At 63.0% G+C, this 164791-nt stretch carries 159 protein-coding genes (1 of these 159 only partly in view); 92 read left to right on the plus strand and 67 right to left on the minus strand.

Going from position 1 to position 164791, the window contains the following annotated elements; genetic code table 11:
* From rnr to JYP46_RS06605, 3 genes are all read left to right on the plus strand, one after another.
* Nucleotides 1-1395 carry the 3' portion of a ribonuclease R gene (rnr, locus tag JYP46_RS06595; protein ID WP_206547623.1) on the plus strand. Its footprint begins 948 nt before the window's first position, so 1395 of the gene's 2343 nt are visible here — the last part of the coding sequence; its start codon lies beyond the left edge, outside the window; it ends in the stop codon at nucleotides 1393-1395.
* Nucleotides 1395-1856, plus strand: a complete 462-nt coding sequence (locus JYP46_RS06600) for a DUF983 domain-containing protein (RefSeq protein ID WP_113155107.1) — start codon at nucleotides 1395-1397, stop codon at nucleotides 1854-1856. Before rnr ends, JYP46_RS06600 begins: the two co-directional genes overlap by 1 nt.
* 67 nt (nucleotides 1857-1923) lie before the next feature.
* On the plus strand, nucleotides 1924-2664 hold the full coding sequence (locus JYP46_RS06605) for an NUDIX hydrolase (RefSeq protein WP_206545509.1): 741 nt from the start codon (nucleotides 1924-1926) through the stop codon (nucleotides 2662-2664).
* Between the two features lie 50 nt (nucleotides 2665-2714).
* Here the strand turns inward: JYP46_RS06605 and JYP46_RS06610 are convergent, their stop codons facing one another.
* From JYP46_RS06610 to JYP46_RS06620, 3 genes are all read right to left on the minus strand, one after another.
* Nucleotides 2715-3536 carry a sulfite exporter TauE/SafE family protein gene (locus JYP46_RS06610; RefSeq protein WP_206545382.1) on the minus strand — a complete coding sequence of 274 codons (822 nt, stop codon included), beginning with the start codon at nucleotides 3534-3536 and terminating at the stop codon, nucleotides 2715-2717.
* Nucleotides 3537-3628: 92 nt separating this feature from the next.
* Nucleotides 3629-4621 carry a tRNA dihydrouridine(20/20a) synthase DusA gene (gene dusA / locus JYP46_RS06615; protein WP_206547624.1) on the minus strand — a complete coding sequence of 331 codons (993 nt, stop codon included), beginning with the start codon at nucleotides 4619-4621 and terminating at the stop codon, nucleotides 3629-3631.
* A gap of 158 nt (nucleotides 4622-4779) precedes the next feature.
* Nucleotides 4780-6075: a sodium:solute symporter family transporter gene (locus JYP46_RS06620; protein ID WP_206547625.1), complete on the minus strand. Its 1296-nt coding sequence runs from the start codon at nucleotides 6073-6075 to the stop codon at nucleotides 4780-4782.
* Nucleotides 6076-6296: 221 nt separating this feature from the next.
* Here JYP46_RS06620 and JYP46_RS06625 point away from each other — a divergent pair, with 221 nt between their 5' ends.
* From JYP46_RS06625 to JYP46_RS06635, 3 genes are all read left to right on the plus strand, one after another.
* Complete coding sequence (locus tag JYP46_RS06625) at nucleotides 6297-6872, plus strand: LemA family protein (RefSeq protein ID WP_206547626.1); 576 nt, start codon at nucleotides 6297-6299, stop codon at nucleotides 6870-6872.
* A complete protein-coding gene (locus tag JYP46_RS06630) occupies nucleotides 6869-7894 on the plus strand; it encodes a hypothetical protein (RefSeq protein ID WP_206547627.1) in 1026 nt (341 codons plus the stop codon). The genes JYP46_RS06625 and JYP46_RS06630 overlap by 4 nt, the downstream gene beginning before the upstream one ends.
* A gap of 190 nt (nucleotides 7895-8084) precedes the next feature.
* Entirely contained in the window at nucleotides 8085-9905 is a 1821-nt protein-coding gene (locus tag JYP46_RS06635; RefSeq protein ID WP_206547628.1) for a serine aminopeptidase domain-containing protein, read from the plus strand.
* A 15-nt stretch (nucleotides 9906-9920) separates the two neighbouring features.
* Here JYP46_RS06635 and JYP46_RS06640 read toward each other — a convergent pair whose 3' ends face one another.
* The 12 genes from JYP46_RS06640 to JYP46_RS06695 form a co-directional block, all read right to left on the minus strand.
* Nucleotides 9921-10334, minus strand: a complete 414-nt coding sequence (locus JYP46_RS06640) for a hypothetical protein (protein WP_206547629.1) — start codon at nucleotides 10332-10334, stop codon at nucleotides 9921-9923.
* A gap of 112 nt (nucleotides 10335-10446) precedes the next feature.
* A complete protein-coding gene (locus JYP46_RS06645) occupies nucleotides 10447-11340 on the minus strand; it encodes a hypothetical protein (RefSeq protein WP_206547630.1) in 894 nt (297 codons plus the stop codon).
* Entirely contained in the window at nucleotides 11337-13316 is a 1980-nt protein-coding gene (locus JYP46_RS06650; RefSeq protein WP_206547631.1) for a vWA domain-containing protein, read from the minus strand. Before JYP46_RS06650 ends, JYP46_RS06645 begins: the two co-directional genes overlap by 4 nt.
* Nucleotides 13317-13330: 14 nt before the next feature.
* Complete coding sequence (locus JYP46_RS06655; protein ID WP_206547632.1) at nucleotides 13331-14266, minus strand: hypothetical protein; 936 nt, start codon at nucleotides 14264-14266, stop codon at nucleotides 13331-13333.
* 95 nt (nucleotides 14267-14361) lie between these two features.
* Nucleotides 14362-15588 carry an NAD(P)/FAD-dependent oxidoreductase gene (locus JYP46_RS06660; RefSeq protein ID WP_206547728.1) on the minus strand — a complete coding sequence of 409 codons (1227 nt, stop codon included), beginning with the start codon at nucleotides 15586-15588 and terminating at the stop codon, nucleotides 14362-14364.
* A gap of 96 nt (nucleotides 15589-15684) precedes the next feature.
* Nucleotides 15685-16650, minus strand: a complete 966-nt coding sequence (locus tag JYP46_RS06665) for an isoaspartyl peptidase/L-asparaginase family protein (protein WP_206547633.1) — start codon at nucleotides 16648-16650, stop codon at nucleotides 15685-15687.
* Nucleotides 16651-16983: 333 nt separating this feature from the next.
* A complete protein-coding gene (locus JYP46_RS06670) occupies nucleotides 16984-18636 on the minus strand; it encodes an OFA family MFS transporter (protein ID WP_206547634.1) in 1653 nt (550 codons plus the stop codon).
* 282 nt (nucleotides 18637-18918) lie between these two features.
* Nucleotides 18919-20937, minus strand: a complete 2019-nt coding sequence (locus JYP46_RS06675) for a sensor histidine kinase (protein ID WP_206547635.1) — start codon at nucleotides 20935-20937, stop codon at nucleotides 18919-18921.
* The gene (locus JYP46_RS06680; RefSeq protein WP_206545394.1) at nucleotides 20930-22330 is read right to left on the minus strand and encodes a sigma-54-dependent transcriptional regulator; all 1401 of its coding nucleotides are present in this window, start codon (nucleotides 22328-22330) and stop codon (nucleotides 20930-20932) included. The genes JYP46_RS06675 and JYP46_RS06680 overlap by 8 nt, the downstream gene beginning before the upstream one ends.
* A gap of 73 nt (nucleotides 22331-22403) precedes the next feature.
* Nucleotides 22404-23486: an ABC transporter substrate-binding protein gene (locus JYP46_RS06685; RefSeq protein ID WP_206547636.1), complete on the minus strand. Its 1083-nt coding sequence runs from the start codon at nucleotides 23484-23486 to the stop codon at nucleotides 22404-22406.
* A complete protein-coding gene (locus tag JYP46_RS06690; protein WP_206547637.1) occupies nucleotides 23483-24892 on the minus strand; it encodes a sensor histidine kinase in 1410 nt (469 codons plus the stop codon). Before JYP46_RS06690 ends, JYP46_RS06685 begins: the two co-directional genes overlap by 4 nt.
* On the minus strand, nucleotides 24892-25569 hold the full coding sequence (locus JYP46_RS06695; protein WP_113155089.1) for a response regulator transcription factor: 678 nt from the start codon (nucleotides 25567-25569) through the stop codon (nucleotides 24892-24894). Before JYP46_RS06695 ends, JYP46_RS06690 begins: the two co-directional genes overlap by 1 nt.
* Before the next feature lie 171 nt (nucleotides 25570-25740).
* Between JYP46_RS06695 and JYP46_RS06700 the strand changes: the two genes are divergently transcribed.
* From JYP46_RS06700 to JYP46_RS06710, 3 genes are all read left to right on the plus strand, one after another.
* Nucleotides 25741-26715 (plus strand): Bug family tripartite tricarboxylate transporter substrate binding protein, encoded by a 975-nt coding sequence (locus JYP46_RS06700; protein WP_113155088.1) that lies wholly within the window; start codon nucleotides 25741-25743, stop codon nucleotides 26713-26715.
* A gap of 83 nt (nucleotides 26716-26798) precedes the next feature.
* The gene (locus tag JYP46_RS06705) at nucleotides 26799-27230 is read left to right on the plus strand and encodes a tripartite tricarboxylate transporter TctB family protein (RefSeq protein ID WP_113155087.1); all 432 of its coding nucleotides are present in this window, start codon (nucleotides 26799-26801) and stop codon (nucleotides 27228-27230) included.
* A 16-nt stretch (nucleotides 27231-27246) separates the two neighbouring features.
* Nucleotides 27247-28782 carry a tripartite tricarboxylate transporter permease gene (locus JYP46_RS06710; protein WP_206545396.1) on the plus strand — a complete coding sequence of 512 codons (1536 nt, stop codon included), beginning with the start codon at nucleotides 27247-27249 and terminating at the stop codon, nucleotides 28780-28782.
* Between the two features lie 16 nt (nucleotides 28783-28798).
* On the opposite strand, the gene JYP46_RS06715 is transcribed toward JYP46_RS06710, so the two are convergent.
* Genes JYP46_RS06715 through JYP46_RS06725 form a run of 3 tightly spaced genes read right to left on the minus strand, consistent with a single transcriptional unit; the run spans nucleotide 28799 to nucleotide 33257 of the window.
* Nucleotides 28799-29686 (minus strand): DMT family transporter, encoded by an 888-nt coding sequence (locus tag JYP46_RS06715; protein WP_206547638.1) that lies wholly within the window; start codon nucleotides 29684-29686, stop codon nucleotides 28799-28801.
* Nucleotides 29683-32037 (minus strand): PIG-L family deacetylase, encoded by a 2355-nt coding sequence (locus tag JYP46_RS06720; RefSeq protein WP_206547639.1) that lies wholly within the window; start codon nucleotides 32035-32037, stop codon nucleotides 29683-29685. The genes JYP46_RS06715 and JYP46_RS06720 overlap by 4 nt, the downstream gene beginning before the upstream one ends.
* A gap of 20 nt (nucleotides 32038-32057) precedes the next feature.
* Complete coding sequence (locus tag JYP46_RS06725) at nucleotides 32058-33257, minus strand: ROK family transcriptional regulator (RefSeq protein WP_113155083.1); 1200 nt, start codon at nucleotides 33255-33257, stop codon at nucleotides 32058-32060.
* Between the two features lie 152 nt (nucleotides 33258-33409).
* On the opposite strand from JYP46_RS06725, the gene JYP46_RS06730 reads away from it, so the two are divergent.
* The 6 genes from JYP46_RS06730 to JYP46_RS06755 all read left to right on the plus strand — a co-directional run bounded on the left by JYP46_RS06730 (nucleotide 33410) and on the right by JYP46_RS06755 (nucleotide 40063).
* A complete protein-coding gene (locus JYP46_RS06730; RefSeq protein ID WP_206547640.1) occupies nucleotides 33410-34669 on the plus strand; it encodes an extracellular solute-binding protein in 1260 nt (419 codons plus the stop codon).
* Nucleotides 34670-34829: 160 nt separating this feature from the next.
* Nucleotides 34830-35723, plus strand: coding sequence for a carbohydrate ABC transporter permease (locus JYP46_RS06735; protein ID WP_206545400.1), 894 nt, complete (start codon nucleotides 34830-34832; stop codon nucleotides 35721-35723).
* A 79-nt stretch (nucleotides 35724-35802) separates the two neighbouring features.
* Nucleotides 35803-36606, plus strand: a complete 804-nt coding sequence (locus tag JYP46_RS06740; RefSeq protein ID WP_371685977.1) for a carbohydrate ABC transporter permease — start codon at nucleotides 35803-35805, stop codon at nucleotides 36604-36606.
* A 7-nt stretch (nucleotides 36607-36613) separates the two neighbouring features.
* Nucleotides 36614-38101 carry an argininosuccinate lyase gene (argH, locus tag JYP46_RS06745; protein WP_206547641.1) on the plus strand — a complete coding sequence of 496 codons (1488 nt, stop codon included), beginning with the start codon at nucleotides 36614-36616 and terminating at the stop codon, nucleotides 38099-38101.
* Between the two features lie 4 nt (nucleotides 38102-38105).
* The gene (locus JYP46_RS06750; protein ID WP_113155079.1) at nucleotides 38106-39164 is read left to right on the plus strand and encodes an ABC transporter ATP-binding protein; all 1059 of its coding nucleotides are present in this window, start codon (nucleotides 38106-38108) and stop codon (nucleotides 39162-39164) included.
* Nucleotides 39161-40063 (plus strand): carbohydrate kinase family protein, encoded by a 903-nt coding sequence (locus JYP46_RS06755; protein WP_206545403.1) that lies wholly within the window; start codon nucleotides 39161-39163, stop codon nucleotides 40061-40063. The genes JYP46_RS06750 and JYP46_RS06755 overlap by 4 nt, the downstream gene beginning before the upstream one ends.
* An 18-nt stretch (nucleotides 40064-40081) precedes the next feature.
* Here the strand turns inward: JYP46_RS06755 and JYP46_RS06760 are convergent, their stop codons facing one another.
* The 3 genes from JYP46_RS06760 to doeA are packed head-to-tail and all read right to left on the minus strand — an operon-like array spanning nucleotide 40082 to nucleotide 43145.
* The gene (locus tag JYP46_RS06760) at nucleotides 40082-40774 is read right to left on the minus strand and encodes a GntR family transcriptional regulator (RefSeq protein WP_113155077.1); all 693 of its coding nucleotides are present in this window, start codon (nucleotides 40772-40774) and stop codon (nucleotides 40082-40084) included.
* 19 nt (nucleotides 40775-40793) lie between these two features.
* A complete protein-coding gene (gene argE, locus JYP46_RS06765; RefSeq protein WP_206547642.1) occupies nucleotides 40794-41957 on the minus strand; it encodes an acetylornithine deacetylase in 1164 nt (387 codons plus the stop codon).
* A 3-nt stretch (nucleotides 41958-41960) separates the two neighbouring features.
* Nucleotides 41961-43145, minus strand: a complete 1185-nt coding sequence (doeA, locus tag JYP46_RS06770) for an ectoine hydrolase DoeA (RefSeq protein ID WP_206547643.1) — start codon at nucleotides 43143-43145, stop codon at nucleotides 41961-41963.
* Nucleotides 43146-43416: 271 nt separating this feature from the next.
* On the opposite strand from doeA, the gene eutB reads away from it, so the two are divergent.
* From eutB to maiA, 7 genes are all read left to right on the plus strand, one after another.
* Nucleotides 43417-44430, plus strand: a complete 1014-nt coding sequence (gene eutB, locus JYP46_RS06775; RefSeq protein WP_206547644.1) for a hydroxyectoine utilization dehydratase EutB — start codon at nucleotides 43417-43419, stop codon at nucleotides 44428-44430.
* Nucleotides 44420-45412 (plus strand): cyclodeaminase, encoded by a 993-nt coding sequence (locus JYP46_RS06780; protein WP_206547645.1) that lies wholly within the window; start codon nucleotides 44420-44422, stop codon nucleotides 45410-45412. The genes eutB and JYP46_RS06780 overlap by 11 nt, the downstream gene beginning before the upstream one ends.
* 2 nt (nucleotides 45413-45414) lie before the next feature.
* Entirely contained in the window at nucleotides 45415-45915 is a 501-nt protein-coding gene (locus JYP46_RS06785; protein WP_206547646.1) for an Lrp/AsnC family transcriptional regulator, read from the plus strand.
* Between the two features lie 127 nt (nucleotides 45916-46042).
* Entirely contained in the window at nucleotides 46043-47527 is a 1485-nt protein-coding gene (locus JYP46_RS06790) for an NAD-dependent succinate-semialdehyde dehydrogenase (RefSeq protein ID WP_206547647.1), read from the plus strand.
* 45 nt (nucleotides 47528-47572) lie between these two features.
* Nucleotides 47573-48946 carry an aspartate aminotransferase family protein gene (locus tag JYP46_RS06795; protein WP_222473965.1) on the plus strand — a complete coding sequence of 458 codons (1374 nt, stop codon included), beginning with the start codon at nucleotides 47573-47575 and terminating at the stop codon, nucleotides 48944-48946.
* Between the two features lie 118 nt (nucleotides 48947-49064).
* The gene (locus tag JYP46_RS06800) at nucleotides 49065-49760 is read left to right on the plus strand and encodes a fumarylacetoacetate hydrolase family protein (RefSeq protein WP_113155070.1); all 696 of its coding nucleotides are present in this window, start codon (nucleotides 49065-49067) and stop codon (nucleotides 49758-49760) included.
* A 1-nt stretch (nucleotide 49761) separates the two neighbouring features.
* Nucleotides 49762-50412 carry a maleylacetoacetate isomerase gene (gene maiA, locus JYP46_RS06805; RefSeq protein WP_206547649.1) on the plus strand — a complete coding sequence of 217 codons (651 nt, stop codon included), beginning with the start codon at nucleotides 49762-49764 and terminating at the stop codon, nucleotides 50410-50412.
* Between the two features lie 18 nt (nucleotides 50413-50430).
* Here the strand turns inward: maiA and JYP46_RS06810 are convergent, their stop codons facing one another.
* Complete coding sequence (locus tag JYP46_RS06810; protein ID WP_206547650.1) at nucleotides 50431-50895, minus strand: MaoC family dehydratase; 465 nt, start codon at nucleotides 50893-50895, stop codon at nucleotides 50431-50433.
* A gap of 384 nt (nucleotides 50896-51279) precedes the next feature.
* Here JYP46_RS06810 and rirA point away from each other — a divergent pair, with 384 nt between their 5' ends.
* Nucleotides 51280-51741, plus strand: coding sequence for an iron-responsive transcriptional regulator RirA (gene rirA / locus JYP46_RS06815; RefSeq protein ID WP_113155067.1), 462 nt, complete (start codon nucleotides 51280-51282; stop codon nucleotides 51739-51741).
* 79 nt (nucleotides 51742-51820) lie between these two features.
* On the opposite strand, the gene JYP46_RS06820 is transcribed toward rirA, so the two are convergent.
* From JYP46_RS06820 to hemP, 5 genes are read right to left on the minus strand one after another with little or no spacing between them, the layout of a single operon-like run.
* Nucleotides 51821-52615: a heme ABC transporter ATP-binding protein gene (locus tag JYP46_RS06820; RefSeq protein WP_206547651.1), complete on the minus strand. Its 795-nt coding sequence runs from the start codon at nucleotides 52613-52615 to the stop codon at nucleotides 51821-51823.
* The gene (locus tag JYP46_RS06825) at nucleotides 52615-53715 is read right to left on the minus strand and encodes a FecCD family ABC transporter permease (protein ID WP_206547652.1); all 1101 of its coding nucleotides are present in this window, start codon (nucleotides 53713-53715) and stop codon (nucleotides 52615-52617) included. The genes JYP46_RS06820 and JYP46_RS06825 overlap by 1 nt, the downstream gene beginning before the upstream one ends.
* 1 nt (nucleotide 53716) lies before the next feature.
* Entirely contained in the window at nucleotides 53717-54631 is a 915-nt protein-coding gene (locus tag JYP46_RS06830) for a heme/hemin ABC transporter substrate-binding protein (protein ID WP_236042118.1), read from the minus strand.
* A 16-nt stretch (nucleotides 54632-54647) separates the two neighbouring features.
* On the minus strand, nucleotides 54648-55706 hold the full coding sequence (locus JYP46_RS06835; RefSeq protein WP_206547653.1) for a hemin-degrading factor: 1059 nt from the start codon (nucleotides 55704-55706) through the stop codon (nucleotides 54648-54650).
* Between the two features lie 9 nt (nucleotides 55707-55715).
* Nucleotides 55716-55874 (minus strand): hemin uptake protein HemP, encoded by a 159-nt coding sequence (gene hemP, locus JYP46_RS06840; RefSeq protein ID WP_222473968.1) that lies wholly within the window; start codon nucleotides 55872-55874, stop codon nucleotides 55716-55718.
* A 248-nt stretch (nucleotides 55875-56122) separates the two neighbouring features.
* On the opposite strand from hemP, the gene JYP46_RS06845 reads away from it, so the two are divergent.
* Genes JYP46_RS06845 through JYP46_RS06870 form a run of 6 tightly spaced genes read left to right on the plus strand, consistent with a single transcriptional unit; the run spans nucleotide 56123 to nucleotide 61113 of the window.
* The gene (locus tag JYP46_RS06845) at nucleotides 56123-58192 is read left to right on the plus strand and encodes a TonB-dependent receptor domain-containing protein (RefSeq protein ID WP_206547654.1); all 2070 of its coding nucleotides are present in this window, start codon (nucleotides 56123-56125) and stop codon (nucleotides 58190-58192) included.
* A 1-nt stretch (nucleotide 58193) separates the two neighbouring features.
* A complete protein-coding gene (locus JYP46_RS06850) occupies nucleotides 58194-58640 on the plus strand; it encodes a hypothetical protein (protein WP_206547655.1) in 447 nt (148 codons plus the stop codon).
* A gap of 32 nt (nucleotides 58641-58672) precedes the next feature.
* The gene (locus JYP46_RS06855) at nucleotides 58673-59380 is read left to right on the plus strand and encodes a MotA/TolQ/ExbB proton channel family protein (protein ID WP_206547656.1); all 708 of its coding nucleotides are present in this window, start codon (nucleotides 58673-58675) and stop codon (nucleotides 59378-59380) included.
* Nucleotides 59370-59759, plus strand: a complete 390-nt coding sequence (locus JYP46_RS06860; protein WP_113155060.1) for a biopolymer transporter ExbD — start codon at nucleotides 59370-59372, stop codon at nucleotides 59757-59759. Before JYP46_RS06855 ends, JYP46_RS06860 begins: the two co-directional genes overlap by 11 nt.
* Nucleotides 59760-59764: 5 nt before the next feature.
* Nucleotides 59765-60175: an ExbD/TolR family protein gene (locus tag JYP46_RS06865; RefSeq protein ID WP_206547657.1), complete on the plus strand. Its 411-nt coding sequence runs from the start codon at nucleotides 59765-59767 to the stop codon at nucleotides 60173-60175.
* A gap of 14 nt (nucleotides 60176-60189) precedes the next feature.
* Nucleotides 60190-61113 carry a cell envelope integrity TolA family protein gene (locus JYP46_RS06870; RefSeq protein WP_206547658.1) on the plus strand — a complete coding sequence of 308 codons (924 nt, stop codon included), beginning with the start codon at nucleotides 60190-60192 and terminating at the stop codon, nucleotides 61111-61113.
* Nucleotides 61114-61193: 80 nt separating this feature from the next.
* Here the strand turns inward: JYP46_RS06870 and putA are convergent, their stop codons facing one another.
* A complete protein-coding gene (gene putA / locus JYP46_RS06875) occupies nucleotides 61194-64811 on the minus strand; it encodes a bifunctional proline dehydrogenase/L-glutamate gamma-semialdehyde dehydrogenase PutA (protein WP_206547659.1) in 3618 nt (1205 codons plus the stop codon).
* A 162-nt stretch (nucleotides 64812-64973) separates the two neighbouring features.
* Between putA and JYP46_RS06880 the strand changes: the two genes are divergently transcribed.
* Nucleotides 64974-65426: an Lrp/AsnC family transcriptional regulator gene (locus JYP46_RS06880; protein ID WP_113155057.1), complete on the plus strand. Its 453-nt coding sequence runs from the start codon at nucleotides 64974-64976 to the stop codon at nucleotides 65424-65426.
* Here JYP46_RS06880 and JYP46_RS06885 read toward each other — a convergent pair.
* The 4 genes from JYP46_RS06885 to JYP46_RS06900 form a co-directional block, all read right to left on the minus strand.
* Complete coding sequence (locus tag JYP46_RS06885) at nucleotides 65423-66664, minus strand: cytochrome-c peroxidase (RefSeq protein WP_412033075.1); 1242 nt, start codon at nucleotides 66662-66664, stop codon at nucleotides 65423-65425. The two genes, JYP46_RS06880 and JYP46_RS06885, sit on opposite strands and share 4 nt — an antisense overlap.
* Before the next feature lie 2 nt (nucleotides 66665-66666).
* Nucleotides 66667-67122 carry a FixH family protein gene (locus JYP46_RS06890; protein ID WP_206547661.1) on the minus strand — a complete coding sequence of 152 codons (456 nt, stop codon included), beginning with the start codon at nucleotides 67120-67122 and terminating at the stop codon, nucleotides 66667-66669.
* A 172-nt stretch (nucleotides 67123-67294) separates the two neighbouring features.
* Nucleotides 67295-68752 (minus strand): NAD-dependent succinate-semialdehyde dehydrogenase, encoded by a 1458-nt coding sequence (locus JYP46_RS06895; RefSeq protein WP_206545421.1) that lies wholly within the window; start codon nucleotides 68750-68752, stop codon nucleotides 67295-67297.
* A gap of 68 nt (nucleotides 68753-68820) precedes the next feature.
* A complete protein-coding gene (locus JYP46_RS06900; RefSeq protein WP_206547662.1) occupies nucleotides 68821-69762 on the minus strand; it encodes an AEC family transporter in 942 nt (313 codons plus the stop codon).
* Nucleotides 69763-69977: 215 nt separating this feature from the next.
* Between JYP46_RS06900 and JYP46_RS06905 the strand changes: the two genes are divergently transcribed.
* From JYP46_RS06905 to JYP46_RS06930, 6 genes are all read left to right on the plus strand, one after another.
* Nucleotides 69978-70529: a histidine phosphatase family protein gene (locus JYP46_RS06905; RefSeq protein WP_206547663.1), complete on the plus strand. Its 552-nt coding sequence runs from the start codon at nucleotides 69978-69980 to the stop codon at nucleotides 70527-70529.
* 106 nt (nucleotides 70530-70635) lie between these two features.
* Nucleotides 70636-70914 (plus strand): acyl carrier protein, encoded by a 279-nt coding sequence (locus tag JYP46_RS06910; RefSeq protein ID WP_007009717.1) that lies wholly within the window; start codon nucleotides 70636-70638, stop codon nucleotides 70912-70914.
* A 36-nt stretch (nucleotides 70915-70950) separates the two neighbouring features.
* Complete coding sequence (locus JYP46_RS06915; protein ID WP_206547664.1) at nucleotides 70951-72138, plus strand: beta-ketoacyl-ACP synthase; 1188 nt, start codon at nucleotides 70951-70953, stop codon at nucleotides 72136-72138.
* 113 nt (nucleotides 72139-72251) lie between these two features.
* A complete protein-coding gene (locus JYP46_RS06920; protein WP_210344161.1) occupies nucleotides 72252-73472 on the plus strand; it encodes a beta-ketoacyl-ACP synthase in 1221 nt (406 codons plus the stop codon).
* 203 nt (nucleotides 73473-73675) lie between these two features.
* Nucleotides 73676-74704, plus strand: coding sequence for a zinc-binding dehydrogenase (locus JYP46_RS06925; protein WP_113156281.1), 1029 nt, complete (start codon nucleotides 73676-73678; stop codon nucleotides 74702-74704).
* Nucleotides 74705-74714: 10 nt separating this feature from the next.
* On the plus strand, nucleotides 74715-75635 hold the full coding sequence (locus tag JYP46_RS06930; protein ID WP_113155051.1) for a lipid A biosynthesis lauroyl acyltransferase: 921 nt from the start codon (nucleotides 74715-74717) through the stop codon (nucleotides 75633-75635).
* Between the two features lie 51 nt (nucleotides 75636-75686).
* Here JYP46_RS06930 and JYP46_RS06935 read toward each other — a convergent pair whose 3' ends face one another.
* A complete protein-coding gene (locus JYP46_RS06935; RefSeq protein WP_113155050.1) occupies nucleotides 75687-76118 on the minus strand; it encodes a L,D-transpeptidase in 432 nt (143 codons plus the stop codon).
* 189 nt (nucleotides 76119-76307) lie between these two features.
* Here JYP46_RS06935 and JYP46_RS06940 point away from each other — a divergent pair, with 189 nt between their 5' ends.
* The 6 genes from JYP46_RS06940 (at nucleotide 76308) to JYP46_RS06965 (ending at nucleotide 83471) form a co-directional block, all read left to right on the plus strand.
* Entirely contained in the window at nucleotides 76308-77591 is a 1284-nt protein-coding gene (locus JYP46_RS06940) for an acetylornithine deacetylase/succinyl-diaminopimelate desuccinylase family protein (RefSeq protein WP_113155049.1), read from the plus strand.
* Nucleotides 77592-77673: 82 nt separating this feature from the next.
* Nucleotides 77674-79155 carry an ABC transporter substrate-binding protein gene (locus JYP46_RS06945; RefSeq protein WP_206547665.1) on the plus strand — a complete coding sequence of 494 codons (1482 nt, stop codon included), beginning with the start codon at nucleotides 77674-77676 and terminating at the stop codon, nucleotides 79153-79155.
* Between the two features lie 82 nt (nucleotides 79156-79237).
* Entirely contained in the window at nucleotides 79238-80185 is a 948-nt protein-coding gene (locus tag JYP46_RS06950) for an ABC transporter permease (protein WP_113155047.1), read from the plus strand.
* Nucleotides 80182-81054 carry an ABC transporter permease gene (locus JYP46_RS06955; protein WP_113155046.1) on the plus strand — a complete coding sequence of 291 codons (873 nt, stop codon included), beginning with the start codon at nucleotides 80182-80184 and terminating at the stop codon, nucleotides 81052-81054. Before JYP46_RS06950 ends, JYP46_RS06955 begins: the two co-directional genes overlap by 4 nt.
* Entirely contained in the window at nucleotides 81051-82685 is a 1635-nt protein-coding gene (locus tag JYP46_RS06960; protein WP_206547666.1) for an ABC transporter ATP-binding protein, read from the plus strand. Before JYP46_RS06955 ends, JYP46_RS06960 begins: the two co-directional genes overlap by 4 nt.
* Nucleotides 82686-82814: 129 nt before the next feature.
* Nucleotides 82815-83471 carry a transglycosylase domain-containing protein gene (locus JYP46_RS06965; protein ID WP_206547667.1) on the plus strand — a complete coding sequence of 219 codons (657 nt, stop codon included), beginning with the start codon at nucleotides 82815-82817 and terminating at the stop codon, nucleotides 83469-83471.
* Between the two features lie 16 nt (nucleotides 83472-83487).
* Here the strand turns inward: JYP46_RS06965 and JYP46_RS06970 are convergent, their stop codons facing one another.
* Nucleotides 83488-83859 (minus strand): TerB family tellurite resistance protein, encoded by a 372-nt coding sequence (locus JYP46_RS06970; RefSeq protein WP_206547668.1) that lies wholly within the window; start codon nucleotides 83857-83859, stop codon nucleotides 83488-83490.
* 351 nt (nucleotides 83860-84210) lie between these two features.
* Between JYP46_RS06970 and JYP46_RS06975 the strand changes: the two genes are divergently transcribed.
* Entirely contained in the window at nucleotides 84211-84996 is a 786-nt protein-coding gene (locus tag JYP46_RS06975; protein WP_113156280.1) for a TSUP family transporter, read from the plus strand.
* A 52-nt stretch (nucleotides 84997-85048) separates the two neighbouring features.
* Nucleotides 85049-85219 carry a hypothetical protein gene (locus JYP46_RS06980; protein ID WP_204360808.1) on the plus strand — a complete coding sequence of 57 codons (171 nt, stop codon included), beginning with the start codon at nucleotides 85049-85051 and terminating at the stop codon, nucleotides 85217-85219.
* A 75-nt stretch (nucleotides 85220-85294) separates the two neighbouring features.
* On the opposite strand, the gene JYP46_RS06985 is transcribed toward JYP46_RS06980, so the two are convergent.
* A complete protein-coding gene (locus JYP46_RS06985; RefSeq protein WP_206547730.1) occupies nucleotides 85295-86767 on the minus strand; it encodes a cobyric acid synthase in 1473 nt (490 codons plus the stop codon).
* 143 nt (nucleotides 86768-86910) lie between these two features.
* On the opposite strand from JYP46_RS06985, the gene JYP46_RS06990 reads away from it, so the two are divergent.
* Both JYP46_RS06990 and mmsB read left to right on the plus strand, forming a co-directional pair.
* Nucleotides 86911-88080 (plus strand): isobutyryl-CoA dehydrogenase, encoded by a 1170-nt coding sequence (locus JYP46_RS06990; protein WP_206547669.1) that lies wholly within the window; start codon nucleotides 86911-86913, stop codon nucleotides 88078-88080.
* 50 nt (nucleotides 88081-88130) lie between these two features.
* The gene (mmsB, locus tag JYP46_RS06995) at nucleotides 88131-89015 is read left to right on the plus strand and encodes a 3-hydroxyisobutyrate dehydrogenase (protein WP_206547670.1); all 885 of its coding nucleotides are present in this window, start codon (nucleotides 88131-88133) and stop codon (nucleotides 89013-89015) included.
* A 278-nt stretch (nucleotides 89016-89293) separates the two neighbouring features.
* Here mmsB and JYP46_RS07000 read toward each other — a convergent pair whose 3' ends face one another.
* The 3 genes from JYP46_RS07000 to JYP46_RS07010 all read right to left on the minus strand — a co-directional run bounded on the left by JYP46_RS07000 (nucleotide 89294) and on the right by JYP46_RS07010 (nucleotide 92653).
* Entirely contained in the window at nucleotides 89294-90673 is a 1380-nt protein-coding gene (locus tag JYP46_RS07000; protein ID WP_206547671.1) for an aspartate aminotransferase family protein, read from the minus strand.
* 170 nt (nucleotides 90674-90843) lie between these two features.
* Entirely contained in the window at nucleotides 90844-91599 is a 756-nt protein-coding gene (locus JYP46_RS07005) for a phosphate/phosphite/phosphonate ABC transporter substrate-binding protein (RefSeq protein WP_206547672.1), read from the minus strand.
* A gap of 40 nt (nucleotides 91600-91639) precedes the next feature.
* Nucleotides 91640-92653 (minus strand): fatty acid desaturase, encoded by a 1014-nt coding sequence (locus tag JYP46_RS07010; RefSeq protein ID WP_412033076.1) that lies wholly within the window; start codon nucleotides 92651-92653, stop codon nucleotides 91640-91642.
* 198 nt (nucleotides 92654-92851) lie between these two features.
* Here JYP46_RS07010 and JYP46_RS07015 point away from each other — a divergent pair, with 198 nt between their 5' ends.
* The 4 genes from JYP46_RS07015 to JYP46_RS07030 all read left to right on the plus strand — a co-directional run bounded on the left by JYP46_RS07015 (nucleotide 92852) and on the right by JYP46_RS07030 (nucleotide 97352).
* Nucleotides 92852-93703 carry a helix-turn-helix domain-containing protein gene (locus tag JYP46_RS07015; protein WP_162742301.1) on the plus strand — a complete coding sequence of 284 codons (852 nt, stop codon included), beginning with the start codon at nucleotides 92852-92854 and terminating at the stop codon, nucleotides 93701-93703.
* Between the two features lie 106 nt (nucleotides 93704-93809).
* Nucleotides 93810-94847 carry a betaine--homocysteine S-methyltransferase gene (gene bmt, locus JYP46_RS07020; protein WP_206547674.1) on the plus strand — a complete coding sequence of 346 codons (1038 nt, stop codon included), beginning with the start codon at nucleotides 93810-93812 and terminating at the stop codon, nucleotides 94845-94847.
* Between the two features lie 119 nt (nucleotides 94848-94966).
* Nucleotides 94967-95737 (plus strand): polysaccharide pyruvyl transferase family protein, encoded by a 771-nt coding sequence (locus JYP46_RS07025; protein ID WP_206547675.1) that lies wholly within the window; start codon nucleotides 94967-94969, stop codon nucleotides 95735-95737.
* Nucleotides 95738-95942: 205 nt separating this feature from the next.
* On the plus strand, nucleotides 95943-97352 hold the full coding sequence (locus JYP46_RS07030; protein ID WP_206545437.1) for an MATE family efflux transporter: 1410 nt from the start codon (nucleotides 95943-95945) through the stop codon (nucleotides 97350-97352).
* Here the strand turns inward: JYP46_RS07030 and JYP46_RS07035 are convergent.
* A complete protein-coding gene (locus JYP46_RS07035; RefSeq protein ID WP_206545438.1) occupies nucleotides 97318-97818 on the minus strand; it encodes a hypothetical protein in 501 nt (166 codons plus the stop codon). The genes JYP46_RS07030 and JYP46_RS07035 overlap by 35 nt on opposite strands.
* A gap of 280 nt (nucleotides 97819-98098) precedes the next feature.
* On the opposite strand from JYP46_RS07035, the gene JYP46_RS07040 reads away from it, so the two are divergent.
* Complete coding sequence (locus JYP46_RS07040; protein WP_206547676.1) at nucleotides 98099-99127, plus strand: DUF1176 domain-containing protein; 1029 nt, start codon at nucleotides 98099-98101, stop codon at nucleotides 99125-99127.
* A gap of 16 nt (nucleotides 99128-99143) precedes the next feature.
* On the opposite strand, the gene JYP46_RS07045 is transcribed toward JYP46_RS07040, so the two are convergent.
* The 7 genes from JYP46_RS07045 to JYP46_RS07075 form a co-directional block, all read right to left on the minus strand.
* Nucleotides 99144-100031 (minus strand): alpha/beta hydrolase, encoded by an 888-nt coding sequence (locus tag JYP46_RS07045; RefSeq protein WP_206547677.1) that lies wholly within the window; start codon nucleotides 100029-100031, stop codon nucleotides 99144-99146.
* A gap of 5 nt (nucleotides 100032-100036) precedes the next feature.
* On the minus strand, nucleotides 100037-101644 hold the full coding sequence (locus JYP46_RS07050) for an NTP transferase domain-containing protein (RefSeq protein WP_206547678.1): 1608 nt from the start codon (nucleotides 101642-101644) through the stop codon (nucleotides 100037-100039).
* Nucleotides 101641-102345, minus strand: coding sequence for an XdhC family protein (locus tag JYP46_RS07055; protein ID WP_206547679.1), 705 nt, complete (start codon nucleotides 102343-102345; stop codon nucleotides 101641-101643). The genes JYP46_RS07050 and JYP46_RS07055 overlap by 4 nt, the downstream gene beginning before the upstream one ends.
* Nucleotides 102345-102683, minus strand: coding sequence for an XdhC family protein (locus tag JYP46_RS07060; RefSeq protein WP_113155031.1), 339 nt, complete (start codon nucleotides 102681-102683; stop codon nucleotides 102345-102347). The genes JYP46_RS07055 and JYP46_RS07060 overlap by 1 nt, the downstream gene beginning before the upstream one ends.
* Nucleotides 102676-103941, minus strand: a complete 1266-nt coding sequence (locus JYP46_RS07065; RefSeq protein ID WP_206547680.1) for a vWA domain-containing protein — start codon at nucleotides 103939-103941, stop codon at nucleotides 102676-102678. The genes JYP46_RS07060 and JYP46_RS07065 overlap by 8 nt, the downstream gene beginning before the upstream one ends.
* 1 nt (nucleotide 103942) lies before the next feature.
* On the minus strand, nucleotides 103943-104857 hold the full coding sequence (locus JYP46_RS07070; protein ID WP_113156275.1) for an AAA family ATPase: 915 nt from the start codon (nucleotides 104855-104857) through the stop codon (nucleotides 103943-103945).
* A gap of 62 nt (nucleotides 104858-104919) precedes the next feature.
* Nucleotides 104920-105414 (minus strand): flavin reductase, encoded by a 495-nt coding sequence (locus JYP46_RS07075; protein WP_206545444.1) that lies wholly within the window; start codon nucleotides 105412-105414, stop codon nucleotides 104920-104922.
* Between the two features lie 238 nt (nucleotides 105415-105652).
* Here JYP46_RS07075 and JYP46_RS07080 point away from each other — a divergent pair, with 238 nt between their 5' ends.
* From JYP46_RS07080 to purB, 5 genes are all read left to right on the plus strand, one after another.
* Nucleotides 105653-106720 carry a branched-chain amino acid ABC transporter substrate-binding protein gene (locus tag JYP46_RS07080; RefSeq protein WP_206547681.1) on the plus strand — a complete coding sequence of 356 codons (1068 nt, stop codon included), beginning with the start codon at nucleotides 105653-105655 and terminating at the stop codon, nucleotides 106718-106720.
* On the plus strand, nucleotides 106720-107739 hold the full coding sequence (locus tag JYP46_RS07085) for a P1 family peptidase (RefSeq protein ID WP_206547731.1): 1020 nt from the start codon (nucleotides 106720-106722) through the stop codon (nucleotides 107737-107739). The genes JYP46_RS07080 and JYP46_RS07085 overlap by 1 nt, the downstream gene beginning before the upstream one ends.
* A 24-nt stretch (nucleotides 107740-107763) precedes the next feature.
* Complete coding sequence (locus JYP46_RS07090; RefSeq protein ID WP_206547682.1) at nucleotides 107764-108489, plus strand: DUF2259 domain-containing protein; 726 nt, start codon at nucleotides 107764-107766, stop codon at nucleotides 108487-108489.
* 38 nt (nucleotides 108490-108527) lie between these two features.
* Nucleotides 108528-109025 carry a hypothetical protein gene (locus JYP46_RS07095; RefSeq protein ID WP_206547683.1) on the plus strand — a complete coding sequence of 166 codons (498 nt, stop codon included), beginning with the start codon at nucleotides 108528-108530 and terminating at the stop codon, nucleotides 109023-109025.
* Between the two features lie 61 nt (nucleotides 109026-109086).
* The gene (gene purB / locus JYP46_RS07100; protein WP_113156273.1) at nucleotides 109087-110394 is read left to right on the plus strand and encodes an adenylosuccinate lyase; all 1308 of its coding nucleotides are present in this window, start codon (nucleotides 109087-109089) and stop codon (nucleotides 110392-110394) included.
* 354 nt (nucleotides 110395-110748) lie between these two features.
* On the opposite strand, the gene JYP46_RS07105 is transcribed toward purB, so the two are convergent.
* Entirely contained in the window at nucleotides 110749-111558 is an 810-nt protein-coding gene (locus JYP46_RS07105; RefSeq protein WP_206547684.1) for a VOC family protein, read from the minus strand.
* Nucleotides 111559-111780: 222 nt separating this feature from the next.
* Between JYP46_RS07105 and JYP46_RS07110 the strand changes: the two genes are divergently transcribed.
* Nucleotides 111781-112329, plus strand: a complete 549-nt coding sequence (locus JYP46_RS07110) for an RBBP9/YdeN family alpha/beta hydrolase (protein ID WP_113155024.1) — start codon at nucleotides 111781-111783, stop codon at nucleotides 112327-112329.
* Between the two features lie 117 nt (nucleotides 112330-112446).
* On the opposite strand, the gene JYP46_RS07115 is transcribed toward JYP46_RS07110, so the two are convergent.
* Both JYP46_RS07115 and JYP46_RS07120 read right to left on the minus strand, forming a co-directional pair.
* Entirely contained in the window at nucleotides 112447-113220 is a 774-nt protein-coding gene (locus JYP46_RS07115) for an HpcH/HpaI aldolase family protein (protein ID WP_206547732.1), read from the minus strand.
* A gap of 14 nt (nucleotides 113221-113234) precedes the next feature.
* Entirely contained in the window at nucleotides 113235-113558 is a 324-nt protein-coding gene (locus JYP46_RS07120; RefSeq protein WP_113155022.1) for a DUF1476 domain-containing protein, read from the minus strand.
* A 270-nt stretch (nucleotides 113559-113828) separates the two neighbouring features.
* On the opposite strand from JYP46_RS07120, the gene purC reads away from it, so the two are divergent.
* The 6 genes from purC (at nucleotide 113829) to JYP46_RS07150 (ending at nucleotide 117115) form a co-directional block, all read left to right on the plus strand.
* Nucleotides 113829-114617, plus strand: coding sequence for a phosphoribosylaminoimidazolesuccinocarboxamide synthase (purC, locus tag JYP46_RS07125; RefSeq protein WP_113155021.1), 789 nt, complete (start codon nucleotides 113829-113831; stop codon nucleotides 114615-114617).
* A gap of 29 nt (nucleotides 114618-114646) precedes the next feature.
* Nucleotides 114647-114889: a phosphoribosylformylglycinamidine synthase subunit PurS gene (gene purS, locus JYP46_RS07130; RefSeq protein WP_206547685.1), complete on the plus strand. Its 243-nt coding sequence runs from the start codon at nucleotides 114647-114649 to the stop codon at nucleotides 114887-114889.
* 20 nt (nucleotides 114890-114909) lie between these two features.
* The gene (locus JYP46_RS07135) at nucleotides 114910-115185 is read left to right on the plus strand and encodes a hypothetical protein (protein ID WP_206547686.1); all 276 of its coding nucleotides are present in this window, start codon (nucleotides 114910-114912) and stop codon (nucleotides 115183-115185) included.
* Nucleotides 115182-115850, plus strand: coding sequence for a phosphoribosylformylglycinamidine synthase subunit PurQ (gene purQ, locus JYP46_RS07140; RefSeq protein ID WP_206547687.1), 669 nt, complete (start codon nucleotides 115182-115184; stop codon nucleotides 115848-115850). Before JYP46_RS07135 ends, purQ begins: the two co-directional genes overlap by 4 nt.
* Entirely contained in the window at nucleotides 115850-116290 is a 441-nt protein-coding gene (locus tag JYP46_RS07145) for a hypothetical protein (protein WP_113155017.1), read from the plus strand. The genes purQ and JYP46_RS07145 overlap by 1 nt, the downstream gene beginning before the upstream one ends.
* A 183-nt stretch (nucleotides 116291-116473) precedes the next feature.
* Nucleotides 116474-117115 carry a Pr6Pr family membrane protein gene (locus tag JYP46_RS07150; protein WP_206547688.1) on the plus strand — a complete coding sequence of 214 codons (642 nt, stop codon included), beginning with the start codon at nucleotides 116474-116476 and terminating at the stop codon, nucleotides 117113-117115.
* Between the two features lie 99 nt (nucleotides 117116-117214).
* Here the strand turns inward: JYP46_RS07150 and JYP46_RS07155 are convergent, their stop codons facing one another.
* On the minus strand, nucleotides 117215-117442 hold the full coding sequence (locus JYP46_RS07155) for a DUF1127 domain-containing protein (RefSeq protein ID WP_206547689.1): 228 nt from the start codon (nucleotides 117440-117442) through the stop codon (nucleotides 117215-117217).
* A gap of 84 nt (nucleotides 117443-117526) precedes the next feature.
* Between JYP46_RS07155 and JYP46_RS07160 the strand changes: the two genes are divergently transcribed.
* The 5 genes from JYP46_RS07160 to JYP46_RS07180 all read left to right on the plus strand — a co-directional run bounded on the left by JYP46_RS07160 (nucleotide 117527) and on the right by JYP46_RS07180 (nucleotide 123645).
* A complete protein-coding gene (locus JYP46_RS07160) occupies nucleotides 117527-118939 on the plus strand; it encodes an aminotransferase-like domain-containing protein (RefSeq protein WP_206547690.1) in 1413 nt (470 codons plus the stop codon).
* Nucleotides 118940-119035: 96 nt separating this feature from the next.
* Nucleotides 119036-121231, plus strand: coding sequence for a phosphoribosylformylglycinamidine synthase subunit PurL (gene purL, locus JYP46_RS07165; protein ID WP_206547691.1), 2196 nt, complete (start codon nucleotides 119036-119038; stop codon nucleotides 121229-121231).
* Nucleotides 121232-121373: 142 nt separating this feature from the next.
* Complete coding sequence (locus JYP46_RS07170) at nucleotides 121374-121607, plus strand: BolA family protein (RefSeq protein ID WP_206547692.1); 234 nt, start codon at nucleotides 121374-121376, stop codon at nucleotides 121605-121607.
* Between the two features lie 110 nt (nucleotides 121608-121717).
* Entirely contained in the window at nucleotides 121718-122053 is a 336-nt protein-coding gene (gene grxD, locus JYP46_RS07175; RefSeq protein WP_113156272.1) for a Grx4 family monothiol glutaredoxin, read from the plus strand.
* 347 nt (nucleotides 122054-122400) lie between these two features.
* Nucleotides 122401-123645 carry a multidrug effflux MFS transporter gene (locus JYP46_RS07180; protein ID WP_113155011.1) on the plus strand — a complete coding sequence of 415 codons (1245 nt, stop codon included), beginning with the start codon at nucleotides 122401-122403 and terminating at the stop codon, nucleotides 123643-123645.
* Here JYP46_RS07180 and ttcA read toward each other — a convergent pair.
* A complete protein-coding gene (ttcA, locus tag JYP46_RS07185; protein WP_222473946.1) occupies nucleotides 123629-124459 on the minus strand; it encodes a tRNA 2-thiocytidine(32) synthetase TtcA in 831 nt (276 codons plus the stop codon). The genes JYP46_RS07180 and ttcA overlap by 17 nt on opposite strands.
* A gap of 191 nt (nucleotides 124460-124650) precedes the next feature.
* Between ttcA and JYP46_RS07190 the strand changes: the two genes are divergently transcribed.
* The 3 genes from JYP46_RS07190 to JYP46_RS07200 are packed head-to-tail and all read left to right on the plus strand — an operon-like array spanning nucleotide 124651 to nucleotide 126849.
* A complete protein-coding gene (locus JYP46_RS07190) occupies nucleotides 124651-125646 on the plus strand; it encodes a glycosyltransferase family 2 protein (RefSeq protein ID WP_206547693.1) in 996 nt (331 codons plus the stop codon).
* Nucleotides 125639-126451: a ChbG/HpnK family deacetylase gene (locus tag JYP46_RS07195; protein ID WP_206545460.1), complete on the plus strand. Its 813-nt coding sequence runs from the start codon at nucleotides 125639-125641 to the stop codon at nucleotides 126449-126451. The genes JYP46_RS07190 and JYP46_RS07195 overlap by 8 nt, the downstream gene beginning before the upstream one ends.
* A complete protein-coding gene (locus JYP46_RS07200) occupies nucleotides 126448-126849 on the plus strand; it encodes a GtrA family protein (RefSeq protein WP_206547694.1) in 402 nt (133 codons plus the stop codon). Before JYP46_RS07195 ends, JYP46_RS07200 begins: the two co-directional genes overlap by 4 nt.
* Nucleotides 126850-126921: 72 nt before the next feature.
* Here the strand turns inward: JYP46_RS07200 and JYP46_RS07205 are convergent, their stop codons facing one another.
* The 5 genes from JYP46_RS07205 to JYP46_RS07225 all read right to left on the minus strand — a co-directional run bounded on the left by JYP46_RS07205 (nucleotide 126922) and on the right by JYP46_RS07225 (nucleotide 133233).
* Complete coding sequence (locus tag JYP46_RS07205; protein ID WP_222473947.1) at nucleotides 126922-128412, minus strand: glycosyltransferase family 39 protein; 1491 nt, start codon at nucleotides 128410-128412, stop codon at nucleotides 126922-126924.
* A gap of 91 nt (nucleotides 128413-128503) precedes the next feature.
* Nucleotides 128504-129121: a 30S ribosomal protein S4 gene (gene rpsD / locus JYP46_RS07210; protein WP_113155007.1), complete on the minus strand. Its 618-nt coding sequence runs from the start codon at nucleotides 129119-129121 to the stop codon at nucleotides 128504-128506.
* A gap of 280 nt (nucleotides 129122-129401) precedes the next feature.
* Nucleotides 129402-130217, minus strand: a complete 816-nt coding sequence (gene murI, locus JYP46_RS07215; RefSeq protein ID WP_206547695.1) for a glutamate racemase — start codon at nucleotides 130215-130217, stop codon at nucleotides 129402-129404.
* Between the two features lie 53 nt (nucleotides 130218-130270).
* Nucleotides 130271-131056: an RNA methyltransferase gene (locus JYP46_RS07220; protein WP_206545462.1), complete on the minus strand. Its 786-nt coding sequence runs from the start codon at nucleotides 131054-131056 to the stop codon at nucleotides 130271-130273.
* 47 nt (nucleotides 131057-131103) lie between these two features.
* Nucleotides 131104-133233: a DUF294 nucleotidyltransferase-like domain-containing protein gene (locus JYP46_RS07225; protein ID WP_206547696.1), complete on the minus strand. Its 2130-nt coding sequence runs from the start codon at nucleotides 133231-133233 to the stop codon at nucleotides 131104-131106.
* Nucleotides 133234-133491: 258 nt separating this feature from the next.
* Here JYP46_RS07225 and JYP46_RS07230 point away from each other — a divergent pair, with 258 nt between their 5' ends.
* The 3 genes from JYP46_RS07230 (at nucleotide 133492) to JYP46_RS07240 (ending at nucleotide 136103) form a co-directional block, all read left to right on the plus strand.
* On the plus strand, nucleotides 133492-134703 hold the full coding sequence (locus JYP46_RS07230; RefSeq protein WP_206545464.1) for an NADP-dependent isocitrate dehydrogenase: 1212 nt from the start codon (nucleotides 133492-133494) through the stop codon (nucleotides 134701-134703).
* Between the two features lie 420 nt (nucleotides 134704-135123).
* Complete coding sequence (locus JYP46_RS07235) at nucleotides 135124-135480, plus strand: hypothetical protein (RefSeq protein ID WP_206547697.1); 357 nt, start codon at nucleotides 135124-135126, stop codon at nucleotides 135478-135480.
* Nucleotides 135477-136103, plus strand: a complete 627-nt coding sequence (locus JYP46_RS07240) for a DedA family protein (protein WP_206547698.1) — start codon at nucleotides 135477-135479, stop codon at nucleotides 136101-136103. The genes JYP46_RS07235 and JYP46_RS07240 overlap by 4 nt, the downstream gene beginning before the upstream one ends.
* 77 nt (nucleotides 136104-136180) lie before the next feature.
* On the opposite strand, the gene alaS is transcribed toward JYP46_RS07240, so the two are convergent.
* Together alaS and recA are read right to left on the minus strand one after the other, a co-directional pair.
* Nucleotides 136181-138841 carry an alanine--tRNA ligase gene (gene alaS, locus JYP46_RS07245; RefSeq protein WP_206547699.1) on the minus strand — a complete coding sequence of 887 codons (2661 nt, stop codon included), beginning with the start codon at nucleotides 138839-138841 and terminating at the stop codon, nucleotides 136181-136183.
* 206 nt (nucleotides 138842-139047) lie between these two features.
* Complete coding sequence (gene recA, locus JYP46_RS07250) at nucleotides 139048-140127, minus strand: recombinase RecA (RefSeq protein WP_113154997.1); 1080 nt, start codon at nucleotides 140125-140127, stop codon at nucleotides 139048-139050.
* Nucleotides 140128-140362: 235 nt separating this feature from the next.
* Here recA and JYP46_RS07255 point away from each other — a divergent pair, with 235 nt between their 5' ends.
* Nucleotides 140363-141313, plus strand: a complete 951-nt coding sequence (locus JYP46_RS07255) for a carbohydrate kinase family protein (RefSeq protein ID WP_206547700.1) — start codon at nucleotides 140363-140365, stop codon at nucleotides 141311-141313.
* 13 nt (nucleotides 141314-141326) lie between these two features.
* Entirely contained in the window at nucleotides 141327-142244 is a 918-nt protein-coding gene (locus JYP46_RS07260) for a pseudouridine-5'-phosphate glycosidase (protein WP_113154996.1), read from the plus strand.
* 86 nt (nucleotides 142245-142330) lie between these two features.
* Here JYP46_RS07260 and JYP46_RS07265 read toward each other — a convergent pair whose 3' ends face one another.
* From JYP46_RS07265 to JYP46_RS07275, 3 genes are all read right to left on the minus strand, one after another.
* Entirely contained in the window at nucleotides 142331-142990 is a 660-nt protein-coding gene (locus tag JYP46_RS07265; RefSeq protein ID WP_113154995.1) for a YiaD family glycine zipper/OmpA-like lipoprotein, read from the minus strand.
* A 162-nt stretch (nucleotides 142991-143152) separates the two neighbouring features.
* The gene (locus JYP46_RS07270) at nucleotides 143153-144160 is read right to left on the minus strand and encodes a GGDEF domain-containing protein (RefSeq protein WP_222473948.1); all 1008 of its coding nucleotides are present in this window, start codon (nucleotides 144158-144160) and stop codon (nucleotides 143153-143155) included.
* A gap of 190 nt (nucleotides 144161-144350) precedes the next feature.
* Nucleotides 144351-145181 carry an aldo/keto reductase gene (locus tag JYP46_RS07275; RefSeq protein WP_206547702.1) on the minus strand — a complete coding sequence of 277 codons (831 nt, stop codon included), beginning with the start codon at nucleotides 145179-145181 and terminating at the stop codon, nucleotides 144351-144353.
* 87 nt (nucleotides 145182-145268) lie between these two features.
* Here JYP46_RS07275 and JYP46_RS07280 point away from each other — a divergent pair, with 87 nt between their 5' ends.
* Nucleotides 145269-146267, plus strand: coding sequence for a heparan-alpha-glucosaminide N-acetyltransferase (locus tag JYP46_RS07280; RefSeq protein ID WP_206547703.1), 999 nt, complete (start codon nucleotides 145269-145271; stop codon nucleotides 146265-146267).
* Nucleotides 146254-146730, plus strand: coding sequence for a methyltransferase family protein (locus JYP46_RS07285; protein ID WP_206545471.1), 477 nt, complete (start codon nucleotides 146254-146256; stop codon nucleotides 146728-146730). Before JYP46_RS07280 ends, JYP46_RS07285 begins: the two co-directional genes overlap by 14 nt.
* A gap of 13 nt (nucleotides 146731-146743) precedes the next feature.
* Here the strand turns inward: JYP46_RS07285 and JYP46_RS07290 are convergent, their stop codons facing one another.
* Nucleotides 146744-147130 carry a MerR family transcriptional regulator gene (locus JYP46_RS07290; protein ID WP_113154990.1) on the minus strand — a complete coding sequence of 129 codons (387 nt, stop codon included), beginning with the start codon at nucleotides 147128-147130 and terminating at the stop codon, nucleotides 146744-146746.
* A gap of 510 nt (nucleotides 147131-147640) precedes the next feature.
* On the opposite strand from JYP46_RS07290, the gene JYP46_RS07295 reads away from it, so the two are divergent.
* Nucleotides 147641-148825, plus strand: a complete 1185-nt coding sequence (locus JYP46_RS07295) for an MFS transporter (RefSeq protein ID WP_206547734.1) — start codon at nucleotides 147641-147643, stop codon at nucleotides 148823-148825.
* Between the two features lie 48 nt (nucleotides 148826-148873).
* On the opposite strand, the gene mgtE is transcribed toward JYP46_RS07295, so the two are convergent.
* Entirely contained in the window at nucleotides 148874-150289 is a 1416-nt protein-coding gene (gene mgtE, locus JYP46_RS07300) for a magnesium transporter (protein WP_113154989.1), read from the minus strand.
* Between the two features lie 357 nt (nucleotides 150290-150646).
* Here mgtE and JYP46_RS07305 point away from each other — a divergent pair, with 357 nt between their 5' ends.
* Both JYP46_RS07305 and JYP46_RS07310 read left to right on the plus strand, forming a co-directional pair.
* Nucleotides 150647-151099 (plus strand): TspO/MBR family protein, encoded by a 453-nt coding sequence (locus JYP46_RS07305; RefSeq protein WP_113154988.1) that lies wholly within the window; start codon nucleotides 150647-150649, stop codon nucleotides 151097-151099.
* A gap of 42 nt (nucleotides 151100-151141) precedes the next feature.
* Nucleotides 151142-151435, plus strand: a complete 294-nt coding sequence (locus JYP46_RS07310; protein WP_206547704.1) for a hypothetical protein — start codon at nucleotides 151142-151144, stop codon at nucleotides 151433-151435.
* Nucleotides 151436-151539: 104 nt separating this feature from the next.
* Here the strand turns inward: JYP46_RS07310 and proX are convergent, their stop codons facing one another.
* The 3 genes from proX to JYP46_RS07325 form a co-directional block, all read right to left on the minus strand.
* The gene (proX, locus tag JYP46_RS07315; RefSeq protein ID WP_206545473.1) at nucleotides 151540-152550 is read right to left on the minus strand and encodes a glycine betaine/L-proline ABC transporter substrate-binding protein ProX; all 1011 of its coding nucleotides are present in this window, start codon (nucleotides 152548-152550) and stop codon (nucleotides 151540-151542) included.
* Between the two features lie 101 nt (nucleotides 152551-152651).
* Nucleotides 152652-153584, minus strand: a complete 933-nt coding sequence (locus JYP46_RS07320) for an ABC transporter permease (protein WP_113154985.1) — start codon at nucleotides 153582-153584, stop codon at nucleotides 152652-152654.
* Nucleotides 153581-154834, minus strand: coding sequence for a quaternary amine ABC transporter ATP-binding protein (locus JYP46_RS07325; RefSeq protein WP_206547705.1), 1254 nt, complete (start codon nucleotides 154832-154834; stop codon nucleotides 153581-153583). The genes JYP46_RS07320 and JYP46_RS07325 overlap by 4 nt, the downstream gene beginning before the upstream one ends.
* Nucleotides 154835-155170: 336 nt before the next feature.
* On the opposite strand from JYP46_RS07325, the gene JYP46_RS07330 reads away from it, so the two are divergent.
* Entirely contained in the window at nucleotides 155171-155419 is a 249-nt protein-coding gene (locus JYP46_RS07330; protein WP_113154983.1) for a hypothetical protein, read from the plus strand.
* A 115-nt stretch (nucleotides 155420-155534) separates the two neighbouring features.
* On the opposite strand, the gene JYP46_RS07335 is transcribed toward JYP46_RS07330, so the two are convergent.
* Nucleotides 155535-156980, minus strand: coding sequence for an alanine/glycine:cation symporter family protein (locus JYP46_RS07335; RefSeq protein ID WP_113154982.1), 1446 nt, complete (start codon nucleotides 156978-156980; stop codon nucleotides 155535-155537).
* 303 nt (nucleotides 156981-157283) lie between these two features.
* Here JYP46_RS07335 and JYP46_RS07340 point away from each other — a divergent pair, with 303 nt between their 5' ends.
* The 10 genes from JYP46_RS07340 (at nucleotide 157284) to JYP46_RS07385 (ending at nucleotide 164589) form a co-directional block, all read left to right on the plus strand.
* The gene (locus JYP46_RS07340; RefSeq protein WP_206545475.1) at nucleotides 157284-157544 is read left to right on the plus strand and encodes a hypothetical protein; all 261 of its coding nucleotides are present in this window, start codon (nucleotides 157284-157286) and stop codon (nucleotides 157542-157544) included.
* Nucleotides 157545-157649: 105 nt separating this feature from the next.
* The gene (locus tag JYP46_RS07345; protein ID WP_236042121.1) at nucleotides 157650-158468 is read left to right on the plus strand and encodes a maleate cis-trans isomerase family protein; all 819 of its coding nucleotides are present in this window, start codon (nucleotides 157650-157652) and stop codon (nucleotides 158466-158468) included.
* A gap of 117 nt (nucleotides 158469-158585) precedes the next feature.
* Nucleotides 158586-158831: a GlsB/YeaQ/YmgE family stress response membrane protein gene (locus JYP46_RS07350; RefSeq protein WP_113156265.1), complete on the plus strand. Its 246-nt coding sequence runs from the start codon at nucleotides 158586-158588 to the stop codon at nucleotides 158829-158831.
* Nucleotides 158832-158971: 140 nt separating this feature from the next.
* Nucleotides 158972-159151 carry a hypothetical protein gene (locus JYP46_RS07355; protein ID WP_206547706.1) on the plus strand — a complete coding sequence of 60 codons (180 nt, stop codon included), beginning with the start codon at nucleotides 158972-158974 and terminating at the stop codon, nucleotides 159149-159151.
* Nucleotides 159152-159389: 238 nt separating this feature from the next.
* The gene (locus tag JYP46_RS07360; protein ID WP_206547707.1) at nucleotides 159390-160529 is read left to right on the plus strand and encodes a CehA/McbA family metallohydrolase domain-containing protein; all 1140 of its coding nucleotides are present in this window, start codon (nucleotides 159390-159392) and stop codon (nucleotides 160527-160529) included.
* Between the two features lie 252 nt (nucleotides 160530-160781).
* Nucleotides 160782-161789, plus strand: a complete 1008-nt coding sequence (locus JYP46_RS07365) for a mechanosensitive ion channel family protein (protein WP_113154978.1) — start codon at nucleotides 160782-160784, stop codon at nucleotides 161787-161789.
* Nucleotides 161790-162016: 227 nt separating this feature from the next.
* Nucleotides 162017-162607 (plus strand): hypothetical protein, encoded by a 591-nt coding sequence (locus tag JYP46_RS07370; RefSeq protein WP_113154977.1) that lies wholly within the window; start codon nucleotides 162017-162019, stop codon nucleotides 162605-162607.
* A 154-nt stretch (nucleotides 162608-162761) separates the two neighbouring features.
* Nucleotides 162762-163007, plus strand: a complete 246-nt coding sequence (locus JYP46_RS07375; protein WP_113154976.1) for a DUF982 domain-containing protein — start codon at nucleotides 162762-162764, stop codon at nucleotides 163005-163007.
* Between the two features lie 410 nt (nucleotides 163008-163417).
* Nucleotides 163418-163789 (plus strand): thermonuclease family protein, encoded by a 372-nt coding sequence (locus JYP46_RS07380; protein WP_206547708.1) that lies wholly within the window; start codon nucleotides 163418-163420, stop codon nucleotides 163787-163789.
* Between the two features lie 59 nt (nucleotides 163790-163848).
* Entirely contained in the window at nucleotides 163849-164589 is a 741-nt protein-coding gene (locus tag JYP46_RS07385) for an endonuclease/exonuclease/phosphatase family protein (RefSeq protein WP_206547709.1), read from the plus strand.
* Nucleotides 164590-164791: the final 202 nt, after the last annotated feature.

Here is a 164791-nt window from a genome sequence, read left to right on the forward strand (position 1 = left end):
AACCGTGGCGGCTTCATCGCCACCGTGGCCATTGCCGATGTCGCGCATTATGTGCGTCAGGGATCTGCGCTCGACCGCGAAGCGCTCAAGCGCGGCAATTCGGTCTATTTCCCCGACCGGGTGGTGCCGATGCTGCCCGAGCGCATCTCAAACGATCTGTGCTCGCTCCGTGAAGGCGAAGCCCGCCCGGCCATGGCCGTGCGCATGCGCTTTACCGCGACGGGCCGCAAGATCGGCCATTCGTTCCACCGCGTCATCATGCGGTCTGCGGCAAAACTCTCCTACCAGCAGGCTCAGAGCGCCATAGACGGCAATCCCGACGACAAGACGGGTCCGCTTCTGGAAACGATCCTCCAGCCGCTGTGGGACGCCTATGGCGCGCTCAGGCGCGGCCGCGAGGAGCGCCAGCCGCTCGAACTCGATCTGCCGGAGCGCAAGATCCTTCTGAAAGAAGATGGCACGGTCGACCGCGTTGTCGTGCCGCCGCGCCTCGATGCGCACAAGCTCATCGAAGAATTCATGGTGCAGGCCAATGTGGCCGCTGCTGAAACGCTGGAAGCCAAGCGTCAGGCGCTTGTCTACCGCGTGCACGATGCGCCCTCGCTCGCCAAGCAGGAGGCGCTGCGCGAATTCCTGCAGAGCTTTGAGATTTCGCTGGCGCGCGGCGCACAGCTGAACCCCTCGCAGTTCAACGCCATTCTCTCCCGCGTGCGCAACACCGAGCACGAACAGCTTGTCAACGAGGTGGTCCTGCGCTCCCAGAGTCAGGCCGTTTACGCGCCGGAAAATCTCGGCCATTTCGGTCTGAACCTGCGCCGCTACGCACACTTCACCTCGCCGATCCGTCGCTACGCTGACCTGATCGTTCACCGCGCACTGATCTCCGCACTCGGTCTGGGCGATGATGGCCTGAAGCCCGAGGAAGAGGCGCGGCTTGAAGAGACCGCCGCCCTGATTTCCGCCACCGAGCGCCGCGCCATGGCCGCCGAACGTGACACGGTCGACCGGCTGGTCGCCGAACACCTCTCCAGCCGTGTCGGCGAGGAATTCGACGCCCGCATCTCCGGTGTCGCCAAGGCCGGCCTCTTCGTTCAGCTGCCGGATTACGGCGCGGACGGTTTCGTTCCCGTTTCCACTTTGGGCGACGAATACTATATCTATGACGAAGCGCGCCACGCCATGGTGGGCGAGCGCAGCGGCCGTGGCTTCCAGCTTGGCGATTCCGTCTCGGTTCGCCTCGTCGAAATCGCGCCGATGGCCGGCGCGATGCGCTTCGAGATGCTGAGCAAGCCCGACAAGCTTCCCGGCTCCATGAAATCCTTCCACAAGGCCAAGGGCCGCCGTCGAAGCAGCCAGGGCAAAAGCCGCCGCGCCAGCCAGAGCAGGAGACGGTAATGGAACAGAAGGTTTACGGCGGCGCAGCAGCCGGGCAGAAGCCGACACGCCCGCTTGGCGAGGCGATGAAGCGCGGTTTTCTGGGGCGCTGCCCCAATTGCGGCCGTGGCAAGCTGTTCCGCACCTATCTCAAGACCGCCGACGAATGCTCCGAGTGCGGCGAGGCCTTCCATCATCACCGCGCCGACGATCTGCCTGCCTATCTGGTGATCTTCGTCGTTGGCCATATCGTGGTCGGCGCGTTCATGGGACTGGAAGCCGTGACCGACTGGGCCGGCTGGGTTCATCTGGCCATCTGGGTGCCGCTCACGATCATCATGTCGCTGCTCCTCATCGAACCGATGAAGGGCGCAGTTGTCGGGCTGCAATGGGCCTATTACATGCACGGTTTCGGTGGCGAGGAAGATATCATCGAAACCCACCCGGAGCTTGATGCTTCCGCCTCAGACGAGATGCGCTGACGCCGCATCGATGCGGCACAGCGATGCGAGCTTTCAGGAGACAGCGATGAGTGATCGGCCAAACCGTATGGACGGTCTCGACAAGGCGGCGGTGGACCGCGCCGAGGCAAAGGACTTTTCGCTTGGCGGAAAGCCGATGCGCCCGCGCGACGCGGCAACGCTCATCCTGCTCGACCGCAGCGGCGATCAGGTGCGCGTTCTGATGGGTCGCCGCCACCACAAACACGCTTTCATGCCCGGCCGCTTCGTCTTTCCCGGTGGACGCACGGACCCCGCCGACAGCCGCATTCCCGTCGCCTCCGGTCTCCACCCGGATGAAGAGCGTCGTCTCATCGGCACCGGATCGCGCGCCACGGCCGCGCGCGCCCGCGCCGTCGCCATGTCCGCAATCCGCGAAACCTATGAGGAAGCAGGGCTTCTGATCGGTGAAAAGGGTGCGTTTTCGACTGCTGCAAAGGACTGGCAGGGCTTTGTCGAGCACGGCGTCTGCCCGTCGCTTTCGGGCCTTCGCTACATTGCCCGCGCCGTGACGCCGCCGCGCCGCGTGCGCCGCTTCGACACACGCTTTCTCGCCGCCTGGCGCGATGACGTGGCCGTCGAACTGCCCGATGGCGGGCCGACCCACGAACTGGAAGAGCTGGTCTGGCTTCCCATTCCTGAAGCCAAGGAAACCGAGGTTCCGCTGATCACCTGCACGATCCTCGATGATCTAGAGGCGCGTCTCAAGGTCGATCCCGACCTTGCCCCCGGCGCACCCGTTCCTTTCTACGCAATGCGCCGCAACCGCTTCGAGCGGACGCTTATCTAGAGCAATTCCAGGAAAAGCGGAAACGCTCTAGAGAATTTTTCTGAGCGGAATCAGATCAGGCTCCAGCCGAAGCGGGCCGCAACGATGATCATGAAGATGCCGAACGCCGTTTCGAGCTTTCGCTTGTCGAGCGCATGGGCGATCCGCACACCGAGCGGCGCAACCAGAAGCGTGATCGGGATGATCAGGAACACCGCAATCCAGTTCACATAGCCGGTCGAGGCGACCGGCAGAAGCGGTTCGCCCCACCCGGCCCACACATAGCCAAACAGGCCCGGTATTGAGATCAGAACGCCGACGCCGGATGACGTCGCTACAGCCTGGTGCATGGGACGGTTGAACAGCGTCATGAAGGTGTTGTTCAGAACGCCGCCGCCAATGCCCATCAGCGTCGACAGGAAGCCGATCAGAACACCGACCATCGAGCGCACGGGATTGCCCGGAAGCTCCGTGCCGAGCCGCCAGCTCTCGCGGTTCAAAAGCAGCCGCACACCGACAAGAAGCGCGATCACCGCAAAGATGGCGCGCAGGCCGCCGCTCGACACATAGGCCGCAACGAGCGAGGCAAGCACCACGCCCACCGGCACCGCGATGACGAAACTCTTCAGGAGGTCCATATCCACCGCTCCGCGCAGATAATGCGCGCGGAACGAGCGCAGCGAGGTGGGCACGATGATGGCCAGCGAGGTGCCGACGGAAAGATGCATGCGCACCGCCTCGTCCACACCGACCAGCCCGAAGACCTGATAGAACACCGGCACGAGGATCGCCCCGCCGCCAATGCCAAACAGCCCGGCCAGAACGCCCGCCACGACGCCCGCAGCCGCAAGGGCAGCGGCAAACATGGCGATCTCGCCAATCGGTAGGTTCATGTCAGTTTCCTCTCCCGCCCCGGTTCGGCCGATCCGCTCGGCTGAAACACCCCATGGCTTGTTGCAGATTATGCGTGATGATTGAACGCGCCTCAGGCCGCGTCACGCTGCGTGCTGAGATCAACGGCGGCAAACGCCGCGCGCAGCACCTCCGGCCCCGCGCCTGCCCGCGTCGCCTCGCTCGACAGGATCTGCCGGTAGCGGCGCGCGCCGTCATAGCCGTGGAACAGACCGATCATGTGCCGCGTCACATGCGACAGGCGTCCGCCTGCTTCAATGTGCCGCCCGGCATAAGCCGCCATGGCGTCGATCAGCCCTTCGAAATCAACCTTCTGCGGCGTGCTTCCGGCAAGGAGCGCATCGACGCCGGCCAGAACGACCGGGTTCTGATAGGCCGCGCGCCCCATCATGACGCCATCCACATGCGCAAGATGCGCGGCGGCGTCCTCCAGCGTTGCAACCCCGCCATTGATGCCGATGAAGCGGTCTGGGTGCGCCGCCTTCAGGCGATAGACACGGTCATAATCGAGCGGCGGGATTTCGCGGTTTTCCTTGGGGCTGAGCCCCTGAAGCCAGGCCTTGCGCGCATGCACCCACAGCGCATCCGCACCAGCCGACCAGGAAGCCTCCGCCAGCGCATCAAGCGCTGTCTGCGTGTCCTGCTCATCCACGCCGATCCGGCATTTGACCGTGACGGGAACCGACACACGCTCCTTCATTGCGGCGACACACGCACCGACAACCTCCGGCGTCTTCATCAGACATGCGCCGAACGTGCCGGACTGCACCCGGTCGGAGGGGCAACCGACATTGAGGTTGATTTCGTCATAGCCAAATTCAGCGCCGATCTCCGCGGCCTGCGCCAGCTTCTGCGGATCGGAGCCGCCAAGCTGCAGCGCCACTGGATGTTCGCTCTCGTCAAAGCCCAGGAGGCGCGACCGGTCACCATGGATCGCAGCATCTGCAACAACCATCTCCGTATAGAGCAGCGCGCGCTCTGTCAGCCGACGATGGAAGTAGCGGCAATGCCGGTCCGTCCAGTCGATCATGGGCGCTACGGCGAATTTTTGATTGTACTCAGCCATTTACGGGTTCTGTCTGCAGTGTTTCATGATGCGGCGCGGTCACGCGCCTCTCTGCGCAGATATGTGCCCCATCGCGCACCATTTTTCAAAGGTAACATGCGCTGGAGCACCGGACCGAAGGATGGAAACCGGATTTTGCCCCGTTTTTCAATCGCCCCCTAACCGGCGATGGCCCGGCGACTGCCTGTCAGATAGGCGGTGAAAGCGTAGACCATGGCCGCGAATGCGCAGCCCACCAGCGCCGCGGAATTCTGATCCACGGTGAGCAGAAGGAGCGTCACAATCACGCCCGCGTTCAGCGACAGGATGGCGGCAGGCGCACTGACCCGGTGGCCCAGGACCGCTGCAAGCACGGTCGGCAGGAACACGGCGAGCGATGAAAAGGCGGCGATGATGGAAGACAGGAGGTCACCGAACAGCGCCCCGATCAGGGCCATGCCGGCGAAAACGGCGACCACCATCAGCTGTAACTGCCTGAGTGGCAGCATCGTGCGCTCAAGCCCGGTCATCAGCGGCATGACAAATGTGTCCATGGTCGACATGACCACGGCGATCAGCATCAGGTCGACGATCCAGCCATGGCCCGCCGGCACAAGACCGTGCAGGCCGCTCGTTATCGCGCCCTCCACTGCGCCGCCGAGCCCAAGCCAGACGATGCCGAGATAGCACAGGAGGCAAAGCGGGGCGCCGGCGAGAAATGCCCTGCGCGCCACCTGCGGATCGCGCGCCGTCGCCATGCGCTGCCAGTTGTCCACCGCCAGCACCGCGCTGACCGGGATGAAGAGCCAGACACCGATAAGGAGCGGCAGCCGATAAGGGCCCAGATCGAAGAATGGCCCGGTCTGCGGAACCGCACCCAGATTGGCGAATGTCAAAAGCGCAATGCCGGCAACGATGATGAGCGACTGCACGACATCCGTTTCCGTGGCCACGCGATAGCCGCCGATGGCCGTGTATGCGCCGGCGCAAAGGGCCGCGAGCCCCACCGCCGCGAGCTGTGATACGGGCAGGATCGTCATCAGGATCGCCGCCAGCGCCAGCAATTGCACGGTCGCGCGCAGCAGAAACACGAACGCAATGGGCAGCCAGACCAGAAGGGGCTGCCGGATGCGGTGGGTGACCACGATCAGATCGATCAGCCCCCTCACCCCGTGCCGTTCAGAGAGCGCATGCACGTTCGGTGCGATGATTGCGCAGATCACGAGGCCAAGCGTGTAGGCGAATGCCAGCGAAACGCCGATCACGGGGCTCGCCGCCGAAAAAAGCATGATCGCCACGAAGGTGCCGATTCCGATATTGCCGCAGACAATGCCCGCAAGCGTGCCCCAGAACCCCGTGCGGCCGGAATTGAAGATGAAATCGTCGCGCGTTCCCGAAGGCGCGCGCCAGAGCGCATAGAGCGCCGGAAGCGCCAGAACCGCGCCGATCAGCGGCAATTGCAGATTGATGTCCATCGTCGGTCTTCTGTCCCGGTTCCCGCCCACTGAAACGCCGATTCGCGTGACGGGAGACTAGGCGTGCCGCCAGACCGGAAGCACCGTCTGAACGGACAGTGTGGCCCCGTTTCGATGCCACAAGCGCCATCTGAAAGTGCTCACTCCCTCAAATGGGAGAGGCGCTTGGTTTCCCCATTTGCTCGATTGCCGGCAGCATTCTGCAGAAAGTGAAAGCCGGCATGACAACCATACTGATCATCGTCCTCGTCCTGTTTGGCGGGTTCGTCTTCTTCCAGAACCGCCTCGCATCGGCCCGCAATTCCGTACTGAACGGCTTTTCCGGCGTTCAGGTGCAGCTCAAGCGACGACACGATCTGGTTCCCGCGCTCGTCTCGGCGGCGCGCAGCGCCATCGCACAGGAAAACCGCCTGTTCGACAGCATTCTGGACGTGCGTGAAAAGGCGGTCGCCGCACTCAATGGCAGGATGGAAGAGGTTCAGGAGGCCGAGGCCGAACTGACGGCGAGCCTGCGCAGCTTCTTTGGCTATACGGAAGATCACCCGGAAATCACCTCGACGGGGAACATACTCGAGCTGCAGAAGCAGCTTGAAGAGACCGAAGACCAGGTCAGCGCCGCGCGCCGGCTCTACAATGGCAATGTCGAGCGCTACAACACCATGCTCGATGCGATCCCCTCAAGCTGGGTCGCCGCCATGCTCCGTTTCGAGCGGGCAGACTTCTTCGCGCTCTCGGATGCCGAACGCAAACATGTCGAGGCCGTGCCGGCCATCGATCTGCCGGGAGCGCAGGCGTGAACGCCGTCAGCGGCCACTGGGATCCCGTTCAGGGGACCATCTCGGTCGAAACCGACGACATCTCGCAGATCAAGACCGGCATCACCCTGCCCGCTCCGGTTCGGCGTTTCCTTCCCATCGCCGCGCTTGCCGCCATGTTGTGGACCTTCGTGCAGGGTTTCCTCGCTGACGGGTTCCCCTTCATTCCGGTCGCCGTCACCACGGTTCTTTTCGGCGCATTCATCTTCGCCGCAGAGCTGGAGAACGAAGATGGCCGAAAGACCCTGCGGCGCGTCAGGCTCGCACGGCAGAAGGGCTGGACCTACACCGGCAAGCTGATGGAGCGGGTGATGGCCTATCAAACGGCCTGGTCCTCGGATGGTGCGGAACGGCGCGCACAACGTGTGAAATCGGAACGCGCCAGAGCCGTCGAGACCCTTGTTCCGGAGCTGACGAAGCTTCAGGTCGGCGCGTTCATGGGCGCTGAGTTCGACGGCGAATTCTGGGGCAAAAGCACCAAAGACGACCTGCCTTTCTGGATGGCCATCGGCGCCATGCAGATGGAGGCCGGGCTTGCGGCAGACAAGTCGCTGCGTGAAGACGCGCATGGCGGCAAAGGCGGCTTCGGCGTCTTCTTCTCATTGCTCGGGGCCTACAGAATTGGCCGCAAGACAGGCGTTCGCGCCGTCATCCGCCCGGAAAACCTGGTCAACAGGGGGCCGCTCGACCGGGACATCAAGACCGAATCCGTGCAGTTCAACGCCGCCTTCAACATCACCGGAACAGCAAAGAGCGGTGATGAAAACGCGGTGGAGCACGACATTCTGCGCATTCTCACCCCCGCGACACAGGCGACCATGCTCGACCTGCTTCAGCGCTACCACAATGTCGGTTTCGTGGTGGATGACGATGTTCTGTTCTTCATGGCGCAGGACAGGCTTGTGGGCAAGAACGCCAACCCCGACCGGATCGACACACTTCTGGCCGGCATAGCGGCAGACTTCGAAGAAGCGAAATTCGCCATCAAGCGCTACGTCGAATAGGCGCGTAGCCATCTGTATCCTGTTCCGGCTGGCATCGCTGATGCCGGCCCGGTCTGCGCATTCATGCGGACGTCTGGTGTTTCCACCTGACTGCAAAATGCTCTAGGTTTCCCCCGTTTCGGGGAATCTGCACGCCCCGTTCAGTGTCGGTTCAGCCGGCGTCTGCCAGAAGGGCATGCAGGAGGAACCCATGGAAGCCAAATACTTAGCGCGTGTGAACGGCCCGCCGCTGTTCTACCGGAAATGGCGCTCGGCATCGCAGCCGCGCACTTCCGTCCCGCGCAGGGCCGTGTTCATCGGCCACAGCCAGCCCACCCATTCCGGCATGCTGTCGGATCTGGCGGAAGGGTTTCGCGCCGCCGGCTGGGATGCCCATTCCGGCGATATTCGCGGCCATGGCAAAAGCACGGACGCCCAGGTGCCGCTCGGCCATCTGGACACCGGCGATGGCTGGTCGCTGGCCGTGGACGACATGCGCCATCTTCTGGAACGCAGCTTTGATGGCGTCGGGTGGGAAGACCGCCTCGTCGTGGTGCCGAACATCACGGCGCTGATGACGCTTGAAGTGATGAAGACCTGGCACGACCTTGCCCGCCACATCGTGCTCATCTCGCCGGTTCCCAACCAGAGAACGCTTGCCCTGTTCGGCAAAGCCTTTTCAAAGGTCCGCATGCGTCTTCGCGCCGCCGACCAGCCGGACGAACAGATCCTGCATCACCTCTATGCCTTTCTCGGCGCGCATCTGCGCGACCGGGAGCATCCGGCAGATGTCATCAGCACCGACCGGGACCTGATCCGCGAGATCGTGTCCGACCCGGAAGGCTGGCCCATTCCCAGCCCCGCCTACTGGTCGAACATCTTCTCGGGCATGCTGTCCGCCTGGAAATGGCCAAACAATGCGCGCCTCAAGCCCGGCACCCGGGTTCTGGTGATGTTTGGCGGTGAGGACGCCATGCTGCGCGATGGCGGGTTCCTGCCGCCCATCGAACGCTTTCTGGCTGAAGTCGGCATTGAGGACGTCGCCGCCGAACGTGTCGAAGGCGTACGCTCCGGCCTGTTTCTGGAAGAAAGGCGCTTCGGCATTTCAAAACGCATTCTCGACTGGGTCGGTCAGGATGGCGCAGCGACCGCTGACGCACGCTACAGCGAAGTGGACGTCGCACAGCTGGCGAGCGATGTGATCGCCCGCCTCGGCGGCGGAGCCGCGCCCGCAGACATGCGCCCCGACGAACTGGTCGAGCTCTGCTACAACGCCATTGATGACGAGACGCGCTGGACCGAGGTGATTTACCGGATCATCTACGAGGCCGAGCAGGATGGCGAGATGACGGAGGCCGAACTGGCCGAGCGCATCGAACGCCTGATGCCCCACTGGGAGCGGGCCTTCAGCCTCAACCGGCAGGTGATGATGAACGCCACGCTGGGCGTCCTGCTTCAGGCGGTCATCGACAAGCTGCAGATCGGCATTGCTATCCTCGATGCCGATGGCGCACTGCTGCACGCCAATACGACCTACCGGGAAACGCTCTTACGTATTTTTCCCAAAACTTCCCCCGGTACCGATGGCGATGCCTTCAGCGCGGCTGCCACCCGCCGACTGTTCGTTTCAGGCGCATCCGCCGAGGACACCGGAAAGGTCAACAATGACCGGATCGTGCTGCACGACAATGCGCCGGTCGGCTTCCATTTTCACCCGCAGGCACTCCGGCAGACCGGACTTCAGCGCCAGGGCCCGGCAAGCATCCTCATCCTGCGGGCTACGGAACGCGACGATGACGACAACACGCGCCGCGTGCTCACCGAGCTGGCCTATGGGCTGACCGGCAAGGAAGCGGAAATCGCGCTCCTGATCGCCGAAGGGATGTCGCTGGATGAGATCGCCGGAGAACTGGGCATTCTTGTCAGCACCGCGCGCGGGCACCTGAAGAAGGCGTTTCAGAAGATGAGCGTTCACAGCCAGGCCGAGCTGACGGCCCGGATCATGTCCGGGCCGGTGGGCTGGCTGAAATGAGGGGCCGCCCGGTTTTTAACGTCGCCCCGGCGCATAGACCTCGCAGCCCTGCCGAAGCGCGGCCCGCCTGTCCGGCTGGCATTCACAGACCGGCGTAATGCCCGAGCCGGTCACGCAGGAGACGCGTTTGACGTAACAACCCTGTGCGCGCACCGTGGCCGCATGATTGAAACGCCCGTCCCGCTGCCGCTTGGGAAAGCCGCGCGTTGAACGCGCAAGCGCCACCGAGAAGCGTCGTCCGTGCTCATTGCGCATCTTGCCCTGCCAGTTGACCCAGGCCCGCGCCACGGCTCCCTTGCCGGTGCGGTGTCCCTTGCTGCTCGCCTCGACCGCCTGAATGGAACAGATCGTCTTGGCCATCGCGGCAGGCGCATGGCCGACGATGGCAAGGCCCAGCATGGCAGCCAGTCCAATCAAAAATCTTCGCATCTGGTTCTCCTTCACCCTGCGTTCTTCAATGCAGGCAGGAGACACGATCATGCGGCGCGTGGCCTCTCCCATTTGGGTGGTTTTGCGACGCAGTACTGCGCAACAATCGCCCCTATCGGCACACGATGAAGCTGAACGCCGCGCAGCCGCCACCCTGACAGTAAGCGCCCACATTGAGCGCCTGAGCTGCCGTCGTCACGCCAAAACAGGCTGCATTGCCATGCTGCCTTGTGAGGCAGAAAGCGCGGGCGGCAGGCAGACCGCAATCACTGAGCGCATTGCCTGCCATCCTGAGACAGAGGGCAACCTTGTACCCGGCCATATGCATGAAATCCGGGTTTTGGTAGACCTCGCCTGCGCAGGGCTTTTCGGCATAGCCTTCAAGCTGCGCGAAATCAGAACCCTCTGTGCTGCTTTTCTTCCGGTCCGGGCCGCCTTCCCCCTCAAACAGATCAATTGCCCTGGACGGTTCTTCGCTGCCATCGAAAAGCTCGATCTCTCCGGACGTCTCGTCCGCGCTGTCGGTATCGAGTTTAACCGGATTGTCGCGCTGGCCTTCCGAGGGAAAGGCGTCTTCCAGATAGGTTTCCGGAAATTCGCTTGCGTAGCGGTCACGCGCAGCGCTCCTGCTTTTCTCGCCCGAAAGGACCAGCGCATCGTCTGGCGAAACAGCCATACCCTCACAGCCAAAGCCCGATGCGCAGCGCAGAAGATCGGCATCCGCCGTTTCCACGGGCTCGGCAGCCGTCTCCTTCGCCGCCTCAAAGGCATCCTCGACATAAAGATCGGGATGATCCTGCGCATAGCGGTCACGCGCTTCCTGCGCCGAGCGTACATCCACAAGGCCAAGCGCGTCCTCCTGCGACACGCCGCCCGCGGGACAACCGAACCCGGCTGCGCATCGAAGCACCTGCGCATCCGGTTCCTGCCCATGGGTCACGGTCGTCATGGCCGCGAGCAGCATTGCACCTGCCAGATGCCGCCAGACCGTGTGGAGCGCGATCATTCCGATCCGGCCTCAATCGTGAAGCGATCAAAGGCGATATGACTTTCGCCCGGACGCGCCTTGTGCCAGTGCCCGGCGAGAACGGCCGGCTGACCGGAAAGACGCAGCACGGTCATCGGTTCTGTCTCGAAGCGGAACGTGTCGGCCGGTCGTCCGTTGGCTTCGGGCAGCTCCATGTCGATGGCCGCCGTCACCTGCCGTCCGCGCCGCTTGAGCCGCAGTTCCGCGCCCTGCGTGCCGAGCGCTTCCAGAACCCGGTCGCCATAAGCGCGGTCGCCGTCCTGACAGAGCCTGGCGACAATCGGCCCGTCAAAGAGGTTCGTATCGAACCTGGCTTCCTCCTTGCCATCGCTCACGCGGATCAGAGACAGGTTCAGATAGGCCCCGCAGCCCTTCCGCCAGACCCATGCCATCGCACCAATCTGGCTGTCCGCATCGTCCTGAACACTGAGCCAGACATTCTCATAACCGGTCTGCTCATGAATCCTGAAATCGAGCGCAAGGTCGAAATCCCCCCCAGGCAAGGCATGATCGAGCACATAGCGGTTCTGAGCCTTCGCATCGTCATGATTGGCATAGCGGCCCAGCACCGAGGTGAAAAGCATGCCATCGCCGGTGAAGGCCGTGAGGTTTTCAGCCGGGTTTACCACCTGCCAGGCCGCATCCAGTTCCGGCCCGTCGAAATTCTCCTCAAACACAGCCTGAACCACCGGTTCAGGCTGTGGCGCAGGTTTCGGCTCGGGCATCTGTCGCTCGGCCTCGGCGACAACCTCGCCAACGGCGCGCGCAAATTCGTCCGCATTGCTGGCAGAGTAGTAATTGCCGTTCCCGTTATCCGCGATGCATTGCAGGGCTGCGTTTTCCTCATCGCTCAGATCGAATCCGACCACATGCACCCGCGTGTTGATACCGCGCTCGGCAAGGGCTGCCGCCGCTGCGCACGGGTCCCCGCCGCAGGTTTCCAGACCATCCGAGATCAGGAGTACATTGGCCGGACGGCCCGATTGCGGCACTGCGTCGGCAGCGCGCATGAGCGCGTCGGCAATCGGCGTCTTGCCGCGCGGCGTGATGCCTTCAATCGCCGGCTTCAACTGCCCGCTTTCATAATTGGCAACCGGATAAATGATCTCCGTATCGCCGCAGTCGCCCTCGCGGCGGTGGCCATAGGCCATCAGCCCCACATTCGTGTTGGCTGCCAGATCGCCCATCAGACCCGACAGAACCTGTCGCGCCGTGGTGATCTTCGCCACACCGTCGATCTGCCCCCACATGGAGCCTGAACCGTCCAGAACGAAAAGAAGATCGCTGCCGCCTTCGGCCAGACCATTGCCCGGCAGGTCTCCCTCTTCCATGCCCGGCACGATGGAAGACCGGTCGTCAGCGCCCGCACCCTCCGGCGTGCGGTCTCCGCCCGATCCGGCGCCGGAAGCCCCCCCGCCCGAAAGCGTTGCCTCCATGGCCGGATCGGAGCGGATTTCAAAACCCTGCCCTTGCGCCAGCTCCGACAGCGACCAGTTGTCATCCTCGGAATAGATGTCGTTGATCTGCCACGCCCCGTCCGGGGCCTCGATCAGCGTGTAGATGAAGTTGCGCGGCGCGCCCATATTCGTGAATGTCACGTGGATCTGCGCCGCACCGCGCAGAATGGGCGCATCCGCATCCGGCGCGATGTTCAGATTGGCTATGTCCGCATCCTGTCCGCCATAAACCGGATCGAACATCAGCGCGCCCTGCAGATCGTCATGGGCAAGCCCGTCCACGAGAAAGCGTCGCGAGGCCTTGCCATCATTGAGAAGCGGCTCTTCATTGTTGTTGAAGCGGCGGCTGTGTTCGGCAAAGAACATGCGCACCACCTCCACGGCGTCATCAATCTCGGCCGCTTCCGCCTGCAGCGCCCCCATGGGAATGCAAACGGCCAGCGCCGTGCCCAGCATGGCGCGCCACAACCCTTGCGCGAAACACGTCTTGCCCATCATTCTGCTCACCCTGCTCATTGCTGCCCCGGACGTTTGATGCTGAACCGGTCGAACTCGGCGAGTGTTTCCCCGCCCTTGGCCTTCTTGCCCTGCCCGACCATGAAAGCGGGGCTGCCGAAACCGGCCATGCGCGCGACCCGGCCGCCGGAAAATTCCTGCACGCCGCCTACCGCCTCGCCTTCACCTGCGGGCAAATCGAGCGTGACCTTCGCCTGGTAGCGCAATCCGCGCCTGGAAAGCGTGAGAACGAATCCTTTTTCATAAAGATCGGCCAGGACCCGATCCCCGTAGGCGCGCCCGGTCTTGTTGCAGATATTCCGGGCTGCCGGCCCGTCAAAGAGGTTGACGGACATCGCAGAAGGCACGGCGGGTTCTTCCGGGTTGAGCGGCTGGTTTGCGACCGTGCTGATATAGAGCGCCGGTCCACAGCCCTTGGTATGAACATAGAGATGCGCGGCGACGAAATTCTCATCGCTCTCGCGCAGTCCCAGCCACACTTCATCAAAGCCGGTCTTGGCGTCGAGGCGGCCGCCAAGCGAGATGTCGAAATCGCCGTCCGGCATGGCGCCCTTCAACTGGTAGATGTTGCGCGCATCCACATTGTCGAAACCGTCCCTGCCGCCGCTGGTGATGGCAAGCAGCATGCCCCGCTCGGCAACATACTGGTCGCGGTCCTCGTTCAGAACCTGCCAGTGCGCGGCGAGCCCGTCATCCTCGAAACGGTCCTCGAAAGGAAGGGCGATGGCGGTTGCGGGCGTCTCGCCTTCATCGGCGGCAGCAAGCCGCGCCTGCTCCTCCTTGCTCAGCGTCTGGGCACGGGCGTCCGCCCCGGCATTCACGAACGCCACGCCCGCAAGAAGCGCCAGAATAAGAGAGGATCTCAGCATTTCCCTGAGAGGGCTGCTGATCGCAAGCGAAGAAGTGCGCGGGATGGCTGCTGCGCCGGACATGAAACGAATCTCCATCAATCGATCAGATTGATTGGTAGTCGCTCACGCTTGTGCTGAACTCCCTCAAATGGGAGAGGCGGAGCTCCCCTCTCGCCTCAGGCTTTCCCCATAAACGCCGCCTTCAGCGCCGCCGGTCCTTCCAGTATCTGCGCCTCGCTCGGCGAGAATCCTGCCGCCAGCATCCGCCGGCCCAGCATGTGTTCTCCGGGCCGGTTCACGGTCTCGACCGCAACAAGCCGGTCTCCTGAAAACAGATAGACGCTGAACGCGCCGCTCTCGGCCTCGCCCGCCACAATCTCGCGATCCACGCCGAAAGGCAGGCCAACCATCTGCAGCTTGCGTTCGCCCTGATCCGACCAGAACCAGGCAACCGCATCGAAAGCGGTCTCCTGCCCCAGCATGGCCTTCGCCGCGCAGCGCGCCTGATCGGTCGCGTTCTGTACCGATTCCAGCCGCAGGAAACGCTCCGCCGCAACATGCGGGAACGAAACACAATCGCCAATGGCGTAGATGTCGGGCGCGCTGGTGCGGCACGCCGCATCCACGCGAATGCCATTGTCGCAGACAAGACCTGCCTGTTCGGCAAGCGTGGTGTTCGGCAGCGCACCGATGCCCACCAGCACAAGATCGGCTGCAAGCTCCTGCCCGTCTGATGTCACCAGCGCCCGCACCCGCCCATTCTCGCCAATCAGGCGCTCGACGCCCGCGCCGGTGATGACTTCGCAGCCAAGGCTCTCGTGATAGGCCAGCATATGCGCGGCAATCCGCGCACTCACCGCACGGCCCAGAAGGCGCTCTGCGGCTTCCACCACCCGGACCCGCTTTCCCGCCATTGCCATGGTCGCGGCAGCCTCAAGGCCGATGAAGCCGCCCCCCACGACGACGACGTTTTGGGCCGTTTCCGCAGCCTCGCGCAACTGCCGCGCATCGGCGCAGTCGCGCAGGTAGAACACGCCATCAAGGTCCGCACCCGGCACCGAGAGAGGCCGCGCATGGGCGCCTGTCGCCAGCAGAAGCCGGCTCCAGTGAAGCACGCTCCCGTCTGAAAGCGTCAGCGTATGGGCTTCGGGGTCAATGGCCGTAACCGTTTCGCCGAGGCGCAGATCGATGCCCTGCGCATCATAAAAGGCCTGCGCCTTGAGGATCTGCGGTTCGGCATCCAGCGCCTTCAGAAAGGCCTTGGAAAGCGGCGGCTTGTGGTAGGGAAGTTCGGGATCAGCCGAAATCAGGGTCAGCTTCCCGGCATAGCCTTCCTCGCGCAGGCTTGCCGCCGCCTGCACGCCGCCATGCCCCGCTCCCACGATGATGATGTGCTCGTCCAGCGCTCTGTCTCCGCTCGTTTCAAGGCCGCAGCCCACGCCCGCCTGACATAGAGACGCCCGGCGGGCGCGGCAAGAGCAGCGCGCCTGCACCAGTCCTCAGACGGAAGCCTCAAGCGTCTCGACGCAGAACACCTCGTCATGGGACGCCACGTAGAGCGCGCCGTCACTGGCAATCCAGCCACGGAACATGCCGGCGGTGTTGTAGGGCGCGCAGACATTGCCCGCCCCGTCCACCGCCACGGCCCCGGCACCGATCCCGTAGGATTTCAGGTCTTCGCGAATGACGCCGTTCGCCGCCATCTCCAGCGTTTCACCGCGATAGGCGATGCGGCTTGCGATTTCGTGGCCAACCACGTGACGGATGAAGAACTCGCCCTGCCCGGTGCCGGAAACCGCGCAGACGCCATCGCGCGCGTAAGTGCCCGCACCGATGATCGGGGAATCGCCCACGCGTCCCTCCGGCTTGTTGTTGTATCCGCCGGTCGAAGTTGCGGCTGCGAGATGTCCGTCTGCATCGAGCGCCACGGCCCCCACCGTGCCGTGCTTCTCGGCTTCCGATGCAGCCGCAGCCGTTCCTGCCTTTGCGTGTTCTTTCATGGCGGCAAGCGCATCCTGCCTGCGCTTCGTGGTGAAATAGTCGGGCGCGACCATTTCAAGACCGCAACGCTCGGCAAAACGATCTGCGGCAGCGCCGGTGAGCAGCACCGCGCCGCTTTTCTCCATCACCGCCCGCGCCGCCTTGACCGGATTGCGAATGCGGCTTGCCGCCGAAACCGCACCCGCATCGAGGTCTGCGCCGTTCATGATAGAGGCGTCGAGCTCATGCTCCGCGTTCTCGTTGAGCGCTGCGCCGTAGCCAGCGTTGAAATGGGGCGAATCCTCCATCACGACAACGGCGGCTTCCACCGCATCGAGAGCCGAACCGCCCTTGCTCAACACGGCCCAGCCGGCTCGAAGCGATGCCGCAAGGTCTGCGCGCGCAGCCTCCCATTCCTCTTCACGCAGATCGCTCTTCGCCATGACGCCGCAACCGCCATGAATAGCCAGTGCAACAGGTTTCATTGTCTCCCTTTCAAAACCATGCCCCGCGCGCCGCAATCGGCCGCCGGGTCTGGCAAATGCGTCGGGCCTGGCTTCATCGCGAGCCACAGGCGCATTTGCCCTAAATCCATCGCCGCGCAGGTCACGCACGGCGTGCTTCTTATTCGACAAGCCCCATGCCGCTGACAAGCCCGTCGCCCCTGAAAGTAGGCGTGATCGACAGGCGCTTTCCCGCTCAGGGAAAAAAGAAGGGTCGCGCAATGCAAAGCCTGACACAGCGCATCGCGCGGCCCTTGGAAAAACTGCCCTCCGGCGGGGCTCGAGAGCCGGAGGGCAGCGCTGCAACAACCCTGCCTAGAACAGGGCCGCGGTCTTCTGCAGCGTTATCCAGACACCCCAGAGGATCGGGATACCAACAACGGCCCATGCCATGAGCGCCTTGCCGTCAAAACCGCCCTTGCCGATGCCGAAGGAACCGGTCGGGCCGGAATCGGCAGCGGCAGACTTCGCCTGAAGCTTGGCCACTTCCTCATCCGACATGTACCATTTGTCCGAAAGCGGCTTGACCAGCATGTTGCAGATCAGGCCGAGCAGAAGCATTCCGGCCAGAATGTACATGGTGAAGTCGTAGACCTGCTCGCGCGGAATGCCCGCATTGAGCTGCGCTTCACGAATGTAGTTCACCACCACGGGGCCGATGATGCCGGCCGTTGCCCATGCCGTCAGCAGGCGGCCATGGATCGCGCCCACGAACTGCGTGCCGAAAATGTCGGCCAGATAGGCCGGCACGGTGGCGAAGCCGCCGCCATACATGGACAGGATGATGCCGAACATCAGCACGAACAGAACCTGGCTGCCCATATGCGCGGCTGAAGGAACGAGCGCATAGAGCACGATGCCGATCAGGAAGAAGGCATAATAGGTGTTCTTGCGGCCGATCTTGTCGGAAAGCGAGGCCCAGAAGAAGCGTCCGCCAATGTTGAACAGCGACAGAAGACCGGCAAAGCCTGCCGCAATCGCTGCAATCGCGGTCTTCTGCGATGCGTCGAGTTCATTGAACGAGAGTTCGGGAAGACCGATCAGACGTCCGCCGAAGATCTCCTGAAGCATGGGCGACGCCATGCCGATCACGCCGATACCGGCGGAAACGTTGAGCGTCAGAACCGCCCAGATCAGCCAGAACTGCTTCGTCTTGTGGGCGTCGCGCAGATGCACATGGCGCGAGGTGATCATGGATTTCGCGCTCTTGGCAGGCGGGGTCCAGCCCTCGGGGCGCCAGCCGGCCGGCGGAATGCGGTAGCCGAAAGCGCCACCCATCATGAACACGAAATAGATCACCGCCATGACCAGGAAGGTCTGCCACACGCCAACGGAATCGGCCGTCTTGAACGTGTTCATCAGCATGTCGGCCAGCGGTGCGCCAATCATCGCGCCGCCGCCAAAGCCCATGATCGCCATGCCCGTGGCCATGCCGCGACGGTCCGGGAACCATTTGATCAGCGTCGAAACCGGCGAAATATAGCCGAGGCCGAGGCCAATGCCGCCGATCACGCCAGCGCCCAGCCACATCAGCCAGAGCTGGTGCATCATGACGCCGAGCGCTGCAACGGCGATGCCGCCGCACCAGCAGAAGGCTGCAACCACGCCGGCCTTGCGCGGGCCGGCGCGCTCCAGCCAGCCGCCCCAGATGGCGGCAGCGGAGCCGAGCAGCACGAAGAACAGCGTGTAGATCCAGCCGAGATCGGAAACGCGCCAGTCGCAGCTCGTGGTGAACAGCGCGCCCACCAGCGTCATGTCTTCACAGACGACGCTCTCGGAAATGCCGATGGCCTGCGTCAGCGGCAGCCAGAACACGCTGAAGCCGTAGGCCATGCCGATGCACAGATGGATGGCGAGTGCTGCCGGCGGAACGAGCCAGCGGTTGAAGCCCGGCCGGGCGATGATTCTTTCCCTGTCGAGAAAGCCACCGGCGGGTGCGCCGGTTAGTGTTTCACTTGCTGCGGACATTAAGTCTCCTCCTCCTGCCGGAAACCCGGCAGCCGTCCTGCTGGTTACTTGTGCGAAAATCCCGCCTGCGCTGGTCCGGCGCCCTGCGCACCAGACACGGTCCCCGCTGCGGGATCAGGTGATTGAAAACGTCCTCCTCTTGCATTACCCATTGGGTAAGCAATGAGCGTGCCAGTCGGCACATCTGAACGATTTCAATTGCTTATCGATTGAAAGAGTTTCTCTATGGACAAATTGTCCATGGGACACGGACAAAATGTCCGGACATTTTGTCCAAAGGCCTCAGCTGGCCTCGGGCAACCAGATCGTGAAGCGCGTGCCCACGCCCTCTTCGCTTTCAGCCGAGATCTTGCCGCCCTGTCGCGAAATCAGCGTCTGGCTGATCGACAGGCCAAGCCCCGTCCCTTCCTGCCGCTTGGTCGTGAAGAAGGGATCGAACACCTTGCTTAGCATTTTCGCCGACATGCCGACGCCCGTATCGGCCACCTCGATCAAGACGCCCGGCTTGCCGTCCAGATCGCTGTCATGGCTGCGCAGCGAGAGCGTGCCGCCATCCGACATGGCGTGGATGGCGTTCACGATCAGATTGACCAGAACCTGCTGCAGTTCCGTTCGGTTCATCAGAACCAGCCTGCTTGCCCGATCATCGCGTTCAACGACGATCTCGCTCTTATTGAGAAGATGCTGCACCAGCGGCAATGTGTCGGAAATCACGTCCGTCGGCGCGTGTCGTTCCAGAAACCCTGCATATTCCTCAGGTCTTGCAAACTGAAGCAGCTTGGTGACGATCTGGCTGATGCGGTGGATCTGTTCGTCCAGCAGGCGAAACTCTGTGCGCGCCTCTTCCGCCCGCTCGCCCATCACCTGCCGCACCACCTCCAGATTGCCCTGCATCACGGCAATCGGGTTGTTGATCTCATGCGCCACGCCAGCAGTGATCTCGCCGATGGCGGCGAGCTTTTCGGAGACGATAAGCTGGCGTGTCGTCGCTTCAAGCTGCCGGTTGGCAAGGCGCAGTTCCCGCGTGCGCTCTTCAACGCGCGCGTTCAGCTCCTCGTTCCAGGCGCGCAATTGCCGGTCGCGCTCCTGTAGCTGTTCCAGAAGCAGGTCGAGATGCTGGGCCACGCGGCCAATCTCGTCATCGACGCCGTGAATGCCCGTGCGCGCGCCAAGATCGCCGCTTTCCACTTCCGAAATCGTGCCGGCCATCCGCTCCAACGGCTTGAAGATGGAGCGCGCCCAGCGCAGGAAAAGCGGGACGCTGAGCGCCGTTATCGCCAGAAAGGCGATGGCGATCGTCAATAGCGTTGCGTATTTCGCCTGGGTGAACGGCGTTTCCAGAAAGCCGACATAGAGCATGCCGACGCGCTTGCCATAGGTGTCCGTGATCGGCTCATAGGCGGAGATGTACCAGTCATTCACGACAAAGGCGCTGTCGAGCCAGACGCGTCCCTGTCCCAGCACAGCCGAGCGCACAATGCTCGAAACACGGGTGCCCAGCGCCCTGCGCCCCTCGAAAAGGCGCACATTGGTGCTGATGCGCACATCGTCCAGAAACAGCGTCGCCGTTCCCTGACTGCCCTCCGGCAGGCTCGCCTCGCGGTAAACCAGATCATTGATCGTATCAATAAAGACGAGGTTCCGATTGAGCAGATTGCCGCCGACAAGTGCTGCCGCGCTTCCATCGGCAAGCCTCACCGGCGTTGCCGAATGCACGACCATGCCGCGCGTCTCCGCTGCGCGCTCCGTGGGAACGGCATTGGCGGTCGGCACCAGTTCCAGCCGGGCGCGGTCGGCAAGGGCGGGCGATATGTCGGCAAGCTCCTCACGGGAAAAGATGTCGACGCCCGTCATGGCCTCACCGGCATAGGCCTTTTCGGTGATCAGCCAGTCACGCCGGGGCGCGCCTGCAAGGTGCGGTGCGGAGGCAAGCACCCCGCCGTCTTCAGGCAGGAGATAGAGAAAATCGAGATCGAGCCTGCGGCGATGCTCTTCCAGAAGGGCTGAAAGTCCCTCACCGCCCGCGTCAAGCGTATCGCGAAAGCGCGCGGATGCGCCAAGCGCCGTCACGCGTTCCCCGGTGTTCTCAAGCAGGCGCGCGAAATACTGGTGCGCAATGGTCAGGTCGCCATTCACCTTGGAGATGAGCGCCGCGTCGAACTTGGCGTTCCAGCGATAAACCGCCATGCCAAGCAGCAGCGGCAGGATCACCAGTGTCGGCAGGAGTGCGATCGCCAGAAGACGAAAGCGGACCGAACCGCCCTTTCCCCTTGGCTGGCGTGTCGCTAATCGCTCAGACATTCCAGGCCGCGCATTTGCGGTCGATTGTCTTGCGCGAAATCCCCAATTGCTGCGCCGCCGCTTCCCGGTCACCGCCGGTGCGCTTCAGAACGGCCAGAATATGCCGGCGCTCGATGTCGGCCAGGCTTTCGCCGCCGACGGTCGCTTCGGGAACAATTGCGCCATTGCCGCCAAAGTCGTCCGGGAAACGCCCCAGAATGAGCGTGCGTTCGATCAGATTGCGCAATTCGCGCACGTTTCCGGGCCACGCATAGGCCGCAAGCGCGGCCCGCACATCCGCGCCGATAGGCACATCCGGCGTGCCGAGCTGCAGCGAGAGTTTGCTCATGAACAAATCCGCCAGTTCCTGAACATCGTCATCGCGATCCTTGAGCGGCGGCAGGTGGATCTGCATCACATTGATGCGGAAGAAGAGATCGGCGCGGAACTGGCCGGCCTCCACCTGTTTCTCAAGCTCTGCATTGGTAGCGAAGACGAAACGCAGATCGACCGGGATTTCACGTTCCGAGCCGACCGGGCGGATGCGCCGGTCTTCGAGTACCCGCAGGAGTTTGCTTTGTGTCGCAAGCGGCAATTCGCCGATCTCGTCGAGAAACAGCGTGCCGTCCTGGGCATGCATGAAAAGGCCCTCGCGACCGCCTTCCGCCCCCGTGAACGCGCCCTTCAGATGGCCGAACAGCTCGGTCTCGATCATGTCTGGCGGGATCGCCGCACAATTGACCGGCACGAAGGGCTTGTCCGCGCGGTCCGACAGCGAGTGCAGCGAACGCGCCGCCACTTCCTTGCCCGTGCCCGACTGGCCGGTCAGCAGCACCGATGTGGGCAGCGGCGCGACGCGCGCAATCGTGTTGCGCACATCACTGATCGCCTTTGATCCGCCGATCAGCTTGTCGCGCAGCAACACATGGTCCGATGTGGATTTCAGCTCATAGCGCAGCACGTAATTTTCACGCTGGAGCCGCATCTGATCGAGACAGCGGGCCACCGCGTTCAGAAGCTGGTTGGAGCGAAACGGCTTCAGGATGAAATCGACCGCGCCCGCGCGCAGCGCCTGGATTGCGGTTTCGAGGTCCGCATAGGCCGTCATCAGGATGGCGTTGGAGAAAAAGCCGATGGCCCGCTGCTCCGCCAGCCAGTCGACGCCGTTCTTGCCGGGCATGATGTTGTCGAGGATCACCACATCATAGTGGTTGGCGTCGAGCTTTCGGGAGGCTTCTTCCGTGTCGGCGGCTTCATCGAGCCGCTTGCAGCGCGGACCAAGTGTGCGCACGAGAAAGTTGCGCATGCCCGGTTCATCATCGATGACGAGAATCGAAGCCTGCGCAAGCCACGGCCCGAATTCCGGATCCGCCGCCATGTTGCGCTGCGCCTTTGCTGCCTGACCGCTCGCCATTTCCTCCCGCACCTCTCCCCGTTTTTTGCGGCATGATTAGCCAAGGATGACGGGAAAGCAAATAGCGCGCCTTCTACTCTCCACCGCCCGCGCGAAAGGATTTGCGCCACTGGTCGAGAAACGCCTTGCGCTTTGCCTGGTCGAGCCCGACCAGAAGGGCCGGTGAAAGCCCGATGGGCCGGAAGGCCGCCGCCTCGGCAGACGGTCCGTCGCCCGTATCGATCCTGCCCAGCATTTCCGGCCCGCTCATCGAGGAGAACAGACGCGACGGGCCGGAAAAAAGCTCCTGTCCCTTGTCGCTGAGCGCCAGGGCGATCAGCGCATTGGCGGCGCGCTTGTTGCGGGCATGGCGCGAGACCAGTGCCGCGCGCGACAGCGCCAGCGTGTAATCGGACGGAAAGATGATGCCGATGCGCGGATCTTCCTGCTGCCGGGCGAGCGCATAGGACCCCAGAACATTGTAGCCGAGCACCAGCCGGCCGGTCCGCACGCCGTCGATCACATCGGAACTGCAACAGAAAAGCTGCGCCCGGTTCTGACCAAGACTCTCCAGAAGCCGCCCCCAGGTGGAAGCCTGCGCGGCGTCTTCGAAGGCGAAGATGTAGCCGACGCCGGAGCTTTCGATGTCATAGGTGCCGATGCGACCGCGAAAACGCTCCGTCTGGCGCAGAAGGTCGACCAGCTCGAAACGGTTGCGCGGCACCTCATCCGGTTCCAGCCCTTCCCGGTCGTAGACGATCACCGCGGGCTCGAAGGTGAGACCCACAAGCTCGTTGCGCCACGAGGCCCAGTCCGGCAGGTCGGGCGGCAGCGCAAAGCGGAACGGCTCCGAACAGCCATCGTTCACAAGGCGCACCTGTTCGGGAATGGCGGACGAAATCACCGCATCGGCAAAGAAGCGCCGCTCCTCGCAGGCTTCCGCCGCAGCGCCATAAAGATCGAGGCTGGTCATCTGGCGATAGACGACCTCTGTTGTCGGATTGGTTCTCTGAAACTCCCGAATGAGCGGTTCGATGTGTTCGAGATCGGTCACGCTGCCGATAACCAGCGTTTCAGCCTTGCCGTCCGGCGCATCGAACACCGTGTCATTGGCGTGGGCCGGCAGCGCATGAAGGAGCGCGAACAGCGCCGAAACGCACAGGATGAAGCGTATCATGCCGGCTGGTCTCCCGGTGTTGCAAGCGGCAGATCGAGGCTGATGGAGAACGCGCCCTCCCCGCCATCAAGCGCGATATGCCCGTGATGAAACTCCGCCACCTCACGCACGATCGCGAGCCCGAGCCCCGCACTTTCCGGCTTGTTGGGGTTGATCGCAAAACGCTGGCCGATCTCGACGGGATCACGCACGGAGAGCCCCCCGCCGCGATCCGCGACGGTGACCCGCGCCCGTTCGCCATGGCTCGATACGCCAAGCGCGATGGGCGGCTTTCCATGGGCGTGCGCGTTGTTCAAAAGGTTCTTCACGGCTTCCCCCAGACTGAACGCATCGCCGCGCACCATCACCGGTTCTTCCGGCAAGTCGAGACGGATGCGCGATCTGCCGCCACCCGCAAGCTGCGTGAACTCGCGTTCAGCGTCGACAGCGATGCGCCGCAGGTCGAGCGGCTCCAGCGGTGCGGTGTCGGCGCGGTGTGTCACCAGCGCATGGCTGAGCAACTGGTCGGTCAGCCGGTTCAGCCCTATGGCGCGGCTGCGGATGCGTCGGTGCAGCACCTTCAGGCGCTTTGGATCATCCTCGTCCAGCGCCAGCTCGCTATGCGCCCGCAGAGCCGTGATCGAGGTGCGTATCTGATGCGCGGAATCGGCCACATAGTCCTGCATGGCGCGCACCCGCCGGTCGAGCCGCCCCATGAAGCGGTTGATGGAGGCGACCAGCGCCGACACCTCGTCCGGCGCATGCATGGAAAAGGGCGAGAGGTCGAGCGGATCGCGTTCGAGGATCGCCGTTTGAATGCGCTCCAGCGGGCGCATCGCATAGCGCATGGCCAGAAGCGCCAGAACCAGAATGGCGACACCCGCACCGGCGATCACGGCGACGGCCTGTGTGGCCATGCTGCGGGCAAGCTGCTCGCGGCTTCCCGTGGTGTGCGCCACGACGATGTAGATATCGCCGCTCACCGCCCGTTCGGCCAGCCTGCGCAGGGTTGCAAGCGCGCGCACCCGCTCGCCGCCAAAATCCACTTCATAGGCAAGACCGCCCTCGGGGACCTCGTCAGTTTCGGGCAGCGGGAAGTCTTCATAGCCCGTCAGCGTCGCGCCATCCGGCTGCGCGACCCGGTAGAAAACGCGTTCGTCCTTGGCAAGCGAGAGAAGCTCGAACGCCGAAACGGGGATATCGACGCGCACCTCGCCTTCGATCACGAAAATGCGCTCCGCAATCTGAAGCGCCGCGCCCTGAAGCAGCCGGTCGAAGGCTTCGTTGGCCGCCTGCCGGCCATAGCCATAGGCCGCATAAATCGTCGCTGCCACGGCGAGCCCGAGCACCAGAGTCAGAGAAATGGCCAGTCGATAGGCAATCGAAAGGCTGCGGTCGGGCGCAGCCTCGCGCCCCTGATGCGCCATCAGCCGCCCGTCTCCATCGTCACCGCCTGATAGCCGAGCCCCCGTAAGGTGCGGATTTCCAGTCCGGAACCCTCGATCTTGCGCCGCAGCCGCCCGACATAGAGCTCCACCGCATTGGGATTGCGCTCATCATCATGGCCGAAAAGGCGCAGGAGCAAATCCTCCTTGTCGAGAACACGATCCCGGTTTGTCAGGAAAATCTCCAGAAGCGTCTGCTCGCGCCGGGTCAGATCACAGGGCTGCCCGTCGATCAGAACCCGCCGCGCCGCCATGTCGAAAGTGAGTTTTCCGACCGAAAGCGTCCGGTCGGCCTCGCCGCTGCGCCGCCGGATGATGGCGCGGATGCGCGCTTCCAGCTCGCCGAGATCAAACGGCTTGATCATGTAGTCGTCCGCGCCGAGATCGAGCGCATCGATCTTGTCGTTGACCGCAAGCCGCGCTGTCAGAACCAGCACCGGGACCCGGTTTCCCGCAGCCCGCAGCGCTTTCAGAAACGCGATGCCCGACCCGTCGGGCAGGTTGATGTCCAGAATGACGAGGTCGTGATGCGCCATCGCCACGAAGTGCCTTGCGTCTTCCAGCGTCTCCGCACGATCACTCACATGACCGGCCTTTTCCAGCCTTCTTTCAATGGCTTCTGCGACATCGCGCGTGTCTTCGACGATCAAGAAATGCATTTTTCCCGACTTTGACAGCTTTGTGACAGGGACACCCTATAGGCTCTCCATCGTCATGAGAACAATCTCATTGGCGCACCGCTCCGGTTTCCGGGAGGACAGCGGTTAAAAAACAGGTTTGAGGAGAGTTCCGTCCACCATGTGGCGGAACTGCTTAACAGGAGGAATTCCATGAAGAAGCTGCTTGGCCTTGCGGCCGTGGTCACACTTGCGTCCAGCCTTTCGGCGTTCGCGTTCGATCCCAACAACACCGAGTGCATCGCGCCTGCAAATCCGGGCGGCGGCTGGGATTTCACCTGCCGCCAGGTTGGCAAGACGCTTCAGGACCTGAAGCTTGTTCCCGGCACCATGCAGGTCGCCAATGTCGCCGGCGGCGGCGGTGGCGTGGCCTTTGCCGAAGTCGTCGGCAAGCGGAATGACGAGAACAATCTGATTGTCGCCGCCTCCTCGGCAACCGCCACCCGTCTCGCCCAGGGCGCGTTCCCCGGCAACACGATGGATCAGGTGCGCTGGGTCGGCGCAGTCGGCGCTGATTACGGCGTGATCGCCGTCGCCAAGGATTCGCCCATCAACACGCTCCCCGAGCTGATGGACAAGATCAAGGCGGACCCGTCCTCCGTCTCCGTGGCCGGCGGCTCTGCCGTGGGCGGCTGGGATCATCTGAAGGTTCTGATCGCCGCCTCCAAGTCCGGCATCGAGGATGTCCGTCAGGTCAAATATGTCGCCTTTGACGGTGGCGGTGAAGCCGTTACCCAGCTCCTCGCCGGCTCCGTGCAGGCGTTCACGGGCGATGCCTCGGAAGCCAAGGGCTTCGTCGATTCCGGCGACATCAAGGTCATTGCCGTCATGGCGCCCGAGCGTCTTGAAGGCGATTTCTCCTCCTTCCCCACGGCCAAGGAACAGGGCATCGACGTGATCGGTGCGAACTGGCGCGGCTTCTATGCCCCCGGCAACATGTCGGACGAAGCCTATGACTACTGGGTCGATGCCGTCAGCAAGGTCTATGCCTCTGACGAGTGGAAAGAGGTCATGGCCAACAATGGTCTCGCACCGCTCGACCTGCAGGGCGCGGAATTCCAGGCCTTCGTGAAGGAATCCATCGATTCCATCACCGATCTGTCCAAACAGATCGGCATCGTGAAGTAACGCACGAGCGAACCTAATCGGGCCTGTCGGGACACCCCACAGGCCCGAATTGTATCAAGAACAATCAGGGGAACACGTCTGTCATGAGCGACCGCATCTTCGGCGTTTTCGGTTTCCTCCTCGCCGCCTTCTATCTCTGGCAGGCGACGCAGATCGAACTGAGCTTCATATCCGATCCGTTTGGCCCCAAGGCCTTTCCCTACATGATCGGCACCGTGCTCGCGATTTCCAGCGTGGTCATTATTCTCAAGCCGGACACCGAGCCGGAATGGCCAGGCTTCGCGCGGCTGTTTGAAATCGGCGTCGCCACCGCCGTGATGATCGCCTATGCGCTGTTCCTGAAGGAATATGGCTTCGTGCTCTGCACGGCCATCGCAGCGAGCTACCTTTCCTGGCGTCTGGGGTCGCACCCCGTTTCCGCCATCATCGCCGGCGTTGTGATCGCCGTCGGCATCTATGTCATTTTCCATCTCGTCCTGGGGCTGTCGCTTGCACGCGGCCCCTGGGGCTTCTGAGACGGGAGGCCCTATCATGGACACACTAGCCTCTTTGGCAGACGGCTTTGCCGTCGCACTGACTTGGCAGAACCTCATGCTGGCGCTGATCGGCTGCTTTCTCGGCACCATCATCGGCGCGCTGCCGGGGCTCGGCCCTTCAAACGGCGTTGCGATCCTCATACCGCTCGCCTTCACCCTCGGCCTGCCGGCCACACCGGCGCTCATCCTGCTGACCAGCGTCTATTATGGCGCGATGTATGGCGGCCGCATCTCATCGATCCTGCTCAACATTCCAGGCGATGAACCGGCCCTCATGACAACGCTCGACGGCCATCCCATGGCCAAGGCCGGCAAGGCTGGCGAAGCGCTCGCCATCTCCGGTCTTGCATCCTTCGTCGGCGCATTCTTCGCCACCTGGGGCCTCGTCTTCCTCGCGCCGCAGCTGGTCAAGGTCGCGCTCCTGTTCGGTCCGGCCGAGTATTTCGCGCTGTTCGTGCTCGCCTTCGCCACGCTTGGCGGCATCGCCAGCCGCAATCAGGCCAAGGCGGCGCTGGCCGCGGTTCTGGGCCTTGGCATCGCCACCATCGGCGTCGATGGCCAGACCGGCGTTCCGCGCTTTTCCTTCGGCGAAGTGCATCTTTATGACGGCATCGACTTCCTCGTCGCCATTGTCGGCCTGTTCGCGCTCTCGGAAGTGTTCATCTTCCTCGAACACCGTGCCGGCGGCGGCGCAGACGACAAGGTGGTCAAGGTGGGCCGCATCGTGCCGCCGTGGAAGATGGTGCGCGAAACCATTCCCGCCATGGGCCGTTCGACGGTCTTCGGCTTCATCGCAGGTGTTCTGCCGGGCGCCGGCGCTTCGCTCGGCTCCTTCATCTCCTACACGTTCGAGAAGCGCATCTCCGACCGCAACGGCACGTTCGGCAAGGGTGATCCGCGCGGCGTGGCAGCGCCCGAGGCCGGCAACAACTCGGCCGCCGGCGGCGCGCTGGTGCCCATGCTGGCGCTCGGCGTTCCCGGTTCCGGCACCACCGCCGTCCTGCTCGCCATGCTGCTCGCGCTCAACATCACCCCCGGCCCCCTGCTCTTCCAGCAGAACCCGGATGTGGTCTGGGGCCTGATCGCCGCGCTCTTCATCGGCAACATCATGCTTCTGGCCATGAACCTGCCGCTGGTGTCGCTGTTCGTGCGCGTGTTGCTGATCCCGACCCGCTATCTGATGCCCGCCGTGGCGATGATCTCCTTCGTCGGCATCTACGGCATTTCCGGCTCCACCTTCGACCTTCTGGTGATGATCGCCTTCGGCGTTCTGGGTTGGGTTCTGCGCAAACTCGACGTGCCGCTGGTGCCGATCATCCTCGGCGTTCTTCTGGGCGACCAGATGGAGAAGAACCTGCGCCGCGCGATGACCATTCATGACGGCGACTGGACGATGCTGTTCAACTCGTGGCTCGCCATCGGGCTCTGGTCCTTCGCCATCATCGGCTTTGTCATGCCGCTGATCGTCGGCCGCTACTTCCGGCCCAAGATCGCCGACGAGGCGATTGCCGAAGGCGCCGATCCCGATTGATCGGCGCTTACAGGCTTCAACTGCCAGAGGCGGCGTGGCTTCTCAGCCGCGCCGTCCTCAATGTGAGAAACGCAGTGGCCGAAACGATGATGGCCGCGCCGATCACCGTGTTGAGGCTGGGCACCTCACCGAAGAAGACATAGCCCACCACGCCCGACAGGATCAGGCTCGAATAGCCGAGTGGTCCGAGAAACCCCGCATCGCCAAGCCAGTGCGCCCGCAGAAAACAGAACTGCGCGGCCTGCGAGAAGATGCCGACGGCCAGCAGAAACGGCCAGTGACCGGCCGCCACGTCCTGCCAGCCCGAAATGGCCGGCCAGGCGGTGATCAGCGCCAGACCGCCCGTATAGAACAGCATCATCACCACCGGCGGCGTGCCCTTGAGCTGACGCGTGACGATGATCGCCCCCGTGCCTGCCAGAACGGCGGCCAGCGCCGCGAGCAGGGCCGGCGTCCATTCCACATTGCCGGGGCTTGCGGCGATGAACGCGCCGACGAGCCCCAGCCCCGCCGCAAGCCAGCGCGAACCGGACACCGCCTCGCGCAGGATCAGCGCGGAAAGCGCCACCAGCACGACGGGCCGCGTGAAATTCATGGTCATGTAAAGCGCCAGCGGCAGATGCGCGACGGCGTAGAAGCCGCCCGTCAGCGCCACAGCCGACAGGAACACCCGGAACAGATGCAGCGGAACGCGGTCGATCGACCACAGAACCTGCCGCTGACGCGCCAGCCACGGCAGGATCAGGCAGAACCCGACCAGTGCCCTGAGAAAAACGAGTTGCCACGGCGGATAGCCCGCGCCCAGCGCCTTGACGATGGATATGGCCCAGATGTTGAGGCCCATATCCGCCAGAAGCCAGGCCCCGGCGCGCAGATTGTCCTTTGCCGTGGCAGGCGCACTCACGGCCGCGCCAGAAGGTTCGCCATCAGGCGGAACGCGCCGGGCACCAGTTTCTCCATCTGGTGATGCAGGATCAGCGCCGCATGGGTGTGCCGCCCCTTGCCGATCCGCGCCGAGAGAAGCGCGCCCTGATGCACATCCTCTTCCGGGTCGGCCATGGACAGAAGCGGTTCATAGGCCTCGTCCCAGCTCTTGGCGAAATAGAGCCCGCGCTCCTTGTGCCAGTCCTTCCAGTCCTCATCCGTGATGCGGTTCGGCGTGTTGAGCAGCGGATGTCCGGGCGCGAGATGGGTCACCTCGGCATTCTCATCCGTCACCCGCCAGCGCAGCGACGGTTTGCCGATCTCCAGCCGGCGCGGCGGCACCGTCTCCGGATCCCACGCATCCCACGGGCGGTGATAGAGCGTGACCAGATTGCCGCCATCCTCGACCCAGGCTTTCACCGCGGGCATCGCTTCTTTAAGCGCCGGACGGGCGCGCATGGCGAAAATGCCCACCACCAGCGTGTCGATGTCCTTCAGCCCCTCAGCCGTCAGCGCCTCATCACTCATGTCGGTGACATCGAGGCCGAGCGCGCGCAGCCACAGTCCGACGCGGTCATTGCCGCCGCCCACATAGCCGACACGCACATCCGGCAGCGCCACGTCGAGCACCCGCACGGAGAGCTTGGCCGGAAAGGCGCGCGCCCGCGCGCCGATATGCGGATAATCGAACCGGTGAACCGTTTCGGCCGTCTGACCGTCAATCTCCAGCGGCAGCTCATAAAGCCCCGGCGCGATGGCCTCAGGCGCTGTAACCCGCAAGCCGCCCGTCACCGACGATGCAGTCCAGCCGTCCGGCAGTTCCAGCGCGGTTTCCGCCTGTGCCGGATGGAGTTCCGAAACACGCAGATCGATCGTGCGCGCGCTGGCTGCAACATTGATCAGCGCCCGGTCAGGCGCAAGCGTGGCCGAGCGCGCGGGCAGAACCACCGGCGCGCGCTCGAGCGGCAGGAGCGTTTCCGCCGAAACCCCGTCAATGGTCACGCCCACACGCACCGCAGGCAGGCGCGCCCTGCCCGGCAGATAATGCGCGGGATAGCAGTCGGTGGGTTGCGCATCCTCCGGCACATGGACGAGGCCATCGGCAGCGCGCCAGCCCTCCGGCACGACGGGCGTCACTTCCGCCACGGGTCCGGCGCTCTCGATGGTCAGCGCCACGCTCTCGCCAGGGCGCAGAATGTCGCGCTCAAGTGCAGCGCGCACCTGCACCCCGCTTGCGATCCGCATCACGTGCGAAAGCTGAACTTCCTTGGCGGCAAGGCGGTGCTGCACCTCGTCATGGGCGTGCGCCGGGCAGGCATCGCGCGCCTCGCGAACGGCCCTGAGTGCCGAGGCTGCCTTTCGCGCCACGCTCTCCCTGTTCGGGAAAGCGGCAATGGCCGCCATGCAGGCCTCATGCGCAGTTACAAGTTGCGCGGCGATTTCCGGCGCACCGGCAAACGCCGCCAGATCGATCAGCGTGACCGGCAGGCCGTCCGTCACGCTGTCATCCGGGCCGGAAACCTCCGAGCGCACCAGATGGAGCGGCCAGTCGTTCGGCGCGCCATGCGCGACCCAGCGGCCCATGCCCTGCGTGCGATGGAACACGCGTGACTGCTCGCCGATCTGCGCCCAGCTCCAGCCCGTCACCGGGTCTTCGCCGCCGCCTTTCACCGTCAGCGTGGCGCTCGGTGGCGGCAGATCGTCATCATAGGCGTCGCCCGCACCGGACCATGCCGGCAGATAGAGCTTCTTCACCTGCCATACCGGCAGATCCACATCGGGAAACGCCGGATCAGCCGCCGCTTCCATCACCGCATGCGCCAGTTCCGTCATCGCCCGGTGATGGCCGTGCTGGCCCGGAATGTCGAGGAAAGTCGGACAGATGATGTCCGGGCGTTCGGTGCGTATGATCTCGACGAAACGCTTCAGCGTGCGTTCACGTCCCCATTTGCCCAGCGTTTCCTTGCCGCTCTTGGAGAAACCGAAATCGAAGACGGCGTCGTCCGGCGTTTCGGAAAGCCAGTAGAGATTGAGGTTCAGCACATCGGCGGCGCGCTCCATCTCGGCAGTGCGCACCACACCCAGATCATGCGTGACTTCCGAGCCGATGGCGTTCTGCCCGCCCTCGCCGCGATTGGCGCAGGCGAATGACAGCGCCACGCCGTCCCGCAGCCCGAGTGCTGCCAGCATCTCGGATGTCTCGTCATCGGGGTGCGCACCCGTGTTCATGAAGGAGACGCAGGATTTCAGCGGCGCCAGCGCGCGCCACAGCTGGACGATACGCGGGTTGCGCATCTGCGCGTCAATACGCTCCTGATCGGACAAGGGCATTCCAAACCTCCCGGAAATTATCAAGTCTTCGCGGCAATGCGCGGGGTAATGGTGTCGTGGATGACGAGGGCTGCCCCGCCAAGGGCGGCGGTCAGGCGGCCGCATGCGCCGCGCTGCACGCGCGGAGAAACGCGCCCCTCACGGGCCGCAACCGAGCCGCCGGGCAGATGCAGCGCGCCGATCAGGTGATCGAGCACTTCGTCGGGCATCGCCCCGCCGAGAATGACGGTTTCCGGATCGAACAGGTTCTCGATCATGCCGATGGCCTGCGAGAGCGGGCCGGCCGCCTCGCCGATCCACTCCATCAGATGCGGATTGCCTGCTTCATAAAGCTTCTCGATGTCGGTCGCGCTGTCGATCTCGACGCCGGCACAGGCCAGTTTGGAGCGCACGGAAATGCGGCTCGCATAGGTTTCCAGACAGCCCTTGTTGCCGCAGGCGCACTGGCGTCCACCCGGCGTCACGATCACATGACCGATCTCGCCCGCATTGCCGAATGCGCCGCGCTGCACCTCGCCATCATTGACGACGCCAAGGCCGAGACCCGCGCCGAAATAGATGAAGCAGAAAGTCCTGAGCCCCGATGCAACGCCGCGCACGCGCTCGGCAACGGCTGCGGCGGTGGCGTCGTTCTCGACCACGACCGCCATGTCGAGCGCATCCTCAAACAGCGCGACGGGGTCCGTCTCCTCCCAGCCATGCAGGGCCGTCTGGCCAGCGCCGGAAATGCCGACCTTTCCGAACGGCCCCGGCATGACGACGCCAGCGCCCAGAATGTCCTGCTTTTCCGCATTCCGGCCATGGAGCGCCACCGTCCTGATGCGCCGGGCCACATCTGCAACCGTCTTGGGATCGTTCTTTGGCAGGGCTTCGCGCGTCGTGAAAAGCGTCTCGCCGGCAAGGTTCACCAGCGCGCCGAACATGGCATCCGGCCGCACCTCGATGCCGAGCGCCGCCGCGCCATCACCGTTCAGCCGGTATTGGAGGACCGGAAGCCCCCGGCCCGCCGACTGGCGACCGGCCTCGACGATGAAACCGTCCTCCTCCAGCTCCGCGATGATGTTGCTCACCGCCTGCGTGGAAAGTCCCGAAATGCGCGCGATCTCGGCGCGCCCGATGGGCTGGCGCTCACGCACATGCCCAAGCACCACCTGTCGATTGTGCAGACGGGTGCGTTCAGCGTTCGATCCGACGATGCGGCGTGGGTGGACAATCTTCATACAGGCTTATTAATTCAACTTACTTGAACATTCAACTTGATTGAGTTAATCGTTAACGAATGAGCCGGCTGTCATTACCGGATGGCCGATCTGAGGGTGAATGCCGAAACCAGCCGGAAAGAGGCGGCTGGCGGTCAAAGGGAGCGAGTAAAATGAAATTGCACAGGTTACGGACTTACATCCTGGGTGCTGCGACGGCAGCGCTTACGGCTGCGGCCACCAGCGCTTCGGCTGTCGAGATCGAATACTGGCAGTACTTCTTCGACGCCCGCGTCAAGGCGATGGACCAGCTGATCGAGAATTTCGAGGCGGCCAATCCCGACATCACCGTCAAGATGACGCATTTCCCCTATGACAGCTATCGCACCAAGGTTGCCGCCGCCATTCCGGCCGGCCAGGGTCCGGACGTCGTGCAGCTGTTCTATGGCTGGCTGAACGACTATGTCGAGGCAGAGCTGATCCAGCCGCTGCCGGCCGACACCTTCCCGCCGGAGAAGATCGAGGAAGAGTTCTTCCCCATGGTCAAGGCGATGCGGATGGGCGACAGCTACTGGGCGCTGCCCACGGCCGTGCGTTCGCTGGCGCTTTTCTACAATGAGCGCATGTTCGATGAGGCCGGTATCGAGAACCCGCCCACCAATCTCGACGAGTTCGTCGAGGCGGCAAAGAAGCTGACCAAGAAGGACGGTGCCGGAAACCTTACCGCCGTCGGCATCACCACCGGCATGACCGCGCAGGACCATCACTGGATCCGTGAAGTGCTCATCCGCCAGTTCGGCGGCGAGCCCTATCTCGATGATTACAAGAAGGTGAACTACGAAAACGAAGCCGGTCTCAAGGCTTTCGGCTTCTACAACGACCTGCAGGCCAAACACGGCGTCACCAAGGCCGCGTTCATGGACGAGCCGCAGGCAGCCTTCAAGGCGGGCCGCGCCGGCATGCACATCGACGGTTCCTTCCGCATCGGCGCGCTGGAAAACGTGCGCGGCCTCAAATGGGGCGTGGCGGAGCTGCCGGCCGGTCCTGACGGCACCAAGTCGAACTATTCCTCCTACTGGGTGAACGCCATCACCTCCAAGGCGGAAGGCGAGAAGTTCGATGCGGCGGTCAAGTTCATGGAATACCTCACCTCCGACGAAGCCATGCAGATTTGGCTTGAGACCGTTGGCGAGCTTCCGGCCAAACCGTCTGCCGCAATGACCGACGAGAATGTCAACCACCCCGTCTACGGCCCCTTCATCAAGGGTCTCGAATACGCAAAGACCACGGTCTTCGCCAATGAGAGCGCCCAGCGCCAGACGATGGTGGACATGATGCAGCGCATCGAGCTGCAGGGTCAGGCGCTTGAAGAGAGCGTCTCCCAGGCCGCCGGGGAAGAGCAGAAAATCCTCGACGAGTATTACAACAAATAAGGCCTGTCGGGCGTCCGGACCATGTTCGGACGCCCTTGCAGCGTTTTCTGCCACCGGGTGAACACATCCGGCTTCGCATCGACGCATCGACAGACAGACAGGGTGGTTTCGCGGGCTTCGGCACGGGCGAAGACACTCTGGCGCCGACCGGGACGGGGCCATGCGCTTTTACAAAAACCTATCCATACCGCAGAAGCAGATCGTCTGGGCCTGGGCTTTCCTCGCCCTCCCCGTTCTCTTCTACGTCGTCATCCGTTTCTATCCGACGGCCAACGCCTTCGTTCTTTCCTTTCAGGAATGGAACCTGCTTGGCGACCGCAAATTCGTCGGACTGGAAAACTACGCAAAGCTGTTCAGCGATCCGGTCTTCTGGAAAGTGTTCAAGAACACCTTCATGTATCTGATCCTCGGCACGCCGATCAGCCTCGTCCTGTCTTTCATCATCGCCTATCACCTCGACAAGGTGCGGTTCATGCACGGCACGATCCGTGCACTGTACTTCCTGCCCTTCATGACGAGCGCGGTGGCGATGGCCTGGGTCTGGCGCTGGTTCTACCAGCCGGTTCCCATCGGCGTGTTCAACAATTTCCTGGCCAGCCTAGGCTTTGCGCAGATCGAATTCCTGAGTTCCACCACCAACGCCCTGCCTTCGGTGCTCGCACCGGCCGTGTGGGCTGGGCTGGGCTTTCAGGTCATCATCTTCATGGCCGGCCTGCGCGCCATTCCGCAGAGCTATTACGAGGCAGCCCGCATCGATGGCGTCTCCACCTGGACGGTGCTGACGGAAATCACCATTCCGCTCCTGAAGCCCACCATCGTGTTCCTGGTCGTCTTCTCCTCGATCGGCTTCCTGCGGATCTTCGATCAGGTGTTCAACATGACCACCAACAATCCGGGCGGTCCGCTGAACTCCACCAAACCGCTGGTGCTCCTGATCTATGACACCGCTTTCAACGGCTTCAACATGGGCTACGCAGCCGCGCAGACCGTTGTTCTCTTCACCATTCTGCTGGTCGTCAGCCTGATCCAGCTTCGTCTCCTGAAGGATAGCTGACATGGCCAGTCAGGACATTGCAGTCAAAGCGTCCACGGACGCGCTCTTCTCCGGCTCCTCGCGCAATTCACGGCGCAATATGGGCCAGTTCATCCGCTGGGTGCTCTTGTTCGGCGGCGGCATCCTCATGGTCATGCCGATCGTGTTCATGATCTCGACCTCGCTGAAATTTCCCTTCGAGGTCTACAATCTGAACCTGATCCCCGAAGAGCCGACAATCGAGAACTACACCTATGTTCTCGAAGACGGACGCTTCTACGGCTGGTTCATCAACTCGCTGGTCATTGCCATCCTCACCACCGTGTCGGCCGTCTTCTTCGACGCGCTGGTTGGCTACGCGCTCTGCAAGTTCAAGTTCCCCGGCCGCTATCTCGTCTTCATCGCCATCCTGTCGACGCTGATGATCCCGACCGAGATGCTGGTCATCCCGTGGTATCTCATGAGCAAGAGTTTTGGCTGGCTCGACACCTATTGGGGCATCATGTTCCCGGGCGTCATGACCGCCTTCGGCACCTTCCTCATGAAGCAGTTCTTCGAGACCGTTCCCGACGATTTCCTGGAGGCTGCGCGCATCGACGGGCTGAACGAATTCCAGATCTGGTGGCAGGTGGCCATGCCACTCGTGCGCCCCGCCCTTGCCGCCCTTGCGATCTTCGTCTTCCTCGGCAACTGGACCGCCTTCATCTGGCCGCTGATCGTCACCAACTCTGCCGAGATGTACACGCTGCCGGTCGGTCTCTCGAGCTTCGGCGACGAGGTGGACGTGGCCTGGGAACTGATCATGACGGGCGCCGCCATCTCCACGCTGCCGACGCTGGTCGTCTTCCTGATCTTCCAGCGCTTCATCATCCGTGGCGTCGTCATGGCCGGCCTCAAGGGATAAGTGAACGATGAGTCTCAACGAGAAATTTCCCCATCCCGTCTACAAGGACACGGTGCTTGCGCCGCTCTTTGAAGGCGTGAAGGCCAATTATGTGGGTGCGTTCCGCGCCATCAACCGGGCGCATCTGGTGATGCTCACCGAAACGGGCATCCTGACGCGTGAGGACGCCGCCCGCATCGCCGGCGCGCTCATCGACATCGACGAGACTGTCGATGTCGACGCCCTCACCTATACCGGCGAGGTGGAAGACTATTTCTTCCTCGTCGAGGCCGAGCTGAAGAAGCGGCTTGGACCGGATCTCGCCGGCATGCTGCACACGGCCCGCTCGCGCAACGACATGGACCATACGGTCTTCAAACTCACATTGAAGGCCCATGCCGACACGCTGATCGAAAAGGCGCAGGCCCTTGCCTCCGCCCTGATCGCCAAGGCTGAAGCCGAGCGCGACACGCTGATCGTTGCCTACACGCACGGCCAGCCGGCACAGCCCTCGACCTTCGGCCACTATCTGTCGGCTGCCGTCGAAGTGCTTCTTCGCGACATCGAGCGCCTTCAGGCCGCGCGCGCCAATATCGACCATTGCCCGATGGGCGCAGCCGCAATCACCACCAGCGGCTTCCCCATCGACCGCGCCCGCATGGCCGATCTGCTGGGCTTCTCCGAGCCGCTGCGCAATTCCTATGGCTGCATCGCCTCGGTCGACTATGTCACCGGCCTCTACAGCGCGATGAAGCTGACCTTCCTGCATCTTGGCCGCCTGATCCAGGACATGCAGTTCTGGTCGGCCTTCGAGGTGGGACAGCTCCATGTGCCCGGCAGCCTCGTGCAGATCTCCTCGATCATGCCGCAGAAGCGCAATCCGGTGCCCATCGAGCACCTGCGCCACCTCGCTTCCATGACCTGTGGTCGGGCCGATGCGGTCGTCAACACGATGCACAACACGCCGTTCACCGACATGAATGACAGTGAGGGCGAGGTTCAGGTGGCCGGCTATGCGGCTTTCCAGAGCGGCGCGCGCGTGCTCGACCTTCTGGCAGCCCTGATCAGCGCCGTTTCCATCGATGGCGAGCGCGTGGCCAGAAACATCGACGCCGCCTGCATCACCGTGACGGAACTGGCCGATACGCTGGTGCGCCGCGAGAACCTGTCCTTCCGGCAGGCGCATGAGATCGCAGCCGCCACGGCCCGCGCCGTCATTGCCGCCGGCAAGCCGCTCGCCGAAGGGTTCGAGGCGTTCTCCGAAGCCTTTACGGGCCTGACCGGCCGCGACAGCACGCTCGACCGCGCAGCCTATGGCGAAGCCGTCAGCGCGCGTCATTTCGTGACGGTGCGCGAACGTTTCGGCGGTCCCGCGCCCAAAGCCATGAACGAGGCGCTTGAAACCTACCGCGCCACGCTTGCCAGCCTTTCAGAACAACAGGCCGCGGCCCTTGCCCGCGCTGCCAATGCCGGGGCCGCGCTCGACGCCGCCTTTGGCGCACTCTTGCAGGAGTAGACCCTTGGCCACACTCAACCTTCGCAAACTCGTCAAAACCTATGGCAAGGTCGAGGTGCTGCACGGCATCGACCTTGATGTGGCGGATGGCGAATTCGTCGTCTTCGTCGGCCCTTCGGGTTGCGGCAAGTCCACCACGCTGCGCATGATCGCCGGCCTCGAAGAGGTTACCGGCGGCGAGATCCACATTGGCGACCGCCTGGTCAACAATCTGGAGCCCAAGGACCGCGACATCGCGATGGTGTTCCAGAACTACGCCATCTATCCGCACATGTCCGTGCGCAAGAACATCGGTTTCGGCCTGCGCACCTCCAAACTCTCGAAAGAGGACAAGGACAGGCGCATTGACGAGGTTGCCGCCATTCTCGGCATGACCGACCTTCTCGAGCGCCGTCCCAACCAGCTTTCCGGCGGTCAGCGGCAGCGCGTCGCCATTGGCCGCGCCATGGTGCGCGACCCTGCCGTCTTCCTGTTCGACGAGCCGCTCTCCAACCTCGATGCGCAATTGCGCACGCAGATGCGACTTGAGATCAAGAAGCTGCATCAACGCGTTGGAAACACGATCATTTTCGTGACCCACGATCAGGTTGAAGCCATGACCATGGCTGACCGTATCGTCATCATGAAGGACGGCTATATCCAGCAGGTCGGCACGCCGCTGGAGGTCTACCACAAGCCCGCAAACACCTTTGTCGCCCAGTTCATCGGCGCGCCCTCCATGAACATGCTGCCGGGCACCTGGAACGGCAATGGCGTGAAGCTCGGCGACGGTCTCGGCATCGAACTGCCCCACCGCAAGGCCACCGAAGGCGCTGACGTGGTGGTCGGCGTGCGTCCGGACGATCTGGTCGTGACCGGCGACAAGGGCCTCTTCTCCGGCAAGGTCAACATCGTCGAGCCGCTTGGCGCGGACACGCTGGTCTATGTCGGCGTGAATGGCTACGAAGTGATCGCCAAGGCGTCCGGCCGTGAGCCGCCGAAGCCCGGCGAGACGGTCAATCTGACGGCAAGCGCCGGCGAGATGCATCTCTTCGACGCGAAATCCGGGGAGGCCCTGCCGTGACGCGAGCCAAACGCTCGGGCCGCGTTTTGAGTGTGGGCCGACTTTACTGCGACCTTATCTTCACCGAACTGCCGAAGATGCCGACACTCGGCGAAGAGGTGTTCGCCGGCGGCCTGTCGATCAAGCCCGGTGGCGGCGCGTTCATCACCGCAGCCTATGTGGCCGCTCTCGGCCGCCCGGTTTCGCTCGCCTCGGCGCTTCCATCCGGCCCCTTTGCCAGCGCCCTGATGGCCGACCTTGAGGCAAGCGGCGTCGACCTTTCGGCATCGGAGGAAACCCCGGCCAATCTCGATCCGCAGATCACGGTGGCCATGGCGTCGGGCCTGGAACGCGCCTTCCTGACGCGCCGCGCCGGCCCCGCCGTACCCGGGGCTTTCGATGCGGCAGTTGCAAGCGGCGCGTTTGCGCATCTCCACATCGGCGAGCTTGCCACGCTGGTCGAAGCGCCCGACCTCATCGAGAAGGCGCGTTCGGCGGGCCTGTCCATTTCGCTGGACTGCTCCTGGGACGATGCGGTGCTCGCGCGCGACGATCTGGCCGGGCTGATTTCCGCCGTGGACATCTTCCTTCCCAACGAAACGGAGGCAGAGCGGCTTGGCATTCTGAAGGCGGCAACCCCGCCCGCCCCGCTCACAATCGTGAAGCGTGGGCCGGACGGCTCCATCGCGATCACGGCGGAGGAAACCGTTTCAGCACCGACAAAGCCCGTGGATGTCATCGATTCCACCGGTGCGGGCGACGCATTCAATGCCGGCTTCATCGACGCCTGGCTTTCGAAACTGCCGCTAAAACAGTGCCTTGAAGCGGGCAATCGATGTGGTGCTGAAGCCGTGATGCGTGTTGGCGGAGCCTCGGACCTGCCAGACCTCAGCGCCCTTGCGCAAGAGGCCGAAGCTTAAGAGAGCCACTCACTGCGCCTAAACCTCGTCGGGCAGCACATCGCCGCGCGCACGCGCCTTGAGCCTTGCATAGCTCATCGCCACATGCGCCCGGCGCACCTGCCCGACCGTTTCCAGCGCCCCGCACGAAACCGCCGTGGCGATGTCAGAGATTTCGCGCAGGAAATAGTCCGTTTCGCTGGCAAGCGCTTCTTCATGGCGCTCAAGACCGGCCACCGTCTTCAGCCAGAAGCGCGTGGTCTGGTAGTAGAGCCGTTCGGAAAACTCCCGCAGCGGCTCGTTCTCCGTGAGCGTCATCAGGAGATCCAGAAAATCCATGTTGAGCTGCGCGAAGGTGCGCTGGTCCGGCGCTTTCGCCAGCGCCTCGCAGCGCCGCCGCATGACATCGAAAGCCTCGATGGTCTCCGCGTCCGGCACGATGGGCGAAAGCCGGCCGATCAGTTCGGAAAGCTCCACGCGCAGCCGGTAGACCTGCTCGAGCGAGGCGCTGTCGATATCGGTCACCATTGTGCCAACACCGTGCACCGAGCGCACATAGCCTTCGTCTTCAAGCCGCGCCAGAACGCGCCGGATCGGCGTGCGGCTGGTTTCGAATTCCTCCGCGAGGTCTTCTTCACGCAGCCGCATGCCCGGCGGGTAATCCAGAAGACAGATCCGGGAGCGCAGCAGCGCATAGATCCGCTCGAACCGCGCCCGTCCCTCGCCTGTCATCGTTTTTGCTCCATCGTCCTCAGCTCATCCTTTTTCCCAGCCGCTCGAGCATCCCAAGACACTGGTCGAGTTGTTCGATGGAAACGAACTCGTCCGCCTTGTGGGCCTGCTCGATGGAACCCGGCCCGCAGATGACGGACGAGATGCCCGCCTTCTGGAAGAGCCCGGCCTCTGTGCCGAACGCCACCACTTCCGCTTCGGTAAGACCGGTCAGCTCCGAAACGATCTGCCGCGCTTCGGATTCGGTCACCGGCTCCAGCCCGTCCACTTCGCCGATCACGTGGGTCACGATGTCGGCGTCCTCAAACACGGCGCGCATCGCCGGTTTCAGTTCCAGCTCTGCATAGGCGCGAATGCGGTCTTTTACAAAGTCCGCATCCTCGTTGCGCACCGGCCGCATCTCCCATTCCACAGAACAGTGATCGGCAATCACGTTGCGCGCAGCACCGCCCGAGATCGTCCCCACCTGAAGCGTCGTCCAGGGCGGGTCAAACCGGTTGCCGAGCGGCGCCCGCGTCTTGAGTTCCTCGGCAATCGCCATCAGGCGCGTGATATAGCGCACCGCATATTCGACCGCATTGACCCCGCGCTCCGGCCCGGAGGCATGGCCCGCAAGGCCACGGAACTCGGTCGTGTATTCAAAACAGCCCTTGTGCCCCTCAATGATGCGCATCATGGTCGGCTCGCCGATAATGGCGACGGACGGGCGGATTTCGGCCCGTTCCAGTTCCTCCACCAGCGCCCGCGCACCGAAGCACCCCACCTCCTCGTCATAGGTGAAGGCGAAATGCAGCGGCCGTTTCAGGTCGAGCCCGGCGTAGTGCGGGGCCATGGCGAGACAGCAGGCGATAAACCCCTTCATGTCGCATGTGCCGCGCCCATAGAGATTGCCGTCGCCCATGCGCAGCGCAAACGGATCGCCGGTCCAGTCCTGTCCGTCCACCGGCACGACATCGGAATGGCCGGAGAGGACGATGCCACCATCGCCCTCCGGCCCGAGCGTGGCGAACAGGTTCGCCTTGTGCCCGCTTTCATCCAGCGTCACCGAAAGCCGCGCGCCCAATGCGCTCAGCATTTCGCTGGCATAGGCGATCAGTTCCAGATTGCTCTCTGCCGAAATGGTGGGAAACCCCACCAGATCGGCCAGAATGCGGGTCGTGTTATCAAGCCTTTCAGTGCGCATGGATCACGACTTCACGATCAGTTCGCGCGGGCGGCGGCACAGCGCCTCGGCCGGACCGTCTTCCGTGATCAGGATGCTCTCGGTGATTTCGAGCCCCCAGTCGGCCATCCACAGGCCCGGCATGAAATGGAAGGTCATGCCCGCTTCCAGCACCGTCTCGTCCTCGCGGCGCAGCGAAATTGTGCGCTCGCCCCAGTCCGGCGGATAAGAAATGCCGATCGGATAACCGCAGCGCCCGTCACGCGTTATGCCGGCCCGCTCCAGCGCGCCATAGAGCGCATCGGCGATCTGGCCTGCGCGGTTGCCCGGTCGTGCGATCTCAAGCCCGGCCTCGATGCCTTCCACCAGCGCCTTTTCCGCATCCAGCATGTGCTGCGGCGGCGTCCCGAGAAACACGGTGCGGCAGAGCGGCGCGTGGTAGCGGCGATAGCAGCCGGCGATCTCGAAGAAGGTCGCATGCCCCTGTTCGAACCGCCGCCCGTCCCAGGTCAGGTGTGGTGCGGCCGCATCGGAGCCCGTCGGCAGCAGCGGCACGATGGCCGGATATTCGCCCCAGTCGTCATCCACGCCGCGAATGGCGTCCGCATAGATCTCGGCCACCAGGTCGTTCTTCTTGAGACCCGGCTCGATGCGTTCGACAATGCCGTCGATCATCTTTTCCGAAATCCGCGCCGCCCGGCGCATGAAGACGATTTCCTCTTCGGATTTCACCGCGCGCTGCCAGTTCACCAGCGCCGTCGCGTCGACGAAGGTGGCGTTCGGCAGTTCTTCCTTCAAAACCAGATAGGCCTTGGCGGAGAAGTAATAATTCTCCAGCTCCACGCCGATGCGCTGACTGCCATAGCCGTGAATGCGCAGGATTTCCGCCAGATGCTGCATGGGATGCAACGTGTTGGCCTGCACATAGTGATCCGGATAGCGCAGCACCCTCTCATCATCCATGTAGACGGTGCGCACCGCGCCGTTTCCGTCCATGGCGCGGCCCCACCAGATCGGATCGGCATCCTTGAAGACGATCACGCCCTGATGGACGTAGAACGACCAGCCATCATAGCCTGTGAGCCAGGCCATGTTGGACGGATCTTCCACGAAGAGAACGTCGATACCCTTCGCCTCCATGGCGTTGCGGGTCTTTTCCAGACGCGCGGCATATTCCTGCGCGCTGAAGGGCATTTCGGCTGCTGGCATGGTTCCTCCACCTGAGAAAAGCCGGACGCTGACGCACCCGGACAAACCGTACACCGATCAGGCTCTCCCACCTTGTGTACAACTAATCCATCATCACATTTTTGAACGCCTGAATCGCACAGAAACGACATCAAATGTCGTTGTTCTATTCTCCACCCGGATGATGATGTGTACAAATCCTCTGATCATCAAGTATTCGCGCATCACGGGGCGCGCATTACGGGGGCCTTTTCATGTGTCACACGACCTCACGCATTCCGGTCGCGCCCAAATGACGTCGCTCACCCTTGCAGACATTCTGGCCGCCCGTAAACGCATTGCCGGCATCGCCACGCTCGACACGCCTTTGCCGCCCTCGCCCTATCTCAGCGCCATCGCCGGTGACGATGTTCTCCTGAAGCTCGAAATCGGTCAGGCGACCGGCGCCTTCAAACTGCGCGGCGCGGCGAACGCCGTCCTGAGCCTGCCGGAGAGCACGAAAGGCGTCACCTGCTGCTCGACCGGCAATCACGGCCGGGCCGTCGCCTATGCCGCCCGTGCGCGCGGCTTCCGGGCTGTTATCTGCATGTCGAGCCTCGTCCCCGAGGCCAAGCTTGCCGGCATCCGCGCTCTGGGCGCGGAAGCGCGGATCATCGGCAAGAGCCAGGACGAGGCGCAGGTGGAAAGCCGCCGCCTCGCCGAGGAAGAGGGTTTCCACGAGATATCGCCCTTTGACGATCTTCATGTGATCGCCGGCCAGGGCACGATCGGGCCTGAGCTTCTGGAACAGCGCCCGGACCTTGAGACCGTGCTGATCCCGCTGTCGGGCGGCGGTCTTGCCGGCGGCATCGCCTTTGCGCTCAAGACGATCAAACCATCGATCCGGGTCGTCGGCATCACCATGGAGCACGGCGCGGCCATGCACGCCTCGCTTGCGGCCGGAAAACCGGTGGCAGTCACCGAAATGGCGAGCCTTGCCGATTCGCTCGGCGGCGGCATCGGGCTCGAAAACCGCCATTCCTTCGCACTCTGCCGCGATTTCCTCGATGAGGTGATCCTCGTCAGCGAGGAAGAAATCTACCGCGCGATGCAGGTGCACTACCATGAAGACCGGCTGGTCTGCGAAGGCGCAAGTACGGTGGGCGCGGCCGCACTGCTTTCCGGCAGGCTGGGCAGGCACCCCGGCCCCACGGCCACGCTCATAACCGGGCGCAATGTCGACATGCAGGTTTTCACCGACATCGTGTCTGGCCGGGCGGTGCAGCTCGGCGACACAACGCTCAAGGGACACATCCATGCCGCATGACATTCTCGTTCTGACCGAAGCCGATCTGCGCAAGGCCGTCCGGCTCGACCTCGAAGCGATCGACGTGGTGGAAGAAGCCTTCCGCGCGCTCGCCTCGGGCGCGGTCATCATGCCGCCCATCCTGTCCATGGACATTCCGCAGGTTCATGGCGAGGTGGATGTGAAGACCGCCTATATTCCCGGCTTCGACGGGTTCGCCATCAAGGTCAGCCCCGGTTTCTTCGACAATCCGAAAATCGGCCTGCCAAGCCTCAATGGCCTGATGATCCTGTTTTCGGCGAAAACCGGGCTGGTGGAAGCGCTTCTGCTCGACAATGGCTTTCTCACCGATGTGCGCACCGCTGCCGCCGGCGCGGTCGCCGCCCGCCATCTGGCCCCGTCGAGTGTCGAGACCGCCGGCGTCATGGGAACCGGTGTGCAGGCCCGCCTGCAAATGATCGCCGCCCATCAGGTACGCCCCTTCTCCCGTCTTCTCGTCTGGGGGCGCGATGCGGCAAAGGCAGAAGCCTGCGCAGCCGATCTGGCCAAAATCCTCGGCATCGACGTGAAAGCTGAAGCAGACCCGGCCCGTCTCGTTGCCGAAAGCCAGCTTGTCGTCACCACCACGCCCGCGCGCGACCCGGTTCTGATGGCCGACTGGCTTCATCCGGGCCTTCACGTCACGGCCATGGGGTCCGATCAGGAAGGCAAGAACGAGTTGCAGCCGGCAGCGCTTTCCCGCGCCGATCTCTATGTCGCCGACCGTGTGAGCCAGTGCGAAAAACTGGGCGAACTGGCGGCAGCGATCCGTGCCGGCGACTGGAATGGCGGCACGCCCGCAGAGCTCGGCGAGATCGTGACCGGAGCCAGATCCGGTCGCACCGGCGACGACCAGATCACCATTTGCGACCTCACCGGAACCGGCGCGCAGGACACGGCCATCGCCACCCTGGCGCGTGAACGGGCCTTGACAGCGGGAGCCGGTACGACGATCCAGAGCTGACCATGCTCAAGCTCGACGACCGCGATCTCAAAATCCTCGGTATCCTTCAAAGGGAAGGCCGCATCTCCAAGGCGGCGCTGGCCGAACGGGTGAATCTCACGCCCGCCCCCTGCTGGGAGCGGCTGAAACGCCTTGAAAAGGCGGGGATCATCACAGGTTACCGCGCCGAAGTGGCGCTGGCGAAGCTCGCCCCGCACATCGCCGTCTTCATGGCGGCGGAGCTTGCCGGCCACCGCGCCGAAGACTTCCAGCGATTCGAGCGCAGCGTTCAGGAGATCGATGAAATCACCGGTTGCTGGGCTGTCGGCGGCGGTTTCGACTACATTTTGCAGATCATCGCCCGCGATATCGACACCTATCAGCGTCTGGTCGACCGGCTTCTGGACATGAATGTCGGTCTGGCGCGCTATTTCACCTACATCGTCACCAAGCCGGTGAAGCAGCCGGGCGCGTTCCCGCTTGGCGTTCTGGTGAACACCGACGATACGACACAGAAGGAATAGTGGGCGCACGGCGCGAAGTTCAGAAGAAACGTTGGCGCGCCATGGCAAGTTCATCAGAAAATTTGGCGGCCCGAACGGCATAATTCCAGTCAATCCAAACACTGGAAATCCGCTTGGGAGTGAGCCGATGTCCGCTATTGCAGCCCTTCAGAAAACCGCCCTTTCCGATCTCGCCGATCCGCGCCTTTTCCGCGAATACGCCTATGCGAACGGTCACTGGATCGCCGCCCCCGGCGACCCGGTCGTGGATGTCTTCAACCCGGCCGATGGCGCGCGGCTCGGCTGCGTCCCGGCACTCGCCGCCGAACAGGTCGATGAAACCATTGAAGCGGCTCACGCGGCGTTTCCCGGCTGGGCGGCCCTCCTTCCGCAGGAGCGCGCGCAGATCCTGATGCGCTGGTACGATTTGATCGTCGCCGCCAAGGAGGACCTCGCTCATCTGATGGTTCTGGAGCAGGGCAAACCCCTTTCTGAAGCGCGTGGCGAGATCGATTACGCCGCCTCCTTCGTCTCCTTCTACGCCGAGGAAGCAAAGCGCGTTTCGGTCGAAAGCGTTGCCTCACACCTGCCGGGCGCCGACATGCAGGTTTCGCGCGAGCCATTGGGCGTTGCAGCCCTCGTCACGCCGTGGAACTTCCCCTCCGCCATGCTCACCCGCAAGGCGGCGGCAGCGCTTGCCGCCGGCTGCACCGTGGTCGCGCATCCCTCTTCCGAGACGCCGTTCTCCGCACTCGCCCTTGCCGAGCTGGCCGAGCGCGCTGGCGTTCCGGCAGGCGTCTTCAACGTGCTCACCGGCAAGGCCGCCGAAGTGGTCGGCGCGATGACCGCCTCAACCCGTGTGCGCGCCGTTTCCTTTACCGGCTCCACCGAGATCGGCCGCCTGCTCTACGCGCAGTCCGCGCCGACCGTGAAGCGTCTGGTCATGGAGCTTGGCGGCCATGCGCCCTTCATCGCCTTTGCCGATTGCGACCTCGATCACGCGGTCGAGAGCGCCATTTCGGCCAAGTTCGCCACCTCCGGGCAGGACTGCCTTGCCGCCAACCGCTTCTATATCGAGCGCTCCATCTATGACGCCTTCGTCGCCGCATTCGCCCGCAAGGTCGAGGAACTGACCGTCGGCAATGGCCTCAGCGATCCCGATATAGGCCCGCTCATCCATGAGCGCGCCGTCGCCAAGCAGACCGAACAGGTCGCCGATGCGCTCGCAAAAGGCGCGCGTCTGGTAACGGGCGGAAACGTGTCGCGGCACGGCCCCACCTTCTTCGAACCCACGGTTCTGGCCGATGTGCCCGAAAACGCGCTCATCTTCCGCGAGGAAACGTTTGGGCCGATTGCCGCCTTCACCCCCTTCGATGACGAAGCGGACGTGCTCAAAAAGGCGAACGACACCGAAACCGGCCTTGCCGCCTATCTGCACACGCAGGACCCGAGCCGCATCGCCCGCCTTTCGCGCGGCCTGGAATTCGGCATGGTCGCGGTCAACCGCACCAAGATCACCGGCGCGCCCATCCCCTTTGGCGGGGTCAAGCAGGCCGGCCTCGAGCGCGAGGGCTCCCGCCACGGGCTGGAAGCCTTCACCAACATCAAATACGTCTGCCGCAACATCGGTTGAGCAGCGCTGACTGACACAGTCTGAGAATAACAGGAGAGTGACATGCTGTTGAAGAACGACCAACTCGACCAGTGGGACCGCGAGGCCTTCTTCCATCCCTCGACCCATCTGGCCCAGCATGCGCGCGGCGAAAGCCCCAACCGCATCGTGACCGGCGGCAACGGCGTCTATATCGAGGACCGTGACGGCAACAGGCTGCTCGACGCCTTTGCCGGCCTCTATTGCGTCAATGTCGGCTATGGCCGCACCGAGATCGCCGACGCCATTGCCGAGCAGGCCAGGGAGCTTGCCTATTACCACGCCTATGTGGGCCACGGCACGGAAGCCTCGATCACGCTTGCCAAGATGATTGTCGACCGCGCGCCGGAGAACATGTCCAAGGTCTATTTCGGCCTCGGCGGCTCCGACGCCAACGAAACCAACGTCAAGCTGATCTGGTACTACAACAACATTCTCGGCCGCCCCGAGAAGAAGAAGATCATCTCGCGCTGGCGCGGCTATCACGGCTCCGGCCTGATGACCGGCTCGCTGACCGGCCTTGAGCTGTTCCACAAGAAGTTCGACCTGCCGCTGGCCCAGGTGGTTCACACCGAAGCGCCCTATTACTACCGCCGCCCGGACCTCGCCATGAGCGAGGAGCAGTTCACCGCCCATTGCGTGGCCGAGCTTGAAGCGCTGATCGAGCGCGAGGGCGCGGACACCATCGCCGCCTTTATCGGCGAGCCTGTGCTCGGCACGGGCGGCATTGTGCCGCCACCGGCCGGATACTGGGCCGCGATCCAGAAAGTGCTGCGCAAGCACGACATCCTGCTCGTCGCCGACGAGGTGGTGACCGGCTTTGGACGCCTCGGCTCCATGTTCGGCTCCATCCATTACGACATGGAACCCGACCTCATCACCATCGCCAAGGGCCTCACCTCGGCCTATGCGCCGCTTTCCGGCTCCATCGTCGGCAAGAAGATGTGGGAAGTGCTTGAGCGCGGCACGGACGAATACGGCCCCATCGGCCATGGCTGGACCTATTCGGCCCACCCCATCGGCGCGGCAGCCGGCATCGCCAATCTCGAACTGGTCGACAAGCTCGGCCTCGTCAAGAATGCCGGCGAGACGGGCGCTTACTTCGTCAACGCCATGCGTGACGCCATCGGCGCACACGCCCATGTCGGCGAAGTGCGCGGCGAAGGCATGCTCTGTGCAGTCGAGTTCGTGAAAGAGCGTGAGAACCGCCGGTTCTTCGACGCTTCCGAGAAGATCGGCCCGCAGATGGCCGCAGCCCTTCTCGAACAGGGCGTCATTGGCCGCGCCATGCCGCAGGGCGACATTCTGGGCTTTGCGCCCCCGCTCTGCCTGACGCGCGAAGAAGCCGACCGCATCGTCGATGCGACCGCCAAGGCCGTGAAGACCGTCTTCAAGGACTGACCCCGAACTTTCGGCGCTTCGGGTCCCTGCCCCGGAGCGCCGGTTCACGCTCTCGCCGGGCTTGCCCCGGAGCGCCAATTGAGCCATCTCTTTCTCCGCAGTCATCTGGGAGAATTTCATGGCCGATTTCGTTTTTCCGCCCGCCAGCCAGCCCTCCGTCGCCGTAGCCGGCGAAGAAGCGCGCTTTCCCGTGCGGCGCATCTTCTGCGTGGGGCGCAACTATGCCGCCCACGCCCGCGAAATGGGCCATGAGCCGGAGCGCGAGCCGCCATTCTTCTTCACCAAACCCGCTGACGCCGTGGTCGATGCCGACACGGTGATTCCCTATCCCGCACTCACGCAGGATCTGCATCACGAAATCGAGATGGTCGTCGCCATCGGCAAGGGCGGCAGCAACATCGATCCGGCCCATGCGCTCGACCATGTCTACGGCTATGCGGTGGGGCTCGACCTCACCCGCCGCGACCTGCAGGCCGAAGCCAAGAAGAAGGGCCGCCCGTGGGACTGGGCCAAGGCGTTCGACCGCTCGTCGCCCTGCGGCCCCATCGTGCCCGTTGCAAAGACCGGCCACCCGTCGCAGGGCCGTGTCTGGCTCGCCGTCAATGGCGAAATCCGCCAGGAAGGCGATCTCGACGAGCTGATCTGGCCGGTGGCCGACGTGATCGCGCTGTGCAGCCAGGCCATGGAGCTGAAGGCCGGCGATCTGATCTACACCGGAACACCTGCCGGCGTCGGCGCGCTTCAGCCGGGCGACCACGTGGAAGGCGGCGTTGACGGCGTCGGCGAGATCGCCATCACCATTGGCGAGGCCTGATATGGGCGAAGTCGTTCTGCACAACTACTTCCGCTCCTCGACCTCCTACCGGGTGCGCATCGCGCTCGCCATGAAGGGCATCGACTATCGCTACGCCGCGCATCATCTGCGCCACGGCGAACATCGCGGCGAGGCCTATCTGTCGGTCAATCCGCAGGGCCTCGTGCCCGCACTCGTGTGGAGCGACGGCACGATGATCGCGCAGTCCATGGCGATCATGGAGTTTCTGGACGAGACGGTGCCCGAGCCCCCGCTCCTGCCTGCCGATGCGCATGGGCGCGCACGGGTTCGCATGCTCTCCCAGATGGTCGCCTGCGAAATCCATCCGGTGAACAATCTGCGCATTCTGAACGCGCTCAAAGAGCGTTACGGCGCAGACGACGCAGAAATTGGCGCATGGTTCCGCCACTGGGTGAACGCCACGTTCGAACCGCTTGAAAAGATGCTCGCCGAGAGCCCGCAGACCGGCGTCTTCTGCCATGGCGACGCGCCCGGCATGGCCGATATCTGCCTCGTTGCGCAGGTGGCGAACAACAAGCGCTTCGACGTCGACATGACGCCCTATCCCGTCATCCAGCGCATCAACGAGGCCTGCATGGAACTGGAAGCGTTCCGCAAGGCCGCGCCGATGAACCAGCCCGACGCGGAATGATTCAACCGGAAGGCCGGCTCAGCCGGCCTTTTCGTCCAGAATAAGCATGATAATGGTTTCGGCCGCGAGCGCGGGCGTGTCCTCGCCCTCGATCTCCACCTCGCCGTGATGACGCACGAGAAGCCGGCCCGGAGCCTTTTCCTCGACACCTTTCAGCGTGCTGCGCAGGCGCACGCGGCTGCCAGCCTTCACCGGCGCCAGAAAGCGCAGCTTGTCGAGGCCGTAATTGATGATCGTGCCCAGATGCACCGGCCACGCGCCACAGTCATAAGACAGGCTTGATAAGAGCGACAGCGTGAGGAAACCGTGCGCCACGGGCCTGCCGAACGGGCTTTCGCGCTCCGTGCGCTCGCGATCCACATGGATCCACTGATGGTCATTGGTGCAATCGGCGAAACGGTCGATCATCGACTGGTCGACAACCACCCAATCGGAAACGGTCGTGCCGCCGCCGATCTGCGCTTCAAGAACATGTGCGTTCATGAGCTGAGCCTTCCCTGTCAAATTCTGCAGCAGCGCGGGCGCATCCGACCGGACACAAGAACGCGGCAGAGTAGTCCTTCATTCAGCGGATCGGCTCGCCGCCAGCCCGTGGGCTGCATGCGGCCGAAACGCCCCTGCGCCCGGTCACACAAAGCAGCCGGGACTGATTGCTTTCACCATTTCAGGCTGGGCACCCATTCCCCTAGCGCCTCGATATTGTGCAACGCAACATAATTCGCATAAACGCACGTTCAGCGCCCTTGCGCGGACACCCGTTCGCAAGGCACATAAAGTTGATTTGTTTTGTCAGATTTTACCAGACTCACTCTGGAATTATTCTAAACAATAAGCCATATTACGGGAACGTTATCTGAAAGGATTGTTATGCGCTTAACGCGACAAACCAACTACGCCATTCGCATCCTCATGTACTGCGCGGCCAATGAAGGTCGTCTGAGCCGCATCTCGGAGATCGCGAAGGCGTATTCGCTCTCCGACCTGTTCCTGTTCAAGATCCTTCAGCCCCTCGTGGAGAACGGTTTCGTGGAAACCGTGCGCGGCCGCAATGGCGGCGTGCGCCTTGCAAAGCCGGCAGAAGACATCACCCTGTTCGAAGTGGTGCGCGTGACCGAAGACAATTTCGCCATGGCGGAGTGCTTTGAGAACGACGATGCGGAATGCCCGCTGGTCGATAGCTGCGGCCTGAACGAGGCTCTGCGCAAGGCGCTCAATGCCTTCTTCGAGGTTCTGGGCAGCTATACGATTCGCGATCTGGCCGATTCCAAGCCCGACATGCGCTTCCGGCTTGGTCTGGACGAGTTACCCGAGCGCGCAGCGGCGCGCTAGAAAAGCGAAATTTGAGAAAAAGGACCGCCAGTTTGACGGTCCTTTTCTTTATTTTGATTCTGCTTTTCCGGCATTTCTCTCAAAGCTGCGCGGATTGCGGCAGGATATAGGGCAATGCGCCCATGGGCGGCACGCCCACCTGTATCCGGCATTCGAACACGTCAGAAATCAGCGTGTCGTTGAAAACCTCCGCCGGCGTTCCCGTCGCCACCAGTTTTCCGCGATGCATCATGGCCACCCGGTCGGCAAAACGCGCCGTCAGGTTCAGATCATGCAGCACGGCCAGCACCCCGCCACCGGCCGCTGCAAACTGGGCGGCAATATCCATGATGATGAGCTGATGCTTGATGTCGAGGCTCGACACCGGTTCATCGAGCAGCAGGTAGCGCGGCTGTCCGTCCAGCACCGGACGCCAGACCTGACAGAGCACACGGGCGAGCTGCACACGCTGCTGCTCGCCGCCTGAAAGCTCCTGATAGAACCGCCCTGAAAAGCCGCCGAGATCGACACGCTCAAGCGCGATTTCGGGCAAACGCTCCTGTTCGGCGCGGGTTGTGCCCGAGCGGCCGCTCAACAGGCCCAGCTTCACGACTTCGCGGACCTTGTAGGGAAAGGACAGCGCGCTCGCCTGCGGCAGCACGGCCCTGTGCCCCGCCGCCTCCCATGGCTTCATGCCGTGAAGCGATGCGCCATTGATCCGCACCATTCCCGTGAAAGGCAGATCGCCCGAGATCGCTTTGAGGAAGGTCGTCTTGCCCGATCCGTTGGGGCCGACAATGGCCGTCACCTCACCGGGTTTTGCACAAAGCGCCACATCCGAGAGGATCTGCTTGCGCCCCACCCGCACACCAAGATTGCTGACTTCAATCGACATCACAGATCCAACAATCCTCTCTGCCGCAGCAGGATCCACAGGAAGAACGGCGCGCCGATGGCGGCGGTCACGATGCCGATCGGCAGTTCTGCCGGCGCGACGACCACCCGGCTGATCGCGTCTGCCACGAGCAGAAGGCTTGCTCCCAGAAGCGCCGAAGCCGGCAGCAGGTAGCGGTGTTCCGGGCCGATGGTGAGCCGCAGGAGATGCGGCACAACGATGCCGACAAAGCCGATGCCGCCCGAAACGGCCACCGATGCGCCCGTGGCGGCTGCCACGGTGACGATGGCGGTGTTCTTCACCCGCTGCACGCGCACGCCCAGATGATTGGCCGTCGCCTCGCCCAGCACCATTGCGTCAAGCCCCCGCGCCAGAAACGGCGTGACCAGAAGCCCCGCCAGGATGAACGGGCCGGCAGCCCAGATTTTCGCCCATGTCGCGCCGGCCAGCGAGCCAAGCCCCCAGAAGGTCAGGTCCCGCAATTCCTGATCGTCGGCGACGAACACGAGTATGCCCGACAGCGCCCCCGCCAGTGCGCCCAGCGCAATGCCGGCCAGAAGCATGGTGGCAACCGAGGTCTGCCCGCGCCGCGTCGCCACGCGGTAAAGAAGCAGCGTCGAGGCAAGGCCGCCGAAGAATGCCGCCAGCGGCAGCGCGTAGATGCCAAGCACCCCGATCACCGGAGCAAGCACGGTGCCGCCCAGAACGATGATCGTGATTGCGCCCAGCCCCGCGCCGGACGAAACGCCCACAATGCCGGGATCGGCAAGCGGGTTGCGGAACAGCCCCTGCATGACCGCGCCCGAAACCGCCAGCGACGCACCCACCAGCGTACCAAGCACGATGCGCGGCAGGCGAATGTCGTTGATCACCACGCGGTCGCGCAGCGACAGTGCTTCGCTGCCGCCGCCAAGCCAGGCAACCGCCGCATCCCAGAACGAGGTGTCAGACGCCCCGGAACCAAGGCTGAACAGGAACAGGAGGACATAGAGAGCGACGAGAGCGAGGATGACCGCTTTCGCCCGCATGGAGCGATCGCCATCCACCGCATCGCGCCAGCGCCATGAGGAAGCTGGCGCCATTTCTTCACGCACAGCCATGTCAGTCGACCACCGGGCCCGCGCCATGCAGCTTCTTAGAGAGTTCGCGGATCGCATCCGCCGTTCGCGGACCGAAGCCAAGCAGATAAGAGCCATCCATGCGGATCAGCGCCCGGTTTTCTCCGGCCGGCGTGGAAGCGATTGCTGGATTGTCCATGATGTCATCCGATGCATGTTCGCTGCTTTCGCCGCGTGACATCATCAGAACCACATCCGGTTTGGCGGCGATCACGGCTTCTTCGGAGACGAGCTTGTAGCCAATAAAACCGTCCATGGCGTTCGTGCCCCCGGCCATGCGGATAATGCCATCGGCGGCATTGTCCCGGCCTGCAGCCATGATCCGTCCCGCCTGAACGCTCAGAATGAAAAGAACACGCTTCTCTTCACCGCTCTGATGCGCCAGCGACTCGGCTTCTTCAAGATCCGCCTCCAGTTCACGCGCCAGCGCCTCGGCCTTGTCGTTCACGCCCAGCGCTGCACCCGTCACCCGCACCTTGCGCAGGATCGCCTCACGGTCGAAACCCTCCGGCACGGTAACCAGTGGGATGCCCGCCTTTTCAAGAACCCCCATGGTCTCCGCCGGTCCGCTGCCTTCGGATGCCAGAATGGCGCTCGGACCCACGGAAAGAACGCCCTCGGGAGACAGGGCGCGCATATAGCCGACATCCGGCAGTTCCTTGACTTCAGCCGGATAGATGCTCGTCTGGTCGCGGGCGACGAGCCTGTCTTCTTCCCCGAGACGGTAGACGATCTCGGTGACCGCGCCACCAATGCTTACAACCTTCGAAGTGTCGGCAAAAGGCTTCGGCAGCGCTTCATCAGCCATGGCCACGGGGGCCACGCCACCCATAAGGCCAGCGATCAGGACCGCGCCGCCCAAAAGGACGCGGCCGCTCATTAATTCGGTGATAGGCATGGGTCAGTTGATCTCCCTAGGCCACCTGGCGGCATTCAAGCCGTGGCAGGCCTTCGACCATGGCGCGCCAGTCATCGCGCTCCGCGCGCCCTTCCAGCCGCTCGCCGAAGAACTGCGCAATCAGCTGGCCATCGGCGCCATAGGCTTCCATGGAGGTCACATGCCCGTCCCTGGTCGGCTTTCGCACGGCCCAGAGTTCTTTCACATGGTCGGTGCGCAGATGAAGGTTGAAGCCGGGATCGAGAATGTTGATCCACGGTCCCATCGGCTTCACGGTCTGGATCGGGCCGGTGTGAATCTGGATACAGCCGCTGCTGCCCACAAAGCACATGATCGGCACTTCGCCGCTCACCGCCTCGTGGAGCATCGTCGTCAGCGCGTCCTCTTCCAGCCGCCAGGCGTAATCCTCACCGATCAGGTGAACGGCCTGATGCCGCGTCAGTTTCAGCTTGCGCAGGATGTTGAAGAGCTGATGAACATCCGTCATCGCGCTCCAGCGCTCGCGCAGCAGATCGGCAGCCGGAAGCTCCTCGCTGACCACGTCATCGACGATTTTCTCGGCCTGCACCTCGATCTGCGGATCCTGCTCTGGATGAAGCAGCTCCTCAACGAGGTTCTGATAGGCATAGAGGTTGGATTTCGGCCGCAGATGAACCTTGTGGACGGCGTCGCCCGCCGCGTCAAAGAATTGCAGGCTGCGCCGAACCGTGTCGCCGTCGCGTTTTTCCACCGCAAATCCGAATGCCCAGCGCCCCGGGAAAATGCGCAGATCGATGTCGCGGCCCAGCACGATCGCATGCTGCGCGCCGCTTGAGCATTTCTCATAAACGCCGACCTTTTCATGCACCGCGCTTTCATTGCGGGTGAGAACCATCACCTCGCCCAGCGCTTCGAGCAAGGGGAGAAGAGCAGCAACATTCGGTTCGATGCGCGTTGCACCCTCACCGATGTGAGCCGCAACCAGTTCCGCTTCGGAGACACCGAGTTTGAGCGCCAGGTCGCGCTCACGCATTTTCGGGTTTTCGTTGCGGGCGCGCCTGATCACCTCAGGCGCGCGAACAGCCTGAACAGTCATTCTGTAAACCTACTTGTTGAGAATTAGCTTTCCCTGACGGGTGATCTTCAGCCGGTAATACGCACCATGGTGCTCGATGCCGATTTCACGGCGACCGCCGAACAGATCGACGCTCGAGATCGTACGGTCAGGTGTAACGGTTCCATGTCTGGCGGCCAGATGCTGCATATCCGCCTGCCCCTGCGGGTCGATCGACAAATAGGTCTTCATTGGAAAAAACCTCCTTTTTGAATGTGCTTGCGACGGCTCGCATCACGGTGAAAAATTCGCCCCTCCGCTTTCTTGACTTTTATTATCATATTTTATAGCCACCGCAATACCGGAGTGAAATTATCAAGATAAATTTCCTAGCCGGTTAACCGTCGACAAGCCAGTGCCAGTCGGCCCGTTGAGTTTGTTTTCTGGAGAAGGCGGGAATGCAGGATAACAGTTTAAACGGACGGCTCGGCCTGTTGTGCGGAACCTCCATCGTGACGCTGGCGCTGAGCATGGGCGCCATGGCGCAGGAAGACCCTTCCATGATGATGGCGGACGCTGCAGGCAGCGTCACGCTTCTCGATCGCATCACCGTGGTCAGCCGCACCGGCGACAGCGCGCTCGACACGCTCGCCTCGGTCAGCCAGATCAGCGGTGAAGAGCTTGAGCGCCGCATGGCGAGCAATGCCAACGACATCTTCTTCGGCGTTCCGGGCATCAAGGTCTATTCGAACGGCCGCCCCGCCGTCAGCAACATCAACATTCGCGGCCTGCAGGATGCCGGCCGTGTCGCGGTCATCGTCGATGGCGCGCGCCAGAACTTCCACAAGGCCGGCCACGAGGTCGCCCGCATGTTCTGGCTGGACCCGGAACTGGTGCAGCAGGTCGATGTGATCCGCGGCCCCAGCGCCAACACGTTCGGCTCCGGCGCCATCGGCGGCGTGGTCTATTTCGAGACAAAAAAGGCCGAAGACTTCCTGCGCGACGACGAGAATTACGCCCTGTCGCTGACCGGCCGCTACGAATCAAACGGCTCCGGCTGGACGACCAGCGCCGTCGGCGCATACCGCTTCAATGAAGCCGCCTCCATTCTCGGCAACATCGTCTGGCGCGACTATGGCGACTACAAGGATGGCGGCGGCGTGCGCGTCGGCCATTCCGGTTTCGACGTGCTGTCCGGCCACCTCAAGGGCACCATCAAGCCAACGGAAAACAGCGAGCTGACGCTTGGCTGGACCGGTTCGCGCGACGAGTGGTCCTCCAAGGCAACCCGCGACTACCGCCTCGACAGCGACATGTTCACCGGAGAGTTCAAGATCTCCGACGCCGGGGAAAAGTGGGTGAACCTCAACATCAAGGGCGCGATCAACAATCTCGACCTGCGCCAGACCGATACCGGTTCACGCCCCGGCACAACCGGTTATGACCTGCGCACGAGCAGCCTCGACATCTGGAACACCTCCTATTTCGAGACCGGTCTGTTCGCCCACGAACTGACGGTCGGCGGCGACTGGGTTTATGACGACTTCACCTCGAAGACCGGCAGCGGGGCCGCCGACACTTACAACCCCACCGGCACACGCTCTGTCTGGGGCGCCTATGTTCAGGACAAGATCACCTATGACTGGCTCGAGATCGTCGCCGGGCTGCGCTACGATTCCTACGAACTGGAAGGCTCCGGAAAAAGTTCTGGCGACCGTTTCTCGCCGCGCCTCAGCATCGGCGTCTCGCCCTTCAGCGAAGGCGCACTCTCCGGCCTTCAGGTCTACGGCTCCTATGCCGAGGGCTACCGCGCGCCCAACACATCCGAAGCCTATATCACCGGCGGACATTCCTTCCCCGGCTTCAGCTTCGCCTTCCTGCCCAATCCGGACCTGAAGCCGGAAACCGGCAAAACCTGGGAAGCGGGCGTCAACTACAAGGCTGACGGGCTCATTCAGGCCGATGACACGCTGCGTCTCAAGGCGGCCTATTTCCACAACGACATCAAGGATTACATCACCATCCCCACCTTCCCGGCGACGCCGGGCAGCGAATGCGTCAGCCTCGGCCACACCATGTGCGCCCAGTACCAGAACATGTATTCGGCCAGGATTCAGGGCTTCGAGCTTGAGAGCCGCTATGATGCAGGGCGTTATTTCGCGGGCCTCAGCGCCTCCATCATCGATGGCCACCAGACCGACCGCAGCGGCGTGCGCAAGGATCTCACCACCATTCCGTCAGCCAGCGTCACGGTGGATGGCGGCATGCGCTTTCTTGAACGTCGCCTGACGCTGGGTGGTGAAGTCCAGTTCAACAAGGCGCCCAGCGGCTCCTCCTTTGCCAAGGACTACACGCTGGTCAATCTCTACGCGAACTATCAGCCCACCGAGAATCTTCGGTTTGATTTCCGCGTCGATAATCTTTTCGATAAGAGATACGTGCTGCCCATCGTCGACACGTCCGATGGCGTCTTCGCGCAGCCCGGCCTGACCGTAAAGCTCGGCGCGACCGTGCGTTTTGGAGGATAGAATGCCATCACGATTATCCGTCTCCGCCCGTTTCCTCGCCGCCAGCCTCGTGCTGGCGGCGGCAGGCGGCAGTCCGGCCCTGGCCGAAAACGCTCCTCAAGGCATGATCGACCTCGAACTCAATGCGCTTGAGAAGAGCGACAAAGGGTGCCGGATCACCTTCGTGGTGAAGAACAGCCTTGGCAGCGACGTCACAAGGACCGTCTACGAGATTGCGCTTTTCAACAGGCAGGGGCTTGTCGAACGGCTCATGAAGCTCGAATTCAAGGATCTTCCGGACGAGAAGACGAAAGTCAGCCGCTTCGATCTGGCCGATACCGATTGCGACGCCATCGGTCGCGTCCTGATCAACGATGCCGACGCCTGTGAGGGTGACGGCGTTCAGGCGGGCGACTGCATCGCCAGACTGAACGCGACGAGCCGCAGCTCCGTCACCTTCGGTAAATAACCAGAAACTGCGACACCACGGGAATGCCAAACATGTTCGACGGCGTCATCAACTCCATCGGCTCCTTTCTCAAGCTGGGCGGCCCTGTCGTTGCCATCCTGCTCGTGCTCTCGGTCTTCGCCCTGGCGATGATCCTTCTGAAATTCCTTCAGTTCCAGCGCGAGCGCGTGGGGCGGCATGGACGGTCCAACCGGGCGCTTCACGCCTGGTTCCACCACAATCAGGGCGAGGCGCGGGCCATGCTCGCCAATGCCCGTTCGCCGCTCGAGGAAACGCTCTCCACCACCATGCGGCTCGCAGCGGCCAAAGCCGACAAGAGCGCCATTGAGGATGAGGTGAGCCGTCTGGCGCTTGGCCGCCTGCATGATCTGCAACGCGGCTTCCGCGCGCTGGACGCCATTGCCCAGATTGCCCCGCTGCTTGGCCTGTTCGGCACCGTTCTCGGCATGATCGAGGCGTTCCAGAAGCTTCAGGAAGCGGGCAATTCGGTCGATCCGTCCCTGCTTGCAGGCGGCATCTGGGTGGCCCTTCTGACAACGGCCTGCGGCCTTGCCGTCGCCATGCCGGTCTCGCTGGTGCTCACCTGGTTTGAAACCCGCATCGAAAACGAGCGCGTCGCCATCGAAACCATGACCGCCACCGTGCTTTCGCACGCTTCAATCGAGGCAGCGGAAGCCGGAGCCACGCCGGTCAGCGGCAGCACGCCGAGGCTCGTGACGGGTGAAGGCCATGCGCATTGACGCAATCAGGGTCAGGAAGCGAAAGCCGCTTTCGCTCACATCGCTGATCGATGTGATCTTCCTGCTGCTTCTGTTCTTCATGCTGACCTCCACCTTCACGCGCTTCGCCAAGGTCGAGATTTCAGGCGGACCGGCTTCGGCCTCCGCCGGCGGCAAGCCGCCGGACGTGCTGATCCGCGTGGACGATCCGGCCGGCTGGCGCATCAATGGCCAGACACTGGCCGAGGATGCCGCCATCCTCGAGCTTGCGCGCCTGCAGGTAGCCGGCGCAGAGACCGCCGTGCTGCTCGTTCGGGGCGAATTAACGTCACAGGACCTCGTCAGCGCCGTCGAGCGCATCCGCCGCAACACACAACTTAATCTTTCCGTCGCGAGGTAATCCCCATGCTGCGCCTTGCCCGTCCCACACAGACACGTCAGCGGGAAAGCACGATTGCCCTAATCAACATCGTCTTCCTGATGCTGATCTTCTTTCTTGTCGCCGGCACCCTCACCCCGCCGCTCGACAATGATGTCAGCCTGATTTCCACCATCGAGGCGGATCGGTCTCAGCCACCGGACGCCCTTTTCGTCACCAGTGAGGGCGAAATGCGCCTGCGTGGAACCGCCACGGATGCGCAGAGCTTCATGCTGGAGCGTGTCGACACGCTCGGCGAAACAGCCGCCCGCGAGCTTGAAATCAAGGTCGCCGCCGATCGCGAACTGCCGGCTGCGAAGCTGGTCGACATTGTCGGCGCGCTGAAAGCCGCCGGCGCAAGCCGGATCAGCATCATCACTGAACGTGTGCCGCAATGAAGATGCGGGCGAAGATGCGGGCATGGAAATGGGCTGCAGCACTCGCGGTCTCGTTGGCAGTGCATGCCGGCGCTGCCGTCTACGTGATGGAGCGCACTCCGGATATCGAGATTGCCGGAGGCGGCGTGACAGAGATCGCCCTTGCCGGCAATGCCTTTGCCGACATGGTGTCCGCGGGCGACGCCGTTGACGAGGCCGAGCCCTTAACGGAAACGGCAACCGAAACGGTTCAGCCGGAAACCGTGGCTGAAATCGTGACCGAGACTGCGGTTGAGGCGACAAGCGCCGCCACCGTGGAAAGCGTAAGCGAAGAATCTCCGGTGCAGCCGGTGGAGGCAGAGGAGCCCGTCGAGCAGGCCCCAGAGGCCGAGACCGCTGAAGAAATTGTCGAACCGGTCGAAAACGCGCAGGTCGTGGCAGCCCTCGCCGAAATACCGGTTCCCACCCCCCGCCCCGCCTATACACCGCCTCCCAAACCCAAGGTAGAACGCAGGCAGAAGGTGGCGAAAGCCGCACCTCCGAAGAAGCGTCAGGCCGGCTCAAGAGGAAAAGACCAGCAGGATGCACGCCGCGGCACCGCATCGGGCAGCCAGAACGCCCGGAAGGCGACCGAGGGCCGCAAGACCGCCCGCGCCACCCAAAGCGGCAATGCGCAGGTTTCCAACTACCCCGGAAAGGTGAGGACCAAGCTTCGTAGAGCGCAGCGCTATCCCAGCGCAGCCAAGCGCCAGCGCCTGAAGGGCGAAGCTCATGTCCGCTTCACCATTGCGCGCAATGGATCGGTCAGCGCCATACGTATCGTTCGCAGCTCCGGCTCGGATATACTTGATCAGGCGGCTGTCGACACCGTGCGCCGCGCCGCCCCCTTCCCCAGAATTCCGGATGGCGCAGGCCGTTCAAGCTGGGGCTTCACGGTGCCTCTCGCCTTCCGGCGCTAACAGAACGAAAAACGGGCGGAGATTTCTCTCCGCCCGTTTTTCTTTCTGCATCAGGCACAATCGCCTGAACTGTGTTTCCGCTAGACAGAAGCCAGAAGGCTCGCATTGCCGCCGGCTGCCGTCGTGTCGACGCAGATGGCGCGCTCATGAGCGTAGGCTGCCGGATAGATCGGCTCGATCACCAGCGGCACGATGGCCCCGTCCCGCCCGGCAAGCGCCCCGCGCAGGCTCTTCAGCCAGGCAGCATCACCGCTGGCCGCCACCAGATCGAGCCTCAGCGCGCCCAGCGCCTCGGGCGCTGCCACACCGTCTGCAGCTTCAACCGGAAGCCCCTGACCAAGCAGCGGCTTCAGGATGCGACGCGCCTCGGGATGAACGGCCAGAACCGCATTGCCCGTGGCCAGCGCCTGCACGACCTGCGCCATCAGCGTGTCTTCATCCGCGCCGAGGCAGAGCGCGCGTCCGCGCGGCGTCAGCATCAGCGAGTTGGCCTCACCGGTCGGTCCGGGCAAATCCACCGGGCCCTGATCGAGCGCTGCGGCAGCCGCCATGGCCGCCTGCGCCTGCCCGCGCAGGATCTTGCGCAGCGCCGGCAGACGGTCCGCACGCGCAGCCCACTTGCCGTCCACCGCCGGCATCAGCCTGTCCAGCGTGCCGGAAGAGAGAACGGCCCCCTCAGGCGCAGCACCCGCGCCTTCCGAACCACGGCGGAAACGGCGCAGATAGTGCGGGCCACCAGCCTTGGGACCGGTGCCCGAAAGCCCTTCACCACCAAATGGCTGGGAGCCAACGACCGCACCGATCTGGTTGCGGTTCACATAGATATTGCCCGCATGTACCCGGTCCACCACATGCTGCGCACGCGCATCGATGCGTGTGTGAAGCCCGAAGGTCAGTCCATAACCCTTTGCGTTGACGTCGGAAATCACCTTGTCGATGTCTTCTGCGTCGAAGGTGGCCACATGCAGGATCGGCCCGAAGATCTCGCGCTCCATTTCGCCGATGCCCGACACCTTGAATGCCGCCGGCGCCACGTAACGCCCGCCAGCCGGCACATCCAGCGCCGCGATCAGCCGGCCCTTGCTCGTCATCTGCTGCGCATAGCCGCCAATGGTCTGAAGCGCTTCGGCATCGATCACCGGCCCCACATCCGTCGACACGTCCCACGGATCGCCAATGCTGAGCGCCTGCATCGCGCCCTTGAGCATTTCCAGAACCCGGTCCTCCACATCCTTCTGGACATAGAGCATGCGCAGCGCCGAGCAGCGCTGTCCCGCACTCTGGAATGCGGAGGCCACGATGTCGCGCACCGCCTGCTCCGGCAGCGCGGTGGAATCGACGATCATGGCGTTGAGACCGCCCGTTTCCGCGATCAGCATCGCCTCCGGTCCGGCATTGGCAGAAAGCTGGCGCTCGATCAGACGCGCCACTTCCGTCGAGCCGGTGAAACACACACCTGCAATGCGTGGATCAGCCGTCAGCGGCCCGCCCACGGTCGGGCCATCGCCGATCAGAAGCTGAAGCGCATCCGCCGGCACACCGGCTTCGTGCATCATCGCCACGGCGCGCGCCGCGATCAGCGATGTCTGCTCTGCGGGTTTGGCGACAACGGCATTGCCCGTCACCAGCGCGGCTGCGACCTGGCCCGTGAAAATGGCAAGCGGGAAGTTCCAGGGCGAAATACACACGATGACGCCGCGCGCATCCGTGTCCTTCTCCACATGTGCCGCTTCACGCGCATAATAGCGCAGGAAGTCGACCGCTTCGCGCACCTCGGCAACGCCATCGGCAAGCGATTTTCCGGCCTCCCGGTTGGCAAGCGCGAAGAACTCGGCGGCATGCTCTTCATAGAGGTCGGCAACCCGGCGCAGGATCGCGCCGCGCTCGGCCACCGGCGTACCTGCCCATGCGGGCTGCGCCTTCAGGCCGATTTCCACCGCCGCCGCAGCCTGTTCGCTGGTCGCATCCTGCACCGAGCCGACGATCTCGCCGAGCTTCGCCGGATTGATGACATCGCGCGTTTCGCCCTTGCCCCCCCTGGCTTGGGTAATGGACGCGGCGTCCCACCGGTGCGGCGCGGCAAAGGGAGCGCGCGCTGCATCAAGTTCGGCCATGGTGACCGGATCGGTCACGTCCCAGCCCTTCGCATTCCGGCGTCCTGCGCCAAAGATCTCCGAAGGACGGCGAATTGCCGTATTCGTCGCCTCGGCTTCCGCCTCGACTGCGGCAAACGGATCGGCTGCAATCTCTTCCGCGCTCACATCGGTATCGACGATCTGATGAACGAAGGAGGAGTTCGCACCATTTTCCAGAAGGCGGCGGACCAGATAGGCCAGCAGATCCTGATGCGCACCGACCGGCGCATAGATGCGGCACCGCGTGCCCTCGCTCTTGCGCACGGCCTCGTGCAGCGCTTCGCCCATGCCGTGCAGGCGCTGGAACTCAAACGCGCTCTTGTCCGTGGCCATGGCGAGGATCGCCGCCGCCGTATGCGCATTGTGGGTGGCGAACTGCGGATAGATGCGGTCCGTCATGCCCAGCAGCTTGCGCGCACAGGCGATGTAGCTCACATCCGTGTTCGACTTGCGGGTGAAAACCGGGAAACCGTCAAGCCCGAGCACCTGCGCGCGCTTGATTTCCGTGTCCCAGTAAGCGCCCTTCACCAGCCGCACCATGATGCGGCGGTCAAGCCGTGTTGCAAGGTCGTTCAGCCAGTCGATGACAAAGGGCGCGCGCTGCCCGAATGCCTGGACAACCACGCCGAACCCGTCCCAGCCGGCCAGATCCGGATCGGACAGAACGGCTTCGATCACATCCAGCGAGAGGTCGAGGCGGTCTGCCTCTTCGGCATCGATGTTCAGCCCCATGCGGGCGTCACGGGCGGCGAGCGCAAGGCTCTTCAGCCGCTCCACCATCACCGGCAGCATATGTTCCTTCTGCGTCGCCTCATAGCGCGGGTGAAGCGCGGAAAGCTTGACCGAAATGCCCGGATTGGCGCGAATGTCGTCACGGTTGGAAAAACGCTTCAGCGATGCGATGGCGTCGCCATAGGCCTTGAGGTAGCGCAGTGCGTCGGCCTCGGTGCGGGCCGCTTCGCCGAGCATGTCGAACGAGTAGGTGTAGCCCTTCTCTTCCATCGACTTGCCGCGCTTCAGCGCCTCGTCGATGGTGCGGCCCAGAACGAACTGCTCGCCCATCTCACGCATGGCGCGCGATACGGCGCGGCGGATCACCGGTTCGCCCATGCGGCGCACCAGCCCGCGCAGCGTGGCTTCCACGCCCTGCCCTTCATCGTCCAGCACCCGGCCCGTCAGCATCAGCGCCCAGGTGGACGCGTTCACGAAGATCGAGGCGGATTCGCCCGAATGCGCCGACCAGTCATGCGGCGCGATCTTGTCGCGGATCAGATCGTCCATCGTCTCCGCATCCGGCACGCGCAACAGCGCCTCGGCCAGACACATCAGCGCAACGCCTTCCTCGGTGGAAAGACCGTATTCGGAGAGGAAAGCCTCCATCAGGTCCATGTCGCTCGATGCGCGGACATTGCGCACGAGATCGGCCGCGCGCTTCGAAATCTGCTGGCGGTCCTCCCGCGACAGTCCGGAAAGCTCGATCAGCCTGCGCAGAGCCTCGGCCTCATCGGCCAGATAATGGGCTCTGATGTCCTCTCGCAAGTTTGCGGGCGCTTTGTTCTGCATAACATCCTCAGATGGCTGGAAAGGTCTTCGCGGCGCTCCCATCGCCGCCATTCGGGCGATCATAGCATAACAAAAACAGCCAATCGGGCTGATTAGTTGCCGTCGACAGCCCAAATGGACTATGTTGATCGCAGCAATAACACCCATAGGGATGGAATTCCCATGTCAACAGAACGTGTGGACCGCATCGACCGCAACATACTGGACGCGCTAACCAAGGATGGCCGCCTGTCCATCGCCGAACTGGCCCGCCGGGTCGGGCTCTCCAAGACCCCGGTTCAGGCGCGCTTACGCCGGCTTGAGAAGGATGGTTACATCCGTGGCTACTCGGCCATCATCGACCGGGCGCGCATCGGCGAGGGTCACATCGCCTTCGTGCAGGTGGAGCTGGAAGACACCCGCTCATCGGCGCTTGCCGCCTTCAACAAGGCCGTTCTCGCGGTTCCCGAAATCGAGCAGTGCCACATGACGGCAGCCGGTTTCGACTATCTGCTCAAGGTGCGCACGCGCGACATTTCCAGCTATCGCAAGATTTTGGGCGAGCGCATTTCCGCCCTGCCCCATGTGGCGCGCACATCCACCTTCGTGACGATGGAGACGGTCAAGGACCGTTAGGGGGACCGCCCAGGGGGACCGCTAAGCGGCTCCACATCCAGCGTCTTCAGAAAGGCGATCAGCGCCCGGCGTCCACGGTCGGTGAACACCACGCCGCGAATCTCGCTTTCCCCGGAAACAGCCTCCGGCGCAGTGCTGTAATGATCGATCACCCCGTCGAGCGTGTTGATCTGGCCCGCATGCATATAGGGCGGTCTGCTGGCCGCCCCGCGCAGCGACGGCGTCTTGTAGGCCCGTTCCATCACCGCCGCATCGCGCTGCATGAAGCGCAGCGCCTCGCAGGCCTCGGGGGCGGCGTCGCTGTAGGGTCCAAGACAATTGAACGGATCGGCCAGAACATCGGCCATGCCTTTGGCGCGGCCCAGATCGTCCGGCAGCCCTGCGACGGGCGGAACGCCGGTATTGTGGAAATGATCGTCGGTGAAACGCGGGCCGTTGTGGCATTCGAGGCAGTTCGCCTTGCCGATGAACAGCCTCAGCCCCTCCTGCTCCAGATCGCTGAAGGCGGCGTCGCCCTTTGCCACTTCGCCCGCCGCCACGGCGCGCGCAAACCGGTCAAAGCGGGTTTCGGGCGGGTGCAGCGTGCGTTCGAACGCACCGATTGCCTTGCCCAGATTGGCGAAAACCCGGTTCACCGCATCACGCTCGTCCTCGCCCATCGCGGCCCAGGCCGCGCGCTCGGCCTCATTGCCAAGCGGGCTGGCATTGGCCGGCAGCCCATCGAGTACCGGCAGCGCGCCAAAAACCTCTGCATAGCCGTCTGGATATGTCGCCGCGATGTAGTGTGCGAAGGCGGTCCGGTTGCCGGCATGCTCGCGCTGGTCTTCCAGCGGCGTCAGCGCCTGTGACCAGAGGCTGTCGCGCCGCCCGTCCCAGAACTGCCAGACATTCCACCCCGTGCCCGCCAGCGGCATGGTGCGCCGGTCGCTTTCGCCCACCGCGACACCGCGCGGCAGACCATCCTGAAACTGCAGATCGGGCATGTGGCAGGTGGCGCAGGAGACATTCCCCTCGCCGCTCAGGCCCTCCTCGAAGAACAGAAGCTGCCCGAAAGCCGCTGCACGCGGATGATCGGCAAACCGGTTGCCGGGTGACGGCGGCAACGGCCCCAGCGCGTCAATGGAAAGCGACGCGATCTTTGCCTTTTCATCCTCGCTCAGTTCGGAGGAATCGCAACCGGCAAGCGCGACAAGCCCGCCAAGGGCAAACGACACGAAAAGCCGTCGCGCCATCCCCATCGTCAGAGATCCAGATTGAACACCGCCTCGTCGAGGCCGGGTTCGGCGTCTATCCCGATGCGGATTTCCCAGTGCCCGCCCATATTGAAGCGCATGCCTTCCACGCGGTAGCGCCCCTCGCCCGGATTCTCGCTGGCCTCGGGCTCGGTCGGCAGGCCATGACCGTGATCCGGCATGCCGCCATCAATGGAAATCTGCGCATCCTCGACCGCAGCCCCCTCCGGCGTGGTGATCACCACCACCCAGTCATGCGTCTCATTGAGCGGAACCGGCTGCGTCTCCGGCTCGAACATCACCTGATAGAGACCATCACGGCTCACGGTGTTGTAGGCAGTGTCCATTTCGGGCGGCGGCGGGGCAAACAGCCGGAATGCCGCATAGATGGCGACAGAAGCCACCAGCAGTCCAGCACCTGCAAGAATGAGGCGCTGTTTTCCGTTCGCGCGTTGCGCCGCCATATCGTCCCTCCGATTCACCAGCATTGCCAGGCCACTACATAACCCGCGCCCTGACCGCAGTTCCACCACCGGGTTGTCGCATCCATGCGCCCACACGAAAAACGGGCGCGAAAAACGGGCAAAGAAAAACCGGCGTCGATGACGCCGGTTTTCGATTTCAGCCGATTGTGGCTCAGAGGCCGAGGCCGCCGATGCACACATATTTGGTGTCGAGATAGTCCTCGATGCCCTGATGGCCGCCTTCCTTGCCCATGCCGGACTCTTTCAGGCCGCCAAACGGCGCTTCCACCGTGGTGATGATGCCTTCATTGACGCCCACCAGACCGTATTTCAGCCCTTCCATCACGCGGAAGGCGCGGCCCAGATCGCCCGTATAGAAGTAGCAGGCCAGACCGAACACCGTGTCATTGGCAAGCTTGATCGCCTCTTCTTCCGTCTCGAAACGGAAGACCGGGGCCACCGGGCCAAAAATCTCTTCCTGCATGAAACGCATGTCGGAGCTGGCGTTGGAAATGACGGTCGGCTGGAAGAACGAGCCGCCCAGCGCGTGGCGCGCGCCACCGGCCGTCACCTTGCCGCCCTTGCCGGTGGCGTCGGCGATCAGTTCCTCGACCTTCTCGACAGCCTTCTCATCGATCAGCGGTCCCTGCTGCGTGCCTTCCTCAAGGCCCGAGCCGACCTTCAGCCTGTCGGCAGCAGCCGAAAGCTTCTCGACGAATTTGTCGTAGATGCCGGCCTGTACGAAGAAGCGGTTGGTGCAAACGCAGGTCTGGCCCGAATTGCGATATTTGGCGGCAATCGCCCCCTCGACCGCGCGGTCCAGATCCGCATCGTCGAACACGATGAACGGCGCATTGCCGCCGAGTTCCATCGAAACCTTCTTCACCGTGCCGGCCGTCTTCTGGATCAGAAGCTTGCCGATCTCGGTGGAGCCGGTGAAGGTGATCTTGCGCACCAGCGGGTTTTCGCACAGCTCGTCGCCAATCTCGGAAGCCGAACCGGTGACGATGTTCACCACGCCCTTCGGGAAACCGGCTTCTTCACACAGAACACCCCAGGCAAGGCCCGAATAAGGGGTCTGCGAAGCAGGCTTCGCCACGGCGGTGCAGCCCGTCGCCAGCGCCGGACCGAGCTTGCGCGCCAGCATGGAGGACGGGAAGTTCCACGGCGTGATCGCGCCAATGACGCCCACCGGCTCCTTGGTCACGAGAATGCGGCGGTCTGCCCAGGGCGACGGCACCACATCGCCGTAAACCCGGCGGCCCTCTTCCGCATACCAGAGGATATAGGCCGCCGAGCTGCCGACCTCGCCCTTTGCCTCGGCAAACGATTTGCCCTGCTCCATGGTCAGCAGTTCGGCCAGCGCGTCCTGATTGTCCATGATCGCGTCATGCAGCCTGCGCAGCAGCGTTGCGCGGTGCGCCGCCGAGGTCTTCTTCCACGAATGGAAGGCCGTTTCGGCAGCCTCGATGGCGCGGCGCGTTTCTGCACCGCCCGAACGCGGCACGGTGCCGATCTTTTCGCCATTGGCCGGATTGAAGACATCGACGGTCTGCCCCGAATCCGCGTTGACCCAGGCTCCGTCGATGAAGTTCGCCTGACGCAGGAAATGATTTGTTTTCTGAAGCATTTGCTTCTCCTTTTGTTTCGCGCGGCAACCTAATGGTCCAGACGTCAGCGACTAGGGGCTGTCTGGCCCTATTGATAGGTCCAGTGGACCACTGACAGCCAGAATGCCGTCGTAAATACGGCAAAGAGCGTGCCTATGGTCATCGCGTTCGACGCCAGAGCCTGTCCGGTGCCGAACCGCGAGGCGATCAGATAAGGGTTCACCCCGGAGGGGAGCGCTGCCGCCACCACCGCAACCTGCGCGCTGAAGGCCGGCAGTCCGACCGCCAGCGCCACACCGAGGGCAACGGCGGGCATGAGGAAAAGTTTCAGCGTCGCGATCACGATGGCCGGACGCACATCGCCCGTAATGCCAAACCGGTTCAGGCCAAGCCCCATGGCAAACAGCGCCACCGGCCCCGCCACATTGGCCAGCGCATCCACGAAACGCGTGCCAAGGGCGGGCATTTCAAGCCCCGAGAAGCGCCACAGAAGCCCCGCGACGATGCCCAGGATCAGCGGGCTTGAGAAAAGCTTCGTCAGGAACTCGCGGGCAATACCGATTGCGCCCGTTCCCTTGCGCCCGACCAGCGAGAACAGAAGGATCGATGCCCCCAGCATCACCGGCAGGTGGATCGACACGATAAGCGACAGCACCTCGAACCCCTCTTGCCCGTAAACACCGAGCATGAAGGGAATACCGAGCAGAACAAGGTTGGAGAAACTGGTGGACAGGCCCGCCACCACGCCGACACGCGCATCGCGGCCGAAAAACCGCATGATGGTGAAGTGCCCTGCGACCCAGGCAACGCCGACGGCGCTGAAATAGGTGATCCAGAGCGCCCAGGGGATGCTGGAGCCAAACTCTGCCCCCGCCATGGTGCGAAACAACAAAAGCGGAACCGCAATGGTAACGGCAAACTCACTCAACGCTTCGCCGGTCTCCGTCTTCAGCAAACCGGTCCACCCGGAGATATAGCCGAAAGCGACGAGACCGAAGACGAAGGCAACAGTTTCGACAAGTGGCGACATGCAGCCTGTTTAGACGCAAACCCAGGTGGAAGGAAAGCCACTGGACAAGCAGCGCGCGAAACTGGCCCAGCAGGCGCGCCTCCCCGCTTCCGTGCCGCCCGGCCGCCCAGCCCCATGCGCCGGGGATCGTGGCGGGGCAGCGACGGCAAGGCACCTTTCAAGCTGCCCCCACATGCCTATATGCTTCAGAAGAAGTATATTTTGAGGATTGCCACATGTTTCGATTGCTCGCCGTCATCGCCCTTCTTCTCGGCGTATTGCCAGCACAGGCGACGGAAGCCGGCTGGGCGCTGTTGCGCAATGGCGGTCAGGTGGTTCTGATGCGGCATGCCATCGCACCGGGCAATGGCGATCCGGCCAATTTCGACATCGAGAACTGTGGCACGCAGCGCAACCTCTCGGAGCGCGGTCGCCTGCAGGCACGCCGCATCGGCGCACTGATCGAGGCACGCGCCGCGCCGGTCGAAAAGGTGCTGACCAGCCGCTACTGCCGCGCTCGCGACACCGCCACGCAGGCCTTCGGCGCAGGCCCGGTCGAAATCTTCGAGGCTCTGGACCTGCCGGCCGACGATGCCGCGCTCGAACAGCAGAAAGCTGAAATTCTGAAGCGAATCAACGAATACACCGGATCCGGAAACCTGATCATGATCACCCATCTTGAGATCATACAGGCGCTGATCGGTGGTCAGGCGCGTGAGGGCGAGGCCATTATTTTGTCACGCGGAGGCGACAATCTGCACGCTTCGGCAAGGATCAAATTCAACTGATACCGGCATCGCCCGGAGCCTTAGCCCTTTTCCTGCCGCGAAAAACCGATTAGAGACCCCCGATCATCCAATTGTAAAAGAATCTCCCCAGACCTGAGGGCCCCAAGTGACGACATTCGACAAGGTTGCTGACATCATCGCTGAGACCAGCGAGATCGACCGCGAGAAAATCACCCCCGAGAGCCACACGATCGACGACCTTGGCATCGACAGCCTGGACTTCCTCGACATCGTGTTCGCAATCGACAAGGAATTCGGCATCAAGGTTCCGCTCGAGAAGTGGACCCAGGAAGTCAATGACGGCAAGGTTTCGACGGAAGAGTATTTCGTCATGAAGAACCTGTGCGCCAAGATCGACGACCTCGTGGCCGCCAAGGCCGGCTGATCGCATTTCCGACACCGCATCGTTGAAGAGGCAGGCATGAGCCCGCGCGACGTAGTTATCACCGGTATGGGCATCGTTTCCTCGCTTGGCGAGGGCGCGGACGCCCACTGGCAGGCACTGACAGCCGGCACGCCGGCTCCCGTGCTCGATAAGGAGCGCTTCGCGCCCTACACCATCCACCCCCTTCCCGAGATCGACTGGGGTCAGCAGATCCCGCGCCGCGGCGATCAGCGGCAGATGGAGACCTGGCAGCGCCTGGGCACCTATGCAGCCGGTCTGGCGCTCGATGACGCCGATATGAAGGGTGACGAGGCGCTCTGCGCCTCCATGGATATGGTGGTGGCCGCCGGTGGCGGCGAGCGCGACGAGACCGTGGATGAGGGCATTCTCGCCGCATCGCTCGAGCGCAGCGATCATGATCTGCTTCTCAACGAAAAGCTCACGACCGAGCTGCGCCCGACCCTGTTCCTGGCGCAGCTTTCCAATCTGGCCGCCGGCAATATTTCCATCGTCCACAAGGTGACCGGCTCGTCCCGCACCTTCATGGGCGAGGAAGGCGCTGGCGTTTCGGCCATTGAGACGGCTGCGGCCCGCATCCGCTCCGGCCAGTCCTCGCACGTTCTGGTGGGCGCGTCCTTCCAGACCGAGCATTCCGACATGCTGCTCGCCTACGAGCTCGGCGGCTTTCTGCACCGTGGTGACTGGGCGCCGGTCTGGCAGCGCGCCAATGGCGAAGGCGGCGGCGTGGTCACCGGCTCCGGCGCGGCCTTCCTGGTTCTGGAATCGCGCGAGCATGCCGAAAAGCGCGGCCGCAAGGCCTATGCCGCCATCGGCCCCGTCGTTTCCCGGCGCAGCCGCCGCAAGGCGGAGCCGCTTGCCGCAGGCGTTTCCGAAATGATCGACCGGCTCGAGCTGCCCGACGCACCGCTCATGGCGCTCTCGGGCGCATCGGGCGCGCATGAGGCAACCGCTGCCGAGCTGGAAGCCTTTGGCAGCCGCGAGAACATGGCGCTGCGTGGTTTCTCCTCGCTCACCGGCCACATGAAGGAGGCGCAGTTCCCCTTCGCCGTGGCGCTTGCAGCGCTCGCCGTTCACCACGGACAGGCCTACCCTGCATTTGACGATCAGCGCGAAGCCGCATTCGATGGCAGCCTCGACGCCGTTCTGGCAACGGCCGTCGGCTATCACTGCTATGAGGGCATGGGGCTCATCACCAAAGCCTGACCCGACAGTCGGGAAGGCCCGGGCCCGTAAGTTTATGAGCCGGAAGATTTAGAGAAAGCGATCACGTGAAAACGACCGACAGCTTTGGAAGACCCGTTATCGCCGTCACCGGCATGGGCGTTGTCACCTCTCTCGGCCAGGGACGTGCGGAAAACTGGGATGCGCTGATCAATGGCCGTTCCGGCATCCATCCCATCACGCGCTTTCCCATCGACCATCTCGCCACCACCATTTCCGGCATGGTCGATTTCCTGTCGTCCAGCACCCGTGGCGCAAGCGTTCACACCCATGAGCTTGCCGATCTGGTTGCGGCGGAAGCCATCGAACAGTCGGGCCTTCCCGCGTCCGATTTCGGCGGCCCCCTGTTCCTTGCCGCGCCCCCGGTGGAGCTTGACTGGCATCACCGCCTGGCGCTCTACGCCAAGGCCCGCGAGCACAATGGCAACACCTCGCTGATCGAGGCTGCCCGCGAGGCGCACGCCACCGAACTCTTCGAGGAAAGCCAATTCGGCACCATCGCCGACCGCCTTGCAGAACGTTACGGCACGCGCGGCCTGCCCATCACCCTGTCGACGGCCTGCGCATCGGGCGCGACCGCCATTCAGCTCGGCACGGAAGCGATCCGTCGCGGCGAATGCGACCGCGCGCTCGCCATTGGCGCAGACGGTTCGGCAACCGCCGAGGCGCTTATCCGCTTTTCGCTCCTTTCCGCGCTCACCACCCAGAACGACGATCCCGAAAAGGCATCGCGCCCCTTCTCCAAGGACCGCAGCGGCTTTGTTCTGGCCGAGGGCGCAGGCGCACTGGTTCTGGAATCGCTCGAAAGCGCCCTTGCCCGTGGCGCCGAGATCCTCGGCATCATGAGCGGCTGCGGCGAAAAGGCCGACGATTTCCACCGCACCCGGTCCAAGCCGGACGGTTCGCCGGCCATTGGCGCCGTCCGCGCCGCGCTCGCTGACGCCGGCATGTCGACCGAAGACATCGAATACATCAATGCGCACGGCACCTCGACGCAGGAAAACGACAAGATGGAGCACATGTCTCTGTCGACCGTTTTCGGCGAGCGCATGAAGACGCTGCCCATCTCGTCCAACAAGTCGATGATCGGCCACACCCTCTCGGCCGCCGGCGCCGTGGAAGCCGTCTTCTCGCTCATGACCATGCGCGAAGGCGTCATTCCGCCGACCATCAATTACGACACGCCCGACCCGGCCATCGAGCTCGACGTCGTGCCGAATGTGAAGCGCGAGGCGCAGGTTTCGACCGTGCTTTCCAACTCGTTCGGCTTCGGCGGACAGAACACCTGCCTTGTCATGGCCAGGGAACCGGTCTAATCGACCGGTTCAGACCGGTGGAATGCGTTTGGCGTTCGGTGCCTGCGCGGTGTGTCGCGCTCCACGAACGCCGAATTTGATCGTTCCGCCGGAAACGCAAACTTGCCGGTGGCCTTCCTTTTTCCAGCCTTGGCGCTCATCCCCGAAACGGATCGAACGCAAATGCCGGAAACAGACCACCAGCCTGAACATCGGAAGACATGATGCGCGCACTTCAACTCGTCGCCGACCGCAAGCTTGAAACCGTCGATCTTGCGCCGCCCCCCGCTCCCGGACAGGGAGAAGTGACGCTGAAGATCCGCGCCGTCGCGCTCAACCACATCGATGTCTGGGGCTGGCGCGGCATGGCGTTCGCCAAGCGCAAGATGCCGCTCGTGGTCGGTGCGGAAGCCTCCGGCGTGGTCGAGACGGTCGGCCCCGGCGTGAGCAACCTGCTCCCCGGCCAGCTCGTCTCCATCTACGGCGCGCGCACCTGCGGCCTCTGCCGCCCCTGCCGCGAAGGCCGTGACAATCTGTGTGAGCACGTCTCCGGCGTTCATGGCTTCCATCTCGATGGTTTTGCGCAGGAAAAGATCAACCTGCCGGCCCGCCTCCTCGTCCCCGCGCCGCCCGGCGTCGACGAGATCGGCGCAGCCGTCGCACCCGTCACCTTCGGCACGGTCGAGCACATGCTGTTCGACAATGCGAAGCTTGAGCCCGGCGAGACGATCCTCGTCCAGGCCGGCGGCTCCGGCATCGGCACCGCCGCCATCCAGCTTGCCAAAAGCATGGGCTGCACCGTCATCACCACGGTCGGCTCCGACGACAAGATGGAGAAAGCCCGCGCACTCGGCGCGGATCACGTCATCAACTACCGCGAAGACCGTTTCGAGGGCGTGGTGCGCAAGATCACGAAGAAGCGCGGCGTCGACGTGGTGTTCGAGCATGTGGGCGCAGACACCTGGGCAGGCTCGCTTCTGTGCATGAAGCGCGGCGGCCGTCTCGTCACCTGCGGCTCCACCTCCGGCGTCTCCACCAACATGAACCTGATGCAGCTCTTCCAGCAGCAGCTCAAGATCTTCGGTTCCTTCGGCTGCCGCATGGAAAACATGGCCGACGCCATGCAGAAGATGGCGCGCGGGCTGGCTTCGCCGGTCATCGACACCGAAGTGAGCTTCGACGACATCGACAAGGCGCTTGCCCGCATGGAAGGCCGCGACGTGTTCGGCAAGATCATCCTGCGCGTCGACTGATCCATCCAGCATGAAGCGCTTTCTTTTCCTTCTCGGCAGGCGTCTGAAGACGCTGGAATACTGGCTGACCGCCAAACTGGTGATCGGCGTTCTGGCGCTGCTGCGCCGCCTGCCGCCTGAAAAGGCGCTCAATCTGGCAGACCGGGTCGCGCGCACATTCGGCCCGAAGGTCGGACGGCATCGCCTCGCTGTCGACAATCTGCGTCAGGCCTATCCCGAAAAGAGCGACGCCGAGATCGAAACCATTGCCCGCGACATGTGGGGCAACATGGCGCGGCTCGCCGTCGAATACGTGTTTCTCGACAAGCTGTTCGATTTCGACCCGGAAGCCGAGACGCCCGGCCGCGTCGAAGTGGAAGGCGTGGAGATCTTCAAGCGGCTGCGCGAGGAAAAGGGTGTCCCGCACATCTTCTTCACCGGCCATATGGGCAATTTCGAGTTCCTGCCCATTGCCGCAGCCCGCTTCGATCTGACCACCACCTCGCTCTTTCGTCCGCCAAACAACCCGTTTGTCGCCGACTACATTCTCGAGACCCGGCGCAGCGCCATGGGCGGGCTCGTGCCCTCTCAGGCCGGTGCGGCCCTCCAGCTTGCCCGCGTTCTCGATGATGGCGGCAATATCGGCGTTCTGGTCGATCAGAAATTCCGCAAGGGGGTGAAGACCCGCTTCTTCGGCCGTGAATGCCGCACCAATCCGCTGCTCGCAAAGCTCGCGCGGCAGTATGAGTGCGATGTCTACCCGGCGCGCTGCAAGCGTCTGCCCGGCGGCCGCTACCGCCTGATCGTGGAAGACAAGGTCGCCCTGCCCCGCAACGCCGACGGCGTCATCGACATCGAGGCCAGCGCCCAGATGCTCAACGACGTGGTCGAACGCTGGGTGCGCGAAGACCCCGGCCAGTGGATGTGGTTCCACAAACGCTGGCAGATGTAGCGGAAGCGCGCCTGCGCTTCCCCGTCATCCCCGTCAGCCCCGTAATCCCCGTCAGTCCGTCACGACGATTCGCGTGTTGCCCGGTCCGATCTTCTTCACCAGCGCGTAGAGCCGCTTCGCATTTGTTGTGTGCAACCGCACACAGCCATGCGAGGCCGGACTTCCCAGCCTGGAGACGGCATTGGTGCCGTGGATGGCATAACCGCCATAATAGAAGATCGAATAGGGCATGGGCGACATGTTGTATTTGCGCGAATGCCACATCTTGTGCATGCGCTTTGGTCTCCACTGACCGCGCGGGGTCACATAACCGCGCCGCGCCGTGGAAACACGCCAGCGATGCAGGACACGTCCGCGATGCATCACCGTCATGGTCTGCTTGGATACACTGACCTTAGCCACCAGGCTTGCAGCGAAGCTTTGGTCCACGCCGCCAGAAAGAATCATGCCTGCAATGGCTACAGCAAAGAAAAATCGTTTCATGAGCGCCCCCCGCTACATGTGTGAAGTTTCTACCCGTAGTCTTGAGAAGCTTAGCTTCAAAACATAACGAAACCCCAAACTTCCCGATTAAAATTGAACTACACGCCCGCGTAACGTGCAAGTTCCGGGGCTTCACAATCGCGTGCGAAGCATCTTGCCAAGCCGCTTTCGTATCGCTCTATTGCTCGCATGAATGAACAGCTTGCCTTAGCCGTACGACGCAGGACGGAAGAACTCGTCGCCCTCACCATCGATCTGATCCGCTTCCCGACGGTCAACCCGCCGGGAGACGCCTACACGCCCTGCTGCGAGTACATCGCACGCCGTCTCAAGGCGAAGGGATTTGCCACCCAGTTCATCCGGGGCGTCGGCGCGCCGGGTGATTCCGACCGTTATCCGCGCACCAATGTGGTCGCCCGCCGCGAGGGCCGCAGCCCCGGTGCGACCGTGCATTTCAATTCCCATATCGACGTGGTGGAAGCCGGCGAAGGCTGGACGCTTGATCCCTATGCGGGCGTGGTTCGCGACGGCAAGGTGTTCGGTCGCGGCGCATGTGACATGAAGGGCGGCCTTGCCGCTTCCATCATCGCCGCAGAAGCCTTTCTGGAAATCTATCCGGATTTCCCCGGCGCCATCGAGATTTCCGGCACGGCTGACGAAGAGTCCGGCGGTTTTGGCGGCGTTGCCTATCTGGCCCGCGAAGGCTTCTTCTCCAAGCCCCGCGTCGATCACGTGATCATTCCCGAGCCGCTCAACAAGGACCGCATCTGCCTGGGCCATCGCGGCGTCTGGTGGGCGGAGATCGAAACCCACGGCGCAATCGCCCATGGGGCAATGCCGTTCCTCGGCGATTCGGCCATCCGCCACATGGGCGCCCTGCTTCACGCCTTCGAGGAGGAGCTTTTCCCCGCACTCGACGCCAAGCAGACCCGCATGCCCGTCGTGCCGGAGGGCGCGCGCCGTTCGACCCTCAACATCAATTCGGTCCATGGCGGCCAGACGGAGGATTTCTTCCCCGGCCTGCCCTCACCCAATGTCGCCGATTCGTGCCGCATGGTGCTCGACCGCCGCTTCCTCATCGAGGAGGACATTTCCGAGGTGAAGGGCGAAGTCGTCTCGATCCTCGAACGCCTGAAGCAGGAACGGCCGAAATTCGACTATTCCATGCGCGACCTGATGGAAGTGCTGCCGCTGATGACCGAGGAAGACGCGCCCGTACCCAGCGCCATCGCCGCCGGCATTCGCGAAGTGTTCGGCAAGGAGCCGGAATATGTCATTTCGCCCGGCACCTATGACCAGAAGCACATTTCGCGCATCGGCCATCTGCATGACTGCGTTGCCTATGGCCCCGGCATTCTCGATCTGGCGCACCAGCCGGACGAGTGGGTCGGCATCGAGGACATGGTGCAGTCGGCCACCGTCATGGCCATGAGCCTTGACGTGCTTTTGCGCGGTGTCACACCGCCGAAATAACCCCTTCCAAAACACGCGATTTACACGTGCCCTGAATCGCGCTTCAATCCATAAAAATGACACGGCCCTGCGGGAGAGACACATGAAAACCATCAAGTCCATCATTGGCGGAGCCGCGCTGTTATTGGCAGCGGGCACCGCTGCATTTGCAGCACGCACCGACCTCGTCATCGGCGTGGTTCTTGAACCGCCGCATCTCGACCCGACCGCCAGCGCTGCTGCCGCCATTGACGAAATCCTCTACGCCAATCTCTTTCAGGGTCTGACCCGCATCGGCCGCAATGGCGAAGTGCTTCCCGCACTGGCCGAAAGCTGGACCGTTTCCGACGACGGCAAGGTCTACACGTTCAACCTGCGTTCGGGCGTCACCTTCCATGACGGCACCGCGTTCGACGCCGAGGACGTCAAGTTCACGCTCGACCGTGCACGCGCCGACGATTCGACCAATGCGCAGAAGCAGCTTTTCGCCGCCATCGACACGGTCGAGGTGGTGGACCCGGCCACCGTCAAGGTCACGCTGAAATCCCCGCAGGGCTCATTCCTCTACAATCTGGGCTGGGGCGACGCCGTCATGGTCGCGCCCGAAACGGCTGACGGGAACAAGGAGAAGCCGGTCGGCACCGGCCCGTTCAAGTTCGGCAACTGGGCCAAGGGCTCTTCCATCACCCTCGTCAAAAACCCGGATTACTGGGGCGAGCCCGTCGCGCTGGAGAAAGCCGAGTTCCGCGTCGTTCCGGATGCCGCAGCCGCCATTCCCGCCCTCTTATCGGGCGATGTGCAGGCATTCCCGCAGATGCCCGCCGGCGATGCGCTCATCCAGATCGAGAGCGATCCGCGTTTCGTCGTCGCCATCGGCGCCACCGAGGGCGAGACCATCCTGTCGACCAACAACGGCAAAGAGCCCTTCAACGACATTCGCGTGCGTCAGGCCATCGCCCACGCCCTCAACCGCGAAGACATCATCGCCGGCAATGGCTCCGGCTATGGCACGCCCATCGGTTCGCATTTCTCGCCGGCCAACGAGGCCTATGTCGATCTGACCGAAACCTACGCCTACGATCCGGCAAAGGCGAAGGAACTGCTTGCCGAAGCGGGCTACCCGGCTGGCTTCAAGGCAACGCTGAAACTGCCGCCGCCGGCCTATGCGCGCGATGGCGGCCAGATCGTCGCTTCGCAGCTTCGCCAGGTCGGCATCGATCTGGAAATCATCCCCGTCGAGTGGGCCCAGTGGCTGGAACAGGTCTTCAAGAACAAGGACTACGACCTGACCATCATCTCCCACACGGAGCCGAACGACATCAACATTTACGCCCGTGACGACTATTACTTCGATTACAACAATCCGGCCTTCAAGGAGGTCATGAACACGCTCGAAGCCACCGCCGATCCGGCACGGCGTGTCGAGCTGTACAAGACCGCGCAGAAGATCATCGCCGAAGATGCGGTGAACGGCTTCCTGTTCCAGCTTCCCAAGATCGGTGTCTGGGACGCCAAGCTCGAAGGCATGTGGGAGAACTCTCCCATTCAGGCAAACGACCTGACCGACGTGAAGTGGGCTGACTGAACCTTCATGAACCGCCCTGCCGTCCGCGTGAGCGGGCGGCGGGCGGGCTGCAATCATATGGATAGGTTCTGACCCCGGACTCATGCTCGTCTATCTTCTCAAGCGCATTGCCATTGGCCTCGCCACGCTGCTCGTGGCGTCCGCCGTGGTGTTCTCCGTCCTGGAAATCATTCCCGGCGACCCGGCCCTCTTGATGCTCGGCATGAACGCCGAGCCCGACACGCTCGCCGCCCTGCGCGAGCAGATGGGCCTCAACCAGCCGGTTTTCCTGCGCTATCTCGACTGGGTGTCGGGTCTCGCCGTCGGTGATTTCGGCACGTCCTACACCTATTCCTCGCCGGTTCTGGAGCTGATCGGCGAGCGCGTCATGGTCTCCCTGCCGCTCGCTCTCATCTCGTTATTCCTGTCCACCGTCATCGCGCTGCCCGTCGGCATTTTCGCTGCCGCCCGCCGCGGCAAGCCCGCCGACACCATCACCATGGGGGCGGCGCAGGTGGGTGTCGCCATCCCCAATTTCTGGTTCGCGCTGCTCCTGATCTACCTGTTCGCCGTCTGGCTCCGCCTTGTGCCCGCCGGCGGCTTTCCCGGCTGGGATGCGGGCATCTGGGCCGGTCTCAAGGCACTCATCCTGCCGGCCATCGCGCTGGCGCTGCCGCAGGCGGCCATCCTTGCCCGCGTCACCCGTTCGGCCATGCTCGAAGTGCTGGGCGAGGATTACATCCGCACCGCCCGCGCCAAGGGCATGCCGCGCCGCATCGTTCTGTGGCACCACGCGCTGCGCAATGCGCTGATCCCGGTGCTCACCATTCTCGGCCTGCAATTCGCCTTCCTGCTCGCCGGCACCATCATCATCGAGAACGTGTTCTACCTGCCGGGTCTTGGCCGTCTCGTTTTTCAGGCCATCACCCAACGCGATCTCATCGTCGTTGAAGGCGTGGTGATGCTGCTCGTCGCCACGGTGATCATCGTCAACATTCTCGTCGATATCGGCTACGCCATCGTCGATCCGCGCCTGAGGACACGCCGATGAGCCAGGACGCAAGCATGCCCCCCGCACCGCCGCAGAACCATTTCCTGCAAATGGCGCTCGCCAACCGTTCCTTCATGATCGGCCTTTTCATAACGCTGATCATCACCGGAATGGCGCTCCTGTCCTTTGTCTGGACGCCCTACGACATTACCCATCTGGTGGTCTCCGACCGCATGCAGGGCCTGTCATGGGCGCATCCGCTGGGCACCGACCACCTTGGCCGCGACATCCTTTCCATGATCATGATCGGCGCGCGCAACTCCATCGCCGTGGCCATTGTCGCCGTTGGCATCGGCATGGGCGTCGGCGTGCCGCTCGGCTGCTGGGCAGCCGCGCGTGGCGGCGTGGTCGATGAAGTCCTGATGCGCTTCAACGATCTGGTCTTCGCCTTCCCGGCCCTTCTCTCGGCCATCATGATCACCGCCATTTTCGGCCCCGGCGCGATCAACGCCATCATCGCCATCGGCATTTTCAACGTTCCGGTCTTTGCCCGCGTGGCGCGCGCCGGCGCGCTCTCCATCTGGCCGCGCGAGTTCATTCTGGCAGCCCGCGCCGCCGGCAAGAACAGGGTGCTCATCACCATCGAGCACATCCTGCCCAACATCGTCGCGCTGCTCCTCGTTCAGGGCACCATCCAGTTTGCGCTTGGCATTCTGGCCGAGGCGGGCCTGTCCTATCTGGGGCTTGGCACGCAACCGCCCATGCCCTCCTGGGGGCGCATGCTGTTCGAGGCGCAGACCCGCATGATGATCGCCCCCCATCTGGCCATCTTCCCCGGCCTCGCCATCGTCATCACCGTGCTCGGTCTCAACCTGCTCGGCGACGGCCTGCGCGACCTTCTCGACCCAAGGCTGAGGCGCGAGCGATGAGCCTGCTTGAAATAGAAAACCTGTCCCTTTCCATCGCCGGCCACCCGGTTCTGAAGGATGTCGACCTTCAGATCGCTCCCGGCGAAGTGCTCGGCGTCGTCGGCGAATCCGGTTCCGGCAAATCCATGAGCGCCCTCACCGTGATGCAGCTCCTGCCGGAGCTCACCCGCGCTCAAGGCCGCGTCACCTTTGACGGGATCGACATTCTCGCCGCCCCCGAAGAGGCCATGTGCCGCCTTCGCGGCGATGATCTCGGCATGGTCTTTCAGGAGCCCATGACCGCGCTCAACCCGGTCAAGACCATCGGCGAACAGGTGGCCGAGGGCATTCGCTGGCACACCGGCGCCAACCGTCCGGACGCCGAAGCGCGCGCCCGCGCCATTCTCGACCGTGTCGGCCTGCCCGAGAGCAAGTTTCCGCTCTCGCGCTTTCCTCACGAGCTTTCCGGCGGCCAGCGCCAGCGCGTCGTCATCGCCATCGCCTGCGCGCTCAAGCCCAAGCTCCTGATCGCCGACGAGCCCACCACCGCGCTCGATGTCGTGCTTCAGGCGCAGATCCTCGATCTGCTGCGCGACCTGGTGGAAGAAAACCGCATGGGCCTCATGCTCATCTCGCACGATCTGGCCGTCGTCGCCGACATGGCCGACCGTGTGACCGTCATGCGCCATGGCGTGGTGATGGAAAGCGGCCCCACGGCCACCGTTCTGCGCGAGCAGAAACACCCCTACACCCGCCAGCTCGCCGAGGCCTCCACCCATGTGCCGGCCCGCGCCCGCCCGCAGGAAGAGGCCGGGAAGGAGGAGCAGACGCCCCTCCTCAGCGTCTCCAGCGTCACGCGCGACTATCCCGGTCGCCGCAAGGGGCTTTTCTCCAAGCCGGAACCCTTCCGCGCCGTCGACAATGTCAGTTTTTCGCTGGTTCCCGGCCATGCGGTTGCGCTGGTGGGACGTTCAGGGTGCGGAAAGTCGACGCTTGCCCGCATGATCCTTGCGCTCGATCGTCCCACATCCGGCGAAATCCGCCTCGACGGCGAAGCGCTTGGCGGCAAGAGCGAACATGAACTGCGCCACGCCCGGCGCAACATGCAGGTGGTCTTTCAGGACCCCTATGGCTCGTTCAATCCGCGCCATCAGGTGGAGCGGCTGGTGGCCGAGCCCCTGCATCTGCTCGACACGAAACCGTCCGTCACCGAACGCCGCGAGCGTGTCGCCGAAGCGCTCGAATCCGTCGGCCTCAAGGCCAGCGACATGCAGAAATACCCGCATGAGTTTTCCGGTGGCCAGCGCCAGCGCGTATCCATTGCCCGCGCCATCATCACCCGTCCGAAGCTGATCGTGGCCGACGAGCCTGTCTCCGCTCTTGACGTGTCGATCCGCGCGCAGATCCTCGACCTGTTCGCCGATCTGAACCAGCGGCTCGATCTCACCTATCTCTTCATCACCCATGATCTGACGGTGGCGCGCGCCATCACAGACGAAGTCATGGTCATGCATGACGGGCGCATCGTGGAAAGCGGCCCCACCGCCGCCGTTCTGGAAAACCCGGAATCGGAAGCGGCAAAGGCGCTCGTCGCCGCCGCGCCCGATCTGGAACGCGCCATCGCGGCACGGCTCGCCCGGGAGAAGGCCTGAGCCCGGTCATAACGCCAGACCGACGGCATTGCGCAAGCGCCCGCCCCGGTCTGGCGTCACATCATCAAACATCAGAGGATTCTCTCTGCCGGCCACATTTTGACCGATCCGAAACCGCATCCGGTTTGAATGAAAAAGATTCTGAAAACAGCCTCTACCCTCATCCTTGCCATTTTCGCCGCCGCGCTTGCCTATGGGGGATGGGGCTATCTCGATGCAATCAAGGATGCCGATGCCCTGAAACTGCGGGCAGATGCGCTCATCGCCGAGAACCGCGGCGGGCAGTCGCTTGGAGACGCCCGGTTGCAGCAGTTGCTGCAGGTGCAGGATCCAAACTTCCAGGGCCATTCCGGTGTCGACATGATCACCCCCGGCGCAGGCGTCACGACCATCACCCAGTCAGCCGCCAAACGCCTGGCTTTTGAGGCGTTCAAACCCGGCATCGGAAAAATCCGCCAGACCGGCTATGCCCTTGGGCTGGAAAGCGAACTCACCAAAGAGCAGATCCTCGCGCTCTGGCTCGACACGCTGGAGATGGGCAAAGGTCCCGATGGCTGGGTCACCGGCTTTCACCGTGCAAGCGAAAAAGTTTTCGGCAAAGCGCCCACAGACCTTCAGGAAACCGAGTTCCTGAGCCTCGTGGCCGTTCTGATTGCGCCTGCAAAATACCGGCTTGGCACGGACGATCCGGCCCTTGCCGAACGCGTAGAGCGCATCGCACGTCTTGTTTCAGGATCGTGCAGCCCGCTGGACAATGGGGACGTCTGGCTGGAGGGATGCCGTTGAGCCTCGGAGCCGCGCTCTAGCCCGACAGATGCGCCACTTCATCTGCGCCGAGCCCCAGTACATCGCACACCCGCGCCGTCAGCCGGTCAGCGCGGGGACCAAGCTCCGCGTCGCGCGCGGCCAGATCAAACAGTGTCTCGGCAAGGATCAGCCGCCGCTCGTGGCTGGTCTGGCGCAGGTTCGCGCGCGCCTGCATCACTTCGGCCTCCGTCGCCAGCGCCGAAAGCGCGGCGACAAGCTCTGCAATCTCGTCTTCGGATAAAGCAAGCGCGCCAGCGGCGACGCGGCCAAGGAGCGTCTTCTCACGCTCCCCCAGCGGCTCGTCGGTCAGTGCCAGCCGTAAGAGCAGCAGCACGTCGCCGGCCATGGCGTTCAAAGCGGCTGACATCTCATGGCCCTCCGCCCCTGAGCCGGAGTTTGGCCCGGACTCTGGCCCGGCATCTGGCCCGGAATCTGGCGAAGTAAACATGGCTTGCTCCCGGTCTCTCTGTTCCTGACCACAATACGGTGCCACTGCCCAACTGGATCACCGGGCCGGGCATCGCGCCATAACGCAACCGCCACGAAAGTGCTCAAACACAACACTTCCGGTGAGGGTCGACACGCATCGTCGTCAAGGCCGTTCCTTCATTGATTGCGCCACAGCGCAAAGCTTCCTGTACAACTGCCGAAACCGCCTTGCGGAGCGCATCCGGTTGTGATGCAAGAAGCCATCCTTATCGCTGGCTACTCCGTGAACATGTTTGAAGCAAGTCTCGAGATTCTCCTCCTTCTGACCCTGGCAGCCTTTTTTGCCGGCTTTATGGATGCAATCGCCGGTGGCGGCGGTCTCGTCACCATACCCACCCTGCTTCTGGCCGGCTTTCCACCGGTGCTTGCACTCGGCACCAACAAGCTGCAGGGCATGTTCGGCAGCGGAGCCGCAGCATACGCCTATGCCAAGGCGGGGCATGTGCGCATTTCCGACCAGATATGGCCCGCGATCTTCTCGTTTCTGGCCTCGATAGCCGGCGCGCTGGTGGCAACGATCCTGCCGGCCGATCTCCTGCGCGGCATGCTTCCCGTGCTCCTGATCGCGGTCGCGCTTTATTTCGCGTTTAAACCCAATTTGAACGACATCGACCGCGCGCAGCGCATCACGCCCTTCGTTTTCGGCTTAACCGTCGCGCCTTTTCTCGGCTTCTACGACGGCGCATTCGGCCCCGGCACGGGCTCCTTCTTCATGCTCGCCTTTGTGGGCCTCGCCGGTCAGGGCCTGCTCAAGGCCACAGCGCACACCAAGTTTCTGAACTTCGCGTCCAATGTCGGTGGCTTCGCAGCCTTCGCCATGGTCGGCGCCATCGCGTGGAAGGTCGGGCTGATGATGGGACTGGCGCAGATCGCCGGCGCGCGCATCGGTGCAGCCTTCGCCATGAAGAAGGGTTCTCGCGTCATCAAGCCGCTTCTGGTGATCACCTGTCTGGCGCTTGCGGTTCGTCTCCTGATGGATCCCGAGAACCCGCTGCTGCGGTCTATTGGCCTATAAGCCCGATCCGGCCCTAACCTGATCCCCGCTATCATCACCATCGGGGATTCCCATGACACTCAACGCACCCACAAAAGTCGTCTTTCTGCTCAGCCTGGTCATCGCGATCATCGGGGTCGTCGCAGCGTTCAATCTCCTGACCTTCGTGCCGATCCCCGCCTTCTGGATCATGACGCTGGCCTATCTTCTGATGGTCGGCGGCTCGCTTTTGAAAGGCGTATAGGGAAAGACATCAGGAGCCACCGGCCTGAAGAGCAGTGTATGATAGCGTAATCGGGGTGCGTTCAGGGTCAGGACCCTAGCGGGCGGCAGCAAGCAGCGCGTCGCAGTCCAGATGCTCTTCAAGTTGCATGGCGATGTTATCCAGCGCCTGCTCGACCTGCGCGCGATAATTCGTTCCCCCCGTCTCGATGCCAAATTCCCTGAGGAATCGCGCCCGAAACGCGTCGGAGCCGAACAGACCGTGCAGATAGGTGCCCGTGACAAGGCCATCGCTGGATGTCGCACCGTCCGGGCGGTCGCCGATCATGGCCACCGGGCGGGCGCAATCCGCCCCTTCGGTCCGGCCGATATGGATCTCATAGCCGGACAGGGCCACGCCGTGGCGCGGAGAGAGCGCCTCCACCTCGCGCAGCGCCTTTTGCGGCTGCATCACCGTCTCCACATCGAGCAGCCCCAGCCCCTCGAAGCGCCCGGCCTCGCCCTCGAACCCTTCCGGATCATCGACGCTGCGGCCAAGCATCTGATAGCCCCCGCACAGGCCGACAATGCGCCCGCCGCGCGCGTGATGCGCTTTCAGATCCTCATCCCAGCCCTGCCGGCGCAGAAACGCCAGATCGCCGATGGTCGATTTCGACCCCGGCAGAACGATCAACCCCGCATCGCGCGGCAGACGCTCCCCCGGCGGCACGAACACCACCTCCACCTCCGGCTCCGCCGACAGCGGATCGAGATCGTCGAAATTGGCGATGCGTGAGAGCATCGGCACGGCAACCTTGAGCTTCGCCGGCAAATGGCTCGCCCGTCGCGCCAGCGTGACGGAATCCTCCGGCGGCAGGCGGCTTGCGTCGGCCAGCCACGGCACCACCCCGAAGGAGGGCCAGCCGGTGAACCGGCCAATCGCGGCAATCCCGTCATCGAACAGCGAGAGGTCACCGCGAAACTTGTTCACGATGTAGCCGACGATCATGCGCCGGTCTTCCTCGCTCAGGATCAGATGCGTGCCCGCGAGTGCGGCGATCACCCCGCCCCGGTCGATATCGCCGACCAGCACCACTGGCACGTCCGCCTGCGTGGCAAACCCCATATTGGCGATGTCACGGGCGCGCAGATTGATCTCGGCGGGCGAGCCTGCCCCTTCGACGATCACCAGATCGGCTTCTTTGCGCAGCCGCTCGAACGATTCGAGCACCGGCCCGATCAGCGCGCCCTTGCTGCGCTGATAGTCGCGCGCTCGCGCCGAGCCGCGCGAGCGGCCCTGCACCACGAGCTGCGCGCCCATGTCGCTCTCCGGCTTGATCAGAACGGGGTTCATGTCCACGCTCGGCGCGACCCCGCAGGCCAACGCCTGCAGCCATTGCGCCCGGCCGATCTCGCCCATCTCGTCGCCACCGCCCGGCATCGCGGCAATCGCGGCATTGTTCGACATGTTCTGCGGCTTGAACGGGCGCACATCGAAACCCCGCCGCTTCGCCATCCGGCAGAGCCCGGCCACCAGCACCGACTTGCCCACATCCGAACCCGTGCCCTGCAGCATGATGGCGCGCGCCATGGTCATCCCCGTCTTCATCCTGTCCGCGCCCCAATCCTGTCCGCGTTTGATGCACAGCGCCTGTGCCGCACCTCGCATTGCGCGGCCCACTCAATGCACTAAACTGATCCGACTGGGAAGATTTTCCATTTCGGGAGGACGTCATGGACGCCAATGCTTCGTCTGGCGCAGAGCAGTTCGAGCTCAACGCCGATCAGCGCGCCATTCAGGAAATGACGGAGAGCTTCGCCGCCGACCGTGTTGCCCCCAACGCGCTCGACTGGGACCGTGACAGGCATTTCCCTGCCGATGTGGTGCGCGAGACCGGGCCGCTTGGCTTCGGCGGCATCTATGTGCGCGACGATGTGGGCGGCTCAGCGCTCGGTCGGCTCGACGCCGTGCTCATCTTCGAGGCTCTGGCCGCCGCCTGCCCCGGTTTTTCCTCCTTCATTTCCATTCACAACATGGCCGGCTGGATGATCGACACGTTCGGCAGCGAGGAGCAGCGCCAGCGCTTCCTGCCGAAACTCACCTCCATGGAGTGGCTGGCAAGCTACTGTCTCACCGAGCCCGGCTCAGGCTCCGATGCCGCAGCGCTCAAGACCAAGGCCGTCAAATCCGGCGACCACTATGTGCTGAACGGCACCAAGCAGTTCATTTCGGGTGCCGGTGAAAACGACATCTATGTCGTCATGGCCCGCACCGGCGAGGACGGCCCCAAGGGCGTTTCAACGCTGATCGTGCCCAAAGACGCGCCCGGTCTCTCCTTCGGCCCGGCCGAGTTCAAGATGGGCTGGCACATGCAGCCGACCCGTCAGGTCATCTTCGAGGATTGCAAAGTGCCCGCCGAAAACCTTCTCTCCAATGAGGGAGCAGGCTTCAGCATCGCCATGGCCGGGCTCGATGGCGGTCGCCTCAACATCGCCGCCTGCTCGCTGGGTGGCGCGCAATCGGCCCTCGACAAGGCGCTCGCCTACACGGCAGAGCGCGAGGCGTTCGGACAGGCCATCAACCGCTTTCAGGCGCTCCAGTTCAAACTCGCCGATATGGAGACCAGTCTCCAGGCCTCGCGCATGATGCTCTACACCGCCGCCGCCCGGCTGGACGCCAAGACACCGGACGCCTCCAAATGGTCGGCCATGGCCAAGCGTTTCGTCACCGATACCTGTTTCGATGTGGCCAATGACGCGCTGCAGCTTCATGGCGGCTATGGCTATCTGCACGAATATGGCGTTGAAAAACTGGTGCGCGATCTGCGCGTCCACCAGATCCTTGAAGGCACCAACGAGATCATGCGCCTGATCATCGCAAGACAGTTGGTCGGTCGCTCCTGACCCCAAACGAGAACACGACGCTCAGCCCGCATTTCCGGAGGAACCCCAATATGGCAACCATCGCATTCATCGGTCTCGGCAATATGGGCAACCCCATGGCCGCCAATCTGGTCAAGGCCGGGCACAGCGTTCAGGGCTTCGACCTGATCACGGAGAACCTCGAAACCGCCGCCAGCAATGGCGTCACCGTCATGGCCAGCGCCGAAGCGGCGGTGAAGGATGCTGCCGTGATCATCACCATGCTGCCGGCGGGAAAGCATGTGCTCTCCGTCTATGCCGACATCGCCCCGAAAGCCGCCCGTGGCGCGCTCTTCATCGATTCCTCCACCATCGACGTGGAGTCGGCCAGAAAAGCCCACGCCATCGCCGCCGAAAACAATCTTCTCTCCATCGATGCGCCGGTCTCCGGCGGTGTGGGCGGCGCGGAAGCGGGCACCCTCACCTTCATGGCCGGCGGCTCTGCCGACGCCTTCGCAAAGGCCAGCCCCATTCTGGAGCCGATGGCCGGCCGCGTCGTGCACTGCGGCGAAGGTGGTGCGGGCCAGGCCGCCAAGATCTGCAACAACATGATCCTCGGCATTTCCATGATCGGCGTCAGCGAGGCCTTCGTGCTGGCCGAAAAGCTCGGGCTCTCCCATCAGGCGCTGTTCGACGTGGCGTCCACCTCGTCCGGCCAGTGCTGGTCGCTGACGAGCTATTGCCCGGTGCCCGGCCCCGTGCCCGCCTCACCCGCAAACCGCGACTACAAGCCCGGTTTCGCCGCAGGCCTCATGCTCAAGGATCTGCGCCTTGCACAGGAAGCCGCGCAGGGCGCCGGCGCAGTTACGCCGCTCGGTGCGGAAGCCACCCAGCTCTACGCACTTTTCAACGCCATGGGCCACGAAGGCACGGATTTTTCAGGCATCGTGAATTTCCTGCGCGGCAAGGAAAGCTGAAAAAAAATAGTCTGCCGGCAAAAAAGATGCGTTTTTATACTTCCCGCTAACCTCCCGGTAACCATGAGGGGCTAGAAATGACGTCGAGGCGGATTTGAAGCCTCCCCGACGCCGGAACAGGTCTCGCGTACCGGTACGGGAAGTTTTCGCAGCGTAGCGTATTTGCGAAGACAGCGTATTCGAGTAGCAAAAAACCGCGTCTCTTCCCGCCCGAAGAAACGCGGTTTTTTTTTGTGCTTGTGAGAACGCCGGGTGCACACACCCGGCTGCAAACCTCTCTACCCCTTCCGCAGATCCGCTTCCGCGCGATCAAGCGCTGCGCCGATCCGCTCGCAGGCCATGTCGATGGTCTCCCGCGTCCAGATCAGCGGCGGCGACAGGATCATCGTGTCGCCCACGGCCCGCATCATCAGCCCGCCGGAAATCGCATGATCGCGCACGCAGGAAGCCGCCGCGCCATCACCTGGAAAACGCGCCCGCGTTTCCCGGTCCGCCACGATCTCGATCGCCGCCATCAGACCAAAGGCCCGCACCTCGCCGACAATGCCGTGATCGCCCAGCCGCGCCTGAAGCGCTTTGGCAAAATAAGGCCCGGTGTCCGTGCGCACCCGTTCGACAAGCCCTTCACGCTCGATGATCTCCAGGTTCTTCAGCGCCACCGCACACGCCACCGGATGCCCCGAATAGGTGTAGCCGTGATAGAACTCGCCGCCCTTCTTCACCAGCGTCTCGGCAATCCGGTCGCCGACCAAAAGGGCCGAAAGCGGCTGGTAGCCGGATGTCAGCGCCTTGGCAGTCGTGATGGTGTCGGGCTCAAGCCCAAGCCGCTCGGCCGCAAACCATTCGCCCGTGCGGCCATAGCCCGTGATCACCTCATCCAGCATCAACAGCACATCATGTTTCTTGCAGATGCGGTCGATCTCCGGCCAATAGCTTTCCGGCGGGATTTTCACGCCGCCGGCCCCCATCACCGGCTCACCGATGAAGGCGGCGACATTGTCCGGCCCGGCTTCCAGAATGGCGTCCTCCACGGCCTTCGCAGCGCGAAGGCCGAAATCATGATCGCTCTCGCCCTCTTCCCGCAGCTCAAACGCATAGGGCGGCATCACATGGGCGATGTTCGGCACTTCGCCATAAAGCTGGCCATGCATCGCCGACATGCCACCCAGCGACGTCGCCGCCACGGTTGAGCCGTGATAGGCCCAGTTGCGCGAGATGATGCGGTTCTTTTCCGGTCTGCCTTCCAGCGCCCAGTAATGACGCACCAGCCGCAGCGCAGTGTCATTGGCCTCCGAGCCCGACGATCCGTAGAATACCTGGTTGATGTTGGCGGGCGCGATCTCCGCCAGTTTCTGCGCCAGAAGCACCGGCGTCGGCGTCGTGCAGCGGAAGAAGGAATTGTAGTAGGGCAACTCCTTCATCTGTTCACAAGCGGCCTCGGCCAGTTCGTCCCGCCCATAGCCCACATTCACGCACCACAGCCCCGCCATGCCGTCGAGGATTTCATTGCCCTCCATGTCATAGACGAAAGGCCCGTCCGCGCGCGTCACGATGCGCGAGCCCGCAGCCCGCAGATCCGCGTGGTCGGTGAACGGATGCAGATGGTGCGCAGCATCCATCGCCTGAAGCTGATCCAGGGAAAAATTCTTGTATGTCATAGACTTGCTCTCTTCGCTTGAATTCATTCGGCAAGGCCGAAAACCGGTTCAGGCGAAGAGCGGCGGTGAGTACCCTATGCGCGCGCAAAGCCGCAGAAGCTCCGTGTGCCGTGTGCGCGGCGACGGTCTGGCGGTCGGCAGTTTGGCGCTTGTCAGTGTTTGACGACGGCTCATGGCGCAAGTCTATCCCCGCCATCATTCACCTTGCAAGATGCCTCCGCCAGCACGGCGCGCAGCGCAGCCCGTGTCTGCGCATCCGTCGCAAAGCTCGTGATATAGGGCAGCCCCGGCCGCCGCGCCGTCCACCCCGCCACAAGCAGGAGATCCATGCCCGGCTCGAAACGCTGCGCCAGCGCCCAGCTTCGACAGTCTACTGCACACAAATCCGCACGCCCGTCGCGCACGGCCCGAAGCGACTGGCGATGCCCGCCTGTTTCAAGACATTGTGAAAACAAATCAATGCCTTCTCCGGCCTCTCTCAGATCCTGAATCAAGCCTAGACAGCCCGACCGGGAGACCGGATCGTTAAACGCAAGCCGCATCCCGCCCATGCGATCAAGCGGCAGGCGCGCCATGCCGTCCTCCGGCGAACGCACGCTCATGGCTCCCCCCGCAGCATCACGGCGCATCACGATGGCGCTCGAATAGAGCGGCCCCGCACCGCCCTCAAAGGCGGAATAATCCGGCTGCGCCAGCACCTGCACGTCATTCGCCAGCCCCGCCTCCAGAGGCCCCCAGCAGGTCTGCGCCAGAAGCAGGTCCGGGTCCCGCCAGATCGCCTGCACATCGCCGCCGCGCGTCAAAGCATCCGGCGCGGCCACGCCACGGGCGCGCAGCCCGTCACGAATGACCCGCCACAGCGCATCGGTTTCGTCCCGGCACTCCGGCCAGTCATACATGGGAAGGGCTGCCAAAGGTTCGCTCATAAAACCTTATCCGATGGCTGGAAGGATGATGGCAAGCGCCCTACTCCTTCACGGGCCTTGCCGGAACCGGCACACTTCCCGTCCCGCTCATCGAACGGCCATGGGCGCGCGGACGAAACGCGCTGGCGGCTTCCCGTGCCCGTCGAAGTGCGGGATGCGGCACCGGCTCCTTCGTGCGAAAGGCAAAGTCCTTCGCCAGCGCAAAATAGCCCGGATAGCTGTACCCGTCATTCATGGCGAGCCACTCCGCCCGTCGCGCACGATAAAGCGCCGGCAGCCGATACCACGGCGCACCCGGCATCTTGTGATGGACCAGATGCAGATTGTTGTTCAGAAACAGCAGCGCCAGCGGCGAGCGCTCCACGATGATCGTGCGTCCGTCCGGCCGCTCGGACCATTGATGCTCTGCAAAGGTGCGAACCGAGATCAGCGATTGCCCCAGCCAGGCCGGCCCCAGCACATAAAGCCACAGCGGCATCCCGAACCCGAAAACGACCACCGGCAGCAAAACCGCCAGCCCCGCCGCATGCAGAAGCCACGCCCTGCGCACACCGGGGGCATCTTCCCGGATCAGCTTCATCTCCGCAGCGAGAAAGCCTGCCGTCATGATCGCCGGTCCCAGCACGAACCGACCGGCCATCGTGTTGTTGATCCCAAGAAGACGCCGCGCCCAGCCCGGCATTTCCTCATAGCGCCACCGCGCCCGGTAATAGCTCTCCGGGTCCTCGAACGGATCGGTCAGGCGCTCGTCTGCGTGATGGCGCAAATGCAGCGCCCTGAAACGGCGATAGGGATAGACAAGCCCCAGCGGCAAGAACACCAGCGCCTCGTTCACCAGCGCCCGCCGCGTCGGGTGGCCGTGGAGGCATTCGTGCATCAGCGAGCTCTGCAGCGCGACCGTCAACGCCAGAAGCGCCAGTGCCGTCAAAGGCCAATCCGGCCACAGAAAAAGCCCCGCCGCAGCCCAGGCTCCGTAGCATAAGAAAATCAGCGCAAGCGTCGGCCATTCCACCGCCGCACGGCCTGCGCCCCGGCGTCTGGTTGTCATATTCATCTCTATCCCGGTTCTGCGCCGCACGGCCCCAATCGCTCCCCGCTCTCGGCCCGGAAACGCGGCGCGCCGTGCATCCTGACATGAAACTGTCAGGAGGGCCCCGGCACACGCAATGCGAGAATACGCACAATGCGTTGACTTTGCGCACCAAGAGCATCAATTGTTTACAAAACTCATCAGTCGACGATTGAGCGCATCATGGACAGGATTGTCATCGACAAACGCGATCTCTCCGGCACGTTCCGCGAGCGCCTGAAAACCCTGCTCAAGCGCTCGGGCCTCAACCAGTCGGCCTTCGCCAGCGCCGTCGGCATAGACCGCTCGGCCCTCTCCCAGCTTCTCTCCGGCGCGTCCACACGCCTGCCGCGTGCCGAAACGCTCATCAACATCGCTGCCGAACACAAGGTCTCGCTCGACTGGCTCCTTGGCCTCAGTCAGGATGAAGGCATCACCGGCGACCTGCGCGAAAGCCTGGAGATCGCCGAGGCGCAGGGCGGTTTCAACGACACGCTGCTCGCCAAATGGCACGCCGAGGCCGTCGGCACCAAGATCCGCTACGTGCCATCGGGCATTCCGGATCTGCTGCGCACCGAAGCCGTCATCCTCTACGAAGCCGAAGCCATGCCGCAGCGCCGCGCCACCCAGATCAGCGAAGCGCAGTACCGGGTCGATTACAACCGCAGGCCGGAAACGGACATGGAAGTCTGCATGCCGCGCCAGACACTCGAGCTCTTCGCCAAGGGAGAAGGCGTCTGGCGCACCCTGCCCGAAAAGGTGCGCGCCGAGCAGGTCGTGCACATGGCCCGCCTGCTGGACGACCTCTACCCGACCTTCCGCCTCTTCCTGTTCGACGGGCGCAAACGCTTCTCCGCGCCCTACACGATCTTCGGCCCCTACCGCGCCGCGCTCTATATGGGCGGCGTCTATCTGGTCCTCAGCGCCACCAGCTCCGTGCAGCGCCTGACGCGCCATTTCGACGGTCTCATTCGCGATGCCGAGATCAACGCCCATGAGGCCGCCGGTTTTGTAAAGAGCCTGCGGCTCGGCTGATCGCCTTCCCGCGTCCCGTCCGGGCCTTCCGGGAGGATTGACGGGCATAAACGCCTCTCTATACCCTCAACGCCTGAAACAGCGCCGCCCGAATGGAGGGCACCCGATGCAAGCTTCTTCGATCCCCAATCCCATCGATGCCCTCATCGCCGAAAAAGGCGTTCTCCTCGCCGATGGCGCGACCGGAACCAACCTCTTCGCCATGGGGCTTGAGTCCGGCGATGCGCCGGAATTGTGGAATGAGGATGCGCCGGAAAAGATCGAGGCGCTGCATCAGGGCTTCATCGATGCAGGCGCCGACATCATCCTCACCAATTCCTTCGGCGGCACCCGCCACCGGCTGAAACTGCACAATGCGCAGGACCGCGTCTTCGAGCTAAACAGGAAAGCCGCCGAAATCGCCTGCCGCGTCGCGGAAAAGGCCGGCCGCCGCGTCATCGTCGCCGGTTCCGTCGGCCCCACGGGCGAGCTTCTCGAACCACTCGGCGCGCTCACCTACGATGAAGCGGTCGAAGCCTTTGCCGAGCAGATGGAAGGCCTCAAGGCGGGCGGCGCGGAAGTCGCCTGGATCGAGACCATGTCTGCGCCTGAAGAAATCCACGCGGCTGCCGAAGCCGCGATCCGCGTTGGCCTGCCCTACACCTATACCGGCTCCTTCGACACTGCCGGCCGCACCATGATGGGCCTTGCGCCGAAGGACATTCACGGCGTTGTCGACGATCTCGGCCAGCCGCCTGTCGCCGTCGGGGCCAATTGCGGCGTCGGTGCACCCGACATCCTCGCCACCCTTCTCGACATGACCGAAGCCCGGCCAGACGCCACAATCGTGGTGAAGGGCAATTGCGGCATTCCCGAATTTCGCGGCACGGAAGTCCATTATTCCGGCACGCCTGAATTGATGAGCGAGTATGTGCGGCTTGCCGTCGATGGCGGTGCAAAGATCATCGGCGGCTGCTGCGGCACCTCCTTCGAGCATCTGGCGGCCATGCGCACGGCGCTCGACGGCCACAAAAATCCCGAACAACGCCCGACCATCGAAGATGTCGTCGCCCGCGTCGGCCCGCTGCGCAACAAGTCCGCCTCCGAAAGCGGTTCCGCCACAGGCACGCGCCGCTCCCGCCGCGCACGCTCCGGCGAGAGCTGAACGCCGCCAGACCCTACGCCTTTTGGACGATATGTCCGCCGCCATCAGCGGACATTGATTGGTGTATACTGATCGGCTCAAACCACATCGCACCTCTCAGACAAGATCCGGAGGGCGCCATGAGCAAACCCATTGGCCTCTATTGGTGGCAGGCTCCAAAAGGCAATTTCGGCGATGATCTGTCGCCGCTCATCGTTGAACACTACGCACAGCGCCCCGTTCGGCACGCAAGCATCAAGTCCTGCGACATGATCGCAATCGGCAGTCTTCTGGGGCAGGCAACCAAGCGACGCTGGCAACGCGCAATCCGCAAGCCACTGCGCAGAACACACATCTGGGGCACCGGCTGCTTCGGCGACATTTCCGGTCGCTACCATCATGCAAGCGTCAGCGGCGTGCGCGGCCCGCTCACCCGCCGGATGATGAACCTCCCCGCAGAAACGCCTTTGGGCGACCCGGCCCTTTTGTTACCCAGAATTCTTGACCGACCCGCCAGAAAGCACCGCTGGGGCCTCATCCCCCACATTCACCATCAGGAAAGCCCGCTCATTCGGGAACTGGCCAAGTCTTCCGGCGTCCACCTGATCGACCTCACCAGCAAAGACACACTCGAAATCGCCTGTGACATCGCACGCTGCGACTTCGTGCTCTCCTCCAGCCTGCACGGCCTCATCGCCGCCGATTCCTTCGGCGTGCCCAATGTCTGGCTCCAGGTCGGCGCGTCGATGGGAAACTGGAAATTCGAAGATTACTTCCAGAGCGTGAACCGCACGGCCTCTCCCATCACGCAACCCGTGGACCTCGTTTCCCTTGAACAAACCGCAACCGCAGCCGATCCGGGAATCGTCTCACGACTGGCAGACGGTCTGGAGCGATCCTTTCCCTATTGAAAGCGTCCGCTGCCGCCTCCGTCGTCTCCCCGTCACACGCCCCCGTTACACGCCCCCGTTACACGCAAAGCTTGCTGGACCAAACGAAACCGCCTTGCCTGTCAGGCTGGGCGCGTTAAAAGCGATGCTTCGCCGAAGGCATCCTCCTTCCGCGATTGATTCCGGCAGGCGTTGAACATTCCGCCCGCCGCAAGGGGTAGACGACATGACGGTTTTTGCTTCCGGCGCACGCGCGCCGGTCAATCCGTGGATCGCGGAAGCGCGGGCGACACTCTCGCTCGCCTGGCCGATGGTGCTCACCAATCTGGCGCAGAACGCCATGACCACCACCGACGTCATGATGATGGGCCGTCTGGGACCGGATGCGCTGGCTGCCGGCACGCTCGGCTACAACCTCTATTTCGCACCGCTCATCTTCGGCCTTGGCCTGCTTCTTGCCACCTCACCCATGATGGCGACCGCGCTTGGCCGCAAGCTGCATGCGGTGCGCGATGTGCGCCGCACCGTGCGTCAGGGCCTGTGGCTCGCCATTGCCGTGTCCCTTCCCATCTGGCTGCTTCTCTGGCAGTCCGAGAGCATCCTTTTATGGATGGGACAGGACCCGGAACTCGCCCGCATCGCCGGCAGCTATGTGCGCACGCTGCAATGGGCGGCCCTGCCCTTTTTCGGCTACATCATCCTGCGCTCCTTCATCTCGGCGCTGGAGCGCCCCGGCTGGGCGCTTGGCATCATGTTCGTCATGGTGGCTTTCAACGTGCTGGCCAACTGGGCGCTGATGTTCGGCAATCTCGGCTTTCCGGCCCTTGGCGTTCCAGGCTCCGGCATCGCCACCACGATTTCGAGCACGCTCATGTTCCTCGGCCTTGCCCTCGTCGTTTCGGTCGAGCGCAATTTTCGCCGCTATCAGCTTTTCGGCCGTTTCTGGCGCGCCGACTGGCCGCGCTTCTTCGAGCTGATCCGGCTTGGCCTGCCAATTGCCGGCTCCATGACCTTCGAAGTCACGATCTTCAACGCCGCAGCCCTCTTGATGGGCCTCATCAGCGCGCCCGCACTTGCCGCGCACGCCATCGCCATCCAGATCGCGTCGATCAGCTTCATGGTGCCGCTTGGCCTCAGTCAGACCGCGACGGTCCGCGTCGGTCGCGCCTTTGGCGCACAGAATCTCGACGGCATCACCCGCGCCGGCTGGACCGCCTTTGTCATGTGCATCGCTTTCATGGCGCTGATGGCGCTTTTGATGGTCACGATACCCGAACTGCTCATCGGTGCGTTCCTCGATCTCGACCTGCCGGAAAACGCAGAGGTGATCGGTCTGGCCATCACCTTCCTGGCCTTTGCCGGCCTGTTCCAGATCTTTGACGGCGCACAGGCAGTTGCGGCGGGCATGCTGCGCGGCCTGCACGACACCAAGGTGCCGATGGTCTATTCGCTTCTGGGCTATTGGGGGCTCGGCATGACATCGAGTGTCGTCCTCGCCTTCACGCTCGGCATGGGCGGCCCCGGCATCTGGATCGGCCTCGTCAGCGGCCTCGCCATCGTCTCGGTGCTGCTCTACGTGCGCTGGCTCCGGCGTGACCGGCTCATCCCCTGGCTTCGACCGAACGCGGCAACCTGAATTTGCCGCGTTTGGCCTCATCGATCAGCATGTTCGCCACCTGCATGCGCTCCATCGCATTGGCGCGCAGATGTGACGGCACACGGTCGGGGTGATTGTTGAAGGCGAAGTCGCGGCGAATCCGGCCAAGCAGGCCCGCATCAATGTCCGCATACAAGCCGAGCTCCCGGGCAATCTCGTCGGGATCGGTGGAAAGCGGCAGCGCTGCCGGTGGCTCGTCTTCCGCGGCGGCCTTGACCTCATCAACCGCGTCGGGCGTCTCGTCCGACGCAAATGCTTCCTCGGCGTCATAGGCGTCCTGCGCCCGCTTGTCGGTGAAGTTGATCCGGCCCGAATGCAGCTCTTCGGCGACCGACAGATAATCGAGCGAGTTGAGGCTCGTGGCCGCACCGCCGGTGCGCTCTGCCTCCTCGCTGATCAGTTCGTCCAGTAAGGCCGCAAAATTGCGGTTTCCTCCGATCGCCATGTCTCTCTTTCCGGCCACCTTCAGGCCCGAAGCGCACAAACGCCTCCCGTTTGCGCAAAGCCTGCCAGCTTCAGCCTTAGCCGGCTGCGGTTAAGAAATCCCCCAGCGAAAACACACTATTTGAACGAGCAGCGCAACGCACCCTGCGCGAGAGCTGCGCGACGCAGCTGCCTCCCCATCGCCCCGGACACAATCCGGGCAATCTTGGAACAGTAACATCTGTCCGAATCGACGCACGCCGCGTTACTCTCCCGCCAGTTTCAAAGCCGAGGAGGCCATGATGAGACCCGTTCTAACGACCGCCGCAATCCTTGCCGCGCTTCAGGCTCCGGCCTTTGCCCAGCAGCAGGACGCCTATCTGGACGACCGTTCGAGCCCCGAAACGCTGCTGCGCTCGCTCTACAACGCGGTCAACCGCAAGGAATATGCGCGCGCCTACGACTATTTCTCAACGCCCCCGGCAAAGAGCCTCGATGCCTATCAGGAAGGCTACGCCAACACCGCCAATGTCGAGCTCGCCACCGGCGCGGTCAGCTCCGAAGGCGCAGCCGGCAGCATCATCTATTCGCTTCCCGTCGCCATCCGCGCCACCGACAATGACGGCAAGGAGCAGGTTTTCGCCGGTTGCTACACGCTTCGCCTCTCCAACCCGACAATCCAGGGAACGCCCTACAACCCGCTCCACATCGAGAAGGCATCGCTCAAGCCCGCAAGCGGCGAATTGACGGATGTTCTGCCGGCAAGCTGCGGCGATGGTTCCCCCGACGAGACCGACAGGGTTCTGGCCGAGGCCAAGGCGATGTTTGCTGCGGTCTACGCCGAAACCTGCCCGCCACCGCCGGAAAATTTCGATCTGGTGGACAGCTACACCATCCCCTTCAACTATTCCTACGAGACCCCGGACACGCCCAAGCACGAGGCGCGGCTCTTCCGCTTCTATTGCGGCACCGGCGCCTATAACGAGATCCACGCCTATATTCTGGCCAGCCCGCAGGGCGGCGTGTCGCCGGTCCAGTTCGCCGTGCCGGAAACCAGCGTTCAGTACGAGAATGGCGACAGCGACGGCAAGGTCGAGGATATCCGCATCGTCGGCTACACCGCCGAGAGCACGCTGGTGAACTCGGACTATGATCCGGGAACGCAGACACTTACCAGCTACAACAAGTGGCGCGGCGTCGGAGACGCCTTCTCTGCCGGTACATGGATCTTCCGCGAGGGCGCGTTCACTCTGGTGCGCTACGATGTGGATGCGTCCTATGACGGCGAGCAGAACCCGGTCACGATCCTCGACTATCACACCGGCCCGTAGGCCAGGGCCTCACGCATCACGGCTGCGCGAGCATCCAGTTCAGGGTCTCGCGCCAGTCGCTCATACGGATCGGCGTGCCGTGCGTCCCGCTCTCAAAGCGCACGAAGCGCGCCGGATAACCCTTTGCCGACGAACGGATTTTCCTGAAAAACGCTTCCTGGCTTCCAACCGGGAAAACCCGGTCTTCGCTGCCATGCCCGAAGAAAACCGGCACCCGTTCAGCAAAGGCCGGGCTTTGCAGGAACGCATCGTTCCACATCGAACCGAGCAGCAAAAGTCCGCCCAGCCGGTCGGCTGTTACCCGGTCCTGCGCCAGCCGCCAGCACAGCGCGCCGCCCATCGAACCACAGGCCACGAACACCCGCGCGCCGGGTGAACGTTCCGCATAATACGCGATCAGCGCCGCGATTTCCTGTGCGCCCCGCGCCTCGAAATCCGAGAAATCGGGCGACAGGTAGAGCCCGCCGCTCTTTGCCATAAGGTTCTTGATGCGGTTGAAATTGCCCCCGAAGGTGAAGTCGTCCACCCCCTGCCGACGGTTGCCGCCCTGACCATGCAGGTAGAGCACGATGGCGCTCGCACCCTCGGTCTTGCCGACCGCGACATGGCGCACCGTGCCCGCCTTGGTCTGCAGCGCCAGATCCTGCTGCGCCCGCCGCACACCGGTGGAGATGTAGCGCCCGTCCACGCGGCGCTCGGGCACCGCGTCGCGCCCGTTGATGTCCCGCATCTCCCGATAGTCGACCACCCGGTAAGCGCCGCCATCGCTCGATGACAGAACCGCCGGATAGGCAAACAGCCGGTCCTTCTGCGAGGCAAGCTCCAGCGCCTGTGCGTTCACACCAGAGAAAGCCACCACAAATCCGGCAAAAGCCAAGCGAATACAGCTCCTTGCAAGAGACATCGCACTCATCGATTCAACACGCCGCCTGCCTTTTCCAGCGCCTCCGGCGTGTCCACATCCAGATGCGCGGCAGCGCCCGTCTCCACATCGACAATGCCGACCAGCTCCTGCTCCACCACATGCCGCGCGCCGGTGTCGCCCTCAAGCCGCGCCACTTCGGCAAACAGCGCGCGCGGCAGGATCACCGGATTGCCCCGCTTGCCGTTATGCGTCGCCCTGACCACCGCATTGCCGCCTGCCTTCACAAAGGCCTCCACCAGACGGTCGAGATCCGCAGTGCTGATTTCCGGCATGTCGGCCAGCATCACCAGCGCGCCCGCCGCCTCCTCCGGCAGCGCCGCAATGCCGGCTTTCAGTGAGGTCGACAGTCCTTCCGCATAAGCGTCATTGACCGCCACCGCCATGCCAAGCCCGTCCAGCGCGCCCTGCACGCGCTCCGCCTCATGCCCGAGCACGGCGACAGCCCCGTCGACACGGCTTTGCGCCAGCGCCGCTCCCGTGCGCCGCACCAGCGGCACGCCGTCGAACGACGCCATAAGCTTGTTGTGTTCACCCATGCGCCGCGACTGTCCCGCCGCCAGAAGCACGCCCCAGACAGAGGGCGCACGCTCCGCTATCCTGCCTTCACGCGGCTGCGGCCGCGTCGGAATTTCGGCCAATAGCCCGCCAACGCCCATCCCGGCAATGTCCGCCGAGGAAAGGTCGAGCCCCGCCATCAGCCGGTCGAGCACCCAGTCGAAACCATTCGTCTTGGGGCTGCGTGCGCATCCCGGCGCGCCGATCACCGGCCGCCCCTCGATGGCCCCCAGCACCAGAAGATTGCCCGGATCGACCGGCATGCCGACCCGCTCCACCGTTCCACCCGCCTTGCGGATGGCGGCGGGGATCACGTCGTCGGCGTCGCACACGGCCGAAGCGCCGAAGACGAGCAGCATGTCACTCTCATCCTTGAGCGCCGTAATGGCGCGCGCCACCGCATCCGGCTCATGGGCAGGCCGCAGTTCGCGCGTCACATGACTGCCGGAGCGCTGCAACCGCTCCACCGTAATGCGCGCCGTCTTGTCGAGCACGCTGTCCTTCAGGCTCGGCAGCGCCGTCTGCACCACGCCGACGCGCATGGCCCTGAAGGGCCGCAACGAAAACACCGGCCCGTGCGCGGCAGAAGCCGCCCTGTCCACCTGCGCGGCGGAAACGGCAAACGGGATGATCTTCACCGTCGCCACCATCTGCCCTTCGCTCACCGCGCTGTAATCGGGCAGTGTGGCCATGGTGATCGCCGGATCGACGGCGTTCACCGCATTGACCGCCTGCCGGTCCACAATAAAGAGCCCCGCCTTCTGCGCATGCAGATTGACCCGCCCGGTCGTGGGCGCGCGCGCAGAAATTCCCTCCACCGCAAGCGTTGCCGCAAGGCGCTCTGCCGCCTGATCCTCGTCCAGATCGCCAGGCTCCAGCCGCGCCGCGATCACCGTCCTGACGCCTTCCGCCCTCAAAAGCGCGATGTCGGCGGCGCCAAGCCGGTGCGCCTTGCGCAGCCGCGTCTTGCCGGCCATCGTGGCATGCGCCAGCACCGCCCCTTCGGCCTCGTCAATGGATAGCGGTCCGAACTTCACGCCGATACGCTCCTGTCCCCCGGCCCGCGCGAGCGCAACGCCGCAATCACCGCGCCCAGCACGGCAACCGCGATCTCCGCCGGCGTCGCCGCCCCAATGTCGAGCCCGATGGGCGCATCGATCCGCTCAAGCGCTGCCGGCGAAACGCCAGCCTCCGTCAGCCGGTCGATGCGCTTTGCGTGGGTCTTCCGGCTGCCCAGCGCGCCGATATAGAAGCAATCCGCTTCAAACGCCGCCCGCAGCGCGGGATCATCGATCTTCGGATCATGCGTCAGCGCGGCAAGCGCCGTGTAGGCGTCAAGCGGCTGGCGCGCCAGCGCCTCGTCAGGCCATTCGGCATGCAGCGCGACACCCGGAAAGCGCTCCGGTGTGGCAAACGCCGTGCGCGGATCGATGATCGTCAGATCGAAACCCGCAATCTTGGCCATCGGCGCCAGCGCCTGGCTGATATGCACCGCCCCGATCACCACGAGGCGCGGTTCGGGCAGGTGCACGTTCAAAAAGAAAGTGCGCCCGTCGATCTCGACCACGCCGGACTTGCCGGAGCGAAAGGCGCGCGCCACCGCCTCGCCAAGCGCACCGGCCACCGTGTCGCCCTCGCGGATCACCCGGTCGCGCCCGTCTTCCAGATCGGTGAGCAGGATCGCGGCCCTGCGTTCGCGCCGCAGCGCGTTCAGTTTCTTCAGCGACAGCGGATCCACTAGCCGAGCCTCTCCACATAAACCCTGATGCGCCCGCCGCATGAGAGGCCCACTTCCCAGGCCGTCTCGTCGGCGACGCCGAATTCCAGCATGCGCGGCCTGCCCTCGGTCAGCACATCGGCGGCCTCCGCCACCACCGCGCCCTCCACGCAGCCACCCGACACCGAGCCCTCGAAATTGCCATCCGCATCGATCACCAGATGGCTTCCCACCGGGCGCGGTGCAGAACCCCAGGTCTCCACGACCGTGGCAATTGCCACATCGCGGCCTGCCTGCATCCAGTCCTCGGCGATCATCAGCGGATCGCGTGTCTCATCGGATTGTTTCAGCTCAGACATTGGCGTTTCTCCCGCCCTTCATATGGGCACGCTGAAAGTGCCGTGCCAAGTCCCCGCCCTGTGCGGGCGCATCCGTCAGCGCGGCGCACAGATCGCCAAGCGCATCGAGATTGTGCACCGGCCGCAGCTCGTCCACATGAGGCAGCATCGCCCGCATGCCGCGTGCGCGCGGCTCGAACCCGTCAAAGCCAAGCAATGGGTTAAGCCAGATCAGCCGGCGGCATGATTTCGAAAGCCGCTCCATCTCCCGCGACAGAACCTCGATATGATCGCGCTCCAGCCCGTCGGTGATCAGGAGCACGATTGCGCCCTGTCCCAGAACCCGGCGCGACCACAGCCGGTTGAAATCGCCAAGCGCCGTGCCGATCCGCGTACCGCCGGACCAGTCGCGCACCGCTTCAGACGCTTCTTCCAGCGCCTCGTCGGGGTCACGCCGGCTGAGCGGGCGCGTGATGTTGGTCAGCCTTGTGCCGAAGGTGAAGCTGAAAACCCGCCGCCGCTTTTCCGTCAGTGCATGCAGAAAATGCAGGAAAACCCGCGAGTACTGGCTCATTGAGCCGGAGATATCGACCAGCGCCACCAGCGGCGGCGCGATCGGGCGCGGCGAGCGGAATTTCGGCAGGATCAGGTCACCGCCGGTGCGCAGGCTCGCCCGCAGCATCGCATGCGGATCGATCCGCGCCCCATGCGGGTCCGGCCTGAACCGGCGCGTCGCCACCCGGTCGAACGGCAGAACGAGATCGCGCATGGCGCGCCGGGCCTCGGCCACTTCCTCAGCCGACATCTGCGCGAAATCCTTCTGGCGCAGAACCTCCATCGCCGTGAAGGAAAGCCGTGCGTCCAGTTCAAACTCCGGCCGCTTCTTGATGATCGCCCGGCGCTCCTCGTCCAGCGCATCCTCGGCGCGGCGGTCGCCGGCGCGTTTCTTCTCGCGCAGCACTTCCGCCTCGTCGCCCTCGTCTTCGGTCCGCCCTTCATCGCGCTCGTCGCGCCGCGCCCAGTAGAGCCGGAACGCCGCATCGAACAGCGCATGATCCTCATGTCTGGAAATCAGGGTGGCGTGCAGCGTCCAGTAAAAGTCGTCGCGCCGCTCGACGCCGACCGTCACCACCGCCTGAATGGCGTCCATAACGGCGGCCGGTCCCACGCGCAGCCCCGCGCGCCGGAGCATGCGGGCAAAACCGACGATCCTGTCGGCCAGCCGCGCGCCCTCTTCGCGTTCCGGTGCTCGTTTGTCCGCGTCTGGAGCAGCCGGCATGTCAGCTGGCCTTGACCTCTTCGAGAACGCGCGCGCCCTCGCCGTCTTCCAGCCGCGCAATGTCGTCCTGGTATTTCAGCAACACGCCCATCGTGTCCGACACCGCATCCGCATCAAGGCTGTCCTTGCCCAGCGCCGTCAGCGCCGTTGCCCAGTCGATGGTTTCGGCCACGCCCGGCGCCTTGAAGAGATCGAGCTCGCGCAGTTTCTGCACGAATGTCACCACCTGTTTCGCCAGCGTGGCGTTGGCGTTCGGCACCTTGCGGGCGAGAATTTCCAGCTCGCGCTGCGCATCCGGGTAATCGACCCAGTGATAAAGGCAGCGCCGCTTCAGCGCATCGTGGATTTCGCGGGTCCGGTTGGTGGTGATCACGACAATGGGCGGTTCATCCGCCTTGATCGTTCCCAGCTCCGGCACGCTCACCTGATAGTCGGAGAGCACTTCCAGAAGATAGGCTTCGAACGCCTCATCCGCCCGGTCGAGTTCATCGATCAGGAAGATCGGCGGCCCGTCAATGCCGCTTTCCAGCGCTTCCAGCACCGGGCGGCGGATCAGGTATTTTTCGGAGAAGACGCCGCTCTCCATCTCGGAGCGGTCGTGAATGCCCGCAGCCTCGGCCATGCGGATCTCGATCATCTGCGCGGCATAGTTCCACTCATAGACGGCAGACGAAACGTCGAGCCCTTCATAGCACTGAAGCCGGATCAGCCTGCGCCCGAGCCCCGCCGCCAGAACCTTGGCGATCTCCGTCTTGCCGACACCTGCCTCACCTTCCAGAAACAGCGGGCGCTGCATGGTCAGGCTCAGAAACAGCACGGTCGCCAGTGCCCGGTCGGCCACATAGCCGCCTTCCGTCAGAAGCGTAAGCGTCTCGTCGATGGATTGCGGCAGGCCGCGGGCTGTCGTTTCGGACATCATTCCCCCATTGCTTCCCAAAGGGCTCCCCGGGTTTCCCGAAATACTCCCGGGCCGAGAGGCTACAATACCCGGTAGCCCCGCTCATGGTAGAGGAGCGGATTGCTTTTGTCGCCGATGCTCAGGCCGGCCACGCGGCCGAAATAGACCCGGTGCGTGCCGATTTCCACGGTCTGAACCACATGGCAGTCAAACACCGCCAGCGCATCCGGCAGCGTCGGCGCGCCCGTGGCGATGGTCTCCCACTCGGTCAGCGCAAAACGCTCTTCGGGCGAAAGCCCCGTCAGGCCGGAAAAGGCGTTGGAAAGCGCCTGATGGTCCGCCGTCAGCGTGTTGAGCGCGAAGATGCCATTCTTCACGAAGGCCTCATTGTGCGGGTTTTCGCGGTTGAGGCACACCAACACCGTCGGCGGATCGTCCGAGACGGAACACGCCGCAATCGCCGTCACGCCGCGCAGGCCAGCCGGCCCGTCGGTCGTGACCACATGAACGGCCCCTGCAAAGCGGGCCATGGCATCGCGATAATGACGCGGTTCGATCTCGTTGGTCTTCAGCACAGTCAACTCTTTTCAACTCACATGTGCGATATAGGATTGCTGCAGAGCCTTACCAAGGCGCACCATCGCCCAACAGTCCAAAAAAGGAAAAAGGACTGCGCCAGAAAGTCTCCATCGCCGGAAGCACTTTATGGCACAGTTATTTACCAGTTCCGCAGCTTTGCGGTTAACTTCGGATGCGGGCGGCCTGATTCTCATGCTAGTGCGTGACCGTGAAATGGGTGATTGATCTCCAGATATGCGTTGCCTCGCTTGCCTTCTCGTCTCCAGTTTTGCCGCGTTGACCGCGCCTTCCGCGCATGCGCAGGAAACCTCCATCGGCATCGCCGCGCCACTCAGCGGCAATTTCTCCATTCTTGGCCATCAGTTGCGCGACGGTGCCCGCCTTGCTGCTGAAGCCGGCGGCGCCACCGCCATCGAGGCTGACACACGCTGCACCACCGAAGGTGGCGAGGCGGCAGCCCGCGCGCTGATCGCGCAGAATGTCGCCATCGTGGTCGGCTTTCTGTGCACCGACGCCATCGAGGCCGCGCTGCCGCTCTTTGCCGAGGCCGGCATTCCCGTCGTCACGCCCGGCGTGCGCACCGCCACGCTCACCGACCAGCGCGAGCGCACCGGCTGGCCTGTCTTCCGCACCGCGCCCCGCGCCGACGCAGAGCGCGACGCCGTGGCCGACATTCTCGTTCCGCGCTGGCGCGAGAATTTCTTCGCCATCGTCGATGACGGCACGATCTACGGGCGTGAACTGGCCGAAAACATGCGCGCCGCCGCCGAGCTTCAGGAACTGAACCCCGTCTTCATCGACACGTTCCGCCCACAGCTCGACAACCAGATCGGCCTCGCCGGACGCTTGCGCCGCGCCGGAGCCACCCATGTCTTCGTCGGCGGCGACCGCAGCGACATCGCCATTCTGGCGCGCGATGCGCGCGGCATGGATTACGAACTCACCATTGCCGGTGGCGAGGCGCTGCGCGCGGAAAACAGCAGCGTCCCCCTTGCCACAGGCACGCTCATGGTCGGCCTGCCGCACTGGGCGGACATCGTCTCGGATGACGTCAGGCAGACGCTTGAAGTCGCCGGCATCGTGCCGGACGGCTATGTCATTCCGGGCTATGCCGCAACGGAACTTGCCATTGCCGCCGCCCGTCAGGCGGACGCGGAAGCAGGATCGGTCTTCGACGCCCTTTCTTCCGGCACGTTCGGCACCGTGCTCGGCTCTCTTTCCTTCGACGCCAAAGGCGATCTGAACCAGGGTTTCTATCGCCTCTTCCGCTTCGAAGACCAGACATTCCAGGAGGTTGAATGATGTGGCGCACCGGCCCGCGTAATCTGCTCACCGATGTGGCGGGCATCACTGTGGGAAACCACACGGACGAGACCGTCAAATCCGGCGTTACCGCCATTCTGTGCGATGAGCCTGCCGCCGCCGGCGTTCAGGTGCTGGGCGGCGCGCCGGGCACCTGCGAAACGGACGCTCTGGAGCCGCACAATCTGGTCGATGGCGTCGACGCCATCTCGCTGTCGGGCGGCTCGGCCTTCGGCATCGACGCCGCAGCCGGCGTGCAGGCGGCTTTGCGCGAGATGGATCGCGGGTTCGAGATCCTCGGTTTCCGTGTGCCGATTGTGCCGGGGGCTATCCTGTTCGACCTGCCCAATGGCGGCGACAAGAACTGGGGCCGCTTCTCCCCCTATCGCGATTTCGGCTTCGAGGCCGCCATGGCCGCCTCGCAGGAGTTCGAGATCGGCAGCGTCGGCGCAGGCGCAGGCGCAACCACCGCCGCGCTCAAGGGCGGGCTCGGTTCGGCCTCGACCGTGCTTGAAAACGGCATCACCGTCGGCGCGCTCGTCGCCGTCAATGCCGTGGGCTCCGTCACCGTCGGCGGCACGCCGCATTTCTGGGCAGCGCCCTTCGAGATCGGTGACGAGTTCGGCGGTCTCGGCCTGCCTCACCCGATGCCCGACGACGCGTCGAAAGTGTTGACCAAGCTGCGCGCCACCGCGCGCGGCAACACCACCATCGCCGTCATCGCCACCGACGCAAAGCTCGACAAGGCAGCCGCCAAGCGCCTCGCCATCGCCGCCCATGACGGTTTTGCCCGCGCCATCTGGCCGACCCACACGCCGGTCGACGGCGATCTCGTGTTCGGTCTTGCTACGGGCCGCAACGACACGGTCCTCGACATGGAAGGCGTGATCGACCTGAACGCCGCAGCCACCGCAACCATGGCCCGCGCCATCGCACGCGGCGTCTTTGCCGCAAAAAAGACCAATCGTGATATATTCCCGGTTTGGGAAGAGCTCAAAGCCACCAGCAAGCGCGACTAGTTTCAGTTTAAAAGGATTTTCAGCATGAAATCTCTTCATTCAGGGTTTTGCGCCATCGCCCTCGCCGCCACCTGCACCATGGCGCAGGCGGGCGACACCGCCTCCGTCAACATTCTCGGCTTTTCCGCCGATGGCTCCACCTTCGCCTTTGAGGAGTATGGCATTCAGGACGGTTCCGGCTTTCCCTACGCAAACCGCTATTACATCAACACCGCCAATGACAGTTTCCTGCCCGGCACACCGGTCCGTGTGCGCATCGATCAGGATGGCGCAAGCCTCGCCGACGCCCGCGCACAGGCCAAAAGCCAGTCCCAGTCCGTCATCAGCGACGCCGTGCTCGCCGAAAATCCCGGTTTCACCGCCGGCTGGAACGCGGTCACGGAAATTTCGGCCGATCCCTATCGCATCGAGGTCAATCCGCGCCCGGTCTTCCCGTCGATCGACGGCACCCTTGATTTCCGCCTCGCCGAACTGCCCATGCCCGATGGCGCGGAATGCTACGGCTTCGGTGAAGCGGCAGGCTTCCGCCTCACCCGCATCGCCACCGAACCGGGTGCGGAAACCACGCTCGTGCATGAGGACAATTCCATTCCGAAAAGCCGCGGCTGCCCGCTCGGCTACCGCATCGCCGGCGTCCAGACTTTCTACCCTCAGGGCGGTTCGCCGGTCTTCGCCGTCATGATCGCCGTGCGCGGTATCGGCTTTGAAGGGCCGGACCACCGTTTCATCGCCGTGACCGGCCAGTACTGACCTGTCATGTCCGGGGGCGGTGAAAGCATCGGGATCTCATGAGACCGGCTCTCGCCGCCATCAGGCGCGCACTGCCCGCCCCCGCCACGGCTCTTCTGGGCGCGCTCCTCTGGGGCGCGCTGATGGGGCTCAACGCCTTCGCCTTCTTCTGGCAGCTCGAATGGCAGACCGCGCCGCGCGTCACCGCCCTCACCGTAATCTTCGCGCTGGGCGGCGTGCTCGCCTTTCCGCTCGGCCACACGCTTCAGGCGCTCATCGCGCGCCATGGCCGGCCCGAACAGCGCTTTGCCGCAGCCTTCCTCGCCTTCGCGCTGTGCACCCTGTGCATCACCGCCGCCCTCTACGCGCTCGAATACCGCGCCTATTACGCCCAGTGGCACGGCCCGATCCTGTCGCTTCGATGGGCGTTTGAGTTCGTCTTCACGATAGCCGGCGCACTATACCAGTTCGCCGTTCTCGGCCTGCGCATCTATTTTCCCTGGGGATTGGCCGCACTTTTCGCGCTCTCGCTCGCCTATGCCGTCAAGCCGCGTTGAGCAAAACGCGCACCTCTGCTAGTGAAGCGCCAACCCCACACCTATGGAAGGCAAGGCACGCATGATCCCGCGCTATTCGCGGCCTGAAATGGCCGCAATCTGGTCGCCTGAGACCAAGTTCCGCATCTGGTTCGAAATCGAGGCGCATGCCGCAGACGCGATGGCCGAGCTCGGCATCGTGCCCAAGGACGCCGCGAAGACCATCTGGGACAAAGCCGGCGAAGCCACGTTCGACATTGACCGCATCGACGAGATCGAGCGCGAAACGAAGCACGACGTCATCGCCTTCCTGACGCATCTGGCAGAGATTGTCGGCCCCGAAGCCCGCTTCGTGCATCAGGGCATGACCTCTTCCGACGTGCTCGACACCTGCCTCAGCGTCCAGCTCGTGCGCGCCACCGACATCCTGCTTGACGACCTCGACAAGCTACTCGCCGCCCTCAAGAAGCGCGCCTTCGAGCACAAGGACACCGTCACAATCGGCCGCAGCCATGGCATCCATGCCGAGCCGACCACGTTCGGCGTCAAGCTCGCCCAGGCCTATGCCGAGTTCGAGCGCTGCCGCCAGCGCCTCGTCAATGCGCGCGAAGAAATCGCCACCTGCGCCATTTCCGGCGCTGTCGGCACCTTCGCCAACATCGACCCGAGCGTCGAGGAGCATGTGGCCGAGAAGATGGGCCTGAAGCCGGAGCCCGTCTCCACCCAGGTCATCCCGCGCGACCGCCACGCCATGTATTTCGCCACGCTCGCCGTGATCGCCTCCTCCATCGAGCGGCTCTCGGTCGAGGTGCGTCACCTGCAGCGCACCGAGGTTCTGGAAGCCGAAGAGTATTTCTCGCCGGGCCAGAAGGGCTCGTCGGCCATGCCGCACAAGCGCAACCCGGTTCTGTCGGAAAACCTGACCGGTCTTGCCCGCATGGTCCGCGCCTATGCGACGCCGGCCATGGAAAACGTGGCGCTCTGGCACGAGCGCGACATTTCGCACTCCTCCGTCGAGCGCATGATCGGCCCCGACGCGACCGTCACGCTCGACTTCGCGCTCGCCCGCCTCACCGGCATGATGGAAAAGCTGGTCGTCTACCCCGACGCCATGCAGAAGAACATGGACCGCTTCCGCGGCCTCGTTCACTCGCAGCGCGTTCTGCTTGCCCTCACCCAGGCTGGCGTGTCCCGCGAGGACGCCTACCGCCTCGTGCAGCGCAACGCCATGAAGGTGTGGGAACAGGGCGCCGACTTCCTCACCGAACTGCTCGGTGACGACGAGGTGCGCGCCGCCCTCTCCGAAGAGGTCATCCGCGACAAGTTCGACCTCGGCTACCACACCAAGCATGTGGACACGATCTTCGAGCGCGTTTTCGGCGAAAGCTGATCTTGACGCCCTGAAACGTGAAAACGCCGGCGCATCACCCGATGCGCCGGCGTTTTTCTTTGTTGGCTGGAGCAATTCCACAGGAAGCGGAAATGCTCTGGCTGAATGACGGCTTCCTTCTCCCCGCCAGCGGGGAGAAGGTCCCGGCTGGGGGATGAGGGGCTGACGCCGCGCATGAAAATCTCTCCATATTTTGGGTTCGCAGAACGCGGTGCCCGCCCCTCATCCTCACCTTCTCCCCGCCAGCGGGGAGAAGGGGGCCTCGAAGTCGGCGTCTGGATCAGTTCCGGGAGAAGCGGAAACCGGTTCCCCGCGTTTCAGCGGAAAACGGAAATGCTTTAAAATCGCGCCGCGTCAGTTCGACGGTGCGACCCGCACGACCGTGCCCCACGGATCGGCGAACTCGGTCTCCGCCGTAGCATTCCTGCTCTTCAGTTCAAGCCAGGAGAGCCCCGTGCGGTTCGGATTGCGTTTGCCCGCCCCGGCGCTGCGCCAGCTGTTTGCGCCGATATGGTGGTGGTAACCACCCGTCGCCAGAAACACCGCCTGCGATCCATAGCGCGTCATCGTGTCGAAGCCCTGCGCCTCATGCCACCAGGCTTCCGCCGTCACCGGGTCGCCGACGCGCAGATGCACATGGCCGATCACCGTGTTCTCCGGCGCGCCCTGCCAGCCCGCATCGCCATCGGGCACGGTGGAGAGCAGGCTGCCGAAATCGAGACGCTCGGTCGCCATGGCGATCCCGTCCGCGGTTTTGGTCCAGCTTTCGGGCGCACGGTCGGCATAGATCTCGATGCCGTTCCCTTCCGGATCGGACAGATAGACCGCCTCGCTGACCAGATGGTCCGACGCGCCCTCAAGCCGCATGTTGCGGTCGCGGGCAAAGAGCGACCAGCGCGCCAGATCGGCCCGCTCCGGCAACAGGAACGCCGTGTGAAAGAGACCGGCCTCGCGCGCATCGTCCGGCTCGGCAGACCGGTCCTCGGCAATCTCCAGAAGCGTGCGACCACCGACACCAAGCGCAATCACGCCATTGTCGCCGTCCATCTCCTGAAGGCCCAGAATATCCGAATAGAACGCCGCCAGATTCTGCGCGTCGCGCGCTTTCAGGCCGACACGGCCAATGCTGACCGGCGTGGTTGCGGCAAAGGGAAACCCACTCATCGCTTTATCTCCTGCGAAGCGGCAGCCAGCCCCTTTGGCGGGCCGCCTCATGTCCCCCTGAAACTGGCGCGCCATCCCCTTCCGCACAAGCACCTGCCCGGCGAACACGCTGTTCACCAAATAAAATACAATCTTCAAAAATCGTTCGAAAACACGCGCAATTCGCGCCGCAGATCATCCCAGCGCTTGCATGCCTCCGGCACGATGGCTACATGCCCGGCCATGAAAGCTTCAGACGCCGATATTCTCATCATTCCCGGTTACACCAATTCCGGGCCCGATCACTGGCAGACGCGCTGGCAGTCGCGGCTGTCGACGGCGCGTCGCGTCGAACAGGAAGCCTGGTCGAAGCCGGTCCGCGAAGACTGGATCGCCAATGTGGTGACGGCCGTCAACGAAGCGGAAAAGCCCGTTGTGCTGGTCGCCCATTCGCTGGGCGTCGCCACCGCCGTTCAGGCCATTCCCGAGTTCAGGAAGCCGGTTGCGGGCGCATTCTTCGTCGCCCCGCCCGATGTCGCAAACAGCAAGATCAGGCCCAAACACCTGATGACCTTCGGGCCGTACCCGCGCGATCCGCTGCCCTTTCCGTCGATCACCATCGCCAGCCGCAACGATCACTTCTGCTCCTACGAAGTGGCTGAAGACATCGCCGCCGCGTGGGGTTCGCTGTTTATGGATGCGGGTGACGCCGGGCACATCAATGCCGAATCGGGCTTCGGCCCCTGGCCGGAAGGCTCCATGACCTTCGCCAAATTCCTGCAGCAGCTCTGAACAGCCTCTCCGCAGACCGCGTCTTCTGCCGGTGCGCCTGAAAAGCAAAGGGCGGCTCATCGTTCCTGAAAAACGAAGAACCGCCCTCAATCATTTGCCAGACCGGCTGTGGCCGGATCAGCCCTTGATCGAACCGCGCGCAGCCGCAAGCATGGCCGGTGCACCGTCGGTCATGTAAGCGCCCTCGGACCCGAGCGCGAAGAACCGGTATCCCATTGCATGGAAACGGCCGACAAGCAGCGGATCGACCACATAGATGGCCGCATGCTTGCCCGCTGCGCGCGCTTTTTCCGCGATGGAGGCAATCGCCGGCATCATGTCTTCAAGCGCCGGGTCCATTGTCGCGCCATTCGACCACGCAATGGAGAAGTCCGAAGGACCGACCAGAACACCGTCGATCCCGTCCACGGCGAGAATGTCATCAAGTGCCGCCAGCGCCTGCCGCGTTTCGATCATCGCGAAGGCGACCGTGTTGGCGTTCTCGTTCGCCAGCCAGGTCTGCGCATCGGAGGCCCCGGCGCGCGGCATGGCGAAGCTTGGTCCCCATGAACGCAGCCCGACGGGCGGATATTTCATGGCGGCGGCAAAGGCGCGCGCATCCTCTACCGAGTTGACCATGGGCGCGATCACGGTTTCCGCTCCCATGTCCAGCGCGCGGCTCGCCATGTCGAAACGGCCGACGGGAATGCGCACCACCGGGTGCTTTCCCTTCAGCCGAACGGCGCCCACGCCGCGCAGCACGCTGTCCTCGTGATGACCGCCATGCTGCATGTCGAGCGTGACGGCGCCGAAATCCAGTCCGGCAACCAGTTCGACGGTCTGCGAATCGGGAATCAGCGACCAGGCGGAGAAAACGCTCTCCCCCGCCCTGAGGCGTGCTGCCAGCGACAAGGACGCCAAGACGCTTACTCGCCGTTCTTGATCTGCTCGAGCGCCGTGGAGAGCAGCTCTTCCATGGTGCGGCGAATCTGGTGATCGGACTGCTCGACATTGGCGGCGTCGAAGTCCTTGCGCACCTTGCGGAACACGTCCTCGTCACCGGCTTCCTCGAAGTCCGAGTTCATCACTTCGCGCGCATAGGCCTCGGCCTCGTCGCCGCTTTTGCCAAGCTTTTCTGCGGCCCACAGGCCCAGGAGCTTGTTGCGACGCGCCATCGCCTTGAACTTCTGGGTTTCGTCGTGGACGAACTTGTTCTCAAAAGCGTCTTCGCGGTCTTTCATGCTGGCCATACTGAATGTCCTCCGGCTCGGGCATCGCAAACGATGCGGATACAACTGGGTTGGCAAGCAAAAACCAGAACCCCCGCTCCGGGTCAATACGCTCTATGGGCGCATTTGCCCTTTGGCTGCGGCCATAAACCGGTTGGCTTTGAGAAATGGCAATTGTGGTATGGACGGGTTTGCGCTAGAGACCCCGTGAAACGATGCATCTTTGAAACTGCCGCGTTGCGGAACTTCCGCGCGAAGTTTCCCTGTCAAGGCAACGGACCAGGAAAAGCCATGAACCGTCGTCGCCGCATTTATGAGGGCAAGGCCAAGATTCTTTATGAAGGCCCGGAGCCCGGCACCTTGATTCAGTTCTTCAAGGACGACGCCACCGCCTTCAACAAGAAGAAGCATGAGATTGTCGATGGCAAGGGCGTGCTCAACAACCGGATCTCGGAGTACATTTTCGAGCATCTGAACCGGATCGGCATCCCGACCCACTTCATTCGCCGCCTCAACATGCGTGAGCAGCTGATCAAGGAAGTGGAGATCATTCCGCTCGAGATCGTGGTGCGCAATGTTGCCGCCGGCTCGCTCGCCAAGCGTCTGGGCATCGAGGAAGGCACCGTGCTGCCCCGCTCGATCATCGAATTCTACTACAAGGCGGATGCGCTGGACGACCCGATGGTCTCCGAAGAGCACATCACCGCGTTCGGCTGGGCAAGCCCGCAGGAGATCGACGACATGATGGCGCTCGCCATCCGCGTCAACGACTTCCTGACCGGCCTCTTCCTTGGCGTCGGCATCCAGCTCGTCGACTTCAAGATGGAGTGCGGCCGCCTTTGGGAAAACGACATGATGCGCGTCATCGTGGCGGATGAGATTTCGCCTGATTCCTGCCGCCTGTGGGACACCACCACGCAGGACAAGATGGACAAGGACCGTTTCCGCCGCGACATGGGCGGGCTGGTCGAGGCCTATCAGGAAGTCGCACGCCGTCTCGGCATCATGAACGAGAACGAACCGCCGCGCGGTGGCGGTCCCGTCCTCGTATCCTCCAAAGACAACAAGACGCGCCACTAGGGCGCGTCGGGAAATCAGGGAGCACTACCGTGATCAAGGCGCGCGTCACCGTGACGTTGAAGAACGGCGTTCTGGACCCGCAGGGAAAAGCCATTGAAGGCGCGCTCGGCGCGCTCGGTTTCTCCGGCGTCGGTTCGGTGCGTCAGGGCAAGGTCTTCGACCTGGAGCTCGAGGGCTCCGACAGGGCCAGGGCCGAGAGCGACCTCAACGCCATGTGCGAAAAGCTTCTGGCGAATACCGTGATTGAGGACTACACTATCTCCGTTACCTGAGGTTGTGGAGAAAGACTGTCATGGGCGACGTCACCAACGAGCTGCTTTATGAGGTTCTCAAAAGCATGCAGGGTCGCCTGGACAAACTTGAAGCCGGACAATCGGAGATCCGTCAGGAGCTGATCTCCATCCGGGGGCATATGATTGCGATCCAGCAGGACACCCACAATATCTACGGTATGCTCGGACGCCATGACGACCGCCTTGAACGCATAGAACCCCGCCTCGAGCTCCGCGAATTGGCCGAAGGCCCTCAGAAACCGTACGATCCCAGCCCGAACGATCAGAACCCATGAAATCAGCCATCATCCAGCTTCCCGGCCTCAATCGCGACCGCGACATGATCGCCGCGCTTACCAAGATTTCCGGAAAAGCGCCGATCACCGTCTGGCAGACGGAGACCGAGCTTCCCGATGTCGACCTGGTGGTCATTCCCGGCGGCTTCTCCTATGGCGACTATCTGCGCTGTGGCGCAATCGCCGCCCGCATGCCGGTGATGCAGGCCGTGGCCGAGAAGGCCCGCAAGGGCGTTCTCGTCATGGGCGTCTGCAACGGTTTCCAGGTTCTGCTCGAAATGGGCCTCCTGCCCGGCGCGCTGATGCGCAACGCCTCGCTGAAATTCGTGTGCCGCGAGGTGAAGCTTGAAGTCACCAACGCCAACACGCCCTTCACGCGTGGTTATCAGCAGGGCGAGATCATCCGCTGCCCGGTCGCCCACCACGACGGCAACTATTTCGCGGACGCCGAGACGCTGAAGCGGATCGAGGGCGAAGGCCAGGTTGCTTTCCGTTACGCCGAGGGCACCAATCCCAACGGCTCGGTGAATGACATTGCCGGCATTGTCAGCGACAGCGGCAATGTGCTTGGCATGATGCCTCACCCCGAAAACCTGATCGAAGCCGCCCATGGCGGCGATGACGGTCGCGCGCTCTTCGCCGGCGTGCTTGGAAAGGCCGCCTGATGGGCCGCGCCGGTCACGCCGGTTCACATTTTCAATTATGCTCCCGGCTTGCCGCCGGCGCAGCCCTTGCAGCGCTGACATTTTCCCTCGCCGCCTGCCAGACAGAGCCGGCGGGCGGGCCGCTCACCCTCGAAGTCGAGGAATCGAGCGCGGTAAAGGCGCTTCAGACCATCAACAGCGCAGGCCTCAAATGCTGGATACGCTCCGGTGACCGCCGCTTCCGCGATCTGCGCATGGTTCCCGAACTCGACACGCGCGTCGGGCGGCCACGCCTTCTGATCGTGCGCAGCAACAAGCAGCAGGGTCTCCCGCTGCTTGTCATCGAAGCGTCAGGGTCGCCAGCGACGATCAGCACCTATGGCCCTCTGGCCTCCACACGCACCGGCGCACGCATAAACACCGACATCATGCGCTGGTCCAGCGGCGGCTCTTCGTGCTGATTTTGCGGTTTCAATCGCTTTAAATTTAAACCTGGAATTTAGATTCCGGGCTTTATTGCATCTCCCTGGGAACTCAAGAGCATCGGGCCGAAATGTGAATTCCGGCTATTCCGATGCTCCATCGCTGGTTTAGATCGTCCTTTGTGCGTCCAGACGGACGCACGGCGATCCTGGGGGGATTGCATGGCCAGATTATTGAACGTCGCAGGCCTGACCATAGGTCTGTTCGCGCTCATTCTTCAGTTCGGTCTGACCATCCCCGACGCCATGGAAGCCGGGCGCGGCCTTGCAGGCTCGATTGTCTTCTATTTTTCCTTCTTCACCATTCTGACCAACATACTGGCCGTGCTGGTTCATGGGGCGGCCCTGTTTGGTCGACAGGGCTTTTTCACGCAGGCATGGGTGCGCGCCGGCGTCGCCGTTGCGATCACCGTGGTTGGCACCATCTACTGGCTTCTGCTTTCAGCGCTCTGGGAGCCGGAAGGCCTGTTCCTCGTCTGTGACATCGTGCTCCACTACGTCGCGCCCGCGATCTACCTCGCCTGGTGGCTTTCGGCCGGCACGGATGGAAGTCTCGGCTGGCGACACGTTCCGCTCTGGCTCGCCTATCCGCTTGTCTACATGATCTACGTGCTCGCCCGCGCCCAGATCACCGGCGAGGTGCCCTACCCGTTTCTCGATGTCGCGCTGAACGGCTGGCCGAGCGTTCTCGTCACATCCGCCGCCATTCTCCTGCTCTTCGCCTTTCTTGGCCGTCTCGCGATCCTCGCAGACCGCCTCACAACCGAAGGCAGCGCCACCCGCGAAACGGGCGGCGGCAGCTAGAGCAATTCCAGCAAAAGTGGAGACCGGTTTTGCGTTCGCAATTGCGTCAAATCATAAAGACAGAGCGTTTCCGGTGAACCTGTTTTCACCGGAAACACGCTAATCCCAGAAGGGGCGCAGCCCTTCACGCCGCGCCTCACTGCGCGTCACGCCAATGTCGCACAATTGCTCGTCGGTCAGCTCCAGAAGATCCAGCCTGCTGCGGCGCTTGCTCAGCCATGCCGCAAGCTTTCCCATCACATAAGCGAGGCCGAACCCCGCGCGCTCGTGCTTCAGACGCGGCGCAGCGGGACTGCATGCACCACGCATTGTCTTACTTGCACCCATTGCAATGCCCTCGATCCGTCTTTATTTGAACGATTGAACCTATGCATTGACTCAAAAACAGGTGCAATATACACAATTGTCACCATGACAAATTGGCTTCCAAACCTCGCGCGCGGCACCGGCCCGCTCTATGTTCGCCTCGCAGACCAGATCGAGCGGGACATTGAGAGCGGACGTCTTGCGTCCGGAACCAAGCTGCCGCCCCAGCGCAATCTCGCCTACGACATCGGCGTGACCATCGGCACGGTCAGCCGTGCCTATGCACTCCTGCGGCAGCGCGGGCTCGTTTCCGGCGAAGTCGGTCGCGGCACCTATGTGCTCGAACGCGTTGGCACGCAGCGCACCGGCCCCTCTGCCGCACAGGCGTTCGGCGGCACGCGCGACATGGTGGTTGCGTCCGGCAAGACGCGCATGGATTCCTCCGCTGCCCCCGATATCGGCCAGGCCGCGGCGCTTGAGCGCATCACCACGCGCATCGTTTGCGAGCACCCCCACAGCATCGCCAGCTACACGCGCAGCCTGCCCGATCACTGGTTTGACGCAGGCCGCCAGTGGCTGGCGCGCGAGGGCTGGAGCCCGCCGCCCGAAGGCATTGTCCCCACGCTTGGCGGCCATGCCGGCATTCTCGCCACCATCGCCGCGATGACCACGCCGGGCGACCGCATCGCCTTTGAAGAACTCACCTATTCCCATGTCGCGCGCAGCGCCACGGTCATCGGCCGCCGCCCGCTCCCCATCGCCATCGATGAAGACGGCATGATCCCGGAGGACTTCGAGCGCGTCTGCGCCCAGCAGCATCCCCGCATGGTGTTTCTGGTGGCCTCGCTCCACAATCCCACACTCGCCACCATGCCCGAGGCGCGCCGGCGCGCCATTGTGGATATCGCCCGGCTCCACAATGTCTGGCTGATCGAGGACAACATCTATGGCGCGCTGCTTGAGGAAACCCCGCCTCTCTTCGCCTCGCTTGCGCCGGAGCGCACCTTTCATGTGGGCGGCCTTTCCAAATCCGTGGCCGCCGGCGTTCGCGGCGGCTGGGTGGCGAGCCCGCCCGCCTATGCCTCCCGCATTCTCACCGCCCACAAGATGATCACCGGCGGCATGCCGTTTCTGCTGGGCGAACTGGCGGCGCAGCTCGTCCTGTCCGGCGAGGCGCAAACCCTGCGCAATCAGGTGCTTGAAGAGATCGCCGCACGTCACGCCATTGCAGCCGAAGCGTTCGCCGGGGCCGATTTCACCAGCCATCCCCGCGCGCCGTTTCTCTGGCTCAAACTGCCCGAACCCTGGCTTTCCAGCACGTTCAAACAGGCGGCCTTCGAGGAAGGCGTGCTGATCGACGACGAGGACGAGTTCCGCGTCGGGCGCTCCGGCGCGCCCCTGCACCGGGTGCGCATCGCCTTCACCGTCCCCCAAAACCGCGACCTGATCCGGCGGGGATTTGCCACGCTCGCAGGCCTTCTGGACAACCCGATCAGCGGATTTGACAATTACGGCTGATGAAAACCGGCATTGGGAAGTGGATTATCGGGCCGCAATACTGTAACGCAGCCTCGAGACACCCGTTGCCACCCTTTTGCAGGGAACGCCGACCCGATGACCATCCCCAATCACATCCCGATCACCGAAGACCTCATTGCGGCTCACGGCCTGAAGCCCGATGAGTATCAGCGCATCCTGGAGCTGATCGGCCGCGAGCCGAGCTTTACGGAGCTGGGCATTTTCTCGGCCATGTGGAACGAGCACTGTTCCTACAAGAGCTCCAAGAAATGGCTGCGCACGCTCCCCACAAAGGGGCCGCAGGTCATCCAGGGCCCCGGCGAGAATGCCGGCGTGGTCGACATTGGCGATGGCCAGTGCGTGGTCTTCAAGATGGAGAGCCACAACCACCCCTCCTTCATCGAGCCCTATCAGGGCGCAGCCACCGGCGTCGGCGGCATCCTGCGTGACGTCTTCACCATGGGCGCACGCCCCGTCGCCGCGATGAACGCGCTGCGCTTTGGCGCGCCCGATCATCCCAAGACGAAGCATCTGGTTGCCGGCGTCGTTTCCGGCATTGGCGGCTACGGCAATTCCTTCGGCGTTCCCACCGTCGGCGGCGAGGTCAACTTCGACGCCCGCTATAACGGTAACATTCTGGTAAATGCCTTTGCAGCCGGCATCGCCGAGACCAACGCGATCTTCTATTCCAAGGCCGAAGGCGTCGGCCTGCCCGTCGTCTATCTTGGCGCAAAGACCGGTCGCGATGGCGTCGGCGGCGCGACCATGGCGTCTGCCGAGTTCGACGAAGGCATCGACGAGAAGCGCCCCACCGTTCAGGTCGGCGATCCGTTCACCGAAAAATGCCTGCTCGAAGCCTGCCTTGAGCTGATGGCCACCGGCGCCGTGATCGCCATTCAGGACATGGGCGCCGCCGGCCTCACCTGCTCGGCTGTTGAAATGGGCGCCAAGGGCGATCTGGGCATCGAGCTCGATCTCGATTGCGTGCCCGTGCGCGAAGAGCGCATGAGCGCCTATGAGATGATGCTGTCGGAAAGCCAGGAGCGCATGCTCATGGTGCTCCGCCCCGAAAAGCGCGACGAGGCCGAGGCCATCTTCCGCAAATGGGGTCTCGACTTCGCCATCGTCGGCAAGACCACGGACGATCTGCGCTTCCGCATTTTCCATCAGGGCGAGGAAGTCGCAAATCTTCCCATCAAGGAACTGGGCGACGAAGCGCCGGAATATGACCGCCCCTGGGTGGAGCCGAAGCTTCAGGCCCCGCTCGAAGGCCCGGCTCCCGAGGCCGACATCGCCGACAGCCTCGTCAAGCTGCTCGATTCGCCCGATCTCTCGTCCCGCCGCTGGGTCTGGGAGCAGTATGACACGCTGATTCAGGGCAATTCGCTTCATCTTCCCGGCGGCGACGCCGGCGTGGTGCGCGTCGACGGACAGGACAAAAAGGCGCTTGCCTTCTCCTCCGATGTCACGCCGCGCTATTGCGAGGCCGATCCCTATGAGGGCGGCAAGCAGGCGGTTGCCGAATGCTGGCGCAACATCACCGCAACCGGCGCCGAGCCGCTGGCGGCCACCGACAATCTGAACTTCGGCAATCCGGAGAAGCCCGAAATCATGGGTCAGCTCGTCCATGCCATCAAGGGCATCGGCGAGGCCTGCACCGCGCTCGGCTTCCCCATCGTTTCCGGCAATGTCTCGCTCTACAACGAGACGCTGGGCGAAGCGATCCCGCCGACACCGACCATGGCCGGCGTTGGCCTCATCCCCGACTGGCAGAAGGCAGCCCGCGCCGCCTTTGCCGCCGAGGGCGAATCCATCGTGCTCATCGGCGCACCGGAAGGCTGGGGCACGCATCTCGGCCAGTCCGTCTATCTGCGCGACATTCATGGCCGCGCCGAGGGTCCGCCCCCGCCGGTCGATCTCGCGCATGAAAAGCGCACCGGCGACATGGTGCGCGGGCTGATCCGCGCCGGTCAGGTCTCCGCCGTCCACGACTGTTCCGATGGCGGGCTCGCCGTTGCACTCGCTGAAATGGCCATCGCTTCGGGCATCGGCGCGACCATCGATGCGCCTGAAGACGCCATCCCCGCCTTCTTTGGCGAGGATCAGGGCCGCTACATCGTCACCACCAGCGATGTCGAAGCCGTGCTCGCCGCCGCCGAAAAGGCCGGCGTCTCGGCATTCGAGATTGGCGAGACCCGTGGCGACACGCTCGAGCTCGGCGACGCCGGCGCTGTCTCCGTAGAAGTGCTGAAGACGGCGCACGAGGCCTGGTTCCCGGGCTTCATGGACTGATATCGCACTGTCCCGCCCCGGCTCGTTTTTAAAACCGGGGCGGACATTCGGCCGCTGCCTTCGCGGGCTCACTGCGATTGACCTTGTCTGCCGGAACAGCCATATCTCGTTAAGACAGACTGTTTTGGAGACTCGCCTACCCATGGCTATGAATGCTTCTGATATCGAGCGCCTCATCAAGGAAGGCATCCCGGACGCCCAGGTCACCATCCGCGACCTTGCCGGCGACGGCGATCATTACGCCGCAGAGGTTGTGGCGAAGAGCTTCCGTGGCAAGTCGCGCGTGCAGCAGCACCAGATGGTCTACAACGCGCTCAAGGGCAATATGGGCGGTGCGCTCCATGCGCTCGCCCTGCAGACCAGCGCTCCGGACTGATTTCATCCGGAAAGTTTGACGCGTGGCGTTGCGCCATGGAAAATGGTGCAATACATAACGTTTGATGATGAAAATGCCGGGCCTTGAACCCGGACATGAAAGGACTTGCGATGAGCGGTATCAACGAATTCATCGATAATGAGGTCAAGAGCAGCGACGTTGTGCTGTTCATGAAGGGCACGCCCGGCTTTCCGCAGTGCGGTTTCTCCGGTCAGGTCGTCCAGATCCTCGACTATCTCGGCGTCGAGTACAAAGGGATCAACGTCCTCACCTCCGACGAGCTTCGTCAGGGCATCAAGGATTATTCCAACTGGCCGACCATCCCGCAGCTTTATGTGAAGGGTGAATTCGTTGGCGGTTGCGACATCATTCGTGAGATGTTCCAGGCCAGCGAGCTTCAGGCTTTCCTGAACGAAAAAGGCGTGGCAGCCAAAGGCGCCGCCTAAAAAGCTTTTCAGGACCGCGCCTGCTTTCACGCTGGCGCTCTCCTCTTTGGAAATGCGCTGGTTTTCGCCAGCGCATTTTTTCGCGTCTGAACATGCTTTTTCGCCCGCAGGGCAACTGGTGTTTTGACGCAGGAGATAAGCGCGCCTCGCCATGCGAGAACCCTCATGGATATTTCGGGGGATTCTCCTGGGCGGAACTGTTCGGGCGGACGCGCTGAAACCTTTTGCAGACGCGCGCCCTGACGGCGCGGACGCCTGCCCCTGTTGACCGGCCCACCTGCCTTTTTACTGCGAGGGGGCGCGACCGGCCATTTGATTGCACGCATTGACGACCGCTGGAGAGATATATGCAGAAACCCGTTTCAGAAACCGCCCTTAAACCGCAAAGATCCCTCGGTCGTGTTGAATTCGTCGCGCTGACGGCAGCGCTCATGTCCATCAACGCGCTCGCCATCGACATCATGCTGCCCGCCCTTCAGCAGATTGGCGCGGAGCTGGGCGTCGATGACGAGAATTCGCGCCAGTATATCGTGACCGCCTATCTCGCAGGCCTCGGTGCGGGACAGCTCTTCTTCGGCCCCGTTTCGGACCGTTTCGGTCGCCGCGCGCCGCTCTTCTTCGGTCTCACGCTTTACGTGGCGACGTCGCTCATCGCGGCCATCTCGCCCAGCTTCGCCTTCATTCTGGTCCTGCGCTTCCTTCAGGGCGTTGCCGCTGCCGCGACGCGCGTTGTTGCCGTCTCCGTCATCCGCGATGTGTTTGGCGGTCGCCAGATGGCAGAAGTCCTCTCCATGGTCATGATGGTCTTCATGGTCATCCCCGTGATCGCTCCCAGCATCGGCCAGATCATCATGATCTTCGGCGACTGGTCGGAGATCTTCGTGGCGATGGCCGTTCTCGCTATCATCTTCGGCACCTGGGCGGCTTTCCGCCTGCCCGAAACGCTTGCGCCGGAGAATCGCCGCCCCCTCACCGTCTCATCGATCACGAAGGGGTTCGGCATCGTTCTGACGAACCGCATCTCGCTCTGCTACACGCTGGCCACCACCAGCGTCTTCGGCGCGCTGTTCGGCTTCATCAGCTCCGCGCAGCAGATCTACACCGACGCTTTCGATCTGGCGGACTGGTTCCCGATCCTGTTTGCCGTCGGCGCCGGTCTGATGGCCGTCTCGTCCTTCACCAATTCGCGCCTCGTGGGCCGCATCGGCATGCGCCGTCTCTCCCACGGCGCACTGGTCGGCTTCACCACGGTCAGCCTGCTCTGGCTCGTTCTGGCAAGCATCGGCTTCATGCCGTTCTGGCTGTTCTTCCTGCTGTTCTCGGTCGCCATGTTCCAGTTCGGCTGGGTCGGCGCGAACTTCAACTCCATCGCCATGGAGCCGCTGGGCCACGTGGCGGGCACGGCAGCCGCCACGCAGGGCTTTCTCACCACGCTGGGCGGCGGCCTGATCGGCGCCTTCATCGGCCAGATGTTCGACGGTTCAACCGCCCCGCTCGCCACCGGCTATTTCATAACCGGGGCAGTCGGCATCGTTCTGGTGCTGGTCGCCGAGCGCGGACGCATGTTCCACGCGGTCAATCAGCCCGTGTGAGACCCGCAAAGTCGAACAGTTTGCGATCCAGAAGATGGGACGGGCGCGCATTGGTCAGCGCCCGGATCATCGTGTCCTTGCGGCCGGGCATGCGGGCTTCGATGTCGGTCAGCATCGACTTCATTGCATTGCGCTGCAGCCCGTCCTGACTGCCGCACAGATCGCACGGAATGATCGGAAAATTCATGGCGTCGGCAAACTTCGCCATGTCGCTTTCCGCACAATAGCTGAGCGGGCGCAGCACCATCACATCACCTTCATCGTTCAAAAGCTTGGGCGGCATCGCCGCCAGCCTGCCGCCGTGGAACAGGTTCATGAAGAAGGTTTCGAGAATGTCTTCCCGGTGATGACCGAGAACAAGCGAGGAGCAGCCCTCTTCGCGCGCGATCCGGTAGAGGTGCCCGCGCCGCAGCCGGGAGCAGAGCGAACAATAGGTGCTCGATTCGGGCAGTTTCTCGGTCACCACCGAATAGGTGTCCTGATACTCGATCCGGTGCGCGACCCCGAGACTGTCCAGATAATCCGGCAAAATATGCTTTGGAAAGTTCGGCTGCCCCTGATCCAGATTGCAGGCGAGAATCTCCACCGGCAAAAGGCCGCGCCACTGAAGATCCATCAGCACCGCCAGAAGCCCGTAGGAATCCTTGCCGCCCGAAAGCGCCACAAGCCAGCGCTCGCCGGGCTTCACCATGGCGAAATCCTCGATCGCCTGACGCGTGTTGCGCAGCAGGCGTTTGCGCAGCTTGTTGAACTCCACCGAAGACGGCATACCCTTCATGAAAGGTGGTGTGTCCTCGCCGGTCGGCGTTGCCATTTCAACGGTTTCCGCCGGTTCTTTCGGTTGCGCCAAGGTGCTATGCATGGGCGGGCCTTTGTCGGATCGTGTGATTTCGCGCCTTCCTATCAGAAGCCTTGCGGCAAGGCGACTTAACGAATAGGCATTTTCAACTTTCTGTTGGCAAATCACCTTTTTGATCGTGTCACCTTTTTATGGAGATTGCGCGCGTGGCCAAACGGCTCGACATTCTGGTCCCGTTCCTCAACGAGCGGGAAAGTGTAGCCGGCTTCTGCGCCCTGGCTGGCGATTTGGCTGCGCAGGCAAAAGAACGCTTCGGCCTCGACGCCAATTTCATCTTCATCGATGACGGCAGCACCGATGGCGGTGGCGCGCTCTATGGCGAGCACATGACCGGCGACTGGTCGCTCATCACGCTCGCGCGCAATTTCGGCAAGGAAACGGCGATCCTCGCCGGTCTCGACCGGAGCGAGGGCGATTACGTCCTGCTCATGGATGCAGATCTCCAGCACACCGCCGATGTCGCGCTCGACATGATCGGCCGCATCATCGCCGATCCCGATCTCGACATGGTCTATGCCATTCGCGCCGACCGCGCCGAAAGCCGCACGCTCGGGCGTTATCTGGCCAACGGCTTCTACTGGCTCATCAATATGGGGCAGCGCTACGAAATCCCGGCCAATGCCGGCGACTTCCGCATCATGACCCGGCGCTTCGCCATGGCGCTCCGCCAGCTGCGCGACCAGCGCCGTTTCAACAAGGGCCTCTATGCGTGGACCGGCTTCCGGCAGGAACGCATTCTCTACAAGCCGGCAGATCGCCAGGGCGGTGAAAGCAAGTGGTCGCGCCGCAAGCTGATCGCCTTTTCACTTGAAGGCTTCACCTCCTTCTCGGTCGTGCCTCTGCGCATGGTGTCGCTGTTTGGCGGCGGTGTTGCAGCACTCGGCTTCATCTACGGCATCAAGATCCTTCTGGAAGTGCTGTTCACCGGCGTCGCCGTTCCCGGCTATCCGAGCCTCATCGTCGCCGTCCTCGTGCTTGGTGGCCTCAACCTCGCCCTGACCGGCCTTGTCGGCGAATATGTCTGGTCGGCGCTGAGCGAGGCCAAGAACCGGCCGAACTACATCATCAAATCCATGTCCGGTCCGAGCGCCGTCCCGCTGGCCCAGACGCGCAAGACCGGCAGAGCGTCTCACGATGACTGAGCCCGCCGCCCGCTCGGTCTGGTTGATCGCCGACGATTACGGTTTCTCCCCTGCCGTCAGCGAAAGCATCCGCATGCTTCTCGCCAATGGCCGCCTGAGCGGCACGGGCTGCATGACGCTGTTCGATGACTGGCGCGACCACGCCGCCGCGCTGACAGCCACCAGCGGCAGCTTTGCGACCGGCATGCACCTCACCCTCACCGATTTTCCGGCCCTTTCCAGCGCTCGGAAAATGCCGGAGCTGAAACGGCTTCTGGCCAGTCATGACGATGATGCCGCCATCGCCGCCGAGGCCGATGCGCAGCTTGACCGTTTCCGCGAGGCGTTCGGCCGCAATCCCGATTTCATCGACGGGCACCAGCACGTGCATTTCCTGCCGCCGGTCCGGCGCTGGCTGGCCGCGCGCTTTGCCGATGCTCCCGCAGCCGAGCGCCCCTGGCTTCGCGGCGCACCGACGCTGCGCGCCGCCCCGGCGCTCATCAAGGCCAAGATCGTGGTTGCCCGCCTGCTCGCACGCGGTTTCGATGCCGAAATGCGCCGGCACGGCTTCGCCGTCGAAGGCCCGCTCTGCGGCTTCTATGACTGGCGGCGGAAAGGCGCATTCTCCCGCGCGCTCGATCTCTTCATTGACAGGGCGCCCGACGGCAGCGTCATCATGTGCCATCCCGGCACGGTGGATGATGTGCTGCGCAACCGCGACGTCTTCACCGACGCCCGCGCAGAAGAGCGCGATGCGCTCGCCGCAGACGCCTTTCCCGCCCGCCTTGTCGCCGCCGGGCTTTCCCTGAGACAGGCCCGCTCATGAGCGAAGGCGAGAACCGCACGCTTTCCGCAAAGCTGGGCCGCTTCGCGGTGGTCGGCGTTTTGAACACGGTGATCGACTTCGCCACCTTCACGGCGCTGATCGCCCTGTCTTTTGCGCCGCTGCTCGCCAATTTTCTCGGCTGGGCGGTGGCGGTGATCTTTTCCTTTGTCGTCAACTCACGCTGGACATTCGAGCGGGCGGAGCGTTTCAGCCTGCACAGGGCGTTTGCGAAATTCGCCGTCAGCGGCAGCATCATCTCGCTTGGCTCGTCGACGCTCGCCGTCTATCTCCTGCCCCCGCTCACCGGTCTTTTCGCGGCCAAGCTGATCGGCATCGTGATCGGCGCGATCCTGAATTTCTTCGCCGCGCGCTGGTCCATAGAAGACCGCATCATTTGAGGGAATTTCGGGTAAAACGAAGAAATTTCGTCCCGAATTTCCCAAAAACAGACCGTTTTTCCGAAAAAGAAATCAGGAGCCCTGAGCCGCCGGCGGCATGAAGAACAGCTGCACCGTCCAGCTGCGCTCACCACCGAAACCGGGCACGGTCAGAACCTGCGTCTCCGCCCCTGCGCCCGCCAGTTCTTCAGCCTTTGCAAGACATCCCGACTGACCGTCAAAACAGGCGATCGCCATGCCCTTCTCGGCCACCGCCTGCGGCGAAATCCATGGCGTCAGCGCATAGGAATTGCCCTGCATGGAGAAGGGACGCGAGGCGGTGTAGAACGTGGTGCCGCTCGCCAGGATCTTGTCGCCCGCCACATGGGTAAGCGGCGTGTCGAACCGGTCGTTCCAGGCCGCCTCGATCTCCGTTGCAATCGCGCGAACCGGCACATTGTTGTAGTGCGAGGTGTTCTTCGCCTCTTCCGCATAGATGAAGGGCGACAGCGCAAGAAGGGACGCGCCGTAGATCACCACGGCAGCGGGAATTGCCAGTTTCTGCGCCTCAAGCCGCCCCGGCTTGATGAGCAGAATCAGAAAGATGGGCGCGGCGAAATAGAGCGGCAGCGCCCAGACGGAGCTGAACTGCACCGTGAATGCAATGCCAAGAACGAGCGTCAGCGCCAGCGAACCGAAGCCGGTCCACAGAAGCGCCCTGCCGGCCAGCGTCTTGCGCAGCGCCAGGAAGGGCGTTGCATCAAACCACGGCCCGCGCCCGTTGCGCAGTATGGCGATCAGAAGCACCAGCACCACCGGCAGCATGTAGGCCAGAAGCGCGCCAAGGAAACGGGGGGCGGAGGTGATGCCGATCAGCGCGGAACCATCGCCCTGCTCCGACACATAGGTGAGCGGCAGGAAATCGTTGCCAACAAGCCAGATCAGATGCGGTGTCACCAGCGCGACAAAGACGAGGCTGGCAACCCAGACGCCCGGGCGCAGCAGCAGCGCGCGCGCTTCCCGGTCGATCAGGACATGAAGGACAATCGCGCCCAGAAGCGCGCCGGAGAAATATTTGATCAGCACCGAAGCCGCAGCCAGCGCGCCCAGAATGATGGCGTCGGAAAGCCGCTGCTTTTCAAGAAAGCGCAGATAGAACCAGACCGTCGCCGCCCAGAAAGGCAGCATCGCCGAATTGGCGTTGTACTTGATGGCTAAAAAGGTGACCGGCGGCAGGAAGAAGAAGAGCGCGGTGCTCAAAAACGCGCGCCACGGATCGAGAAACCGCACGGCGATGCGCCAGCTTGCAAACATGAGCGCGGCGCTGTTGACGGCCGACAGGAGATAGTAGGCCCAGTCCACATTCGGGAAGACGGAGAACCAGGCGGCCGTGATCCAGGCGAAAAGCGGCGGATGCTTGTAGTAGCCCTGCTCCCAGGCGATGCCCCAGGAGTAGTTTTCCAGCATGTCGCCGAAACCGTCGAGATTGAGCTGCGTCAGGCTCGCATAGACCGTCCATAAGCCCACGAAAAAGGCCAGCAACAAGCCCATCCGCAACCCGGACGCCTTCGCCAGTCCCGTCATGCAAGCACCTCGCCTCTTCCCGAAAAAAGACAAAAAAGAAGGCGCCCGGCCACTGGCAGGACGCCCCCCAAAAATTACCTGCCGAAAGGTATCAGCGCGAGTAATACTCGACAACCAGGTTCGGCTCCATATGCACGGCATACGGCACATCGGAGATGGCCGGAACGCGCAGATAGGTGGCAACCATCTTGTTGTGGTCGACTTCGACATAGTCCGGAACATCGCGCTCTGCGAGCTGCGTTGCTTCCATGACGATGGCGAGCTGCTTCGACTTTTCCTTGACCTCGATCACGTCGCCAGCCTTACAGCGGTAGGACGGGATGTTGACGCGGCGGCCGTTGACCAGGATGTGACCATGGTTCACGAACTGGCGCGCAGCGAAGATCGTCGGAACGAATTTGGCGCGGTAGACCACGGCGTCGAGACGGGACTCCAGGAGACCGATCAGGTTCTCGTTGGTGTCGCCCTTGCGACGGTTCGCCTCGTCGTAGGTCTTGCGGAACTGCTTTTCCGAAATGTCGCCGTAGTGACCTTTCAGCTTCTGCTTGGCGCGCAGCTGCAGACCGAAGTCCGAGAGCTTGCCCTTGCGGCGCTGACCGTGCTGGCCGGGGCCATATTCACGACGGTTGACCGGGGACTTCGGACGGCCCCAGATGTTTTCGCCAAGACGGCGATCAAGCTTGTACTTTGCAGAATGGCGCTTGCTCATCGCATTCCCTTTCATATCAAAAACACCGAAGCCGAAGCTCCGGACGAAGGAAACGCGCCCTCCTCTGGCCTCCGTTTTCGAGACCTGACAGGACATGCCACGCACGCTAATGCGGCTTGCCCACGGGACACGTTAAAAAGCGCGGCAGCCAGAAGCCATCGCGCTTGAGCGGGTGATTATGCCAGCGCGCCCCGAATGTCAACCGAAACGCGATATCTTGACGAAAGACGGGGCCGGGCCGGTTCCGCAAATTCCGGGCCCCCGAAGAAAGCGCGGATGCTCAGCGCATCCTGAAGCCGAATCCGGACAGCAGCCGGCGATAGCCTTCTGCGGGTGCGCCGGAGGTGAAATGGGCGATGTCCGCGCCATTGCCGTTTCCATCGCCGCCGCCATGGGCAGCGGATGATGGCGCGGGCAGATTTGCCGACAGCGCCAGCGCGCGGCGGGCAATCGCCTCGGATGTGTCGATCCAGTCGACCGGCCATGGCGCGGTCTTGCGCATGCGGTTGACCAGGAAGGGATAATGCGTGCAGGCCAGAACCACGATATCGGTGCGCCCGCCATCCTGATCGACGAAACAGGGCGCGATTTCGGCCTCGACGGCAGCCTCGTCAACGAAGCCTTCGCGCATATATTGCTCGGCAAGGGCTGCGAGATTTTCGCTGCCCACGAGCCGCACATGGCACTTCGCAGCATAATCGCGGATGAGGTCGCGGGTGTATTGCCGCTTCACCGTGCCCGGCGTGGCAAGAACGGAAACGAGGCCTGAGCGGGTGCGCTCCGCAGCCGGTTTGATGGCCGGAACCGTGCCGACAAAGACCTCGTCTGGAAACGCCTCGCGCAGACGATGGATGGCGAGCGTGGATGCCGTGTTGCAGGCGATGACCGACATGACCGGCCTGTAGGTGTCGAGGAGATCGGCAAAGAGGCCGACCATGCGCTCCAAAAGCGCCTCCTCTTCCCATGCCCCATAGGGAAAGGCGGCATCGTCCGCCACATAGACGTAAGGCCGCCCCGGCAGAAGAATGCGCGCTTCCTTCACGACCGAAAGGCCGCCAATGCCCGAATCGAAGAACAGGATCGGCCGCGTTTCCATCTTCATCTCCGATCCATCTCTATCGCTGCCACTCTATCGCCACCACTTTGCGGTCAACGCTCAGGCGCGCCAGAACCGCGCGGATTCCTGGGCGAAAATTTCTCAAGCGACGTCAACACGCCGCGCAGCACGGCAAGCTCCTCGACGGTGAAACCCGGCCGCGTGAACAGGGCGCGCAGGTTCTCCATCATCTTTGGCTTCTTGTCTTCCGTGCGGAAATAACCGCGCTCGTCGAGCACATTGTCGAGATAGCCCATCAGGCTCTCGATATGCAGCTTCTGGGCGGGCGCAAGCGCCTGCTCCGGCGGCGTCACGGCCTGATCGCCGGTTTTGATCCACTCATAGGACATGAGAAGCACGGCCTGCGCGATGTTGAGCGAGGCGAAGGCCGGATTGACCGGGAACGTGACGATCTCGTCGGCGAGCGCCACTTCTTCATTGGTGAGGCCCCAGCGCTCGCGCCCGAACATGATGCCGGTCTTCTGGCCGCCGGCAAAACGGCTGCGCAGATCGCTTGCCGCTTCGACCGGCCCGCGCACGGGCTTGAAATTGTCACGCGGACGGGCCGTCGTCGCCAGGACGAAATTGAGATCGGCCACCGCTTCGGCCGGCGTCTCGTAGACGGTCGCCGCGTCGATGACGTGGTCTGCGCGGCTTGCAGAAGCGCGCGCCTTTTCATTCGGCCAGCCATCGCGCGGGGCGACGAGCCGCAGCTCCGCCAGACCAAAATTGGCCATGGCGCGCGCCACCATGCCGATGTTCTCGCCCAGTTGCGGCTCCACCAGAATGATCGCCGGGCCTTCCGCGAGCATGTCCTGCTGTTTGTCTGTTCCTGCCATAATGCGGTGCTGTTACCCGCTTCACGCGCTGCGGTAAAGCGCGCAGTTCATCCATTCACGAACATGGCGTTGCGCACGAGCTGCGGAATGATGGCCACGCTCTTCAGCGCATCTTTCAGCGTTTTCTGCTGACGCGCGGTGAGACGCTCGGGCGCGACATTGTTGGAAAGAGGAATGCCGAGCGCGATGTCGTCCACCTGCTGCTCCAGAACGAGGGTGAGGAAAAAGCGGTGCGCATCACGCAGCGCCAGAAGATCGTTGCGCGGCATGCCCGGATGTTCGGCCAGCGCCTCAAGCCGCGCACGGGTGGAGGCGCACGGCAAGTGGTGCCGGATCGCCAGCGCGCGCGCCATCGCCGCAATGGGAAAGAGTCCATGCATTTTGAGATCGACCCGTCCCTCCTCCAGCCTGAACCCACCGAACAGGGTGAAAGGGTTGTTCATGTCGCGCACGCTCTCGCCCAGAAGCTTGGCGAACTCGATCTGCTCCGATCCGCGTTTCCATGCATGGGCGCTGAGCGCGCTTACGAGGCGTTCTTCGCCATGGACGGCGCGCAGGTCGTAAAAGATATCGACGTTCAGAAGATCCTGCGGGCGCGCCTTCGTCACCCATTCATCCACGCGCTGCCGCCAGGTTTCCGCCGAGCCGCGCCACAGCGCATTGCGCGCCATGACCCCGCCCTTGCAAAGGGGGATTGCGGCGGCGTGAAGATGGTCGGCGAAACGGGCTCCCAGTTCCGCAAACCAGCGGTCCTGCGGGCCATCGGGTTCGCCTTCGGCGAAGATCAGCGCATTGTCCTGATCGGGGGCAAGCAGGCTTTCGCCGCGCCCGCCAGAGCCCAGAACCATGACCGCGAAGGCACAGGGCGGCTTGCCCTCGCCCGCCTCCTCCATGTCGTGAAGCGCCATCTCGCAGGCCCGCGCGGTCATCGCGCACAGGACGCCGGAGATGATTTCCGTTATGCTGCGTGTGTCGATCTCCTCGTCAAGCAGCGCCGACGCCACCACGGCGACGCGCGACCACGCGCCGGCAAGATCGGCCGGGGTTCCGGCGTTTTCGATGCGCGCCTGAAGATCCACCGCAGCGCCGGCGCGAAATTTCAGAAAGTCGCGCGCGGAGATGACGCCCGCCAACCGGCCATCGGCATCGCTGACGCCCAGATGGCGGATCTTTCTGCGGTTCATCAGCCCGAGCGCCCGGTAGAAGAAAGCACTGCCCTCAATGGCGATCAGCGGGCCTGCGGCAATGCCCGAGACCGGGCCGGCAAGCGCCTTGCCGCCGGACGAAGCCACCGCGCGCAGAACATCGCGTTCCGTCACGATGGCGTATCGCTCCGCCGGGCCGCCCGGTGCGCCATCGGATGAGAGAAGCAGCGAACTGATGCGGCGCTCGGCCATGATGCAGGCGGCTTCCTGCACCGAAATGTCGTCACGCGCGATGACCGGCCCGGCGCTGGCCGCCTCGGCCACGCGATGGCTGAACGCGTAAGGGTCGATGGCCTCGAGCGCGTGGCGGGACGCGCCATTGCGGCGCAGGAAGGGCTCGCTCCAGCCCGCCTCGGCCTGCTGGCGCAGCGCCTGTGAGCGCAGGCTCGACGCGCGCTCCGCCTCCGCCACGGTGCGGATGCCGCGCCCGGCAAGATGCGGGGCGAGTGCTGTGAAGACCTCCCCGGCAATGCGCGCATCGGCAAGCGCCGAATGGCGGCCCGAAGTCTCCACCTCGAGCCAGGCGGCAATGGCGTCGAGCGAGGCGTCCGGCAGGTCGGGATTGACGATGCCGGCCAGCATGCGCACGCAAAGCGTTCGCGGGGCCTGCCATAAAAGGCCGGCGCGATGCGCCTCGCGCTCCAGAACCGCCAGATCGAAGCCCAGCGCATAGCCGACCAGAAGCCGGCCGCCGCGATACTCTTCGAAACGCTGCCACGCATCGGTGAAATCCGGCGCGGTGCGCAGCATCTGACCGGTGATGCCGTGAATGGCGGTGGAGCGCGGCGGGATCGGAACGCCCGGATCGACCAGCGTTTCGAACGCATCGTCAACGCGCAGCCGCCCTTCCACCAGCGCCATGCCGCCAAGCTGCAGAATGCGCGCTTCCTTGACATCAAGGCCGGTGGTCTCGGTGTCGAACGCCACAGCATTGGCCGCGATAAGGGGCGTGGCGTCGGTTACGGCTTTCACGACAGATCCCCCTCTTTGCGCCGGAATGGCCGGTTTTGGCGAATTTTGCCTCAAACCAAACCCGATTTCACGCCAGAATGCGCCATTCTGGACCAAAGTCTGATGGATGATACGCGCGCGCCGTACGGGAGCGGGACGGCTGGCGCAAAACATTCCTCCCCGCTTTGCGCTTTCTGCAAGGAGTGCTATAGGGCAGCCGACCTTTGCGCGGCCGGTCTTCGCCGCGTCGTTTCACACTCTATAGTTGGGAGCTTTTTCATGGGTAAGATCAAGGTGGACAATCCAGTCGTCGAGCTCGACGGCGATGAGATGACCCGGATCATCTGGCAGTTCATCAAGGAAAAGCTGATCCATCCCTACCTCGACATCGACCTGAAATATTACGATCTGGGCATCGAATCCCGTGACGCCACGGACGATCAGATCACCGTCGATGCAGCCAATGCGATCAAGGAACATGGCGTCGGCGTGAAATGCGCGACGATCACCCCGGACGAGGCGCGCGTCGAGGAATTCGGCCTGAAGCGCATGTACCGTTCGCCGAACGGCACGATCCGCAACATTCTCGGCGGCGTGATCTTCCGCGAGCCGATCATCATGAAGAACGTGCCGCGCCTGGTTCCGGGCTGGACGCAGCCGATCATCGTTGGCCGTCACGCATTCGGCGACCAGTACCGCGCCACCGACTTCAAGTTCCCCGGCAAGGGCAAGCTGACGATCAAGTTCGTTGGTGACGACGGCCAGGAGATCGAGCACGAAGTGTTCGACGCCCCCTCCTCCGGCATCGCCATGGCCATGTACAACCTCGACGATTCGATCCGCGACTTCGCACGCGCCTCGATGAACTACGCGCTGATGCGCAAGGTGCCCTGCTACCTCTCCACGAAGAACACGATCCTCAAGGCCTATGACGGCCGCTTCAAGGATCTGTTCCAGGAGATCTACGAGGCCGAGTTCGAGGCGAAGTTCAAGGAAGCCAAGATCTGGTACGAGCATCGCCTGATCGACGACATGGTCGCTTCCGCTCTCAAGTGGTCGGGCGGTTATGTCTGGGCCTGTAAGAACTACGATGGCGACGTGCAGTCCGACACGGTTGCGCAGGGCTTCGGCTCGCTCGGCCTGATGACCTCGGTTCTGATGACGCCGGATGGCAACACGGTTGAAGCCGAAGCCGCACACGGCACGGTGACCCGCCACTACCGCCAGCACCAGAAGGGCGAGGAAACCTCGACCAACTCCATCGCTTCGATCTTTGCCTGGACGCGTGGCCTCGCCCACCGCGCCAAGCTGGACGACAATGCAGAGCTGGCGCAGTTTGCACAGACGCTTGAGCAGGTCTGCATCGACACCGTCGAATCGGGCTTCATGACCAAGGATCTGGCGCTGCTGATCGGTCCGGACCAGCCGTGGCTCTCGACCACCGGCTTCCTCGACAAGATCGACGAGAACCTGCAGAAGGCAATGAGCTAGGCAGCTCTTCGCGCATTCTGCGCAGCTTGAAGATCAAGACGGCCGGAACCTCGCGTTCCGGCCGTTTCTTTTTGGGCATAGACAAACGAACAATGGGACGGGCCGGCGACGCCGAAATGGTCAACAGGTCATGAGGGAGGATGCCCGTCGAAGGGCGGAGCATCGTCACGGATCTCATGCCAACCGGGGTTTTCGGATGTGAACGCGTGGAACCTGACCGTGAGGTCGATCTCCGTGTCCAGCGCGTTCGCCGGGGACGTTCCGCACACCCAGCGTAAACAGCGGCCATGCCGGCAAGGCGGCCCCGGCGAAGCGCGGAAACGCATAACGTCGAAAGCCAGGTGCCGGGCCTCTTTACGCTCGACAAACATGCCCCATCCCTGCGAGATAAGGTCAACGGCAAACACTCTGGGGCGATGAATGCGCGGCGCGATAAAATCCCTGTGGCAGCACAACAGGCTGCTCTTCATCGCTTTCTGCGTCGCCCTGCTCGTCACACTGTTTCTGGCCGTGCGCACCGTCGCCTTCTACGCCTACTGGTCAAGCCATCGTTCGGTGCCGGTCGAGGAGTGGATGACGATTGGCTATGTCGCCCGCTCATGGGAGGTGCCGCCGCAGGAGCTGCGCGGCCTGCTCGACCTTTCGGTGGAGAACCATGACCGGCGCAGCATCGCGCAGATCGCGAGGGAGCGTGAGGTTCCGGCCACTGCCCTTGTCTGCGAGGTGGAGCAGGCCGTGGAGACACTGCGCGCCGAGGGCGGGGAAACGGCGCAGTGACAGAGGAGATCCTTGCTCTTTTCGCGCTTTACGGCCTGCCCGGCATCTGCGTGATCCTGGCGGCTGGCCAGTTTGGCGTTCCGCTTCCCACCTCGATCCTTCTGATGACAGCGGGCGCGCTGATTGCCGATGGCGACCTGACGCCGACCCAGGTTTTCGCCTGGGCGCTTGCGGGCGCGGTGCTCGGCGACCAGTTGAGCTATGCAGTTGCGCGCTTTGGCGGACGCAGCCTGCTGGACCGCGTATTCAAAGGCGGAACGTCCGAAACCGGAAGCTTCGCCCGGGCGGAGCGTTTTTCGGCCAGATGGGGCGGGTTCGGCGTTTTCTTCAGCCGCTGGCTTGTGAGCCCACTCGGGCCATGGATCAACCTGACCAGCGGGCTGGCGCGCTATCACTGGGGCAAGTTCCTGTTCTGGGATGTGGCGGGCGAAAGCGTGTGGATCATCGGTTATCTGTCGATCGGCTATGCCTTCAGCCGCTCCATCGCCGGAATTGCCGAACTTCTGGCCAATCTGGGCTGGCTGATCGGCGCGGCCGCCGTGACGCTGCTGCTGGGCGTTCTGATGTGGCGCGCGGTGAAAAGGCACCGCGCGCGCAGCGCCAACGGAACACGCAACGCCTGAACCGGATACGAAAACGCCGCGCATCCGGTGGGACGCGCGGCGCTTGATGTTCGTGCAATTTCAGAGATGGCGGCCAGTCAGCCTTCCATCGCCGCCTTGACTGCAGCAATGGCTTCGGCGGCTTTCGAGCCATCGGGACCACCGGCCTGCGCCATGTCGGGGCGACCGCCGCCGCCCTTGCCGCCAATGGCGGCGGACGCAACGCGCACGAGATCGACAGCGCTGAAGCGCTCGACCAGATCCTTGGTGACGCCCACCACGACGCTGGCCTTGCCTTCATCCGACGTGCCGACGAACACGGTGACGCCGGACCCCAGCGACGCCTTGCCATCATCGGCAAGCGGCTTCAGATCCTTGGGCGAAATGCCATCGACCACGCGGCCCATGAAGCCGACGCCGGCAACGGTCTCCGCGCCGCCATCCGATGCCGATCCACCGCCGCCAAGGGCGAGTTTGCGCCGGGCTTCGCTGAGCTCGCGCTCCAGCTTGCGGCGCTCTTCAAGAACGGCTTCCAGACGGGCGGGCACATCGGCGGGCGCGACCTTCAGCGCACCGGCGGCGCGCTTCAGCTGCTGCTCCTGCTCGCCCAGATAATGGCGGGCAGCTTCGCCCGTGAGCGCCTCGAGACGGCGAACGCCGGCAGCGACCGCGCCTTCAGAGACGATGCGGATCAGGCCGATATCGCCGGTCGCCGTCACATGGGTGCCGCCGCACAGTTCAAGCGAATAGGTCTTACCTTCCTTCTCGCCATCCTGCGCGGTGCCCATGGAAACGACGCGAACCTCGTCGCCATATTTCTCGCCGAACAGCGCCATTGCACCGGCCTCGATGGCGTCATCGACGGCCATGAGGTGCGTTTCGACTGGCGCGTTCTGCAGAACGATGCGGTTTGCAATGTCTTCCACGCGGGCGAGCTCTGCCTCGGTGATGGGCTTGGGATGCGAGAAGTCGAAGCGCAGGCGCTCCGGCGCGACCAGCGAGCCCTTCTGCGCCACATGGGAGCCCAGAACCTCGCGCAGCGCCTCGTGCAGGAGATGCGTTGCCGAATGGTTGGCCCGCACGCGGCGGCGGCGGACGTGATCCACTTTCAGCGCGACGACGTCGCCAATCTTGACCTGACCAGCCTCAACGCGGCCTACGTGAACCAGCAGGCCGTCGCCCTTCTTCTGGGTGTCGGCAATGGCGATGGTGAAGCCCTCACCCGCAATCACGCCGGTGTCGCCCACCTGGCCGCCGGACTCGCCATAAAACGGCGTCTGGTTGGTAACGACGATCACCTCGTCGCCATCGCTGGCGTGCTCGACCATCGCGCCATCGCGCACGAGAGCCGAAACCACGCCCTCGGCCTCTTCGGTTTCATAGCCGAGGAAGTCGCTGCCACCGGTCTTGTCCTTGACGGCGAACCAGACGGCCTCGGTGGCGGCCTCGCCGGAACCGGCCCAGTTGGCCCGCGCCTCGGCCTTCTGACGCTCCATCGCGTCATTGAAGCCGGTGAGGTCCACATGGATGCCGCGCTGGCGCAGCGCATCCTGCGTCAGATCGAGCGGGAAGCCATAGGTGTCATAGAGTTTGAAGGCGGTCTCGCCATCGAGCCGGTCGCCCTCGCCCATGTCGCTTGTGGCGTCGGAGAGCAGCGTGAGGCCGCGCGCCAGCGTCTTGCGGAAACGGGTTTCCTCAAGCTTGAGCGTTTCTGTGATGAGCGGCTCGCCGCGCACCAGCTCGGGATAGGCGCGGCCCATCTCGCGCACCAGCGCCGGCACGAGACGCCACATGAGCGGCTCCTTCGACCCGAGAAGCTGGGCGTGGCGCATGGCGCGGCGCATGATGCGGCGCAGCACATAGCCGCGCCCTTCATTGGACGGCAGGACGCCATCGGCAATGAGGAAGCTTGCGGCGCGCAGATGGTCGGCGATGACCTTGTGGCTCGCATGCTGCGCGCCCTGCGCCTTGACGCCGGTGGCCTCTTCGGAAGCGTGGATGAGCGCGCGGAACAGGTCGATGTCGTAATTGTCATGCACGCCCTGCAGAACGGCTGCGACGCGCTCAAGCCCCATGCCCGTGTCGATGGAGGGACGCGGCAGGTTGACCCGCTCTTCCGGCGTCAGCTGCTCGAACTGCATGAAGACGAGATTCCAGATCTCGATGAATCGGTCGCCATCCTCATCCGGGCTTCCGGGCGGACCGCCGGGAATGTCCTCGCCGTGATCGTAGAAAATTTCCGAGCACGGACCGCACGGGCCGGTATCGCCCATGGCCCAGAAATTGTCGTTGGTGGCGATGCGGATGATGCGCTCATCCGGCAGGCCGGCGATCTTCTTCCAGAACTCGGCGGCCTCGTCATCCGTATGGTAGACGGTGACCAGAAGGCGCTTGGCGTCGAGGCCGAATTCCTTGGTGACCAGGTTCCAGGCCAATTCGATGGCGCGGTCCTTGAAATAGTCGCCGAAGGAGAAATTGCCCATCATCTCGAAGAAGGTGTGATGGCGGGCCGTGTAGCCGACATTGTCGAGATCGTTGTGCTTGCCGCCGGCGCGCACGCATTTCTGCGCCGTTACCGCGCGATCATAGGGCCGCGTTTCCAGACCGGTGAACACGTTCTTGAACGGCACCATGCCCGCATTGGTGAACATGAGGGTGGGATCGTTGCGCGGCACGAGCGGGCCGGAGGCCACGATCTCATGACCGTTTTTCTTGAAATAGTCGAGAAAGGTCGACCGGATGTCGTTGACGCCACTCATGTTTCAGCCTTTGCGAGAAGCCCGTCCAAGGGTGCGGGGAATAGAAGTCCGCCTTTTAACGCCAGCACCGGGACGTGTCCAGAAATCCCGTGCGCCAGCGCACATCATGCGGGCTTTACACAAAAAAACACCGCCGGCGAGCGGCGGTGTCTTGTCTTTCACGGTCAGCCAACGGTCACATCCGACAGTCGGCGTCACTCAAATGATCAATCGTCAGCGCCATCCTGGTCGCCGGGGCCACCATCCTCGAGGAATTTTTCGGCGATGAGACCGGCATTCTGGCGCAGCGCCAGCTCGATCTCCTGCGCCGCCTCGGGATTGTCGCGCAGGAACTGCTTGGCGTTTTCACGCCCCTGCCCCAGACGCTGGGAATTGTACGAGAACCATGCGCCCGACTTCTCGACAATCCCGGCCTTCACGCCAAGGTCGACCAGCTCGCCGGTCTTCGACACGCCCTCGCCATACATGATGTCGAACTCGACCTGCTTGAAGGGCGGAGCCATCTTGTTCTTCACCACCTTGATGCGGGTCTGGTTGCCGACCACTTCGTCACGGTCCTTGACGGAGCCGATGCGGCGAATGTCGAGACGGACCGAGGAGTAGAATTTCAGCGCGTTACCGCCCGTCGTCGTCTCGGGCGAGCCGAACATCACACCGATCTTCATGCGGATCTGGTTGATGAAGATGACCATGGTCTTGGAGCGCGAAATGGAAGCGGTGAGCTTCCGGAGCGCCTGGCTCATCAGACGGGCCTGCATGCCTGGCAGGGAATCGCCCATCTCGCCTTCGATTTCGGCCCGCGGCGTCAGCGCGGCGACCGAGTCGACCACGATCACGTCGAGCGCGCCGGAGCGCACCAGCGTGTCACAGATCTCAAGCGCCTGCTCGCCCGTGTCGGGCTGCGAAATGAGAAGGTTTTCCAGATCGACGCCCAGTTTGCGGGCATAAACCGGATCGAGCGCATGCTCGGCGTCGATGAAGCCGCAAATGCCGCCCTTCTTCTGCGCCTCGGCCACCGTGTGCAGCGCGAGTGTCGTCTTACCGGAGCTTTCCGGGCCATAAATCTCGATAATACGGCCGCGCGGCAGACCGCCCACGCCCAGAGCAATATCGAGGCCCAGAGACCCGGTGGAGATGGTCTCGATCTCGACCACCTGATCGTTGGCGCCGAGCCGCATGATCGAGCCCTTGCCGAAGGACCGTTCAATCTGCGATAGCGCCGCGTCCAGAGCCTTGGTTTTGTCCACCGAATTATCCTCTACAAGCCGCAATGAATTCTGAGCCATGATACAACACCCCTTCGAGGTCAATGGAGGCGGTTCCGCCAAATCCGCGATGATTATCTGTACCTCTTTTGTTCTATTTTTGCAATAGGCACCAAAATATTGAAAAACATAGACAAACCAGATTTGTTCTATTTTTGTACGCGCAACGACATGCCGGACAGCCTCTCTGCCGCTCAGGAAGGCCGTGGCGGCGAAGGGGATTGCGGGGGTGCATTTCGATTCGCGGGAGAGCGCCATGAACGCGGATAAAGCCCCTCGCCTGCTGGCCATTGGCGGCGCGCATCCAGACCGGCGCGGACGCCTTAATGCGCCGCACATTCCCGCCACATCCAACCCCGGACGGATGAGCGAAGAAGTGGGCGGCGGCATATTCAATGCGGCGCGCATCGCCAGCCGACGCGGCGCTGCGGTGTCGCTCATGTCTCTGCGCGGCGGCGATGCAGCCGGCAGCGCCGTGGCGCGCGCCATCGAGGATGCGGGCTTTGAGGACCTCTCCGCCACGTTTCTCGACCGCGCGACGCCCAGCTATACGGCGATCCTCGACCATGATGGCGAGCTGATCACCGGGTTCGCGGACATGGCGCTTTACGATACGGCCTTTCCCAAACAGATGCGCCGCTCGAAGGCGCGGCATGCCGCCGAACAGGCCGATGCGATCCTGTGCGACGCCAACATGCCTGAAGATGCGGTGGCCAGACTTGCGGAGATCCGCGCCGGCGCGCCGCTCTACGCCATCGCGGTCTCGCCTGCAAAGGCGGGGCGGCTGACCGCCAGTTTTCCGCAGATCGCCGTTCTCTTCATGAATGTGCGCGAGGCGCGCAGCCTTGCAGGCGTCGATGACGAGGCCGCCCTTCCCCGCGCCATCGAGGCGCTGCGCGCGCTTGGCCTTAGCGCCGGCGTGATCACCGGGGGTGGCGGATCGGTCATGATTTTCACCCCCGAAGGGCTGTGGCAGATAACGCCGCCGCGCATCGAGGAGATCGTGGACGTGACCGGTGCCGGCGATGCGCTGACCGGCGCGACGCTGACGGCGCTGATGCGCGGAACGCCCTTGCCGCAGGCCGTGCGCGAGGGCGTCGCGGCCTCCGGACTTGTGATCGCCAGCGCCTCGGCAGCGCCGGAATTCGACGATACCGCCTTCCTTGCGGCGCTTGAGCGGGTGCCCGCGCCGCAACCAGTTTCATAAAGGAGCCTCCCCCGTGCAGTCCAAGAACATTATCGACATCCACGCGCCCGTCGCCGAAGCCCTTGCCGCCGGCAAGCCGGTGGTGGCCCTGGAAAGCACCATCATCACCCATGGCATGCCCTGGCCGCGCAACAATGAGATGGCGAGCGACGTGGAGGCTCTGATCCGCGAAGAAGGTGCTGTTCCCGCCACCATCGCCGTGATCGACGGGCGGCTGAAGGTCGGCCTTTCCGACCATGAGCGCGAGGCGCTGGCGCAGGCCAAGGATCCGATGAAGCTGTCGCGCGCCGACCTCGCCTTCGCCATTGCCGAAGGCAAGAGCGGCGGCACCACGGTGGCCGCGACCATGATTGCCGCACAGATGGCCGGCATCCCGGTTTTCGCCACCGGCGGCATTGGCGGCGTTCACAAGGGCGCGGAGACGAGCTTCGACATTTCCGCCGATCTGGACGAGCTGGCGCAGACGCCGGTGATCGTCGTTTCGGCTGGCCCCAAGGCCATTCTCGACACGGAAAAGACGCTCGAGGTTCTGGAAACGCGCGGCGTGCCGGTCGTGGCCTATGGCACCGACACGATGCCGGCTTTCTGGTCGCGCCAGTCGCCCTACACCGCGCCGCTGCGGCTCGACACGGCCGAGGCGATTGCCCGTTTCCAGGCGACGCGCAGGGCGCTTGGCATCGACGGCGGCATGCTGATTGCCAACCCGGTTCCGGCGGATGAGGAAATCGCTGCCGACGTGATGGCCGGATACATCGCCACCGCCCAGAAGGAGGCGACCGAAAAGGGCATCTCGGGCAAGGATGTGACGCCGTTCCTGCTGGCCCGCATTCTGGAGCTGACCGATGGCGCAAGCCTCACCACCAACATTGCGCTGGTGAAGAACAATGCCCGCCTTGCCGCGCGGATCGCTGCCGCCATCGCCGCCGGCTGACCGCGCGACCTTATAACGGACACGAAAAAAGCCGCCGGCGATGCGCCGGCGGCTTTTCTTTTTGCGTATGACCGCTGTGTGCTCGATCAGGCGCCGGTGAGCGGCGACAGACGGATTTCCACGCGACGGTTCTGTGCGCGGCCTTCCGGCGTTGCGTTGGACGCAATCGGCTGGCTCTCGCCACGACCGATGACCGCGAAGCGCTGGCTGGCCGCGCCCTGCGAGATCAGGTAGCTGGCAACTGAGCTGGCGCGACGCTGCGACAGGTCCATGTTGTAGCTCGGGCTGCCGGTGGAATCGGTGAAGCCGAACACGTCGACGAGGGTGCGGTTGTACTTGTTGAGCACCAGCGCCACCGAATTCAGCGTGGAGTAGAACGCCGGCTGGATGGTCGACGAATCGGTTGCGAAGGTGATGTTCGACGGCATGTTGAGGATGATGTAGTCGCCCTGACGGGTGACGCTCACGCCCGTGCCCTGAAGCTGGCCGCGAAGCTGCGCTTCCTGCTGGTCCATATAGGAGCCAATGGCGCCGCCGGCGAGCGCACCGATGCCGGCGCCGATCAGCGCGTTGCGGCGGTCATCGCCACCAGCCAGAAGTCCAATGCCCGCACCCGCCAGCGCGCCGAGCCCTGCGCCGCCGGCCGTGTTGGAGATCTTCTGCTGACCGGTATACGGGTCTGTGCTGGTCACGCAGCCGGCGGCAAAGCCCGCCACGAGCGCAACAGCGATGGATTTCTTCAACATGGTCAGTATCCTCACTTGAATGGAAAGCAGCGACATGAATCGCGCGCAAATCGCCCCTTGCCTCTCCGTTTAGCACAGATCGGTTGGAATTCGACGTCTTACCCGTCAAAGTGTAGGCAAAATTTAACAAAATGCGTGCGGCGGAATGCCCGGACTTAACCCTCAGTCCTGCCTGTAGAGAAGCCAGTTCTTCGTGAACTTCCCCTTGGGGATACGCGAGAAGAGCGTTGCCCGGTTTCGACCATCGACTTTCGACGCGTAGAGCGCCTGATCGGCCTTTGCGTAGAGTTCTTCTGCATCGCCGGCGTCTGCCGCCATGCACACGCCGAGCGAGATGTGAATGGGGCCGTAATTGCGAACGCCGGCCCCGATGACGAACTCCGCCTTTTCCACGGCAAGGCGTATGGCTTCTGCAACCTTCATGGTCGCTTCTTCCGATAACCCCTCGACAATAATGGCGAATTCCTCGCCGCCGGTGCGCGCAACGAAGCAGTCGGCTGTCGACTGTGTCTTGAGGATCTGCGCAACGCCCTGAAGGATCCGGTCGCCCACCGGGTGACCATAGTGATCGTTGAACGCCTTGAAGCCATCAATGTCTGCAAGGATCAGCGCGTGGAACATGACCGAGCGCTGGTCGTCATAGACATCCGCCATGCGCTTGTCGAAGGCGCGCCGGTTCCAGATTCTGGTCAGCGGATCGGTGTCGGCGAGCTTCTTGTACTGGGCGAGCTTGGTGCGCATCTCTTCCAGCTCGTTGGACTTCTCCTCCATCGCCTGGCTGATCTGCCGCCCCTGCTGGATCGTGGTCTCGGTGGCGGCCGCCATGATGCCGACGATCTTGCGCAGAATGTCGTGGGAGAGATCGCGCCCGCTCAGGCCATTCGAGGTCTGATCGAGAATGACGCCGAATTTTTCCAGCGAACTGCGCTCGCGCCCCAGAAGCGAGAGAATGTCCTGCGCACGGGCTGCGATCTGCTCCTGTGCGCTCTCGACAACGGCCTGTCGCTTGTTCTGGGTGAAATATTTCAGGGAAAGCTTGTCCAGCGCTTCCTGCGTGGGACGGCCGTTCAGCGCCTCGAACTCGCGCACGAGATCGCGGTTGGAGCCGGTGAACACCTCATAGAAAATCTCGTAGTTGCGCGGCAGACCGCTAACCCCCATGCGACGCATGGAACTTGCGATCGTGCTGGCAATATCGGTGGGCCCCTTTCCCGGGACGTCTGACACCTGCAACATACGCCGTCCACCTTCCCCCAAAGGCATGTTGTCTCTCGCCGCGCGGACGCGTGACCGACGACAACCGCAAGTAAACTATTCAAGACCAGCTAACGCAGGGTTAACCCGTTGCGCAAGGCCGTATTCAGGCCATATCCCAGACCGGTGAGAAGTCATAATCGCATATGCGATACCCGCGTTTACGCAGTGCGGAAACGGCAACCATTTCTTCACCGCTCAACGCGAAGTCGAAAATGTCTGCATTCTCGATCAGGCGATCCGGATTGGTGGTGCGGGGAATGGCTACGACGCCTTCCTGCTGGACATGCCAGCGAAGCACGATCTGCGCCGGGGTCTTGCCATGACGCGCGGCTGCATCGGCAATTGCAGGCTGTGCGAAAAGATCGCCACCACGCGACAGCGGACAATAGGAGACCATGGCCATGCCAGCCGCGCGGCATGCCTGATACACCTTCTCCTGGTCGAGATAGGGGTGATACTCCACCTGATTGGCCACCAGCGGCGCATCCGACAGGCGCACGGCTTCGGCAAGAAGCGCGGTCGGGAAATTGGAAACGCCGATATGGCGGGCAAGCCCGCTCTCACGCACACGGTTGAGCGCCGCAATGCTTTCGGACAGAGCGACATCCGGGTTCGGCCAGTGAATGAGCAAGAGGTCGACATGGTCGAGACCGAGCCGCGCACAGCTCTCTTCTGCAGACCGTTCGAGGTCGCCAGCGCCGATATTGGTCCACCAGACCTTGGTGGTAACGAAGATTTCGTCGCGCGCGAGCCCCGATGCGCGCAGGCCGGCGCCCACGGCTTCTTCGTTTTCATAAGCCGCTGCGGTGTCGATGTGCCGGTATCCGGACTTCAGCGCATGGGTGACGAGATCGGCGCAGGCCTGCCCCTTCAAGGTCCAGGTTCCCATTCCCAGAGCAGGAATGGACGCGCCGTTTGCTTCAACCATGTGCATAGAAAACCTCTCCGTCTTTCGGCCACTTTTAGCGCCGACTAATATAAGCACAACACATAACAGTCATTTTCCAGGGGCGGAGCATATATGCGGCATCGGGCGGCAGGGAAGACGCGCATCGAAGCCATCGACATTGCACGCGGTGTCGCCCTCTTCGCCATGGCGGTCTACCATTTCGGGTGGGACCTCGAATTCTTCGGCTATATGGAGCCGGGTACCACCGTGACCGGCGGCTGGAAGCTTTTTGCGCGCAGCATCGCCACATCGTTCATCTTTCTGGTCGGCGTGGGTCTTTTTCTCGCCCATGAGAAGGGGATTCGCTGGAGGAGTTTCGCAAAGCGGCTTTTGATGATCGTCAGTGCGGCGGCTGCCATTTCGCTTGCCACATGGTTCGCCTTCCCCTCGGGCTTCATCTTCTTCGGCATTCTCCATCACATCGCGCTTGCGAGCCTGCTCGGCCTGGCGTTTCTGCGCTTTCCGGCATGGAGCCTTCTTGTTCTGGCAGCACTTGTGGCGGCGGCACCCCATTTCCTGCGCTCGGCTTTTTTCGACACGCCGGCGCTTTGGTGGGTTGGCCTTTCGACGTTCCGCCCGCCCTCCAATGATTATGTGCCACTGTTCCCATGGTTTGCGGCCACGCTCGCCGGGATCGCGGCGGCGCGCATCGCCCGTGACAGCGGTTTCCTCAGCTGGCTCTCGCTGATGAAGCCGGCGCGCTGGCATACGCCATTCACCTTTGCGGGCCGGCACAGCCTCGCCTTCTATCTGCTGCATCAGCCGGTGCTGATCGGCTGCGTATGGGTGCTGGTGCAGATCTGGCCGCCGGCAGTGGAGCCCGCCGAGATCCGCTTCACCAAGGCCTGTGCGAGCCAGTGCCTTGAGAGCCGCGACGAGGCTTTCTGCACCGCATATTGCGCCTGCTTTACCGATACGCTGAAGGTGGAAGGCCGGCTGGATGCGCTGATGACATCAACGCCGGGAATGGAAACGCAAAGCCGCTTGAGTGAAATCGCTGCCGAATGCACTATGACCGCTGAAACGGGGAGCGATTTTACGGAGCGGGACACTTCGAATGAACGACCATGAACAGCGACCGGCGCGCTTTCCCTGGCCACCGGTGATTTATCTCTCGGCCATCGTGATCGCGGCGGTGCTTGGCATTTTCTATCCCCTGCCGTGGATCGGGCCGCCGCTTTCCGATCTTCTGTTCGCCATCGGCTGGCTGCTGATCGCAGGCTTCGTGTTCATCGACCTGCAGGCCATGCGCACGCTGCACAGGGCGGGCACGGCGATCCTGCCGACGCGCGGCGCAGACACGCTGGTGACGAGCGGCCCCTTCTCGTTCAGCCGCAACCCGATCTATCTCGGCAATTCCATGCTGACAGCGGGCATCGGGCTTGTGGCGGGCAATGCGTGGTTTTTCGCGAGCCTCATCGTCGCCTGCTTCCTGACGCAGAAACTGGCCATCGAGCCCGAGGAAAAGCATCTCGGCCTGCGGTTCGGCAAGAAATACCGGGATTATCAGAAGCGGGTGCGCCGCTGGTTCTGAGGCGGGTTGGGCGTCAGGTGTTGACGCCGAGCTCGGCAAGGCGCTCCACGCAGGACTCTTCCGCGCGGCTTAACTCATCGAGCGTGTCTTCCAGATCACGGCGCTTCTGGCGCAGATCCTGCTGCTTTTCCGAAATGCGCGCCAGCATGAGCTTGAGCTGGCCAATCTCGCCGGGCGGCGCCTTGTAGACATCGATGATCTCGCGGATTTCGGCGATGGAAAAACCGATGCTGCGCCCGCGCAGGATCTGGCGCACCAGATGCCGGTCGGACGGGCGGTAAAGACGGGTGCGCCCACGACGCACGGGCTTGATCAGCCCTTCATCCTCATAGAAGCGAAGCGTTCTGGTGGATATGCCGAACTCACGCGTCAGCTCGGTGATGGAATAATAGTCGCGCATGGCTTTTCGCCCTTTGCTTCCGGCCCCCTGCCCGGTCGTTCATCAACCGGCGCCCCCAGGAATATGCCGCGATTTATCGTGTTCGACAGAAAGCCGATCACACCGGACCGGTTCACCATCAAGACCCGCCATCCATTTCGGTCGATTCCCTTAAAGCATGCAGCGGGCGCGTAAACTGCCACGGCCCTTACGTAAAAGTCAATTTTTCGTTGTGCACCATTACTCTTTAGACAGGAGAGACACTTGTGCTGTCGTGCTCCAGGCTTTGTGCTGGCGGGACATACGGCCCGTATGCCATGGCGGGGCGCGCGGGCATGGACAGGCATGACAGGGCGACTGGCCCTACGGTGGCGCATCGCCACGCGCTATGAGAATAACTGTTCAGGATCGAGCCTGTTTCGGCAGGCGCGCATGAACGCCTCTCACGAGCAAGGATGACAAGACGTGCATTTGCGCAGCTTCTACAGCGCCGGCGACAACGCGATCGACGGACCCTATGCCTGGTTCCGGATGACGATCGCGATCCTGATCGGCACCTTCGGCACTGTGGGGCTCTGGGCCTTTGTCGTGGTTCTGCCGCCCATTCAGGCGGAGTTCGGCGTTGACCGCGCGGCGGCATCCCTGCCCTATACAAGCGCGATGGTCGGATTTGCGCTGGGCAATGTGCTTCTTGGGCGCTTTGCCGACCGGACCGGCGTGGCGATGCCGGTGGCGATTGCCGGTGCGGCGCTGGGCGCAGGCTTCATCCTCTCCAGTTTCACGACCGCGCTCTGGCAGTTTGTCATCCTTCAGGTTCTGATCGGACTGGGCGGCGCGGCCTGTTTCGGGCCGCTTCTGGCGGACATTTCGCACTGGTTCGAAAAGCGCCGCGGCATCGCGGTGGCGGCTGTGGCCTGCGGCAATTACCTGTCCGGTGTCCTGTGGCCGACCGTCATCAAGCTTGCGCTGGAACACACGAGCTGGCGCGTGACCTTTCTGGGCATCGGCATTTTCTGCATTGTCAGCATCGTGCCGCTGGCGCTCCTGATGCGCGCAAAGCCTGTCGTGCAGGAGGCGGATGAAATGCCGGGCGCACAGGCGCGGCGGCCGGGCGGACGACGCCCCATCGACCTGTCGCCCCGCGCGCTTCAGAGCCTGCTCGTTTTGGCCGGTCTCGGCTGCTGTGTCGCCATGTCGATGCCACAGGTGCACATCGTCGCCTACTGCATCGATCTGGGCTACGACATTGCGCGTGGCGCGGAAATGCTGTCGCTGATGCTGGGCGCGGGCATTGCAAGCCGCCTGATCTCCGGCGTGCTCGCAGACAAAATCGGCGGCGTGCCGACACTGTTGCTCGGCTCCGTGCTACAGGGCCTTTCGCTGCTTCTCTACATTCCGTTCAACGGGCTCGCTTCGCTCTACATGGTGTCGTTCATTTTCGGCCTGTCGCAGGGCGGCATCATTCCGAGCTACGCGATCATCGTGCGCGAATATCTGCCGGCGCGCGAAGCGGGCCAGCGCATGGGCGTGGTGATCATGGCGACCATTATCGGCATGGCGCTGGGCGGCTGGATGTCGGGCTGGATCTACGATCTGACCGGCTCCTACCAGGCGGCGTTCCTCAACGGGATCGCATGGAACCTGGGCAATGTGGCCATCGCGTTTTTCATTCTCTATCGCGCGCGCCGCTCGGCCATGGCAGCCGTTCCGGCCTGAGCAATACCGGGCGGAAAAGCGGTTCCCACTTTTCCTGGAACTGCTCTATTAGACGCCGAACCACCAGGTCGCCAGACCAAGGAAGGCGAAGAAGCCCACCACATCCGTCACGGCCGTCACGAAGACGGCCGAGGCGACGGCCGGATCGGCGCCCACCCGGTCGAGCAGAAGCGGGATGAGAATGCCGCCAAGCGCCGCCACGAACATGTTGATGATCATGGCGGCGGCGATGATGCCGCCCAGATTGTAATCCTGGAACCATGCGGCGGCGACAGCGCCGATCAAAATCGCGAAAACGATGCCGTTGAACACGCCGACGCCCATCTCACGACGGATGATGCGGCCGGCATTGTAGATATCGATGTCGCGGGTGGCGAGCGCGCGCACTGTGACCGTCATGGTCTGCGAGCCGGCATTGCCGCCCATGCCGGCGACGATGGGCATCAGGATGGCGAGCGCCACCACTTTTTCGATTGTGTCGTCGAACAGGCCGATCACCGACGCAGCAAGGAAAGCGGTGATGAGGTTCACCATCAGCCATGGCACGCGCGAGCGCGCAGCCGTCCACACGCGGTCGGAGAGTTCTTCATCACCCACGCCGCCAAGGCGCAGAAGATCCTCCTCGGCCTCCTGCTGGATGACGTCGACCACGTCATCAATGGTCAGGACACCCACGAGGCGCTCATTGTCGTCCACGACGGCGGCGGACAGAAGATCGTATTTTTCAAAGATCTGCGCCGCCTCTTCCTGATCCATCGTGGCCGGGATGGCGTGGCGCGTCTCCCGCATGATGTCTTCGATCTTGGTGCCCCGCCCGGTGCGCAGGATGCGGTCGAGATCGACGGCGCCCACGAGGCGGAAGGTCGGATCGATGACGAATATCTGCGAAAAGCTCTCCGGAAGGTTCTGCTCCTCGCGCATGTAGTCGATGGTCTGGCCGACGGTCCAGAACGGCGGCACGGCGACGAATTCCGTCTGCATGCGCCGGCCGGCGGTTTCATCCGGGTAGCCAAGCGACCGGCGCAGCCGCACCCGCTCGGTGAACGGAAGCTGGGCGAGAATCTCGTCCTGATCGGACTGTTCCAGATCTTCCAGGATATAGACGGCGTCATCCGAATCGAGCTGTTCGACGGCGCGCGCGACCTGCGCATTGGGCAGGTTTTCGAGAATTTCGAGACGGATCGCCTCATCGACCTCGGTGAGCGCCGTATAGTCGAAATCGTCGCCCATCAGCACGACCAGCGCGAGGCGCTGATCCGGCAGGAGGGCTTCGAGCAGATCGCCGATTTCGGACTGGTGGAGCGAACTCACCTCTTGTCTGAGGGTGATCGTGTCTCGGTCGGCTATGGCTGCGCCGATATGGGCCAGGAACGGCGCGGAGACGACGCCATCCTCGTCATAAATGCCCAGACCGTCGGCGGCTTCCGCCCCGGTTTTCTCGTCCAGTCCTTCAGGCTCGCTCAAATGGTCCTCCCTGGCTGGGAATTGCGGCTTTGTGAACGGGCACGGCCCTCATCCGGCAATACAGAGGCGCGCGCCGCACGGCAACCGCGACAGGGCGCTTTCCGCCAGAGAAATTCCGCCCGGGCCCCGCCCCTGCCTGAGGAGCGGTCACACGTCTGCCAGAACAATAATGCCGGTGAATTGGCATTGTTCCCCCTGGGGTTCCCCCTGGGTTTCCCCTTGGGGTTCCCACCGGGGACGGGGCAAAACACTCTTCTTTTGCATCACCTCGCCTTGAAATCCGCAGCGAAACGGACATGTGATCTGCACGGAAGCACGCAGCCACCTCCCCTCAAGAACATCAATACGGATCAAACCATGCCCATCATTCGCGTCCTGCCAGTCTTTCTGCTTCTCGTTGTCGGCGCGGGTCTCGCCATCGGATACATCACCGCGCCCGGCCCCTGGTATGCGGCGCTGGCAAAGCCGGCCTTCAACCCGCCAAACTGGGTGTTCGCGCCGGTCTGGACCATTCTCTATGTGCTGATCGCGGTGGCGGGCGCACGGACATGGCAGCGCGCACGGCATGGCATGGCGATGCGGCTCTGGTGGCTTCAGCTCGTCTTGAACTTCGCCTGGTCGCCGGCCTTCTTCGTGCTGCATCAGGTGGGGCTCGCCCTGCTGATCATCCTGCTTCTGGCGGCAACGATCACCGCCTTCATTGCAGCAAGCTGGCGCTCGGACCGTGCATCGGCGCTGATGTTCCTGCCCTATGCGGCATGGGTGTTCTTCGCGGCCCTTCTGAACGGGGCCATTCTCTCGCTCAACTGAGCCTCCCTGTCGAAACGCGGCCCGGCACACTACATAAGGGCCATGAGCGCATTTCTGAAAGACGGGTTACGCATTGCCGGCATGGCCTTCGCATTGGCAGCGGCGGCCGTGGCGGCTGCAATGTCGGTTCATGCGGCAGAAGACACGAAGACGCTGAGCGAGGCGGAACGCGCCCGACAGGAGCGCGCCGAAAGCGAGGCCGAACGGACCCGTGACCTGATGGACGACCAGCATCGCGATTGGCTGCGCCAGCAGCAGGACCTCAAATACCGCATCCAGCCGGTGCAACCGGATCTGGATGTTCCGATCTACACGGCCCCGCCGCGGCTTTACTAGATCGCCGCGCCTTCATCCGGACCCACAAAAAACCACGCGCCGTTTCCAGCGCGTGGTCTCGAATTGTGCCGTGTCAGGCAAGCGCGCCTGACTGCGCCGATTTCTTAGTCGACAGCCTTGCGGGCTTCTTCGAGCCAGCCATCAACCATTTCGCGGTTCTTCTCAATCCAGTCCGAAGCCTGCTTCTTGATGTCTTCGGGGCTGTCCGCACCGTCATTCATCGCAGAGTTCTGGGCGAAGATGTCTTCAAGCGGGATCGAAGCCGTCTTGAGAACCGCGGCAACAGCCGGGTTTTCCTCAAGGAACTTGGAGTTTGCGACCGGCACGATGTCGTTCGCCTCAAAGCCCATCACGCAGGGGTCGGCCACACAGGACGCGATGCCGGCAGCTGCGTTCTCTTCGGTGGCTTCCTCGGGAACCTGAATCCAGACAACGTCTTCACCGAGCTTCAGCTCGTTGACGGTCCAGTTCGGCGTCCAGGTGTAGAACAGGATCGGCTCGCCGCTGTCATGGGCGGCAACCGCATCGGCCATGGAAGCCGAATAGCTCGCCTTGATCTCGTTGATGTGATCCTTGAGGCCGTACTCGGTCAGGTGACCTTCAATGGCAACCTCACAGCCCCAGCCGGGCGGGCAGGCAACCAGATCGGCCTTGCCATCGCCATCACGGTCGAACGCTTCCTTGACCTCGTCGCGCTTGAAATCGTCAAGCGTCTTGATGTCGAACTTCTCGGCGGACGCCTTGTCCACCAGATAGCCCTGAAGCGCGCCGCCAGCGGCAACGGCGCCGATGATCTCGGCGGACTCTTCAAAGGCCGGGCGATAGGTGTCATGGATCGGGAACCAGCCATTCACCCAGAGATCGACGTCGCCATAGCCGACGGCCTGGTAGAAGGGCGGGTTGTCGAGCGTGGTCGGGCCATCGACAGTGTAGCCGAGCTCCTCGAACAGCTGCTTGTAGATCTCGGAGTGGAACCAGCCGGTGTCCCAGGTGGCCTGGGCCATCTTGATCGTCTTGCCTTCGCCAGGCGCGTCTGCGGCCATTGCCGGCATGGCGACGGAGCCGAGCAGCGCCAGGGCTGCGATTGCGGGGATGCTTTTCTTAAGACCAGTCATAACAAGCAGTCTCCTTTATGTGATTTTCAGTGGTGGCAGCGAATGGAGCCGCTGCCGCAAGAGCGGAACGCGCAATTGCGTTCCGCAGAGCGGGTCTCGCCTCAGGCGGCTTTGCCCGCTTGCTCTTCCTTGACCGGCTTGCCGAGCCCGAACATCGAGCGCAGCGTCTGCCAGAGCGAAGGCGTCTGCACGGCTTTCTTTTCGCCGAGCGACTGAGTGATGCGATCGAGAATGATCGCGAGAAGCACGATGCCGATGCCGCCGGCCGTTGCCGCGCCCACATTGAGGCGTCCAAGGCCGGTGTAGACCGTGAGGCCGAGACCGCCCGCGCCGATGAGCGCGGCGATGACGACCATGGAAAGCGCCAGCATCAGGGTCTGGTTGAGGCCCGCCATGATGGTGCGAAGCGCCAGCGGGAACTGGACCTCCCACAGCATCTGCGAACGGGTGGAACCGAACGCCTCGGCCGCCTCGATCAGGTCGGCGCGCACATTGCGGATGCCGAGATTGGTGAGACGGATGATGGGCGGCAGCGCAAAGATGATGGTGGCGATGATGCCCGGCACCATGCCCACACCGAACAGCATCACGATCGGCACCAGATACACGAAGGACGGGATCGTCTGCATGATGTCGAGGATCGGACGCACGACAAGCAGGACACGGTCGCTGCGCGCCGCCCAGATGCCGATGGGAATGCCGATCACGGCGCAGAAGAACACCGAGGTGATGATCATGGACAGCGTGGTCATCGTTTCCGCCCACAGGCCGATCATGTCGATGAAGACCAGCGCGATGAGCGTGAAGATTGCCACGCCACGACCGGCCGTGCGGTCGGCGATCACGGTCAGGATGGCCGTGAAGACCAGCATGGGCAGCCAGTGGAAGAAGGCGTCGAGCCAGCCCAGAACAACGGTGACCGGCACCTGCAGGCTTCTGAAGAAGGGGCGGAAATTCGGCACGAGGAAATCGCGCACGAAGCTGTTCACCCAGTCGTCGAGCGGGATCTGAACGAGGTCAGCGGGGCTAATCATGGGCGGTCTCCTTCGCTGGCGGACTGCCGGGCTTCGGCGTCTTCCGCCGGAACCGCCGTTTCGTCGTTCTCGTCGCCCGAAAGCTGCGAGAACACCGCCTGCGCCTCGATGACGCCGGCAAGCCGGCCGCGCTTGTCGGCAACGGCGATCGGGTAGCCGGCGCTCGCTGCGCCATAAAGTTCGTTGAGCGGGGTTTCGCGCTCGACGGTCGGAACCTCGGTGACCATCACTTCGGAAAGATCGGTCCGGCCCTCCTCGCGTGCGGCAACCGCCAGCTCCTGATAGGTGACGAGGCCGGCGATGCGGTCCTTGTCGACCACGTAGAGCGCATTGCGATTGTGCTCTTCCATGAGCTCAAGCGCCTTTTCCGCCGCGCCCTTTTCACCAAGCTCGACCGTGATCGGGCGTTCTGCCACATGGGCGGCGTCGAACACGCGGCCGCGATCAATGTCGGCAACAAAGGCGGCGACGTACTCGTCAGCCGGGTTGTCGACGATTTCCTGCGCGGTGCCCACCTGGACGAACTCGCCATCCTTCATGATGGCGATCTTGTCACCGAGGAGCAGCGCCTCGTTGAGATCGTGGGTGATGAAGATGATGGTCTTCTTGAGCTTCTTCTGAAGGTGCAGGAGCTCTTCCTGCATCTCGCGGCGAATGAGCGGATCAAGCGCGCCGAAAGGCTCGTCCATGAGCAGGATCTGCGGATCGGTGGCGAGACCGCGCGCCAGGCCGACGCGCTGCTGCATGCCACCCGACAGTTCGCTGGGGAAGCTGTCCGCATAGGCGGCAAGCCCGACCTGCTCCAGCGCCGCCAGCGCCTTCTTGCGCCGTTCGGCAGCGCCCTCGCCCTTGATCTTGAGGCCGTATGCGACATTGTCGGCAACGGTCTTGTGCGGGAAAAGCGCGAAATGCTGGAAGACCATGGTGATCTTTTCGCGGCGCACCTTGCGCAGCCGGTCTGCCGAGCAGCTGGCGACGTCATCATCGTCGATGAGGATCTTGCCGTATGTGGGGGCAATCAGACCGTTCAGCGTGCGGACAAGTGTCGACTTGCCCGAGCCGGACAGGCCCATAACCACAAAAATTTCGCCCTCACCAACATCGAAACTGACATCCTGGACACCAACGGTTTGTCCCGTTGCTTCGAAAATCTCGATTTTCGACTTGCCCTCTTTCAGACCTTCGAGCGCCTGTTCTGGATTATCTCCAAATATCTTGTAAACATTCTCGACCCTTAGCTTGGGTTTCATGGTTCCTCTTGATTGATTATTTTATGGAAAATGAAATACAGGTAGAACACCTGCTCAATATTTCACATATCCCTGCACTCAGGCGGAGCGCTGAGAGACTTAAGTCTTCCTCGCGCATGATGTGAAAATACCATACATGGCTAAAGACATAACGTGCGATATTACGAATCGCAACAGTGAGTGAAAATTAATTCAGCATCGAATTATCCTGAACCATGCTCAGAAAGCCGGAACGCGCCGCGCTGGCGGGCGTTCCTTTCGGCCAGATGAACTGTTAGGGATAGACACGCGGGGGGCGCCTGCGACGCAGCAAACGCACCAGTGAAGGGATGAAGAATGAACGACCGCTACGACGCTTATGCCGCTGCCACCATCGTGATTTTCGGCGCAATCGTGATTGGCGGCCTGATGGCTGCATCGCTGTCATTTGGCGAGCGGGATGCGTTTTTCTTCGCACTCGGCGCGGCCACTTCCGCGTGGTGTGCCGGCTATGCGATGTTTCTCGACAAGGCACGTGTGTTTGTGGCGCTGACTGCGCTGGCGGTGGCCATGTCCATTGCCGCGGCTGTTCTTCTGGGCTTTTAGCGAGCCCTCCCTCCCGATCAGAGGCTCCTCCAGAATTCCGGGGCTCTTCCAGAACTGAGAAAGGGCAGGTTTCCCCTGCCCTTTTCCATATGCCGGCGCCTGAAACGACCGCGCGCTACGCCGCCTCGCGGAATGTGCGCACCTTGCCGGTCCATGCCGTGCGGTCGATATCGAGATCCGGGAAATTGTCGGGGTTGAGAACCGGGCGGTCCACCCCTGCCTTCAGCTGCTCGCGGAAGTCCTTCAGAATGCGCAGGCAGATGGGTAAGAGCATCATGATGGCGATCAGATTGACCAGCGCCAGAACGCCCATCAGCGGATCCGAGAAGAAGAACACCGCCGTAGCGCCGGGCGCCACCGCCCCGAGAAACACCATGCCCATGACGGTCAGGCGCAATATGTTCACCGCGACATTGCTTTCGGTAATGATGGTCAGGGCGTTTTCACCCAGATAGTAATTGTAGATGATCGAGCTGAACGCGAAGAGCAGCAGAATGAAGGTCAGGAAATACTGGGTCCATTCACCCAGATGCGAGACCAGAGACTGCTGGGTCAGCACCACGCCATCAATGCCTTCCGCACCCGGCGTATAGACATCGCCCAGAAGGATCACGAAGGCCGTGCAGCTACAGATCACGATCGTGTCGATGAACACGGAGAAGGACTGGGTGATGCCCTGACTGATGGGGTGACGCACATCGGCCGTGGCCGCCACATTGGGGGCGGAGCCGAGCCCCGCTTCATTGGAGAACAGGCCGCGTCGTAACCCCTGCGCCAGCGCCGCGCCCATGCCGCCGCCAACCGCCTGCTCGAAGCCAAAGGCGTTCATGACGATGGAATAAAGGACACCCGGTAACTCGGTGATGTTGATGACGATGATGAAGATGGCCATCAGCAGATAGGCCAGCGCCATGACCGGCACCACAACATCGGCTGCAAGCGCGATGCGGCGGATGCCGCCGAAGACGATGAAACCCGCAATGACGGTGAGCAGAATGCCGGACCACATCCGGTCGATGCCAAGGCTCTCCTGCGCTGCGCCGGCGACCGTGTTGCCCTGAAACGCGTTGAAGCCGATGGCGAAGGCCGCGATCAGACAGACCGCATAAAGAACGGCGAGCCATTTGTGCTCATGGCCAAGACCGTGGATGATCGAGCGGGCCGGTCCGCCGCGAAACGTGCCATCGGGCTCGCGCCGCTTGTAAAGCTGGGCGAGCGAGCATTCGACCAGGCTGGTGGCCATACCGACCAGCGCCACGGCCCACATCCAGAACACCGCGCCCGGCCCGCCAAGCGTGATCGCCACCGCAACGCCGGCAATATTGCCGCCGCCGACGCGACCGCCAACGGAAACGAGGAGCGCTGCGCGCGCGGAGATCGCATTTGGATCCCCGCTCTGGTTTTTGGAGGAAAGCACACGGAACATGCGCTTGAAGAACTGGAACTGCACAAAACCGGTCAGCGCGGTGATGAAAATGCCAAGAACGATGAGGATCGGAATAAGCGCCCACCCCCAGGTTAAGTCGCCTATGATGCCAAATAAGTCTCGTATGAATGTCATTTCCGTATCCTCACTTTCAGAAATAGACTGCTGCCGACCGGCCCGTGCGTAGCCACGCTTCCTCCGGGAGGCCAGTGCAGACGCGACATGATAGCGCGCAAACGCAATGAGCGCACGCGCGCGTCAGGCATTGCTTCGCCCCCTACCCGCCTGAATTAACACTTTCATAACGCTTGCACGCGTGAGTTGGGCACTACCCCGATTGGACGACTCGTCGGAACGCTGTGGTTGTGGTAGTGAACCGCCAAAATTCAGCATGCCAAACAAAAACAAGTCCGTTTTCACGCTTCCCGGGGGGAAAGCATGTCGTTTGCATATGAAAACTGTGTGCCCGCAGATTTCGTGAGCGAGGCGCAGACATGTCGTGACGCCATTGAGCCGGCGTTAAGGCAGGTGCTGGTTTCGGCACGGGAGCGCGGCTGGAGCAGCCAGCAAGTCCATCTGGCCATGATGGAAATCGCCATCGCATCCATAAAGACCGACGGCCTCGACATCACCACGCTCGCCAAAATGCGGCGCGCGGCCTGGCGCGGCGACTTCGTTGCCGGACGGAAGAGCCAGTAGACCCGCGTGAAGAATTTCGGGAATTGGCAAGCGCTCGATTGCATCGCGCCGGGCGAGAGACGATGATTGGCGCATCGCACACACGCACAGACGAGCACAGCCAAGATGACCGCAATGCTGCAGACCCCGCAGCCCAAAACCCCAGGGCCAAAAACCCCACTGCCGAAAGACCGCAAACGGGAGGCGCCGGGGCCAGTCCGCTTCGATGACGGGCGCAATGCCCGCGCCAAGCTCGGTTTCGTGCTCGTGCCCAATGACCAGCTGGTCGAGGAAGACATGGTGCGCATGGCCCCGCCCGGTGTCAGCACCTATTTCTCGCGCGCCCGCATGCCGCATGAAATCTCCACCGGCTCACTCGCGCAGCTCGCCGACAGCCTCGCGGAGACGGCCGGGCGCATCCTTCCCGACGATGCGCTGGATGTGCTGTGCCTCGCCTGCACATCGGGAACGGTCGCCGTCGGCGAAGCGCGGGTGCGTGAAGAATTGAACCGGGGCGCACCCAATGCGCGCGCAACCTCGCTCATGGGCAGCGTCCACAGGGCGCTTGAGGCGCTGAATGTCCGGAAACTGGCCGTTGCCACGCCCTATGCGGAAGAGCTGACGGAGAACGTCGTCCGCTATCTGCATGACGCGGGCTTCGACATCACCGCCTATGCGGGGCTCAATCTGGACTATGACAGCGAGATGGTGCGGGTGACGCCGGAATTCCTTCTCGAATTCGGCGCGTCGATCGACACGGCCGACGCCGATGCCGTGCTGATCAGCTGCAGCGCTTTGCGTTCGCTGGAGATCGTCGACGCGCTGGAACAGAAGATCGGCAAGCCGGTGGTCGTGAGCAACCAGGCAATGATGTGGAACTGCCTCAGACTGGCCGGCATCGAAGACCGGATCGAAGGCTACGGAGCCCTGCTGCGCGACCTGTGAAGCAGATCAATACCGGCTTCACACCTCTATTTTGAAACATTCTTTCGCTGGTCGGCTTGAAACGGAGGGCGAAACCGGTCGATCATTTGCCGCCTTTCTTTTCAAGGAGTGATTCTGATGCAGGGCATTGGCTGGATCGCCGCCATCATCATCGGCGGCATTGCCGGGTGGCTGGCAAAACAGTTCATGGACACCAACACCGGCCTTCTCATGAACATCGTTCTGGGCATCGTCGGCGCGGCCGTCGCAAACGCCCTTCTGGGCGTGGTGGGAATTTCGTTTGCCGGCTGGCTCGGCAACCTGATCGCCGGTTTCATCGGCGCGTGTATTCTCATAGCCATTGTGCGCGCCGTCGCGAAATAGCGGCGAGCGCACAGGGCCAGACAATTGAAACCGGCAGGGTCCTGCGCCCTGCCGGTTTCTTAATGGGCGGAAGAATTCGTGATGCATCGCTTTGCCGGGCAACGACTTATCGTCATTGTTGCCCTGCAAGGTCGAAGACCATGGATACCCTGACCGAAATCATGAATGCGCTGGCGCTGGCCATCTCCGTTATCGTCGTTTCGACCGCGACGGTGGAGCTGCTGTCACGCGCGATCAGCCGCAGATACATCGATGGCCGCCATATCGATGACCGGGCAGCCAACCGGCACCCGGCGAGCCGGCTTTCGCCGCACGGCTGAGCCTCCGCCTCCGCCCCCACCAACAGAAACAAGATCGCCCGCCCCTCGCCCGGCTCCAATCCAGTGCGCAACCGGGTGACCAATCCTTCTGTCATCAAGCATTTATACCGGGACAATTATATCAGCCCCGTTGATGATCTTTTGGATCGGATGCTAGCAATTCATTTGGCATTTCGCTCAATCTGAAAATGAAACGCCATATAAAAACTAGAAATTGAATATACCGGGGCAATTCAACGTGAAAAAACTATTCGGATTTACGCTTCTCTCCGCCGCATTATTGGCTGGCGGGAGCGCGCTATCCCTCGCTCAAGAGAAAACAGATCCAAACAAGTTTCTTGAAGCCTTCCCCGAGGATGGCTCATGGTTCAAGGCGCAGTTTCATATTCACGCAAATTGGGGCCTGCCCGACCTCATCCCCACCACGCCGCCGGATGTCCCGCTCAATTACTATTTCAGCCGGGACTACAACATCGTTTCCTTCACCGACCTGAACTACACCACTCCCGTCTTCGAAGGCGTGAAACCTTACTGGGACCGCCCGGGACGCACGCTTGTAATGGCCGGCAACGAACTCAACTGCGAACCCGTGGGCGAACCGCCCTATGGGGTGATCGACACGATTGTCGTTGGCCTGCCGAGCGACGACCAGCTGGAGGTTCCCTGCGACACGTCGTGGAGCACGGCGGCGGTGCTGAAGGCGCAGGCCGAAACCGGCCGCGCCGCGGGCGGCATTCCCGTCATCTCGCACCCCAACATGTTTTACAGCATCACCGCCAAGGACATTCTTGAAACCGACCCGATGGCCAGCCGCCATGTCGAAATCCGCAATGGCGAACCGGGCATGAACGACTTTGGCGGAAACGGGCACGCCTCGACCTTCGAGATCTGGGACGAGGTTCTGTCCACCGGCCGCCAGATTTTCGGCTGGGGAACGGATGACAGCCACCACTTCCCGCAGCAAAGCGCCCCGAACCATCACAATCCCCGCAAGCAGGCCCTTGCCGACCGGGTCTGGATGTATGTGTTCGCGAATGAATTGAGCGACGACGCCATTCGGGCCGCACTCGACAAGGGGCATTTCTATGCCTCCACAGGCGTGACCTTCACGGACCTTCAGATGGGCGAAGGCAGGCTCTCCATCACGCTGGACCCGGCCTCCAGCGACATTGGCTGGCATGGCTTTTACCTGAAGGAAGGCGACTTCAACCCGACCAGCTACCGCACACGCTTCATCGGCCGCGATGGCGAGGTTCTCGCCATGGATGACAGCTATTCACCCGAGTATAGCTGCAAGACCGACGACCTCTATGTGCGCGCCGAGGTCACCAACAGTGATGGCTGGCAGGCCTTTACCAATGCGGTGTTCTGCCCCTGACGGGCCACCCGGCCTGCAGCCTCGCCAAGAAAGCGATCATATGCGGGCGAGACAGGAAACGGGGCCGGCAACTGCGGCCCCGCTTCAAGAATCCCGATGGACGGCAGGGCAGATGCGTGATTTCTGGAAAGCGCCTGACTCACCTGAGCCGGCGCGTTCTGCGCGCCGGGCCGTGTTCACGGGCAATATGACGATCTTATCTGCATGCTGCGCCCATTGCCTGCACATTGCGGACAACAGCGAGGTGATCGCATGACATTCTACTGGATCGATCTGGGTCTGATCGTGGCCTTTTCGGCCGTTGTGCTCGGCTGCCTCTATGGCATGCGCAGGAATGGAAAATGGTCGCACAGCATCGTCGTCCATGCGATCTATCTGCTGTCGGTCACAGGCCTGTTGCTGACCGTCAACACGGTCATCGATCAGTTGCTGGTGCACTACAAGGTGACACTGATACAGCCTGATTTTATTGACGATTTGACCTATGTGGCAATCGGCCTGGCCGTGATTGAGGAGATGTTTCACCTCATCAACCGACTGACCTATGCCCAGGTACAGAAAGGCAGCGACCGAACGTCGGCGACCAGTGTTGCACGCGTTCTCAAAATGGCGATTGTCCTGTCGCTCGTTCTGCTCTTTGGCGAGCATCTGGGGCTGAGCCTGTCCGGCCTGCTCGCCTTTGGCGGATTTGGCGGCATCGCCATCGGCATTGCCGGCAAGGATGTTCTGAGCAATGTCTTCTCGGGCGTGATGCTTTATTTCGACCGCCCGTTCAACCTGGGCGACTGGATCCGCTCGCCCGACCGCCAGATCGAGGGCTCCGTCGAGGAGATCGGCTGGCGCATGACCCGCATAACGACGTTCGACAACCGCCCGCTTTACGTTCCCAATTCGCTCTTCTCATCGATCAGCGTCGAGAATCCCGGCCAGATGCGTAACCGGCGGATCAGCACGTCCATCAATGTGCGCTACGAGGATGCGGCGAAGATCAATGCCATCATCACGGACATACGGGCGATGTTGCGGGGGAATCCGAGCATCGACCTGAAACAGGACCTGCTCATCTACTTCAACGAGTTTGGCGAGTATTCGCTGAACATCATGGTCTACTGCTTCACCAAGACCACCAACTGGGCGGAGTGGCTGGACGTCCAGCAGGACGTGTATCTGAAGATCATCGAGATCGTGCACAACAATGGTGCTGACTTTGCTGATCCGAAGCAGGTCATCTCGATAGAGAAGGCCGAGGCCGCAGGGTAACGCGAGGAGCATCGACCTCTAAAGGGCGCCCGTTTCCGGCTGACCGCCGCCTGCGGCGCGCCCCCTTCCATACGCTGTTGATGCTCCCTTGATGTGCTCTCGATGCGCCCTGCACCGGCCAGAATCCGGCGCGCGGCTTGCCAAATCGTTTCACCGATAGTGCAATGCTTATGAGTTAAAGCAATCCGGCCTGACGATTCGGCTGATGGAAGGAGCAGGCGCGCGCAATGGAGCAGTCGATCCCCAACACCGATCAGCTCATCCATATTCGCGTTGTGCTGGGTGTTGTGATGGGGTTGAGCCTCGCGCGGCTCCTCAACGGCCTGGCCCATTTCGTTCAGCATCCGGGCAAGATCCGCATCTATTCGGTGCATATCGGCTGGGTTCTGTTCCTGTTTCTGGCCGTCGTGCACTTCTGGTGGTTTCAGTTCAGCCTGATCTACATCTCGCACTGGACCTTCGAGCACTACATCTTCGTCATCATGTATGCCGCGCTGTTCTTCTTCATCTGCGCGCTGCTTTTTCCCGACGACATGAAGGAGTATTCGGGGTTCGCCGACTACTTCCATTCGCGGCAGACGTGGTTTTTTGCGCTTCTGGCTGCGCTTTATGCGGTGGACATCATCGACACGCTGGCCAAGGGCGTTGAGCATTTCAAAAACCTCGGGCCTGAATATCCCCTGCGGCAGGCGGTGATGATCACCCTGTCCATCGTGGCCATCTTCGTCAAAAGCCGCCGCTTCCACCTCAGTTTCGTGACGGCAGCGCTGGCAATCCAGGTCCTCTGGATCATCCAGTATTTCCAGGTTCTTGCCTAAAACCTTAAAAGCGCAGTGCTTTTACAAACGCCTGCGGCGATGAACATGGGCCTTCCACTTGGCTTTTCGCCCACTTCACATCTCGGTGATGCAGGCGCGTGTTCCCTTCTCCATGTGGTAAAATCCCCGCCTCAACAGGCTGGGAGAGCCGGCAATGAATGAAGGATGGTTTTCCAAACCCGTACCGATTGCAGAATGCATCACGGGCGATATTCGATACATTTCGAGCGCCAGACAGGCTCTGGAACTGCTGGACGGCCACTGGCGGCAACCGGGCAGCGAAGCGCACCGGGAAGCGCTGATCGTCTGCCAGCGGGCCATGGATGGCAGAGCGACCGGCGATGCGGCAATGCAAGCGTTTCTCACCGCCGCGACGGAAGCACGCGTGCTGACATCGTGATGGTGGACTGCTCGGATCGAGAAACAAAGCGCCGGACAGCAAGCGCGGCTTGTTCTAAAGACGTCTAAAACTCTGAGGGAATTTAAGCGTTCGCGGCTTTGTGCGCGATACATTCCGAAGATGACCGGGAGGAACAGCTTTCTCGGAAGAGAGCTTGGTGCGGTCGAGAAGACTCGCAAACAGGCCGCAACGCCTTATTTTCCGGGCTTTTGGTGTCCCACGCCGCTGTTTTTGCGTTCTATGCATTTCAATGGGTTACGAGCGAGGTGTCCCACGCTCCGAGCCGTGTTTCCGTCCACAAAAATCGCATCCTGTGAACAACCTTTCCAAACGGTTCGGGCTCTTACGCTCTCGCCCCATTGAAGAGTGAGCCCCGACTTGCTCACATGCGGTCTGTTTTGGAGCTCTGAATGATCGCTTTCGCCGCCACCCTCATTTCCTGCTTGTCCCTGTCTGCAGTCGATGGAGACACCATCAAGTGCAATGGACAGAACATGCGCATCATGGGACCAGGCGCGCCGTTCAAGTCCGGGATCGACACTCCAGAGATCCGCAATGCGAAATGCCCGAAGGAGAAGCTTCTCGGCAAACAGGCCAAACTGCGGCTGGCCGAGCTTCTGCGGGAGGACGTGAAGATCGAGGACAGCGGCGAGCGTGACCGCTGGAAGCGTCCACTTGTGTGGGTGCGGATGCCAAACGGGAAAACTGCGGGGGAAATCCTGATGGCGGATGGCTATGCCGTTCGCTGGAAGCCGGGGTACAGGTCCGCATGGTGCGAATGAGGCCATTCAGCATTTCACTGAGGGACAAGAGGTAACGAGATCGGCAGGCTACCGGGGGGATGGATTTGCCAGAGACATCGCGAAATCGCGCAACACGTTTATTGTGCTGGAACACTGCCTGGAACCGCAAGACATCACAAAAAGGCACTCTGCAAAGGCAGCGGATACTGGAAGCGGATGCAGATATTATCTGCTGCCCAGAGGCCTATGATGACTTTCTTCCTGACGAGTGGTTCAGGATCACCAGTGCCGCAGACCACGGGTATTCAATCACCAAAGGTCGATACAAGGTGGCGCTCTGGAGCCGCTCGCCATGGACCGCAATCGATCATATTGGTGACACAAGACTGCCGCCTGGTCGTTTCGTTGCGGGTGTGACAGAGACCCCGGCTGGCCAGCTACAAGTGATTGGTGTCTGTATCCCGTGGAGCATGGCTCACGTAACGACTGGCCGAAAGGACAGTGCGAGGTGGGATGAGCACATGCTGTACCTTGAGGGGCTTACCGCCCTGCTCAGGAAACAGCACGACATTCCGACCGTAGTCATCGGTGATTTCAACCAACGCATGCCGCGCAAATTGGTGCCTGCGATGGCCGCCGATGCTCTCGAAGATGCAATGCAAGGGTTGAACGTGTGGACGGCCGGCACCTCGATTGAAGGACTGGAGAAGCAGCCTGTTTGCCATATTGCGGGCTCGCCGATGCTTTCGCCAAGGGCAACGTGGGGCATTTCCAGAGACATTGACGATGTGACCGTGAGTGATCATGACGGCCTCATCGCCGAAGTAGAGGCCCCTTAGGCATTGCGACGTCTCTTCACATTGGACTGGTGCGAACTTGAATGGTCAGAGTAGAAAACGCGCTCGCTGAGCTCCGAGAAATCTGTCAACGGCGGAGTAAAAGTCGGCCATTGGGCGGCGCAAAAGTAGTCCACTTTGCGCTGCAAGCGGGGAACGTCGGGAGGGCGTAGCCCGACCAGAGTTTCCCGCTTGCAGCGTCGGC

The sequence above is a fragment of the Nitratireductor aquimarinus genome (assembly GCF_017255295.1).
GTDB classification, from domain to species: Bacteria; Pseudomonadota; Alphaproteobacteria; order Rhizobiales; family Rhizobiaceae; genus Nitratireductor; species Nitratireductor aquimarinus.

Excerpts from the sequence above, each read along its gene's own strand:
- JYP46_RS06600 (WP_113155107.1), top strand. The coding sequence starts at position 1,395 with ATGGAACAGAAGGTTTACGGCGGCGCAGCAGCCGGGCAGAAGCCGACA.
- JYP46_RS06605 (WP_206545509.1), top strand. The coding sequence starts at position 1,924 with ATGGACGGTCTCGACAAGGCGGCGGTGGACCGCGCCGAGGCAAAGGAC.
- JYP46_RS06610 (WP_206545382.1), bottom strand. The coding sequence starts at position 3,536 with ATGAACCTACCGATTGGCGAGATCGCCATGTTTGCCGCTGCCCTTGCG.
- dusA (WP_206547624.1), bottom strand. The coding sequence starts at position 4,621 with ATGGCTGAGTACAATCAAAAATTCGCCGTAGCGCCCATGATCGACTGG.
- JYP46_RS06620 (WP_206547625.1), bottom strand. The coding sequence starts at position 6,075 with ATGGACATCAATCTGCAATTGCCGCTGATCGGCGCGGTTCTGGCGCTT.
- JYP46_RS06625 (WP_206547626.1), top strand. The coding sequence starts at position 6,297 with ATGACAACCATACTGATCATCGTCCTCGTCCTGTTTGGCGGGTTCGTC.
- JYP46_RS06635 (WP_206547628.1), top strand. The coding sequence starts at position 8,085 with ATGGAAGCCAAATACTTAGCGCGTGTGAACGGCCCGCCGCTGTTCTAC.
- JYP46_RS06640 (WP_206547629.1), bottom strand. The coding sequence starts at position 10,334 with ATGCGAAGATTTTTGATTGGACTGGCTGCCATGCTGGGCCTTGCCATC.
- JYP46_RS06645 (WP_206547630.1), bottom strand. The coding sequence starts at position 11,340 with ATGATCGCGCTCCACACGGTCTGGCGGCATCTGGCAGGTGCAATGCTG.
- JYP46_RS06650 (WP_206547631.1), bottom strand. The coding sequence starts at position 13,316 with ATGATGGGCAAGACGTGTTTCGCGCAAGGGTTGTGGCGCGCCATGCTG.
- JYP46_RS06655 (WP_206547632.1), bottom strand. The coding sequence starts at position 14,266 with ATGTCCGGCGCAGCAGCCATCCCGCGCACTTCTTCGCTTGCGATCAGC.
- JYP46_RS06665 (WP_206547633.1), bottom strand. The coding sequence starts at position 16,650 with ATGAAACCTGTTGCACTGGCTATTCATGGCGGTTGCGGCGTCATGGCG.
- JYP46_RS06670 (WP_206547634.1), bottom strand. The coding sequence starts at position 18,636 with ATGTCCGCAGCAAGTGAAACACTAACCGGCGCACCCGCCGGTGGCTTT.
- JYP46_RS06675 (WP_206547635.1), bottom strand. The coding sequence starts at position 20,937 with ATGTCTGAGCGATTAGCGACACGCCAGCCAAGGGGAAAGGGCGGTTCG.
- JYP46_RS06680 (WP_206545394.1), bottom strand. The coding sequence starts at position 22,330 with ATGGCGAGCGGTCAGGCAGCAAAGGCGCAGCGCAACATGGCGGCGGAT.
- JYP46_RS06685 (WP_206547636.1), bottom strand. The coding sequence starts at position 23,486 with ATGATACGCTTCATCCTGTGCGTTTCGGCGCTGTTCGCGCTCCTTCAT.
- JYP46_RS06690 (WP_206547637.1), bottom strand. The coding sequence starts at position 24,892 with ATGGCGCATCAGGGGCGCGAGGCTGCGCCCGACCGCAGCCTTTCGATT.
- JYP46_RS06695 (WP_113155089.1), bottom strand. The coding sequence starts at position 25,569 with ATGCATTTCTTGATCGTCGAAGACACGCGCGATGTCGCAGAAGCCATT.
- JYP46_RS06700 (WP_113155088.1), top strand. The coding sequence starts at position 25,741 with ATGAAGAAGCTGCTTGGCCTTGCGGCCGTGGTCACACTTGCGTCCAGC.
- JYP46_RS06705 (WP_113155087.1), top strand. The coding sequence starts at position 26,799 with ATGAGCGACCGCATCTTCGGCGTTTTCGGTTTCCTCCTCGCCGCCTTC.
- JYP46_RS06710 (WP_206545396.1), top strand. The coding sequence starts at position 27,247 with ATGGACACACTAGCCTCTTTGGCAGACGGCTTTGCCGTCGCACTGACT.
- JYP46_RS06720 (WP_206547639.1), bottom strand. The coding sequence starts at position 32,037 with ATGCCCTTGTCCGATCAGGAGCGTATTGACGCGCAGATGCGCAACCCG.
- JYP46_RS06725 (WP_113155083.1), bottom strand. The coding sequence starts at position 33,257 with ATGAAGATTGTCCACCCACGCCGCATCGTCGGATCGAACGCTGAACGC.
- JYP46_RS06730 (WP_206547640.1), top strand. The coding sequence starts at position 33,410 with ATGAAATTGCACAGGTTACGGACTTACATCCTGGGTGCTGCGACGGCA.
- JYP46_RS06735 (WP_206545400.1), top strand. The coding sequence starts at position 34,830 with ATGCGCTTTTACAAAAACCTATCCATACCGCAGAAGCAGATCGTCTGG.
- JYP46_RS06740 (WP_371685977.1), top strand. The coding sequence starts at position 35,803 with ATGGGCCAGTTCATCCGCTGGGTGCTCTTGTTCGGCGGCGGCATCCTC.
- argH (WP_206547641.1), top strand. The coding sequence starts at position 36,614 with ATGAGTCTCAACGAGAAATTTCCCCATCCCGTCTACAAGGACACGGTG.
- JYP46_RS06760 (WP_113155077.1), bottom strand. The coding sequence starts at position 40,774 with ATGACAGGCGAGGGACGGGCGCGGTTCGAGCGGATCTATGCGCTGCTG.
- argE (WP_206547642.1), bottom strand. The coding sequence starts at position 41,957 with ATGCGCACTGAAAGGCTTGATAACACGACCCGCATTCTGGCCGATCTG.
- doeA (WP_206547643.1), bottom strand. The coding sequence starts at position 43,145 with ATGCCAGCAGCCGAAATGCCCTTCAGCGCGCAGGAATATGCCGCGCGT.
- eutB (WP_206547644.1), top strand. The coding sequence starts at position 43,417 with ATGACGTCGCTCACCCTTGCAGACATTCTGGCCGCCCGTAAACGCATT.
- JYP46_RS06780 (WP_206547645.1), top strand. The coding sequence starts at position 44,420 with ATGCCGCATGACATTCTCGTTCTGACCGAAGCCGATCTGCGCAAGGCC.
- JYP46_RS06785 (WP_206547646.1), top strand. The coding sequence starts at position 45,415 with ATGCTCAAGCTCGACGACCGCGATCTCAAAATCCTCGGTATCCTTCAA.
- JYP46_RS06790 (WP_206547647.1), top strand. The coding sequence starts at position 46,043 with ATGTCCGCTATTGCAGCCCTTCAGAAAACCGCCCTTTCCGATCTCGCC.
- JYP46_RS06800 (WP_113155070.1), top strand. The coding sequence starts at position 49,065 with ATGGCCGATTTCGTTTTTCCGCCCGCCAGCCAGCCCTCCGTCGCCGTA.
- maiA (WP_206547649.1), top strand. The coding sequence starts at position 49,762 with ATGGGCGAAGTCGTTCTGCACAACTACTTCCGCTCCTCGACCTCCTAC.
- JYP46_RS06810 (WP_206547650.1), bottom strand. The coding sequence starts at position 50,895 with ATGAACGCACATGTTCTTGAAGCGCAGATCGGCGGCGGCACGACCGTT.
- rirA (WP_113155067.1), top strand. The coding sequence starts at position 51,280 with ATGCGCTTAACGCGACAAACCAACTACGCCATTCGCATCCTCATGTAC.
- JYP46_RS06820 (WP_206547651.1), bottom strand. The coding sequence starts at position 52,615 with ATGTCGATTGAAGTCAGCAATCTTGGTGTGCGGGTGGGGCGCAAGCAG.
- JYP46_RS06825 (WP_206547652.1), bottom strand. The coding sequence starts at position 53,715 with ATGGCTGTGCGTGAAGAAATGGCGCCAGCTTCCTCATGGCGCTGGCGC.
- JYP46_RS06830 (WP_236042118.1), bottom strand. The coding sequence starts at position 54,631 with ATGCCTATCACCGAATTAATGAGCGGCCGCGTCCTTTTGGGCGGCGCG.
- JYP46_RS06835 (WP_206547653.1), bottom strand. The coding sequence starts at position 55,706 with ATGACTGTTCAGGCTGTTCGCGCGCCTGAGGTGATCAGGCGCGCCCGC.
- hemP (WP_222473968.1), bottom strand. The coding sequence starts at position 55,874 with ATGCAGCATCTGGCCGCCAGACATGGAACCGTTACACCTGACCGTACG.
- JYP46_RS06845 (WP_206547654.1), top strand. The coding sequence starts at position 56,123 with ATGCAGGATAACAGTTTAAACGGACGGCTCGGCCTGTTGTGCGGAACC.
- JYP46_RS06850 (WP_206547655.1), top strand. The coding sequence starts at position 58,194 with ATGCCATCACGATTATCCGTCTCCGCCCGTTTCCTCGCCGCCAGCCTC.
- JYP46_RS06855 (WP_206547656.1), top strand. The coding sequence starts at position 58,673 with ATGTTCGACGGCGTCATCAACTCCATCGGCTCCTTTCTCAAGCTGGGC.
- JYP46_RS06860 (WP_113155060.1), top strand. The coding sequence starts at position 59,370 with ATGCGCATTGACGCAATCAGGGTCAGGAAGCGAAAGCCGCTTTCGCTC.
- JYP46_RS06865 (WP_206547657.1), top strand. The coding sequence starts at position 59,765 with ATGCTGCGCCTTGCCCGTCCCACACAGACACGTCAGCGGGAAAGCACG.
- JYP46_RS06870 (WP_206547658.1), top strand. The coding sequence starts at position 60,190 with ATGCGGGCATGGAAATGGGCTGCAGCACTCGCGGTCTCGTTGGCAGTG.
- putA (WP_206547659.1), bottom strand. The coding sequence starts at position 64,811 with ATGCAGAACAAAGCGCCCGCAAACTTGCGAGAGGACATCAGAGCCCAT.
- JYP46_RS06880 (WP_113155057.1), top strand. The coding sequence starts at position 64,974 with ATGTCAACAGAACGTGTGGACCGCATCGACCGCAACATACTGGACGCG.
- JYP46_RS06885 (WP_412033075.1), bottom strand. The coding sequence starts at position 66,664 with ATGGGGATGGCGCGACGGCTTTTCGTGTCGTTTGCCCTTGGCGGGCTT.
- JYP46_RS06890 (WP_206547661.1), bottom strand. The coding sequence starts at position 67,122 with ATGGCGGCGCAACGCGCGAACGGAAAACAGCGCCTCATTCTTGCAGGT.
- JYP46_RS06895 (WP_206545421.1), bottom strand. The coding sequence starts at position 68,752 with ATGCTTCAGAAAACAAATCATTTCCTGCGTCAGGCGAACTTCATCGAC.
- JYP46_RS06900 (WP_206547662.1), bottom strand. The coding sequence starts at position 69,762 with ATGTCGCCACTTGTCGAAACTGTTGCCTTCGTCTTCGGTCTCGTCGCT.
- JYP46_RS06905 (WP_206547663.1), top strand. The coding sequence starts at position 69,978 with ATGTTTCGATTGCTCGCCGTCATCGCCCTTCTTCTCGGCGTATTGCCA.
- JYP46_RS06915 (WP_206547664.1), top strand. The coding sequence starts at position 70,951 with ATGAGCCCGCGCGACGTAGTTATCACCGGTATGGGCATCGTTTCCTCG.
- JYP46_RS06920 (WP_210344161.1), top strand. The coding sequence starts at position 72,252 with ATGGGCGTTGTCACCTCTCTCGGCCAGGGACGTGCGGAAAACTGGGAT.
- JYP46_RS06925 (WP_113156281.1), top strand. The coding sequence starts at position 73,676 with ATGCGCGCACTTCAACTCGTCGCCGACCGCAAGCTTGAAACCGTCGAT.
- JYP46_RS06930 (WP_113155051.1), top strand. The coding sequence starts at position 74,715 with ATGAAGCGCTTTCTTTTCCTTCTCGGCAGGCGTCTGAAGACGCTGGAA.
- JYP46_RS06935 (WP_113155050.1), bottom strand. The coding sequence starts at position 76,118 with ATGAAACGATTTTTCTTTGCTGTAGCCATTGCAGGCATGATTCTTTCT.
- JYP46_RS06940 (WP_113155049.1), top strand. The coding sequence starts at position 76,308 with ATGAATGAACAGCTTGCCTTAGCCGTACGACGCAGGACGGAAGAACTC.
- JYP46_RS06945 (WP_206547665.1), top strand. The coding sequence starts at position 77,674 with ATGAAAACCATCAAGTCCATCATTGGCGGAGCCGCGCTGTTATTGGCA.
- JYP46_RS06950 (WP_113155047.1), top strand. The coding sequence starts at position 79,238 with ATGCTCGTCTATCTTCTCAAGCGCATTGCCATTGGCCTCGCCACGCTG.
- JYP46_RS06955 (WP_113155046.1), top strand. The coding sequence starts at position 80,182 with ATGAGCCAGGACGCAAGCATGCCCCCCGCACCGCCGCAGAACCATTTC.
- JYP46_RS06960 (WP_206547666.1), top strand. The coding sequence starts at position 81,051 with ATGAGCCTGCTTGAAATAGAAAACCTGTCCCTTTCCATCGCCGGCCAC.
- JYP46_RS06965 (WP_206547667.1), top strand. The coding sequence starts at position 82,815 with ATGAAAAAGATTCTGAAAACAGCCTCTACCCTCATCCTTGCCATTTTC.
- JYP46_RS06970 (WP_206547668.1), bottom strand. The coding sequence starts at position 83,859 with ATGTCAGCCGCTTTGAACGCCATGGCCGGCGACGTGCTGCTGCTCTTA.
- JYP46_RS06975 (WP_113156280.1), top strand. The coding sequence starts at position 84,211 with ATGTTTGAAGCAAGTCTCGAGATTCTCCTCCTTCTGACCCTGGCAGCC.
- JYP46_RS06980 (WP_204360808.1), top strand. The coding sequence starts at position 85,049 with ATGACACTCAACGCACCCACAAAAGTCGTCTTTCTGCTCAGCCTGGTC.
- JYP46_RS06985 (WP_206547730.1), bottom strand. The coding sequence starts at position 86,767 with ATGGCGCGCGCCATCATGCTGCAGGGCACGGGTTCGGATGTGGGCAAG.
- JYP46_RS06990 (WP_206547669.1), top strand. The coding sequence starts at position 86,911 with ATGGACGCCAATGCTTCGTCTGGCGCAGAGCAGTTCGAGCTCAACGCC.
- mmsB (WP_206547670.1), top strand. The coding sequence starts at position 88,131 with ATGGCAACCATCGCATTCATCGGTCTCGGCAATATGGGCAACCCCATG.
- JYP46_RS07000 (WP_206547671.1), bottom strand. The coding sequence starts at position 90,673 with ATGACATACAAGAATTTTTCCCTGGATCAGCTTCAGGCGATGGATGCT.
- JYP46_RS07005 (WP_206547672.1), bottom strand. The coding sequence starts at position 91,599 with ATGAGCGAACCTTTGGCAGCCCTTCCCATGTATGACTGGCCGGAGTGC.
- JYP46_RS07010 (WP_412033076.1), bottom strand. The coding sequence starts at position 92,653 with ATGAATATGACAACCAGACGCCGGGGCGCAGGCCGTGCGGCGGTGGAA.
- JYP46_RS07015 (WP_162742301.1), top strand. The coding sequence starts at position 92,852 with ATGGACAGGATTGTCATCGACAAACGCGATCTCTCCGGCACGTTCCGC.
- bmt (WP_206547674.1), top strand. The coding sequence starts at position 93,810 with ATGCAAGCTTCTTCGATCCCCAATCCCATCGATGCCCTCATCGCCGAA.
- JYP46_RS07025 (WP_206547675.1), top strand. The coding sequence starts at position 94,967 with ATGAGCAAACCCATTGGCCTCTATTGGTGGCAGGCTCCAAAAGGCAAT.
- JYP46_RS07030 (WP_206545437.1), top strand. The coding sequence starts at position 95,943 with ATGACGGTTTTTGCTTCCGGCGCACGCGCGCCGGTCAATCCGTGGATC.
- JYP46_RS07035 (WP_206545438.1), bottom strand. The coding sequence starts at position 97,818 with ATGGCGATCGGAGGAAACCGCAATTTTGCGGCCTTACTGGACGAACTG.
- JYP46_RS07040 (WP_206547676.1), top strand. The coding sequence starts at position 98,099 with ATGAGACCCGTTCTAACGACCGCCGCAATCCTTGCCGCGCTTCAGGCT.
- JYP46_RS07045 (WP_206547677.1), bottom strand. The coding sequence starts at position 100,031 with ATGTCTCTTGCAAGGAGCTGTATTCGCTTGGCTTTTGCCGGATTTGTG.
- JYP46_RS07060 (WP_113155031.1), bottom strand. The coding sequence starts at position 102,683 with ATGTCTGAGCTGAAACAATCCGATGAGACACGCGATCCGCTGATGATC.
- JYP46_RS07065 (WP_206547680.1), bottom strand. The coding sequence starts at position 103,941 with ATGCCGGCTGCTCCAGACGCGGACAAACGAGCACCGGAACGCGAAGAG.
- JYP46_RS07070 (WP_113156275.1), bottom strand. The coding sequence starts at position 104,857 with ATGTCCGAAACGACAGCCCGCGGCCTGCCGCAATCCATCGACGAGACG.
- JYP46_RS07080 (WP_206547681.1), top strand. The coding sequence starts at position 105,653 with ATGCGTTGCCTCGCTTGCCTTCTCGTCTCCAGTTTTGCCGCGTTGACC.
- JYP46_RS07085 (WP_206547731.1), top strand. The coding sequence starts at position 106,720 with ATGTGGCGCACCGGCCCGCGTAATCTGCTCACCGATGTGGCGGGCATC.
- JYP46_RS07090 (WP_206547682.1), top strand. The coding sequence starts at position 107,764 with ATGAAATCTCTTCATTCAGGGTTTTGCGCCATCGCCCTCGCCGCCACC.
- JYP46_RS07095 (WP_206547683.1), top strand. The coding sequence starts at position 108,528 with ATGAGACCGGCTCTCGCCGCCATCAGGCGCGCACTGCCCGCCCCCGCC.
- purB (WP_113156273.1), top strand. The coding sequence starts at position 109,087 with ATGATCCCGCGCTATTCGCGGCCTGAAATGGCCGCAATCTGGTCGCCT.
- JYP46_RS07105 (WP_206547684.1), bottom strand. The coding sequence starts at position 111,558 with ATGAGTGGGTTTCCCTTTGCCGCAACCACGCCGGTCAGCATTGGCCGT.
- JYP46_RS07110 (WP_113155024.1), top strand. The coding sequence starts at position 111,781 with ATGAAAGCTTCAGACGCCGATATTCTCATCATTCCCGGTTACACCAAT.
- JYP46_RS07120 (WP_113155022.1), bottom strand. The coding sequence starts at position 113,558 with ATGGCCAGCATGAAAGACCGCGAAGACGCTTTTGAGAACAAGTTCGTC.
- purC (WP_113155021.1), top strand. The coding sequence starts at position 113,829 with ATGAACCGTCGTCGCCGCATTTATGAGGGCAAGGCCAAGATTCTTTAT.
- JYP46_RS07135 (WP_206547686.1), top strand. The coding sequence starts at position 114,910 with ATGGGCGACGTCACCAACGAGCTGCTTTATGAGGTTCTCAAAAGCATG.
- purQ (WP_206547687.1), top strand. The coding sequence starts at position 115,182 with ATGAAATCAGCCATCATCCAGCTTCCCGGCCTCAATCGCGACCGCGAC.
- JYP46_RS07145 (WP_113155017.1), top strand. The coding sequence starts at position 115,850 with ATGGGCCGCGCCGGTCACGCCGGTTCACATTTTCAATTATGCTCCCGG.
- JYP46_RS07150 (WP_206547688.1), top strand. The coding sequence starts at position 116,474 with ATGGCCAGATTATTGAACGTCGCAGGCCTGACCATAGGTCTGTTCGCG.
- JYP46_RS07155 (WP_206547689.1), bottom strand. The coding sequence starts at position 117,442 with ATGGGTGCAAGTAAGACAATGCGTGGTGCATGCAGTCCCGCTGCGCCG.
- JYP46_RS07160 (WP_206547690.1), top strand. The coding sequence starts at position 117,527 with ATGACAAATTGGCTTCCAAACCTCGCGCGCGGCACCGGCCCGCTCTAT.
- purL (WP_206547691.1), top strand. The coding sequence starts at position 119,036 with ATGACCATCCCCAATCACATCCCGATCACCGAAGACCTCATTGCGGCT.
- JYP46_RS07170 (WP_206547692.1), top strand. The coding sequence starts at position 121,374 with ATGGCTATGAATGCTTCTGATATCGAGCGCCTCATCAAGGAAGGCATC.
- grxD (WP_113156272.1), top strand. The coding sequence starts at position 121,718 with ATGAGCGGTATCAACGAATTCATCGATAATGAGGTCAAGAGCAGCGAC.
- JYP46_RS07180 (WP_113155011.1), top strand. The coding sequence starts at position 122,401 with ATGCAGAAACCCGTTTCAGAAACCGCCCTTAAACCGCAAAGATCCCTC.
- ttcA (WP_222473946.1), bottom strand. The coding sequence starts at position 124,459 with ATGGCAACGCCGACCGGCGAGGACACACCACCTTTCATGAAGGGTATG.
- JYP46_RS07195 (WP_206545460.1), top strand. The coding sequence starts at position 125,639 with ATGACTGAGCCCGCCGCCCGCTCGGTCTGGTTGATCGCCGACGATTAC.
- JYP46_RS07200 (WP_206547694.1), top strand. The coding sequence starts at position 126,448 with ATGAGCGAAGGCGAGAACCGCACGCTTTCCGCAAAGCTGGGCCGCTTC.
- JYP46_RS07205 (WP_222473947.1), bottom strand. The coding sequence starts at position 128,412 with ATGACGGGACTGGCGAAGGCGTCCGGGTTGCGGATGGGCTTGTTGCTG.
- rpsD (WP_113155007.1), bottom strand. The coding sequence starts at position 129,121 with ATGAGCAAGCGCCATTCTGCAAAGTACAAGCTTGATCGCCGTCTTGGC.
- murI (WP_206547695.1), bottom strand. The coding sequence starts at position 130,217 with ATGGAAACGCGGCCGATCCTGTTCTTCGATTCGGGCATTGGCGGCCTT.
- JYP46_RS07220 (WP_206545462.1), bottom strand. The coding sequence starts at position 131,056 with ATGGCAGGAACAGACAAACAGCAGGACATGCTCGCGGAAGGCCCGGCG.
- JYP46_RS07230 (WP_206545464.1), top strand. The coding sequence starts at position 133,492 with ATGGGTAAGATCAAGGTGGACAATCCAGTCGTCGAGCTCGACGGCGAT.
- JYP46_RS07235 (WP_206547697.1), top strand. The coding sequence starts at position 135,124 with ATGCGCGGCGCGATAAAATCCCTGTGGCAGCACAACAGGCTGCTCTTC.
- alaS (WP_206547699.1), bottom strand. The coding sequence starts at position 138,841 with ATGAGTGGCGTCAACGACATCCGGTCGACCTTTCTCGACTATTTCAAG.
- recA (WP_113154997.1), bottom strand. The coding sequence starts at position 140,127 with ATGGCTCAGAATTCATTGCGGCTTGTAGAGGATAATTCGGTGGACAAA.
- JYP46_RS07255 (WP_206547700.1), top strand. The coding sequence starts at position 140,363 with ATGAACGCGGATAAAGCCCCTCGCCTGCTGGCCATTGGCGGCGCGCAT.
- JYP46_RS07265 (WP_113154995.1), bottom strand. The coding sequence starts at position 142,990 with ATGTTGAAGAAATCCATCGCTGTTGCGCTCGTGGCGGGCTTTGCCGCC.
- JYP46_RS07270 (WP_222473948.1), bottom strand. The coding sequence starts at position 144,160 with ATGCGTCGCATGGGGGTTAGCGGTCTGCCGCGCAACTACGAGATTTTC.
- JYP46_RS07275 (WP_206547702.1), bottom strand. The coding sequence starts at position 145,181 with ATGCACATGGTTGAAGCAAACGGCGCGTCCATTCCTGCTCTGGGAATG.
- JYP46_RS07280 (WP_206547703.1), top strand. The coding sequence starts at position 145,269 with ATGCGGCATCGGGCGGCAGGGAAGACGCGCATCGAAGCCATCGACATT.
- JYP46_RS07285 (WP_206545471.1), top strand. The coding sequence starts at position 146,254 with ATGAACGACCATGAACAGCGACCGGCGCGCTTTCCCTGGCCACCGGTG.
- JYP46_RS07290 (WP_113154990.1), bottom strand. The coding sequence starts at position 147,130 with ATGCGCGACTATTATTCCATCACCGAGCTGACGCGTGAGTTCGGCATA.
- JYP46_RS07295 (WP_206547734.1), top strand. The coding sequence starts at position 147,641 with ATGACGATCGCGATCCTGATCGGCACCTTCGGCACTGTGGGGCTCTGG.
- JYP46_RS07305 (WP_113154988.1), top strand. The coding sequence starts at position 150,647 with ATGCCCATCATTCGCGTCCTGCCAGTCTTTCTGCTTCTCGTTGTCGGC.
- JYP46_RS07310 (WP_206547704.1), top strand. The coding sequence starts at position 151,142 with ATGAGCGCATTTCTGAAAGACGGGTTACGCATTGCCGGCATGGCCTTC.
- proX (WP_206545473.1), bottom strand. The coding sequence starts at position 152,550 with ATGACTGGTCTTAAGAAAAGCATCCCCGCAATCGCAGCCCTGGCGCTG.
- JYP46_RS07320 (WP_113154985.1), bottom strand. The coding sequence starts at position 153,584 with ATGATTAGCCCCGCTGACCTCGTTCAGATCCCGCTCGACGACTGGGTG.
- JYP46_RS07325 (WP_206547705.1), bottom strand. The coding sequence starts at position 154,834 with ATGAAACCCAAGCTAAGGGTCGAGAATGTTTACAAGATATTTGGAGAT.
- JYP46_RS07330 (WP_113154983.1), top strand. The coding sequence starts at position 155,171 with ATGAACGACCGCTACGACGCTTATGCCGCTGCCACCATCGTGATTTTC.
- JYP46_RS07335 (WP_113154982.1), bottom strand. The coding sequence starts at position 156,980 with ATGACATTCATACGAGACTTATTTGGCATCATAGGCGACTTAACCTGG.
- JYP46_RS07340 (WP_206545475.1), top strand. The coding sequence starts at position 157,284 with ATGTCGTTTGCATATGAAAACTGTGTGCCCGCAGATTTCGTGAGCGAG.
- JYP46_RS07345 (WP_236042121.1), top strand. The coding sequence starts at position 157,650 with ATGACCGCAATGCTGCAGACCCCGCAGCCCAAAACCCCAGGGCCAAAA.
- JYP46_RS07350 (WP_113156265.1), top strand. The coding sequence starts at position 158,586 with ATGCAGGGCATTGGCTGGATCGCCGCCATCATCATCGGCGGCATTGCC.
- JYP46_RS07355 (WP_206547706.1), top strand. The coding sequence starts at position 158,972 with ATGGATACCCTGACCGAAATCATGAATGCGCTGGCGCTGGCCATCTCC.
- JYP46_RS07365 (WP_113154978.1), top strand. The coding sequence starts at position 160,782 with ATGACATTCTACTGGATCGATCTGGGTCTGATCGTGGCCTTTTCGGCC.
- JYP46_RS07370 (WP_113154977.1), top strand. The coding sequence starts at position 162,017 with ATGGAGCAGTCGATCCCCAACACCGATCAGCTCATCCATATTCGCGTT.
- JYP46_RS07375 (WP_113154976.1), top strand. The coding sequence starts at position 162,762 with ATGAATGAAGGATGGTTTTCCAAACCCGTACCGATTGCAGAATGCATC.
- JYP46_RS07380 (WP_206547708.1), top strand. The coding sequence starts at position 163,418 with ATGATCGCTTTCGCCGCCACCCTCATTTCCTGCTTGTCCCTGTCTGCA.
- JYP46_RS07385 (WP_206547709.1), top strand. The coding sequence starts at position 163,849 with ATGGATTTGCCAGAGACATCGCGAAATCGCGCAACACGTTTATTGTGC.